The sequence below is a fragment of the Novosphingobium sp. 550D genome (assembly GCF_057401885.1).
In genome coordinates, this window is record NZ_CM171613.1 from 2370130 (window position 1) to 2594306 (window position 224177).

At 61.9% G+C, this 224177-nt stretch carries 223 protein-coding genes, 6 tRNA genes and 2 pseudogenes (2 of these 231 only partly in view); 133 read left to right on the plus strand and 98 right to left on the minus strand.

Going from position 1 to position 224177, the window contains the following annotated elements:
* Positions 1–507 carry the 5' end (the start) of a rod shape-determining protein gene (locus AC2S2E_RS11135; RefSeq protein ID WP_168602564.1) on the minus strand. It extends 540 nt beyond the left edge of the window, so the window shows 507 of its 1047 coding nt (coding positions 1–507); the start codon lies at positions 505–507; the stop codon falls past the left edge of the window.
* Between the two features lie 302 nt (positions 508–809).
* On the opposite strand from AC2S2E_RS11135, the gene mutL reads away from it, so the two are divergent.
* On the plus strand, positions 810–2624 hold the full coding sequence (gene mutL, locus AC2S2E_RS11140; protein ID WP_486522376.1) for a DNA mismatch repair endonuclease MutL: 1815 nt from the start codon (positions 810–812) through the stop codon (positions 2622–2624).
* Between the two features lie 6 nt (positions 2625–2630).
* On the opposite strand, the gene AC2S2E_RS11145 is transcribed toward mutL, so the two are convergent.
* The 8 genes and pseudogenes from AC2S2E_RS11145 to AC2S2E_RS11180 form a co-directional block, all read right to left on the minus strand.
* Positions 2631–3860, minus strand: coding sequence for an alkaline phosphatase family protein (locus AC2S2E_RS11145; RefSeq protein WP_486522378.1), 1230 nt, complete (start codon positions 3858–3860; stop codon positions 2631–2633).
* Positions 3861–3897: 37 nt separating this feature from the next.
* Positions 3898–4377 carry a MaoC family dehydratase gene (locus AC2S2E_RS11150; RefSeq protein WP_486522379.1) on the minus strand — a complete coding sequence of 160 codons (480 nt, stop codon included), beginning with the start codon at positions 4375–4377 and terminating at the stop codon, positions 3898–3900.
* Complete coding sequence (gene ychF, locus AC2S2E_RS11155; protein WP_476104178.1) at positions 4377–5477, minus strand: redox-regulated ATPase YchF; 1101 nt, start codon at positions 5475–5477, stop codon at positions 4377–4379. The genes AC2S2E_RS11150 and ychF overlap by 1 nt, the downstream gene beginning before the upstream one ends.
* Before the next feature lie 178 nt (positions 5478–5655).
* Positions 5656–6816 (minus strand): PEP-CTERM sorting domain-containing protein, encoded by a 1161-nt coding sequence (locus AC2S2E_RS11160; protein ID WP_486522381.1) that lies wholly within the window; start codon positions 6814–6816, stop codon positions 5656–5658.
* Positions 6817–6928: 112 nt separating this feature from the next.
* Complete coding sequence (gene pth, locus AC2S2E_RS11165; protein ID WP_486522382.1) at positions 6929–7495, minus strand: aminoacyl-tRNA hydrolase; 567 nt, start codon at positions 7493–7495, stop codon at positions 6929–6931.
* A gap of 108 nt (positions 7496–7603) precedes the next feature.
* Positions 7604–7891: pseudogene (rplY, locus tag AC2S2E_RS11170) on the minus strand (50S ribosomal protein L25); the annotation flags it as partial.
* Positions 7892–8003: 112 nt separating this feature from the next.
* Positions 8004–8864: a TraB/GumN family protein gene (locus AC2S2E_RS11175; RefSeq protein ID WP_486522383.1), complete on the minus strand. Its 861-nt coding sequence runs from the start codon at positions 8862–8864 to the stop codon at positions 8004–8006.
* Entirely contained in the window at positions 8864–9820 is a 957-nt protein-coding gene (locus AC2S2E_RS11180; protein WP_486522384.1) for a TraB/GumN family protein, read from the minus strand. Before AC2S2E_RS11180 ends, AC2S2E_RS11175 begins: the two co-directional genes overlap by 1 nt.
* 149 nt (positions 9821–9969) lie before the next feature.
* On the opposite strand from AC2S2E_RS11180, the gene AC2S2E_RS11185 reads away from it, so the two are divergent.
* The 3 genes from AC2S2E_RS11185 to ppdK are packed head-to-tail and all read left to right on the plus strand — an operon-like array spanning position 9970 to position 15676.
* Positions 9970–10896, plus strand: a complete 927-nt coding sequence (locus AC2S2E_RS11185) for a glycine--tRNA ligase subunit alpha (protein WP_476104173.1) — start codon at positions 9970–9972, stop codon at positions 10894–10896.
* A complete protein-coding gene (gene glyS / locus AC2S2E_RS11190) occupies positions 10893–12962 on the plus strand; it encodes a glycine--tRNA ligase subunit beta (RefSeq protein WP_486522386.1) in 2070 nt (689 codons plus the stop codon). The genes AC2S2E_RS11185 and glyS overlap by 4 nt, the downstream gene beginning before the upstream one ends.
* Positions 12963–13012: 50 nt before the next feature.
* Positions 13013–15676, plus strand: coding sequence for a pyruvate, phosphate dikinase (gene ppdK / locus AC2S2E_RS11195; protein ID WP_486522387.1), 2664 nt, complete (start codon positions 13013–13015; stop codon positions 15674–15676).
* A gap of 229 nt (positions 15677–15905) precedes the next feature.
* Here ppdK and AC2S2E_RS11200 read toward each other — a convergent pair whose 3' ends face one another.
* Positions 15906–16673: a class I SAM-dependent methyltransferase gene (locus AC2S2E_RS11200; RefSeq protein WP_486522388.1), complete on the minus strand. Its 768-nt coding sequence runs from the start codon at positions 16671–16673 to the stop codon at positions 15906–15908.
* Between the two features lie 84 nt (positions 16674–16757).
* Here AC2S2E_RS11200 and AC2S2E_RS11205 point away from each other — a divergent pair, with 84 nt between their 5' ends.
* From AC2S2E_RS11205 to hisI, 3 genes are all read left to right on the plus strand, one after another.
* A complete protein-coding gene (locus tag AC2S2E_RS11205; protein ID WP_486522390.1) occupies positions 16758–17510 on the plus strand; it encodes a double zinc ribbon domain-containing protein in 753 nt (250 codons plus the stop codon).
* Positions 17511–17622: 112 nt separating this feature from the next.
* Positions 17623–17883, plus strand: a complete 261-nt coding sequence (locus AC2S2E_RS11210) for a hypothetical protein (RefSeq protein WP_486522391.1) — start codon at positions 17623–17625, stop codon at positions 17881–17883.
* A gap of 3 nt (positions 17884–17886) precedes the next feature.
* Complete coding sequence (gene hisI, locus AC2S2E_RS11215; protein WP_476104167.1) at positions 17887–18270, plus strand: phosphoribosyl-AMP cyclohydrolase; 384 nt, start codon at positions 17887–17889, stop codon at positions 18268–18270.
* On the opposite strand, the gene AC2S2E_RS11220 is transcribed toward hisI, so the two are convergent.
* The 4 genes from AC2S2E_RS11220 to tyrS form a co-directional block, all read right to left on the minus strand.
* Positions 18267–18983, minus strand: coding sequence for a dienelactone hydrolase family protein (locus tag AC2S2E_RS11220; protein ID WP_486522393.1), 717 nt, complete (start codon positions 18981–18983; stop codon positions 18267–18269). The genes hisI and AC2S2E_RS11220 overlap by 4 nt on opposite strands.
* Positions 18984–18985: 2 nt before the next feature.
* Entirely contained in the window at positions 18986–20251 is a 1266-nt protein-coding gene (locus AC2S2E_RS11225; protein WP_486522394.1) for an MFS transporter, read from the minus strand.
* A gap of 96 nt (positions 20252–20347) precedes the next feature.
* The gene (locus AC2S2E_RS11230; protein ID WP_476104164.1) at positions 20348–20680 is read right to left on the minus strand and encodes a PilZ domain-containing protein; all 333 of its coding nucleotides are present in this window, start codon (positions 20678–20680) and stop codon (positions 20348–20350) included.
* Between the two features lie 122 nt (positions 20681–20802).
* Positions 20803–22032 carry a tyrosine--tRNA ligase gene (gene tyrS, locus AC2S2E_RS11235; RefSeq protein WP_476104163.1) on the minus strand — a complete coding sequence of 410 codons (1230 nt, stop codon included), beginning with the start codon at positions 22030–22032 and terminating at the stop codon, positions 20803–20805.
* A gap of 39 nt (positions 22033–22071) precedes the next feature.
* On the opposite strand from tyrS, the gene AC2S2E_RS11240 reads away from it, so the two are divergent.
* The gene (locus AC2S2E_RS11240) at positions 22072–22611 is read left to right on the plus strand and encodes a DOMON-like domain-containing protein (protein WP_486522395.1); all 540 of its coding nucleotides are present in this window, start codon (positions 22072–22074) and stop codon (positions 22609–22611) included.
* On the plus strand, positions 22608–23831 hold the full coding sequence (locus AC2S2E_RS11245; protein WP_486522396.1) for an exo-beta-N-acetylmuramidase NamZ family protein: 1224 nt from the start codon (positions 22608–22610) through the stop codon (positions 23829–23831). The genes AC2S2E_RS11240 and AC2S2E_RS11245 overlap by 4 nt, the downstream gene beginning before the upstream one ends.
* Before the next feature lie 29 nt (positions 23832–23860).
* On the opposite strand, the pseudogene AC2S2E_RS11250 reads toward AC2S2E_RS11245, so the two are convergent.
* Positions 23861–24409, minus strand: a pseudogene (locus AC2S2E_RS11250) (DUF817 family protein); the annotation flags it as partial.
* Between the two features lie 40 nt (positions 24410–24449).
* On the opposite strand from AC2S2E_RS11250, the gene AC2S2E_RS11255 reads away from it, so the two are divergent.
* A complete protein-coding gene (locus AC2S2E_RS11255) occupies positions 24450–25190 on the plus strand; it encodes a glutathione S-transferase family protein (protein WP_476104159.1) in 741 nt (246 codons plus the stop codon).
* A 40-nt stretch (positions 25191–25230) separates the two neighbouring features.
* On the opposite strand, the gene AC2S2E_RS11260 is transcribed toward AC2S2E_RS11255, so the two are convergent.
* The 4 genes from AC2S2E_RS11260 to AC2S2E_RS11275 all read right to left on the minus strand — a co-directional run bounded on the left by AC2S2E_RS11260 (position 25231) and on the right by AC2S2E_RS11275 (position 29947).
* On the minus strand, positions 25231–25641 hold the full coding sequence (locus AC2S2E_RS11260; protein ID WP_476104158.1) for a GFA family protein: 411 nt from the start codon (positions 25639–25641) through the stop codon (positions 25231–25233).
* A 1-nt stretch (position 25642) separates the two neighbouring features.
* Positions 25643–26719: an acyltransferase family protein gene (locus tag AC2S2E_RS11265; protein WP_486522397.1), complete on the minus strand. Its 1077-nt coding sequence runs from the start codon at positions 26717–26719 to the stop codon at positions 25643–25645.
* Positions 26719–28716 (minus strand): DNA topoisomerase IV subunit B, encoded by a 1998-nt coding sequence (gene parE, locus AC2S2E_RS11270; protein WP_486522398.1) that lies wholly within the window; start codon positions 28714–28716, stop codon positions 26719–26721. The genes AC2S2E_RS11265 and parE overlap by 1 nt, the downstream gene beginning before the upstream one ends.
* 79 nt (positions 28717–28795) lie before the next feature.
* Positions 28796–29947 (minus strand): penicillin-binding protein activator, encoded by a 1152-nt coding sequence (locus tag AC2S2E_RS11275; RefSeq protein WP_486522399.1) that lies wholly within the window; start codon positions 29945–29947, stop codon positions 28796–28798.
* Positions 29948–30011: 64 nt separating this feature from the next.
* Between AC2S2E_RS11275 and rsmI the strand changes: the two genes are divergently transcribed.
* From rsmI to AC2S2E_RS11295, 4 genes are read left to right on the plus strand one after another with little or no spacing between them, the layout of a single operon-like run.
* Complete coding sequence (gene rsmI, locus AC2S2E_RS11280; RefSeq protein ID WP_476104154.1) at positions 30012–30839, plus strand: 16S rRNA (cytidine(1402)-2'-O)-methyltransferase; 828 nt, start codon at positions 30012–30014, stop codon at positions 30837–30839.
* Positions 30836–31207 (plus strand): YraN family protein, encoded by a 372-nt coding sequence (locus tag AC2S2E_RS11285; RefSeq protein WP_486522400.1) that lies wholly within the window; start codon positions 30836–30838, stop codon positions 31205–31207. The genes rsmI and AC2S2E_RS11285 overlap by 4 nt, the downstream gene beginning before the upstream one ends.
* A gap of 50 nt (positions 31208–31257) precedes the next feature.
* Positions 31258–32259, plus strand: a complete 1002-nt coding sequence (gshB, locus tag AC2S2E_RS11290) for a glutathione synthase (protein ID WP_486522401.1) — start codon at positions 31258–31260, stop codon at positions 32257–32259.
* Positions 32260–32272: 13 nt separating this feature from the next.
* Complete coding sequence (locus AC2S2E_RS11295) at positions 32273–33346, plus strand: acyltransferase family protein (protein WP_486522402.1); 1074 nt, start codon at positions 32273–32275, stop codon at positions 33344–33346.
* Here AC2S2E_RS11295 and AC2S2E_RS11300 read toward each other — a convergent pair.
* Together AC2S2E_RS11300 and hemW are read right to left on the minus strand one after the other, a co-directional pair.
* Positions 33343–34263: a tyrosine recombinase XerC gene (locus AC2S2E_RS11300; RefSeq protein ID WP_486522404.1), complete on the minus strand. Its 921-nt coding sequence runs from the start codon at positions 34261–34263 to the stop codon at positions 33343–33345. The genes AC2S2E_RS11295 and AC2S2E_RS11300 overlap by 4 nt on opposite strands.
* The gene (gene hemW, locus AC2S2E_RS11305) at positions 34260–35423 is read right to left on the minus strand and encodes a radical SAM family heme chaperone HemW (RefSeq protein ID WP_486522406.1); all 1164 of its coding nucleotides are present in this window, start codon (positions 35421–35423) and stop codon (positions 34260–34262) included. Before hemW ends, AC2S2E_RS11300 begins: the two co-directional genes overlap by 4 nt.
* 77 nt (positions 35424–35500) lie before the next feature.
* On the opposite strand from hemW, the gene AC2S2E_RS11310 reads away from it, so the two are divergent.
* On the plus strand, positions 35501–36013 hold the full coding sequence (locus tag AC2S2E_RS11310; RefSeq protein WP_486522407.1) for a CAP domain-containing protein: 513 nt from the start codon (positions 35501–35503) through the stop codon (positions 36011–36013).
* A 151-nt stretch (positions 36014–36164) separates the two neighbouring features.
* Complete coding sequence (locus tag AC2S2E_RS11315; RefSeq protein ID WP_486522408.1) at positions 36165–36704, plus strand: hypothetical protein; 540 nt, start codon at positions 36165–36167, stop codon at positions 36702–36704.
* A gap of 177 nt (positions 36705–36881) precedes the next feature.
* Here AC2S2E_RS11315 and rdgB read toward each other — a convergent pair whose 3' ends face one another.
* Positions 36882–37502 (minus strand): RdgB/HAM1 family non-canonical purine NTP pyrophosphatase, encoded by a 621-nt coding sequence (gene rdgB, locus AC2S2E_RS11320; protein WP_486522410.1) that lies wholly within the window; start codon positions 37500–37502, stop codon positions 36882–36884.
* A gap of 70 nt (positions 37503–37572) precedes the next feature.
* On the minus strand, positions 37573–38289 hold the full coding sequence (rph, locus tag AC2S2E_RS11325; RefSeq protein ID WP_476104146.1) for a ribonuclease PH: 717 nt from the start codon (positions 38287–38289) through the stop codon (positions 37573–37575).
* A gap of 112 nt (positions 38290–38401) precedes the next feature.
* Between rph and hrcA the strand changes: the two genes are divergently transcribed.
* From hrcA to AC2S2E_RS11340, 3 genes are all read left to right on the plus strand, one after another.
* A complete protein-coding gene (gene hrcA / locus AC2S2E_RS11330) occupies positions 38402–39460 on the plus strand; it encodes a heat-inducible transcriptional repressor HrcA (RefSeq protein ID WP_486522411.1) in 1059 nt (352 codons plus the stop codon).
* 19 nt (positions 39461–39479) lie between these two features.
* Entirely contained in the window at positions 39480–39995 is a 516-nt protein-coding gene (gene grpE, locus AC2S2E_RS11335) for a nucleotide exchange factor GrpE (protein ID WP_476104144.1), read from the plus strand.
* A gap of 76 nt (positions 39996–40071) precedes the next feature.
* Complete coding sequence (locus AC2S2E_RS11340; RefSeq protein ID WP_486522412.1) at positions 40072–40332, plus strand: hypothetical protein; 261 nt, start codon at positions 40072–40074, stop codon at positions 40330–40332.
* Between the two features lie 60 nt (positions 40333–40392).
* Here AC2S2E_RS11340 and AC2S2E_RS11345 read toward each other — a convergent pair whose 3' ends face one another.
* On the minus strand, positions 40393–40881 hold the full coding sequence (locus AC2S2E_RS11345; RefSeq protein ID WP_486522413.1) for a copper chaperone PCu(A)C: 489 nt from the start codon (positions 40879–40881) through the stop codon (positions 40393–40395).
* Between the two features lie 408 nt (positions 40882–41289).
* Here AC2S2E_RS11345 and dnaK point away from each other — a divergent pair, with 408 nt between their 5' ends.
* The 10 genes from dnaK to AC2S2E_RS11395 all read left to right on the plus strand — a co-directional run bounded on the left by dnaK (position 41290) and on the right by AC2S2E_RS11395 (position 53722).
* On the plus strand, positions 41290–43194 hold the full coding sequence (gene dnaK / locus AC2S2E_RS11350) for a molecular chaperone DnaK (protein WP_486522414.1): 1905 nt from the start codon (positions 41290–41292) through the stop codon (positions 43192–43194).
* Positions 43195–43254: 60 nt separating this feature from the next.
* Entirely contained in the window at positions 43255–44394 is a 1140-nt protein-coding gene (gene dnaJ, locus AC2S2E_RS11355; protein ID WP_486522415.1) for a molecular chaperone DnaJ, read from the plus strand.
* A gap of 289 nt (positions 44395–44683) precedes the next feature.
* A complete protein-coding gene (radA, locus tag AC2S2E_RS11360; RefSeq protein ID WP_476104139.1) occupies positions 44684–46060 on the plus strand; it encodes a DNA repair protein RadA in 1377 nt (458 codons plus the stop codon).
* Positions 46061–46072: 12 nt separating this feature from the next.
* Positions 46073–46669: a CvpA family protein gene (locus tag AC2S2E_RS11365; protein WP_486522416.1), complete on the plus strand. Its 597-nt coding sequence runs from the start codon at positions 46073–46075 to the stop codon at positions 46667–46669.
* Between the two features lies 1 nt (position 46670).
* Positions 46671–47117 (plus strand): iron-sulfur cluster assembly scaffold protein, encoded by a 447-nt coding sequence (locus AC2S2E_RS11370; RefSeq protein WP_486522417.1) that lies wholly within the window; start codon positions 46671–46673, stop codon positions 47115–47117.
* A 101-nt stretch (positions 47118–47218) separates the two neighbouring features.
* Entirely contained in the window at positions 47219–47800 is a 582-nt protein-coding gene (gene phaR / locus AC2S2E_RS11375) for a polyhydroxyalkanoate synthesis repressor PhaR (RefSeq protein WP_476104136.1), read from the plus strand.
* Positions 47801–47934: 134 nt separating this feature from the next.
* Entirely contained in the window at positions 47935–49497 is a 1563-nt protein-coding gene (locus AC2S2E_RS11380) for an aminoacyl--tRNA ligase-related protein (RefSeq protein WP_486522419.1), read from the plus strand.
* Positions 49498–49532: 35 nt separating this feature from the next.
* On the plus strand, positions 49533–49973 hold the full coding sequence (locus tag AC2S2E_RS11385; RefSeq protein ID WP_486522420.1) for a lysozyme inhibitor LprI family protein: 441 nt from the start codon (positions 49533–49535) through the stop codon (positions 49971–49973).
* 44 nt (positions 49974–50017) lie between these two features.
* On the plus strand, positions 50018–51334 hold the full coding sequence (locus AC2S2E_RS11390) for a M20/M25/M40 family metallo-hydrolase (protein ID WP_486522421.1): 1317 nt from the start codon (positions 50018–50020) through the stop codon (positions 51332–51334).
* A gap of 123 nt (positions 51335–51457) precedes the next feature.
* Positions 51458–53722 (plus strand): ribonuclease R family protein, encoded by a 2265-nt coding sequence (locus tag AC2S2E_RS11395; protein ID WP_486524588.1) that lies wholly within the window; start codon positions 51458–51460, stop codon positions 53720–53722.
* Here AC2S2E_RS11395 and AC2S2E_RS11400 read toward each other — a convergent pair whose 3' ends face one another.
* Positions 53723–54178, minus strand: coding sequence for a universal stress protein (locus AC2S2E_RS11400; RefSeq protein ID WP_476104133.1), 456 nt, complete (start codon positions 54176–54178; stop codon positions 53723–53725).
* 219 nt (positions 54179–54397) lie between these two features.
* On the opposite strand from AC2S2E_RS11400, the gene AC2S2E_RS11405 reads away from it, so the two are divergent.
* The 4 genes from AC2S2E_RS11405 to AC2S2E_RS11420 all read left to right on the plus strand — a co-directional run bounded on the left by AC2S2E_RS11405 (position 54398) and on the right by AC2S2E_RS11420 (position 58027).
* On the plus strand, positions 54398–55678 hold the full coding sequence (locus tag AC2S2E_RS11405; RefSeq protein WP_476104132.1) for a pyruvate dehydrogenase complex dihydrolipoamide acetyltransferase: 1281 nt from the start codon (positions 54398–54400) through the stop codon (positions 55676–55678).
* Between the two features lie 55 nt (positions 55679–55733).
* Positions 55734–56069, plus strand: coding sequence for an acyl-CoA thioesterase (locus tag AC2S2E_RS11410; RefSeq protein WP_420540983.1), 336 nt, complete (start codon positions 55734–55736; stop codon positions 56067–56069).
* Positions 56070–56074: 5 nt separating this feature from the next.
* Positions 56075–57487, plus strand: a complete 1413-nt coding sequence (gene lpdA / locus AC2S2E_RS11415) for a dihydrolipoyl dehydrogenase (protein WP_486522423.1) — start codon at positions 56075–56077, stop codon at positions 57485–57487.
* A gap of 138 nt (positions 57488–57625) precedes the next feature.
* A complete protein-coding gene (locus AC2S2E_RS11420; RefSeq protein WP_486522424.1) occupies positions 57626–58027 on the plus strand; it encodes a hypothetical protein in 402 nt (133 codons plus the stop codon).
* A gap of 1 nt (position 58028) precedes the next feature.
* Here the strand turns inward: AC2S2E_RS11420 and AC2S2E_RS11425 are convergent, their stop codons facing one another.
* The 5 genes from AC2S2E_RS11425 to AC2S2E_RS11445 form a co-directional block, all read right to left on the minus strand.
* Positions 58029–58253 (minus strand): PilZ domain-containing protein, encoded by a 225-nt coding sequence (locus AC2S2E_RS11425; protein WP_486522425.1) that lies wholly within the window; start codon positions 58251–58253, stop codon positions 58029–58031.
* A 228-nt stretch (positions 58254–58481) separates the two neighbouring features.
* Entirely contained in the window at positions 58482–59174 is a 693-nt protein-coding gene (locus AC2S2E_RS11430) for an LrgB family protein (RefSeq protein WP_486522426.1), read from the minus strand.
* Positions 59167–59523, minus strand: coding sequence for a CidA/LrgA family protein (locus AC2S2E_RS11435; protein ID WP_486522427.1), 357 nt, complete (start codon positions 59521–59523; stop codon positions 59167–59169). Before AC2S2E_RS11435 ends, AC2S2E_RS11430 begins: the two co-directional genes overlap by 8 nt.
* Complete coding sequence (locus tag AC2S2E_RS11440; RefSeq protein WP_486522428.1) at positions 59520–60860, minus strand: ATP-binding protein; 1341 nt, start codon at positions 60858–60860, stop codon at positions 59520–59522. Before AC2S2E_RS11440 ends, AC2S2E_RS11435 begins: the two co-directional genes overlap by 4 nt.
* Complete coding sequence (locus AC2S2E_RS11445) at positions 60857–61543, minus strand: response regulator transcription factor (protein ID WP_476104126.1); 687 nt, start codon at positions 61541–61543, stop codon at positions 60857–60859. Before AC2S2E_RS11445 ends, AC2S2E_RS11440 begins: the two co-directional genes overlap by 4 nt.
* A 65-nt stretch (positions 61544–61608) precedes the next feature.
* On the opposite strand from AC2S2E_RS11445, the gene AC2S2E_RS11450 reads away from it, so the two are divergent.
* The 6 genes from AC2S2E_RS11450 (at position 61609) to AC2S2E_RS11475 (ending at position 68976) form a co-directional block, all read left to right on the plus strand.
* A complete protein-coding gene (locus AC2S2E_RS11450; protein WP_486522429.1) occupies positions 61609–62706 on the plus strand; it encodes an efflux RND transporter periplasmic adaptor subunit in 1098 nt (365 codons plus the stop codon).
* 3 nt (positions 62707–62709) lie between these two features.
* On the plus strand, positions 62710–65799 hold the full coding sequence (locus AC2S2E_RS11455; protein WP_486522430.1) for an efflux RND transporter permease subunit: 3090 nt from the start codon (positions 62710–62712) through the stop codon (positions 65797–65799).
* Complete coding sequence (locus AC2S2E_RS11460; RefSeq protein ID WP_476104123.1) at positions 65792–67033, plus strand: TolC family protein; 1242 nt, start codon at positions 65792–65794, stop codon at positions 67031–67033. Before AC2S2E_RS11455 ends, AC2S2E_RS11460 begins: the two co-directional genes overlap by 8 nt.
* A 22-nt stretch (positions 67034–67055) precedes the next feature.
* Positions 67056–67316 (plus strand): hypothetical protein, encoded by a 261-nt coding sequence (locus tag AC2S2E_RS11465; protein WP_476104122.1) that lies wholly within the window; start codon positions 67056–67058, stop codon positions 67314–67316.
* A gap of 98 nt (positions 67317–67414) precedes the next feature.
* Positions 67415–68164: a phosphatidylserine decarboxylase gene (locus tag AC2S2E_RS11470; RefSeq protein ID WP_476104121.1), complete on the plus strand. Its 750-nt coding sequence runs from the start codon at positions 67415–67417 to the stop codon at positions 68162–68164.
* 26 nt (positions 68165–68190) lie between these two features.
* Complete coding sequence (locus AC2S2E_RS11475) at positions 68191–68976, plus strand: CDP-alcohol phosphatidyltransferase family protein (protein WP_476104198.1); 786 nt, start codon at positions 68191–68193, stop codon at positions 68974–68976.
* Here the strand turns inward: AC2S2E_RS11475 and AC2S2E_RS11480 are convergent.
* Positions 68921–69373, minus strand: a complete 453-nt coding sequence (locus tag AC2S2E_RS11480; RefSeq protein WP_486522431.1) for a hypothetical protein — start codon at positions 69371–69373, stop codon at positions 68921–68923. The two genes, AC2S2E_RS11475 and AC2S2E_RS11480, sit on opposite strands and share 56 nt — an antisense overlap.
* 275 nt (positions 69374–69648) lie before the next feature.
* On the opposite strand from AC2S2E_RS11480, the gene rpsB reads away from it, so the two are divergent.
* The 22 genes from rpsB (at position 69649) to AC2S2E_RS11590 (ending at position 89349) form a co-directional block, all read left to right on the plus strand.
* Complete coding sequence (gene rpsB, locus AC2S2E_RS11485) at positions 69649–70404, plus strand: 30S ribosomal protein S2 (protein WP_476104119.1); 756 nt, start codon at positions 69649–69651, stop codon at positions 70402–70404.
* Positions 70405–70514: 110 nt separating this feature from the next.
* Positions 70515–71441: a translation elongation factor Ts gene (gene tsf / locus AC2S2E_RS11490; protein ID WP_273618805.1), complete on the plus strand. Its 927-nt coding sequence runs from the start codon at positions 70515–70517 to the stop codon at positions 71439–71441.
* A 170-nt stretch (positions 71442–71611) separates the two neighbouring features.
* Entirely contained in the window at positions 71612–72325 is a 714-nt protein-coding gene (gene pyrH, locus AC2S2E_RS11495) for a UMP kinase (RefSeq protein ID WP_476104117.1), read from the plus strand.
* 15 nt (positions 72326–72340) lie between these two features.
* The gene (frr, locus tag AC2S2E_RS11500; protein ID WP_476104116.1) at positions 72341–72904 is read left to right on the plus strand and encodes a ribosome recycling factor; all 564 of its coding nucleotides are present in this window, start codon (positions 72341–72343) and stop codon (positions 72902–72904) included.
* A gap of 74 nt (positions 72905–72978) precedes the next feature.
* Entirely contained in the window at positions 72979–73623 is a 645-nt protein-coding gene (gene uppS / locus AC2S2E_RS11505) for a polyprenyl diphosphate synthase (protein ID WP_476104197.1), read from the plus strand.
* Complete coding sequence (locus tag AC2S2E_RS11510; protein WP_486522432.1) at positions 73610–74317, plus strand: phosphatidate cytidylyltransferase; 708 nt, start codon at positions 73610–73612, stop codon at positions 74315–74317. Before uppS ends, AC2S2E_RS11510 begins: the two co-directional genes overlap by 14 nt.
* Positions 74318–75472: a 1-deoxy-D-xylulose-5-phosphate reductoisomerase gene (locus AC2S2E_RS11515; protein WP_486522433.1), complete on the plus strand. Its 1155-nt coding sequence runs from the start codon at positions 74318–74320 to the stop codon at positions 75470–75472.
* A gap of 24 nt (positions 75473–75496) precedes the next feature.
* Complete coding sequence (rseP, locus tag AC2S2E_RS11520; protein ID WP_486522434.1) at positions 75497–76585, plus strand: RIP metalloprotease RseP; 1089 nt, start codon at positions 75497–75499, stop codon at positions 76583–76585.
* Positions 76586–76841: 256 nt separating this feature from the next.
* Positions 76842–79619 (plus strand): outer membrane protein assembly factor BamA, encoded by a 2778-nt coding sequence (gene bamA / locus AC2S2E_RS11525; RefSeq protein WP_476104112.1) that lies wholly within the window; start codon positions 76842–76844, stop codon positions 79617–79619.
* Positions 79619–80296, plus strand: a complete 678-nt coding sequence (locus AC2S2E_RS11530) for an OmpH family outer membrane protein (protein ID WP_486522435.1) — start codon at positions 79619–79621, stop codon at positions 80294–80296. The genes bamA and AC2S2E_RS11530 overlap by 1 nt, the downstream gene beginning before the upstream one ends.
* A 20-nt stretch (positions 80297–80316) precedes the next feature.
* Complete coding sequence (fabZ, locus tag AC2S2E_RS11535; protein ID WP_476104110.1) at positions 80317–80796, plus strand: 3-hydroxyacyl-ACP dehydratase FabZ; 480 nt, start codon at positions 80317–80319, stop codon at positions 80794–80796.
* 91 nt (positions 80797–80887) lie between these two features.
* Positions 80888–81121 (plus strand): 50S ribosomal protein L31, encoded by a 234-nt coding sequence (rpmE, locus tag AC2S2E_RS11540; protein WP_168602635.1) that lies wholly within the window; start codon positions 80888–80890, stop codon positions 81119–81121.
* 173 nt (positions 81122–81294) lie between these two features.
* Positions 81295–81371, plus strand: a tRNA-His gene (locus AC2S2E_RS11545).
* Between the two features lie 187 nt (positions 81372–81558).
* A complete protein-coding gene (gene ccmC / locus AC2S2E_RS11550; protein WP_486522436.1) occupies positions 81559–82317 on the plus strand; it encodes a heme ABC transporter permease CcmC in 759 nt (252 codons plus the stop codon).
* On the plus strand, positions 82317–82457 hold the full coding sequence (locus AC2S2E_RS11555) for a hypothetical protein (protein WP_486522437.1): 141 nt from the start codon (positions 82317–82319) through the stop codon (positions 82455–82457). The genes ccmC and AC2S2E_RS11555 overlap by 1 nt, the downstream gene beginning before the upstream one ends.
* Positions 82458–82904, plus strand: coding sequence for a cytochrome c maturation protein CcmE (gene ccmE / locus AC2S2E_RS11560; RefSeq protein WP_476104107.1), 447 nt, complete (start codon positions 82458–82460; stop codon positions 82902–82904).
* 11 nt (positions 82905–82915) lie between these two features.
* Positions 82916–84895 carry a heme lyase CcmF/NrfE family subunit gene (locus AC2S2E_RS11565; RefSeq protein WP_486522438.1) on the plus strand — a complete coding sequence of 660 codons (1980 nt, stop codon included), beginning with the start codon at positions 82916–82918 and terminating at the stop codon, positions 84893–84895.
* A complete protein-coding gene (locus AC2S2E_RS11570) occupies positions 84892–85443 on the plus strand; it encodes a DsbE family thiol:disulfide interchange protein (protein WP_476104105.1) in 552 nt (183 codons plus the stop codon). Before AC2S2E_RS11565 ends, AC2S2E_RS11570 begins: the two co-directional genes overlap by 4 nt.
* Positions 85443–85862: a cytochrome c-type biogenesis protein gene (locus tag AC2S2E_RS11575; RefSeq protein ID WP_486524589.1), complete on the plus strand. Its 420-nt coding sequence runs from the start codon at positions 85443–85445 to the stop codon at positions 85860–85862. Before AC2S2E_RS11570 ends, AC2S2E_RS11575 begins: the two co-directional genes overlap by 1 nt.
* Positions 85859–86545, plus strand: coding sequence for a tetratricopeptide repeat protein (locus AC2S2E_RS11580; RefSeq protein WP_486522439.1), 687 nt, complete (start codon positions 85859–85861; stop codon positions 86543–86545). The genes AC2S2E_RS11575 and AC2S2E_RS11580 overlap by 4 nt, the downstream gene beginning before the upstream one ends.
* Positions 86546–86664: 119 nt before the next feature.
* On the plus strand, positions 86665–88593 hold the full coding sequence (locus tag AC2S2E_RS11585) for a potassium transporter Kup (RefSeq protein WP_476104195.1): 1929 nt from the start codon (positions 86665–86667) through the stop codon (positions 88591–88593).
* A 135-nt stretch (positions 88594–88728) separates the two neighbouring features.
* Complete coding sequence (locus AC2S2E_RS11590) at positions 88729–89349, plus strand: superoxide dismutase (protein ID WP_486522440.1); 621 nt, start codon at positions 88729–88731, stop codon at positions 89347–89349.
* A gap of 236 nt (positions 89350–89585) precedes the next feature.
* Here the strand turns inward: AC2S2E_RS11590 and AC2S2E_RS11595 are convergent, their stop codons facing one another.
* From AC2S2E_RS11595 to AC2S2E_RS11630, 8 genes are all read right to left on the minus strand, one after another.
* The gene (locus AC2S2E_RS11595) at positions 89586–90221 is read right to left on the minus strand and encodes an inner membrane-spanning protein YciB (protein ID WP_486522441.1); all 636 of its coding nucleotides are present in this window, start codon (positions 90219–90221) and stop codon (positions 89586–89588) included.
* The gene (gene ftsY, locus AC2S2E_RS11600; RefSeq protein ID WP_476104101.1) at positions 90218–91147 is read right to left on the minus strand and encodes a signal recognition particle-docking protein FtsY; all 930 of its coding nucleotides are present in this window, start codon (positions 91145–91147) and stop codon (positions 90218–90220) included. Before ftsY ends, AC2S2E_RS11595 begins: the two co-directional genes overlap by 4 nt.
* A complete protein-coding gene (gene mtaB, locus AC2S2E_RS11605) occupies positions 91144–92334 on the minus strand; it encodes a tRNA (N(6)-L-threonylcarbamoyladenosine(37)-C(2))-methylthiotransferase MtaB (protein WP_486522442.1) in 1191 nt (396 codons plus the stop codon). The genes ftsY and mtaB overlap by 4 nt, the downstream gene beginning before the upstream one ends.
* A complete protein-coding gene (gene dapF / locus AC2S2E_RS11610; RefSeq protein ID WP_486522443.1) occupies positions 92331–93143 on the minus strand; it encodes a diaminopimelate epimerase in 813 nt (270 codons plus the stop codon). Before dapF ends, mtaB begins: the two co-directional genes overlap by 4 nt.
* Before the next feature lie 41 nt (positions 93144–93184).
* A complete protein-coding gene (locus tag AC2S2E_RS11615) occupies positions 93185–94873 on the minus strand; it encodes a putative bifunctional diguanylate cyclase/phosphodiesterase (protein WP_486522444.1) in 1689 nt (562 codons plus the stop codon).
* A 239-nt stretch (positions 94874–95112) separates the two neighbouring features.
* Positions 95113–95189: transfer RNA gene (locus AC2S2E_RS11620), tRNA-Pro, on the minus strand.
* A 161-nt stretch (positions 95190–95350) separates the two neighbouring features.
* A complete protein-coding gene (locus AC2S2E_RS11625; protein WP_476104090.1) occupies positions 95351–96883 on the minus strand; it encodes a methyl-accepting chemotaxis protein in 1533 nt (510 codons plus the stop codon).
* Entirely contained in the window at positions 96880–97206 is a 327-nt protein-coding gene (locus tag AC2S2E_RS11630; protein ID WP_486522445.1) for a hypothetical protein, read from the minus strand. The genes AC2S2E_RS11625 and AC2S2E_RS11630 overlap by 4 nt, the downstream gene beginning before the upstream one ends.
* A 147-nt stretch (positions 97207–97353) precedes the next feature.
* On the opposite strand from AC2S2E_RS11630, the gene thyA reads away from it, so the two are divergent.
* The 4 genes from thyA (at position 97354) to AC2S2E_RS11650 (ending at position 99286) form a co-directional block, all read left to right on the plus strand.
* On the plus strand, positions 97354–98298 hold the full coding sequence (gene thyA, locus AC2S2E_RS11635) for a thymidylate synthase (protein WP_486522446.1): 945 nt from the start codon (positions 97354–97356) through the stop codon (positions 98296–98298).
* 9 nt (positions 98299–98307) lie between these two features.
* Positions 98308–98892, plus strand: a complete 585-nt coding sequence (locus AC2S2E_RS11640; protein ID WP_486522447.1) for a YdeI/OmpD-associated family protein — start codon at positions 98308–98310, stop codon at positions 98890–98892.
* Positions 98893–99098: 206 nt separating this feature from the next.
* Positions 99099–99175, plus strand: a tRNA-Asp gene (locus AC2S2E_RS11645).
* 34 nt (positions 99176–99209) lie between these two features.
* Positions 99210–99286 (plus strand) — tRNA-Asp (locus AC2S2E_RS11650).
* 108 nt (positions 99287–99394) lie between these two features.
* Here AC2S2E_RS11650 and AC2S2E_RS11655 read toward each other — a convergent pair.
* From AC2S2E_RS11655 to AC2S2E_RS11670, 4 genes are all read right to left on the minus strand, one after another.
* Positions 99395–99610 carry a DUF2842 domain-containing protein gene (locus AC2S2E_RS11655; RefSeq protein WP_476104081.1) on the minus strand — a complete coding sequence of 72 codons (216 nt, stop codon included), beginning with the start codon at positions 99608–99610 and terminating at the stop codon, positions 99395–99397.
* Positions 99610–100185: a 5-formyltetrahydrofolate cyclo-ligase gene (locus tag AC2S2E_RS11660; protein WP_486522448.1), complete on the minus strand. Its 576-nt coding sequence runs from the start codon at positions 100183–100185 to the stop codon at positions 99610–99612. The genes AC2S2E_RS11655 and AC2S2E_RS11660 overlap by 1 nt, the downstream gene beginning before the upstream one ends.
* A 343-nt stretch (positions 100186–100528) precedes the next feature.
* On the minus strand, positions 100529–100840 hold the full coding sequence (locus tag AC2S2E_RS11665) for a cell division protein ZapA (protein ID WP_476104076.1): 312 nt from the start codon (positions 100838–100840) through the stop codon (positions 100529–100531).
* Positions 100837–101067: a hypothetical protein gene (locus tag AC2S2E_RS11670; RefSeq protein ID WP_476104074.1), complete on the minus strand. Its 231-nt coding sequence runs from the start codon at positions 101065–101067 to the stop codon at positions 100837–100839. The genes AC2S2E_RS11665 and AC2S2E_RS11670 overlap by 4 nt, the downstream gene beginning before the upstream one ends.
* Positions 101068–101262: 195 nt before the next feature.
* Here AC2S2E_RS11670 and tkt point away from each other — a divergent pair, with 195 nt between their 5' ends.
* From tkt to AC2S2E_RS11700, 6 genes are all read left to right on the plus strand, one after another.
* On the plus strand, positions 101263–103236 hold the full coding sequence (gene tkt, locus AC2S2E_RS11675) for a transketolase (protein WP_486522449.1): 1974 nt from the start codon (positions 101263–101265) through the stop codon (positions 103234–103236).
* A gap of 14 nt (positions 103237–103250) precedes the next feature.
* Positions 103251–104258 (plus strand): type I glyceraldehyde-3-phosphate dehydrogenase, encoded by a 1008-nt coding sequence (gene gap, locus AC2S2E_RS11680; protein WP_476104069.1) that lies wholly within the window; start codon positions 103251–103253, stop codon positions 104256–104258.
* Positions 104259–104358: 100 nt separating this feature from the next.
* Positions 104359–105555, plus strand: coding sequence for a phosphoglycerate kinase (locus AC2S2E_RS11685; RefSeq protein WP_486522450.1), 1197 nt, complete (start codon positions 104359–104361; stop codon positions 105553–105555).
* A gap of 141 nt (positions 105556–105696) precedes the next feature.
* A complete protein-coding gene (locus AC2S2E_RS11690) occupies positions 105697–106608 on the plus strand; it encodes a class I fructose-bisphosphate aldolase (protein WP_476104066.1) in 912 nt (303 codons plus the stop codon).
* 79 nt (positions 106609–106687) lie between these two features.
* A complete protein-coding gene (thiE, locus tag AC2S2E_RS11695; RefSeq protein ID WP_476104062.1) occupies positions 106688–107368 on the plus strand; it encodes a thiamine phosphate synthase in 681 nt (226 codons plus the stop codon).
* 63 nt (positions 107369–107431) lie between these two features.
* Complete coding sequence (locus AC2S2E_RS11700) at positions 107432–109414, plus strand: OPT family oligopeptide transporter (protein ID WP_486522451.1); 1983 nt, start codon at positions 107432–107434, stop codon at positions 109412–109414.
* A gap of 9 nt (positions 109415–109423) precedes the next feature.
* Here AC2S2E_RS11700 and AC2S2E_RS11705 read toward each other — a convergent pair whose 3' ends face one another.
* Positions 109424–109864: a hypothetical protein gene (locus AC2S2E_RS11705; RefSeq protein WP_486522452.1), complete on the minus strand. Its 441-nt coding sequence runs from the start codon at positions 109862–109864 to the stop codon at positions 109424–109426.
* Positions 109865–109879: 15 nt separating this feature from the next.
* On the opposite strand from AC2S2E_RS11705, the gene efp reads away from it, so the two are divergent.
* The 3 genes from efp (at position 109880) to AC2S2E_RS11720 (ending at position 111452) form a co-directional block, all read left to right on the plus strand.
* On the plus strand, positions 109880–110443 hold the full coding sequence (efp, locus tag AC2S2E_RS11710) for an elongation factor P (protein WP_168602661.1): 564 nt from the start codon (positions 109880–109882) through the stop codon (positions 110441–110443).
* Positions 110444–110445: 2 nt separating this feature from the next.
* The gene (locus AC2S2E_RS11715) at positions 110446–111282 is read left to right on the plus strand and encodes an inositol monophosphatase family protein (RefSeq protein WP_476104056.1); all 837 of its coding nucleotides are present in this window, start codon (positions 110446–110448) and stop codon (positions 111280–111282) included.
* Between the two features lie 85 nt (positions 111283–111367).
* Positions 111368–111452 (plus strand) — tRNA-Leu (locus tag AC2S2E_RS11720).
* Positions 111453–111521: 69 nt separating this feature from the next.
* Here the strand turns inward: AC2S2E_RS11720 and AC2S2E_RS11725 are convergent.
* The 4 genes from AC2S2E_RS11725 to AC2S2E_RS11740 all read right to left on the minus strand — a co-directional run bounded on the left by AC2S2E_RS11725 (position 111522) and on the right by AC2S2E_RS11740 (position 115746).
* Positions 111522–112052, minus strand: a complete 531-nt coding sequence (locus AC2S2E_RS11725) for a GNAT family N-acetyltransferase (protein WP_486522453.1) — start codon at positions 112050–112052, stop codon at positions 111522–111524.
* 2 nt (positions 112053–112054) lie between these two features.
* Complete coding sequence (locus tag AC2S2E_RS11730; RefSeq protein WP_486522454.1) at positions 112055–113011, minus strand: asparaginase; 957 nt, start codon at positions 113009–113011, stop codon at positions 112055–112057.
* Positions 113012–113069: 58 nt separating this feature from the next.
* The gene (locus AC2S2E_RS11735; protein ID WP_486522455.1) at positions 113070–115313 is read right to left on the minus strand and encodes a TonB-dependent receptor; all 2244 of its coding nucleotides are present in this window, start codon (positions 115311–115313) and stop codon (positions 113070–113072) included.
* A gap of 79 nt (positions 115314–115392) precedes the next feature.
* The gene (locus AC2S2E_RS11740; protein ID WP_476104047.1) at positions 115393–115746 is read right to left on the minus strand and encodes a DUF2946 family protein; all 354 of its coding nucleotides are present in this window, start codon (positions 115744–115746) and stop codon (positions 115393–115395) included.
* Between the two features lie 286 nt (positions 115747–116032).
* On the opposite strand from AC2S2E_RS11740, the gene AC2S2E_RS11745 reads away from it, so the two are divergent.
* From AC2S2E_RS11745 to AC2S2E_RS11850, 22 genes are all read left to right on the plus strand, one after another.
* A complete protein-coding gene (locus tag AC2S2E_RS11745) occupies positions 116033–117142 on the plus strand; it encodes a hydrogenase small subunit (RefSeq protein WP_486522456.1) in 1110 nt (369 codons plus the stop codon).
* The gene (locus AC2S2E_RS11750; RefSeq protein WP_476104041.1) at positions 117142–118941 is read left to right on the plus strand and encodes a nickel-dependent hydrogenase large subunit; all 1800 of its coding nucleotides are present in this window, start codon (positions 117142–117144) and stop codon (positions 118939–118941) included. Before AC2S2E_RS11745 ends, AC2S2E_RS11750 begins: the two co-directional genes overlap by 1 nt.
* 12 nt (positions 118942–118953) lie before the next feature.
* Positions 118954–119520: a HupE/UreJ family protein gene (locus AC2S2E_RS11755; RefSeq protein WP_486522457.1), complete on the plus strand. Its 567-nt coding sequence runs from the start codon at positions 118954–118956 to the stop codon at positions 119518–119520.
* 12 nt (positions 119521–119532) lie between these two features.
* On the plus strand, positions 119533–120252 hold the full coding sequence (cybH, locus tag AC2S2E_RS11760; protein ID WP_476104035.1) for a Ni/Fe-hydrogenase, b-type cytochrome subunit: 720 nt from the start codon (positions 119533–119535) through the stop codon (positions 120250–120252).
* Positions 120253–120491: 239 nt separating this feature from the next.
* Positions 120492–121196, plus strand: coding sequence for a HyaD/HybD family hydrogenase maturation endopeptidase (locus tag AC2S2E_RS11765; RefSeq protein ID WP_476104033.1), 705 nt, complete (start codon positions 120492–120494; stop codon positions 121194–121196).
* Complete coding sequence (locus tag AC2S2E_RS11770; RefSeq protein WP_486522458.1) at positions 121196–121507, plus strand: HypC/HybG/HupF family hydrogenase formation chaperone; 312 nt, start codon at positions 121196–121198, stop codon at positions 121505–121507. Before AC2S2E_RS11765 ends, AC2S2E_RS11770 begins: the two co-directional genes overlap by 1 nt.
* Entirely contained in the window at positions 121504–121965 is a 462-nt protein-coding gene (locus AC2S2E_RS11775; protein ID WP_486522459.1) for a thioredoxin domain-containing protein, read from the plus strand. Before AC2S2E_RS11770 ends, AC2S2E_RS11775 begins: the two co-directional genes overlap by 4 nt.
* On the plus strand, positions 121962–122807 hold the full coding sequence (locus AC2S2E_RS11780; protein WP_486522460.1) for a hydrogenase expression/formation protein: 846 nt from the start codon (positions 121962–121964) through the stop codon (positions 122805–122807). The genes AC2S2E_RS11775 and AC2S2E_RS11780 overlap by 4 nt, the downstream gene beginning before the upstream one ends.
* On the plus strand, positions 122804–123025 hold the full coding sequence (locus AC2S2E_RS11785) for a rubredoxin (protein WP_486522461.1): 222 nt from the start codon (positions 122804–122806) through the stop codon (positions 123023–123025). Before AC2S2E_RS11780 ends, AC2S2E_RS11785 begins: the two co-directional genes overlap by 4 nt.
* Positions 123022–123492: a [NiFe]-hydrogenase assembly chaperone HybE gene (gene hybE, locus AC2S2E_RS11790; protein WP_486522462.1), complete on the plus strand. Its 471-nt coding sequence runs from the start codon at positions 123022–123024 to the stop codon at positions 123490–123492. Before AC2S2E_RS11785 ends, hybE begins: the two co-directional genes overlap by 4 nt.
* A complete protein-coding gene (locus AC2S2E_RS11795) occupies positions 123489–124205 on the plus strand; it encodes a Ni,Fe-hydrogenase I large subunit (protein ID WP_486522463.1) in 717 nt (238 codons plus the stop codon). The genes hybE and AC2S2E_RS11795 overlap by 4 nt, the downstream gene beginning before the upstream one ends.
* Entirely contained in the window at positions 124205–124546 is a 342-nt protein-coding gene (gene hypA / locus AC2S2E_RS11800) for a hydrogenase maturation nickel metallochaperone HypA (RefSeq protein WP_486522464.1), read from the plus strand. The genes AC2S2E_RS11795 and hypA overlap by 1 nt, the downstream gene beginning before the upstream one ends.
* Positions 124546–125439, plus strand: coding sequence for a hydrogenase nickel incorporation protein HypB (gene hypB / locus AC2S2E_RS11805; RefSeq protein WP_486524590.1), 894 nt, complete (start codon positions 124546–124548; stop codon positions 125437–125439). The genes hypA and hypB overlap by 1 nt, the downstream gene beginning before the upstream one ends.
* A 4-nt stretch (positions 125440–125443) precedes the next feature.
* The gene (locus AC2S2E_RS11810) at positions 125444–125686 is read left to right on the plus strand and encodes a HypC/HybG/HupF family hydrogenase formation chaperone (protein ID WP_476104014.1); all 243 of its coding nucleotides are present in this window, start codon (positions 125444–125446) and stop codon (positions 125684–125686) included.
* Positions 125683–126822: a hydrogenase formation protein HypD gene (gene hypD / locus AC2S2E_RS11815; RefSeq protein ID WP_486522465.1), complete on the plus strand. Its 1140-nt coding sequence runs from the start codon at positions 125683–125685 to the stop codon at positions 126820–126822. Before AC2S2E_RS11810 ends, hypD begins: the two co-directional genes overlap by 4 nt.
* Positions 126819–127856: a hydrogenase expression/formation protein HypE gene (hypE, locus tag AC2S2E_RS11820; RefSeq protein ID WP_486522466.1), complete on the plus strand. Its 1038-nt coding sequence runs from the start codon at positions 126819–126821 to the stop codon at positions 127854–127856. The genes hypD and hypE overlap by 4 nt, the downstream gene beginning before the upstream one ends.
* An 11-nt stretch (positions 127857–127867) precedes the next feature.
* Positions 127868–129373 (plus strand): sigma-54-dependent transcriptional regulator, encoded by a 1506-nt coding sequence (locus AC2S2E_RS11825; protein WP_486522467.1) that lies wholly within the window; start codon positions 127868–127870, stop codon positions 129371–129373.
* The gene (locus AC2S2E_RS11830; protein WP_486522468.1) at positions 129370–130425 is read left to right on the plus strand and encodes a sensor histidine kinase; all 1056 of its coding nucleotides are present in this window, start codon (positions 129370–129372) and stop codon (positions 130423–130425) included. Before AC2S2E_RS11825 ends, AC2S2E_RS11830 begins: the two co-directional genes overlap by 4 nt.
* Complete coding sequence (locus AC2S2E_RS11835; protein WP_486522469.1) at positions 130422–131450, plus strand: NADH-quinone oxidoreductase subunit B family protein; 1029 nt, start codon at positions 130422–130424, stop codon at positions 131448–131450. The genes AC2S2E_RS11830 and AC2S2E_RS11835 overlap by 4 nt, the downstream gene beginning before the upstream one ends.
* Entirely contained in the window at positions 131447–132916 is a 1470-nt protein-coding gene (locus tag AC2S2E_RS11840; protein ID WP_486522470.1) for a nickel-dependent hydrogenase large subunit, read from the plus strand. Before AC2S2E_RS11835 ends, AC2S2E_RS11840 begins: the two co-directional genes overlap by 4 nt.
* Positions 132916–135156: a carbamoyltransferase HypF gene (hypF, locus tag AC2S2E_RS11845; protein WP_486522471.1), complete on the plus strand. Its 2241-nt coding sequence runs from the start codon at positions 132916–132918 to the stop codon at positions 135154–135156. Before AC2S2E_RS11840 ends, hypF begins: the two co-directional genes overlap by 1 nt.
* Positions 135153–136388: a DUF3422 domain-containing protein gene (locus AC2S2E_RS11850; protein ID WP_486522472.1), complete on the plus strand. Its 1236-nt coding sequence runs from the start codon at positions 135153–135155 to the stop codon at positions 136386–136388. The genes hypF and AC2S2E_RS11850 overlap by 4 nt, the downstream gene beginning before the upstream one ends.
* Positions 136389–136391: 3 nt before the next feature.
* Here the strand turns inward: AC2S2E_RS11850 and AC2S2E_RS11855 are convergent, their stop codons facing one another.
* The 16 genes from AC2S2E_RS11855 to AC2S2E_RS11930 form a co-directional block, all read right to left on the minus strand.
* Entirely contained in the window at positions 136392–137549 is a 1158-nt protein-coding gene (locus tag AC2S2E_RS11855) for a M20 aminoacylase family protein (protein WP_486522473.1), read from the minus strand.
* Between the two features lie 11 nt (positions 137550–137560).
* Positions 137561–138055 carry an Lrp/AsnC family transcriptional regulator gene (locus AC2S2E_RS11860; RefSeq protein ID WP_476103994.1) on the minus strand — a complete coding sequence of 165 codons (495 nt, stop codon included), beginning with the start codon at positions 138053–138055 and terminating at the stop codon, positions 137561–137563.
* Between the two features lie 15 nt (positions 138056–138070).
* Positions 138071–139459, minus strand: a complete 1389-nt coding sequence (locus AC2S2E_RS11865; RefSeq protein WP_486522474.1) for an aminotransferase class III-fold pyridoxal phosphate-dependent enzyme — start codon at positions 139457–139459, stop codon at positions 138071–138073.
* A gap of 74 nt (positions 139460–139533) precedes the next feature.
* Positions 139534–140601, minus strand: coding sequence for a tartrate dehydrogenase (locus tag AC2S2E_RS11870; RefSeq protein WP_486522475.1), 1068 nt, complete (start codon positions 140599–140601; stop codon positions 139534–139536).
* Between the two features lie 5 nt (positions 140602–140606).
* The gene (locus AC2S2E_RS11875; RefSeq protein WP_486522476.1) at positions 140607–142067 is read right to left on the minus strand and encodes an NAD-dependent succinate-semialdehyde dehydrogenase; all 1461 of its coding nucleotides are present in this window, start codon (positions 142065–142067) and stop codon (positions 140607–140609) included.
* A gap of 3 nt (positions 142068–142070) precedes the next feature.
* On the minus strand, positions 142071–142886 hold the full coding sequence (locus AC2S2E_RS11880) for a GNAT family N-acetyltransferase (protein ID WP_486522477.1): 816 nt from the start codon (positions 142884–142886) through the stop codon (positions 142071–142073).
* Between the two features lie 421 nt (positions 142887–143307).
* Positions 143308–145080: an ABC transporter ATP-binding protein gene (locus AC2S2E_RS11885; protein ID WP_486522478.1), complete on the minus strand. Its 1773-nt coding sequence runs from the start codon at positions 145078–145080 to the stop codon at positions 143308–143310.
* A complete protein-coding gene (locus tag AC2S2E_RS11890; RefSeq protein ID WP_476103984.1) occupies positions 145077–145898 on the minus strand; it encodes an ABC transporter permease in 822 nt (273 codons plus the stop codon). The genes AC2S2E_RS11885 and AC2S2E_RS11890 overlap by 4 nt, the downstream gene beginning before the upstream one ends.
* Positions 145895–146881: an ABC transporter permease gene (locus AC2S2E_RS11895; RefSeq protein ID WP_486522479.1), complete on the minus strand. Its 987-nt coding sequence runs from the start codon at positions 146879–146881 to the stop codon at positions 145895–145897. The genes AC2S2E_RS11890 and AC2S2E_RS11895 overlap by 4 nt, the downstream gene beginning before the upstream one ends.
* Positions 146878–148395, minus strand: a complete 1518-nt coding sequence (locus AC2S2E_RS11900) for an ABC transporter substrate-binding protein (protein WP_486524591.1) — start codon at positions 148393–148395, stop codon at positions 146878–146880. Before AC2S2E_RS11900 ends, AC2S2E_RS11895 begins: the two co-directional genes overlap by 4 nt.
* A complete protein-coding gene (locus tag AC2S2E_RS11905; protein ID WP_486522480.1) occupies positions 148395–149675 on the minus strand; it encodes an NAD(P)/FAD-dependent oxidoreductase in 1281 nt (426 codons plus the stop codon). Before AC2S2E_RS11905 ends, AC2S2E_RS11900 begins: the two co-directional genes overlap by 1 nt.
* Positions 149676–149680: 5 nt before the next feature.
* Complete coding sequence (locus tag AC2S2E_RS11910) at positions 149681–150349, minus strand: haloacid dehalogenase type II (RefSeq protein ID WP_476103979.1); 669 nt, start codon at positions 150347–150349, stop codon at positions 149681–149683.
* A gap of 148 nt (positions 150350–150497) precedes the next feature.
* On the minus strand, positions 150498–151451 hold the full coding sequence (locus AC2S2E_RS11915) for a 2-hydroxyacid dehydrogenase (RefSeq protein WP_486522481.1): 954 nt from the start codon (positions 151449–151451) through the stop codon (positions 150498–150500).
* Positions 151448–152425 (minus strand): PepSY-associated TM helix domain-containing protein, encoded by a 978-nt coding sequence (locus AC2S2E_RS11920; RefSeq protein WP_486522482.1) that lies wholly within the window; start codon positions 152423–152425, stop codon positions 151448–151450. Before AC2S2E_RS11920 ends, AC2S2E_RS11915 begins: the two co-directional genes overlap by 4 nt.
* 94 nt (positions 152426–152519) lie before the next feature.
* Positions 152520–154652 carry a TonB-dependent siderophore receptor gene (locus AC2S2E_RS11925; RefSeq protein ID WP_486522483.1) on the minus strand — a complete coding sequence of 711 codons (2133 nt, stop codon included), beginning with the start codon at positions 154650–154652 and terminating at the stop codon, positions 152520–152522.
* A gap of 551 nt (positions 154653–155203) precedes the next feature.
* Positions 155204–155638, minus strand: coding sequence for a copper resistance CopC family protein (locus AC2S2E_RS11930; protein ID WP_486522484.1), 435 nt, complete (start codon positions 155636–155638; stop codon positions 155204–155206).
* 89 nt (positions 155639–155727) lie between these two features.
* Here AC2S2E_RS11930 and AC2S2E_RS11935 point away from each other — a divergent pair, with 89 nt between their 5' ends.
* The 12 genes from AC2S2E_RS11935 to AC2S2E_RS11990 all read left to right on the plus strand — a co-directional run bounded on the left by AC2S2E_RS11935 (position 155728) and on the right by AC2S2E_RS11990 (position 169522).
* Positions 155728–155991, plus strand: coding sequence for a hypothetical protein (locus AC2S2E_RS11935; RefSeq protein WP_486522485.1), 264 nt, complete (start codon positions 155728–155730; stop codon positions 155989–155991).
* Complete coding sequence (locus tag AC2S2E_RS11940) at positions 155988–156440, plus strand: periplasmic heavy metal sensor (protein ID WP_486522486.1); 453 nt, start codon at positions 155988–155990, stop codon at positions 156438–156440. Before AC2S2E_RS11935 ends, AC2S2E_RS11940 begins: the two co-directional genes overlap by 4 nt.
* Positions 156440–157003 (plus strand): RNA polymerase sigma factor, encoded by a 564-nt coding sequence (locus AC2S2E_RS11945; protein ID WP_486522487.1) that lies wholly within the window; start codon positions 156440–156442, stop codon positions 157001–157003. The genes AC2S2E_RS11940 and AC2S2E_RS11945 overlap by 1 nt, the downstream gene beginning before the upstream one ends.
* 371 nt (positions 157004–157374) lie before the next feature.
* Entirely contained in the window at positions 157375–158361 is a 987-nt protein-coding gene (locus AC2S2E_RS11950; RefSeq protein ID WP_486522488.1) for an HlyD family secretion protein, read from the plus strand.
* 23 nt (positions 158362–158384) lie between these two features.
* Positions 158385–161099, plus strand: coding sequence for a ribosome-associated ATPase/putative transporter RbbA (gene rbbA, locus AC2S2E_RS11955; protein WP_486524593.1), 2715 nt, complete (start codon positions 158385–158387; stop codon positions 161097–161099).
* Positions 161096–162223, plus strand: a complete 1128-nt coding sequence (locus tag AC2S2E_RS11960) for an ABC transporter permease (protein WP_486522489.1) — start codon at positions 161096–161098, stop codon at positions 162221–162223. Before rbbA ends, AC2S2E_RS11960 begins: the two co-directional genes overlap by 4 nt.
* Complete coding sequence (locus AC2S2E_RS11965) at positions 162220–163716, plus strand: TolC family protein (protein WP_486522490.1); 1497 nt, start codon at positions 162220–162222, stop codon at positions 163714–163716. Before AC2S2E_RS11960 ends, AC2S2E_RS11965 begins: the two co-directional genes overlap by 4 nt.
* A complete protein-coding gene (locus AC2S2E_RS11970) occupies positions 163713–165467 on the plus strand; it encodes a PHA/PHB synthase family protein (protein WP_486522491.1) in 1755 nt (584 codons plus the stop codon). Before AC2S2E_RS11965 ends, AC2S2E_RS11970 begins: the two co-directional genes overlap by 4 nt.
* 2 nt (positions 165468–165469) lie before the next feature.
* Positions 165470–166891 (plus strand): bifunctional enoyl-CoA hydratase/phosphate acetyltransferase, encoded by a 1422-nt coding sequence (locus AC2S2E_RS11975; RefSeq protein WP_486524594.1) that lies wholly within the window; start codon positions 165470–165472, stop codon positions 166889–166891.
* The gene (locus AC2S2E_RS11980) at positions 166888–168087 is read left to right on the plus strand and encodes an acetate/propionate family kinase (RefSeq protein WP_486522492.1); all 1200 of its coding nucleotides are present in this window, start codon (positions 166888–166890) and stop codon (positions 168085–168087) included. The genes AC2S2E_RS11975 and AC2S2E_RS11980 overlap by 4 nt, the downstream gene beginning before the upstream one ends.
* Entirely contained in the window at positions 168084–168857 is a 774-nt protein-coding gene (gene fabI / locus AC2S2E_RS11985; RefSeq protein WP_486522493.1) for an enoyl-ACP reductase FabI, read from the plus strand. Before AC2S2E_RS11980 ends, fabI begins: the two co-directional genes overlap by 4 nt.
* Before the next feature lie 38 nt (positions 168858–168895).
* On the plus strand, positions 168896–169522 hold the full coding sequence (locus tag AC2S2E_RS11990) for a TetR/AcrR family transcriptional regulator (RefSeq protein ID WP_486522494.1): 627 nt from the start codon (positions 168896–168898) through the stop codon (positions 169520–169522).
* Between the two features lie 246 nt (positions 169523–169768).
* Here the strand turns inward: AC2S2E_RS11990 and AC2S2E_RS11995 are convergent, their stop codons facing one another.
* Positions 169769–170236 carry a MarR family winged helix-turn-helix transcriptional regulator gene (locus tag AC2S2E_RS11995; RefSeq protein ID WP_486522495.1) on the minus strand — a complete coding sequence of 156 codons (468 nt, stop codon included), beginning with the start codon at positions 170234–170236 and terminating at the stop codon, positions 169769–169771.
* A gap of 82 nt (positions 170237–170318) precedes the next feature.
* On the opposite strand from AC2S2E_RS11995, the gene AC2S2E_RS12000 reads away from it, so the two are divergent.
* Genes AC2S2E_RS12000 through AC2S2E_RS12010 form a run of 3 tightly spaced genes read left to right on the plus strand, consistent with a single transcriptional unit; the run spans position 170319 to position 172957 of the window.
* Positions 170319–170801, plus strand: coding sequence for a DUF3237 family protein (locus tag AC2S2E_RS12000; protein ID WP_476103953.1), 483 nt, complete (start codon positions 170319–170321; stop codon positions 170799–170801).
* Positions 170802–172487 carry a CocE/NonD family hydrolase gene (locus tag AC2S2E_RS12005; RefSeq protein WP_486522496.1) on the plus strand — a complete coding sequence of 562 codons (1686 nt, stop codon included), beginning with the start codon at positions 170802–170804 and terminating at the stop codon, positions 172485–172487.
* Entirely contained in the window at positions 172484–172957 is a 474-nt protein-coding gene (locus AC2S2E_RS12010; RefSeq protein ID WP_486522497.1) for a DUF3237 domain-containing protein, read from the plus strand. The genes AC2S2E_RS12005 and AC2S2E_RS12010 overlap by 4 nt, the downstream gene beginning before the upstream one ends.
* On the opposite strand, the gene AC2S2E_RS12015 is transcribed toward AC2S2E_RS12010, so the two are convergent.
* Both AC2S2E_RS12015 and AC2S2E_RS12020 read right to left on the minus strand, forming a co-directional pair.
* Positions 172942–174291 carry an MFS transporter gene (locus AC2S2E_RS12015; RefSeq protein WP_486522498.1) on the minus strand — a complete coding sequence of 450 codons (1350 nt, stop codon included), beginning with the start codon at positions 174289–174291 and terminating at the stop codon, positions 172942–172944. The two genes, AC2S2E_RS12010 and AC2S2E_RS12015, sit on opposite strands and share 16 nt — an antisense overlap.
* Positions 174288–174677, minus strand: a complete 390-nt coding sequence (locus tag AC2S2E_RS12020) for a YybH family protein (RefSeq protein ID WP_476103944.1) — start codon at positions 174675–174677, stop codon at positions 174288–174290. Before AC2S2E_RS12020 ends, AC2S2E_RS12015 begins: the two co-directional genes overlap by 4 nt.
* A gap of 98 nt (positions 174678–174775) precedes the next feature.
* Here AC2S2E_RS12020 and AC2S2E_RS12025 point away from each other — a divergent pair, with 98 nt between their 5' ends.
* From AC2S2E_RS12025 to AC2S2E_RS12055, 7 genes are all read left to right on the plus strand, one after another.
* Positions 174776–175555 (plus strand): IclR family transcriptional regulator, encoded by a 780-nt coding sequence (locus AC2S2E_RS12025; protein WP_476103942.1) that lies wholly within the window; start codon positions 174776–174778, stop codon positions 175553–175555.
* Positions 175556–175676: 121 nt separating this feature from the next.
* The gene (locus AC2S2E_RS12030) at positions 175677–178112 is read left to right on the plus strand and encodes a TonB-dependent receptor (RefSeq protein WP_486522499.1); all 2436 of its coding nucleotides are present in this window, start codon (positions 175677–175679) and stop codon (positions 178110–178112) included.
* A 78-nt stretch (positions 178113–178190) separates the two neighbouring features.
* On the plus strand, positions 178191–179138 hold the full coding sequence (locus AC2S2E_RS12035) for a TauD/TfdA dioxygenase family protein (RefSeq protein ID WP_486522500.1): 948 nt from the start codon (positions 178191–178193) through the stop codon (positions 179136–179138).
* A gap of 16 nt (positions 179139–179154) precedes the next feature.
* Positions 179155–180783: a thiamine pyrophosphate-requiring protein gene (locus AC2S2E_RS12040; protein WP_486522501.1), complete on the plus strand. Its 1629-nt coding sequence runs from the start codon at positions 179155–179157 to the stop codon at positions 180781–180783.
* A 44-nt stretch (positions 180784–180827) separates the two neighbouring features.
* Positions 180828–181694 carry a TauD/TfdA family dioxygenase gene (locus AC2S2E_RS12045; RefSeq protein ID WP_486522502.1) on the plus strand — a complete coding sequence of 289 codons (867 nt, stop codon included), beginning with the start codon at positions 180828–180830 and terminating at the stop codon, positions 181692–181694.
* Positions 181691–183001 (plus strand): spinster family MFS transporter, encoded by a 1311-nt coding sequence (locus tag AC2S2E_RS12050; RefSeq protein ID WP_486522503.1) that lies wholly within the window; start codon positions 181691–181693, stop codon positions 182999–183001. Before AC2S2E_RS12045 ends, AC2S2E_RS12050 begins: the two co-directional genes overlap by 4 nt.
* A gap of 127 nt (positions 183002–183128) precedes the next feature.
* Complete coding sequence (locus tag AC2S2E_RS12055; protein ID WP_486522504.1) at positions 183129–183398, plus strand: hypothetical protein; 270 nt, start codon at positions 183129–183131, stop codon at positions 183396–183398.
* On the opposite strand, the gene AC2S2E_RS12060 is transcribed toward AC2S2E_RS12055, so the two are convergent.
* The 5 genes from AC2S2E_RS12060 to infA form a co-directional block, all read right to left on the minus strand.
* Positions 183399–183474 (minus strand) — tRNA-Phe (locus AC2S2E_RS12060).
* A 116-nt stretch (positions 183475–183590) separates the two neighbouring features.
* A complete protein-coding gene (yacG, locus tag AC2S2E_RS12065) occupies positions 183591–183752 on the minus strand; it encodes a DNA gyrase inhibitor YacG (RefSeq protein WP_476103928.1) in 162 nt (53 codons plus the stop codon).
* The gene (locus AC2S2E_RS12070) at positions 183749–184705 is read right to left on the minus strand and encodes a ribonuclease (protein WP_486522505.1); all 957 of its coding nucleotides are present in this window, start codon (positions 184703–184705) and stop codon (positions 183749–183751) included. The genes yacG and AC2S2E_RS12070 overlap by 4 nt, the downstream gene beginning before the upstream one ends.
* Positions 184706–184711: 6 nt before the next feature.
* Positions 184712–185308, minus strand: coding sequence for a Maf family protein (locus AC2S2E_RS12075; RefSeq protein WP_486522506.1), 597 nt, complete (start codon positions 185306–185308; stop codon positions 184712–184714).
* Between the two features lie 3 nt (positions 185309–185311).
* On the minus strand, positions 185312–185557 hold the full coding sequence (infA, locus tag AC2S2E_RS12080) for a translation initiation factor IF-1 (RefSeq protein ID WP_168605162.1): 246 nt from the start codon (positions 185555–185557) through the stop codon (positions 185312–185314).
* 283 nt (positions 185558–185840) lie between these two features.
* Here infA and AC2S2E_RS12085 point away from each other — a divergent pair, with 283 nt between their 5' ends.
* The gene (locus AC2S2E_RS12085) at positions 185841–188390 is read left to right on the plus strand and encodes a TonB-dependent receptor (RefSeq protein WP_486522507.1); all 2550 of its coding nucleotides are present in this window, start codon (positions 185841–185843) and stop codon (positions 188388–188390) included.
* 84 nt (positions 188391–188474) lie between these two features.
* Entirely contained in the window at positions 188475–190412 is a 1938-nt protein-coding gene (gene uvrC, locus AC2S2E_RS12090) for an excinuclease ABC subunit UvrC (RefSeq protein WP_476103920.1), read from the plus strand.
* Positions 190413–190419: 7 nt separating this feature from the next.
* Here uvrC and AC2S2E_RS12095 read toward each other — a convergent pair whose 3' ends face one another.
* The 8 genes from AC2S2E_RS12095 to AC2S2E_RS12130 form a co-directional block, all read right to left on the minus strand.
* Positions 190420–191643 carry a GNAT family N-acetyltransferase gene (locus tag AC2S2E_RS12095; RefSeq protein ID WP_486522508.1) on the minus strand — a complete coding sequence of 408 codons (1224 nt, stop codon included), beginning with the start codon at positions 191641–191643 and terminating at the stop codon, positions 190420–190422.
* A gap of 128 nt (positions 191644–191771) precedes the next feature.
* Complete coding sequence (locus AC2S2E_RS12100; RefSeq protein ID WP_486522509.1) at positions 191772–193865, minus strand: sodium-translocating pyrophosphatase; 2094 nt, start codon at positions 193863–193865, stop codon at positions 191772–191774.
* 161 nt (positions 193866–194026) lie between these two features.
* Positions 194027–194899, minus strand: coding sequence for a thiamine-phosphate kinase (gene thiL, locus AC2S2E_RS12105; protein WP_486522510.1), 873 nt, complete (start codon positions 194897–194899; stop codon positions 194027–194029).
* 5 nt (positions 194900–194904) lie between these two features.
* Positions 194905–195354: a transcription antitermination factor NusB gene (nusB, locus tag AC2S2E_RS12110; protein WP_476103912.1), complete on the minus strand. Its 450-nt coding sequence runs from the start codon at positions 195352–195354 to the stop codon at positions 194905–194907.
* A gap of 25 nt (positions 195355–195379) precedes the next feature.
* Positions 195380–196675, minus strand: a complete 1296-nt coding sequence (gene hisD, locus AC2S2E_RS12115) for a histidinol dehydrogenase (protein ID WP_486522511.1) — start codon at positions 196673–196675, stop codon at positions 195380–195382.
* Positions 196672–197334: an ATP phosphoribosyltransferase gene (gene hisG, locus AC2S2E_RS12120; RefSeq protein ID WP_476103908.1), complete on the minus strand. Its 663-nt coding sequence runs from the start codon at positions 197332–197334 to the stop codon at positions 196672–196674. Before hisG ends, hisD begins: the two co-directional genes overlap by 4 nt.
* 158 nt (positions 197335–197492) lie before the next feature.
* Positions 197493–197939 carry an NUDIX hydrolase gene (locus AC2S2E_RS12125; protein ID WP_486522512.1) on the minus strand — a complete coding sequence of 149 codons (447 nt, stop codon included), beginning with the start codon at positions 197937–197939 and terminating at the stop codon, positions 197493–197495.
* Entirely contained in the window at positions 197936–198214 is a 279-nt protein-coding gene (locus AC2S2E_RS12130) for a BolA family protein (protein ID WP_476103904.1), read from the minus strand. The genes AC2S2E_RS12125 and AC2S2E_RS12130 overlap by 4 nt, the downstream gene beginning before the upstream one ends.
* A 58-nt stretch (positions 198215–198272) precedes the next feature.
* Between AC2S2E_RS12130 and AC2S2E_RS12135 the strand changes: the two genes are divergently transcribed.
* Positions 198273–198863 (plus strand): J domain-containing protein, encoded by a 591-nt coding sequence (locus AC2S2E_RS12135; RefSeq protein WP_476103902.1) that lies wholly within the window; start codon positions 198273–198275, stop codon positions 198861–198863.
* 5 nt (positions 198864–198868) lie between these two features.
* On the opposite strand, the gene AC2S2E_RS12140 is transcribed toward AC2S2E_RS12135, so the two are convergent.
* From AC2S2E_RS12140 to AC2S2E_RS12155, 4 genes are all read right to left on the minus strand, one after another.
* A complete protein-coding gene (locus AC2S2E_RS12140) occupies positions 198869–199306 on the minus strand; it encodes an SRPBCC domain-containing protein (RefSeq protein WP_476104191.1) in 438 nt (145 codons plus the stop codon).
* Between the two features lie 115 nt (positions 199307–199421).
* On the minus strand, positions 199422–199814 hold the full coding sequence (locus AC2S2E_RS12145; RefSeq protein WP_486522513.1) for a VOC family protein: 393 nt from the start codon (positions 199812–199814) through the stop codon (positions 199422–199424).
* Positions 199811–200449, minus strand: a complete 639-nt coding sequence (locus AC2S2E_RS12150; RefSeq protein ID WP_486522514.1) for a glutathione S-transferase family protein — start codon at positions 200447–200449, stop codon at positions 199811–199813. The genes AC2S2E_RS12145 and AC2S2E_RS12150 overlap by 4 nt, the downstream gene beginning before the upstream one ends.
* A 52-nt stretch (positions 200450–200501) precedes the next feature.
* The gene (locus AC2S2E_RS12155) at positions 200502–201287 is read right to left on the minus strand and encodes a VOC family protein (protein WP_486522515.1); all 786 of its coding nucleotides are present in this window, start codon (positions 201285–201287) and stop codon (positions 200502–200504) included.
* Between the two features lie 99 nt (positions 201288–201386).
* Between AC2S2E_RS12155 and AC2S2E_RS12160 the strand changes: the two genes are divergently transcribed.
* Positions 201387–202055 (plus strand): winged helix-turn-helix transcriptional regulator, encoded by a 669-nt coding sequence (locus AC2S2E_RS12160; RefSeq protein ID WP_486522516.1) that lies wholly within the window; start codon positions 201387–201389, stop codon positions 202053–202055.
* Here AC2S2E_RS12160 and AC2S2E_RS12165 read toward each other — a convergent pair.
* Positions 202028–202660 (minus strand): glutathione S-transferase family protein, encoded by a 633-nt coding sequence (locus AC2S2E_RS12165; protein ID WP_486522517.1) that lies wholly within the window; start codon positions 202658–202660, stop codon positions 202028–202030. The two genes, AC2S2E_RS12160 and AC2S2E_RS12165, sit on opposite strands and share 28 nt — an antisense overlap.
* A gap of 87 nt (positions 202661–202747) precedes the next feature.
* On the opposite strand from AC2S2E_RS12165, the gene cobS reads away from it, so the two are divergent.
* Positions 202748–203740: a cobaltochelatase subunit CobS gene (cobS, locus tag AC2S2E_RS12170; protein ID WP_476103888.1), complete on the plus strand. Its 993-nt coding sequence runs from the start codon at positions 202748–202750 to the stop codon at positions 203738–203740.
* Between the two features lie 394 nt (positions 203741–204134).
* Here the strand turns inward: cobS and truA are convergent, their stop codons facing one another.
* Together truA and fmt are read right to left on the minus strand one after the other, a co-directional pair.
* Positions 204135–204881, minus strand: coding sequence for a tRNA pseudouridine(38-40) synthase TruA (truA, locus tag AC2S2E_RS12175; protein WP_476103884.1), 747 nt, complete (start codon positions 204879–204881; stop codon positions 204135–204137).
* The gene (gene fmt, locus AC2S2E_RS12180; RefSeq protein ID WP_486522518.1) at positions 204878–205786 is read right to left on the minus strand and encodes a methionyl-tRNA formyltransferase; all 909 of its coding nucleotides are present in this window, start codon (positions 205784–205786) and stop codon (positions 204878–204880) included. The genes truA and fmt overlap by 4 nt, the downstream gene beginning before the upstream one ends.
* 53 nt (positions 205787–205839) lie before the next feature.
* Between fmt and recR the strand changes: the two genes are divergently transcribed.
* The 4 genes from recR to AC2S2E_RS12200 all read left to right on the plus strand — a co-directional run bounded on the left by recR (position 205840) and on the right by AC2S2E_RS12200 (position 209600).
* Positions 205840–206433, plus strand: coding sequence for a recombination mediator RecR (recR, locus tag AC2S2E_RS12185; RefSeq protein ID WP_476103880.1), 594 nt, complete (start codon positions 205840–205842; stop codon positions 206431–206433).
* Positions 206434–206501: 68 nt separating this feature from the next.
* Positions 206502–207071 carry a peptide deformylase gene (locus AC2S2E_RS12190; RefSeq protein ID WP_476103878.1) on the plus strand — a complete coding sequence of 190 codons (570 nt, stop codon included), beginning with the start codon at positions 206502–206504 and terminating at the stop codon, positions 207069–207071.
* A gap of 458 nt (positions 207072–207529) precedes the next feature.
* Positions 207530–208933, plus strand: coding sequence for a DNA recombination protein RmuC (locus AC2S2E_RS12195; RefSeq protein WP_486522519.1), 1404 nt, complete (start codon positions 207530–207532; stop codon positions 208931–208933).
* 355 nt (positions 208934–209288) lie between these two features.
* Positions 209289–209600, plus strand: coding sequence for a hypothetical protein (locus AC2S2E_RS12200; protein ID WP_486522520.1), 312 nt, complete (start codon positions 209289–209291; stop codon positions 209598–209600).
* Here the strand turns inward: AC2S2E_RS12200 and AC2S2E_RS12205 are convergent.
* The 7 genes from AC2S2E_RS12205 to AC2S2E_RS12235 form a co-directional block, all read right to left on the minus strand.
* Positions 209597–210397, minus strand: coding sequence for a TrmH family RNA methyltransferase (locus AC2S2E_RS12205; RefSeq protein WP_486522521.1), 801 nt, complete (start codon positions 210395–210397; stop codon positions 209597–209599). The two genes, AC2S2E_RS12200 and AC2S2E_RS12205, sit on opposite strands and share 4 nt — an antisense overlap.
* An 81-nt stretch (positions 210398–210478) precedes the next feature.
* Entirely contained in the window at positions 210479–210757 is a 279-nt protein-coding gene (locus AC2S2E_RS12210) for an HPr family phosphocarrier protein (protein ID WP_476103870.1), read from the minus strand.
* A gap of 19 nt (positions 210758–210776) precedes the next feature.
* Positions 210777–211181: a PTS sugar transporter subunit IIA gene (locus AC2S2E_RS12215; RefSeq protein ID WP_476103868.1), complete on the minus strand. Its 405-nt coding sequence runs from the start codon at positions 211179–211181 to the stop codon at positions 210777–210779.
* Positions 211182–211275: 94 nt separating this feature from the next.
* Entirely contained in the window at positions 211276–212235 is a 960-nt protein-coding gene (gene rapZ / locus AC2S2E_RS12220) for an RNase adapter RapZ (protein ID WP_476103866.1), read from the minus strand.
* Positions 212236–212329: 94 nt separating this feature from the next.
* Complete coding sequence (locus AC2S2E_RS12225) at positions 212330–212755, minus strand: HPr kinase/phosphorylase (protein ID WP_486522522.1); 426 nt, start codon at positions 212753–212755, stop codon at positions 212330–212332.
* The gene (locus tag AC2S2E_RS12230) at positions 212752–214344 is read right to left on the minus strand and encodes a sensor histidine kinase (RefSeq protein WP_486522523.1); all 1593 of its coding nucleotides are present in this window, start codon (positions 214342–214344) and stop codon (positions 212752–212754) included. Before AC2S2E_RS12230 ends, AC2S2E_RS12225 begins: the two co-directional genes overlap by 4 nt.
* On the minus strand, positions 214341–215096 hold the full coding sequence (locus tag AC2S2E_RS12235; RefSeq protein ID WP_476103860.1) for a response regulator transcription factor: 756 nt from the start codon (positions 215094–215096) through the stop codon (positions 214341–214343). Before AC2S2E_RS12235 ends, AC2S2E_RS12230 begins: the two co-directional genes overlap by 4 nt.
* A 528-nt stretch (positions 215097–215624) precedes the next feature.
* Between AC2S2E_RS12235 and AC2S2E_RS12240 the strand changes: the two genes are divergently transcribed.
* Both AC2S2E_RS12240 and AC2S2E_RS12245 read left to right on the plus strand, forming a co-directional pair.
* Positions 215625–215987 (plus strand): hypothetical protein, encoded by a 363-nt coding sequence (locus tag AC2S2E_RS12240; protein ID WP_476103858.1) that lies wholly within the window; start codon positions 215625–215627, stop codon positions 215985–215987.
* Positions 215988–215990: 3 nt separating this feature from the next.
* Complete coding sequence (locus AC2S2E_RS12245) at positions 215991–216176, plus strand: hypothetical protein (protein ID WP_476103856.1); 186 nt, start codon at positions 215991–215993, stop codon at positions 216174–216176.
* Positions 216177–216267: 91 nt separating this feature from the next.
* On the opposite strand, the gene AC2S2E_RS12250 is transcribed toward AC2S2E_RS12245, so the two are convergent.
* A complete protein-coding gene (locus AC2S2E_RS12250; protein WP_476103854.1) occupies positions 216268–216924 on the minus strand; it encodes an alpha/beta hydrolase in 657 nt (218 codons plus the stop codon).
* A 157-nt stretch (positions 216925–217081) separates the two neighbouring features.
* Between AC2S2E_RS12250 and AC2S2E_RS12255 the strand changes: the two genes are divergently transcribed.
* From AC2S2E_RS12255 to parC, 4 genes are read left to right on the plus strand one after another with little or no spacing between them, the layout of a single operon-like run.
* Positions 217082–218110 carry a cysteine desulfurase family protein gene (locus AC2S2E_RS12255; protein ID WP_486522524.1) on the plus strand — a complete coding sequence of 343 codons (1029 nt, stop codon included), beginning with the start codon at positions 217082–217084 and terminating at the stop codon, positions 218108–218110.
* On the plus strand, positions 218107–219171 hold the full coding sequence (locus AC2S2E_RS12260) for a cysteine desulfurase family protein (RefSeq protein ID WP_486522525.1): 1065 nt from the start codon (positions 218107–218109) through the stop codon (positions 219169–219171). The genes AC2S2E_RS12255 and AC2S2E_RS12260 overlap by 4 nt, the downstream gene beginning before the upstream one ends.
* 37 nt (positions 219172–219208) lie before the next feature.
* Entirely contained in the window at positions 219209–219538 is a 330-nt protein-coding gene (locus AC2S2E_RS12265) for a 2Fe-2S iron-sulfur cluster-binding protein (RefSeq protein WP_476104190.1), read from the plus strand.
* A 41-nt stretch (positions 219539–219579) separates the two neighbouring features.
* On the plus strand, positions 219580–221871 hold the full coding sequence (parC, locus tag AC2S2E_RS12270) for a DNA topoisomerase IV subunit A (RefSeq protein WP_486522526.1): 2292 nt from the start codon (positions 219580–219582) through the stop codon (positions 221869–221871).
* On the opposite strand, the gene AC2S2E_RS12275 is transcribed toward parC, so the two are convergent.
* The 3 genes from AC2S2E_RS12275 to AC2S2E_RS12285 form a co-directional block, all read right to left on the minus strand.
* On the minus strand, positions 221862–222512 hold the full coding sequence (locus AC2S2E_RS12275; RefSeq protein WP_476103846.1) for a retropepsin-like aspartic protease family protein: 651 nt from the start codon (positions 222510–222512) through the stop codon (positions 221862–221864). The genes parC and AC2S2E_RS12275 overlap by 10 nt on opposite strands.
* A gap of 103 nt (positions 222513–222615) precedes the next feature.
* Positions 222616–223368: a retropepsin-like aspartic protease family protein gene (locus AC2S2E_RS12280; RefSeq protein WP_486522527.1), complete on the minus strand. Its 753-nt coding sequence runs from the start codon at positions 223366–223368 to the stop codon at positions 222616–222618.
* 9 nt (positions 223369–223377) lie between these two features.
* A protein-coding gene (locus AC2S2E_RS12285) for a CCA tRNA nucleotidyltransferase (RefSeq protein ID WP_486522528.1) crosses the window boundary here: on the minus strand, positions 223378–224177 show its 3' portion. The gene runs 367 nt beyond the window's last position; the window shows 800 of its 1167 coding nt (coding positions 368–1167); its start codon lies off the right edge, out of view; the stop codon is at positions 223378–223380.

Below are 224177 nucleotides of genomic sequence, written 5' to 3' on the forward strand. Positions count from 1 at the left end.
GCCGCCAATGTCGACCACCATCGAACCAACCGGTTCGGTCACCGGCATGTCGGCGCCAATCGCGGCGGCCATGGGTTCAAGGATCAGATAGACCTGGCTGGCCCCCGCATTGCTGGCCGCGTCGCGAATCGCGCGGCGTTCAACGCTCGTGGACCCCGAGGGAACGCAGATGACGATTTCGGGATAGCGGAACAGGCTGCGCTTGCCATGCACCTTGCGGATGAAATGTTTGATCATTTCTTCGGCGATTTCGATGTCGGCAATCACGCCATCACGCAGCGGGCGGATCGCTTCGATGCTGTCGGGCGTCTTGCCCATCATCATCTTGGCATCATCGCCCACGGCCTTCACGCTCTTGTTGCCGTTGATCGTCTCGATGGCCACCACGCTGGGTTCGTTCAGCACGATGCCGCGATCCTGAACATAGACCAGCGTATTGGCCGTGCCGAGGTCGATGGCCATGTTTTGCGAACCGAATTTCATGAAACGCGAGAAGAAGGACGACATCGAAAATTCCGTGGCTTTGCCCGACGACCGCGATATTGCGTACCGTCCGACAGGACATTGGGGGTTATGGGCGCGCCGCTCCATAACGCATGCGCAGCGTAAAGGCCAAAAATTTGTTGGCCCTGTCCCGCAATGCGTCAACGGATCGGCGCGAATCGCTTTCGCTTGGGCTTTGGCATGGCGGATTGCGTGGCGGAATGCACCAGCATGGCGGCAATTGGCGGGCGGCATTTGCGAAAATCGGTGGATACTCGCGCCGCTATGGCCTGCGCTTTGCCGCGGGGCGGCCTATAGTGGGCCTTATGCCGATTATCCGCCGCCTTCCCGAAAATCTGGTCAACCGTATTGCCGCTGGTGAAGTGGTCGAAAGGCCGGCTTCTGCGCTCAAGGAATTGATGGAAAATTCCATCGATGCGGGGGCGGGGATGATCACGGTGCGCCTGTCCGATGGCGGGCTGGACGCGATCGAGGTGACGGACGATGGCTGCGGCATGGCGCCCGATCAGATGGCGCTGGCGCTGGAGCGACACGCGACTTCGAAATTGCCGGACGAGGCCATCGAATTGGTCACGACGCTGGGTTTTCGCGGCGAGGCTTTACCCTCCATCGCCAGCGTCGCGCGTTTTTCCATTGAGAGCCGCCCGCGCGGCGCGGCCGAGGGCTGGCGCCGGGTGGTCGATCATGGCGATGTGGTGGAGGATGCGCCTGCCGCCCTTCCGCCCGGTACGCGCATCCGGGTGGACAATCTGTTCGCCAAAATCCCGGCACGGCGCAAATTCCTGCGTTCCGGCCGCAGCGAATATGCCGCCTGCCTCGATGTGGTGCGCCGCCTTGCCATGGCGCGGCCAGAGGTGGGCTTTTTGCTGGAGCATGATGGTCGCCGCGTTCTGTCGGTTCAACCCGGACAGAGCGGCCCGGCCCGCGTGGCCCAGATCGTTGCGCGTGAACTCGCCGAGGATGGGGTGATTATCGACCTCGAACGCGGGCCTGCGCGGCTGACGGGCGTGGCGGGATTGCCTACGTTCAACCGGGGCGTGGCGGATCACCAATATCTTTTCGTTAACGGGCGTCCGGTCAAGGATCGCCTTCTGGTCGGCGCGGTGCGCGGGGCCTATGCCGACATGCTGGCGCGGGATCGTCATGCGGTGCTGGCGCTGTTCCTTGACGTTCCGCCAGAGGAGGTGGACGTCAACGTCCACCCGGCCAAGACCGAGGTGCGGTTTCGCGATCCCTCGTTTATCCGGGGCTTCATCGTTTCGGGCCTGCGTCATGCCTTGGAAGGCGCCGGGCAAAAGACCGCCCAGACGCCCGCCGCGCCCGCGATGGCTGCGTGGACATCCGAACCTATTGCCCCCGTCGCGCCCGCGCCCAGCCTGACCAGCCTGTTCGCCCGCCAATATGCCCCCGTTCCCAATCGCGTCAGCGAGGCGGGCAGCGCGTGGCGCGGCTATGAAGCGCAGGTAATGGCCCCGTCGCAGGACTTGCCGATGGGCCGCGCCGAAACCGCGCAGGAACCCGCGCCGGAAGCCATCCGGCACCCATTGGGCGTGGCGCGTGGGCAAGTCGCCAACACCTATATTATCGCCGAGGCCGAGGATGGTCTGGTGATTGTCGATCAACATGCCGCCCATGAACGCATCGTTCTGGAGCGTTTGAAGGCAGCGGGCGCGGGCGACAAGGTGGCCGCCGCTCAGGCCCTGCTTTTGCCCGAGGTCATCGAATTGGACGAGCCAAGCTGCGACCGCTTGGAGGAGGCGATTGCGACCTTGGCCCAGCACGGTCTGGCGTTGGAACGGTTTGGCGCAACCGCGATGCTGGCGCGTTCGGTTCCCGCCGCGCTGGGCAAGGGCGATGTTCAGGCTCTGGTGCGCGATGTGGCCGATGATCTGGCGCTCAATGGCGATGCGCTCTTGCTGGGCGAAAGGCTCGATCTGGTGCTGGCCACCATGGCCTGTCACGGCAGCGTGCGGGCAGGGCGGGCGCTCAACGTCGCCGAAATGAACGCCCTGCTGCGCGAGATGGAAGTGACGCCGCGCTCTGGCCAGTGCAACCATGGGCGGCCTACATGGGTGAAGCTGGCCCATGGCGATATTGAAAAGCTGTTCGGGCGGAAATAACCGTCTTTAACGCAGCGCCTTTTTCACCGGCGTCACCGTCCCGTCGCGATCCTTGCCCGGCGCCAATCCGATCAAGCGGCGCAAAAGCGGCTCGATGGCAACATTGTCGAACACGGGCAGGCGTGTGCCGGGGCGAAAGGCCGGGCCGGTGGCCAGGAATAATGCGCGCATGTCCGGGCTGGCCGGGTCATAGCCATGGTCGCCGCCGTCATCGGGATGTTCGGGATTGCCATCCATGATCCGCGCGCCCGGATCGGGCAGGCACAGCCAATCCGGCACACGCGCGTTATGCCCATAATGAAACCGCTCCGGCAATTCGCCCTTGGGCCAGCAATGGATGAAGGAGGGCATCTTCTTCAGGCTTTCGGCCAGTTTGGTCTCATGGCCCGGCACATTGTCGATGAACAATATGCCGCCATAGGAAACAAGCTTGTAGTCCTCCTTGGCCAGATAATCCTTGGCCCAGATCACATGTTCGGGAATGGTTCGCGCCATGCCGTGATCCGACACGATGACCATGTTGACCCGCCGGTGCATCCCCGCCAAGCCCCTGCGCAGATAGCCGATGGCGGCATCCACATCGCGGATCGCGGCGGTGGTTTCGGGTGATCCCGGCCCATGTCGATGGCCGCTTACGTCTACATCGCCAAAATAGAGCAATGCCAGACCCGGTCGAATGCGTGCCGGCCGCCGCATCCAGTCCAGCACCACCTCGGCGCGTTCATGGTTGGGCAGATCGGCGTGATAGGCCTGCCAGTCAGAGGCGCGGATGCCGTCGATGGCCGTGGTCGATCCGGGCCAGAACATGATCCCGCTGCGGATATGGGCGCGCTCGGCCGCCACCCAGATCGGCTCGACATGTACCGGGCCGCCGCTGCCGTCCCACCACCATGGCTGTTCACTGCTCTTGCCAAAGGTGACGCCGGGATGGGCGGGATCTTTCATTGTCCCATTCACGACCCCGTGCCGGTCCGGGCGAAGGCCAGTGGCCAGAGTCCAGTGGTTGGGAAAGGTGATGCTGGGAAAAGAGGGCGTCATCGTGCCCGACACGCCCTTGGCCGCAATCGCGGCCAGATTGGGGGTGAGGGTGGGGCTGATATAATCGGGGCGAAAACCGTCGATGGAAATCAGGATCGTGGGGATGCGCTCTGACGCCTTGCCGCGCGCGGTGACGGGCACAGCCAACGTGACCTGCAACAGAAACAGGGCGGCCATCAGACGGAAAAAATATTTCATACCCATGGCCCTGAACCTGTATTTTTGCAAATTCGCGTCATTCTTCCATCGGGGCGGAAGGATCGCGAAGCGCAATCATGCCGGTGGCGAGAAAGCTCATCACTGCGCGATTTTCCTGATTGAACACGGTGTTGCGCCGCCGGATCAGGCCCATTTCGGGGCGCGAACGGCTGCGGCGCTTTTCCAGCAATTCGGATTCGACGCGCAGCACATCGCCCGGATAGACCGGCGCCATCCAGCGCAATTCATCCACCCCTGCGCCGCCCATGCTGGCCAGCCCTATTTCATGCATCTGATCCACCATCATTCGCATGGTCATTGCGCATGTGTGCCATCCGCTGGCAGCAAGGCGACCGAAATGGCTCTTGGCCGCCGCTTCGTCCGACAGGTGGAAATCGTGTGGATCATAGGCGCGGGCAAAGTCGATGACTTCATCACGCTTGACCTCATACTGGCCGAATTTCTGTGTTTCGCCCAGCACGAGGTCTTCAAAACAGGTCTTGAACGCAGCGCTCATTACACGTTGAATTTGAAGTGGAACACGTCGCCGTCCTTGGTGACATATTCCTTGCCTTCCTGGCGCAGCTTGCCCGCATCGCGGCACGGACCTTCGCCGCCCAGCGAGACGTAATCGTCATAGGCGATGGTTTCAGCGCGGATAAAGCCGCGTTCGAAATCCGAGTGGATCGCGCCTGCCGCCTGCGGGGCCTTGGAACCCTTGGCCACGGTCCATGCGCGCGCTTCCTTCGGGCCGACGGTGAAGAAGGTCAGCAGGCCGAGCAATTCATAGCCAGCACGGATGATGCGGGCCAGACCCGTTTCGGCAAGCCCCAGTTCCGACAGGAATTCGGCGCGTTCTTCCGCGTCCATGCCGACCAGATCGGCCTCGATCGCGGCTGAAACGATGACGGCGGTGGCGCCTTCGGCCTTGGCCTTTTCAAACACTTTGGCCGAAAAAGCATTACCGGTGGCGGCGCTTTCTTCCTCGACATTGCACACGTACAGCACCGGCTTTGCGGTCAACAACTGGGCCTGGGCAAAGACGCGGGCTTCGTCATCATCCTTGGGCTGCGTCAGGCGGGCGGGCTTGCCCTCGCGCAGCAGTTCCAAGGCCTGACCCAGCACCGAGACGAGGATCTTGGCTTCCTTGTCGCCGCTGTTGGCCTTTTTCTGGGCCGCCGAAACGCGCTTTTCCAGACTTTCAAGGTCGGACAGCATCAGTTCGGTTTCCACCGTTTCGGCGTCTGAAATCGGGTCCACGCGGTTGTCGACATGCTGGATGTCGTCATTTTCAAAACAGCGCAGGACGTGGACGATGGCGTCCACTTCGCGAATGTTGCCAAGGAACTGATTGCCCAGACCTTCGCCCTTGGACGCGCCGCGCACGAGGCCGGCGATGTCCACAAACGACAATTGCGTCGGAATGATCTTCTGGCTGCCCGCAATCTCGGCCAGCTTGTCGAGGCGAGGGTCGGGCACGCCCACCTGACCCACATTGGGTTCGATGGTGCAGAAGGGATAGTTGGCCGCCTGCGCCGCCTGCGTTTCGGTCAGCGCATTGAACAGGGTGGACTTGCCCACGTTGGGCAGGCCGACGATCCCGCATTTGAAACCCATTGCTCGATCCTTTTAATCACCTTGCGTCGCGCCCGGTGAAAAGCGCAACCGGCCCATGGCCCGCGCCGACAGGGCGCCTTGTTATGGCAGGGGCGATGGTCCAGCCTTTGGCCGAAATCAAGGGAAAAAGTGGGCGCCGGGATCAGCCTTGGTCTCGGCCGTAGTCTCAGCCGTAGTCTCAGCCGTTTTGGCCCGCCGCGCCTTCGGCCTCGTTGGTTTGGGGCTGCGGGGCGTCGCCTGCCTTGGCCCGACGGCGGCGCCAAGAGGCAAAGGCAAGCCCGGCAACGCCAATGCCCATCAGGCCGAATGTGCCGGGTTCAGGCACATCGGTCGCGCCCGAACCGTGATCGCGGTCGCCAAAATGGAAGCCGTCGAACCAGCCATTGCCAGGCCCGCCCGCGCCGGGGCGTGGGTTGCCATTGGGGCCACCATTAGGGCCGCGCCCGCCGGAGCTGTCGCCACCCGGCCCTTCTCCACCGGGATTACCGATGCCGCCGGGGCCGCCATTGGGGCCGCGCCCGCCCGAGGTTGCGCCGCCATGATCGCCATTGGGCTGCATATTGGGATCACGCGGACCAAAGGGATCGCGCCCGCCCGACGTGGTGCCGCCCGACGTGCTGCCGCCTGTCGAGGTGACCGTGCCGCCCCCGGTGGTGGAAACGGCGCCGCCGCTGGTGGTCGAACTGGTGCTGGTCACGCCGCCGGTGGTGCTGGTGCTGACCAACTGGCTTCCGCCAGAGGTCGAGCCGGTGCCCTGACTCCCGCCGGAGGTAGAACTGGTCGCGCCGGCCGGTTGGCCGTTGGGAGAATTTTGCAGGCCAGATCCGCCCGATCCGCCCGAAGGGTTGCCTGCGCCCCCGACTCCGCGCCCAGTGCCGCCAATGCCATTGCCGCCATTGTTGCGGGCAAATCCATCGCCGCCGCCGTTAAAAGGCGTGCCATCGGCGCGGAAATTGCCGCCGCCCGCAACGCCGCCCGTGGTGCCGATGCCGCGTCCGACGCCCACGGGGCCGCGCGTATTGGTCAGATTGGTTGAACCGGCCGCCGATCCCGTGCCGATGCCTTGCGCGGCTGGACGGCCAAGCGGGGCGGCGGCTCCCTGCGGCGGCGCACCGACGCGGATGGCCATGCCTTTTGCATCCACAACCCGCGCGCCCACCGGCACGCCCAGACCTTCGCCAAGCCCTTTGACACTGCTGGAAACAGTTGCGTTGAAATCCTTGGGGCACGCACAATCCACTTTGCGGGTCCAGCCAAGTATCGCCAGAATGATGCTGCCGACTGTCACGCCGGTCAGCAGCCAGTTCTGCTTTCGCGCGCCTTGCTGGGTTTGTGCCATTTTGCCCCGTCCATTTGACGCGGCAAGGCACGATTGCCCGCCGATTCCGCCAGTCATTGGCGCAGACCTATGACGCAGGAACGGTTGAAGCGCGGTTAATGATAACGGGCGTTCAGCCCAAGCGCATGGCTATGTCGTTCATAAAGCGCACATCATCGCCCTTGGCCAACCATGTTGCCTCGGCGCTGATGGCGCCCAGCATATCGGCCAGATCGTCCATTTCCGACTTGGCGTAATTGCCAAGGACGTGGCCCGTCACGCGATCCTTGTGACCCGGATGGCCTATGCCGATGCGCACGCGGCGATAGTCTGGCCCCATGTGTTGGGCAATCGAGCGCAGGCCATTGTGCCCGGCATGCCCGCCGCCGCGCTTGACCTTGACCTTCATGGGCGCAAGATCGAGTTCGTCGTGAAAGACCGTGAGCGCATCAAGTTCGAGCTTGAAAAAACGCATCGCCTCGGCAACCGAGCGGCCGCTTTCGTTCATGAATGTCGCCGGTTTCAACAGGATCACCCGTTCGGTGCCGATGCGTCCGTCCTGAACCCAGCCCTGAAACTTCTTTTGCACCGGGCCAAAACGATACATGTCCGCGATCACATCACAGGCCATAAAGCCCACATTGTGGCGGTTCATCTTGTATTGGTCGCCCGGATTGCCAAGGCCCACCCACAATTGCATCGTTCAATTTCCTCTGGCGCAAAGAAAAGGCGGGAAAGACGGGCCAATTTCGGCCATCTTTCCCGCCTGTTTCATCGCCGCATCATGCGGCGCCTGTCGCAATTATGCGCGCAGGAAGTCCACGTGCTCGGGACGGTCGCTCACCGGGTGGAAGGCGACGTCCTTGGGCGTGGTCTTGATGGTCTGGCCGTCAACGGTCAGCTCGATCACGCTGTCAAAGAAGGTGCCGGTGTTCAGCTGACGCACCAGTTCCTTCAGTTCAACGTGGATCGCGATGGGTTCGGCATTGCCACCATAGATCACGGCGGGCACGCGGCCTTCACGACGCAGGGTGCGGCTGGCTCCCTTGCCAGTCTTCGCACGCGTCTCGGCCGGCAGGGTCAGGGTATTGCTCATAACACAAGCCTTTCAAAACTTCTGGAACCAAAATACACCCGACACGCCTCCAGGGATGACCATGCCGGGAAGCGGCGGCCCTTAGGGGCAAAATGGCGGAAAAGCAAGCCGCCTATTGAATGCGGGTGACGCGATAGCCCCGCGCCGACAGCATGGCGGGCAGGCCGTCCGGCCCGGCCATATGCGCCGCGCCGACGGCGACGAAGGGGTGAGCGCCTTGGTTCAGGCTTTGCGCGATACGCGTCGCCCATGCGCGATTGCGGCCAGTATAAAGCGCCTCTCGCAAGGTCGGATCGGCCAGAATGCCGCGCTGGGTTTCGTTTGCGATGGTGGCGACATCGCCCTTTTTCCACGCAGAGGCCAAATCGGTTCCCGGTTGATCGTCGGCCAAAGCCTCGTTCAGCAACCGGCGTTGCGCGCTTTCGGGCAGGCGGTCAAAGATCGACAATTGGGCTGCCGCGCCTTCCAGTTCGACAATGCGACGCGGCGGCGCGTTGGTGATGACGGCGCGGTCAATACCTTGGGCCGGATCGCCCTGCGCGCCTTCTCGCGCCAGCATCAGCGCGGCGGCCCATGTTTCGGTGTCGGCAAAATCGCCGGGCGCGCCGTGGGCATCGCTTAATGCTTTGGCCAATTTGTCGCGGTTTTGCGGGGCGATGCGGGTGTCAAGCGGAGGCTGGCCCGGCGTATGGGCCAAGGATTGGAATGCGCGCGCCGTGGCGGCATCGTCATTCAGGGCGGCGATTTCAACGATGACCGTGTCGGCCTGATCCCATGCCTGCGCCACCGCGCCCTCGCGCCAAGCTGCGGCGCGGGGCAGGGCGTGGATGGTCCCGAACAGCCAGCCCTTCTGCCCGCCCGCCCCTTCGACCTGCCACAGGGCAGGGTGGACCGTTTCGGGGCGGTGGAGGCCATACCATACCGCGCCGCCCGCCAGTGAAAGAGCGGCAAGAGCGGCCCAGGCGCGCTTCATTACTGAACCCGCGTGGCGGTGATGCCCTGCTTGGCCAATTGTTCCTGAACGCTGCCGCGCCCGGCCAGATGGCCTGCGCCCACCGCGATGAACACCTTGCCCGGTTTGGTCAGGCGCTGTTTGATCCATGCGGCCCAATTACGGTTGCGGCCAATCAGCAGCGCTTCGGACAATTTGGGGTCGCTCTGATCTGCATTGATCAGCTTGGCCAGACGCGGCGCATCACCGGTTTTCCACGCGGCGATCATGGCGCCCAATTCGGTGGTGATCTTGGATGAATTGACCGCCACCTCGCGCAGGTAATTGCGTTGAGAGGCAACCGGCAGCGAATCGAACAGGCCGAGCTGGTATTCCGGCGTTTCAAGCGCGGTATGTTCCATCTTGCGTTCATCGGCCAGTTTGACGAGGCGGGAATCGACACCGTTGGCCGGGTCAAAGCCTGACTTCATCAATGGCAGCGTCGAGAGAGCCACGGCGGCATACCAAGGGCGAAAACTGTCGAACATGGCGGGCGACAGGCCATTGGCGGCGAGCGCCTTTTCCACCGCCTTGCGGGTGCTGCGGCTCAGCGTTGCGCGCAGGTTCTGGCCTTGGGGCAGCATGGCCGTATTCATCACGATGCCGCGCATTTCCTCCGGTTTCTTCTCGATAATTTCGGTGACCAGCGAGGTCGAACCGCCAAAAGCCTGCGCCACGGCGCCGTCGAACCAGTCAATATCGGCCGGCAGGGCATGAACCGTCCCGAACAGATAGATCGTCGTCTCGCCACTCTGTAATTTCCACAGGGCCGGGCGAGCCAGCTTGGGGGCGGCCACCTGCTGACTGGCCACCGGTTTGGGGTGGTGCTGGACATTGGCGGCGGCAGAGGCGGGCGCGACGCTTGCCAGCGTTGCAGCAAAAAGCGCCCAGACGAAGGCCAGAGCGCGAACGAGACGGGGGAAGGTCAGCTTCGACATAGGGCCCCCTATAGTGATCCTGCGCAATGTGTCGATTATAAGGAAGGGTTAGCGAGAAGTAAATTTGCGCGGAAAACGGCCTTTGCTTGACCCAAACCGGCCCCTGATCCCCATTGACCCATGCAAATCGTTACGCCAAAGGCTGCGCCATGAGTGAAACAGCACGCGAGACAGCACCCGTGGCCAAAAAGCCGCTGAGCTTTCAGGACATGATCCTCACCCTCCATGATTTCTGGAGCAAGCAGGGTTGTGCGATCCTTCAGCCCTATGACATGCGCATGGGTGCGGGTACGTTTCACCCCGCAACGACGCTGCGCGCGCTGGGCCCCGAACCGTGGAAGGCCGCCTATGTGCAGCCCAGCCGCCGTCCGACCGATGGCCGCTATGGCGAAAATCCGAACCGGTTGCAGCACTATTACCAGTATCAGGTGATCCTCAAGCCAAGCCCTGAGAATTTGCAGGAGCTTTATCTGCAATCTTTGGCCGCGATTGGCGTCGATCCGCTGGCCCATGACATCCGCTTTGTCGAAGATGACTGGGAAAGCCCGACGTTGGGCGCATGGGGGCTGGGCTGGGAGGTCTGGTGCGACGGGATGGAGGTGACGCAATTCACCTATTTCCAGCAGGTCGGCGGGTTTGACTGCAAGCCGGTTGCGGGCGAGCTGACTTATGGGTTGGAGCGCCTTGCCATGTATATTCAGGGCGTGGACTGGGTTTATGACCTGCGTTTTAATGACGCGGGCCTGACCTATGGCGATGTGTTCCTGAAGAATGAGCAGGAAATGTCGAAGTACAATTTCGAGGTGGCCGACACCGAGCAATTGTTCAAAGGCTTTGCCCATGCCGAGGCCGAGGCCAAGCGCTGCATCGAGGCGAAGATTCCGCTGGCGGCGTATGACCAAGCCATCGAGGCGTCGCATCTGTTCAACCTGTTGCAGGCACGCGGCGTGATTTCGGTACAGGAGCGCGCCAGCTATATCGGCCGAGTGCGCGATCTGGCCAAGGGCGCGTGCGAAGCGTGGATCGAGAAGAACGAGGCCGAATGGGCCGTGAAATTTCCGGGGTGGACGAAATGAGCGATTTCCTTCTTGAACTGCGCAGCGAGGAAATCCCCGCGCGGATGCAGGCGGGCGCTCGCGCTGAACTGGAAAAGCTGTTTCGCGGGGCCATGGCAGCGGCGGGCGTTGCGGTTGGCGAATTGGTCGTGTGGTCGACGCCGCGCCGCCTTGCGCTGATCGCGCGCGGATTGCCGGTGGCGACGCAGGCCGTGCGCGAGGAAGTGAAGGGGCCGAAAGCCTCGGCGCCGGAACAGGCGCTGGCGGGCTTTCTGCGCAAGACCGGATTGACGCGTGAACAGTTGGAGGAGCGCGACGGCGTGCTTTTCGCTGTGACCGAAAAGCCGGGCCGGGCGACCGCCGACGTTCTGGCCGAAGCGATCCCCGCCATTGTGCGCGGGTTCAGTTGGCCCAAATCGCAGCGCTGGGGCGCGGCTTCGCTGTCCACCGAGTCCTTGCGCTGGGTGCGTCCGTTGCAGGGCATTGTCGCGCTGCTCGACGGCGCGGTGGTGGAATGTGAGGTTGGCGGGATCACTTCGGGCCGCGAGACGGTGGGGCATCGTTTCCATTCGTCGGGCGCGGTGACGGTGGCGGACGCCGATACCTATGCCGATGTGCTGCGCGCCGCGCAGGTTCTGGTCAACCATAACGAGCGTCAGGACATCATCCGCGCCAAGGCGAAGGAGGCGGCTTCGGCGGCTGGCCTGACGCTGGTTGAGGATGAAGGGCTGGTGATCGAGAACGCGGGTCTCACCGAATGGCCGCAGCCTTTGCTGGGCCGGTTTGACGAGGCGTTCCTTGAAGTTCCGCCCGAAGTCATCCAGTTGACCGCGCGCGTGAACCAGAAGTATTTCGTCTGCGAAGACGCGGCGGGCAAGCTGGCCAATGCTTTTGTCTGCACCGCCAACATCGACGCCACGGACGGCGGCGCGGGCATCATCGACGGCAACCGCAAGGTGCTGGCCGCGCGTTTGAGCGATGCGCGCTTCTTCTGGCAGCAGGACCTGAAAACCTCGCTGGCCGAGCAGGCCAAGAAGTTGTCGCGGATTACCTTCCATGAGAAGCTGGGCACGGTGGCACAACGTCAGGAACGCTTTGTTGCTCTGTCGGGCGATTTCCAAGGTGCCTTGGCCGATAGTGTTGAAAGCGCGCGTGCAGCTGCTGCTATTCTCAAGGCCGATCTCGTTACGGAGATGGTTGGCGAGTTTCCTGAATTGCAGGGGCTGATGGGCGGCTATTACGCTGCGGCTGAAGGATTGGCGACGCCCGTCGTTGCGGCCGTCCGCGACCACTATAAGCCTGCAGGGCAGTCGGATGAATTGCCGACGGAGGGCGCGGCGATCCTGACTGCATTGATTGACAAGGTGGACGCGTTGGTCGGCTTCTTTGGGGCTGATCTTAAGCCAACGGGGTCGAAGGATCCGTTTGCCTTACGTCGTGCTGCGCTGGGTGTAATCCGCTTGATCACGGAAAACGGCCTGCGCCTGAATCTGGTCAGGCTGTTTGACGCCGCTGCCCAACTTTATCGCAATCAGGGCGTCGAAGTTTCTAACGCTTCGGCTGACCTACTCACCTTCTTCGCCGACCGCCTCAAGGTCCAGCAGAAGGAAGCGGGCGTCCGCCACGATCTGATCGACGCGGTGTTTGCGCTTGGCCAAGAATCGGGGAAGGCTGAGGACGACCTCGTCCGCCTGCTCGCCCGCGTTCATGCGTTGCAGGCTTTTGTGCAGACCGACGACGGCAAGAACCTGCTCGCCGGTTACAAGCGCGCGGCCAATATCCTCAAGGCTGAGGAGAAGAAGGGCTGGGACGCCGATGTCACCAATCCTGCGCCGGAACCCGCCGAAGCGGCGCTGATCGCCGCGCTGGCCGATGCGACGCCCAAGGCCGAAGCGGCGGTGGCGGCCGAGGACTTTACCGGTGCGATGGCGGCTCTGGCCACTCTGCGGTCAGCGGTTGATGATTTCTTTAATGTCGTCACCGTAAATGCCGAAGATCCCGCGATCCGGTCCGCGCGCCTAGGTCTTTTGTCGCAATTGCGTGCTGCAACGCACAAAGTGGCTGACTTCTCACGGATCGAAGGCTAGGGGCAGGGAAACTACAAAGGCCGATTCGTTCTGGGAGGCTTGGTCTAATCATGTCTGCATACGTATTCTATTTCGGCGGTGGCGCCAATTCGTCCGAATCGCGCAGCCGCGACAAGACAATCGCAGGCGGCAAGGGCGCCAATCTGGCCGAGATGGCGGGCATCGGCCTGCCGGTGCCGCCGGGCTTCACGATCAGCACCGAAGTGTGCGCCCTCTATAACGCCAATGGCAAAAGCTTTGACGGCGATCTGCGCGCCGGCGTTGCCGCAGGCGTGGCGCATGTTGAAGGCTCCACGGGCCGCAAGTTTGGTGATACGGCCAATCCGCTGCTGGTTTCGGTGCGTTCGGGCGCGCGGGTTTCGATGCCGGGCATGATGGACACGGTGCTCAACCTTGGCCTGAATGACGAAACGGTTCTGGGTTTGGCGCAGGGTTCGGGCAACCCGCGTTTCGCATGGGATTCCTATCGCCGTTTCATCCAGATGTATTCCGACGTGGTGCTGGGCATTGACCATCACCTGTTCGAGGATGCCTTGGAAATCGTCAAGGAAGACAATGGTTTCTACGCCGACGTTGAACTGGAAGCCGAGCATTGGCAGGCTCTGGTCGGTGAATACAAGGCCATCGTCGAAAAGGCACTGGGCCGTCCGTTCCCGCAGGATGTGCATGAACAGCTCTGGGGCGCGATTGGCGCGGTGTTCGACAGCTGGGAAAGCGAACGCGCCAAGGTCTATCGCCGTTTGAACGACATTCCGGGCGATTGGGGCACGGCGGTCAATGTTCAGGCGATGGTTTTCGGCAATATGGGCGACACCAGCGCCACCGGCGTTGCCTTTACCCGCGACCCTTCGACCGGCGAAAAGGCCTATTACGGCGAATGGCTGGTCAATGCGCAGGGTGAAGACGTTGTCGCGGGCATCCGCACGCCGCAATATCTGACCAAATTTTCGCGTGAACGCGCCGGGGCCAAGCCGCTTTCGATGGAAGAGGCGATGCCCGAGGCCTACACCGAACTGGCCGCTGTCTTTGAACTGCTGGAAAAGCACTACAAGGACATGCAGGACATCGAGTTCACGGTGGAACGCAACAAGCTGTGGATGCTGCAAACGCGAAGCGGCAAGCGCACGGCCAAGGCGGCGCTGAAAATGGCGGTCGATATGGTGGGCGAAGGCCTGATCGACGAAGCCACCGCTATCAAGCGCGTCGATCCGATGGCGCTGGATCAACTGCTGCACCCCACGCTGGACCCCAAGGCGGCGCGTGATTATCTGGGCAAGGGGCTTCCTGCCTCGCCGGGCGCGGCATCGGGTGCGATCGTGCTGGACGCCGAAACGGCGCAGGCTCGCGCCGAGCGCGGCGACAGCGTCATCCTCGTGCGCGTCGAAACCAGCCCCGAAGACATCCACGGCATGCATGCGGCCAAGGGCATCCTGACCGCACGCGGCGGCATGACCAGCCACGCGGCCGTTGTGGCGCGCGGCATGGGCCGCCCCTGCGTCTCGGGCGCCAGCGCGGTCAGCATCGACATGAACAGCCGCACCTTGAAGATCGGCACGCGCGATCTGAAGGAAGGCGACATCATCACGCTGGACGGCGCGACGGGGGACATCATGGCGGGCGCTGTGCCGACCATTGAACCCGAATTGGTGGGCGATTTCGGCACGCTGATGGTCTGGGCCGACAAGCATCGCCGCATGAAGGTGCGCACCAATGCCGAGACGCCCGAGGATTGCCGCACCGCGCGCAGCTTTGGCGCCGAAGGCATCGGCCTGTGCCGCACCGAGCATATGTTCTTTGACGCGGGCCGCATTTCGGCCGTGCGCCAGATGATCCTTGCGGAGGACGAGGACGGTCGCCGGGCCGCTCTGGCCAAGCTGCTGCCTGAACAGCGCGCCGATTTTCAGGCGATCTTCGAGATCATGGCTGGCCTGCCCGTCACGATCCGCCTGCTCGATCCGCCGCTGCATGAATTCCTGCCGCATAGCGATGCGGAATTTGCCGAGCTTTCCGAAGCCATCGGCATTGGCGTGGAAACGTTGAAGCGCCGCGCGGGTGAATTGCATGAATTCAACCCGATGCTGGGCCATCGCGGGTGCCGTCTGGGGATCACCTTCCCGGAAATCTATGAGATGCAGGCGCGCGCGATCTTTGAGGCTGCCGTCGATGTGGCGCTGGCGTCCGGCGAGGCGGTTGTTCCCGAAGTGATGATTCCGCTGGTGGCGACCAAGAAGGAACTCTCGATCCTCAAGGCGCTGGTGGACCGCACCGCTGCGCAGGTCTTTGCCGAAAAGGGCAAGGTGCTCGATTATCTGGTCGGCACGATGATCGAATTGCCGCGCGCGGCGCTGATGGCGGGCGAGATTGCCGAAGAAGCCAAGTTCTTCTCCTTCGGCACCAACGACCTGACGCAGACCACGCTGGGCGTGTCGCGCGATGACGCCGCCCGCTTCCTCTCGGCCTATGTCGAGCAGGGCATCTATGCGCGCGATCCTTTCGTCAGCCTCGATGTGGAAGGCGTGGGTCAGTTGGTCGAATTGGCCGCTGAGCGGGGCCGTAAGACCCTGCCGGGCATCAAGCTGGGCATTTGTGGTGAGCATGGCGGCGATCCGGCCTCCATCGCTTTCTGCGAAAAGACCGGGCTGGATTATGTCTCGGCTTCGCCCTTCCGCGTGCCGATTGCCCGGTTGGCGGCTGCGCAGGCGGCTTTGGGGTAAGGCATGCTTTATGCCTCCGGCGGGCCAAGGGACTTGTCCCTTGGCAATCGCGTTCATGGGGGCATGCCTGTTCTGAGGCGTTGAATGAATAAAAGCCTGCGGCGTCAAGGTAAGAGCGCCGCAGGCTTTTTATTTGGTTCGGGTGCGTGCGATATCCGACGCCGAACCCGTGGCCCAACCTCGACAGTCATGGGAGCGCGAGGGACGAGTCCCTCGCATCAATCCCTGCTTACTTCCGCCAACCACTCAACGTCAGAATTTCAAAACTTTCGGTCACGCGCCCATCCACGGCCTGATCGGCAAAGGCCAGCATGGCGCGTGCATAGCCGGCCTCTCCTACCGCCGGCCCGGCCTCGTTCAGCACGCAGCCAAGGGCCTGAGCCCGCACATCGGCGACAAGGCTGGCCAGCGAGCGGAAATTGACCTTGATGCTGCGCCCGTCGCTGACCGGATCGGCATAACCGGCGCGTTGCAGCAATTGCGCCCCGGCGCGAACATCGACCATCGGGTGAACGCGCGCGGCAGGGCGGTCGCCATCGGCGGCCAGCATGATAGCGCGAAGAGCGGGCAGCGATCCGGCGCCCACGAAACTGGCGATCATCACCCCCCCCGGATTAAGCGCCTGACGCATATGGATTAGCGCGCCTGGCAGGTCATTGACCGTATCGAGCGTGCCGAGCGAGGCGATAAGATCGAAACCGCGCAACAAATAGGGCTGCTCTTCGTCAATCGTGATAGCGCCGTGCAATCCGGCAGGGTCCGCCTGCGTAACCTCAACCCCTTGCGCGCGCAGATTCGCGGCAAGCATCCCGGTCCAGTCACCAATGACCAGCGCCGTTTTCAACTCAGCCTTCACAAAGGCGAGTCGCTCGATCACATCTTCCACCATATCTTCAAGCAGATAGCGTGCAGCATTGGGGTGGTTTTGCAAAACCATGGCCCGACGGCGGGCGGCAAGGCGGCGGTGCTGGGCAAAAATGCGGGGAGGTTGACTCATAAGCCTGCCTCCTGCCTTGGGTCGCGGCGTGCTGCAAGGCTCTTCGTGCTTGCCTGCGCCAAACAGCCTATTACACTTTGGTCTATGCGCCGCCTCGCCCCCGTCCTTGACCTGTTGTTCCCGCCCCGTTGCCCGATGTGCGGCGAAGGGGTGAGTGAGCAAGGCGGCCTGTGCGGTGCCTGTTGGTCGGGCCTGGCCATACCGGGCGATCCGTCCTGCGGCCTGTGCCAACGTCCGCTTTCCAGCGAGGCGGCGTCGCATGACGAGGATGACCTGCGGTGCCACCAATGTGCAGGTGAGGCTCCGCGCCATCACGGGGTTGCGGCGGCGACCTTGTACAATGATACGTCGCGCGATTTGGTCATGGCGCTCAAATATGGACGGCGGGTGGCTTTGGCCGGGATGATGGGGCGTTTGATGGCGTCTCGGCTTAAATATCTGGCCCATATGGGTGTCGGGCCGGGGTGGCTGGTGGTGCCGGTGCCGCTGCACCGTTGGCGTTTGTGGGGCAGGGGCTTTAACCAATCGGCGCTGTTGGCGCAGGAGATCGCCCGAAACACCGGCGCGCGGCCCTTGGTTGATGGGCTGATCCGGCGGCGCAAGACGCCGATGCTGGGCGGGCTTGGTCCGGATGAGCGGGCAAGGGTTCTTGATGGCGCGATCGACGTGCATCGCGGACGCCGCCATGCGTTCAACGGGGCCAAGATCGTGCTGACCGATGACGTGTTGACCAGTGGCGCGACCACCAATGCCTGTATCGCCGCGTTGGAACAGGCGGGTGCTTCACGCGTGGTCATTGCCTGTTTCGCCCGGGTTCACGGCGAATCGTTACCGTAATCCGGGGCCGTAACGATGGGCAAAAGAAAACGCCCGGAGATTTGGCCTCCGGGCGTTCACGTGACGAAACTCTTGGGCGACGCTTTTCAGCGCGATTGGCAGGCCCCCCCTGTTGGGCCACCACACCCGAACCCTCATTTCTCTACCGCGCAACACCCTTTCGGCGCTGGCTGGCAATTCCCTGAACCGTGGCGCTTTCCGCTGCCTGGTCAAATACGATCTCCCTCAAGACCGTGAAGGTTTTGTTTCACTTTTTCGGACCAAAGATAAAGAGGCGATGCTGCGGAGTGTGGATTTTGCTCCGCAATTGTGGTTATCGCGCAACAGCACCGCGTCCGGCAGAGGGCTGGCACGCCTTGAACCGAAAGTTTGATCGATGTCCTCGGCCAATTCCGCCGCCAATCCCGACCGTGAAACGGGTTCGGTTTTCATGCCGCGCTTTGATGCGCAGGGCCTGATGATCGGCATCGCCGTTGATTCGGAAAGCCGCGAGATCCTGATGGTGGCTTTCATGGATGCCGAGGCGCTGGAAAAGACGCGGGAAACGGGGCTGGCCCATTTCCATTCGCGTTCGCGCGGCAAATTGTGGCTGAAGGGCGAAACTTCGGGTCACTTCCTGCGGGTTCAGGAAATGCGCGTCGATTGCGATCAGGACGCGCTGGTCATGCTGTGCAAGCCCGAAGGTCCGGCGTGCCACACGGGTGCCCCCAGCTGCTTCTATCGCAAGCTTGACGGGGACACCCTGACGCGGATCGATTAAGCGAAGATCTCGTCAAAGAAGCTGAGCATGGCGGCCCAGCTCTGGCGGTCGGCGCTGGTGTTATAGCCAAGGAAGTCCTTGCCGCGTGCGTCGCTTTCCGGGTCGGTAAAGCCGTGGCGCACGTTGGCATAGGCGTGGAAGTGCCAATTGGCGCCCGCCGTGTCCAATTCCTGCCAAAGGCCGATGACCGCATCGCGCGGGGCCAGCGGATCGGCGTCACCATGCAGCACCAGAATTCGGGCCTTGACCGCGCCGGGCTGGGCGGGCTTTTCGGTGGCGAACACACCGTGGAAGCTGACGGCGGCGGCAATGTCGGCCCCGTCGCGTGCCAATTCGAGCGCGGCCTGTCCGCCCATGCAATAGCCGATCACAGCGATCTTCAATCCATCAACACCGGGCACCGCGCGCAAGGCCGTCAGAGCGGCGCGCAGGCGGGCGCGATATTGCTCCCAATCGCCGCGCAGTTCTGCGGCCATCGGGAAAGACGCTTCAAAACTGGCCACCGGGGCGCCGTAAAAGTCGCCGATGAGCGCGATGTAGCCCTGTTCGGCCAGAGCGGTGGCGCGCACTTCGATGGCGGGGCCGACATTGGCAATCGTCGGCCAGATCAGCACAGCGCCACGCGGCGTACCGGCCGGACGGGCCAGCCATCCGGTCAGCGCGACATCGCCATCCTGATAGGAAACGCTTTCGAGTTTCGGGGTTTGGGGCATGATCAATTGTCCTGTTTGGGGGTAAAGCGATTTGCCTTGCGGATTTGCGGGAACAGCACGGCCCAGAGCAGCGTCACCACCACCGCGCCAATCCCGCCGAACAGCACAGCCCCCTGTGCGCCGAACAGCAACGAGGCCAGACCCGATTCCATTTCGCCCAATTCATTGGACGCGCCGATGGCCAGACCCGAAATAGCCGACACGCGTCCGCGCATTTCATTGGGCGTGTGCAACTGGACCAGCGTACCGCGCACGAACATGCTGACCATATCCGCCCCGCCCAGCACCGCCAGCATGGCCAGCGAGAGCAGGTAATTGGTCGAAACCGCAAAGACCGCCGTTGCCGCGCCAAACAGCGCCACCGAACCCAGCATGGTCACACCCACGCGCCGTTCCAGCGGTTTGATCGATAACAGAATGCCCAGCACCGCCGCGCCCGCCGCCGGGGCTGCGCGCATCTGGCCCAGACCTTCGGGGCCGACATGCAGGATGTCGCGCGCATAGACCGGCAACAACGCCGTCGCCCCGCCCAGCAAAACCGCAAACAGATCGAGCGTAATGCAGCCCAGCAGAAACGGATTGCCGCGCACGAAAGTCAGCCCTTCCATGGCCATGCGCAGGGGGTGAACATCCCGATTGGCCGCATGGGCGGGCAAGGGGCGGATCGTCAGTAGCGCCAGCGCCGAAACGCTAAGCAGGACCGAGGCGATCCAGTAAAACAGCGAAGGGTGCCAGGCGAACAGCATGCCCGCCACCGCAGGCCCCGCAATCGTGCCCGATTGCATCGCCATGGAATTCATCGCGATGGCGCGGGGCAAGAGGTTTGGCGGCACGATCATCGGCGCAATTGCGCCCACCGATGGCCCTATGAAAACGCGCGCCGTGCCATTGGCCGCGCCCAATATCAGCACCAGCGGCAGCGACAGCCACCCCTGCCACGTGGCAACAGCCATGATCAGTGCCATGGTCATATCGACGCAAATCGCCATGGCGCCGACTTTTCGCCGGTCAAACCTGTCGGCGACGACGCCGGAAATCGGCGTCAGCAAAAACATCGGCACGAATTGCACAAAACCCAGCACGCCCAGCATAAAGGAGGCCTGCGTAATGCTCATCCCATAGGATTGGCGGGCCAGATCATAGAGTTGATAGCCAATAATGACCACCATGCCCGATCCGGACAGCCATGAGAGAAAGCGCGCGCTCCAAAATCGGCGATAGTCGGCGATTTGCAACGGGTTGGTGGGTTGGGGGGCTTGCTCGTTCACGCCCGCCGATTTGGCAGGTGCAGAGGCGATTGCCAAGACATCAACGCTTGGGGAACGAAAAATCTCGCTTTCGTTCCCCCTTGCGCAGGGCGTATCTTATTTGCGCAGGCGCGGATTGGGTTGCAGCGCCGCGATCATATTGGTGAAATCATCCTGACGAATGATGCGTTCGAATTGGAAACCGGCGCGATCCTCCGTTGCCCAGATCAAATGCGCCTCGATCCGGCCGACGACGGGCAAACGGATGGTTACTCTTTCGCCACGTCCCAGCTCGACCTTGTTGCCGACCATGAAGCCGTGGATCGAGATATTGGCGATATCGAGCATGATGTCGCCCAACCGCCTGTGTTCTGCTGCTACCCGGAAATTGACCGGATGGCGCGCCGCGCGGCGCAGCTCGGTAACCGATAGCTGTGCGCCTGATGCCATTGTGTCAGTCTCCTGCCTTGAGGGGGTAAGGGCAGGTTATAAGCCGCAAATGGCGAAAAAATGGTAAATATGGCAATTTGGTGCCGGTTGGGGCGGCAAGGCCTTGCCGCCCCTCGATGATGTCATTGGGCCTTGAGAATGCCGTGCTTTTTCTTGCCGGATGACAGGCGGATTTCGCCGCTATCAAGGCTAATGGCATGATTTTCATCGCTAATGGCCGCGCCGTCCAGCTTGGCGCCGCCGCCCGCGATCAGGCGCTTGGCCTCGCCTCGGCTTGCCGCAAAACCAATTCCGACCAACGCATCGATGATCGTGCAGCCACCGGCGGGCACATGCCAAACTGGAAGGTCCGCGCCCAGACCGCCCCCGGCAAAGGTTGCGCTGGCGGTGGCTTCGGCGGCCTTGGCTGCTTCCTCACCGCGGACCAGCTTGGTCACTTCATTGGCCAGAACGACCTTGGCGGCGTTGATCTCGCTGCCCTGCAGGGCCTCGAGCCGGACAATCTCGTCCAGCGGAACATCGGTAAAGATGCGAAGGAAACGGCCCACATCGCGGTCATCGGTGTTGCGCCAGAACTGCCAGAAGTCATAATGCGGCAGCAGCTCTTCATTCAGCCACACCGCGCCATTGACGCTCTTGCCCATCTTGGCCCCGTCGGCCGTGGTCAGCAGCGGCGTGGTCAGACCGAAAAGTTCGATCCCGTTCATCCGGCGCGTCAATTCGATGCCGTTGACGATATTGCCCCATTGGTCTGACCCGCCCAACTGCAACCGGCAGCCATGGCGCAGCGCCAGTTCGCGGAAGTCATAGGCCTGAAGGATCATGTAGTTGAATTCAAGGAAGGTCAGCGGCTGTTCGCGATCGAGCCGCAGTTTCACCGAATCAAAGGTCAGCATGCGATTGACCGTGAAATGCGGGCCGACATTGCGCAGCAGGTCGATATAGCCCAACTGATCCAGCCAGTCGGCATTGTTGACCATTTGCGCGCCGGTGGCGCTGTCGTCAAAGCGCAGCAGGCGGTGGAACACCTTGGCGATGCCCGCGATGTTCGAGGCGATGGTTTCCTCAGTCAGCAGCTTGCGCGATTCGTCTTTGCCGCTGGGGTCGCCCACCTTGGTCGTGCCGCCGCCCATCAGCGCGATGGGCTTATGCCCGGCCTGTTGCAGGCGGCGCAGCAGCATGACAGAGGCCAGATTGCCGACATGCAGCGAGGAGGCCGTCGCGTCATAGCCATTATACGCCACTACCACGTCTTTTTGGGCAAGGGCATCGAGCCCTTGGGCATCGGTCAATTGGTGGATATGGCCGCGTTCGGACAGCAGGCGCAGCAGGTCGGACTTGTATTCGGTCATGATTGCCTCTTGATTGAACGCGCCGCCTAGCATGGAGAATTGGATTTGGGAACTTTCTCGCTGATCTGTCATCCGCAAACGCCCGCCGTGGGGGTGAAATCCGTCAGCGTGGATTGGGAAGCGCGCGGGGAGTGGCTGGTGCTGACCTATCGGGTTGGCGGGGCGGGGGGGCTGGTGCTGCCCGCGCCCGCGGCGCCGGATCGTCATGACGACCTTTGGAAGGCGACCTGCTTTGAACTCTTTGTGGGATTGGTGGACAGCACTTATCGCGAGTTCAACTTCTCGCCCTCATCGCGCTGGGCCGCCTATGGTTTTGCCGATTATCGCGAGGGCGGGCGTGATGCCGATATGCCCATCGCCCCGATGATCGCCGTGACCCGGACGAGCGATGTGGCGGTTTGCGAAGTCCGCCTTGCCCGCGCCATTCTGGACGGGGCCGATTGCGCGGGGCTGACGGCGGTGATCGAGGAAACGGGCGGTCACAAATCCTATTGGGCGCTTGCCCATGGGCCGGGGCGGCCCGATTTTCACAAGCGCTCTTGCTTCACGCTCCAGCTTGCGGCAGCGGAGGCACCATGACTGTTCACTTCGGCCTTGATCGCCTGCTCGCTGATCCCTCGCTTCGTGCGCCTCTGGCGGGACGCCGTGTTTCTTTGGTCGCGCATCCTGCGTCGCTGACCGCTGGCCTCACGCATAGTCTGGACGCGCTGGCGGCATGTCCCGACATCAAACTGACCAGCGCCTTTGGCCCCCAGCACGGGCTGAAGGGCGACAAACAGGACAATATGGTCGAGACCGAGGACGAGTTCGACCCCACGCTCGGCATTCCGGTGTTCAGCCTTTATGGTCAGGTGCGCCGCCCGACCCCGGCGATGATGTATACGGCGGACGTGTTCCTGTTCGACCTTCAGGATCTTGGTTGCCGGATCTACACTTTCGTCACCACGTTGCTCTATCTGTTGGAGGCGGCATCGGGCACGGGCAAATCGGTCTGGGTGCTGGACCGGCCCAATCCGGCGGGACGGCCCATCGAAGGGCTGACGCTGATCCCCGGACAAGAGAGTTTTGTCGGCGCGGGGCCGATGCCGATGCGCCACGGCCTGACGCTGGGCGAGATGGGGCGCTGGTTTATCGACCATTACAAGCTGGACGTCGATTACCGCGTCATCACCATGGCTGGCTGGCTGCCTGATGCGCCTGCTCGTGCTGGTTTGGCCGGTTTCGGCTGGCCCGAGGAACGCCTCTGGATCAACCCCAGCCCGAATGCGGCCAGCCTGAACATGGCCCGGGCCTATGCCGGGACGGTGATGCTGGAGGGCACCAACCTGTCCGAGGGGCGCGGGACGACGCGGCCTCTGGAGGTCTTGTTCGGCGCGCCCGATGTGGATGCCAAGGCTGTTCTGGCCGAAATGCAGGCCTTTGCGCCCCAATGGATGACCGGCTGCGCTCTTCGCGAATGCTGGTTTACGCCTACGTTCCACAAGCATGTCGGCCAATTGTGCAGCGCCTTGATGATCCATGCCGAAGGCGGGTTCTATGACCACGCCCATTTCCGCCCATGGCGATTGCAGGCACTGGCCTTCAAGGCGATCCGGCGGCTTTATCCCGATTATCCGCTGTGGCGCGATTTCCCCTATGAGTATGAGCTGACCCGCCTTGCCATTGATGTGATCAACGGCGGGCCGGGTTTGCGCGAATGGGTGGATGATGCCGGGTCATGCGCGGGCGATCTCGATGCGATCACCACGCCCGATGAATTGCGCTGGGCAGAGGAAATCGCTCCCTATCTGCTTTACTGATCCGTGGGTGGCGCGGCGCGATGCAGCCGCGCCACCAGCACGGTCAGCCGATCATCGGGATAGTGGCTGAAGCGGAAATCAAAGATGCGCTAGACGCGGGCGATATAGCTGCCCACCGCGGCATACATGAAGCCGGAAAACAAAGGTACATTGCCGATCCGCAGAAAGCCCGCCTCGGGATAGACCCATGACCCTTGCGCGGTTTTGAACAGCTCCATCACCGTACCGACGATGTCAAAGGCGGCGATCACCCACGCCTCCTCGCGGCTTTCCAGCCGCAACGCCAGCATCGCCACCTGTATCCCCAGCGCGGCCAATGTCAGCATGTCATAGCGTGCCAGCGCCGCATGCGCCGGATAGAACAGATGGGTGAGCAAAAGCAGGGCCAGCAACAGCCCGCCAAACAGGCAGGCCCAGCCTTGCTTGAACCCAAAGAGCAGGAATTCATAGACCCACGTGCGCCATCCGGGGCGCGGGGCAAATGCTTCGATGCGCGTGCGGATGGCGGCGAAACGGCTGGGGCCGATAGGCTGAATCTGCCGGGTATTTTTCCCACCACTTGTATGCAACACTGACATTCCTTAAGGTCGGCGCAAAGCACAAGAGGATGCCCATACGATGCTCAAACTCTATTCTTTCGGCCCCGCCGCCAATTCGATGAAGCCGCTGCTCACCCTTTATGAAAAGGGCACGCCTTTTGAAGGTCACCGCCTGAACCCGGCCATCTTTGAACATCATCAGGAATGGTTCAAGGCCATCAATCCGCGTGGTCAGGTGCCCGCTCTGGTCGATGGCGACAAGGTGATTACCGAAAGCACGGTGATCTGCGAATATCTGGAGGATGAACATCCCGGTGAGGTAAAGCTGCGCCCCGCCGATTCCTATGGCCGCGCGCAAATGCGGATCTGGACGAAATGGGTCGATGAATATTTCTGCTGGTGCGTTTCGACCATCGGTTGGCACCGCTATGTCGGCAATATGGTCAAGAGCATGAGCGATGAGGCCTTTGAGGAAAAGGTCAAGGCCATCCCCGTCTTTGAACAGCAGGTCAAATGGCGCCGCGCGCGCGAAGGCTTCCCGCAGGATCTGCTCGACGAGGAAATGCGCAAGATCGCCTTTTCGGTCACGCGCCTCAATGACCATCTGGCCGATAATGAATGGCTGGCCGGGGGCATGTTTACGCTGGCTGATATTTGTAATTTCGCCATCGCCAATGGCATGAATTACAGCTTCCCCGAACTGGTCAATCCCAATGACGCGCCGCATCTCTCGCGCTGGATCGCCCAGATCAACGCCCGCCCGGCGGTGCAAAAAATGTTTGCCGAAGTCCCGATGGAAAAGCTGCGCCCGCAGGATTGATACCCACGGGCGCCGCTTGCTTCAGGCTGGCGGCGACGCTTCAGGCCGGCGGCGCCTTGGGGAATTGCGGCAGGGCCGGGTCCATCACCGCCCATGACGGCGCGCTGGCCGTCCAGATGATGCCGGTGGGCTTGGCAATTTCGGGATTGTCCAGTGCCCCGGCGCGGATGCGATAGGCCACCGGCGGATCGAGCAGCGGCCGCGAGAACACATGGCTGCCGCAGGTGGTGCAAAAGGCGCGCTCGACCGTGTTGCCGCTGTCGGCCACCTTGTGGTGCAGCGTTATTGGCCCCGTCACCGTCACATTTTCGGGCGCGAACAGCGCGTTGACCGTCGCCGATCCACTGGCCAGCCTTTGACAGTCATGGCACCAGCACATGCGTGCGGCGATGGGGTCGCCCTCCAGTTCCAGCTTCACCGCGCCGCACAGGCATTGTCCTGTATGCGTCATCTCAATTCTCCTTGGCAATCCAACGGGCCGTGGCCCAGCGCCGCAAGGGGTCATCCCAAAGCCGCAGCGCCGCCCAACCCAATGCAATCGATCCGGCATAAAGCACCGGCGCCCAGATCATCAGATCATGCGGACGCGGATCAAGTGCCAAATCCCAGTACCAATAGATGAAGGGATAATGGATAATATACAATGGGTAAGACAGGCGGCCCAGCGCCTTGGCGATCTTGCGCGTCCCCGCGCTCATGCGCGAATGCGCGCCCAGCAGGATGATGAGTGGGAAGAGCAAGGCGACATAGGCAAATTCAAGCAGCCCATTGGCCCAGCCCGGTTTGCCCCCCGGCACGCCCGCGGCAAACGCCACCGCCATCACGATGGCCAATCCGCCAAAGCTCATCCGCAAAGGCGTCAATCGGTGCAGAATACGCCGCAGCAGAATTCCGAAGATAAAGGGAAACGCCAACCTGGCCTCGGCCATCCACCAATGGCTCCATCCCCAACCGACCGAGAGATTGCCATAGGCCACTGCGCCCCATGCCAGCAGTCCGCCCGCCGGGATCAGCAGCCATGCCAGAACGCGGGGGCTGAGGCGATGAAGCACCAACCCATAGGCCACCGAGCCGATATATTCCTGAAACAGCGTCCATGTCGGCCCGTCGAGCGAATGGGTATCCTCCGCCCGGTCCGCCAGTGTGGGATAGGGCAGCAAGACCAGCCCCATCACCACCGCCGTCCAGAACCGTCCATCGACCGGATGAGGGGACTGATGAAAGGGCGCAAACACCCACGCCAGCGCGCCGATCAGTGTCGCCAGCGGCACGATGGGGTGCAGGCGCAAGAAACGCCGCAGCATGAAACCGCCAAAACCCAGCCCCTCGGCCATGCGCCGGTCATAGGCATGGGCGATGACAAAGCCCGAAAGCGCAAAGAAGAAATCCACCGCCAGCGCGCCATGGGGCAGCCAGTTGTCCGCCATCACGCCCTTGGACAGGATCTCGCTGATATGGAACACCAGAACTAGCAACGCGGCCACACCGCGCAACCCGTCCAGCACCTCGAAATGGGCCTTGGTCGCCATTATGCGTCGATCATGTCCGGGTCGATATCGGCGGCGCGGTTTTGGATAAAGTGAAAGCGGTGTTCCGGGTTGCGGCCCATCAGGCGGTCGACCAGATCCTTTACCTGCGCTCGGTCCTCATATTCCTGGGGCAGGGTGATGCGCACAAGGCTGCGCTTGGCCGGGTCCATCGTGGTTTCGCGCAATTGCTGGGGGTTCATTTCGCCAAGGCCCTTGAACCGTCCAACTTCGACCTTCTTGCCCTTGAATTTGGTGCGCTCCAACTCCTCGCGATGGGCATCATCACGGGCATAGGCGCTCTCTTTGCCCGCCGTCAGGCGATAGAGCGGCGGCTGGGCCAGATAGAGATGCCCCTTGCGCACCACATCGGGCATTTCCTGAAAGAAGAAGGTCATCAACAGCGTGGCGATATGCGCCCCGTCGACATCGGCGTCGGTCATGATGATGATGCGATCGTAACGCAACAGGTCCGGGTTGCAATCCTTGCGCATCCCGCAACCCATGGCCAGTGCCAGATCGGCGATTTCCTGATTGCCGCGGATCTTGTCCATGCTGGCGCTGGCCACGTTCAGGATTTTGCCGCGAATGGGCAGGATGGCCTGCGTTTTGCGGTCACGGGCCTGTTTCGCGCTGCCGCCTGCCGAATCGCCTTCGACGATAAAGAGTTCGGTTTCGCCTTCGCCTTCGCCGCTGCAATCGGTCAACTTGCCGGGCAGGCGCAGCTTGCGCGCATTGGTGGCGGTCTTGCGCTTGACCTCGCGCTCGGCCTTGCGGCGCAAACGCTCGTCCATCCGCTCCATCACATGGCCCAGCAATGCCTTGCCGCGATCCATATTGTCGGTCAGGAAATGGTCGAAATGGTCGCGGATGGCGTTTTCCACCATGCGCGCGGCCTCTGGACTGGTCAGGCGGTCTTTGGTCTGGCTCTGAAACTGCGGGTCGCGGATAAAGACCGACAGCATCGCCTCACAGCCTACGACCACGTCTTCAGGCGCAATGTCCTTGGCCTTTTTATTGCCCACCAATTCGCCAAAGGCCCGAATGCCCTTGGTCAGCGCCGCGCGCATGCCCTGTTCATGGGTTCCGCCGTCAGGCGTGGGAATGGTGTTGCAGTAATAGCTATACGCGCCTTCGGACCACAGTGGCCAAGCAATCGCCCATTCGACGCGACCATTCATGTCGCCGGGGAAATCCTGCGTCCCCGAAAAGGGCGCGGCGGTCACGCATTCGCGCGTGGCGATCTGTTCGGCCAGATGATCGGCCAAACCGCCGGGAAACTGGAACGTCGCCTCCGCGGGCACATCCTCGCTTGCCAGAGATTGTGCGCATTTCCAGCGGATTTCCACGCCCGCAAACAAATAGGCCTTGGACCGCACCAGCTTGAACAGGCGCGCAGGCTTGAAGCGCGCATCGGCGCCAAAGATTTCCGGGTCGGGCGTGAATTGCACCGACGTGCCGCGCCGGTTGGGCGCCGCGCCGATCTTTTGAATGGGGCCAAGCGTGACGCCTTTGGAAAATTCCTGTGCGAACAATTCCTTGTTCCGCGCAACCTCAACGCGGGTCAGCGTGGAAAGCGCGTTGACCACGCTGATCCCCACGCCGTGCAGGCCGCCGCTGGTGGCATAGGCCTTGCCCGAAAACTTGCCGCCCGAATGCAGCGTCGAGAGGATAACCTCCAGCGCGCTCTTGCCGGGAAACTTGGGGTGTTCGTCCACCGGGATGCCGCGACCATTATCGACGATGGTGACGCGGCCCGCGCTGCCGGGGGCTTCCTCAAGATACACCTCGATCCGGTTGGCATGGCCCGCGACGGCTTCGTCCATCGCATTGTCTAACACTTCGGCAACAAGGTGGTGCAGCGCGCGTTCGTCGGTGCCGCCAATATACATGCCCGGTCGGCGGCGCACAGGCTCAAGCCCTTCGAGCACCTCGATTGCCGAGCCGTCATAAGCCTCGCCCGTGGGGCCGCGTGGGGTTTCAAACAGATCGTCCGACATGGACGACAGCCTAGACCGCGCCGACGCCTGAAAGCAAGCGCCGGGGACCGCTAAATCCCCGGCCTAAATGGCGCGTGGGTCAGTTATCGAATTTAACCGGCGCGGGGCTCAGGACATTGACCGCGCCGCCGCGCGCCTCACGCACTTCCAATGCGCGCTCGATGACCTGATTGGTGTTGAACCGGAAAATGCCGTCAAGGCCGAGGAAACCGCCCCGGTCCAGCATATGGGCCGTCGGGAAAGGCGTCCCCGGCGCCCAATCCCGCGCAATGCGCAGGGTCAGCAGGACGCTGTCATAGCCCAAAGTCGCGGCGCGATAGGGAGCCTGATTAAAGCGCGCCTTATAGCTTTCGGTAAAGCGGCCAAAGCGTTGGTCCGAAAGAGCGGCAAACCATGCGCCGTTCAACGCGGGGGTGCGGGCAACAATCGCCTCGCCCGCCCACAATTCATTGCCCAGAATGCGCAGATTGGGCGCGGCCACTTTCAGCAAAGGCGCCGCCTGCGCCGCCATGGCGGCATTGTCGCCAATCACGACGGCATCGAAAATCCCGCGCCCCTTCAACCGGCGCACCGCCGCCGTCAGCGAGCCCTTGGTGCGGTCATAGCTTTCCATGCCCACCAAAGTTCCGCCTGCGGCGCGCACGGCGGCGATGGTTGCATTGCCCGCCCGCTCACCGTAATTGCCCAGAGGCATGAGCGCGGCAAAGCGCGTCACGCCTTGCCCGCGTGCATATTTGACGACGCGCGAAATGGATTGGGCCGGGATGGTGCCCATGACAAAGACGTCATTGCCCGCAACGCCCGCATCGCCTGTATAGGAAATCACCGGCACATGGCCCGCCCGCGCCGTTTGCGCCACGGCCAGAGCATCCTCGCCTAGCATAGGCCCCAAAATCAGACGGTTGCCATCGGCCAGCGCCTTTGCCGCCGCCGCCGGCGCGCCCAGCGAAGTGTCGTAGGTGGTGATACGGATCTTGGTCGCATTGGTGTCCAGCAAGGCCATGGTCGTGGCATTTTCCATCGCCTGACCCAAGGCGCTGCCCGGACCCGACAAGGGCACCAGCAGGGCGATGCGATGGCGCCCTTCGTCCGTGGGCAGGTGAGCCGTGGGGGGCGGGGGCACATTGGGGCTTTCCACCGGCGCCTTGGGCACGACCGCGCAGGCCGAAAGCAGCGCGGTTGCGCCCAAAACCAATCCCTTGCGCCAAAGCGTGCGGTTTACGGGGGCCATCGGCTGTTCCACTTCCTGTTTGTCCTGTTGGCTTGCCCCGGTCCGCCCTCTATGAAGCTGACCTATGGAACAAAATCTCTCTCCCGGCCTGTATATTGTCGCCACGCCAATTGGCAATCTCCGCGACATCACTCTGCGTGCGATCGAGACATTGCGAGGCGTGGCGGCGGTGGCCTGTGAAGATACGCGGGTTACCGGCAAATTGTTGCAGCATCTGGACATCAAACAGCGGTTGATCCGGTATGATGACCATGCCGACGAACGCTCTCGTGAAGGCTTGCTTTCGATGATGGCGGATCAGGCCGTGGCGCTGGTGTCGGATGCGGGGACGCCGCTGGTGTCCGATCCGGGCTATCGTCTGGTGCGCGAATGTCGGGAAAGGGGGATTGCGGTCACGTCCTTGCCCGGACCCAGTGCGGCGATTGTCGGGATTACCCTGTCGGGCTTGCCTTCGGATAAATTCCTGTTTGCCGGGTTTTTGCCGTCCAAGGAAAAGGCGCGTGAACATGCGCTGGCCGAATTGGCGGTCGTGCCTTCGACTTTGGTGTTTTACGAAACCTCGCCGCGCCTGACCGATGCTTTGGCCGCGATTGCCAAGGTTTTGCCCCGGCGCGAAGTGGCGGTGGCGCGCGAATTGACCAAGATGTTCGAGGAATGCCGGAGCGGCACGCCCGATGAACTGATCGAATATTACACCGCCAATCCGCCGCGTGGGGAAATCGTTCTGATGGTCGGCCCGCCTGTCGCAGAGGCCGCCAGTATGGAGGATGCCGAAAGGTTGCTGCGCGCCGAATTGCGGGATTTGAAACCCAGTCAGGCCGCCGCCGCCGTCGCCAAGGCGACCGGGCTGGACCGAAAGGCGCTTTACGCTCTGGCGCTCACCCTGAAATGAACTGGAGGCGCGAGGCGGACCGCATGGCCGCCGAGGCGCGCGGTCGTCATGGCGAGGATCTGGCCTGCGGCTGGCTGCGCGAACATGGGTTTGAAATTCTGGCCCAGCGGGTCAAAACCCCGCGCGGCGAGGTGGACATTATTGCCCGCCAGCCGCGCCTTGTCGTATTTGTCGAGGTCAAATGGCGCGCCCGCGAGGCCGATCTCGATTTCGCCATCGATCAGCGCCGCCTGACCCGCGTGGCGCGGGCGGCCGAATTGCTCGCTCCGGGCTACATGAAAGCTGGGGATGATATGCGGGTAGATATTCTGTTGCTTGCGCCCGGCGCGATGGTGCGCCACATCCCCAACGCATGGATGCCGATCTGATCGGTGTCATTCGGTCTGCCGCCCTCCGGCGGCGCTTGAGGTTTTTGCTGATGTCCCTTCGTATTGCTGTCCAGATGGACCCGTTGCACTCGATCAATGTTGCGGGCGATTCCACCTTTGCCCTGATGCTGTCCGCACAGGCGCGGGGGCATACGCTGTGGTATTACGATGTCGGCACGCTGGCATGGGAATCGACGGCGGACGGTAAGGGGCGCGTCTCGGCATGGGCCGCGCCGGTGACGGTCCGGCGGCCTCAGGCGGGCGAATCGCATTTCACGCTGGGCGACTTTGCCAATATCGACCTTGGCGCCGACATTGACGTGGTGCTGATGCGTCAGGACCCGCCGTTCGACCTTGGCTATATCACCGGCGCGCATATTCTTGAAAAGCTGAAAGGCACGACGCTGGTCGTCAATGATCCGGAACAGGTGCGCAATGCGCCCGAAAAGGTCTTCGTGCTGGATTTCGCCCAATTCATGCCACCGACGCTGGTGGCGCGCCGGATCGAGGATGTGCGCGATTTCCAAAAGCGGATGGTGGAACGCGGTTTCGGCGGCGATCTGGTCATCAAGCCTCTGCACGGCAATGGCGGTAAGGCGGTGTTCCGCGTGCCCGCCAGCGGCGACAATCTGGGCGCCTTGATCGAGGTCTTCACCCAGATGTGGAAGGAGCCCTTCATGGTGCAGCCCTTCCTGCCCGACGTGTCCAAGGGAGATAAGCGCATCGTTCTGGTCGATGGCGAGGTGGCCGGCGCGATCAACCGCAAGCCAGGCGAGGGCGAGTTCCGCTCCAACCTTGCCGTGGGCGGCAGCGCCGAGGCGACCGATCTGACCGAGCGTGAGGCGGAAATCTGCCGCGTGCTTGGCCCGGAACTGCGCGCGCGCGGGTTGGTGTTTGTCGGCATCGATGTGATCGGCGGACAATGGCTGACCGAAATCAACGTGACTTCGCCCACCGGGATTGTCGCCATCGATCGCTTCAACAATAGCGACACCGGCGCGCTGATCTGGGCGGCGATCGAGCGTCGCCATGCGGAGATGACAGCCGCCTGATGCCCCAAGACGCATGAAACGTCTCGACCAACTGACAGCGCTGCGGTTTTTCGCGGCGCTGGCGGTGCTGGCCTCGCATTTATGGCCGCTGGCCGAATATCCCAATGCGTTGCAACCGCTCGCGCAAACCCTCTTCCACGAGGGGTACGCGGGCGTGTCCTTCTTCTTCATGCTCTCGGGCTATATCCTTGCCCATACCTATCAGCGTCGGCTGGCAGAGCGGCGGATTGGGCTGAGGCATTATCTGGTGCTGCGGCTTGCGCGCATCCTGCCGCTGCATTGGCTGGTGGGCGTACCGCTGGCGGTGATGGCGCTGGGGCAGGAGGGATGGTCCAAGGTGGCGGTCAATCTGCTGCTGCTTCAGGCTTGGGTGCCCCGTGCCGATTGGTATTTCACCATCAATGAACCGAGCTGGAGCCTGTCGGACGAGGCGTTTTTCTACGCCAGCTTTGCCGGTCTGGCTCTGTTGTCGGTGCGGCGGTTGGGATGGCTGGCGGCGGGGGGGCTGGCGGTCAATCTGGGCATTGTTCTGTGGCGAATTGCATCGGGCCATGCGGCGATCAGCCTGAATGACACGCCGACCCTGACCCATTGGCTGACCTATATCAGCCCGGTGACGCGGTTGCTCGATTTTATGGTGGGGATGTTGATCTATCGCCTGCCCAAACGTGGCGGGGCGACGGTGGAATGGCTGGCGCTGGCTTTGTTGCTGGGCGCGATGGTGGCCTATCCGTTGCTGGGCGTGCCCGATGTGTGGCGGATGCAACTGGCCTATCTGCCGCTTATGGCGCTGTTCATATGGGCCTTTGGCGCGGGGGGCGGGGCTTTGTCGGGCTGGCTGTCGCGGCAAGGCTGGCTAGTGCTCTTGGGTGATGCCTCTTTTGCGCTTTATCTGGTTCATCTGCCGGTGGTGCATGGCGGATTGGCGGTACAGGATTGGCTGGGTGATGGCGCGATGCCATGGGTGCCTTGGGCGGGGGTGGTGGCATGTGTCGCCATGGGCGTTTCGGTGGCGGTCCACCTTTGGATAGAAGTGCCGGTGATCGGCTGGCTTCGTCCCCGGATCGACGGGTGGTTCGCCCGTTAATCCTCTGCTCTGGGATGTGCGTTGCGATAGGCGTCGAGCAGCACCGCCGCATCCACCCTAGTATAGACCTGCGTCGATGACAGGCTGGCGTGACCCAGCAATTCCTGAATCGAGCGCAAATCCGCGCCTGCGCCCAACAGATGCGTGGCAAAGGAATGGCGCAGCGCATGGGGCGTTGCCGTATCGGGCAGGCCCAGCATGCCGCGTGCATGGGCCACCGCTTTTTGGACGGCGGACTGATAGAGGGGGGCGCCTTTCCCTGTGCGAAACAGCGCCTTGTCTCGTTCGACCGGATAGGGGCAGGCTTGGAGATAGGTCGCAATCGCCTCGCGCACGGCGGGAAGGATGGCGATCACGCGCTGCTTGTTGCGCTTGCCGGTGATGGTCAGCCGGTCGCCCATGGGCCAGTCCGCGCCGGTCAGCGACAATGCCTCGGCAATGCGCAGGCCCGCGCCATAAAGCAGCAGCAGCACCGCCCGGTCGCGCAACCCCTGCCAATCCTCACGCGCATTGACCGCGACCAGATCGGCCAGATCGGTGGCCTCATCGGGCGTGATCGGGCGGGGGATGCCACGTTTGATCCGGGGGCCACGCAGGCGGGGAGGGGCGGGTTTGACCAATCCGGCCTTTTCACGCGCAAAGCTCAGGAAGCTGCGCGCCGCCGACAATTCGCGCGCGACCGAGATATTGGCGATCCCATCCTCGCGTCTTTGGGCCAGAAAATGCCGCAATCCGCCCGGTTCGATCCGGGCCAGCGCGGCCCAGTCGTAAGCCTCCAGCGCATCCATCAACCGCCCCGCCGTCGCCATATAGGCGCGCACGGTATGCGGACTGCGCCGCCTTGCATCGGTCAGATGCGCGTGCCACGCCGCCAGAACATCGGCGCGGGCCGTCAGAAATGCGGCGGCTTCATTCATCCGCCAAGCCCGTCGGGCGTAACCTCGGCGATCAGCGCGTTGAGGACCAGCATCCCTGCCTCGCTCGCGCCGACACGCGGGCCATCCTGCCACATCAAGCCTTGGCGGATGAACAGCGCCAATTTGTCCGCATCAATCAGATCATCCTGCGCCAGACCCAGCCGCGTCGAGAGCGCCGCCACATCCAGCCCTTCGGCAAGGCGCAGGCCCATCAGCACCGCCTCGGCCCCTTGTTCGGAGATGGTCAGCAGGCGTTCTTCCTGAATGCCATCGCCGCGTCGCTCAATGGCGGAAAGCCAGTTTTCGGGCTTTTTGTGGCGCGTCGTGGCAAATTGGTGGCCATCATGACCGCCGCGTCGCCCATGCGCCCCCGGCCCGATCCCGGCATAATCGCGGTATCGCCAATAGGTCAGGTTGTGTCGGCTTTCCTGCCCCGGCCTAGCATGGTTGGACACTTCATAGGCGGGCATGCCGGCGCGCGCCATAATGGCGCGGGTCATGGCGAACAGGTCGGCGGCCGGATCATCCTCCAGCGGGGCAATGGCGCCCTCGCGCACCAGCGTGGCAAAGCGCGTCCCCTCCTCGATCGTCAATTGATAGAGCGAGAGGTGATCGGTGCCCAAGGACAGGGCGCGGTTGAGTTCGGCCTCCCAGTCTTCCGCCGTTTGATCGGGGCGGGCATAGATGAGGTCGAAGCTGACGCGGTCGAAATGGTTTTGCGCGACATTTAACGCGGCCAAAGCCTCGTCCACGCCATGCAGGCGGCCCAGAAAGCGCAAGGCATCATCGTCCAGCGCCTGAACCCCCAGCGACACGCGGTTGACCCCGGCACTGGCCAGAGCGGCGAAATTGGCGGCCTCGACGCTCGACGGATTGGCCTCCAGCGTGATCTCGATCCCGGGTGCAAAACCCCACAGATTTTCCGCCTCGGCCAGAAGCGCGGCGACAAGGGCAGGGGGCATCAGGCTGGGCGTGCCGCCGCCAAAGAAGATGCTCTCCAATGCCTCGCCGCCCGCCATTTCCGCCTCGCGGCGCAGGTCGGCCAACAGCGAGCGTTGCCACAAATCACGGTCCACCCCGTCGCGCACGTGGCTGTTAAAGTCGCAATAGGGGCATTTCTTGAGACAGAAGGGCCAGTGGATATAAAGTGCGCGCGCCATGCTTTCTTCACGCGGGTTTAAGGCTTGGATGTCAAGCCTTGCCCACTATGCGCTATGCTTTTGTCCTCTGTTGCCTGTTGTCGACGCCGGTTGCGGCGCAGCCCACTATTACGCCCGTGGCGCTTTATGGGCCGGTCAATCCGGTGATGCCGCCTGCCATCGCGGCCCGCGCTCTGGCCGCGCATAATCGTGAGCGGAGCAAGTATGGCGAGGCTCCCTTGGTTTGGGATGAAGCTTTGGCGCGCGGCGCACTCGATTGGGCGCAGGAACTGGCGCGCACCGGCAAGTTCGACCACGCCCCGGCGGCAAGGCGCAAGAGGGCGGGCGAAAACCTGTTCATGGGCACTGCGGGCGCCTTTTCCATCGACGCCATGATCGGCCAGTTCATTGCCGAGCGCGAATACTTTCAGCCCGGCACATTCCCCTATGTCACCCGCGACGGCAATTGGCACAATGTCGCCCATTACACCCAGATCGTGTGGCGCGGCACGCGCCGGGTGGGTTGCGCCATCGCGCGGGCGCGGCGTGATGACGTGCTGGTGTGTCGCTATTGGCCTGCGGGGAATATCTTTGGGCAGAGGGTGCCGTAAGGTTTTGAGAGTCGATGCCTCCGGCGGGCAAAGGGCGGGGGCCCTTTGCAATCCCGGTACTGTTTGCGTTGCTTGCGGGCGTCCGTTTAAATGATACACCGCTCTTAATGACATTTTGAATAGGTGAGCTTTGAATGCATTCTTAGCGATTATGCGTTTTCTTGCCTTCATTTTAGGCATGCTTGGTGTAATTGCGGTTTCAGGTATTGCCTTGAATTATTTGCCTGCAGCGTGGGAATATCATGTTGCCGATAATCGCATGCGGTGGTTTGTTTGCACCCCTATCTTATTGATCCTGATTGCAGCGAAGCTCTTTTTTGCCAGAAATCCCGAATGGGATACGCCTCGAAATTTTTCATCTGCAATTGGTGCCGGCGTCGTCGCAGGATCAGTCTTAAGCTTGGGTATTTTTCTTACATTCTTCCTCGAAGCTATGAATGGATCGCTGGACAGAAATGCCGCTTCGCGTTCATGGACTGTTTTGGACGTTAGGAAATACGAGGGCGGCTATCCCTATATCAGGCTGGTCGTGAAAAATTTTGCTGGGGTGAATACTCAGTCAGAGATTTTTTGGAACAGGGGCTATCCTGCCGGATGGGACAGGGCTGGCAATTGCCTGATTGCCGATACTGGGCCAGGTATTCTGGGGCTGCGGTGGATTGCGAATGAACGCATTGGACCTTGCACCTGATGCAATGCCGCTTCGCCTACCTTTCGCCCATTCCCCGCCGCGCAGCGGCTATCAAAACCTTATACGCCGCCCCCCAAACACCACGCCGCGTTCAACCCGCAACGCATACAGTATCGGGATTGCAAAGGGCCACCGCCCTTTGCCCGCCGGAGGCATTCTTAACCCCGAAGAAAAACCTCACCCAAACTGATCGGCCACCAATTTGCGGAAAGCATCCGCACGGTGGCTGATTTTGGCTTTGTCGGCGGGGGGGATTTCGGCAAAGGTTTGCTTGTACCCACGCGGGATGAATACGGGGTCGAAGCCAAAGCCAAGGCGCCCGCGCGGCGGCCATGTCATGGTGCCGTCGACGCGCCCTTCGTACACGGCATCGACGCCATCGGGCCATGCCAAGGCAAGGACGCAGGCAAAATGCGCGGCGCGGCCAACGTCGGGGCCGTGTTCGCACAAAAGCCCTTCGACCTTACCCATGGCCATAAACCAGTCGCGGCCTTCGGGGCCTTCGTACCAGTGGCGCTCGGCCCAGTCGGCGGTATAGACGCCGGGCCTGCCGCCCAGCGCCTGTACACAGAGGCCCGAATCATCGGCCAGCGCGGGAAGGCCGCTTTCCACCGCCGCAAAACGCGCCTTGATCAGCGCGTTTTCGATAAAGGTCGTGCCAACTTCCTCCGGTTCCTGAAGCCCGAGTTCGCCCGCCGACACGCATTCCAGCCCATAGGGGGCCAACATGCGCTGCATCTCGGCCAATTTGCCCAAATTATGCGTGGCGATCACGATCTTGCCGGAAAGTCTGCTCATTGGCCCTGTCCTTAGGCGGATATTTCTCCATAGAACGGCAGGTTCCATGGTTAATTAAGCGGCGTTAAGTTTAAGCCCCTACAGCCTTGTCCTGTGCGGCAAAGATGCGGTCGCAACCGATGCGGGCCAGACGCAGCAGGCGCAGCAGGCCTTCCTCGTCATAGGTCGCGCCTTCGGCGGTGGCCTGCGCTTCGGCGATATGGCCGCCTTCGATCAGGACGAAATTGGCGTCGGCATCCGCGCCCGAATCCTCAATGTAATCAAGGTCGAGCACCGGCGTGCCATTGACGATGCCGCAGGATACGGCGGCCACCTTGCGCGGCAGCGGATCTTCGGTGATCAGGCCCTTGGCCATCAGACCGTTGATTGCCAGACGCAGCGCAATCCAAGCGCCCGAAATCGAGGCCGTGCGGGTGCCGCCGTCGGCCTGAATGACGTCGCAATCCAGCGTGATCTGACGTTCGCCCAGCTTTTTCAGATCGGTGACAGCGCGCAAGGAACGGCCGATAAGGCGCTGAATTTCCTGCGTGCGGCCCGACTGCTTGCCCTTGGCGGCTTCGCGGCTGCCGCGGGTGTGGGTGGCGCGGGGCAGCATCGAATATTCGGCCGTCACCCAACCTTCGCCCTTGCCGCGCAGGAACGGCGGCACGCGCTCTTCCACGCTGGCGGTGACCAGAACCTTGGTGTCGCCAAAGCATACCAGCACGCTGCCTTCGGCATGTTTGGTGAAATTGGTGACGATTTCGATGGCGCGCATTTCATCGGGCGCGCGACCAGAAGGACGCATGGGGAGCCTTTCAATTAAACGTGTCGCGGCCCTAACGGTTTGCGCGGGGCGGGGCAAGGATTTGACGACGTGGCCCTTGATTTGCAAAGGCGTGCCGCCCAATAAGATGCCAATGGCTCAAAATCCCGCCTCTGTCCTCTCGTTTCCGGAGATTACCGGGCGCGCGCGCGAAGTGTTTCGGCAAGTGGTCGAGGCTTATCTGCATTCCGGCCAGCCGGTCGGGTCCAAGACGCTGGCCGGGGGCGGGGCGCTTAACCTTTCGCCCGCCTCGATCCGCAGCGTTCTGGCCGATCTGGAAGGGTTGGGGCTTTTGTCCCACCCGCATACCAGCGCGGGCCGAATGCCGACCGAGCAGGGGCTGCGCCTGTTTGTCGATGGCATGATGCAGGTGCGCGAACCCAGCATAGAGGAACGCGCCGCGATTGAGCGCTCGCTCCATCAACCCGGCCCGATCGAGGCGGCTCTGGCCGCGACCAGCGCGGCGCTGTCGGATATGTCGGCCTGTGCGGGCGTGGTCATGGTGCCCCAGCGCGAACCGCGCCTGATCCAGATGAACCTCGTCCCCCTGTCGCCGGGGCGCGCTCTGGCGATTCTGGTGGGTGAGGATGGCGGGATCGAAAACCGCATTCTGGCCCTTCCCGAAAGCATCGGCGCCGGGGCGCTGGAGGCGGCATCGAATTACATCACGGCCCATCTGGGCGGGCGCACTCTGGGCGAAGCGGCCCGCGCGATGCAGGTCGAAATCACCAGCGGGCGCAGCGCTTTGGACGCGGCCAGCGCCGATCTGGTCCAGCGCGGCCTTGCGGTTTGGAGCGAGGATGCGGCCAACCGCCCCGTTTTGATCGTGCGCGGACAGGCCAATCTGCTTGACGAGGCGGCGCTGTCCGATCTGGACCGGGTGCGATCCTTGCTGGACGATCTGGAAAACAAACAATCGGTGGCCGAATTGCTGGACCGCGCCAAAGAAGGCGACGCCACGCGCATCTTTATCGGCAGCGAGAACCGGCTTTTTGCACTTTCCGGCTCATCGGTTATTGCATCTCCCTACAGAGATCGCGATGGGCGGGTCATTGGCGTTGTGGGGGTAATCGGTCCGACGCGGTTGAATTATGCGCGTCTCGTCCCCATGGTGGATTTCACGGCCCAGTCGTTGGGCAAGTTGATCGGTTGAAACTGGAATAATCGGAAAAATGACGGAAGAAACTACGCAGGGGCAGAACGAAGCCGGTGACGATCTGGCAACGCGCATCGCTCAACTCGAAAATGATCTGGAAGCGGCTCGTAACGACGTCCTTTACGCCCGCGCCGACACGCAGAATGTGCGTCGCCGTCTGGAAAAGGACATCGCCGACGCGCGCGCCTATGCCAGCACGTCCTTTGCCCGTGATATTTTGAGCGTGGCCGATAACCTGTCGCGCGCGCTCGACGCCATTCCCGCCGACCTGCGCGAGGATGAGCGGTTGAAGGCTCTGCTCGCCGGGATCGAGGCAACGGGCCGCGAATTGGACAAGGTGTTTGGTCAGCATGGCATCCAGAAGGTTGCCGCGCAGGGCCTTCCGCTGGACCCCAATCAGCATCAGGCCATGATCGAAGTGCCCCATGATGCCGAACCGGGCACCGTGATCCAGGTGCTTCAGCATGGCTATACGATCAAGGATCGCCTGCTGCGTCCGGCCATGGTGGCCGTGGCCAAGAAGCCGGAATAAGGATCTCTTGCGCGGGGCGGATGGAACATTCCTCCGCCTCAGTCCTTTCCCTGAGTAACGAGGAAAGGAGGCATGTATGCGCAAGGCAATGATGATGTCGATTGTGGCGGGCGCCCTGATGATGACGGGCGGCTGTGCCAGCAATTATGGCGGTGAAGGCGCTTTGGCCGGTGCCGGTGTAGGCGCGGTTGTGGCCGGGGTCGCCGGCGGCGACGTGGCAACGGGCGCGGCCATTGGTGCGGCGGCGGGCGGCGTGGCCGGTTCGACCGTTCGCAAGGATGGCGGATGCTATCGCACCGACCGCTATGGCCGCGAATACCGCGTGCGCTGCCGCTGATACGACGGCGCGCGCAGGAAAAGGGTTGCTAGCCGGATTGGCTGGCGGCCCTTTTCGCGTTTACATCTTGGAATGATCCATGCCCGCCATGTTGCCAACCATGCCGGGGCTTTCGATTTTCAGCGTCGAGGTGATCTTGCGCCCATCGGAAAAGACCAGCGTGACATCGGTTGTGCCGCCCGGTTGCAATTCGGGCGAAACGTCAAAGACCATCGCATGTTTGCCGCCCGGCCCGAATGCGACGCTTTGCCCCGATCCAATGTCCAGCTTGGGCACGGCCTCCATAATGCCGTCGAGCGTCACATGCATTTCCGCCTTGCCCGCACGGGCCACCTCGACCCCGGTCAGCGTGGCGACAGCGCCGCTCTGATTGGAGACGGTGAAATAGGCCGCCGCCGGATTGCCTTTGACCGCAGGCAGGACAAGGCGGCCGCTGTTAACCAAAACGCCATCGGTGGCCGACAGGCTGACGGGGGGCTGGGCCTTTTTTTCACCCCCACACGCGCCAAGCGCGATTGTGAGGCAGAGGGCCAGGGCTGGTTTTTTCATCCTGCGGCATTCCTTGGTGTCGATTGCGGTGTTGGCAATGGGCCAGATGGTCTTGCGCGCCGGATAGGATATGCGCGCCTTGAAAGATTGAAATTAGGTGCTTTCGCGTCTTATTCCAAGCATGACTGTGTTTACAACGGTGTAAATGCTGATGTTCACAGCGGTTTGGTGGTGGTTGTCACGGATCGATCACATCGCGTGATTGCTTCGTATTGGCCATGATCCATCACAAATTTGACGGGTAAAATGAACCCCGACCGGGGATGAAGTGAAACAACAGGCCCCAAGGCCCTTGTTAGCCGCAAAACCCCACCTATATGCCGCCAAGTCAAACGAGCCATCGAGCCGCTTTGCCGGATTTCCGGGGAGCCAAGGGGTGGTGTCACACTGGACTTAGGGATCTGAGATATGGGTAAAGTAATTGGTATTGACCTTGGCACCACCAACAGCTGCGTTGCGGTGATGGATGGGGGCAAGCCCAAGGTCATCGAAAATTCGGAAGGTGCGCGCACCACGCCGTCGATCGTCGCCTTCACCAAGGATGGTGAACGCCTGATCGGCCAGCCTGCAAAGCGTCAGGCGGTGACCAACCCCGACAACACGATTTTCGCGGTAAAGCGTCTGATCGGCCGTCGTTTTGAAGATCCCATGACCCAGAAGGACATGGAACTGGTTCCCTATGCCATCGCCAAGGGCAAGAATGGCGATGCGTGGGTTGCAGCCGGTGGCACCGATTATTCGCCGTCGCAGATTTCGGCCTTTATCCTTCAGAAAATGAAGGAAACGGCCGAATCGTATCTGGGCGAAACCGTGACGCAGGCCGTCATCACCGTCCCGGCCTATTTCAACGACGCCCAGCGTCAGGCCACCAAGGATGCTGGCCAGATCGCCGGTCTTGAAGTGCTGCGCATCATCAACGAACCGACGGCGGCGGCTCTGGCCTATGGTCTGGACAAGAATGATGGCAAGACCATCGCTGTCTATGACCTTGGCGGCGGCACGTTCGACGTGTCGATCCTGGAAATCGGCGACGGCGTGTTTGAAGTGAAGTCGACCAATGGCGACACCTTCCTTGGCGGTGAAGATTTCGACACCAAGCTGGTCGAATATCTGGCCGACAAGTTCAAGGCGAAGGAAGGTCTGGACCTCAAGACCGACCGTCTGGCTTTGCAGCGTCTGAAGGAAGCGGCTGAAAAGGCGAAGATCGAACTTTCGTCGGCGCAGACCACCGAAATCAACCTGCCCTTCATCACCGCGCGTATGGAAGGCGGCGCGACGACCCCGCTGCATCTGGTCGAAACGATCACCCGTTCGGATCTGGAACGCATGGTGGGCGATCTGATCGCCCGCACGATGGAACCCTGCCGCAAGGCGATGCAGGACGCCGGCGTGACGGCGGCCCAGATCGACGACGTGGTTCTGGTGGGCGGTATGACCCGCATGCCCAAGGTGCGCGAAGCCGTGAAGGAATTCTTCGGCAAGGAACCGCACACCGGCGTGAACCCGGATGAAGTCGTGGCCATGGGCGCCGCCATTCAGGCGGGCGTGCTTCAGGGCGACGTCAAGGACGTGCTGCTGCTCGACGTGACCCCGCTCTCACTGGGCATTGAAACGCTGGGCGGCGTGTTCACCCGCATGATCGACCGCAACACCACGATCCCGACCAAGAAGTCGCAGGTCTTCTCGACCGCTGATGACAATCAGCAGGCCGTGACCATCCGCGTGTTCCAGGGCGAGCGTGAAATGGCGGCGGACAACAAGATCCTGGGCCAGTTCGACCTGATCGGCATTCCGCCGGCCCGTCGCGGCGTGCCCCAGATCGAGGTGACCTTCGACATCGACGCCAACGGCATCGTGAACGTGTCCGCCAAGGACAAGGGCACCGGCAAGGAACAGCAGATCAAGATCCAGGCCAGCGGCGGCCTTTCGGACAATGACATCGATCAGATGGTCAAGGATGCCGAAAAGTTCGCCGAAGAGGACAAGAAGCGTCGTGAATCGGCGGAGGCCCGGAACAATGCCGACAGCCTCGTCCACGCGACCCAGCAGCAGCTGGCCGAAAATGGCGACAAGATCGATGCCGGTCTGAAGGCTGAAATCGAAGCTGCGATTGCCGAAGCCAAGACCGCGATCGAAAGCAATGATCCGGCCGAAATGACCGCCAAGACCCAGGCCCTGACCGAAAAGGCCATGAAGATGGGTCAGGCGATCTATGAGAAGGAACAGGCTGCTGCGGCCTCGCCGGGCGCCGCTCCGGCTCAGGACGATGTGGTCGACGCCGAGTTCTCGGAAGTGGACGACAAGAAGGCCTGATGTTGCGATGAAAGAGGCCCGCTCTGAACGGGGCGGGCCTCTCTTCAGGGGAAATGTGCAATGTCGGCTGAAATCGACTATTACGAATTGCTGGAGGTTTCGCGGGACGCCAATGAGGCCACGCTGAAATCTTCCTATCGCAAGCTGGCGATGAAATTTCACCCGGACCGCAACCCCGGTTGCAAGGAGTCCGAGGCCAAGTTCAAGCAGATCAGCGAAGCCTATGATTGCCTGAAGGACCCGCAAAAGCGTGCAGCCTATGACCGTTTCGGCCATGCGGCGTTTCAGCAGGGCGGCGCGGGCGCTGGTGGCGGTTTCCATGGCGGCGGTGATTTCGGCGATATCGGCGATATTTTCGAAAGCATCTTCGGCAATGCCTTCGGCGGTGGCGGCGGTGGTCGTCAACAGGCGCGTCGCGGCGCGGACCTGCGCTATGATCTGGAAATCGGGCTGGAAGACGCGTTTCACGGCAAGACCGTGGAAATCGAGGTCGAAGTGGCGACGGGTTGTGAACCTTGCGCCGGTTCGGGCGCGGAACCCGGCACGGGCAAGCGCCGCTGCAACCTTTGCGGCGGGCATGGCAAGGTGCGGGCGCAGCAGGGCTTCTTCATGGTCGAGCGCACGTGCCCGACCTGTCATGGCCGGGGCGAGGTGATCGAGAAGCCTTGCAAGAAGTGCCATGGCGAAGGTCGCGTCGACAAGCGTCAGAAGCTGGAAGTCGCGATCCCCAAGGGCGTTGACAATGGCAACCGCATCCGGCTTCAGGGCAAGGGTGAGGCGGGGCCGAATGGCTCGCCGGCGGGGGATCTCTATATCTTCCTCCACATCAAGCGCCATGCGGTGTTTGATCGCGAAAGCACGACGCTGCTGACCCGTGCGCCGATCAGCTTCACGACGGCGGCGCTGGGCGGCCAGATCGAAATCCCCGGTTTGGATGGCGTCAGGCACGTCATCGACATTCCCGCAGGCATCCAGACCGGCAAGCAATTGCGCAAGCGCGGGGCCGGTATGCCGGTTCTGAACGGGCGCGGCATGGGCGATATGGTGGTCGAAGTGGCGGTGGAAACGCCGACCAAGCTTTCGGCCCGCCAGAAGGAATTGCTGCGCGAGTTTCAGGGGACCGAGACGGGCGATGAATGCCCGGAGGCCAAGGGCTTCTTTGATCGGTTGAAGAATGTCTGGAGCGATTTGACGGAGTGACGGTTGGGGGTTTTTGCCTCCGGTGGGCAAAGGGACTTATCCTTTTGCAATCCCGTTACTGTATAGGTTGCGTTGTTGTTTCGGCCGTTTGTGTCGGGCGCGGCGTTGGAAATATTAAAGCCTGCGGCGCAGCTTAATAGCGCCGCAGGCTTTTATTTTTATAAGGTGCGCTACGCGGCGATGAATGCCCAACTCATTTATGGGATTGCAAAGGGATGAATCCCTTTGCCCGCCGGAGGCAAAACTTCTCTTCTTGATTTCCCCTTTTGTTCTCCCTACGATGCGTCCCATGGCCAAACCGAAACGTCGCTTCGTCTGCTCTTCCTGTGGCAGTGTTACCAACCGCTGGCAGGGGCAATGCGCCGATTGCGGGGAATGGAACACGCTGGGCGAGGAGGCGCCGCAGACGGTTTTTTCGGCCAAGCATGATTTGTCGAGCGGCGGGCGGGCGATCCTGTTTGAGCCGCTGGACAAGGCCGATGACAAGCTGGTGCGGCGCAGCACGGGCATTGCCGAGTTCGACCGCGCGCTGGGCGGCGGGTTGGTGCCGGGCAGCGCGATTTTGATGGGCGGCGATCCGGGGATTGGCAAATCGACCTTGTTGTTGCAGGCCAGTGCCAAGGTGGCGCAGGCGGGTGGGCTTGCCGTTTATATCAGCGGCGAGGAAGCGCCCGGACAGATCCGATTGCGCGCGGAACGTCTGGGTCTGCAGAGCGCGCCGATCCGTCTGGCCAGTTCGACATCGGTGCGTGACATCCTGACCACGCTGGGGGGGATGGAGGCGCCTGCGATTCTGGTGATCGATTCGATCCAGTGCATGCATTCCGATCAGATCGAGGGCGCGCCCGGCACGGTCAGTCAGGTGCGCGGCTGTGCCTTTGAACTGATCCGCTATGCCAAGGAAAATGGCGCGGCGTTGGTGTTGGTGGGCCATGTGACCAAGGATGGCAGCATTGCCGGCCCCCGCGTGCTGGAGCATATGGTTGATGTCGTCATGGCGTTCGAGGGCGAGCGCAGCCATCAATATCGCATTCTGCGCAACCTGAAAAACCGCTTTGGCCCGGTCGATGAAATCGGCGTTTTCGCCATGGCGACCAAGGGGCTGGAAGAGGTTTCGAACCCGTCGATGCTGTTCCTTTCGGGGCGCGAAAACCCGGTTCCGGGCAGCGCGGTTTTTACCGCCATTGAGGGGACGCGCCCAGTTCTGGTCGAAATTCAGGCGTTGATTGTACGCTTGCAATCGGGCGCGACACCGCGGCGGGCGGTGGTGGGCTGGGACAATGGGCGTCTGGCCATGCTGCTGGCCGTGCTGGAGGCGCGATGCGGGCTGAATTTTTCGTCCTGCGAAGTCTATTTGAATGTCGCGGGTGGCTATCGTCTGGCCGATCCGGCCGCTGATCTGGCGGTGGCGGCGGCATTGGTTTCGGCCTTGGCGGACAAGCCTTTACCCGCGCGATCTGTGTGGTTTGGCGAAGTGTCGCTGGCCGGTGAAATTCGCCCGGTGGCCCATGGCGGGTTGCGTTTGCGCGAAGCGGCCAAGCTGGGCTTTTCGCAAGCCTATGGGCCGGAGGAAAGCGGCGGTCCCGGTGATCCGGTTGCCGATATGAAGCATCGCGTGATCAATCTCCTGCCAAATCTCGTTGACCGCATCGTGGGGGACGAATAACCCCATGAACCTATGACCGGATTTGATATTCTTGTGCTTGTGGTGGTGGGCTTTGCGGCCACCTTTGGTTTCCTGCGCGGTTTTGTGCAGGAGGCGATTTCGCTTTTCGCCGGTGTGGTGGCGATTGTGGCGATCCATTCCTTGCACACGCCTTTGGCGCAGGTGCTCACGCCGCATATCGGCACGGAAAGCGGGGCCAGTGTTCTGGCCTTTTTCCTGTTGTTGATCGTGCCTTATGTGCTGGTAAAGGGCGTGGCGAAATATCTGGGGACGGCCAGCCGTGCCTCGGCTCTTGCACCGGTGGACCGGGTGTTGGGCTTCGGCTTTGGCGCGGTAAAGGGTACGTTGATCATCGTGCTGGGCTATTCGGTTCTGGTGCTGGCCTATGACACGATCTGGGGGCCAAAGGGGCGTCCGGGCTGGATCACGCATTCGCGTACCTATAATTTCATCGACGCCAGCAGCGAGGCCTTGGTGAAGATGATTTCGCAGCGCCGCCGCGACGCCGCCGAAGAACGCGCCAAGGAGGGTGACGAACCTGTCGCCAAACCCACCACCAAAGCGTCGAGCCACGCGGCCAAGCGCAAAGCGCATCGAACGGTCGATTGATATGGCATCCGTTGCCGCGCTTTATACGCCCGAAGTGCTGATGCTGGCGACCGGGTTGGTGCAATATCGGTGGGACGACCAATTCATGCTGCAAGGCTCGGCACGTTCGCCCAGTTGCGGCAGCACTTTGAAGGTCGGGATTGATCTTGACGGCGATGGTCGGATCGAACGGATCGGGCTTGCCGCGCAGGCATGCGCCATCGGTCAGGCATCCAGCGCGATCATGGCCCATGCCGCCATCGGGCGCAGCATGGATGATTTTGTGCAGGCCGAAAGCGCTTTGTTGCGCTGGTTGGGTGGAGAAGGGGACTTGCCTGATTGGCCGGGTCTTTTGGCCATTGCGCCCGCGCGCGAATTTCCCGGTCGCCACGGCGCGATCATGCTGGGTTGGCGCGCAGTTCTGCAGGCCTTTGCCAACGGCAGGAACGACGCAGCCGCGATCCTATAAATGCAATTGTGACAAACCACTGCCGCGCAGCAGCAATATGTTGCACTGCACCTCTATCCGGTGTTAGCCTGCACTATAACTCTGGGAGAAGAGAAGCGCGCATGACCGATAAGGCAGAAGGCAAGAGCGATACGGTTATCATCAAAAAATACGCTAACCGTCGTCTCTATAATACCCAGTCGTCGAGCTATATCACGCTGGATCACCTGTCCAAGATGACGCGCGAGGGCGTGGAATTCCGTGTGCTGGACGCAAAGTCGGGCGCTGATATCACGCACCAGATCCTGACCCAGATCATCATGGAAGAAGAAGCCAGCGGCGAGCAGATGCTGCCGGTGAATTTTCTGCGCCAGTTGATCGGCATGTATGGCAATTCGATGCAGAGCCTTATCCCGCATTATCTCGAAGCCAGCATGGAGCAGTTCCGCGCCAACCAGATGAAGTTGCGCAAGGCGTTTGAGGACAGCATCGAGAGCAATCCGCTGGCCCGATTGGCCCAGCAGAATATTGCGATGTTTCAGGCCGCCGCCGCCGCTTTCATGCCCGGCGCAGAAGGGGGGGCGCCCAAGCCCGCCGAAACGCCGCGTGAGGCCGAAGAGGACGTCGGCACCAAGTCGGAGATCGATGCGCTGCGCAATCAGATGCTTGAAATGCAGAAGATGCTGGACAAGCTGGCCAAGTAAGCGATTTTGCGTGGCCCGGCATCGGCTGGGCCGCGCCATTAATGGAACCGCGGCGCATCATTTTTGGCATGCGCACAGTTTTTTGCAAAAAACCGGTTCCCGTTTTTCGGCGCCTTGCTTAAACGCAGCGCGCCATGAATCAGAAAACGCAAAAGCCCGCCCAGATCCGCCACGCCCTTACCGTCAAGCGTGAGGATGATTTCGCCGCCTGGTATCAGCAGGTTGTCTCCGAAGGTGAGATGGCCGAGGAAAGCGGCGTGCGCGGCTGCATGGTCATCAAGCCGTGGGGCTATGGCATTTGGGAGCGCATCCAAAAGATCATGGACGCCGCGATCAAGGAAGCGGGCGTCGACAATTGCTATTTCCCGCTGTTCATCCCGCTGAGCTATTTTTCCAAGGAAGCCGATCACGTTGAAGGCTTTGCCAAGGAAATGGCGGTCGTCACCCATCACCGCCTGATTGCGGATGGCAAGGGCGGCTTGATGCCCGACCCCGAAGCCAAGCTGGAAGAGCCGCTGATCGTGCGCCCGACCTCGGAAACGGTGATCGGCGCGGCGATGGCGCGCTGGGTGCAATCGTGGCGCGATCTGCCGCTGATGGTGAACCAGTGGGCGAACGTCGTGCGCTGGGAAATGCGCACCCGCATGTTCCTGCGCACCAGCGAGTTCCTGTGGCAGGAAGGCCATACCGCCCATGCTGACCGCGATGACGCGATGAAGGAAACGCTGCGCGCGCTCGAAATGTATCGCAGCTTTGCGGAAAACGTGCTGGCCATGCCGGTCGTGGCGGGTGAAAAGCCGGAGAACGAACGCTTCCCCGGCGCGGTGGCAACCTATTCCATTGAGGCGATGATGCAGGACGGCAAGGCGTTGCAGGCCGGGACCAGCCATTACCTTGGCACCGGTTTCGCCGAGGCAGCGGGCATCCGTTACCAAAGCAAGGAAGGCGCGCAGGAACTGGCGCATACGACCAGCTGGGGCGTGTCGACCCGCATGATCGGCGGCGTCATTATGACCCATGGCGATGATGACGGGTTGCGCGTTCCCCCCGCAATTGCCCCGCATCAGATCATCATCCTGCCCATGCTGCGCGAGGATGACGGCGATGAGGCGCTGCTGGTCTATTGCGAGGAAATCCGCCGCGAATTGCTCAAGCTCTCGGCGCTGGGCGAACCGATCCGCGTGCTGCTCGACAAGCGTCCCGGCAAGGCGACGCAAAAGCGCTGGGCTTGGGTCAAGAAGGGCGCGCCGATCATTCTGGAAATCGGCGGGCGCGATGCGGCCGGCGGCATGGTTTCGGCCCTGCGCCGTGATCAGATCTGGCGCGAGGATGCCAAGACCAATTTCGTGGGCCAGACCCGCGAGGAATTCATCGCCGGTGCCGCCGCGCTGCTGGAGGATATTCAGGCCAGCCTGCACCGCGAGGCGACCGCCAAGCGCGATGCCGCCATCACCAAGGGCATCACCACGCTGGACGATCTGGCCAAGTTCTTCGCCGAGGATCAGCGCTACCCCGGTTGGGTCGAACTGAACTGGGCCCGCCCCACCGGCGAGGCGCTGGAGAAGGTGGTGGAGCAGTTGAAGGCGCTCAAGCTGACGATCCGCAACACGCCGCTGGATGCCGCGCCTGCCGAAGGGCTGTGCCCGTTTACGGGTGAGGCTGCGGTCGAGCGGATTTACGTGGCGCGGGCTTATTGATGCGACTTAAGGGCTATCTTGCGCTGATGATTAGTATGGTGGTTGTCAGCATCGGGTCGGTAGCGATGGCTGCCTTGCCACCCTATCAGCAGAGGACAAGCCCGAAAGCGCCCCTCTCCAGCGCCGCTCGTAACGAGATACAAGCACGTTATTCGAAGACGTTCCTTGCCTGCATTAACAAGCCGGGTGCCAACGCGCTCAGCTTCGTCGATTGCACGGAGCCAGAAATGGACTTGCAGGACAAGCAACTCAACGCCGTTTGGCGCTTGACCCTAGCGCGGTTGCAGCCGACGCCGGGGGGTGCCGGGCGCATCGAGGAATTGCGCAAGGCCGAGCGACTGTGGATCAAACAGCTCGAGCCATTTTGCAGCCTCGCCATGGCCAGGCGCGGCGGCATGATGGCCCAAGCAGACTATTTCCAGTGCGAAATCGACGAAACCATCCGCCGCACCATCTGGCTGGAAAAATTACTCTAGTTTGCCCCCTTGCGCGGGCGCGCGGGCGTGGCACATTCGCGGCCATGATCCGCCACACGCTTCTCGCCGCCGCTCTGCTGCCCGCCGCCGCATTTGCCCAAAGCGCCCCCCGAAATGCGCCATCGCCTGAACGCCTGCGCGCCACGGTGTCCTCGCTGGTGGGCTTTGGCACGCGCCACACGCTCTCCTCGCAGGATGATCCCAAACGCGGGATTGGCGCGGCGCGCACTTGGGCAGGGGAACAGTTCCGCCAGATCAGCGCGCAATGCGGCGGATGCCTTTCCATCGAATTGCCCGAACGTATGGTGACCAGCGCCCGCATTCCGACGCCGGCGCGTCTGGTCAATGTCGTGGCCATTCAAAAGGGCACCGAGCGCCCCGATGAGGTGACCATCATTCAGGCCCATATCGATACGCGCGTCTCCGATGTGATGAATGCCACCGCCGATGCGCCGGGCGCCAATGACGATGGTTCGGGCGTCGCCTTGGTGCTGGAGGCGGCGCGCATCATGTCCAAACGCAAATTCCCGACCACCGTGGTTTACGCCATCCTGTCCGGCGAGGAGCAGGGATTGCTGGGCGGGCGTCTGCTGGCCGATGTGGCGGCGGATCGCGGGTGGAAAGTGAAGGCCGTGCTCAACAATGACATTGTGGGCAACACACGCGGTTCCGATGGTCTGGTCGACGATACCCATATTCGCGTTTTCTCCGAAGGGCCGCGCGCCAATGCCGACGCGAAGCTGACCGCCGCCCAACGCCGCGAAGGGGGCGAGAATGACAGCCCCAGCCGCAATCTCTCACGCTTTATCGCGGGGCTTTCGGCGCGGGATCTGGCGGTGCGACAGGTGTGGCGCGCGGATCGGGTGGGGCGCGGGGGCGATCATCTGCCCTTTGAGGAGAAGGGTTTTCCCGCTGTGCGCATCACCGTGGCCGTTGAAAATTACGACCATCAGCATCAGGACATCCGCCGCGAAGGGACAACCCAATATGGCGACACGATCGAATTCATGGACTTCCCCTATCTGGCCCGCGTGACCGCGCTCAACATCCGCGCGGCCAGTGCGATTGCGGCGGCCCCCATGCCGCCGACCGTGACGCAAAAGATTGCCGTCTCGCCCGATACTGACCTGAAATGGAACGCCATACCGGGCGCGGCGTCTTACTTGATCTGGCGCCGCCGCACCGATGCGTCCGGGTGGGAGGCCAAGCCCTTTGCCACCACGCGGGACACGGCTATGACGTTCAAGGGGCTGCGCGGGGACGACTGGTTTCTGGGCGTGTCGGCGGTCGGCGGCAATGGCGCGCAAAGCCCGATTGCCAGCGCGCTTCCGGGCGGATCGTATGAAAGGGTCAAACCCTGACGCTTGTATTGAACGCGCTTTGGGGCCAAGGCGTGATCCATGGCCTTTGACAAACGAACCTCTCGCAAGCCCGGCAAACTGACGATCCGCAGCAAGGACGCCCGTGGCAAGATTGAACCCGGCATGCCCACGCGCCATCAGGTGCTGGAATTCATCGCCGAGGCGCAGGAAGAAGTGGGCAAGCGCGAGATTGCCAAGGCGTTTGGCCTCAAGGGGGCCGAAAAGATCGAACTCAAGGCCCTGCTCAAGGATATGGCCGAGGAAGGTTTGATCGACGGCAACCGCACCGCCTATCACCGCATGGGCGGCGTGCCCAAGGTTACGGTGCTGCGTGTGATCGGGATTGAGGATGGCCTGCCCATCGCGGTTCCCGACAAATGGGAGCCTGATGATGCCAGCCCTCCGCCGCGCCTGACCGTGGTGGAACAGCGCGTGGCGCAGAAAAAAGGCCCGCAGATGCGCGGTGTCGGCGCGCTGAAACCGGGCGACAAGATTCTCAGCCGGACCGAGGAAACCGCCGAAGGCATGGTGGCCTTCCCCATGAAGAAGCTGCCCAATTCGGCCGAAGCCATCATGGGCGTGGTCGAGGTTGATGGCGCGGGCAAGGGGTGGCTGGCGCCGGTTGATAAACGTGAGCGCCATGCCGCGCCGATTGCCGATCTGAACGGCGCGGTCGAAGGGCAATTGGTCATGGCCGAACCCGCCGGACGTAGCCCCCGCGCAGGTGTGCGCGTGACGGTCGTGCTGGGCGATCCGTTGGCGCCTAAGAGCTTCAGCCTGATTGCCATCCACAAACATGGCCTGCCGCATGTCTTCTCCAGCGAGGTGATCGGCGAGGCGCAGGCTTCGTCGCGTCAACCACTGAGCCGGGATCAGCGCGAGGATCTGACGCATTTGCCTATCGTCGCGATCGATCCGGTCGATGCGCGCGACCATGACGATGCGATCTGGGCCGAACCGGATGGCGAGGGTGGCTGGCGCGCCGTGGTGGCGATTGCCGACGTGTCCTTCTATGTCCGCCCCGGCGGCGCGCTGGATCGTGAGGCGCGCAAGCGGGGCAATTCGGTCTATTTCCCCGACCGCGTGGTGCCGATGTTGCCCGAAGTTTTGTCGGCCGATGTCTGCTCGCTCAAGGCTGGCGCGCCGCGTGCGGCCATGGCGTGCCACATGACGATTGACGCCGAAGGGCGGATGACTTCCTTCCGCTTTACCCGCGCCATTGTGCAGATCGCCGAAGTCATCGCCTATGAGGAGGCCCAGCGCCGCATCGACGCGGGTGAGGCCGAGGCGCATCTGGTCAACCTGTGGGGCGCGTGGAAGGCGCTGGCCACGGCGCGCCAGAATCGCGATCCTCTGGAACTAGACTTGCCCGAAAGGCGCGTGGTTCTGGATGAAATGGGGCGCGTGGCGCAGGTTGCCCTGCGTGAACGATTGGACGCGCATCGCGTGGTCGAAGATTTCATGATCGCGGCCAATGTCGCGGCGGCCAAGGCGTTGGAAAGCAAGACCGCCCCGGTGGTCTATCGCATCCACGAACCGCCAAACCGCGAAAAGCTGATTGCTCTCAAGGATTATCTGGCCACGTTTGAACGCAAGCTGGCGCTGGGTCAGGTGATCACGCCCGCGCTGTTCAACCGCATGCTGAAAAGCATCGAGGACGATGTCGAAAAGGCGCTGATCATGGAGGCCGTGCTGCGCAGCCAGACGCAGGCCTATTATGGGCCGCGCAATGCGGGGCACTTTGGCCTGTCGCTGGGGTCCTATGCCCATTTCACCTCGCCCATTCGACGCTATTCGGACTTGCTGGTCCATCGCGCTCTGGTCGATGCGTTCCATTTGGAACAGCCGGCGCCTGGTGGCGATCTGCCCGCGCTGTCGGGGCTGCATGGCCGAGATCGTTCGGATCTGGCGCGGATTTGCGATGCGATTTCCACCGCCGAACGCCGTGCGATGGAGGCCGAGCGCGAGACGGTCGATCGCTATGTTGCGGCATGGCTCTCGACCCATGTGGGCGATGTTTTCGATTCCCGCATCACCGGGGTTCAGCGCTTTGGCCTGTTCGCCACGATTCTTGGGTTGGGCGGCGATGGGCTGGTGCCGATTTCGGTGCTGGGCGATGAACGGTTTCATCATGATGAAAAGGCCCAGGTGCTGCGCGGCGAATCGACTGGCACGACCTTTGCCATTGGCGATCGTCTGCGGCTGCGTCTGGCCGAGGCCAATGCCTTGACCGGCGCGTTGAAGTTCGAACCCGAAGACGGGCAGGGCCGTATCGAAAGGCGCGGCGTCCCCTTGCCCGACAAGGCGGGGATGAAACGTCGCGGCAGCCATCTGGTCGGCAAGCGCGGCCGCCCGGCCAACATCCGCCATCAGGGCAAAAAGCGGTGATTAACTGAGGCGGTCGATTTCCGCCTCATCCATTCCGCCGGGAACGATGAACAGCGGGCAGGACAGGGCGCCAAGGCCGGTATCGGTAAAATGGCCGATCAGCGGCCCCTGTCCGCCGCCTGCCGGTGCGCCCAGAACAAGGGCGGCCACTTCGCTGTGCTGCGCCAGATATTCGCGCACAACCTTGACCGGGTCGCCCGACGCAACCGTAATTACGGGCATATGGCCCGATTGGGACAGAACGCTGCCGGCGGCCGATGCGGCGATGGTTTCGGCGCGGGCGCGGGCTTCTTCCTCGATTGTCGCCTGAATTCCGCCAAAGGCCGAAAAGGGCTGGGGCGGGACAAGCGCGAGAATATGCACCTGTCCCTGCGTCTTGATCGCGCGGCGGGTGGCAAAACGCAGCGCCACGCGCGCCTCATCGCTTTCGTCCACGATCACCAAATAGACACGCATCGCATATTTCCTCTGAGCGCATGTTTGCGCTTACCACGCAGATGGCATAAACCGAAACCGCGCGCAAATTTGCTGCTTCCCAAAGGTCACAGGGGGCATAAGATTTGTGGGTTAAGCTATCAAGCACATTCCTATTCGGTGCAAGCATCTTGCCGATTGCGACAATCCCCGGCAGAAGCAGACCGATTCTAAAATTAGCCATAAGGACGAGAAGCCCTCATGCCGATCTCGATCAAGATGCCCGCTTTGTCTCCAACCATGGAGCAGGGGAAACTGGCCCGTTGGCTGGTTAAAGTTGGTGATACTGTCAGTGCTGGCGATATCATGGCCGAGATTGAAACCGATAAGGCTACAATGGAATTCGAAGCGGTGGACGAAGGCACGATTGTGGCCATCGAAATCGCCGAAGGCACCGACAATGTGAAGGTCGGGACCGTGATTGCCCAGCTGGCCGGTGAAGGTGAAGATGCCTCGGCCCCGGTTGCCGCGCCTGCTGCTGCTCCCGCCGCGCCCGCTGCGGCGGCTCCGGCACCTGTTGCCGCGGCGCCTGCCCCGGTTGCTGCGGCCCCAGTCAAGACCGGCGACCGCGTCGTTGCCTCGCCTCTGGCCAAGCGTATTGCGGCGCAAAAGGGCGTCGATCTGTCGGGCGTCAAGGGTTCAGGCCCGAACGGCCGCATCGTCAAGGCCGACGTTGAAGGCGCACAGCCCGGCGCGGCGGCACCTGTTGCGGCGGCGGCTCCGGCTGCTGCGCCCGCACCTGTTGCGGCTCCGGCTCCCTCGGCGCCTGCGGCTCTGCCCGACTTTGGCATCCCGCACGAGGATCTGCCGCTCTCGACGATGCGCAAGACGATTGCGCGCCGCCTGACCGAATCGAAGCAGCAGGTTCCGCATATCTACCTCACGGTCGATGTCCGCCTCGATGCGCTGCTCAAGTTGCGTGCTGAATTGAACTCGGCCTTGACGGGCCGCAAGGTGAAGCTGTCGGTCAACGACATGCTGATCAAGGCTCTGGGTGTTGCCCTGACGCAGGTTCCGCAGTGCAACGTGGCCTTTGCCGGTGACACGCTGCGTCAATACAGCCGCGCCGACGTGTCGGTGGCCGTATCGATCCCCAACGGTCTGATCACGCCCATCGTGACGGATGCCGCGGGCAAGGGTCTGGCCAAGATCAGCACCGAAATGGCCGACCTTGGCAAGCGCGCTAAGGAAGGCAAGCTGGCCCCGACCGAGTTTATCGGCGGCACCGCCAGCCTGTCGAACATGGGCATGATGGGCATCAAGCAGTTTGAAGCCGTCATCAACCCGCCCCAGGGCATGATCATGGCCATTGGCGCGGGCGAAAAGCGCCCCTGGGTGCTGGAAGACGGCAGCCTGGGCGTGGCCACGGCCATGTGTGCCACGGGCAGCTTTGACCACCGCGCCATTGACGGCGCCGATGGTGCGCAACTGATGGCCGCTTTCCGCGAACTGGTCGAAAATCCGCTGGGCCTGCTGGCCTGAGATGGAGGCCTTGACCCTGCGCCCTGCCACTGAGCCGGTCATCCGGGTTACCGCGATGCCCGCCGATGCCAATGCCTATGGCGACATCTTCGGCGGGTGGCTGCTGTGTCAGATGGACATGGGGGCAGGGCTGCTGGCCGCGCGCCATTCGCGCGGCCGGGCCGTGACCATCGCCATGGACGGCGTGCAATTCCTCAAGCCGGTCAAGGTCGGCGATGAGGTTTCGGTCTATGGCGAAATCCGCAAGGTGGGCCGCTCCTCGATGACGATTGCCATCGAGGCATGGCGGCGCGACCGTTTTCAACACGAGGCGCAAAAGGTGACCGAGGCGGTCTTTACCTTTGTGGCTGTCGATGACGCCGGGCGGCCCCGCCCGGTGGTTCAGGAGTAAACAACGTGGCTGAAGCGTATGATGTGATTGTTCTGGGTTCGGGCCCCGGTGGCTATGTCGCGGCGATCCGCGCGGCGCAATTGGGCCTCAAGACCGCGATTGTGGAACGCGAAAATCTGGGCGGCATCTGCCTCAACTGGGGTTGTATCCCGACCAAGGCCCTGCTGCGCAGCGCCGAGGTGTTTCATCAGATGCAGCATGCCAAGGCTTACGGCCTGTCGGCCACGGGCGTTGCCGCCGATCTGGCCGCCGTTGTCGCGCGCAGCCGCGGCGTGGCCAAGCAGCTCAATCAGGGCGTCACGCATCTGATGAAGAAGAACAAGGTGGCCGTTCACATGGGCACCGGCAGGCTGCTGGCCCCCGGCAAGCTGGAAGTGACGGGCGAGAAGGGCGCCGAGACGCTGACCGCCAAGCATATCATCGTGGCGACTGGCGCGCGCGCGCGCGATCTGCCCTTTGCCCCGGCGGACGGCAACCGCATCTGGACCTATCGCCATGCGATGACGCCCAAGGAAATGCCGAGCAAGCTGCTGGTCATCGGTTCGGGCGCAATCGGCATTGAATTTGCCAGCTTCTACAACGATCTGGGCGCGGATGTCACGGTGGTCGAAATGGCCGACCGCATCGTTCCGGCCGAGGACGCCGATGTCTCGGCCTTCCTTGAAAAGTCGCTGACCAAGCAGGGTTTCAAGATCCGCACCAAGACGGGCCTTGAAGGTCTGGTGGCCGACGCCAAGGGCGTGAAGGCCAAGATCAAGGCCCCCGATGGCAAGGTGACCGAGGAAGAGTTCAGCCATGTGATCGTCGCGGTGGGCGTTGTTGCCAACACCGAGAACATCGGGCTGGAAACGCTGGGCATCCCCACCGATCGCGGCATCATCAACACCGATCCCTATGGCCGCACCAACGTCAAGGGCGTTTGGGCGATTGGCGACGTGACGCCCGGCCCGTGGCTGGCGCACAAGGCCAGCCATGAGGGCGTGACGGCGGCCGAAGCCATCGCCAAGGAACTGGGCAACAAGGAGGTGCATCCGCACGCTTTGGACCGCCGCAACATTCCGGGCTGCACCTATTGCCACCCGCAGGTGGCCAGCGTTGGTCTGACCGAGGCCAAGGCCAAGGAAGCCGGCTATACGCTCAAGGTCGGCACGTTCCCCTTCATCGGCAATGGCAAGGCCATCGCGCTGGGTGAGCCGGAAGGCTTCATCAAGACGGTGTTTGACGCCAAGACCGGCGAATTGCTGGGCGCGCACATGATCGGCGCGGAGGTGACCGAACTCATTCAGGGCTATGTGGTGGGCAAGACGCTGGAAACCACCGAGCAGGAATTGATGAACACGGTCTTCCCGCATCCGACCCTGTCGGAAATGATGCATGAGGCAACGCTGGCCGCCTATGGCCGTGCGCTCCACATCTGATCTTTGCCGCGCAGATGGAATGAATAGGGGCGGGGGGCGAAAGTCTCCCGCCCTTTTTCAATGCTTCCTGAAATGCAAGCTGGGGTTATCTGCGCATTAACCATTGATCGCTATCCCCAAACTGACGGGGGAAAAGCGATGTTGAGTCTATTGGGATCATTAGGTTCGATGCTGCGCAATGTGTTTGCGCTGAGTTTTGCCGCGATTTGCGGTCTGTCATCGATGTTGTTGAATGTTCAACAGATTTCGGATCTAGCCTGGAACTCCGCCGGGGGGGCGGTTCTGGTGCTGGTGTTGATCGCGATGGGCTTGATCGCCGGATTTGTGATTCTGGTCTATTTCCTGCGCGAAAAGGGCAGGAAGGAACGCGCAAGATTGGCCTCACTCGATGAGGATCGTGGCGAGGATTTCGATCCCGATATGATCATCGCGCGCCATTTGGCCTATCGGGCCAGCGCGGCCATGCCCCCCAGGGTGCATCGTCCAGCGCCGCAAAGGCCCCGTAATGCACCCGCAAGTTTTGGCCGCAAGCAATTGTGATTTAACGAAGAAGACGCGTAATATGTTCAAACACCGCCGCATGCAACGGCGATGCAAAGGCGCAGCCGATCGCACCATCCTTTTGCCAGACGATCCGTGCCGACAGGAGTTGCAGGCCCGGAATGCGGATGCGCAAAGGTTGTGAGGGGTCGGCCGGTCCATAACGGTTGATGCGAAAGCCGCCGGGCGACAGTTCATCCAGCGTTACGCGTCGCCATTCGGCCATGCCTTGGCGAACTTCACAAACAGTGGAGATTTCAACGCGTTGATTGTCTTCGCGCCCGCCTTGACCGCCGGGGCGTGATTTTCCAAAACCTTGATAATTTTGCATATTCACGAAAAACATGCCTCCTTTGATGCGCTGAATCTTAGAGATAAAAAGTTAACAGGCCGACAAGGTTTTTGCGCGCCGGGGCAAGGATGCAACGGTTTTGAATTCAATTCGTCCGGTTTTTCAAACGTGAAACCACCACAATGCCACCGGCGTCAGCGCCAGATTGAGCAGGCCTGTCAGGACCATGGACAGGCCTGCGATTGCGCCGGCATGGGGGTGTGCGGTTTGAATTTGCGCCGTGCCGATGGCATGGGCGGTTACGCCCACCATCGCGCCCTGTGCCGTCGGGTTGCGCGGGCGGGAATGTTGAATGGCGATTTCGCCCAACAAGGCACCCAAAATGCCGGTTGCGATGACAAAGACGGCGGTTAATTCAGGAATTCCGCCAATCTGGCCCGAAACGGCCATGGCAAAGGGCGTGCTGATCGACCGGGGCAAGAGCGATAGGCGCAGCGTGCCGTCAATGCCCAAGGCGCCCGCCAAGGTCCATGCCGAGAGAATGGACGTGGCGCTGCCCGCAACCATTCCGGCGGCGAGGGGGCGCCAATATCGTGCGATCATCGCGCGTTGATCGTAAATCGGTATGGCAAAGGCCGTAACACTTGGCCCCAGCATCCAGAGCAGCCAGCCCGACCCGGCGCGATAGGCGGCATAGGGTATGTGAAACAGGATCAGGATGGTGCCGATCATTACTGGCGCGGTGATCAGCGGCATCAGCCACCACCGCGTCCAGCGCCTGTGGATCGATCGCGCACAGGCAAATGTGCCCAGCGTCAAGGTTGACCACATAGCGATAGCGACAGGGTCAACCATCGCCATAATCCTGACGTGCGACCATTTGCACCACCATCCCGGTTACGGCCATCACCATCAAAGTGCCGCAGACCACAACCAGCAGCAATTTGAGGCCCAACATGCCGAAAAATTCGGGATGGTCGATGATCGCAGGCACCGCGGGCACGAAAAACAGCAGCATCCGCCCCAGCAAGGCCAGCGCGCCCTCTCGCAAATGTTCGGGGCGCAGCAGGCGAAAACGAAAGGCCAGCAATATCAGTCCAAGCCCAACCACGCTGCCGGGCAGGGGAGAGTGGGAAAGGCGTGCCAGCGCGTCGCCTGCACCATAGAAGGCAAGGATGGCAAAGACTTGCAGGATGACCCTCATACCAGTTTCGCCATCAGGCCGCCACCAGGCGTCGTCGAAAGTCGCAGCGTGAACCCATAGGCCTCGGCAATATCGCGGGCAATGGCAAGGCCAAGGCCGCTGCCGGGCATATGTTCGTCAAACCGACTGCCGATCTCACAGGCCTTGGCGATTTGCCCCTCGCTCATGCCCGGACCGTCATCGACCACGGTGATACGCGGCCCTTGGGTGATGGACAGGACCACCTTGTGACGCGCCCATTTGCCTGCATTGTCCAGCAGATTGGACACAAGTTCGGACAGGTCGACCGGGTCAATGGCCATACGCACCGGTTCGGGGGCGTTGAGTTCAAACACGCGGTCCGGGTGCAATTTGCGCATGGCCGACAACATGGGCAACAGCGCTTCGGGCAAATGGCTGATTTTCAGCGTTGTCCTTGCGCCCGCCGCCGACCGGGTGCGGGCAAGGCGAAAGTCGATCTGTTGCACCATGACATGCGCCTGATCCAGCAAGGCGCGCGCGGCCCTTTCGCTTTCGGGCTGGCGGGCCAGACGCTCTGCTTCGTCCGTAATGACGGCCAGAGGGGTGCGCAAACCATGGGCCAGATTGCCCGCCTCCACCCGCGCGCGTTCGATCACGGCCTCATTGCCCGCGATATAGGCATTCAAGTCCTCGACCAGAGGCGCGATTTCGGCCGGATAGGCTCCTTCGAGGCGGGCGTTGGTGCCTTCACGCAATTGCCCGATGGCGGTGGCCAATCGGTTGAGCGGGCGCAGGCCGAACAGGACCACCGCATAGCCCGTTATCAGCAAAGCCGCCGCCAAAGCCGACAGCCACAGCGTCAATTCCCGCGTGAAATTGGCAATGGCATTGTCGAGATAGCGTTTGTCGACCGCGATCACATAATGAACGACGCGACCGTCGGGGGTAAAGCCGGTAAAGCCATAGGCGATCGTCTTGCCGGTTGGGCCATTGTCGATCGAATGGAAAATTTCGGGCGAATGGGCAATGTCCTCGTCAATCACGCCGCGCACCATGGATGCGGAATGGATGCGGTCGCCCTTGTGTACGGAAACCTGCCAGTAATAGCCCGACATCGGCTCCAGATAGCGTGGGTCGGACAGGGGGCGTGACAGCGATAGGTGGCTGTCCTTGGAAATATTCACCAGTCCGGCCAGTTCGCGGACATGGCCGTAAAGCTCGTCGTGATATTGCGCCTCGATATGGCGGGTGAAAACCCGCGTCGCCGAATACCAGATGCCGCCGATGCCCAGCGCCACCCAGAACAGGATGGCCAGCAGGAAACGCAGGCGCAGGCTATGCGCGGCAAAACGGGCGGGGATCAGCATCCGCTTCATGCTTCGAACCTATAGCCAAGGCCGCGCAAGGTTTTGATCCGGGTGGCCCCCACCTTGCGGCGCAGGCGGCTGATCAAGACCTCGACCGCGTTGAGATCGCGTTCCGCGCCCAGATCATAGAGATGCTCAAGGATGTCGCCCTGCGCCAGAACCTGACCGGGGCGGCGCAGGAACAGTTGCAGCAGGCGAAACTCCTGTTTGGAAAGGGAAAGCGGCGCGCCATCGACCTCTGCATTGCGGCCAACCGGGTCCAGTCGAACCCCGCCCGCCTCGATCCATTGCGCCCTTTGCCCGCTGTGCCGCCGCAGTAATGCGTGAAGCCGCGCCAGCAGTTCTTCGAAACGCACAGGTTTCACCACGAAATCATCGGCGCCCGCGTTCAAGCCTTCGACCTTGTCCTGCCAACTGCCGCGCGCGGTCAGGATCAGTACCGGGCAATCCACCCGCCGCGCCCGCCAGTATCGCAACAGGTCCAGCCCATTGCCGTCGGGCAGTCCGAGGTCGAGGATGATCGCGGCAATCTTGTCCAGATCGGGCCACCCTTCGCCATCGGCCTGTGATCCGGCCACATCCACGGCAAAGCCCGCATCGCGCAGCCGATTGCTCAGCCGGCTTGCCAACTCGCCGTCATCCTCGATCAACAACAGGCGCAAGCCCTTTGTCCCCATTTCCGTTTGCGTCATGTCTCATGGACCTGCCACACGAAACTGACAAGTTCCTGTCAGCTTCGTGGGCCATGGCGACGCCCATGATGCGCAAAAACTCTCTGCTGGCGGCCTGTGCCGCGCTCGCCCTGCTTTCCGCCTGTTCGCGCCAGAGCGAGGAGGCCGCGCCCGAAGCGCCTTCTCCCAAGGGCGACCTGGTGGCGCTGAGTGATGCGCAGGTGGGTCAGTTGGGCATTGTGGTGGAGGCCGCGATCGGCGATGCGCCCATCCCCTTGGCCAGCGTGCCGGGCACGGTTTCCCTGCCGCCCGAAGCGCGCGTGGCGGTAACGTCTCCCTTTGGCGGCACGGCGGTCCGGGTGCTGGTCATTCCGGGGCAGCAGGTGGCAAAGGGTGCGGTGCTGGGGGTCGTCAAGGCCGCCGAATCGGTGCAATACAGCGGCGCCATGGCGCGTTCTCAGGCCGAATTGCCCGTGGCCCAGGCCAATGCGCAACGCCTGACCCAACTGGCGCGTGAAGGCGTCATTGCCCCATCACGCGCCGAGGAAGCGGTTGCCAATCTGCGCGCAGTTCAGGCGACGCTGGCGGAAAATCGGCGCTTGCTGGCGCTGGGCGGGGCCTCGCGCGATGGCACGGTGACGCTGCGTTCGCCGATTGCGGGGCGCGTGGCCAGTGTGGGCGTGGAAACCGGCGGCGCGGTCAGCACCGAGGGCGCGCCATTTGTCGTGGAAAATGTTGCGGCCCTGCGCCTTGACCTGCAATTGCCGCAAAGGCTGGCGGGCCAATTGTACCCCGGCATGCCGGTGGCGGTTGAACAGGATGGTCGGCGCGTAACGGGCAAATTGCTCTCGGTCGGCGCCTCGCTCGACCCGGTATCGCGTTCATTGGTGGCGCGGGCCAGTGTGGCGGGCGATTCCGGCCTGATCCCCGGCAAGGGTGTGACGGCGATTATCGAGGCCCCCGCCGAAAAGGCCAAGGGTGTCAGCGTGCCTCGCAATGCCGTGGCCAATATCGATGGCAAGGATGTGGTCTTTGTCCGCGAGGGCAAGAATTTCCGCCGCCAGACCGTGACGGTCGCGGGTGAGAGCGGCGGGCGCATGGTGATCGGGGGCGGCCTGAACGCCAATGCCCAGGTGGTCACCAAAGGCGTGGCCGAACTCAAAGCCATTTTTACAGGGGCCTGAGCCATGTTGCGCAAACTGGTCGAACGGGCGCTGGCCGCCCGGCTTGCCGTTCTGGCGCTGGCTCTGGGGTTGGCCGGGGTCGGGGTGTGGTCCTTTCTCAACCTGCCGATTGACGCCTTTCCCGACATTTCCTCGACACAGGTCAAGGTGATTCTGAAGGCCCCCGGCATGACGCCCGAAGAGGTGGAAAGCCGCGTCGTCGCGCCCATCGAAATGGAAATGCTGGGCATTCCGCATCAGACCGTTCTGCGCTCTGTGGCCAAATATGCGATTGCCGACGTCACGATCAATTTCGACGACAGCACCGACATCTACTGGGCGCGCAATCAGGTCAATGAACGCCTGACGGGCGTGATGGGCAATCTGCCCTCGACCGTCAGCGGCGGTCTGGCGCCGATTGCGACGCCTTTGACCGATATGTTCATGTTCACCATCGAGGGGCCGCAGGACCTGATGGAAAAGCGCCGCACGCTGGATTGGGTGATCCGTCCCGCGCTGCGCACGGTGCCGGGGGTGGCGGATGTTAATTCGCTGGGCGGTCTGGCCGAAAGCTATGAGGTCGTGCCCGACAATCAGGCCTTGGCGGCGGCCGGCCTGACGGTGAGCGACTTGTCCGAGGCGATCAACACGTCCAACCGCAACGATGGCGCCGGGCGTCTTGTGGCCGGTGAGGAAGCGTTGATCGTGCGTTCATCGGGCGCAATTCGCAACGTGGCGGATCTGTCGGCGGTGGTGGTCAAATCGGCGACCGGGCGCGTCGTTCGCGTTGGGGATGTGGCGCGGGTGCGCATCGGCGCGTTGACCCGCTATGGCGCGGTCAGTCAGGGCGCGCGGGGCGAGGCGGTCGAAGGCATCGTGATCGGATTGCGCGGCGTGGACGCGGCCAAGATCGTCGATGGCGTCAAAGCGCGTCTGGAGGAGTTGAAACCCAGCCTTCCCAAAGGCATGAAGGTAGTTACTTTTTACGACCGTTCGGATCTGATCGAGCGCGCCGTCGGGACGGTCGAAGAGGCTTTGATCGAGGCGACGCTGTTGGTGGTCGTGCTGCTGCTGCTGTTTCTTGGCGATGTGCGGGCCTCGGTCATCGTCGCGCTGGCCTTGCCGATGGCGGTGTTGCTGACCTTTATCGCGATGCGCGCGGTCGGGTTGACGGCCAATCTGATGAGCCTTGGCGGCCTTGCCATCGCGGTGGGGATGCTGGTCGACGGTGCGGTCGTGGTGGTGGAAAATGTGGTGGAGCGTTTGAACGATCCCCGTCATGCTTCGTCAAGCCGCCTGCACAATATTTTTGCCGCTTCGGCAGAGGTTGCAACGCCCGTGGCCAGCGGCCTTGCCATTATCGCGCTGGTGTTCCTGCCTTTGCTGACGCTCGAAGGGTTGGAGGGCAAGCTGTTTGCCCCGGTGGCGCTGACCATCGTGCTGGCGTTGCTTTCGGCTTTGCTGCTGGCGCTGACATTGGTGCCGGTCCTGTCCTTCTTTGGCCTGAAAAAGACCGAAGGGCATGATGTCGCCCATCACGAACCTTGGCTGATGCGCCAATTGGCGCCGCGCTATGGCCGCTTGCTCGATTGGGCCTTTGCCCATCGCAAGTCGGTTTTCGTGGCCGCGGGCCTGTCGCTGGTGGTGGCCGTGGGGGCCTATTCGGTCACGGGCACGATCTTTTTGCCCACGATGGATGAAGGGTCGAGCATCGTTCAGTTGACCAAGCTGCCCTCCATTTCCTTGCCTCATAGTATGGAGATCGACCGGGCCGCGCAAAAGGCGATCATGTCGCAGGTGCCCGAAGTGGCCAATGTCATCTCGCGCACGGGTTCGGACGAATTGGGGCTCGATCCGATGGGCCTGAATGAAACCGACAGTTTCGTCATCCTCAAGCCCCGCAGCGAATGGCGCGTCGGGGACAAGGAATGGCTGGTCAACCAGATCCGCAAGGCCGTGTCCAATCTGCCCGGTGTGGAAACCAGTTTCACCCAGCCGATTGAAATGCGCATTTCCGAAATGCTGACCGGCGCGCGCGGCGATCTGGCGATCCGCATCTTTGGTCCCGACAGCGCCGAACTGGGCCGCCTGGCCGAAGAGGTTCAGCGCCGCCTGCGCGCGATTCCCGGCACCAGCGAGGCGCTGACCATGGCCAATGACAAGGTGGATTACCTTCAGATCGACATCGACCGCACCGCAGCGGGCCGGGTGGGCATGCCTCTTGATACGCTTCAGGATGCGATGCGTTCGGAATTGGAGGGCGTTCGTTCGGGCGTCGTGGCCGACGGTTTGCGCCGCGTGCCGATCCTGATCCGGGGTGAGGGCGAAAGCGCCAATCCCGCCAGCTTTGCCGACCGCCTCTATCGCAGCCCGACCGGTCAGTTGGTCCGCGCCAGCGATGTGGCCAAGGTCGAGCGCACCGAAGGTCCGGTCAAGGTTGAGCATGAAAACGGCTCACGCTTTGCTCTGGTTCAGGCCTTTGTCAGCGGCCGCGATCTGGTCGGCTATGTTCAGCAGGCCAAGGCCGACATCAATGCCAATGTCAAATTGCCGCAGGGCTACCGCCTCGTCTGGGGCGGTCAGTTTGAGAACCAGCAGCGTGCGTCGGCCCGGCTCTCGGTGGTGCTGCCGATTGCTTTGCTGATGATCTTTGTCGTGCTCTACGCCACGCTTTCCTCGGTGCGCGCCTCGCTGCTCATTCTGGTCAATATTCCCTTTGCGCTGGTGGGGGGCATGGTGTCGCTGGCGGCGTCGGGGGAATATCTCTCGGTTCCGGCCTCGGTGGGCTTTATCGCGCTGCTGGGCATTGCCGTGCTCAACGGCTTGGTGATGGTCAGCTATTTCCGCCAATTGCGCGAAGGTGGCATGGATCTGGCGCAGGCCGTTCAGGTGGGCGCGCGCCGCCGCCTGCGTCCGGTGATGATGACGGCCACGATTGCTGCCTTTGGCCTTGTGCCTTTGTTGTTTGCCACCGGGCCGGGTTCGGAAATTCAAAAGCCTCTGGCCATTGTGGTGATCGGGGGGCTGATCACCTCGACGCTGCTGACGCTGGTTCTGTTGCCGATCCTGTATGAGCGATTTGGCGAATCCCGCACGGAGAAAGCCGATGCGTAAGTTTGTTTCGCTCGCCCTGTTCCTGATGCCTTTGCCGGTGATGGCGGCGGTGGTGGCCGAACCGGGCCTGCCGGATCCCGCCGCCGTGGCCCAGGCCTTGGCCAGCCATCCCGGCGTTGAGGCTGCGAACGCGCGCACCCGCGCCGCCGAGGCGGAAATGCATGTGCTGGAACGTGGTCCCTATGACTACAACCTTCAGACCTCGTACAACCGTCGGTCGATTGTTCAGGAAAGCGTTTTTGACGAGTTTGAGGCGCAACTGACCAAAGGCGTGCGCTGGCCCGGCAAGGTGCGTTTGGACCGGGAAATCGGGCAATATGGTCTGACCGCGCAGAAGAACCGCGCCGAGGATGTGCGCCATCAAACCGCGCTGATGCTGGCCGACTATTGGTGGGCGTGGTTGTCGGCGGCCAGCGAGGCGCAGGTCGACCGCGACAGCGTGACCAATTACCAATCCTTGCTGTCGGCGGTCAAACGGCGCGTGGAATTGCGCGATGCGTCCGTGCTGGAGGCGGATCAGACTTTGGCTGCCCTGGAGGCGGCGCGTCTGGCGGCGGAACGTTCGAGCGGACGGGAAAAGGTGGCGCGCAGCCGTTTGCAGGCGCAATTTCCCGCCATGACTCTGCCCGAACACCCGCCCATCATCCCGATGCCGCATGAGCCGGAAGGCGGCTTGACCCATTTGCGCGATCTGGTCTTTGCCCGCAGCCACGAAATTGCGGCGGCAGAAGCAACCGCGCATATGGCCGACGCCAGCGCTGAGCGCGCGCGGGCAGACAAATTGGCCGATCCGCAGGTGGGGGTGCGCGTATTTTCCGACAAGGGCGGGATCGAACGCGGGGCTGGGCTGATCTTCATCATGCCCTTTGGCAATGGGCGACGCAGCGCTCTGGCCGATCAGGCGGGGGCGAATGCGGCGGCGGCCGGGGCTGATCTTCAGGCGGTGCGCCGATCTTTGCAGGAAACTGCCGATTCCGATCTGGCCGGTGCGCAGGCTGCGCTGCACGCATGGGAACGGGCGGACGCGAGCCGCAAGGCGCAGGATGCGGCCTTGCTCAAGGTTCGCCGCGGGTTTCAGGGCGGGGCGCTCGATCTTTCCGAACTGCTTTTGGCCGAGCGGCAAAGTCAGGATGCGGCCCGCGCGGAAAGCATTGCGCGCGGCGACGCCCATGCCGCGATCACACGTTTGCGCATCGACAGCCACCATTTGTGGATTGGTGATGATGAAGACTGATTGATCTGCTAGGCGCACGGGCATGGCCAAGAAGAAGCGTTATCTGACCGCCACCATGCCCGATGGCTATGTCAAGCGGATCGGTCCGACCAGCGACCGTTTCACCCATTACTGGCGCATTGTGGCAGAATTGGCCAATGGCAAGACCGAGGTGTTCTGGGGCCACACGCGATCGCTGGCCGACGCAACGCGGTTAAAGACGGCCGCGTCGGAAGGCGCAAAGATGCGCGGTTGGAAGAGCTATGTCTTCGAAATCGTTGAGGTTGTTGAGGAAGACGCCTGACCGCAGAAGTCGCAAACCGGCCTTGGCCAACAGCTATCTGGGGGTAGGCGACAGGCGGCGCTTGCAGGCGGCCAATCGAGGCCCTAGAGAACGAGACTATGCCCGGAGAAATTCTTGATAACCAGGGGCGTGGCACTGCCGGATGGCATTGGCCCGCCGTACACCCCGAAGCGCGCAAATTTGCTGCGGTTTCTGCCCTTGCCTGCCTTTTGGCGGCGCTTATGGGGTGGAGCTTGTTGGCATGGCCGCTTGGTATTTTAACCTATGGGATTTGCGCGTTTTTCCGCGACCCCCTGCGCGTGACGCCGCGCGGTGACCGCTATGTTGTGGCGCCCGCTGACGGCCTGATCACGCTGATCCAAAAGGTTGCGCCGCCGCGCGAACTGACCATGGAAGATGGCACCGGTACGCCGGGCCTTGGCGATGGCCTTGTCACGCGCGTGTCGATTTTCATGAGCGTGTTTGATGTTCACATCAATCGCGCACCGATCAGCGGCACCGTGACCCGCGTCATCTATATTCCCGGCAAGTTCCTGAACGCTGACCTCGACAAGGCCAGCGAAGAGAACGAGCGCCAGCACATCCTGATTGATCGCGGCAATGGCGCGATGATCGGCTTTACCCAGATCGCGGGCCTTGTCGCACGCCGCATCGTGCCTTTCGTCAAGCCGGGTGATATTATCGGCGCCGGTCAGCGCGTTGGCCTGATCCGTTTCGGCAGCCGCGTCGACGTCTATTTGCCCGAAGGGACCGAACCCAAGGTGTTGCTGGGTCAGCGCACGGTGGCCGGTGAAACCATTCTGGCCGAAATCGGTGAGGTCGGCCTGATCGAGGGCGTAAGCCAGTGAGTGATGGACCGCGTTGGCAAAAGCGTATGCCCGGTGGGCTGACGCTGAGGGCTTTGGCGCCCAATGCCATTACTTCTGCTGCGCTGTGTTGCGGACTGACGGGCATCCGCTTTGCCATTCAAGGCGATTGGGAAAAGTCGGTGCTGGCGGTCATTCTAGCCGGGGTGCTTGATGGCATCGATGGCCGGATTGCCCGCTTGCTCAAGGCGCAATCCCGCTTTGGTGCCGAACTTGACAGTCTGGCCGACGCCATTTCCTTTGGTGTCGCACCTGCGCTGATCGTGTTCCTATGGTCGTTGAAGGACGTTCCGCGTCTGGGCTGGTTTGCGGCTCTGGCTTTTGCGATCTGCATGGCGTTGCGCCTTGCCCGTTTCAATGCCCGCATCGATATGCCCGACGAGCCGCGTAAGCAGGCTGGTTTCCTGACCGGCGTTCCCGCGCCTGTTGGGGCCGGGCTGGCTTTCCTGCCGATCTATCTTTGGATTGCCAGCGGTGGCGATGTTTCGGGCAATCCGATCTTTCGCGATCCGCGCATCGTCGGCGTCTGGCTGGCGTTCAATGCGTTCCTGCTGATCTCGGCCATTCCGACACTCAGCTGGAAATCCATCCGTCCGCGCCGTTCGGTTCGCTTGGAATTGCTGGCTTTGTTCGGCATCGTTTTTGCCGCTTTGCTCAGCGAGCCATGGTTTACGCTGGTGGGGATTTGCGTTGCCTATCTGATCCTGATCCCGGTGGGGTTGATCATGTATGCAAGGGTCAAGCGACCGCGTGGAGCAAGGGTGAGCGAAGCGCGCGCCGATTCTGGGGAATAAGGGAGACCGGCTTAACCGCCGGTCTTTCAATATGTGCCGCAAACGCCGGCGCCGGTGCCGAAAGGCGATCCAGATCTGCCGCCGTCACCTCGCGCAGCGAGGCGTGAATGATGCTTCCCTGTTCAAGCCGCTTGACCTCTGCATGCAGTTTTTTCCACGCAGGGATGAAAGCGCGAGCGCTCTGGATCACCGAAACGATAACAAGGGCGGCAATAAGGCCGGTCATGCCATTGATCACAAGAGTCAGCATCGCGGTATAGTCCTTTGTCCATCCGATCAGGCGCGGCTTGATGCGGCGAATGACCCTGTGTACAACATGTGGATAACCATTAAGAGTTTGAACGGTTCCTATCCGGATCTTTCCGTGTTCCGTTCTGTATGCACTTTGTTCCACCATTGTTCCCGTCGGTCAAGCGCTTTTTGCGGTGAGTTGAAGATTCCTTGCGGTGCCTTCATCACGCCGACATCCAAAATGGGTCTGGATTATTCGGGCCGCAGGCGCTAAGGGCGCGGCACCCGAGAACAAAGAGATTCGCGATCCTGCGGATTTCGCAACCTTGGGCCACCCCACATGGGGCGCACTTTCACCGGTGCCGCAGCGGGATTTCGGGTCTTTCGACCTTGGCCGCACGGTTCCAGCGCCTCAGAGGAACAACCGGAAGGGAATTACCTATGGCGGCTCCTGTCGTCACGATTCAGCAGCTTATCGAAGCCGGTGCCCACTTTGGCCACCAGACCCACCGTTGGAACCCGCGTATGAAGCCGTACATCTTCGGCGCGCGCAACGGCATCCACATTCTCGACCTGTCGCAGACCGTGCCGCTGTTCAGCCGCGCTCTGGAATTCATCTCGGCCACCGTTCAGGCCGGCGGCAAGGTTCTGTTCGTTGGCACCAAGCGCCAGGCTCAGGAGCCCATCGCTGAAGCCGCTCGCGCTGCTGGTCAGCACTTCGTCAACCACCGCTGGCTGGGCGGCATGCTCACCAACTGGAAGACGATTTCGCAGTCGATCAAGCGTCTCAAGACCCTTGAAGAACGCCTGTCGAGCGCGACTTCGGGCCTGACCAAGAAGGAAATCCTTCAGCTGACGCGCGAACGCGACAAGCTTGAACTGTCGCTGGGCGGTATCCGCGACATGGGCGGCATTCCGGACGTGATGTTCGTGATCGACGCCAACAAGGAAGAGCTGGCGATCAAGGAAGCCAACGTGCTGGGTATCCCGGTCGTTGCGATCCTCGACTCGAACGTTTCGCCCGAAGGCATTGCTTTCCCGATCCCCGCCAACGATGACGCCTCGCGCGCTATCCGCCTGTACTGCGACGCTGTTGCTGCTGCTGCCACCAAGGGCAACCGCGCTGCTGTGGTCGCTTCGGGCGCGGACATCGGCGCCATGGCCGAGCCGGTCGCTGAAGAAGTGGTCGAAGGCTAATCAGCCTTTGGAGCGGGGTTGCCAAACCGACCCCGTCACAAAATTGGAACGCGCCGGGTCCATGTGGCCCGGCGCATCTGTATAAAACTCTTGTCTAAGGACTATCGGACATGGCCTTTACTGCCGCCGACGTGAAGAACCTGCGCGAACGCACTGGCGCTGGCATGATGGATTGCCAGAAGGCGCTCAAGGAAGCCAATGGCGACATGGAAGCCGCCGTTGACGCGCTGCGCGCCAAGGGTCTGGCTGCTGCCGCCAAGAAGTCGAGCCGCACCGCTGCTGAAGGTCTCGTGGGTCTGGCCATTGCCGGCACCAAGGGCATCGCGGTTGAAGTGAACTCGGAAACCGACTTCGTTGCCAAGAACGACCAGTTCCAGGACTTTGTGCGCAAGACGACCGAAGCTGCCCTGAACGGCGACATCACCGATGTCGAAGCTCTCAAGGCCGCTGCCTACCCCGACGGCGGCACGGTTGGCGAAAAGCTGACCAGCAACGTTGCCACGATCGGTGAAAACCAGCAGGTCCGTCGCATCAAGGCCGTTTCGGTCAGCGAAGGCGTGGTTGTCGCCTACATGCACAACGCTGCCGCCCCCAACCTGGGCAAGATCGGCGTGCTGGTCGCTCTGGAAGGCAACGCTCCGGCTGACGTTCTGGAACCCCTGGGCAAGCAGATCGGCATGCACATTGCCGCCGCTTTCCCGCTGGCCCTGTCGGCTGAAGATCTCGACGCTTCGCTGATCGAGCGTGAGCGCAAGATCGCTGCTGAAAAGGCTGCGGAATCGGGCAAGCCCGAAGCCGTTCAGGCCAAGATGATTGAAGGCGCCGTGGCCAAGTATGCCAAGGAAAACGCTCTTCTGTCGCAGCTGTTCGTGATGGATGGCAAGACCCCGGTTTCGGACGTTGTTGCCGCTGCTGCCAAGGCCGCTGGCGCCACGATCAAGCTGGTGGACTATGTCCGCTTCCAGCTGGGCGAAGGCATTGAAAAGGAAGAAACCGACTTCGCCGCCGAAGTGGCTGCTGCCGCTGGCCTGAAGTAAGTTTCTTTTCCGTCAAGGAAATCAGGAAGGCTCGCCGGAAACGGCGGGCCTTTTTGTTTGTCATTTTCGGGGTTTCTACTATCCGTGTGTGCATTAGTTTTTGCGCGCCCTTGGCACAGGCAACGCCACGGTATAAGGGCGCTTGCGAAGCATAAGGATAGATCGGAACCATGGCTCAACCCCAATACAAGCGCGTTTTGTTGAAACTTTCGGGCGAAGTGTTGATGGGGAGCCAGCCTTTCGGCATCGATCCCGAATTTGTGGCCGAAATGGCCGCCGAGGTGAAGGCCGCCAAGGAAAGCGGGCTTGAGATCTGTTTGGTCATCGGCGGGGGCAATATCTTCCGCGGCATGGCCGGCGCGGCCAAGGGTATGGACCGGGCGCAGGCTGACTATATGGGCATGCTGGCCACGGTGATGAACGCTCTGGCGATGCAGAATGCGCTCGAACAACTGGGCGTGCCGACGCGCGTTCAATCGGCCATCGAAATGGACAAGGTTTGCGAACCCGTCATCCGTCGCCGCGCCGAGCGTCACCTTGAAAAAGGCCGCGTGGTGATCTTTGCCGCGGGCGTTGGCGCTCCTTATTTCACCACCGATTCCGGCGCTGCTTTGCGCGCGGCGGAAATGCGGTGCGATGCTCTGCTTAAAGGGACCAGCGTGGACGGCGTCTATAATGCCGATCCCAAGCATGATCCTGCGGCAAAGCGTTATGATACCATAGATTATGACACTGTTCTGGCCGATAACCTCAAGGTAATGGATGCCAGTGCAGTGGCCCTGTGTCGTGACAACAAGATCCCGATCGTCGTCTTCTCGATCCGCGAGCGTGGCAATCTGGCCCGCGTGTTGATGGGTGAGGGCACCCAGACGATTGTGCAGTAATTCAGGAGAATACCAATGGCTGCTCCCAAATATGACAAGGCTGATCTTGAGCGCCGGATGAAGGGCGCGGTGGAATCGCTGAAGGGCGACCTGTCGGGTCTGCGCACGGGCCGCGCCAACACCGCGCTGCTCGATCCCATCACGGTGGAAATCTATGGCAGCCACATGCCGCTCAACGCCTGCGCCACGGTGGCCGCGCCCGAATCGCGCATGTTGACCGTCACCGTGTGGGACCGTTCCAGCGTGACCCCGGTGGAAAAGGCGATCCGTTCGGCCGGACTTGGGCTGAACCCGATCACCGATGGCAACACGATCCGTCTGCCGATCCCCGACCTGACCGAGGAACGCCGCAAGGAACTGGCGAAACTGGCCAGCAAATATGCCGAAGGCGCGCGTATCGCCATCCGCAACGTGCGTCGTGACGGCATGGAAGCGCTGAAAGCTGACGAGAACAAGAAGCTGATTTCGGAAGACGAGCGCAAGCGCGCTGAAACCGAAGTGCAGAAGCTGACCGACGAGGCGATCAAGTCGGCTGATGAAGCTGCGGCGGCCAAGGAAAAGGAAATCCTGGGCAAGTGACCGCTGCGCTGCTTCCGGCTTCCGGGCCTGCCAATGGGGGCGCCGATCACGGCGTCCGCCATGTGGCCATCATCATGGATGGCAATGGCCGCTGGGCAAAGAAGCGGCATTTGCCGCGCGTGCTGGGCCACCAGCGCGGGGTTGAGGCAGTGCGCCGCCTGATCCGCGGTGTGCGCGGCATGGGGCTGGAGGCGGTGACGCTTTACGCCTTTTCGTCTGAGAATTGGCGTCGGCCGGAGCAGGAAGTGTCCGATCTGATGGGGCTGCTCAAGCGCTTTATCATCAGCGATCTGGATGAGATTGCCGGCAATGGCGTTCGGCTCAAGATCATCGGTGATTACAAGGCTTTGTCGCCTGATATTGTCGAATTGCTCGAAGGCGCGATGGCGCGAACGGCGGGCAATCGTGAACTGACACTGGCGATTGCTTTGAATTACGGCAGCCAGCAAGAGATTGCCCGCGCCGCCGCCGCCGCCGCCGCCAAGGGCGAAGTGACGCCCGAAGCGATTGAGGCCGAACTCGACACCGCTTGCCTGCCGCCGCTCGATCTGGTGGTGCGCACCAGCGGTGAAGTTCGCCTGTCGAACTTCCTGTTGTGGCAGGCGGCCTATGCAGAAATGTGGTTCACCGATGTGTTGTGGCCCGATTTCACGCCCGACCATTTGGCCCATGCCCTTGGCGCCTTTGGCCAGCGGGAGCGTCGTTTTGGCGGCCGTTGAAACGCCTGAAGTAGCAGGCGAGGGGGCCGTGGCGCCCAAAAAGAACGCGGATCTCAAGGCGCGCACGCTGTCGGCCATCGTGATGGTGGCGGTGGCGGGTTCAGCCCTGTGGTTGGGTGGTTTGCCATGGATGGTCTTCGTGCTGCTGGTCGCCACGGGCGTCTTGTGGGAGTGGAGCAAGCTTTCGCGGGCGATTGCGGCGAGCTGGTGGGGCAGGGCGCTGTGGGTGGTGGCGGGGGTGGCTTACGTCGGGTTCGCCTGTGAAATGTTGATAACATTGCGGGCAGAGGCGCTGTTGCTGGTGCTGATGGTGGTAGCATCGGTCATCTTCACGGACATCGGAGCCTATTTCACAGGGCGGACGTTTGGTGGCCCGAAAATTGCTCCAAGGATTAGCCCAAGTAAAACTTGGTCGGGTCTTGGCGGGGGTATTTTTGGGGCCTCCGTGGCTGCTGGTGTTTTGGGCGGTTGGCCGACGCCATTGGCGACTATTCCTCAAGCCTTGGCGATGGGCACCTGCATCGCCATCATCGCCCAGACCGGCGATTTTTTCGAAAGCTGGATGAAGCGTCGTGCAGGGGTCAAGGATTCCGGCCATCTCATTCCGGGCCATGGCGGTTTGTTCGACAGGGTTGACGGTTTGCTCGCCGTGCTGTTCGTTGCCGGTGTTATCGGCGCAGTAGGAAGATTCTAAGTGCGATCCATTTCCGTTTTAGGCGCTACGGGGTCAATCGGCGCCTCCACGCTGGATCTTATCCGCCGCAATCGCGGTAACTGGCGCGTTGTCGCGCTGACCGCCAATGGCAATGCGCAGGCTTTGGCCGCATTGGCGCGTGAGTTTGAGGCCGAAGTGGCGGTATGCGCGGATCCGTCCGCCTTGCCCGCGTTGCGTGAGGCTTTGGCGGGATCGGGTATTGAAGCGGCGGCCGGGGCGGATGCTCTGGTCGATGCGGCGCGGCGTCCGGCCGATATCGTGATGGCCTCGATCGTCGGTTGTGCGGGCCTTGCCCCGACGATGGCGGCGATTGAACAGGGGCGGACGGTCGCGCTGGCCAACAAGGAAGCGCTGGTATCGGCGGGCGAAGTGATGCTGGCGGCGGTCAAGCGCCATGGCACCACGCTGTTGCCGGTTGATTCCGAGCATAACGCCATTTTCCAATGCTTGTCGGGGAACAAGGTCGATCACGTCCGCTGGATCACATTGACGGCCAGCGGCGGTCCGTTCCGCGAATGGACGCTGGAGCAGTTGCACACCGCGACCCCGGCGCAGGCGATCAAGCATCCCAACTGGAGCATGGGCGCCAAGATCAGCGTCGATTCGGCCAGCATGATGAACAAGGGGCTCGAATTCATCGAGGCCTATCACTTGTTCCCGGTCGGGCTGGATCGGCTGCGCATCATCGTGCATCCCCAGTCGATTATCCATTCGATGGTCGAATATCACGATGGTTCTACGCTGGCGCAATTGGGGCCGTCCGATATGCGCGTGCCCATCGCCTCGTGCCTTGCCTGGCCTGAGCGGATGGAAACGCCGTTGTCGGATAAGCTCGATCTGGCCGCGATTGGGGAATTGACGTTCCGCGCGCCCGATGAAACCCGTTTTCCCGCGACCCGTCTGGCGCGGCAGGCGGCCCATGCGGGCGGGGGCATCCCTGCGGTCCTGAATGCGGCGAATGAAATTGCCGTCGATGCTTTCCTGAACGGGCGCATCGGCTTTACGCGCATTCCCACAATGGTCGAGGATGTGTTGAGCGCCTATGCGCCGCCGCCGCCGGCTGCTATTGAGGATGTGCATGAGGTTGACGCGCAGGCCCGCCGCCACGCCGCAGCCTTGCTGGAGATCGCCTGAATCATGGCGCAACCGTCGATCTTGATGACCATCATCGCCTTTGGCCTTTTGCTGGGGCCTTTGGTGATGGTGCATGAATTGGGGCACTATCTGGTGGGCCGCTGGTGCGGTGTTCAGGCGGTGGCTTTTTCGATTGGTTTCGGGCGCGAGATTGCGGGGTGGACCGACCGGCGCGGGACGCGGTGGAAGATCTCGATGCTGCCGCTGGGCGGCTATGTTCAGTTTGCGGGGGACATGAACCCGGCCTCGGCGGGGGTGGACAAGATCCCGCTGGACATCAAGGAGCGCGAGGGCTGGTTCCATTTCAAGCCTTTGTGGCAGCGGTTCCTGATCGTTCTGGCCGGACCTGCGACGAATCTGATCGTGGCGGTGCTGATTTTTGCAGCCTTTAACGTCACCTATGGCCGGATTTATGCCCCGCCGGTGGTGGCGGCATTCGCGCAAAATTCGGCGGCGCAACAGGTGGGCATGCAGACAGGCGACCGGATACTTTCGATCGGTGGCACCAAGGTTGACAGCTTTTCAGACATTCGTCCGCTGATTGCGCCCTTTCCGGGCGAACAGACGGCGATTGTGGTTGAGCGTGGGGCTGCGCGCCTGACGTTCAACATGACCATCCCCAGTGTGGTGCAGCATGATGAATTCGGCAATGAAAGCCGGGTTGGCATGTTGGGTGTACAGGGCGGCAATCTGGAGCGGGTCCGTTTGGGGCCGGTGGAATCGCTGACCATGGCCGGGGATCAGACCATCGGCGTCATGGGTTCGATGGTCACTGGAATCCGCCAGATCCTGTTTGGTCAGCGCAGCATCAAGGAGCTGGGCGGGCCGGTCAAGATCGCGAAATTCTCTGGCCAGCGTCTGGCGTTGGGCTGGCAGGAATTCGTCTATTTCGCGGCTTTCATTTCAATTAATTTGGCATTCATTAATTTGCTGCCAATCCCGGCGCTGGATGGTGGACATTTAGCATTTTATGTGGCCGAAGCAGTGCGGCGCAAACCATTGGATGCCAAGAGCCAGGAGTGGGCTTTTCGCACCGGGATTGCTTTCGTGTTGGCGTTGATGGTGTTTGTCACGATCAACGATCTGATGCCGACGGATTTGTTTGGCCTTTAAAAACGGCCGGGCTTGAACAGGTCGCTTGTCGCTCTGGCGCAAGATGCCTTGAAAGCTGTGCCAGCATCGGGCAGAGGGCGCATGACGCGCAAGATGGAGTGCTGTTTCGTCCGGTCGCCCGGAAAAGACGAAACAGGCAAACACGGGGACCGCGCAACTGGCCGCCGAAAGGGGCCAATTGTCGGGGGCGCATTGCCGATCGGGTGACCGACGGTTGCTAAGGATGGGAAGTACCGTGTCGAAGATGGATCGGAATATGGCTTTCGGGCAGGCAAATACGGATAGTGCCGCAATCAAAGCGACGCGCCTGGGCCAGATCGGCATGGCGCTGTTGGGCACGACGATTTTGGCGGGCGTTCCCCAGGTGGTGAGCGCGGCCGAACGTCCGGCGCCAAAGGCAACGGCGGCAAAGGCTTCGGAAAAGCCCGCGGTGGCGGCCACGGCAGCCGCTCCGGCCAAGCCGACCATCGCCGCGCAGCCCGTTGCGACGGCGCCTGCCGAGCCGATCTTGTCCTTGACGGTCGAAGGCGCCCAGCGTCTCGAGCCTGATACGGTGCTGTCCTATATCCAGCTTCGCCCCGGTCAGCCCTATAGCGAGGCCGCCGCTGACCAGGCGTTGAAGGATCTTTACGCGACCGAACTGTTTGCCGACGTTTCGGTGCGCAATGATGGTGGCCGTGTGGTGATTACGGTTAAGGAAAACCCGGTCATCAACCGCATCGTTCTTGAGGGCAACAAGCATCTCAAGGAAGACAAGATCAACCCGGAAATCAAGCTGGCCCCGCGCCAGATCTTTACCCGGTCGAAGGTCCGCGCGGACGTGTCGCGCATCATCGAGCTTTACAAGCGTCAGGGCCGTTTTGCCGCGACGGTAGAGCCCAAGATGGTGCGTCTGGACCAGAACCGCGTCGATATCGTCTTTGAAATCAACGAAGGCCCCAAGTCGAAGGTTCGGCAGATCAACGTGATCGGCAATGAACATTTCAGCCTCAAGGAAATTGAGGCCGCGATGATCACCAAGACCGCGCGCCCGCTGCACATCTTCCGTTCGAACACGTCCTATGACCCGGATAAACTGGCCTATGACCAGCAGAAGTTGCGCCAGTTCTATCTGACGCAGGGCTATGCCGATTTCCGCGTGGTTTCGGCGGTGGCCGAACTGACGCCGAACAAGCGCGACTTCATCATCACCTATGTGGTCGAAGAAGGGCAGCGCTATAAGTTCGGCGACGTGAAGGTCGAGAGCCAGCTTCGTGACTTTGACGGCGCCCAATTGGCCAAGCAATTGCCGATGAAGAAGGGCCAGTGGTACAACGCCAAGCTGGTCGAAGACACGATCGACAAGATGAACGAGACGGTTGGCGTGTTCGGCTATGCCTTTGCCGACGCGCGCCCCGATTATCAGCGCGACGCCAAGAATCTGGAAATGGGCGTCACTTTCAACCTTCAGGAAGCGCCGCGCGTTTATGTCGAGCGGATCGACGTGAACGGCAATACGCTGACGCAGGACAAGGTGGTGCGCCGCGAATTCCGTCTGGCCGAAGGTGACGCGTTCAACTCGGTGCAGGTGAAGCGTTCGACCAACCGCATCAAGAGCCTTGGCTATTTCCAGGAAAAGTTTGAGGTCAAGCAGGTCAATGGATCGGCGCGCGACCGCATCATCCTTGAGGCCAACGTCGAAGAAAAGCCGACCGGCGAATTGCAGCTTTCTGCCGGCTATTCGAGCCTTGAAAGCTTCATCTTCCAGGCGTCGATCAAGCAGAACAATTTCCGTGGACGTGGTCAGACGATCGGCCTGTCGGGTTCGGTCTCGCGTTATTCGAAGAGCATCGTGCTCTCGTTCACCGAGCCTTATGTGTTCGACAAGAACGTTTCGATGGGTCTCGATATTTATCGTCGCGACTATAATAACTACAATTATTACAGCTCGAACACGGCCACGACCTACAGCAATTCAACCATCGGTTTTCAGGCGCGCCTTGGTTTTGCGGTGACCGAATTTGTATCGCTGGTTGGCCGCTATACGCTCAACTACGATAATGTTTCGTTGGCCCAATCGACCTATTATGCACAGGATGCGACAGGCAAGCTGACCTGTAGTCCGCTGCTGGCGGGTCGCTATCTGTGCGACGCGGAAGGCAAGCGTTTGTCCTCGATCGTCGGTGCGTCGCTGATTTATGACAATCTGGACAATCGCATGCGTCCGACGCGTGGCCGTTCGGGCTCGCTGGGCGTCGATTTCGCCGGTCTTGGCGGTGACGTTCGTTATGCCCGTATCCGCGCAAATGCCTCGCAGTTCTACCCGCTGGGCAAGGGCTTCATCTTCTCGATGAAGGGTGAGGCCGGGGCGATCAAGGCGCTGAGCAGCCGCAATGTGGATGGTTCGGATGACGTCTATCTGACGGACCGCTTCTTCCTTGGCGAACCCCAGATGCGCGGCTTTGACATCCGCGGTATCGGCCCGCGCGTTGTGCGCAAGCCCTACATCACGGACAGCACGGGGGCCTATGTCCTGACCACGGACAGGAATTCGTGGTCACAGGACGCCGTGGGCGGCAAATATTATTACCAGTTCCGCGCAGAGGTCGAAATTCCGCTGGGTTCGGGTGCCAAGGAAATGGGCATTCGTCCCTCGATCTTCCTTGATGCCGGCGCGGTGTGGGGCGTGAAGAAGCCGACGCTGCAGGATTCGACGGCCATTTGCGGCTATGTCGGTTGCTCGATTTTCCTTCCGACCCGCGATACGAGCGGCAATCCGCTGTATTATCAGACCAATGCGGATGGCACGGTGGTGACCACCACCAATGCCACGAATACGGCGACCGGGGTCGCGAACACCAAGATCGGTTCGAACGTCAGCGCGTTCAAGGAATTCTATTACGGCGATTCGCCCCGTCCGCGCATTGCGGTTGGTGTTGGCTTTAACTGGAACTCTCCGTTCGGGCCGTTCCGCATCGATATCGCCAAGGCGCTGCTGTACCAAGAAGGCGACGATATCAAGACCTTCCAATTCAACGTGGGAACCCAGTTCTGATGAAAACCTTTATCAAGATTATCGCCCTGGCCGCGCTGGCTGGTGCATCGCAGGCCGCTCTGGCCGCTCCGGCTGCCAAGCCTGCCGCAGCTCCCGCTGCTGCGCCGGTGGCCGCTGGTGTCAACGGTATTGCCGTTGCCAATCTGGATGCCGTCGTCGCCAATTCGCTGGCTTTCAAAAAGGCCCAGGCCGACCGCGAAGTGACCTACAAGCCGCAGCTTGACGCCGCCAAGGCGAAGGAAGCTGCGCTTAACGCCCAGATCAAGCCGATCGTGGACAAGTTCCAGAAGGATCGTGCGGCGCCGGGCGCCAACGTGAACGCTCTGGCCGCTGCCGCTCAGCAGCAGGTTCAGCAGATCCAGGAAGCGGGCAAGGCCGAGATCGAAAAGATCGTTGAGCCGGTTCGTCTGTCGGACGCCTATGTTCTGGAACAGATCATGGAAAAGCGCGCCGCCGCCGTGCAGAGCGCGATGAGCAAGGCCGGCGTCACGCTGCTGCTCAACCCGGAAGCTATTCTGGCTGCGACCAACGCCTATAACCTGAACCAGCAGATCCTGACCGAACTGAACACGGCCCTGCCGTCGGTTCAGATCGTTCCGCCCGCTGGCTGGCAGCCGCGTGAAGCCCGTGAAGCTGCCGCCCAGCAGCAGCAGGCTCCCGCGACCGAGAGCCGCTAAGAGAAGGCGTGGGGGATAAGATGAGCGACGATACTGCCGCAGCCGCGGCGCCCCTGACATATGACATTCGCAAGGTTCTGGCGGCGCTGCCTCATCGTTACCCCTTGCTTCTGGTGGACCGGGTTGCCGCGCTGAACATTGGCGAGGACATCCACGCGGTGAAGGCCGTCTCGTTCAACGAGGCGTTCTTTCAGGGGCATTTCCCCGGCCGTCCGATCATGCCCGGCGTGCTTCAGATCGAAGCGCTGGCACAGGCGGCTGCCATTCTTGCCATCGAAACTCTGGAATTGGCCGGCAGCAACAAGCTGGTCTATTTCATGAGCATCGAGGAAGCCAAGTTCCGCGCGCCCGTTGAACCGGGCGTGCTGCTGGACCTCAAGGTCGGCTTTATCCAGAAGCGCGCCCGCGTGTGCAAATTCTGGGGCAAGGCCGAGATCGAGGGCAAGGTGACTTGCGAGGTGAATTTCACCGCGATGATCGCCGATCCGCCCAAGGATTGATTCAACTGGACAAGCGGGCGGCGTGCGTCTATGCGCGCCGCTTCTCATTCAGGCCGGTCGGAACCGGTCGATTTTTGCGAAAGTGAATGCCATGGCCAAGGCTAACATCCATCCCGATTACCACTTCATCACTGTGCAGATGACCGACGGCACGACCTTCCAGACCCGCTCGACCTGGGGCAAGGAAGGCGATACGCTGGCTCTGGACATCGACCCGACCTCGCACCCGGCATGGACCGGCGGTAACGCCCGTCTGCTGGATCAGGGCGGCCGCGTTGCACAGTTCAACAAGCGCTTTGGTGGCCTTTCGCTCACCAAGAAGTAAGCGTTTCGGGGCGTGGCGGACCTGCACCGGTCCGCTGCGTCCCTGCCCACCCAAGGGTGAGCAAAAAAATTGGCGGAAAATGAAAAAAACACTTTTCATCTTCGCCAAGCTGGTGCAAAGGGCCGCTCCCGACAGCGGCGGCGCGGTTTGAAAAGCCCCGCAAAAATGGTGTGGCGATTATAGCTCAGTTGGTTAGAGCGCCGGTTTGTGGTACCGGAGGTCGAGGGTTCGAACCCCTTTAATCGCCCCATTTTTTCACATGAGACAGCGGCCCCGGCGGGCCGCTTTTTTATTGCCCGCAAACCACTTGGTTGACGCGCTACTACGCGCAAAAACGGTGGTACAGGGCTTATGGCCCCCTTGCCGCAACCGATGCGGCCTGCCAAAGCATGTGCGTACGCCGAAAGGGTCGGCGCTTTTGCGGTTATTGATCTGTCATGCACGGTTTTGCCAATCCCGCCCGTTTCCTGCGTATCGCCCGCTGGGCCACGCCGCTCTGTCTGCTGCTGGGGCTGGCTTTGGCCATTTGGGCTCTGGTTTGGGGTGTGTTCTTTGGTCCTGCCGATGCGCTTCAGGGCGATACGGTGCGAATCATCTACCTGCATGTGCCAACCGCTTGGCTTGGCATGGGTGGGTGGAGCGCGATTGCCATCGCCAGTTTTACTGAAATCGTTTGGCGTCACCCCTTGGCAGGGATCGCCGCGCGCGCCGTCGCGTTGCCGGGTGCGGTGTTTACGGCGGTTTGCCTGATGACGGGTTCGATCTGGGGCCGCCCGGCTTGGGGCACTTGGTGGGTGTGGGATGGTCGACTGACCTCCATGCTGGTGCTGTTGTTCCTCTATTGCGGCTATATGGCGCTCGACGCCGCCGCACGGGGCAGCCAGCAGGCAGGGCAGGGACAGGGGCGCATCACTGCCATTTTTGGCCTTGTGGGGGCGGTTAACATCCCCGTGATCCATTATTCGGTGACATGGTGGAACAGCCTTCATCAACCGCCCAGCATCTCGATGGGCAAATCGGCCATGGCGGCGGATTTTCTCGTGCCCTTGCTGATTGCGACGGTGGGTTTCTCGCTGGTCTTTGGCGGGATCGTCATGGCGCGGATGCGCGCCATTCTGGCCAATGAACAGGCCGAAGCGCGTTTGCGCCGCAAGGCCATGCGGGCGCAGGCTCCCGCGACTGAGGAGGCCTGGTAATGACCGAGACATTTGACCAATGGCAATTTGTTATCGCCGCTTATGTACTAGGCGGCGGCGCGACATTGGCTCTTGCGGGGTGGAGCTGGCTGGCCATGCGCCGGGCCGAAGCGCGCCGTAATAAAGTACGAGAGGGTTAAATGGCGGTTCGGGCCAAACATCAAAGACTGGTATTGTTGGCCATTGCGCTGGTGGCGTTGATTGGTGCCGGTTTGCTGGCGACATGGGCGCTGCGCAGCCAGGCCAGCTATTTCTATGTGCCCGCCGACATGGCCGCCAATCCGCCCGAGGCCGACCGCGCCGTGCGCCTTGGCGGCATGGTCGAACGGGGCAGCATGAAGAATGCCGCCGATGGCATCACCGTCAATTTCATCGTCACCGATGGCAAGGCCCGCATTCCGGTCCGCTTTGCCGGTATCCGCCCAGCGCTGTTCGTCGAGGGCAGCGGCGTTGTGGCCGAGGGCAAGCTGGGCCGCGATGGCATTTTTGTCGCCGACAATCTTCTGGCCAAGCATGATGAAAAATACGTGCCGCGCGAGATGAAAGACATGCAACAGGCCCGCAAGGCCATAGAGAACACCAAGTAAGGACATCCCCTGTGCTTCCTGAAATCGGTTTGGGCCTGTTGTGGCTGGCGGCGGCGCTGGCCGGTCTGCAATTGCTGGCGGGCGGGTTGTCGCTGACGGCCAATGGCAAGGGGATGGCGGGCATCGTGCGCCCGGTGGCCATGGTGCAGGGGGTGTTGGCGGCGGCGGCTCTGGGCATCCTGATCTGGCTGTTTGTTGAAACCGATCTGTCGGTCAAACTGGTGGCGGAAAATAGCCATTCGGCCAAGCCCTTGATCTATAAGATCGCGGGGACTTGGGGCAATCATGAAGGGTCGATGCTGCTCTGGGTGACGGTAATGGGGCTGGGCGGGGCGTTTGTCGCCGCTGTTGAGCGCCGGTTGCCCGAACCCACGATGATGGCGACGTTGGCGGGACAGGCGTTCGTCAGCCTCGGCTTCTATGCCTTCCTGCTGTTCGCCTCCAACCCCTTTGCGCGGCTCTATCCGGCGCCGGAGGACGGCAATGGTTTGAACCCGCTGCTTCAGGACCCCGGCCTCGCGTTTCATCCGCCTACGCTCTATCTGGGCTATGTCGGTCTTTCGATCGCGTTTTCTTTCGCCATCGGTGCGTTGATCACGCGTCAGGTCGGGCCTGATTTCGCCCGCGCGATGCGGCCATGGGTGCTGGGCGCGTGGATTTTCCTGACCGTGGGCATCACGGCGGGCAGCTATTGGGCCTATTACGTGCTGGGCTGGGGCGGCTGGTGGTTCTGGGATCCGGTCGAGAATGCCTCGCTGATGCCTTGGTTGGCCGCGACCGCGTTGCTGCACAGCGCCAGCGTTTTGGCGGCGCGCAACGCTCTGCGGGCTTGGACGGTGATGCTGGGCGTGGTGGCCTTTTCCATGTCGATGGTGGGCACGTTCCTTGTGCGTTCGGGCATCCTGACCTCGGTCCATGCTTTTGCGGTTGATCCGCGCCGGGGCGGGTTCATTCTGGCGCTGCTGGCGATCTATATCGGCGGGGCCTTGCTGCTCTTTGCCCTGCGCGCGGCCACTGTGACCGAGGGCGAGCGTTTCGCCATCACCAGCCGCGAGGGCGCGCTGGTGTTCAACAATGTCATGCTCTCCTCGATCCTTGGCATCACGCTGATCGGCACGCTCTATCCGCTGTTTACCGAGGCGATGGGGACCAAGGTGTCGGTCGGCCCGCCCTATTTCACGCCGGTTGCGGCGATGTTTGCGGTGCCGATGTTCATCGTGCTGCTGGTCGGGCCGATGCTGCGTTGGCGGAGGGACAAGTTTTCGCGTGTGAACAAGGTATTGGCTTTGCCGCTGGTGGTGGCGGTTGTTGCGGGCGTCTGGGCCTTTGCCGAAGGCGTGCGCCATGTACTGCCGCTGCTCGGCCTTGCGCTTGGTCCGGCGCTTGTGGTGGCAAGTTTCCTGCCGCTGCGTGGTCGTTCGCTGGCCCGCGCGCCACTCAGCCTGTGGGGCATGGTGATCGCCCATGCCGGCATCGGCGTGGCCTTGTTCGGCATGGCCAGCGACAGCGCCTTTACGGTCGAGCGTCTGGTTGCCGCCAAAGTGGGCGAGGTGACGCAGGTCGGGCCGTGGAGCATCCGTCTGGCCGAAGTGGCGCCGATCGCTGGGCCAAACTGGACCGCGATGGAGGGCGTTTTGAAAGCCCGCTATGACGGCGGGGCCGAGGTGACGTTGCGTCCGCAGTCGCGCACTTTTTGGGCGCCGCTTCAGACCAATGCGGTGTCTGCGCTCAAAGGGCGCTGGAATGGTCAGCTCTACACCGTGCTGGGCGAGGAAACGACCTCGGACAAGGGTGAGAGCCGTTGGCAGTTGCGCCTATGGTGGAAACCCTATGTGCCGCTGATCTGGATTGGTGGCTTGCTGGTGGCGCTGGGCGGCGGTCTGGCTTTGCTCAGCCGCGTGGCGCAGGATTTGAAGCGCCGGGTGGCGCGTCGCAAGGGCAACTATCGCCGCGATGAAGTGGCCGCGCTGAACAAGGGAGACGTGGCATGAGCGACAAGACCCCGGCCAAGGCGCCCCGCTGGGCTTTGTGGTTGCCGCTGATCCTGTTTGTGGCTTTCGTGGCGCTGGTGGTGGTCGGGCTGGTCAAGCCCAAGAACACCGACATTGCCAGCCAGATGGTGGGCAAGCCCTTGCCGACCTTTACCCTGCGCCCCGCCGCCGATGGCAAACCGGGGTTGAGCAACGCCGATTTCAAGACCGGCAAGCCGCAATTGCTCAATATCTTTGCCAGCTGGTGCATTCCCTGCCGCGCCGAAGCACCGGTGCTGGAGGAATTGCGCCGTCAGGGGGCGACGATCAATTCCATCGCCATTCGTGACCACAAGGAAGACCTTGCCGCATTCCTTGGCCAATATGGCAATCCCTATGCGCGGATTGGCGCGGATGATGTTTCGGCGGTGCAATTGGCCATCGGGTCGAGCGGCGTTCCCGAAACCTTTGTCATCGATGGCAAGGGCGTGATTCGATATCAGCACATCGGCGACATCCGCCCCGAACAGATCCCCGACATCCTTCGCCTGCTCAAGGAGGCCGAATGATGATTCGCGCGCTTTTAGCCGCCATCGTGTTGATGATTGCCGCGCCGGTTTGGGCCGATGACACGATGCCGCCCGCGCCTTGGGCCTATCGCCAATTGCCCGACCCGGCGCAGGAGGCCAAGGCGAAGGCCTTGATGGAAACGCTGCGCTGTCTGGTGTGTCAAAGCCAGTCGATTGCCGATTCGGACGCCTCGATCGCGGGCGACATGCGTTCGCAGGTGCGTGAACGGATTGCCGCGGGCGAAGACCCGGAGGCGATTCGCGCTTGGTTGATCCAGCGATACGGCGATTACGTCAGCTATGAACCGCGTGTCAGCGCGGCGACTTGGCCGCTGTTCGCCGCGCCTTTGTTGTTGATCGCTCTGGCCGCCTTTTTGTTGCGGAAACGATTTATCGGCGGGCAGGAGGCCAGGCCATGACGTGGATTGTGCTGATTGCACTGGTCATCGTGACCATGGCCGCCTTGATGTTCCTGATGCGCGGAAAGCGTGAGGGATGGGAGGCGGTGGCCGCGGCCCTGATGGTGGGCCTTGCCGGCTATGCGCTTCAGGGTCAGCCGGGCATGCCCTCGGCCATGAAGGCGCCCGGCAATCCCGCTGCCAGCAATGGCAAGGCGCTGGTCGAGGAACGGCAGAAGTTGTCGGGCGAAGATCCCACCAAAAACCGCTGGATCGTGCCGGGCGATGCTCTGGCCATGCATGGGCAATATGCCGAAGCAGCAACGGTTTTGCGCGGCGCGGTCGAGGCTGATCCCAAGAATGGGGACGCCTGGCTCGCCATCGCCAATGCTTTGGTCAGCCATGCCGAAGGGAACATCTCTCCTGCTGCGCTCTATGCATTCCGTATGGCGCAGAATGCCGATCCCAAATCACCGGGGCCGTCTTTCTTCCTTGGTCTGGCCATGGCGCGGGCCGGGCGTTTTGATGAAACGCGCGCGCTGTGGGCCGATCTGGTGGCCAAGGCGCCCGCCGATGCGCCGTGGCGTGATGACATTGCCATGCGGCTCAAGCGGCTGGATGAATTGATGGCGATGTTGCGTCAACGCGCCGAGGCCGAAAATGCCAGAGGGCAGGGCGCAACCTTGCCGGCCCCGCCGCGTTAACATGAACAAGCAGGTCTGGCGAAGCTGTCAGCGTTGCAAACGGCTGTTGCCGGGGCAATGCGGCGCTGCTAATCGCCGGGCCTTGCCGCTTTTCGCGGCGACTCAGGGGCATATGCATGATGCAGCCAGTGGCACAGCCGGGCGCGACCGATAAAGTCGATCAAGGCGGACACTCTTCCTCACATCACGGTACGCATGGAAGCCTGCCCAAATTGGCGCTGGGCGCGATGGGCGTTGTGTTCGGCGATATCGGCACCAGCCCGCTCTATGCGATGCGTGATACGTTTGCGGGCCATCACCGGCTGCCGCTCGATCAATTGCATGTTTACGGCATCATCAGCCTGATGTTCTGGTCGATGATGGTGATTGTGACGCTGAAATATGTGTCCATCATCATGCGCGCCGACAACCGGGGTGAGGGCGGCTCACTGGCCCTGCTGGCGCTGGTGAACCAGCATATTTCGGGCAAGCGCTGGTCGGCGGGCATTGTCCTGCTGGGCGTGTTTGCGACCGCGCTGTTCTATGGCGATTCGATGATTACGCCCGCCGTCTCGGTGATGGGCGCGATCGAAGGTCTGGCCGTATACGAGCCGGGGATGCATGGCGCCGTTGTGCCGATGGTGGTCGTGATTTTGATCGGCCTGTTCCTGATTCAAAGCCGGGGAACGGCCAAGGTTGCAGCCTTTTTCGGCCCGGTCATGCTGGTTTATTTCGCGGTGATCGCGGTTTTGGGCGTGATGAGCATTCTGGAGCATCCCGGCGTGATTGCGGCGCTATCGCCGCATTTCGCCGCCGCCATGTTCGTGGCCGATCCGATGCGCGGGTTTCTGGCCATGGGTTCGGCGGTGTTGGCCGTGACGGGGGCCGAGGCGCTTTATGCCGACATGGGCCATTTTGGCCGCCCGCCGATCCGCCTTTCGTGGCTGGCCATCGTGTTGCCTTCGCTGGTGCTCAACTATCTGGGGCAGGCCTCGCTGCTGGTCCGCGTTGGAGAGCCGGCCTTGGCCAGCCCTTTCTATTTCCTTGCACCCGAATGGTTCCAATGGCCCTTGCTGGGTCTGGCCAGCCTTGCCGCGATCATTGCGTCGCAGGCGGTGATTACGGGCGCTTTTTCGGTGACGCAGCAGGCGATCCAGCTGGGCTTTATCCCGCGCATGTCGATCAAATATACCAGTGTGAATGCCGGACAGATCTATATCCCGGTCATCAACTGGGCGCTGATGATCGCGGTGATCCTGTTGGTGTTTGTGTTCAAGGAATCCTCGAACCTGACGGCGGCCTATGGCATCGCGGTGACGGGTGCGATGATGATCGACAATTTCCTGTTGGCGGTGATGTTGTTCGTCGTCTGGAAATGGGCGAAATGGCTGGCGATCCCGCTGCTGGTGATCTTTACCCTGCTCGATTTCGGTTATCTCGCGGCCAATCTGACCAAGATCCCCGATGGCGGCTGGGTGCCGCTGGCCATGGGATTGGCTATCTTTACGTTGCTGACCACCTGGTCCAAGGGCCGCGCGCTGATGCGGGCCAGCATGGCGGAAGGTACGATCCCGTTCGAGGTTTTCGCCAAGAGCGCCCATTCCAGCGCCCAGCGCGTGGCGGGCACAGCGATCTTCATGTCCTCGACGCGGGGCGGGGTGCCTTCGGCGCTGCTGCACAATATCAAGCATAACAAGGTTCTGCATGAACGCGTGGTGGTGCTGACCATCGCCATTCAGGATGTGCCGGTATTGGAGGAAGGCGAGCGGATCGAGCTTAAAAACTTCGGTCAGGGTTTCTACAAAATGGTGATCAAGTTCGGTTTCCTTGAGGACACCGATGTGCCTGCCGCGCTGAAAGGCGTGACGCTGGACGGCGAACCGATCGACATGATGAAGACCAGCTTCTTCCTCTCGCGCCAGACGCTGATCGCTTCGTCCAAGCCGGGCATGGCCATCTGGCGTGAAAAGCTGTTTGCATGGATGATGCGCAATGCGGCGTCCGCGATGGAATTCTTCCGCCTGCCCGTGAACCGCGTGGTCGAATTGGGCAGCCAGGTTGAGATCTAAATCACGGGGCGGGAAGGGTAAGCTTTCCCGCCCTACAGATTTTTTCTCTCTGAACGCTGGCCGATACGCGCTTTGATACCCATATAACGCCACAAGCCCCGGGGCCGGGGATTCGCGATTAAACAGGAGAAAGTCATGGCCTTCACTCTTCCCGAACTGCCCTATGCCAAGGATGCCTTTGGCTCGGTCCTCTCGGCCGAAACCTTTGATTATCACCATGGCAAGCATCACAACGCCTATGTCACGCAGGCCAATGACCAGATCAAGGGCACCGATCTGGAAGGCAAGAGCCTGCTCGAAGTGATCGCGGCCGCCAAGGCTGCGGGCAACAAGAAGCTGTTCAATGCTTCGGCCCAGATCTGGAACCACACGTTCTACTGGCTTGGCCTGTCGCCGGAAAAGACCGCTCCTTCGCCCGAACTGCTGGCCAAGATCGAAGCCGATCTGGGCGGTCTGGACGCGTTCAAGGCGGCCATCAAGGCTGAGAGCGCCGGCCACTTCGCCAGCGGCTGGGGCTGGCTGGTGCTGGAAGACGGCAAGCTGAAGGTGACGAGCTATCATGACGCCGACACCCCCGTCGCCTATGAAGGCGTGAAGCCGCTCTTCACGCTCGACGTCTGGGAACACGCCTATTACGTCGACTATCGCAACCTGCGTCCCAACTACCTCGATGCGCTGCTCGACCATGTGAACTGGGCGTTCGTCGAAGCCAACCTTGATGGCGAAGGCGCTTCGCGCGCGGACCAGCAGGGTTGATCTTTTCGCTTCGCGATTGATTTTTGCAGGGGGACTTGTCCCCCTGCACCCCCATTACCGGGTTTGGGATGGTCTTGACGCCTTGTGCTTTGAGGCCATTTTTATGAAAATGCCTGCGGCGCTATGAACGGGCGCCGCAGGCTTTCATATTTCAACGCCGCGCCCGACACAAAACGCCGAACCCATAGCGCCAAGGCAGACAGTAATGGGTGCGCGAGGGACGAGTCCCTCGCATTTCAATCTTCTTCTGAACCTTCCTCTGCCCCCAACCCATGCTTCAACAACATCGGCATCTGGGCAAACGTGAAGAGGAAGGACAGCGGCATGAACAGCCAAATCTTCATTGCGAGCCAAGTGTCGAAATTGTGGTTCGCCTGATTGTAGAAATGGCGCAGCCCCTCATTCAGCACCGCGAGGAGCAGGAAGAACCAACCCCAATTGCGCGACAGTTTCATCCAACCTTCGTCCGACAGGCCCGCAAAGGCGTCTTCGAGCAGGATTTTGAGCAAAGCATGGCCGCGCATCATCCCGATCAGCAACGCAAGGCCACTGGCCAGATAGATTGCCGTTGGCTTGATCTGAACCCATGTCGCGTCATGCAGCAGGATGGTCAGCCCGCCAAAAAACACGACAAGACCAGAGGAAAGCCAAAGCATCGGCCCAATACGCCCAAGTCGCCATTTGGACACGATCAGCGCCAGAATCGTTGCCGCGATAAACACGACTGTGCTCTTGGTGATCGCCACGACATCACCGATCCCCGCATCGCCGCCCGCCGGACGCCATGCGCGATACGCCAGGAAAAAGGCCAGCATCGGCCCGTAATCGATGACGATATTGAGCCAGCCAGATTTCTTCTTCGTCGCGCTCATGCCGCAACCCCGGCAATGACACGCGCTACCAGATCAGGGTCAAACGGACGCAGGTCGTCAATCGTCTCGCCCACGCCGATCGCGTGAATGGGCAGGCCATATTGTTCAGCCGCCGCGACCAGAACGCCGCCGCGCGCCGTCCCGTCCAGCTTGGTCATCACCAGCCCTGTCACGCCCGCCACTTCTCGGAAAACCTCAATCTGGGCCAAAGCGTTCTGGCCATTGGTGGCGTCCAGCACCAGCACGACATCATGCGGCGCGGCCGGGTTCAATCGGCCCAGAACGCGCCGGATCTTGGCCAATTCGTCCATCAACTCGCGCTTGTTCTGCAAGCGCCCGGCGGTGTCCACGATCAATGCGTCCGTGCCCTTGTCGGTCGCGGCCTTGACCGCGTCAAACACCACGCTGGCCGGATCGCCGCCTTCCGGCCCCTTGATGATCGGGATGCCGATCCGGTCGGCCCAGACGCCAAGCTGGCCGATGGCCGCCGCGCGGAACGTATCGCCCGCCGCCAGCATGACCGCATAATCCTGTTCCTGAAACAGATGGGCCAGTTTGGCGATGGTCGTGGTCTTGCCGCTGCCGTTGACGCCGATGACCAGCACGACATGCGGGCGCGGGAATGCGGTCACGTCCAAAGGCTTGGCCACAGGGCGCAGGATCGCGGCGATTTCCTCGGCCACGGCGGAACGGATGGCGGTTTCATCAACGCCATTTTCAAACCGGGTCGAGGCAAGGCGTTCGCGGATGCGCGCCGCCGCACGCGGGCCCAGGTCGGACAGGATCAGCGCGTCTTCCAGATCATCGAGCTGATCATCGGTCAGGCGCGCGGCCCCGCCCAGCAATCCGGCAAGATTGCCCGTCAACCGGTCGGTCGTTTTGGCAAAACCGCCCAGCAGACGGTCAGACCAGCTATCGGCACTCATGCCAGCATTCCTTCAAGCAAACGTGTGGGTGTGATGGTGATGATGGCGCCGCGTTGGGCGCCTTTGGGCGCCGCAATGGACGCAAAATTTTCTGCATGACCTGTGCCATCGCGCTCAACCAGAATGGTCTGGGGGCGTCCGATCAGGCTTTCCTGCCATGCGCTGCGCTGGGCCGCGACGGCTTCGCGCAGAGCGGCGGCACGGGCCAACACAACCTGTCGGTCAACCTGCGGCATACGCGCAGCGGGCGTGCCGGGGCGGGGGGAATAGGGAAAGATGTGGCCGTGAACGATGGCAAGTTCGGCAATGATCGAAAGATTGGCCTGATGGGCGGCCTCGTCCTCGGTCGGGAAGCCGGCGATGATGTCGGCGCCGATGGCCATATCGGGGCGCAAGGATTTCAGGCGCGAAACCAGATCCACCGCATCAGCCCGGCTGTGGCGCCGCCGCATACGTTTCAGGATCAGATCATCGCCATGCTGCAACGAGAGGTGAAGGTGCGGCATCAGCCGCGCCTCGCCCGCCAGCAGGTCGAAGAGTTCATCGTCAATTTCTACGCCATCGACCGAAGACAGGCGAAGGCGCGAAAGCTCCGGCACATCACGCAAAATTGCCGCGACCAAAGCGCCCAGCCGCAGCCCGAAATCCTGCCCCCAACTGGTAAGATCAACCCCGGTCAGCACGACCTCGCCCACGCCGCCCGCGACATGTTCGCGAACCTCGGCCACCACATCGGCCATCAGCCGTGAACGCGAAGGGCCGCGCCCCTGCGGGATGATGCAAAAGGTGCAGGCGTGATCGCAGCCGTTCTGGACCGCGACAAAGGCCCGCGTATGCCCCACCGACCGCGCCGCCACAGGGGCCAGATCGGGCACATTCCACGCCCGCGCATCCAGCTTTTCCGCATTGGCGATCAATCCATCGACCTCGGGCATGGCGGCGATGGCCTCGCGTTCGATCTCGGCGGCGCATCCCGTGACCAACAGCCGCGCATCGGGCCGATTGCGGCGCGCACGGCGGATCGCCTGTCGCGTCTGTCGCAAAGCCTCTGCCGTCACGGCGCAGGAATTGATGACCACCAGATCACCTTCCTGCGCCAGCATCGCCTGCATGCGCTCGCTCTCGGCCAGATTCATCCGGCAGCCCAAAGAGACGACCTCAACGCCAGAGGTGGCTTTCGCGCTCATGCAGGGAAATCGGAAAGCTCAAAACTGCCGCGAAAGGCTTCGGTGGCCGGGCCGGTCATGATGATGCGCCCATCGGCATTCCATTCGATGATCAGGCGGCCACCGGGAAGGGTGACTTCGACGCGGCGGTCCACCAATCCACGCCGCATTGCGCCGATCGCCGTCGCGCAGGCGCCCGTGCCGCAGGCCAGCGTGATGCCCGACCCACGCTCCCACACGCGCAGGCGGATGGCGCTGCGCGAGGTGATCGTGGCGACATTGACGTTCACGCGCTGCGGGAACAGCGGGTCATGTTCGATGATCGGCCCGATCCGTGCCAGATCGACGGCATCGGCGTCGGGCGTGAAAAAGATGACATGCGGGTTGCCGACATTGACCGCAGTCGGGTCCTGCAAATCTTCCCAGCCCACCGGCATGGTCAGCGTATCCATCGCAAAGCCCAGCGGAATGGCGTCCCAGTCAAAGCGGGGCACGCCCATATCGACGCTGATCCCGGCCTCTGTCGGTTCGGTGGTCAAAATGCCGCCAAGCGTTTCAATCTGCGCAGGCCGCCCATGCAACAGGCCGACCGCGCGACTGGCATTGCCGCAGGCGCCGCTTTCGCTGCCGTCGGCATTGAAAAAGCGCATGCGGAAATCCGCCACCTGCGACCCGTCCAGCACGACTAGTTGGTCGCAACCGATCCCGGTGTGGCGATTGGCCAATGCCGCGGCCAGCGTGGTGGTGATTTCAGGTAAGGCTTCGCTGCGCCCATCAAGGACGACGAAATCATTGCCCAGCCCGTGCATCTTGACAAAACCTATGCGCATGGCGGGCGCTCTATGCCTGTTGGCGGCTCAGGTCCACCCTTTTAGGCGGTGCGGCGCCACTCTTGCGGCGCTTTGGCGTCGGTTTTGGATGCTTCCTGACGGCTGCTGGCCAGAGAGAGTTCGTCGGTATTGGGCACCAGCATGTCATGCTCGGCCAGAAAGGCGCGTGTGGCCTCGGCGGGCTGGGGCTTGCCATAGAGATAGCCCTGACCCTTGAAGCTGCCCAAAGATTGCAGTTGGGTCAGCAATTCCGTTGATTCGACACCCTCGGCCGTGATGTTCAGGCCAAGGCCTTTGCCCAGCAAGGCGATGGTTTCGACAATCGTGCGGCTGTCGGGATCATCCTGCATGGCCAGAACGAAGCTGCGGTCGATCTTGATCCGGTCGAAGGGCAGTTTGCGCAATTGGGCAAAGGAGGAATAGCCGGTGCCGAAGTCATCAAGGCTGATCGTGATGCCCTGATTGCGCAGCGATGTGACCAGCGACTGCACCACGGCGATATTCTGATGCAGGCTGGTTTCGGTGATTTCCACCTCAAGGCGCTGGGGCGGGAATTGCGCCTCGACCAGCAGTTTGAGCAGTTTCTGGGCAAACCACGGATCGCGCAATTGCAATGGCGAAACATTGACCGACAGGGTCAGGCGCGGATCCCATTCGCGGGCATCGCGCAATGCCTGACGGATCAGCGATTCGGACAATTCGCCAATGACGCCGATTTCTTCGGCAATCGGGATGAACACATCCGGTCCGACCAATCCAAACGTCGGCGAATGCCAGCGCGCCAGCATTTCAAAGCCCAGCACTTCGCCCGAGGCCAGATCGACCTGCTTTTCATAATAGGGCACGAATTCGCCAAGCGGGATGGCGTCGCGGATCGCGATTTCCATTTCGCAACGATAACGCAACTCGGTTTCCAGCGATTCCTCAAACCAGACCGGCACCGGGCGGTCGAGTTTCTTGGCGTGGAGCAAGGCGACCTCGGCCAGATGGAGCAGGCCATTGGCGTCGATGGGGGCGTTGCCCATGCGGTTCTGGCGGTCGCCATTGGCCATGCCCACACTGGCGCTCAAGCGGTGATTTTCCAATTTGCGGTCCATGGTTGCGATCATGGCTTCGGCAATATGGGTCACGCGTTCGGGATGGCCCGCGATATAGGGGATGACGCAGGCAAATTCATCGCCGCCAAGTCGCGCCAGCAGCGCATCGGGCGGCAGCAGCGCTTCGATCCGCCGCGCGGTGTCGGCCAGCAACCGGTCGCCGCCATCGCTGCCGATCTTGTCATTGATGTGTTTGAAGTCGTGAATGTCGAGCATGACCAGCGCCGCCGTTTCACCACGTTCGCGCAACGCGGCCAGCAATTGGTCCGCACGCGGGGCAAAAGAGTGGCGGTTAAGGCATCCGGTCAGGGTGTCGGTCTGTTCCATCTGACGCGCCAGATCTTCGGCATTGCGCCGCGCCACGACCTCGGCATGGACGTCTTCGTACCGGCGCCAGCCAAAGATCACGAGCGCAATGTTAAGCAACAGGGCGTTGGTCAAAAGCTGGTTGGGGCCAAGGCCGATGCCGCTGAATTTGTACCAGACCTGGGACAGCGCCTCGCCGCCGGTGGCCGCAACCATGCATGTGGCCGTCACCGCAATGGCCAAGGCCAGCAAATCACCGCGCGCGGACCGCTTTGGCTGCGCGCCTTGATCGGGATTTGGCCGGTTAATTTTGGCGCTGCCGGACATGGATATAATTGGCCCCTAAAGCACGAAATTGGATGAAACCTAAGAGAAGGTTCTAAAATTTGTGTTAAGAATTTTTAGCGGGGCGCCATCGCGTTGCATTGTGCAAATGTCGGTGCGCGCGTTTTCGATGGGGCCCAGACGTTGATGGGACGCAGGCGTCGATGGGGCACGGGCATCGCGGGCAAAGAAAAAGGCGACCCGAAGGCCGCCTTATCCTGAACCTCATAAAAGAGGTAAAATGGTCGGGGAAAGAGGATTCGAACCTCCGGCCCCTGCCTCCCGAAGACAGTGCTCTACCAGGCTGAGCTATTCCCCGACCGGAGCGGCTTTCCGAAGAGCGCCGCTGGGCAGGAGCGCGCCTATATAGGGGGGTATTCAGGTTGGCAAGCGGCAAGTGACAAGTTTTTTCAAAAAGCCCTGCATTTTTTTCAAAAACCGCAGAAATCTAGGCATTTCATAGTTTTCCACAGGTGGCAATCAGGCCGCCATGCCATAGCGCCCGCGAGAATCGGCCCCTGACTGGTCACTGGAAAAACGTCCGACGGCATGGATCAGCACATTGGTTTCCCCCGACAGCGCCTGAAGCGCGGCATTGCTTTCCTCGACCATGGCGGCGTTTTGCTGGGTGGATTGGTCAAGGATGCGGAATGTGTCGCTGACCTGTTCCAGATCTTCGGCGTTGCTCTGGGCGGCGTCGGCAATATTGCCCACGGCCTGCGCGATCTGGCTGATCTGGCCGATGATGCCTTGCAGCGCTTCGCCGGTCTGAAGCACCTGCGCCACGCCTTCGGATACCTGATGGGTGGATGTGTCGATCAATTGCTTGATGCCATTGGCTGCATCCGCGCTGCGCTGGGCAAGGGCGCGCACTTCGTTGGCCACAACGGCAAAGCCTTTGCCCGCATCGCCCGCGCGCGCGGCCTCGACGCCGGCGTTCAGGGCCAGAAGGTTGGTCTGAAACGCGATGCCGTCGATCAGCGTGATGATCTGGCGAATCTCCTGCGCTGATTTTTCGACCAGTTCCATGGTGGCCATGGCGCGGCTGACGACTTGCTGTCCGTCATTGGCGCTTTGCTGGGCCTGATCCAGCGCGGCATTGACCGAGGCGGCGCTGTGGGCAGTATCGCGGGCGGCGTCGACCAATCGGTTCATGGTTGATCCGGCCTGTTCGACGCGGGCGGCCTGTTGTTCAGTGCGGATGGCCAGATCATTGCTGGCGCTGCGGATCTCGACCGAGCCGGCCTGAATGACGTTCGACGCTTTGGTCACCTGATGCACCAGCGCGGCCAGATCGGCGACCGACCGATTGAAGTCTTCGCGCAATTCCTCGAATTGGGCCGGGAAGCGGCGGTTGAGGCGATGGGTCAGATCGCCGCGGGCCAGAGCGCGCATCGCATTGCCGATCTCATCGACCACTTCACGGCGTTCGGCCTCGACGCTTTCACGTTCGCGTTCGGCGGCCAGTGTGACGCGCTCCTTTTCCTCCTGCGCGGCTTGCTGTTCCAGCATCACCTGCGACAGTTTATGGACCAGCCCGATCAGGACGCCGGATTCCAACAGCAGGATGACGGCATGCAATATCACGCGGAACAGATCTCCCTGCGCGCCAAAGACCAGTGAGGGGGCAATATAGCTGAGCAGCAGATGGTGCAGGGCGGTCACCACCGTTGCGGCCACAATCGGGCGCCAGTCGACCAGCAACGGCAGCATCGCAATCAAGGCAAAGAACGTCATGTGCAGGTCAACCTGCCATGCGCTGCCGCTCCATTGATACAGCATGACCGCGCTGAACAGAGGCAGGGTGGCGCCAATGGCGACGCGGGCCACGGCGTCATCCTTGCCGGAAAACATCAGCATGGTGGGCACAGCAACCAGCGCCAGCGCCAGCAGCACCGGCGTAAATCCCGAACCGGCGATCAAACTGCCCGCCAGCACCAGAATGGTGACTAGCCAGCATACGCCGACCAGGGATTTCATCCCCACCTGACGCAGTTTGACGATTTCATTCATGGCTTGTCCTTAACGTATGGATCGGTTGACTGGCATAGAGATGCCGGAGCGGCGATAATCAGTGCCCCTGCACTCAAAGCGGAAAAAGGGGTGAATTGCGGGCGACCGATCATCAGCAGGCTGTCTTTGGCGATGCCGCGACCGATCAGGGGAAGACCCTGATGCTTTGCCCATATCCTGGCGCTATTTCCCCCACCCGGCAGAGGCAGGATCAGCACTGCCATGCCCGCGCGTGGCCAAAGCGCGATCAGCGGCATCAGCACGAATGCCAATACCATCTGTGCGATGGCCAGTTTTCGGTAAGGAGGACTAACGGATTTCAACGAAGGGCGACCCTGTAGGTGGGGAATATTTGCCCGTTTTACCGCACAGACTTTGGCAATTCGCGATGCGCCTTTCCGCAAATGCCCCTATGCGGCCCATGGCTTTTGCCGGTGGCGAAATGAAACAAGCGGCGTTAGATGGTGCCCATGCAAACCAACAGCCCCGAACGCAGCCGCCATTGGGAATGGCAATATCTCGATCTGATGCGCCAGATTTGGGAAAATGGTGACGAGCGGCGCGACCGTACCGGCATTGGCACACGATCCTTGTTCGGTGCGACGATTCGGTGTGATCTTTCGGATGGCCGTATGCCTCTGGTCACGACCAAGCGGGTGTTCTGGAAAACGGCGACTCGCGAATTCCTGTGGTTCCTGACGGGTGACACCAATATCCGTGCGCTCTGTGCGCAGGGGGTGGAGATCTGGACCGATTGGCCGCTGGCGCTTTACCGCCGCGAAACGGGCGATCAGATTTCGCGCGAGGATTTTTCCGCCCGCATCGTGGCTGACGCGGAATTTGCTGCCCGCTGGGGCGACCTTGGTCCGGTCTATGGCAAGCAATGGGTCAATTGGCCGACCTATCAGCCGGTGGGCGATGGCCTGTATCGTCTGGGGCAGGGGATCAATCAGGTGGCCGATCTGGTCCATGCGCTCAAAACCAATCCGGGCAGCCGCCGCCATATTGTCGAAGGCTGGAACGTGGCCGAGGTCGATGCGATGGCGCTGCCGCCCTGTCACAAGACCTATCAGTTCCATGTGGCCGACGGGCGCCTGTCGGGCATCCTTTATCAACGCAGCGCGGATTTGGCGCTGGGCGTGCCGTTCAACCTGTGGGGCGCGGCGCTCTTTACGCGTTTGTTGGCGGCGCAATGTGGGCTGGAGCCGGGCGAACTGGTGTGGATGGGGGGCGATGTGCATCTCTATCTCAACCACGGCGATCTGGTGGAGGAACAGTTGAAGCGCGCGCCTTCGGGCGATCCGCGATTGTCGATCACGCGCCAGCCCGACACGATCTTTGATTATCGAATCGAGGACTTCTCGGTTCTGGGTTACGCGCCTCAAGGCAAGCTGGGGGCACCTGTCGCCGTGTAAGGAGATGTGATGGATCAGCGAATCGATGCCTATATCGAGGCGGCCCCGGAATTTGCCCGGCCGATCCTGATCCATCTGCGCGCCATGGTGCATGACGCCGTGCCGGGTTTGGGCGAGGCGATCAAATGGTCGATGCCCCATTTCACGCTGAATGGTAAAAATCTGGCCGGAATGGCCGCGTTCAAGGCGCATTGTGCCTTTATCATCCACGTATCGGGCCGACAGGGCGCGGCGCGCACCGACGGCATGGGCGATTATGGCAAGATCGCCACGATGGATGACCTGCCCGACCCGGAAACCTTACGTGAACGGCTGGCACAGGCCGCGCAGGCGTTGCTGAGCGAGCAGAAGGGGCCAAAGGTGCCCAAGGCGCCCAAAGCCGAGATAGCTGTTCCTGACGACCTTTTGACGGCTTTGGATGGCAATCAGGCCGCACGGATGACGTTTGAAGGCTTTGCCCCGTCGCATCGACGCGATTATCTGGAATGGATTGTTGAGGCAAAACAGGCCGCAACCCGCACCAAACGCATAGAACAGGCCGTCGAATGGATGGCGCAGGGCAAAAAACGTCATTGGAAGTACGAAAAGTGCTGATTTAACGCGCTTTGTCTGTGGATAAATCACATTGTCACGCCGCCGAAACAGATTCGCGTTACGGAAACGGGGTCGTTCACCCGACGAAAACCCAGAAAATCCGGGGCTTCTGCAAAAGCTTGCGCAAGGCTGTTGACAGGGTGCGCCTCGTTATCTAGAGGCCGCGTCACCCAAGGGGCGCTGCCCCGAAGGAAACATCGAAGTGAGCGGGTGTAGCTCAGTTGGTTAGAGTGCCGGCCTGTCACGCCGGAGGTCGCGGGTTCGAGCCCCGTCACTCGCGCCACTTCATGGTTCCTTGCGAGGCCCAAGCATATTGCGCGGGTGTAGCTCAGTTGGTTAGAGTGCCGGCCTGTCACGCCGGAGGTCGCGGGTTCGAGCCCCGTCACTCGCGCCACCTTGGGTCCATTCTTTCGGATGGTTTCAAAAAGGCCCGGTCCCAAGTGGATCGGGCCTTTTTTGCGTCTGTCGTCGGCACGATGCGCGAATTCATGGCGTGGGGCCATCAACCCCAGCGCCCGGTCTCCATCCAGATCAGAAACCGCCGCAAGGGCAGGAGCCACACCACGCCCAGCAGGACATATATCGGCACCTGACCCAGCGCAGGCCATCCGGCCATCCACGGGGCGACGTAACGCGCCACAAGCCCGGCATAGACCATCAATCCGGCCAGCAGCAGCAGCAACCCTGCCGGAATTCGCCAAGTCGGCTCTTTGCGCATCAAATGTCTCCGTAAAGGCGGGTGGGGGTCACCACCGCGCGCAGCGGCATATCATGCGGTTCGGTGGGCAGGCTGTCCACCTTTTGACAATCCCACGCCAGACCCAGCGCCATGACATCGGGATTGGCGGCCAGCCAGCGGTCATAATGTCCGCCACCCTGGCCCAATCGCATGCCCTGCGCGGTAAAGCCGACCAAGGGGACGAAGGTGACATCGGGAAACAATTCTTCGGCGTCGGCGGCTGGCTGCAACGCGCCATAGGGGCCGGTTTCCAATCCATCATCTTCATACGGGTCGCGCCATTCCCGAAACTGCATCGGCGCACCGACGGCCGCAAACCAAGGAAGGGCGATCCGCCGGCCATTTTCGGCAAACCATTTGGCATAGGCCCGCGTCGGCGCTTCACCCGAAATGGCGTGATAGAGGCCGATGGTCGTCCCTTCGCCCGCCAAAGCCGCCACTGCGCCGGGCGGGCGCATGAACAACAGCGCCGACATGGATGCAGGCAGGGCATTGACATGTTCGCGGCGCAAACGACGCAAACGGGCGCGCAGGCATTTCTTGTCGGTCAACATTTGCACTTTCGGCCTGTGCCGTCCCGATCCCCCGGCGCGGCTACCTTAAGTACAATCTGGGTGGCTGGGCCGGGGGAGCGGGACGGCACAGCAAGCCCAACGCGTAGGCGTTGGGCGTACCCAACAAAGAAAAGGGTGACGGGACCACCATGGGCCGTTGCCGGGAAATCCTCTGACGCCTCGACGTCAGGTGGGGACCATGTACCAGAGGCCAGGGCCAGTGGCAGGGACAGCCCCCTAGGATTGCTTATAGCCTCAGGGATTTTCATGCGGCTCGCACCGGGCAGTACCCGTCGAGACATAATGTAGGCGCGACCAGGTGATTTCTCAAGCCCCAAAGGGCTTATGCCAGAGTTTCGACCGAAGCAGCCAATTGTTCAAGGATTGTCGCGACCGCGCCAAGGCGCCGAGCCAGCGCAGGATCGGTATCGCAGGGCACGCCCATTTCCACCTGTTGGCGCAATTCCTGAACTTCGTCGGCCAAAAGCAGGGCGGCAAAAAGCATCGCCCGAACCTCGCTCTGATTTGATGCCTCGGGCAGGGCGGCGATCTTTTCCTCGATAATCCCACCCAACACGCGCACGTGGTCTTCCTCGCCGGGCGCACAGGCCACCGCATAGTCGCGGCCGCCGATGGTCAATTCGACTCGACTCATGATTGCGCCTTCTCTGCTCTGGCGATCAGGCCATCGAGGGTGAACAAAGCGTCGCCCACCTTTTCACGCAGGATTTCGTGCCGCACCTCAAGCTGGGCCGTCTGGTTTGCGGCCTCAAGCCGTGCTTCTTTGGCGCGCTGGGTCGCGCGGGCGATACGGTCCAACGCCGCCTCGATCCGGTCGAGGGCGCTGTCCATCGATGAGGTTTCATGTTCGCTAGTGGCCATCAATTTGCATGCGTAGCGCAATAATTTTGCCCTTGCAAAGGCAAGAAGGACCCAAATGACAACGGTTGCGGCGATTTCGATGCCATTTTGGCGTCGCGCAGAGGTTGACGCAGCCCCCACCCATCCGCAATGGAGACCGCGCGAATCGCACGCCTATGTGCCTATGCATACCTATTCGGAGCTTTCGAAAGCATCATGAGCATTACCGCCCCCCGCCTGCAAAACATGGCCAACGCCATCCGTGTGCTCTCGATGGACGCGGTTCAGGCTGCCAATTCGGGCCACCCCGGCATGCCGATGGGCATGGCCGACGTCGCCACGGTCCTGTTTTCGAAATTCCTGAAGTTTGATCCGGCCCAGCCGCGCTGGCCCGATCGTGACCGTTTCATCCTGTCGGCGGGCCACGGCTCGATGCTGATTTACAGCCTGCTGCACCTGACCGGCTATGAACGTCCGACGATGGACGACATCAAGAAGTTCCGCCAGCTTCACTCGGTCTGCGCCGGTCACCCGGAAAACACCGAATTGCCGGGTGTGGAATGTACCACTGGCCCGCTGGGTCAGGGCCTTGCCATGTCGGTGGGCTTTGCCATTGCCGAGCGTCATTTGAACGCCCAGTTTGGCGACGATCTGGTTGACCACAAGACTTTCGTGATCGCAGGCGACGGCTGCATCATGGAAGGCATCAACCATGAAGCCATCGGCCTTGCCGGTCACCTCAAGCTGGGCCGTCTGGTCGTGCTGTGGGACGACAACCGCATCACCATTGACGGCGACACCGATCTGTCGACCAGCGAAGACGTGGGCGCGCGTTATGCTGCAACTGGCTGGCACGTGGTTTCGTGCGACGGCCATGATTTCGCCGACATCGAACGTGCGATTGCCGAAGCGGTCGCCGATCCGCGTCCCTCGCTCGTTGCCTGCCGCACGATCATTGGCAAGGGCGCGCCCAACAAGCAGGGTGGTCACTCGGTCCATGGTGCGCCGCTGGGCGCCGCTGAAATCGAGGCTGCTCGCGCTGAACTGAACTGGACGCTGCCTGCGTTTGAACTGCCTGCTGACGTTCTGGCCGACTGGCGCAATGTCGGCGCTCTGGGCAAGACGGCGGCGGTGGATTGGGCCGACCGCGTGGCCAAGAGCGACAAGGGTGCCGAACTGCTGCGCCGCATGAACGGCGAACTGCCCGATCAGAGCGAGGTTCAGGCCACGTTCGACGCATGGCTGGAAAGCTGCACCAAGGTTGCGACGCGCAAGGCCAGCGAAATGGCGCTTGAAGTGCTGACCGCGCATGTGCCTGAAATGGTGGGTGGTTCGGCCGACCTTACCGGGTCGAACCTGACGGTCACCAAGTCGACCAAGCCCTTTGGTCCGCAGGATTATTCGGGCCGCTATGTCTATTACGGCATTCGCGAATTCGGCATGGCCGCGGCGATGAACGGCATGGCGCTGCATGGCGGGATCATCCCCTATGGCGGCACTTTCCTTGTGTTTTCGGATTATTGCCGCAATGCCATTCGTATGTCGGCTTTGCAGAAGGCCAAGGTGGTCTATGTGCTGACCCACGATTCGATTGGCCTTGGCGAGGACGGTCCGACCCATCAGCCGATCGAACATGTGATGTCGATGCGCATGATTCCGAATCTGGAAGTGTTCCGCCCTGCCGACGTGATTGAAACCGCCGAGGCATGGCAATTGGCGATCGCCAATGAAGGCCGCCCCAGCGTGCTGGCTCTGACCCGTCAGAACCTGCCGCAGCTTCGCAAGTCGGGTCCGAACCTGACGGCAAAGGGTGCCTATCGCCTTGTCGCGGCCGAAGCCGCGCGTAAGGTGGTGATCGTGGCGACCGGTTCGGAAGTCGAGATCGCCTTTGGCGTTCGCGCTGCGCTTGAAGCGCAAGGCGTGGGCGTCGATGTGGTTTCGATGCCCTCGATGAGCCGTTTCCTTGAACAGGACGCGGCATACAAGGCTGATGTTCTGCCCGCCGATGTGCTGAAGGTCAGCATTGAGGCCGGTACGACCTTTGGCTGGGAACGTATTACGGGCCTTGACGGTCTGCGCTTTGGTATCGACACCTTTGGCGCATCGGCTCCGGCCCCGGCACTTTATGATTATTTCGGTCTTACGGCTGAAAAGATTGCGCCGCAAATTCTTGCGGCACTCCAGAACTAACGAGGAGGATACTCATGGCTGTGAAGGTTGCCATCAACGGTTTCGGTCGCATCGGGCGCAATGTCGCGCGCGCCATTCTGGAGCGCCCCGATTGCGGGCTCGAACTGGTTTCGATCAACGATCTGGCCGACGCCAAGGCTAATGCCCGCCTCTTCAAGCATGACAGCGTGCACGGCACTTTCTCGGGCACCGTCGAAGTGGACGGCAACGACCTGATCCTGAACGGCAAGCGCGTTCAGGTGACCGCCGAGAAGGACCCGGCCAACCTGCCGCATGCCGCCAATGGCATCGACATCGCGCTGGAATGCACCGGCTTCTTCGTCGACCGCGATTCGGCCGGCAAGCACCTGGCCGCCGGCGCCAAGCGCGTACTGATCTCGGCGCCTGCCAAGAAGGTCGACAAGACCGTCGTGTTCGGCGTGAACCACGAAACGCTGACCGCCGACGATCTGATCGTGTCGAACGCTTCGTGCACCACCAACTGCCTCGCGCCCTTCGCCAAGGTTCTGCATGAATCGATCGGTATCGAGCGTGGCCTGATGACCACGATCCACTCGTACACCAACGATCAGAAGATCCTGGACCAGATCCACAAGGATCCGCGTCGTGCCCGCGCCGCTGCTCTGAACATGATCCCGACCTCGACCGGCGCTGCCGTAGCCGTGGGCGAAGTGCTGCCCGAACTGAAGGGCAAGCTGGACGGTTCGTCGATCCGCGTGCCGACCCCGAATGTTTCGGTCGTCGACCTGACGTTCCAGCCCAAGCGCGACACGACCATCGAGGAAGTGAACGCTCTGCTCAAGGCTGCTGCCGAAGGTCCGCTCAAGGGCGTGCTGGGCTATACCGAAGAGCCGCTGGTTTCGATCGACTTCAACCACGACCCGCATTCGTCGACCATCGACGCGCTGGAAACGGCTGTCATCGACGGCAAGCTGGTGCGCGTGCTGAGCTGGTACGACAATGAATGGGGCTTCTCCAACCGCATGCTGGACACGGCAGGCGCGATGGCCAAGTTCCTCTGATGGAACACCGGGGCGGGAAGGGAAACCTTTCCGCCCTTTGTTTCTCAGCTATATGTTTACGATCGGGCGCTAGATCTGCGTCCCGAATTGGGGGTTAGTGATGGCTTTTCGCAAGCTTGACGATCTGGGTGATGTGACCGGCAAGGTCGCGCTGGTGCGCGTCGATTTCAATCTGCCGATGAAGGATGGCGCGGTGACGGAAGACACGCGCGTGCGCGCCGTGGCGCCGACCATTCTGGAATTGGCCGACAAGGGCGCCAAGGTGCTGCTGTTGGCGCATTTTGGCCGTCCCAAGGGCAACCGCGTGCCGGATCAGTCGCTCTCGCTGGTCGTGGGCGCAGTGGAAAAGGTGCTGGGCCGCGAAGTCATGTTCGTGCCCGAAGTTGCGGGCGATGTGGTCAAGCAGGCCGTGGGGATTCTGGGCGCGGGCGACATTGCCTTGCTGGAAAACACCCGTTTTTGGCCGGGCGAGGAAAAGAACGACCCCGAACTGGTCAAGGCCATGGCCGAGGTTGGCGATTTTTACGTCAATGACGCTTTCTCAGCCGCGCATCGCGCCCATGCCAGCACCGAGGGGCTGGCCCATGTCCTGCCCGCCTATGCGGGTCGTTCGATGCAGGCCGAACTCGAAGCTTTGGGCAAGGCGCTTGACGCTCCGGAAAAGCCGGTGGCCGCCGTTGTCGGCGGGGCCAAGGTGTCGAGCAAGCTCGATGTGCTCAAGCATCTGGTGACCAAGGTCGATCACCTCATCATCGGCGGCGGCATGGCCAACACTTTCCTGGCCGCGCGCGGCGTGGATGTGGGCAAGAGCCTTTGCGAACACGATCTGACCGGCACTGCCGAGGAGATTATGGAGGCCGCCGATGCTGCCGGTTGCACCGTGCATTTGCCCTATGAAGTGGTGGTGTCGAAGGAATTTGCCGCCAATCCGCCCAGCTTGCGCACCTGCAACGTGCATGAAGTGGCCGCCGACGAGATGATCCTCGACGTTGGCCCCAGCGCGGTTGAGGCGCTGGCCGATGCGCTGAAAACCTGCAAGACGCTGGTGTGGAACGGGCCGATGGGCGCGTTTGAAACCGTGCCTTTCGATGCGGCGACCGTGGCTTTGGCCCGCATTGCCGCGGCGCTGACCAAGGAAGGTTCGCTGGTTTCGGTGGCGGGCGGCGGTGATACCGTGGCCGCGCTGCATCACGCCGGGGTGGCGGGGGACTTCTCCTATATCTCGACCGCAGGCGGCGCTTTCCTTGAATGGATGGAAGGCCGCGAACTGCCGGGCGTCAAGGCGCTCGAAATCTAAACGAATTCACCCGCCCGGTTTGCAGTGCAGCGGTTGCATTGCAGCACCGGGCGGGTTATTTCCGGCCTGTCGTGCATACCTATGCAAAATTTTGCGCATAGGTATGAACAAGAGAGGCCTTAACCAAACAGGGAAACACGCATGACCACCAAGGTTGTCCAGAAGATCCTCAGCAATTACGAATCCGACAATCCCGGCGTTAAGGCCAACCTCTATCGCATGCTCAATCAGGGCAAGCTGGGCGGCACGGGCAAGATGATCATTCTGCCGGTGGATCAGGGCTTTGAACATGGCCCGGCGCGCAGCTTTTCGGTGAACCCGGACGCCTATGATCCTCACTACCACTATCAGCTGGCCATTGACGCGGGCCTGTCGGCCTATGCCGCGCCGCTGGGCATGCTGGAGGCGGGCGCCGACAAGTTTGCCGGCCAGATCCCGACCATTCTCAAGGTCAACAGCTCGAACAGCTGGGCCACGGCGGCCAATCAGGCGCTGACCGGCAGCGTTGATGATGCGCTGCGTCTGGGCTGCTCGGCCATCGGTTTCACGATCTATCCGGGTTCGGACGATGTGTTCGAGATGATCGAAGAGATCAAGGAACTGCGCAACGAAGCCGCCAGCGTCGGCATTGCCACGGTGATCTGGTCCTATCCGCGCGGCGGCAAGCTGCCCAAGAGCGGCGAACTGGCCTTGGACGTGGGCGCTTATGCCGCGCATATCGCGGCGCTGGTTGGCGCGCATATCATCAAGGTGAAGCTGCCCAGCAACCACATCGAACAGGCCGAAGCCAAGCCTTGCTATGAGGGCACCGACTGGTCGGCGCAGTCGGACCGGGTCAAGCATGTGGTGCAGTCGTGCTTTAACGGTCGCCGCATCGTGATCTTTTCGGGCGGGGCCACCAAGGGCGCCGATGCCGTTTATCAGGACGCGCGCGACATTCGCGACGGCGGCGGCAATGGCTCGATCATCGGTCGCAACACGTTCCAGCGCCCGCGCGACGAAGCGCTCGCCATGCTGGGCAAGCTGATCAACATCTACAAAGGCAAGGAATAATCCTTAGCCCGTAGGGTGAAGCAAAAGACGCGGGGGCCGACACTGGCCTCCGCGTTTTTTATGCGGTATGGGCGCGGGCATGACTGAAGAAGCACCGACTTTCGAACACACCCGCGCGCCCACGCAGCTTTATCTGATCTCGCCCGCCGATGTGGGTGGTGATTTTCCCGAAAGGCTGGCGCGCGCGCTGGACGCCGGTTTGAAGGGGCGTCACCGGATTGCCGCTTTCCAATTCCGCGTAAAGGGTATCGACGATCATGCCGCCGCGCGACTGGCCGCGCCGCTTCAGGCCATTTGCGCCGAGCGCGAGATCGCCTTCATCGTCAACGATTCGCTCACGCTGGCCAAGCGCCTGAATGCTGATGGCGTTCATCTGGGACAGGACGATCTGGAGCGCGAAGGCGGCGTCAAAGTGGTGCGGCAGGAATTGGGACAGGACGCGCAAATCGGCGTGACCTGCCACAACAGCCGCCATCTGGCGCTGGAGGCCGGTGAGGCGGGGGCCGATTACGTGGCCTTTGGCGCCTATTACCCCACCGCCACCAAAGAGGTTGAACATTATGCCGAACTGGACCTGCTGACCTGGTGGCAGGGCCTGTTTGAAATCCCCTGTGTGGCGATTGGCGGGATCAATGCCGAAAACGCCGCGCCTCTGGTGCGCGCTGGGGCCGATTTCCTGGCGATTTCCGGCGCTGTGTGGAACGGGGACGAGGCGGCAAATGTCAAAGCCTTGATGGATGCTATCCTGGCTGCGCAATAAAGTTGTTGATGGGCATATCGGCGCCCTCTTTCCCAAGGGGCGCCGCCGTGTCAGAACATGGGCATGACCCAATCAAATCCTGATGGCGCAAATGTGCGCGAATTGACCTTACGCGGTGTTGTTCTGGGCGCTTTGCTCACCATCGTGTTTACGGCGGCCAATGTCTATCTGGGCCTCAAGATCGGCCTGACCTTTGCCACATCGATCCCGGCGGCGGTGATCTCGATGGCGGTGTTGCGCTATTTCAAGGGCGCCACCATTCAGGAAAACAACATCGTCCAGACCATCGCCAGTGCGGCAGGGACGCTCAGCGCGATCATCTTCGTGCTGCCGGGCCTAATCATGATCGGTTGGTGGGTGGACTTTCCCTATTGGCAATCGGTGGCGGTGATCGGCGTCGGCGGCATTCTGGGGGTGATGTATTCGGTGCCCCTGCGCCGGGCTTTGGTGACGGGCAGCGATCTGCCCTATCCCGAAGGCGTGGCGGCGGCCGAGGTGCTTAAGGTCGGCGCGGGCGTTGGCGGCGAGGAGGAGAACCGCAAGGGTCTGGCCGCCATCGTGCTGGGTTCGGGCGTATCGGTGGGTTACACGCTGCTGGCCAAGATGGGCATTGTGGTCGAGGAAGCCTCGCGTGTTTTCCGTTTCGGCGCAGGTGCTTCGGGCGTTTCGACCAGTTTCAGCCTTGCCTTGATCGGCGTGGGCCATTTGGTGGGCCTGACCGTCGGCCTTGCCATGCTGATCGGTATGTTGATCAGCTGGGTCGTGCTGGTGCCGCATTATACCGCGGGCGGCGTACCGGCTGCGCATGAATTGGCCGGTTTCGTTTCGGGCGTGTTCAAGAGCAAGGTCCGCTTCATCGGCGCGGGCACAATCGGCGTGGCGGCGGTCTGGACGTTGCTGCGCGTGATTGGCCCGATTGTGAAAGGTATCACCGGCGCTCTGGCCGCACAGCGCGCGCGCAAATCGGGCGAGGGCGCGGCTCTTGCCCTGACCGAGCAGGATTTGCCGATTGGTCTGGTCGGCGCGGTAATTGCCGCTTCGATGATCCCCATCGGCCTATTGCTGGCCGGGTTTGCCGCAGGTGGGCCGATTGAGCAGCATTTTGTTCCGGTGCTGATCCTGACGGTGCTCTATGTGTTGTTGATCGGCATCGTGATTGCATCGGTGTGCGGCTATATGGCGGGTCTGATCGGTGCGTCGAACAGCCCAATTTCGGGCACGGGCATCATTTCGGCTTTGGGCATCGCCCTGATTCTGGCGGCGATCTTTGGCCGGGACATCGCGCCGGAGGCAACGCGCGCGCTGGTCGCTTTTGCCTTGTTCGTGACCGCTATCGTGTTTGGCGTGGCGACCATTTCGAACGACAATCTGCAAGACCTGAAAACCGGCGAACTGATCGGCGCGACGCCGTGGCGTCAGCAGATTGCTCTGGCTTTGGGCGTGTTGTTTGGCGCGCTGGTGATCCCGCCGGTGCTCAGCCTGCTCAACACGACCTTTGGCTTTCAGGGCGCGGCCAATGCCGGCCCCGAAGCGCTTGCCGCCCCGCAGGCGGCACTGATTTCGGCCATTGCGCAGGGCGTTCTGGGCGGGAGCCTTGACTGGAACCTGATCGGCATTGGGGCCGGGATTGGCGTGGTGGCGGTCATTATCGATGAAGTGCTGCGCGCGACCAAGAAGGGTGCCTTGCCGCCGCTGGCGCTGGGCATGGGGATCTATCTGCCGATGGGTTTGACGCTCCTTATCCCGGTGGGGGCGATCATTGGCCGGTTCTATGACAATTGGGCCAAAAACAGCCGCAATGCAGAAGTGGCAGAACGACTGGGTGTGCTGGCGGCGACGGGTCTGATTGCGGGCGAAAGCCTGTTTGGCGTGGTGTTCGCCGGGATAGCGGCCGCCCGCAACAGCCCGACCCCGCTCGAAATTATCGAGCCGGGCGAACTGGCTTTGCCGCTGGGCATGGTCCTCTTTGCTGCGGCCATTGCCTGGCTCTATCTTGGCACCAAGCGCGCAGCGGCCCATCGTACGCAATGGCCGGTGGAGGATTAAGGGCGCCGATCAATAGCGGTTGTTGGCCACGCGGCGGATACAACGCATGTCGGTTTCCTTGCCTTCGCTGGTCAGCTTGCGCAGAAAGTTGTCGCTGACCCGGCGGAATTTTTGCCCTTGCTTGGGTCCGGTGGTCATGCGGATTTCATCGCCCGTCGCCAGATAGGATCCGCGGCCCTCGCTGGTGCTGTAGATGGACCCTTGGCGGATGGTGAAATCCTCCTCGGCGCGGCGCAGTCCGGCCGAGGTGAGAGCCGTGCCGGGCATTTCGCAGGCATATTCGCCGCGACGCACGGTAAAGGCCGGACCTTCGGGACCGGCCTGTGCCGGGACAGAAAAGACCGCAATTCCGGCCAATCCCAATGCACAGCACGATTGCCATATGGTCTTGCGTCCGCTAAGGGCGCCCGACTGCGCTTTTGCGCCAAACTTATTCCTGCTCTTTTCCATCGAAGGTCAAACCCCATGAAGATCAGCGGCGTCGAAATCCGCCCCGGCAACATTCTCGAATATGAAGGCGGTATCTGGAAGGTCGCAAAGACCCAGCATACCCAGCCCGGTAAGGGTGGCGCCTTTATGCAGGTCGAAATGAAGAACCTGATCGACGGGCGCAAGACCAATGTGCGTTTCCGCAGCGCCGATACGGTGGAGAAAGTTCGTCTCGACACCAAGGATTTCCAGTTCCTGTACGCCGAAGGCGACGATCTGGTGTTCATGGATGTTGAAACCTACGATCAGATCAACCTGCCTTCCGACCTTCTGGGCGATGCTGCTGCCTTCCTTCAGGACGGTATGACGGCTGTTCTCGAAATGTATGATGAACGCCCGATCAGCGTTCAGTTGCCCGAACAGGTCGAAGCCACCATCGTCGAAGCCGATGCCGTGGTGAAGGGCCAGACCGCCTCGTCCAGCTATAAGCCCGCCGTTCTGGACAATGGCGTGCGTATTCTGGTGCCGCCCCATATCGCATCGGGTACGCGCATCGTGGTCAACGTTTACGAACGCACCTATGTGGGCAAGGCTGACTGAGTATGGCAATTTCCGGCCTGATCCGCGTGATGGAGCGCGCCGCCCGTAAAGCCGGGCAGCGCCTGCGTCGCGACTTTGGTGAAGTGGAGCACCTTCAGGTGAGCCGCAAGGGCACGGCTGATTTTGTCAGCCGCGCCGACCAGCAGAGCGAACGCACCATCTATGACGAGCTGCGCGCGGCCCGTCCCGACTGGGGCTTTGTGATGGAAGAGGGCGGTGTGATCGAAGGCGATCCCACCCGTCCGCGTTGGATCATCGACCCACTCGATGGTACTTCGAACTTTCTGCACGGCATTCCGCATTTCGCCATTTCCATCGCCGCGCAGGAACCCGCGCTGGATGGCAAGGGGCCGGCGGGTGACGGTTGGGGCGATGTCATTGCGGGCATCATCTATCAGCCGATTACGGATGAAAGCTTCTGGGCGGAAAAGACGCGCGGTGCATGGCTGCATGATCGCCGTCTGCGCGTGTCGGGCCGTCGCCATCTGGACGAAAGCCTGATTTCGACCGGCATCCCCTTTGCGGGCCATGGCGATCCGCTGGAATGGACCAGAATTTACGCCGCTCTGGCGCCGCAGGTTGCGGGCATCCGTCGCTTTGGCGCGGCTTCGCTCGATCTGGCCTGGGTGGCGGCCGGTCGTTACGAAGGTTTCTGGGAATCGAACCTGAAGCCTTGGGATACGGCTGCCGGTTGCCTTCTGGTGCGTGAAGCCGGCGGCTTTGTTTCGAACTATCGCGGCCAGTCGCTGCCGGTTTGTGACAAGGAAGTTTTGGCCGGGAATGACGCTCTTCACTCGCGTCTCCACAAAATCCTTGTGGGTGCATTGAAGGAAGGGTGAAAAACCCATTGATCTGATGCGAAAGGATCGCTAGGCGGGCTCCACAAGGACGCGCAAGCGATCCTTTCCAGATTGGATCTGGAACGCCCCTGTGGTGGAATTGGTAGACGCGTCCGACTCAAAATCGGATATCGAGAGATGTGCCCGTTCGAGTCGGGCCAGGGGCACCATTTCCAAAGATCGAAAAAAAGGGCCGGCGGTTTCGCTGGCCCTTTTTCGTTTTGCGCGATTCGGGTTGGTTACAACACTTTGCCCATGCGCAGCAAAGGCACCTGAACCCCGTCGATCGGCGCTGACAGGACTTCCTCGATCGGGCTATAGCCGACCGAGCGATAGAGCGGCACACCCGCCATCGTCGCCATCATTTCGGTACGCGCAAAGCCTGCGGCGCGGGCGGCGTCTTCGCAAACCTGCATCACGCGGCGGCCAATGCCGCGCCGGGCAAAGCCGGGGTGGGTGTACATGGCGCGAATGCGGGCGGCATCCTTGGCCGGGTCCAGCACTTCGGGTTCGCGGGCCACAACGCTGGCATCGCCGCCATAAAGCGTGGCGCGATAGGACCAACCACCGCAACCGGCCAGTTCGCCATCCGATTCGACAAGGTAATACGTCCCGTCCTTGATGAGCTGGGTATCCAGCCCCATCACATGGCGGCTCGCCTGAATTTGGGCGGGGCTGAGAAAGCCTTCCTGAAGATTGTCGATGGCCAGCACCATCAACGCGCGCAGATTTTCCAGATCGTCCATCGTGGCGATTCGGTGAGTCAGCATGATCAATGTGTTTCCGTATAAAGAGCGCCGCGTGCGGCGAAGTGCTGCGCCACATCCTTGGCGCCCGATGCCAGCAGGGTGGCGAGCAGGATGCGCGCCTGAGTCGCGCCCAATCCGCCCGCAAAGATCGCGCCCGCATCGGCCAGACGCTGACCGCTGGCATAATCGGCGGCGGTGGAGCCGGTGGGACAGCGTGATGCAACCACGACCGGGATGCCCGCTGCGACGGCCTGTTCGACGGCCTTTGCCGCGCCGACCGAACCATTGCCGCGGCCCAGCGCCATCAGCACGATGCCTTTGACGCCAGAGGCGATGGCGGCGCGAATCATCGCGCCATCGTCACCGCCCGACAGAGCAATGATCGGACAGGCCGATTCGGGCACCACCGCCGCCAATGGTTCGTGGCGCGGCAAGGGGGCGGGGGCCGTGATCGCATCGCCACTGGCCATGCCCGCCATGCCGCCCCGCCAGCCAAAGCCATCGAGTGCGGAAGTGGCAAATTTATAGACCAGCGCCGCCGGGATCAGATGCCGGGCAAAGGCGACCAAAGCACCATGCTGTGCCAATTCCGGCGTTGCGGCGGCGCGCAGCGCTGCGGCCAGATTGCCGGGGCCATCGCTGTCGGGATCGGTCATCGGCAACATGGCGCCGGTGACGATGACGGGCTTTGAAACCCTGGGCAGGGAAAGGTCGATAAGGAAGGCGGTTTCCTCCATCGCGTCGGTGCCATGGGCGACGATGATGCCGGTGACATCCGCTTCATCCAGAGCCGCCAGCACCGCGTCACGCACCCGCGCCATATCGGCCAATGTCATGTCCTCGGACAGCCCGGCATAGATCTGGCGAACCTGTGGTCCCGCCAATGTGCCCCCAAGGCCGGATGCGCCCCCGGCCAGCTTTCCGCCCGCATCGGGCAAGGAGGAAATCGTTCCCCCGGCGTCGATCAGAATGATGCTCATGGGCAAAAGCCTATGGCCGCGCCGCGCCGGGGGAACAAGGGGGCAAACTGCGAAGGCGTTACAGTCGCCAGTTCACGCCCGCCGAAAAGCTGCGTTGGGGAAAGGGGTGGAACAGGAAGTATTTGTCATTGTTGAGATTATCAACGCCAAGGCTGGCCTCGAAATGATCGTTGACGTGGAACAGGGCGCGGATATCGACGACGAAATATTTGTCGAAACCCTGATAGGTGTTGCCGATGATGTCGCTGTTATCCAGTGTCCCGTAATTGCGGCTTGAATAACGCGCCGCTGTGGTCAGGCTGAAACGGGGGCTGGGACGCCATGTCAGCACTGCGCTGGCCTTCCATCGGGGAACAGAAGGCAGCAATTTGCCCGTCGCCGAGGGCAGGATCGAGTTCTTGCTGGTGATGGCGGCGGCGTGGGTCATGTTGGCCTGTACATCGAAATGGCCGGGCAGGTCGCGGCGCTCAAACGCGATTTCCACGCCGCGTGCGCGCGTGCGGTCGACGTTTTGAACATAGGTCGTGTTGGTCGCCGCGTTCAATTGTGAAATCAGCGCATTATCGACCACTTCGTTGAACAGGGCGATCCGCATGGATCCGCGCGCGGCCCTGTGTTCCAGCGCCAGTTCGAGGCTGCGCGCCCGTTCCGGCAACAGGCCGGGGTTGGGATTGGCAAGCAAGGTTCCCGTGGTGACGGTTTGATAGAGTTCGCCAACGGTGGGCATGCGAAACGCCTGTCCCGCCGAAATGCGCGCCGTCCATCGCGGGGCCAGCGCATATTCCAGCGCGGCCTTGGGGCTGAGCCCGGAAAAGCTGCGTTCGGGTTGAGCCAAATTGGCGTTGATGGTGGCGGTCAGACTTGTGTTGGCCCCGCCATAGGCGTGCCACCATTCCTGCCGCCCGCCAAGGGTCAATTTCACGCCCTTGGCAAGGCGTACTTCATCCTGCGCCCACAGGGCGAATGTCCGCGTGTTCCCCTTGCTGGCCGACCGCAATTGGCCAAGGGGTGAAGATGTATCGAGCCAATTGGCAATCGTATAGGTTTGGCTGTTCAACGTGGTGCGGTCAAAATGGCCTCCCATGCTGATGCGCTGGGCCGTGCCCATGTCGAATGCGCCCTTTGCGTCCAGCGTCGCCCATCCGGTGCCCTTTTGCCGCGCAATTGTGCCCACTCCGCCAGCGTAAGCGTTGGGCAAATCATTGCGCGTCGAAACAAAGCCTGTGGCGGCCGATGTGCCGGTGGTGGCGTCGGGTGAAGGGTTGGTCTGATTATCCCTTTCATAGCGATAAAGCGTGCCGATCACCCCCCAATCCCGCCCCGTCAGGCTGAGCGCGTGGCTGAGATGCAGCGCGTCGCGGGAATAGACCGCCGAGTTGAAACCGGTGGTCGCCCCGCTGGTCGCGGTGGCATAGGATGACGTATAGGATTGCACGCGCCCTTGCGTATCATCGCGCCAGATGCCCAGCACATAGCGGGCCTGAACATGTGGCGTCAGGTCTAAGGCGAATTTGGCCTTATAGGTGTCCTGAATATGATGCTCGATCCCGCCCGCGCCCAGAACGCGAATGGGCGCCCCGGTGCGATTGACGTCGGCGTAACCCGCCGTTCCGTTGGTGGTGGTCGCAAAGCTCACAGGCTGGCTGTTGGCGGTGGTGCGGGTGGCGCTGATCAGCAGGCTGAAGGCGCCGAAACGATTGCCCAGTGATCCGGAAAACTGGGTCGTGGGCAATGTGCTGTTGGTGCCGTAATAGGAATAGGTCTGGAGATTGGTTTGGGCCGAAAGCCGTGCCTCCAAACCTTTGGGCATGCGTGTGGTGATATTGACCACGGTGCCGATCGAATTGCCCGCATAGGCGGCGGAAAACGGGCCGTAGATCACGTCCACCCGTTCAATTTCCGAAGGCGTGACCAAAGTCCAGCGCGGCGACCCATTGCCATTGTTATTGGCGATCAGCGCGGAAAGCAGCGCGCCGTCGGCATAAATCAGGCTGCGCGCCGAGGAGCCCAACCCGCTGGTCCGTGTGGCGATGGGTGCGTAATTGTCGCCGATATGGCGTTTGCGGATAATCAGGCTGGGCAGGTATTTGAGCGTGTCCTCGACGCTGACGGCATTGATTTTCGTGGCGATGGTTGATGCATCGACGATGGCCGATGACGCCGCCGCACGGGCGATGTCATCGGGCTTTTCGCCTTTGACGATGATGGTGCGACTTTCATCCTCGTCCCCGGCATGGGCGGGCGTGGCAAGGATGGCGGAAAGCACGGCCAGAGATGTGGCCGCGCAGAAAGCATAAGACATGAAAACCCCCGGAACAGGCAGGCGCAAAGCGGCGCAGCCCAAGGCCGCGCCAAGGCGTCAGTCCGGCGCAATGGCCGGTTCAGGGGAGGGCAGGAGGTCCGCGCAAGGGAGGGCGGATCGCCCGGACCCGTGCAACACGCAGAACAGGCCGAGGCAGAAACCCAAGCGCCAGTATAAAGGCAAGCGCCGCGCCGAGCAGCAGCGGATCTGCCCCGCCCAGCATCGCATCGGCCATCACGGCATAGTCGCAATGGTTCTTGACCCCCGCCGTGCCGTTGTCTCGACCGGGCAGGGTGATGCTGCGCGTGATACGCTGTCCCAGCGAATCGGCGCAGATTTCCATGGTCAAAACCCGTGCCCCGTGGCCCGGCATATATCCCGCGGGCACCCACGCACGCACCAGCATGGCCAGCGCCAAAAGCGCGGCGGCCATCCAGCGATGGTTTAAGACAAGGCGGCGGATCGAATACACATCGGCTGCATAGCCCGGTGCGCATTCAACGTCATCCCGGCATATGAGGACAATTTGACCCAGCGCAGGTGGAAAGCGCGCACCCGATAATGGAAGGCAACTTGCCATCCGGCTTGGTTCGCGTTGGCGGGAAAATCCACCTTTCCCGCCAATATCCGTATCTGGCACAGGCCTTGCTTAACAACCCCCGCCGAAATCTTAACACGCAAAGCCCCGTTCAAGGGGTTTCGTCCGGGGAAGAACATATATGGCCACCGAGACATTTTATGACGTGATGCGCCGTCAGGGTATCACAAGGCGCAGCTTTACCAAGTTTTGCAGCCTGACCGCCGCCGCATTGGGTCTGCCGCCCGCCGCCGCCGCTCAGATCCAGGACGCGATGGAAACCAAGCCGCGCATTCCGGTGCTGTGGCTGCATGGGCTGGAATGCACCTGCTGTTCGGAAAGCTTTATCCGTTCGGGCCATCCGCTGGCCAAGGACGTCATCCTTTCGATGATCAGTCTGGATTATGACGACACGATCATGGCCGCCGCCGGTCATCAGGCCGAGGCGATCATTCAGGAAACCATCAAGAAGTACGACGGCAATTTCATCCTTGCGGTCGAGGGCAATCCGCCGCTCAATCAGGAGGGGATGAGCTGTATTATCGGCGGGCGTCCGTTCCTTGAACAGTTGAAAGAAGCCGCCGACCATTGCAAGGCGATCATCAGCTGGGGATCATGTGCAAGCTGGGGCTGCGTTCAGGCCGCGCGGCCCAATCCCACCCAGGCGACCCCGGTGCATAAGGTGCCCGGTCTGCCCGCAAAGCCCATCATCAAGGTGCCCGGCTGTCCGCCGATTGCCGAGGTGATGACGGCGGTGATCGCCTATATCCTGACCTTTGAGCGTTTCCCGGAGCTGGACCTTCAGGGCCGCCCCAAGATGTTCTATTCGCAGCGCATTCATGACAAATGCTATCGCCGCCCGCATTTCGACGCCGGGCAATTTGTCGAGAAATTCGACGATGAGGGGGCGCGCAAGGGCTATTGCCTGTATAAAGTCGGCTGCAAGGGGCCGACGACCTATAACGCCTGTTCGACGGTGCGCTGGAACGGCGGGCTTTCCTTCCCCATTCAGGCGGGGCATCCCTGCATCGGCTGTTCGGAAGATGGCTTCTGGGACAAGGGCAGCTTCTATGAACGCCTGACCGACATCAAGGGGTTCGGCATCGAGGCCAATGCCGACCAGATCGGCGGGACGGCGGCCGGCGTGGTGGGCATTGCCGCGGCCGCCCATGCCGCCGCCAGCGCGGTGAAACGCGCGCGCCAGAAGGCGGGCGAAGACACCAAATCCAATGAATTTGAGGGACAGGACTGATGGCCACGATTGCCACGCCCAATGGCTTTAACCTCGACAGCAGCGGCAAGCGCGTTGTCGTCGATCCCGTTACCCGCATCGAAGGGCACATGCGCTGCGAGGTCAACCTTGACGCCAACAATGTGATCCGCAACGCCGTTTCCACCGGCACGATGTGGCGCGGATTGGAAGTGATTCTGAAAGGCCGCGACCCGCGCGATGCATGGGCCTTTGTCCAGCGTATCTGCGGCGTCTGCACCGGCACCCATGCGCTGACCAGCGTGCGCGCGGTGGAAAATGCGTTGGGGATCGACATTCCCGAAAACGCCAATTCGATCCGCAACATCATGCAATTGTCGCTGCAGGTGCATGACCATCTGGTGCATTTTTATCACCTGCACGCGCTGGATTGGGTCAACCCGGTCAATGCTCTGAAAGCCGACCCCAAGGCCACCAGCGAGTTGCAGCAGAAAGTCTCGCCCAGCCATCCCAATTCTTCGCCCGGCTATTTCCGCGATGTGCAGACGCGCCTGCGCAAATTTGTCGAGAGCGGGCAATTGGGGCCGTTCAAGAATGGCTACTGGACCAACCCGGCCTATAAATTGCCGCCCGAAGCGGACCTGATGGCGGTGACGCATTATCTGGAAGCGCTGGATTTCCAGAAGGAAATCATGCGTGTGCGCACGATCTTTGGTGGCAAGGATATTCACCCCAACTGGCTGGTGGGCGGCGTGCCCTGCGCGATCAACATCGACGGCGATATGGCGGCGGGCGCGCCGATCAATATGGCCAGCCTGAACTATGTCATCGACATCACCCAGCGCTGCATCGAATTTGTCGAGAATGTCTATATTCCCGACCTGATGGCGATTGCCTCTTATTACAAGGGCTGGCTCTATGGCGGGGGCCTGTCGAACAAATCGCTGCTGGCCTATGGCGACATTCCCGACAAGGCCAATGATTACAGCCCCGCCAACCTGTTGATGCCGCGCGGGGCGATCATCAATGGCAAGCTGAATGAGGTCCACCCGGTCGATCTGGCCGACCTGACGCAAGTGCAGGAATTTGTGCCGCACAGTTGGTACAAATATGAGGACGAGAGCAAGGGCCTGCACCCGTGGGACGGCGTGACCGAACCGCATTACGAGCTGGGCAAGGGCGCCAAGGGCACCAGCACCCGCATCGAGGAAATCGACGAAAGCGCCAAATACAGCTGGATCAAGGCCCCGCGGTGGCGCGGCCATGCGATGGAGGTGGGGCCGCTGGCCCGCTATGTCATCGGCTATATGCAAGGCAACAAGGAGATCAAGGAGCAGGTTGATTGGGCCTTGAAAACGCTGGACGTGCCGATGGATGCGCTCTTCTCGACGCTGGGCCGCACCGCCGCGCGCGGGCTGGAGGCGCAGTGGGCCGCGCGCAAGCAGAAGTATTTCCTCGACAAGCTGATCGCCAATATCAAGGCGGGCGACACATCCACCGCCAACACCGCCAAATTCGACCCCAAGACATGGCCCTCCGAGGTCAAGGGCGTGGGCTTTACCGAGGCGCCGCGCGGGGCGTTGGGCCACTGGATCCGCATCAAGGATGGCAAGATCGACAATTACCAATGCGTCGTGCCCACCACTTGGAACGGCAGCCCGCGCGACAATCAGGGCAACATTGGCGCCTTTGAGGCCAGCCTGATGAACACCAAAGTCGAGCGCGCCGAGGAACCGGTGGAAATCCTGCGCACGCTGCACAGTTTCGACCCCTGCCTTGCCTGTTCGACCCATGTGATGGGGCCGGACGGTCAGGAAATGGCGCAGGTCAAGGTACGGTAAGGGAGAGGTTTGATGAAAGCGATTGGTAAAACTGTTCTGGCCGCCTCTGTCCTTGCGGCGACCGCTATGCCTGCGATGGCGCATCCGGGCCATGATGGTTCGATGATGGCGGGGTTGGCGCATCCGTTTTCGGGCGTGGACCATCTGGCCGCGATGGTGGCGGTGGGCCTGTGGGCGGCAACGCGGCCTGCGCGTTCGGCGATCATTGCGCCGGTGGCCTTTATGGGCGCGTTGGCGGCGGGCGCGGTGGTTGGGTTGATGACGGGCGCGCTGCCTATGGTTGAACCGATGGTGGCCGGTTCGGTGCTGGTGCTGGGCGCGCTGTTGGTGCTGGCCACGCGTTTGTCGTCCGGCCTTGGGCTGGGGCTGATCGTGGCGGCGGGCGCGGTGCATGGTCTGGCCCATGGCGCCGAGGCCAGCGGCAATCTGGCGGCCTATTTCGGCGGCTTCCTGCTCTCCTCGGCGTTGCTGCATGGCGCGGGCTATCGCATCGGACGGATGATCTTCTCACAGTCGCAAGGTCGGCTGGCGGCGGGCCTCGCGCTTGGCGCCACCGGCTTTGCGCTGCTAGCCGCATAAAGGAGGTGCGCCATGGCCAGCACTCCCATCGAAGAGCCGCTATCGAGCGAACCGGCCGTCTATGTCTATGAAGCGCCGGTGCGCATCTGGCACTGGATCAATGCGCTTGCCGTCACGGTGCTGTTTGTCACCGGCTATCTGATCGGATCGCCGCCCTTCACGCTGATGGGCGAGCCATCAAGCCACTATTTCTTCGGCTGGGTCCGCTTTCTGCATTTCAGCGCGGGGCAAATCATGGCGGTGGGCTTTGTCCTGCGTTTCTACTGGAGCTTTGTCGGCAACCACCACGCGCGCGAGATCTTCCGCCCGCCTTTCTGGCATATCGGTTTCTGGAAAGGCGTGCTGCACGAAATGCGCTGGTATGCGATGATCGAGGAGCATCCGCGCAAGTACATCGGCCACAATCCGCTGGCGATGGTTTCGATGCATATCCTGTTCGTCTGGGTCGGCCTGTTCATGATCGTCACCGGCTTTGCCCTTTATGGCGAGGGCGAGGGGCCGGGATGGATTCACACGGTCTTTACCGGCCCGGTCCTGTGGCTGTTTGGCGGCAATTCGCAGACGGTGCACACCTGGCACCATCTGGCGATGTGGGCGATGGTGATCTTTGTGATCGTCCACATCTATGCCGCCGTGCGCGAGGATATCATGTCGCGTCAGTCGATCATTTCCTCGATGATTTCGGGCTGGCGCAATTTCCGCGATGCCAAGCCGATTGATCGCGACACCTGATCGGTTTTGCCGCGTGCGATGGGAAAGGGGAGTGGGAAACCGCTCCCCTTTTTTTATGGAAGATTTGTTTCCACATCAGCTTTCCATAGTGGAAAGTAATCTTGCAATTAACCCTTTTGCTCCGGCGCCATCCCTAACCCATTTGGCCCGTATCTTCACGCTTTGGCAGGAACTGGCACAGCGCTTGCTATCCTTCTTTCCAAAGCGAAACCATTGCAGGAAATGGTGGGGAGCAATCCATGAACGAGCAAAAGCTCAACACACTTATTCTGGGCATCGGCAATCTGTTGTGGGCCGATGAAGGCTTTGGCGTGCGCACGGTCGAGCATCTCCATCGCCACTGGTCATTCCCTGACCATGTGCGGCTGATGGATGGCGGAACGCAGGGCATTTATCTGGTGCAGGACATCCGCGAGGCCGATCTGTTGGTGGTGTTCGATGCGGTGGATTACGGCCTGCCCCCCGCTACGATGAAAGTTGTCGAGGGCGAGGAAGTGCCCAGCTTCCTTGGCGCGAAAAAGATCTCGCTGCATCAGACCGGCTTTCAGGAAGTGCTGGCCATGGCCGAGATGATGGGGGAGCCACCTTCCGAAATCCTGCTGGTGGGGGTTCAGCCTGAAGAACTGGAGGATTTCGGCGGCTCTCTTCGCGAAAGTGTCAAGGCGCAGATGGAGCCTGCCATTGAGGTGGCGCTCAAATGGCTTGCCTCGCGCGGGGTTCATGCCACGCGCCGCCCGGTGCCGCTTTCGCCCGAACAGGGCATCGGCAGCCTCGAAATGCTGATGGAGCATTATGAGGCCGCCCGCCCGGATGCCGATCAGGCCCCCCGCCATGGCGACGCGCGCGTGCTGGCCGATGGCTGGGCCGGACCTGCGGGGCCACAGGACCATGAGGCCGAGATCCAGTCGATCCTTGGCGGGTCCAATCTGAAGGTTGCGCTGTAATGTGCGTTGGCCTGCCCATGCGCGTGGTGGAAAATGGCGCGGGCTTTGCGCTGTGCCATCATGACGGGGCGCTGCATTCCATCGATACGTCGCTGGTGGGGGATTGCGTGCCCGGCGAATGGCTGATGACCTTCCTTGGCGCGGCGCGTGAAAAGATGGACGAGGAGACCGCCCTTCAAACCCTGGCCGCCACCGATGCGCTGGCCGCTTTGCTGCGCGGCGAACCTGTCGATCTGGACGCCGCCTTTGCCGATCTGATCACCCGCGAGCCGAAATTGCCAGATCACCTTATGCCGGAGAACCGCCCATGAGCGACCTTTCCCCCGAACTCGACCGCTCGGCTCATTCGCCGCTGCTTGCCTCTATCATCGCGCGCCACGGTTACGCCGTGGTGGGCGAGGAGGATTTTGACGCCATTGCCGCGTCCCATCCGCTCGCAATGCTGCTGGTGGCGGGCGACTGGTGGCGGCTGGCCGAATGCGATGATCTGGCCGTGGTGGTGCCGGAACTGGACAAGGCGCTGGGCGGGCATGTCGGCGTGTTGGTCGCCGCGCGCGATGCCGAGCGCGCGATGCAGCGCCGTTTTCGTTTTGCCGCTTTCCCCGCGCTGATCTTCCTTCGCGAAGGGCAATATCTGGGCGCGATGGAGGGTATTCGCGACTGGTCCGATTACATGAACGAACTGCCCGACATGCTGGGGCGCGAGCCGTCCGATCCGCCGCCCTTCCGCATGCCTTCTGGCTGCGCCACGCCCAACGGAGACGCATGATGAACCCGGAAATCGAAACCTTGCTCAGCGCTCTGGTCGGCCCCGGCAGCCAGCCTGACGGCCCGGATGATGCCAAGCTGGATTACATGATCATGCCCGAGGAAATGCGGGTGTTCTCGATGGCCAGCATCCCGGCCGATGCCGCCGATCATGCCGCCGGCGTTGCGGCGGGTGAAGCGATCCTGGCCGCGTTAAACCGTGTTGCGGCGGGCGGGCCGGAGGAAAGCGTCGATCTGGCCCATTTGGCGCCTGCTGACCTTGCCTTTGTTGACCAATTGCTGGGCGAGGGCGAAGTGTCTGTCGTGCTGGGCGATAGTTACCAAGCCCAGGAATCGGTGCTGGCGGGCGTGTGGCGCGTGCGCGGGACGGGCGAGCGGCGCGGCGACCGAGTGGACATTGGCGCCTTTCCCGCCGGTTTCATCGCCGCCGCCTTTGGCCGGGCGCGGGGCGAGGTGACGATCCCTGAAAGGACATTTGACGGCCTGTTCAACGCACCCGCCCTGATTGCCGAGATCAACGCCCATATTCCCGGCACGGCCACGCGCACCGATCCGCATGTCATCAACCTCTCGCTGCTGCCCCATACCGAGGGCGATCTGCTGTTCCTTGAAGAAGCGCTGGGCAAGGGCGATCTTATCATCCTGTCGCGCGGCTATGGCAATTGTCGGATCCGCAGCACGGGGACGCGGCATAATTGGTGGGTGCGCTATTTCAATTCGCAGGACACGCTGATCCTCAACACGATCGAGATCAGCGCTCTGCCCGCCGTGGCGCAGGCCGCGCCCGAAGACATTGCCGACAGCGCCGAACGGCTGGCCGAAATCATGGACACCTATCGGTGACGGGACAGCACTTCTTCGACGGCTCGTTCGGCGGCGATACGGCCAAGATCGGCCCCGATACGCGGCTGGAATGCAAAATCTGCTGGCATATCTATGACCCCGCCGACGGTTGCACATATTGGCAGGTGGCGCCCGGCACGCCCTTTGCCGATTTGCCCGACCATTGGACATGCCCGCAATGCGATGCGCCCAAACAAGGCTTTATGGTGGTGGAATGAACCAGCACGAACCATGGGCCGCGCAGGTCGAGGCCGTGTTTTCCGACATCGCGCAAACGCGCATGGTGGGCGTTCCGGTGATGAATGATGCGCTGGGCGTGGCGATGCGCGGGGCCTGTGTAACCGATGGTTGGCGCATGGGTGTTCTGGTGACGCCTTGGTTTATGAATTTGATGGCGGTGGCCCCCGATGATGATGCCCCCGCGCGGGTGGGGGAAAAGCGTAATCTGGCCCTGCCTTCGGGAGCATACGAAGCGATCCGGGGATATGAAGAGGCCATAGGATTTTATTGGTCGGTCTCGCTGTTTTCCCCCATGTTTGAATTTGCAACGATGGAGGCCGCCATCGCCACGGCCGACGCCGCAATGGCCGAGATCACGACTGCACCGGCCCCGCCCGAACCTGATGTTCAACCCGCGCTCAGCCGACGTGCGCTGTTCCGCCTGCCGCGTGAGGATGCCGCATGAGCGGACCCGCCATCCGCATCGTCACGAGCCCGGCAGGCAGCCGGATCGAATATTGCGCGATCCCCAATGTGCAGGACCTGCTGATCGGCCTGCCCGCGGATAAAGTGGGGCAGGCCCTGCGCCGCCTTCACGGGATTTGCCGCGAGGCGCAGGGACTGGTTGGCGAAATGGCTGTGGCGGCGGCGATGGGGCAATCCACCGCGCACGACGAATTGGACCGGCGCATCGCGCGCGTTCATGCCGAAGCCCGGCGCGAGACGGGTCTGCGCCTGTGTCTCGATTGGCCGGCGCTGATCGGCGAGGCGCCGCAACCTGCGCTGGCAAGAGAGGTGCTGGCAGAGGATTGGCGCGGTGTGGAGGCATCGGGGCTGGCCGCAAGAATACTGGATCGAGCGCCCGTATCCCTGCGCCCCATCTTTGCGGCGCGATTGAATGGTGAACCTGTCGCGCCTGAAATGACTTCCCCTGAACCCGGCACAGGGGTGGCCAGTCTGAATTGCGCAAGGGGACGGCTGACCCATCGCGTGGCGCTTCACAATGGGCGGGTCGCCGCCTACACCATTGACGCGCCCACGGCCCGCCGGTTCGCTCGGCACGGGGACGCCGCCTCCATGTTGGCGCCTTGCCGGGATGCGGACGCGACAATGTGGGTTATGCATGCGATCGATCCCTGTGTGGAATGGTGCATGGACATGACGGGGGAGGATGCCTGATGCATGAAATGGCGATATGCGAATCCATCCGTCAAATCCTTGAAGAACAGGCCGATTCGGCCGGATTTACACGGGTGGAGCGGGTGAAACTGGCCATTGGCGCGCTGTCTGGCGTGGAACCGGAAGCGTTGCGTTTTGGCTTTGACGTGGTGATGCGCGGCGGCGTGGCCGAAGGCGCTCGGCTGGAAATCGAGGATGTGGCGGCCAGCGCATGGTGCATGCCATGCGCGGCCAATGTGGCGATTGCCGCGCGCTATGATGCCTGCCCGCAATGCGGGTCCTATCAATTGCAGATTACGGGTGGGCAAGACATGACCATTCGCGAATTGGAGGTTTTGTGATGTGTACGGTTTGCGGATGCGGCGATGGCGGGGCCAAGCTGGAACACGGGCATCATCACCATGATCACGAACATCATGGCCACCATCATCATCACGACGATTACGATCATGGCCACGATCATGGCCACGATCATGGCCATCATCACCATCATGGCGATGATCTGCACTATGGCCAAGGCGCGGCTGGCGTTTCCGTTCCGGGCATGACCCAGACGCGCCTGATCCAGTTGGAAGCCGACATCATGGGCAAGAACGCCATCTTTGCTACTGCCAATCGGGATCGTTTTTCGGCATCGGGCATTCTTGCGCTCAATCTGGTGTCTTCGCCGGGATCGGGCAAAACCACGTTGCTGTGCCGTACACTGACCGAGATCGCGGGTGAATTTCCCGTGGCCGTGATCGAGGGCGACCAGCAGACCAGCGCGGACGCCGACCGTATCCGCGCCACCGGGGCGCCCGCGATCCAGATCAACACCGGCAAGGGATGCCATCTCGACGGCCATATGGTGGGCCATGCGGTGGAACATCTTGCCCCAGCCGAGGGCAGCGTGTTGTTCATCGAGAACGTCGGCAATCTGGTGTGCCCCGCTGCCTTTGACCTTGGCGAGGGGGCGCGTGTGGCGATCCTTTCCGTCACCGAGGGTGAGGACAAACCGCTCAAATATCCCGATATGTTTGCCAGCGCCGATCTGGTTCTGGTCAACAAGGTCGATCTTTTGCCGCATCTGGATTTCGATATTGATTTGGCCATCGCCAACGCCCGCCGCGTCAATCCGCGCGTGCGCCTGATCCGCGTTTCGGCGCGCAGCGGCGAGGGTATGGGCCAATGGCTCGACTGGCTGCGGGCGGCGCGGGCGATGGCTCTGGCCTCGCGCCCATTGGCGGAGGGTTGATCCCATGTGCCTTGCGATCCCAGCGCAGGTGGTGGAACTGCTGCCCGATGGTATGGCCACGGTGTCGGCGGGCGGCGTGACGCGCATCGTTTCGGTGGCGCTGGTCGATGATGTGGCGCTGGGCGATTATGTGCTGCTTCATGTCGGCTATGCGCTGCACAAAATCAGTGCGGAAGAAGCCGAGGCCACGCTGAAAATGATGGCCGAGGCGGGGCTGATCGAGGAAGAACTGGGGGGCGGGCAATGAAATATGTCTCCGAATTTCGCGACCCGGCGCTGGCGCAAAGCCTTGCCACGGCGATTGCGCGCGAGGCTGATCCGGCGCGCTCCTATGCCTTCATGGAGTTCTGCGGCGGGCATACCCATGCGATCTTCCGCTATGGGGTTCAGGATCTGGTGCCGTCCAATGTGCGCTTTGTGCATGGGCCGGGGTGTCCGGTCTGCGTGTTGCCGATGCGGCGTCTGGACGATGCGCTCGAACTGGCCGAGCGGCATGGCGTGATCCTGGCCACCTATGGCGACATGATGCGCGTGCCGGGCAGTGGGCGGCGATCCATGCTGACGGCGCGGGGCGCGGGGGCCGATATACGCATGGTCTATTCGCCGCTCGACGCTCTGGCGCTGGCACGGGACAATCCGGGGCGGCAGGTGGTGTTCATGGGGATCGGCTTTGAAACCACCACCCCCGCCACCGGCATGGCCATCCTGACCGCGCGGGCGCAGGGGTTGGCCAATTTCAGCGTGTTCTGCAACCATGTGCTGACCCCGCCCGCGATGGAGCATGTACTGGCCGCGCCGGGCATTGCGCTGGATGGGTTTCTGGGGCCAAGCCATGTTTCGACGGTGATCGGCGCATCGGCCTATCGCCCCTTGGTGGCGCAATATGGGCGGCCGATGGTGATCGCCGGGTTTGAGCCTCTGGATGTGCTGCAATCGGTGCTGATGCTGATCAGGCAGGTGAATGAGGGGCGATGTGAGGCCGAGAACCAATATGCGCGCGTGGTGACCGATGCGGGCAACACGCGGGCGCAGGACGTGATCGAGGAGGTCTTTGCCCTGCGCGAAACCTTTGAATGGCGCGGTTTGGGCAGCGTGCCCCGCAGCGCCCGCGCGATCCGGCCGACGTTGGCCGATTTCGACGCCGAGGCGCGTTTCACCATCAGCGAGAAGCAGAGCCGCGAGGTCAAATCCTGCGAATGCCCCGCCATCTTGCGCGGGGTGAAGAGCCCCAAGGATTGCAAATTGTTCGGCAAGGCATGCACGCCCGAAACGCCGATGGGGGCCTGTATGGTGTCCTCCGAAGGATCCTGCGCGGCTTATTACACCTATCGCCGCGCAGAAACCTTGGCAGCCATGGGGGCCCAAATGGAGGCGGCGGAATGAGCGGCATCCTGCGCCCCGGAGCCGCCGTCGAAATGGCGCATGGTGGAGGCGGCATGGCCACCACGCGCCTGATCCGCGAAATCTTTGCCCGACATTTCGCCAATCCCATCCTTGATCAGGGGCATGACGCGGCCCGCCTCAACCTGCCGCATGGCCGGATGGTGATGAGCACCGACGCCCATGTCATCAGCCCGCTGGAATTTCCCGGCGGCGATATCGGGTCGCTGGCCGTGCATGGCACGATCAATGATGTGGCCATGGGGGGCGCGATGCCGGTGGCCCTGTCTGCTGCCTTTATCATCGAGGAAGGCCTGCCGCTTGAAACGCTGGACCGCATCGCGGCCAGCATGGGCGAGGCGGCGCGCAAGGCGGGCGTACCCATCGTCACGGGCGACACCAAGGTGGTCGAGCGCGGGGCCGCCGATGGCCTGTTCATCACCACAACCGGCATCGGCATCATCCCCGAAGGCGTCGAAATCGCCCCTGAACGCATCGCACCGGGCATGGCGATCCTGCTGTCGGGCACGCTGGGCGATCATGGCGTGGCGATATTGAGCCAGCGGCAGGGTCTGGCCTTTGGCACGACAATCGAGAGCGACAGTGCGGCGTTGCATCGGATGGTGGGCGATATGCTGGCGGCGGTGCCTTCGATTGCCTGTTTGCGTGATCCTACGCGGGGCGGCTTGTCGGCTACGCTCAACGAATTGGCCGAGGCGGCGGGGGTGGGCATGACGCTGCGCGAGGCCGCGATCCCTGTACGGCCCGAAGTGGCGGGGGCGTGTGAATTGCTCGGCCTCGACCCCATCCATATCGCCAATGAGGGCAAGCTGGTCTGTATCTGTCCCGATGATCAGGCCGAGGCGGTGCTGTCCATCATGCGCGCCCATCCCGAAGGGCGCGATGCCGTGCAAATCGGCACGGTGGGCGCATCCATGCCCCCCGGCACGCCCGGATTGCTGCGCATGGAAACGCTGATTGGCGGGATGCGCGTGGTTGACTGGTTGGCGGGTGAGCAATTGCCCAGAATCTGCTAGGGGGCTGGTTTATGACGCAATCTGCCCTGCCTACCATCCTGATCGTCGATGACGAGATCCGCAGCCTTGAATCCCTGCGCCGCATTCTGGAGGATGAGTTCGAGGTCTTGACGGCTTCATCCACGCGTGAGGCCGAGGAGATGCTGTCCCAGCATTGGGTACAGGTGATCCTGTGCGACCAGCGCATGCCCGAACGCAGCGGGGTGGAGTTTCTGACGCTGGTGAAGGAGCGCTGGCCCGATGTGATCCGCATGATTATTTCGGGCTATGCCGATGCGCATGACATTATCGACGGGATCAATCAGGCGGGCATTTTTCAATATGTGACCAAGCCATGGCATCCCGACCATCTGCTCCTGACGCTGCATTCGGCCTGCCGCCTATTTCAGCTTCAGCGCGAGAACGAATTGCTGGCGGTCGAACTGCGCATGGCGCCCAAGGCCGCCAGCGCGGTGGTGGACAAGCGCAAAGCGCAGGTGCGCCGCGCCTATGACTTCAACGACGGCATCGTGCGCAGCCATGGCAGCCCGATGGATGACGTTTGCGGCGCGCTGGCACAGGTCGCGCCCTTTGATGTGCCGGTGCTGCTGATCGGATCATCGGGCACGGGCAAGGAACTGGCGGCGCGGGCGCTGCACTATGGCTCGCTGCGCTGGAACAAGGCGTTTGTGGTGGAAAATTGCGGCGCCTTGCCCGATGAATTGCTGGAAAGCGAATTGTTCGGCCACAAAAAGGGGGCGTTCACCGGGGCCATTGATGACCACATTGGCCTGTTTGAACGGGCCGATGGCGGCACGGTGTTCCTTGACGAGATCGGCGAGGTCAGCCCGGCCTTTCAGGTCAAATTGCTGCGCGTGTTGCAGGAAGGCGAGATCCGCCCGCTGGGCCATGGCCGCACGCGCAAGGTCGATGTGCGCGTCATCGCCGCCACCAACCGCGATTTGGAAGAGGAAGTGCGCGAGGGCCGGTTCCGCGCCGATCTGTTCTATCGGTTGGCGGGCATGATCGTGCGCCTGCCCGACCTCAAAGACCGCCCCGGCGATCTGCCGGTGCTGGTGCAGACCTTGCTGGACCGGGCCATGGGCAACATGGGCAAGCGTGTGCAGGGCGTTTCGGATGAGGCGATGGCGCGCTTGTCGGCTTACGCATGGCCGGGCAATGTGCGTGAATTGCAGAATGAGATTCAGCGCATGCTGGTGCGCGGGGTGGAAGGGCGCTGGCTGGGGGTGGATGTGCTTTCGCCCCATATCGCCGCGCCCGTGTCCCGCGCGCCGGTTGCGCAGGCTGATGCCGCGCCCGATCTGGGTGACCTGACCGGCGATCTCAAGGAGCGCGTCTGTGCGATGGAGGCGCGGATCATCCGGGAAACGCTGATCCGGCACCGTTGGAACAAATCGCAGGCGGCGCGCGAATTGGGCCTCTCGCGCGTGGGGCTGCGGGCCAAACTCGAACGCTATGGTCTGGAAAATGTCCATCCGTTGCGGGAAGCGGCCGGACGCGGGACGGTGAGCCGATGATGCATCAGGGGGGCAATGACAGGTTCGAAGGGCGGTTCGATCCGGCCCATGTCGATTGTCCGCATGACCCCATGCCGGAATTGTCGATGCCGGGCGACGGCGCCTTTCATGGCGAGGATATGTGGATCGATGTCATCCGCAAGATGGACGATGTCTATGCCGATCTCGTCACCAGCCAGACCGCGTTGGAAGAGCGCAACGTCGCGCTGGAACATGCCTTGGCCGAACTGGACGCAGCGCATCAGAAATTGCGCCAGACCCAGCAGCAATTGCTGACCAGCGAGAAGATGGCCGCATTGGGGCGATTGGTGGCGGGCGTGGCGCATGAGCTGAACAATCCGATCAGCTTTGTGTTCGGCAATATGTATGCGCTCAAACGCTATGGCGGGGCGATCACGCAATATCTGGCCGCGATTGATGAAGGGCGAGGCGGGGGCGAACTGGCGGCGTTGCGCGAAAAGCTCAAAATTGACCGGGTGCTGTCTGACATCGGCCCGCTGGTCGATGGCACGCTGGAAGGGGCCGAGCGGGTGCGCGACATCGTGCAGGACCTGCGCCGCTTTTCCGCCAATCAGCGCGAACCGCTGGAAAGTTTCAACCTCGTCCGTCTGGTTCATACGGCGGCCGATTGGGTTCTGAAGGCTTTGCGCGATCCGCCCGAATTGCAATGCGATTTGCCCGAAACGCTGGAGATCGCCAGCCGCAAGGGGCAATTGCATCAGATCCTCGTTAACCTTGTCCAGAACGCCGCCGATGCGCTTAAGGACAAACAAGGGGGCGTCATTCGGATCAGTTCCGATCAATCCCAGAACATGATCGCCCTGCATGTTGCCGATAATGGGCAAGGGGTTGCCCGCGAGCATCAGGACAAGATTTTTGAACCCTTTTTCACCACCAAGCCGATTGGCGCGGGGACGGGACTGGGGCTTTATGTCTCCTATACGATGGCGGGGAAATTGGGCGGCAATCTGGAATATGCCGATGCGCCGGGCGGTGGTGCGATGTTCACGCTGCGCATGCCCGTATCCAGCCCCGAAGGAGGCGAGGAATGAGCTATCCATCGGGCACGGCCCAGCGTCCCTTGCGCCTGATCTGGCTGCAATCGGGGGGATGTGGCGGCTGCACGCTCTCGCTCATCGGGCAACAGGAACCGGATTTGGTATCGGCCCTGCGCGCCGCCCATGTCGAGGTGCTGTGGCACCCCTCGCTGTCCGAGGCGACGGGTGCGGAAGCGCGCGCGATATTGGACGCGGCGGCCGATGGGCGCGATCCGGTCGATATTCTGTGCCTTGAAGGATCGGTCATCCACGGCCCCAATGGCACAGGCGGCTTTCACCTGATGGCGGGCACGGGCCGGCCCATGCGCGACATGATCCACGCCATTGCGCAACATGCCACCCATGTCATCGCCGTCGGTTCCTGCGCGGCCTATGGCGGGATCACGATGGGCGGCGGCAATGCGGTGGAGGCGGGCGGGCTTGCCTATAATGGGCGGACCTCTGGCGGGTTGCTGGGTGCGGGATTCCGCGGGCGGGGCGGATTGCCGGTCATCAACATCGCCGGTTGTCCGATCCATCCGGGGTGGTTCGTCGATACAATCCTGCAACTGGCAGGGGGCACATTGAACGCGACCGATCTGGATGAATGGGAACGCCCCTTGGCCTATACGTCCAGCCTTGTTCACCACGGCTGCGCCCGCAACGAATATTATGAATTCAAGGCCAGCGCCGAGGAACTGGGCGACCTTGGCTGCATGATGGAAAACCTTGGATGCAAGGGGACGCAGGCGCGGGCCGATTGCAACACGCGGGCGTGGAACGGGTCTGGCTCTTGCCTGACGGGTGGATACCCCTGCATCAATTGCACCGCGCCGGGGTTTGAGGAGCCGGGGCACAGTTTTTCAACCACACCCAAGATCAGCGGCATTCCCATCGGCTTGCCCACCGACATGCCCAAGGCATGGTTTGTCGCTCTGGCCAGCCTGTCCAAGGCCGCAACGCCCCGCCGGTTGAAGGAAAATGCCGCTAGGCCCACGCCCGCCATTCTGCCGCGTGACAAGCGCAAGGAGGGCGTATGAGTGACAAGCCATCGCGCCTGATCCTCGGCCCGTTCAACCGGGTGGAGGGCGATCTAGAGGTGCGGCTCGACATTGCGGGCGATCATGTCGAGGGGGCGCGTGTCACCTCGCCGCTTTATCGCGGGTTCGAGGCGATGCTGGTCGGGCGGCCTGCGGCCGATGCCTTGACCTATGCCCCGCGCATTTGCGGCATTTGTTCGGTGTCGCAAAGCGTGGCGGCGTCGCGGGCCTTGGCGGGTGTGCGCCCCGCCGGGATGCAGCGGCAATTGCCGCCCGCCAACGGGCAACATGCGATCAATCTGGTCCATGCGGTGGAAAATATCGCGGACCATATCACGCATTTCTATCTGTTCTTCATGCCCGATTTCGCCCGCGCAACCTATGCCGACGAGCCGTGGCATGAAGGTGCCGCCATGCGTTTTACCGCGCTCAAAGGGACGGCGGCGACCCAGATGTTGCCCGCCCGTGCCGGTTTGATGAACATGATGGGCATTCTGGCCGGGAAATGGCCGCATACGCTCTCGATTCAGCCGGGCGGATCGACGCGGGCCATCACGCGGGCGGAACAGGCGCGGTTGCGGTTGATGCTGGCCGGGTTTCGCGGTTTTTGCGAAAATGTGCTGTTTGGCGCGTCGCTGGAAACGGTGGCGGCCATATCCAGCCGCGACGCGCTCTACGCCTTTGCACAGGGTAATCGCGGCGATTTTGCCCATTTCCTTAAGATTGCGCGGCACCTTGGCTTGGCGCGGTCGGGCGTGACGCGTCTTCGCCATATCGCCTTTGGGGCCTATGCCGGGGCCGACGGGCCGCTGTTTCCCAGAGGCATGTTCGACGCCGGGCTGGGCGTGGCGGGGGCCTTGCCCATTGGCGCGATTACCGAGGACGTGTCGCACGCATGGTATGTGGGTGAAGGCGGCCCCCCGCGTCAGGCTGCGCCCGCGCCTGACATGAGCAATCCTGATGCCTATAGCTGGTGCAAGGCGCCGCGCCTTGATGGGCGCGTGGCTGAGGTTGGCGCCCTTTCGCGGCAATTGGTGGCGGGGCATCCCTTGCTGCGCGATTATGTCGCGCGCGATGGGGCCAGTGTCGAGGCCCGCGTGGTGGCGCGGATCATCGAGGTTGCTCTGGTGGTCATGGCGATGGAGCAATGGGTGGCGGCCATCGACCCTTCGGCGCCCTTTCAGGATACGCGCCCGCGTCTGGATACGGGCGATGCCATGGGCCTGACCGAGGCGGCGCGGGGGAGCCTTGGCCATTGGCTGAGGCTGGATGGAGGGAGGATCAGCCATTACCAGATCATCGCCCCCACGACATGGAACTTCTCGCCCCGCGACGCGCTAGGCGTGCCCGGTCCCCTGGAGCAGGCCTTGGTCGGAGCGCCGATCCGTCCGGGCGAAACCGAGCCGGTGGCTGTGCAGCATATCGTGCGCAGCTTTGACCCCTGCATGGTCTGCACGGTGCATTGATGCCGGTCACGGGGCGCAGCATCCGTGTGCGCGGGACGGTTCAGGGGGTGGGGTTCCGCCCCTTCGTCTGGCGTCTGGCGCAGGATCTGGCGTTGACGGGCGAAGTGTCGAATGACGGGCAGGGGGTACTGATCTCGGCGTGGGGTCCGGTGTCGGCGCTGGCCGATCTTGAACGCCGTTTGCGCAGCGATGCACCGCCTTTGGCCAAAGTTGTTGCGGTCGAAACCAAGGCTATATCGGGCGAACAGCCATCGGGTTTTCATATCGTCGAAAGCGGCCATGGCGCGGCCAATACGGCCATTCCTCCCGATGCGGCGACTTGCCCGGCCTGCCTTGCCGAAATTCGCGATCCGGTGGAGCGCCGACACGGCTATGCCTTTACCAATTGCACCCATTGCGGCCCGCGATTGACCATCGCCCGCGCCATTCCGTGGGATCGGGGGCAAACCAGCATGACCGATTTCCCGATGTGCGCGGCCTGTCTGGAACAATATGAAGACCCGGCGGATCGGCGCTTTCATGCACAACCCATCGCCTGTGCCGATTGCGGCCCGCGTTTGTGGATCGAAGGGGCGCAGGGCGATCCTATCAATGCGGCGGTGCAATTGCTGCGCGATGGCGCCATCGTCGCGATCAAGGGGCTGGGCGGGTTCCATCTGGCGTGTGACGCGTGGAACGGGGCCGTCATCGAGGAATTGCGAAGGCGCAAAGGGCGGGGCAGCAAGCCTTTCGCCGTGATGACCCCATGCCCGCAAGACATTTGCGATGTTTCCGATCAGGCGTGGCAGATCCTGAAAAGCGCTGCGGCCCCCATTGTGCTGTTGCCGCATGTCGCGTCCTTGCCCGATGCCCTGGCGCCCGGTCAGGATCACATTGGCGTGATGTTGCCCGCGACACCATTGCATCATTTGCTGTGCGAATCCTTTGGCGGGCCGTTGGTGATGACATCGGGCAATCGCAGCGACGAACCGCAGGTGATCGACAATGACGCGGCCCGCGCGGCGTTGGCGGGGATTGCCGATGCTTTCCTGATGCACGACCGGCCCATCCAGAACCGGCTGGATGACAGTGTTCTGGCCATGGATGAATGCGGCGCGTCATTGCCCATTCGCCGCGCGCGGGGCTATGCGCCCGCGCCCTTGTCGCTTCCCTTTGGTGACTTGCGAAAGGTGTTGGCCTGCGGGGGGGAGTTGAAGGCGACCTTCACCCTGATCCGTGATGGCGAGGCGATCGTTGGCCCGCATATCGGCGATCTGGAACAGGCGGCGGCGCTTGGCGACTATCGGGCCATGCTCGATCTCTATCGGCGATTGTTTGACTTTACCCCGCAGATCGTCGCTGTGGATGCGCACCGGTCCTATCTCTCGACCCAGATCGGTGAAATGGTCGCGCAGGAATGCGGCGCCCGGTTGGCCCGCGTCGCGCATCACCACGCTCATATGGCCGCTTGTCTGGCCGACAATGGCATGGGTGATGACGATTATGTGGGATTGCTGCTCGACGGATTGGGAATGGGGCCGGATGGAAAGCTGTGGGGCGGTGAGGTCCTTTACGGCGGCTATCGTCATGTCGAACGTGTCGCAGGTTTTGCTCCGGTCCCGCTGATCGGCGGATCGGCGGCGATGAAGGAACCGTGGCGCAACCTTCTGGCGCATTTGCGCGCCGCATTCGGCGCAGAATGGCGCAATCTTTCAGCGCCGGTGATGGCGCATTTGCCCGACGAGACCAAGTTGCGCTTGGCCGAAAGCATGATCGACAGTGGTACGAATTGTCCGCCATGTTCGTCCGCAGGCCGGTTGTTTGACGCGGTCGCGGCGGCGCTGGGCATTTACCCGGCGCGTGTCGGGCATGAAGGTCAGGCGGCCATGGCGCTGGAGGCGATGGCGCGGCCATGGGATGAAAAGGCATGGGACATCGAACCCGCGCTGGAATGGGGGGGATTGTGGCGCGCCTTGCTGGCTGATCTTGGCAAAGGCGTCGATAAGGGGCGGATCGCGGCCCGCTTCCACGCCACATTGGCGTCGGCCTTGGCCCATCAGGCGGCATTGGCGGGGCGTCCGGGGCAACATGTCGTGCTGTCGGGCGGCGTGATGCAGAACCGGGTCTTGCTGGCCGCGCTGCGTCGGGAAATCCGGGCGCGGGATATGGTCCCGCTGGCCCATCGGCACGTTCCGGCCAATGACGGCGGCCTGTCTTTGGGACAGGGCATCATCGCCGCGTTAAGGGGAGAGGGTGAATGAGGCTCAACGAACATCCGCTGCGCCGTCAGGTGGTGGGCGAAATGCATTTGCGGCGCTGGCCTGCGATCCATGCCCCGGCGCAAATTGTGCAGGTGCTGCGTTTGGTGACGCCCGAAGAACGCGCGGCGCATCGGGCGATGCTGGACAACTGGCTGGGCCAATCGGAAAACCCCCGTCATGCCGAAGGTGAGTTGGCGCCCGGCATTTCCTTTGTGTGGGAGCAGCATAGCGAGGCATGCGGCATCACCCTGTTCATGCAGGAACCCCATGCCGATCCGTCCGAAGCCATGGCATGGATCGAGCGTTTTCCGGGCCAGACCATGCGCGCGACCCGCATCCATGTCGTCGAAAATCAGGCACAGGCCCGCGACATGCTGCCCCAAATGGGCTTTGTCGGCAGCGATCTGATTTCATGCCTGATCGGGGCGTCGGGCGTGCGTCTCTGGTCCGATTTCCGGATTGGGGACGAAGGTCTGGGTATTGCATTGGTGGCGGGCAATGGGGCGGCACCCGCCGATCTTGCGCGATTGCTGCAAAGGTTTCAGGAATTGGGCAATTACCGCAATCTGGCGCTGATGGGCTTGCCGGTGGCGCAGGCTTACTGGCCAAGGCTGGATGCGGCAGAGGCGACGTTGCGACAATTGGCCGCCGATGTCGCCAATCCTGAAACGACCGACGATGCGCTGCTCGAACGCGTGTCGGTGCTCAGCCTTGATCTGATGTCGCTTTCCACCGAAACCAATTACCGGATGAGCGCTACCGACGCCTATGCCCAATTGGTCGAGGAGCGTCTGGCCGGATTAATGCCGCGCGCGATCCCCGGCTATCCCAGCCTTGAGGATTTTACCCAGCGCCGCCTGCTGCCCGCGATCCGCACCGCGCAGGCCTATTCGCGGCGGTTGGAGGATATGTCGGGGCGGGCGGCGCATTTTACGTCGCTGTTGCGCACCCGTGTTGAAACCCGCATCGAAAATCAGAATGGCCGATTGCTGCGCAGCATGGAGCGTTCATCCAGCCTGCAATTGCGGCTTCAACAATTGGTCGAAGGCCTTTCTGTCGTCGCGCTCAGCTATTACGGCATCAGCTTGATCGGCTATATGCTGAAAGCCGCCGAGCATCGTTTCGAACATTTCCCGGCGGCCGAAATCATGGGCGTTTTGGTGCCGTTGGTGGTGGTGTCCATGTGGCTGGGCCTGCACCGGATGAAGGCGCGGGTTATGGGTGAACATTAAGGCTCACGCTTGCGGCGCCAGCCAGTGATGCGCCAGCGCCAGATGCAGTCGCACACCCGTTTCCATCACCGCATCGTTGAAATCATAATGCGGATTGTGCAGCGGGGGCGGGTTCTCGCCCTTGCCTTGCCCCAGCCAGATATAGGCGCCGGGGCGGGCCTGGAGCATGAAGGAGAAGTCCTCTGAGGTCGCGGCGGGTTCGGGGGCGCGTTCAGCATGGCCAACGGTCGCGGCGATACGAAGCGCGTCCTCCGCAGCGTCTGCATCATTGATCGTAGCGGGATAGTAGCGGTCATAGACCAGTTCGGCGCTGACCTCGAAACCGGTCTCGATCCCGGCGATGATCTTGCGCATGCGTTCCTCGATACGGTCCTGAACGGCGGGGTCGAATGTGCGGACCGTGCCCGCCACAATGGCTTCGCCCGGGATGACGTTATGCGCATGGCCACCATGCATTTGCGTGACGGACAGGACGGCATTCGCGCTGGCCGGGGCATTGCGCGAAACGACGGTGTTCAATTGCTGCACCAGCGATGCTGCGGCCAAAAGGGTGTCATTGGTGTCATGCGGAACCGCCGCATGGCCGCCGCGTCCGCGCAGGGTGATGAAGAATTTGTCCGCGGCCCCCATGATCGCCCCGGCCCGCGTTGCAATCGTCCCGGCGGGCAGGGCGGGCCAGTTGTGCAGCGCATAGACCCGGTCGCAGGGGAAGCGTTCGAACAACCCGTCCTCGATCATGGCACGCGCGCCGCCTTGTCCTTCCTCGGCGGGTTGAAAGATGAAATGCACGGTGCCGTCAATGCCCGAAGGATCGGCGCTCAATGCCTGGGCCGCGCCCAGCAGCATCGCCACGTGGCCATCATGGCCGCAGCCGTGAAAGTAACCTTCATGGCGGCTGGTATATGGCAGGCCGGTCTTTTCATCGATAGGCAACGCATCCATGTCGGCGCGCAGGCCAACGGTACGGGTGCCGGAACCATGGCGCAAAACGCCCACAACCCCGGTGCCGCCAATGCCTTCATGCACCTCCAACCCCGCCGCGCGCAGCGCATCGGCAATGATGCCCGCCGTGCGATGTTCGGCAAAACCCAATTCGGGGTGCGCATGGATATCATGGCGCAACGCCACCAATGGCGCCATCAGCGCAGTAATATCTGTCATGGATCGGTGCCTTAAATCGAGTTGCCGAACAGGCTCTGGATCGGGAAGTGATGTTTGATGAAGGGCGATTTGATCACGACATAGGAGAAATATTTCTCGATCCCGTAATCGCTTTCCAGCATGCCTTCGATGATCGACTGGTAATGCGACACGCCGCGCGTGACGAATTTGAGCAGATAGTCATAGCCGCCCGACACCAGATGGCATTCGACGATCTCGTCCAGTTTGACGATCCGGCTTTCAAAGCGCGAAAAATCGCCGCGACGATGTTCCGACAGCGTCACCTCGGTAAACACCGTCAGAAATTCGCCCAGCTTGCCAAGGTTGAGATGCGCCCCATAGCCGGTGATATAGCCTGCCTGCTCCAACCGCTTTACGCGGGTCAGGCAGGGCGAGGGCGAAAGCCCCACCGCATCGGCCAGTTCGACATTGGTGACGCGCCCGGCCTGTTGCAGCTTGGCAAGGATCTTGAGATCGATGCGGTCTAGTTTGAGGCCGGGCATCATGGGGCGCTATTCCTCTTATTTGCCGATTGCGGCACGAATATCGGCTTGTTCCAGCAATTGGTCGAGCGTCAATTGCACACGATCAAAAATGGTGTCCATTTCTTCATCGGTGCAGGTCAGCGCGGGGGCGAAGCCGATGACGGCATTGGCAAAACAGCGTGCGATCACGCCATTGTCCCATGTCATTTGCGACAGTCGGTCGCCAATGGCCAATTCGGCCGGGAAGGCTTCCTTGGTTTCCTTGTTGGCGACCAGTTCGATAGCGCCCAGCAGCCCGCGATAACGAACATCACCGACCAGAGGATGCGAACGCAGGGCGTCCATCCGCGCGGCAAAACGCTTGCCCACCTTCTCGCCATTGGCCAGCACGCCGCCTTCGCGATAAAGGCGCAGCACTTCAAGGCCGACAGCCGCCGCCACCGGATGGCCCGAATAGGTGCCGCCATGACCTACGGGCAGCGGACTGGCGTCCGCAATCGCCTGATAGATATGGTCGGCCATGAACAAGGCGCCCATCGGGATATAGCCGGCGGTCAGGCCCTTGGCCGTGGTCATGAAGTCGGGTGAGACGCCCTCGGCGTTACAGGCGAACAGGGGGCCGGTGCGGCCAAAGCCGGTGATGACTTCGTCCACCAGCATCAGGATGCCCAGACGGTCGCAAGCCTCACGGATGGCTTTGAGCCAGCCGACGGGAGGCACGATCACGCCGCCGCTGCCCTGAATGGGTTCGCAGCAGAAGGCGGCGACCTTGTCCGCGCCGATCTCGGCCACCTTGGCCTCCAATGCGGTGACGGTGCTGGCAATGACGGCGGCATCATCATCACCATTGGGGTGGCGATAGGGATAGGGCGAGGCAATATGATGCTGCCACTTGAAGGGCAGGTCGAAACCGCGATGGAAATTGCCCAGCGCCGTCAGCCCCGCGCCCGTCGAGGACGAGCCGTGATAGCCCCATTCCAGCGCGATGAACTGTTTCTTCTCCGGCTTACCGATGGCGTTGAAATAGTGGATGATATAGCGCACCGCGCTGTCCACGGAATCCGAACCGCCTTGGGTGAAATAGACGTGGTTGAGGCCTTCGGGCGTCAGCGCGGTCAATTCTGCCGCAAGGCGGATCATTGGTTCGCTGGCGAAATGGAAATAGCCGGTGGCATAGGGCAGGCGGCGCATTTGTTCGGCCGCCGCTTCTACCACGCTTTCCTGGCCATAGCCGACATTGACGCACCACAGGCCGGCAAAGGCGTCGATCACGCGCCTGCCGTCTATATCGGTCAGCCACATGCCGTCCCCGCTGGCCAGCACGCGTGCGCCATGCTCCTCATGGCCCCGGAACGAGGCGACTGGGTGGATCAGGTGATCGCGGTCAAGGTCGATCAGCGAGCGATTGGTCAAGGTTTCGGTCATGTGGCAAACCTATGCTAACGGTTCAGGCGTGTTGCGCCAAACTGCGGCGCGGGTGCGGCATAAAATGCTGTGGATCAGCCGATGGCGGCGGCAATCGCCTTGCCGCATTCCACCGTGTTGGCGCTGCCCTTCAGATCGCCGGTGCGGCCCGATGGGGTGGACAGCACATCCTCGATGGCACGCATGATGCCCGCCGCCGCTTGTGCTTCGCCCAGATGTTCCAGCATCATGGCTGCCGACCAAATCTGGCCCACCGGATTGGCAATGCCTTTGCCCGCAATATCGGGGGCCGAACCGTGGACGGGTTCGAACAGGCTGGGATGTTCGCCCGTGGGGTTGATGTTGCCCGATGGCGCAATGCCGATCGTGCCGGTGCAGGCCGGGCCAAGGTCGGACAGGATATCGCCGAACAGGTTCGATGCCACCACCACGTCGAAACGTTGCGGGTTCATCACGAATTGCGCGGTCAGGATGTCGATGTGATATTTGTCATGGGTCACATCGGGAAATTCCTCGCCGATGGCCTCGACGCGTTTGTCCCAGAAGGGCATCGTGATGGCGATGCCGTTCGACTTGGTCGCGCTGGTCAGATGCTTGGCGGAGCGCTTCTGGGCAAGTTCAAAGGCAAAGCGCAGCACGCGGTCCACGCCCTGACGGGTCATCACGGTTTCCTGAATGACGATCTCGCGTTCGGTGCCGGGGAACATATGGCCGCCGACGCTGGAATATTCGCCTTCGGTGTTTTCGCGCACAACCCAAAAGTCGATGTCGCCCGGCTCGCGCCCCGCCAGCGGACAAGGCACGCCCGGCATCAGGCGCACAGGGCGCAGGTTGACATACTGGTCATATTCGCGGCGGAATTGCAGCAGCGATTGCCACAGCGAAATGTGATCGGGCACCGTCGCGGGCCAGCCCACCGCGCCAAAGAAGATCGCATCGGGGCGGCCGATCTGATCCTTCCAGTCTTCGGGCATCATGCGGCCATGTTGGGCATAATAATCGCAATCGGCGAAATTATGCACCTGAAGGTCGAGGCCGAAGCCATAGGCCCCCGCCGCCTTTTCCAGCGCGCGCAAGCCCTCGGGCATGACTTCCTTGCCAATGCCGTCCCCGGCGATGACGGCGATCTTGTAATTGCGCATGGGTCTTATGCCCCCAATTCCAGCCCACCGATGTGGAAGGCCTTGGTTTCCAGATATTCCTCAATGCCCTGCTGTCCGCCTTCGCGGCCAAGGCCGGATTGCTTGATCCCACCAAAGGGCGCCATTTCCATCGCGATCCCGCCGGTGTTCAGCGCGATCATCCCGGCTTCCAACGCCTCGGCCACGCGGAACGAGCGCGAGAGGTCGCGGGTGTAGAAATAGGCGGCAAGGCCAAAGGGCGTGTCATTGGCCATCTCGATCGCCTGCCGCTCGCTGGTAAAGCGGAAGAGCGGGGCGAGGGGGCCAAAGGTTTCTTCGCTGGCCAGACGCATGTCGGGGTTTGCGTCACCGATGATGACGGGGCGGACAAAGCGGTCATCGCTGCGGCCCTTGCCTTCGCCGATGATTTTGCCGCCCTTGCCCAGCGCATCTTCCAGATGGGCGGAAACCTTTTCGACAGCCGCCGCGTTGATCAATGGGCCGACGGTGGAACCCGCCTCCATCCCCGGCGCGGCGTTCAATTGCCCAACCGCCGCGGCCAGTTTTTCGGCAAAGGCATCATAGATTTCATCGGCCACCAACATGCGGTTGGCGCAAACGCAGGTCTGTCCCGAATTACGGAATTTCGACGCCATCGCCGCCTTCACCGCCAGATCGAGATCGGCATCGGCAAAAACGATCAACGGCGCATTGCCGCCCAATTCCATGCTGGTCCGCTTGATGGTTTTCGCGCATTGTTCGAGCAGCAGCGCCCCCACGCGTGTCGATCCGGTAAAGGACAGCTTGCGCACCAGCGGGCTGGCCGTGATGGCCGCACCAATTGCGGTGGGCATGCCGGTCACGATATTGATGACGCCGGCCGGAATGCCTGCACGAACGGCCAGTTCCACCAGCGCAAGCGCGGTAAAGGGCGTCATTTCCGACGGCTTGATCACCACCGGACAACCTGCGGCCAGCGCGGGCGCGCATTTGCGGGTGATCATCGCGGCGGGGAAATTCCACGGCGTGATCGCTGCCGAAACGCCCACCGGCTCGGTCAGGACAATGATGCGCCGGTCGCGTTCGGGAGAGACGACATTGCGCCCGCCGGTGCGGCGGCCTTCCTCGGCAAACCATTTGATGAAACTGGCGGCATAGCGGATTTCGCCCTGCGCCTCGGCCAGAGGCTTGCCCTGTTCCGCCGTCATGATCAGCGCCAGATCGTCCAGGTTGGCCAGCACCAGCGCATGCCACGCTTCCAGCAAGGCGCAGCGTTCACCTGCCGTGCGGGCGCGCCATGCGGGCCATGCGGCGTTGGCGGCGGCAATCGCCTCCAGCGTATCATCGGCTGTGCAATCGGGCACCGCGCCCACCACGGCGCCGCTGGCCGGATCATTGACCGAGAGCGCATCGCGCGAGGATGCCGAGAGCCATTCCCCGCCGATCAGGGCGGCCTGCTTCAAAAGTGTAGAATCAGAAAGCTGCATGTTTCATCCCATCGCTTGGGCGGAGAGGGCAAAGAGCTTAACGCTCTCGTCGGTTTCGGGCAGTGGACCGCGGGCCATCATGCGGACCGTATCCACGCGGGCAAGGCCAAGCCCTTCAAGCCAGGGGGAAAGCCCGCTGGCCTCGGTTACGTCAAGGCGCGTGAAATTCCCCGCATTCTGCGCCAGCCAGTGCAATATCAGCGCTTTGGCACCGTCGCTGTCGGGCGCAATCACCGGCGCCACCGACCATCCACGGCCAAACCGGCGCAGCAGGGCAAAACCGACCGGAATGTCGTCACGGGTCAAAACGACCGACCTGTCCTGAGCCGTCAACGCGCGCATGGCCGAATGGCGGTCGGTGCCGGTGGCGCGGGAATAGAGATCGCCGGGGCTTTGTTCGGATGCGCCCAAGGGGCGGATACGCTCGCCGCTGCGCAGCGAGGCCAAAGGCGCAAGCGGGACCGTGCCCTGATGCTGATGCAGCACGCCGCAATCGACAAAGCCCAGCTTTTCATACAGCGGCGCGCCCTGAACGGTGGCCTGAAGCATGACGGTGCGATCACCCAGTTGGTCCAGCATCGCCTGCATCAGGCGGCGCCCATAGCCCTTGCCCTGATAGGCGTCATCGACGATGACCATGCCTACGGCGGCGGCCTTTTGCCCATAGGGAAAGCCGATGATCGTGCCGATCACCCGGTCATCATCCAGCGCCACAATGCCTTCGCCCAGCTGGAGGAACAGCGCCCAATCTTCTTCGCGATGGGGCCATGACAGGGCGCGCGACATTTCCACTGCGCGGTCGATGTCCTGGTGCCTCATTTCCCGAAAAGAGATGTCGCTGGATACCAGCTCACCCATCATAACACTCCTGATCCGTTGCTGTGGCACCATGGCCATGTTGATAAAGGGTTAGCGCCGCATGGATGGAATAGGATGCCGCGTTATGGCGCATATCGGAAGATTATGGCGTAGTGCGCTTCGCATCACCCGGTAGATTCTGCTGTGGAGTGGAAGGGCGTTTGGTATCAGCGCCCAATCCCGCGACGGTTGGTGTGAATTCCATGCAGCATGAGATGCCGCGATGGTCTAAAATAATCGCCTTTGGCGGTCTGCAAACATCCCGTTCCGGCGGCGCAAAAGTGAGCCTTCGGAATTATATTCCGAAGGCTCAGCCATCAAAAGGAGCGAACAATATGGATCGCCAAAACGCCCTTTCCCGATTAGGAATTCAGCAAGCAGATCACACCGGTTGCGCCATGTTTGGGGAATGATGGCATAGCCAGCGCATACCCTCTCCCTCGCGCACAGGGGCGGGCACATTGTCGCAAAGCCCGGCGATAGCTTCGGCACACCGAGGTTGAAAGGGGCAAAGTCCCGCAATCCGATCACCGCGCAGGATGGGCGCGTGCGTGGTGTCAAGCCAGCGCGGGTCCATCGTGGGCAGGCTGGATTTGAGCAGATTGGTATAGGGATGATGGCGCGCCCCGTTAAAGGCCTCGCGCGTCGCCAATTCAACCGGCGTGCCGCCATAGAGCACCAGCACCTGTTCGCACAGCGACGAGACGGCATGGATATCATGGCTGATAAACACCGTGGCCAACCCCAGGTCGCGGCGCAGATCTTCGATCAGCGACAGGATTGCGGCCCCAACCACCGTATCGAGGGCGCTGGTCACCTCGTCGCACAGCAGCACTTTGGGATCGGCGGCAAGGGCGCGGGCAAGGTTGACGCGTTGCTTCTGGCCACCCGACAGTTTGGTTACAGGCCGGTCGATCATTTCCTGCGGCAGGCGCGTCAGGTCGAGCAATTCGGCCACACGGCGATCCGCTGCGCTGCCTGTCAGGCCGTGGTAATGCTGCAAGGGGCGCGACAGGATGCGGCGCACACTATGCGCGGGGTTGAGCGCAGTGTCGGCGTTCTGGAACACCAATTGCACCGTGCGGAATTGGTCAAGGCTGCGGTCCTCCAGCTTGGCCGGAAGGGCCGCGCCATTGAGCAGAACCTCGCCCTGTGCTGCGGGCAGCAGGCCTGCGATCACCCGCGCCAGTGTCGATTTGCCCGAACCGCTTTCGCCAATAATGCCCAATGCTCCACCAGCGGGCAGCTCGAAACCGACATCGCGCAGGATGGGTATTTGCGGCATGCCGTCGACCACGCGGCCATAACCTGCCGTCAAACCCTTTACGGCCAGAACCGGCGTGCCATCGCGCGACACTGGCGCCGCAGGCACAGGGTGGGGGGCGTTGAGCAACGTTTGCGTATAGGCTTCACGCGGGGCGGTCAGGATTTGCTCGGCCGCCCCTTCCTCGACCAATCGGCCTTTCAGCAGGACGGCAATGCGGTCGGCCATCTGTGCCACAACGGCAAGGTCATGGCTGACGTAAATGGCCGTCGCGCCACGGCCATGGTTGCATTGCGCCAAGGCTGATTTGAAGCATTTCAGCACTTCAACCTGCGTCGTCACGTCCAGCGCCGTGGTGGGTTCATCAAGGATCACCAATTCAGGATCGGTGATCAAGGCCATGGCCGCCATCAGACGCTGCAACTGCCCGCCCGACACCTGATGGGGATAGCGCGAACCGATGGTTTCGGGTGAGGGCAGGGCCAGCGCGCGGAACAGATCCACGGCCTTGGCCTCGGCCTCCTCGCGCGTCATAATGCGGTGGATCAGGGCCGGTTCGATCACCTGTGCCATAATGCGGCGCGATGGGTTAAACGCGGCCGCGGCGCTTTGCGCGATGTAGGCGATGTGGCGGCCACGGATGGCGGAAAGCTCTTCTTCGCTCTTGCCCTCGATGACCATACCGCCGACGCGGATTTCGCCGCCCGCGATGCGCCCGCCATGCCGACACCATCCCATCAGGGCCAGCGCGGTCGTGCTCTTGCCCGACCCGGATTCCCCGATCAGCGCCAGCACTTCGCCTCTTTGCGCGGCAAAGGAAATGTCCGAAACAATCGGCACATCGCCAACCGACACGGTCAGGCCGGTAACCTCGATATGGGGCGCGCTCATTTCTTGTCCCCGGGCTTGAGGGCATCGATCAAAAGGTTGGTTCCCACGGTCAGCACCGCAATGGTCAGCGCCGGGGCAAGGATTGCCGGGGCGCCTTCGGTCAGGCCAGAGATGTTCTCACGCACCAGCGAACCAAGGTCGGCATAGGGCGGCTGTACCCCAAGGCCCAGAAAGGACAGGCCCGAGAGCAACAGCACCACAAAGACAAAGCGCAGTCCCAGATCGGCGAGCAAAGGGTGGACCATGTTGGGCAACACTTCATGGATGGCGATGGCGATGCGGCCTTCGCCCCGCGCCCGCGCCGCCGCCACGAAATCCAGCGAGGCAAGGTTCATCGCCAGCGCGCGGGCAATGCGGAAATTGCCCGGCACATAGGTCAGCGCACAGATCAGCAGCAGCAAGGGCAGAGACGACCCGCAAGCCGCGACCAGCACCAGCGCAAGGATCTTTGACGGTATCGAAATCAGCGTATCCATCAGGCGCGAGATCACTTCATCCACCCGCCCTCCGGCCAGCGTCGCCCAAAGCGCAAGACATGTGCCGCAGCAAGCCGCCAGCAATGCCGCGCCCAGCCCCAGAAACACCGTATAGCGCGCCGCATAAAGCAATCGCGAAAAGACATCGCGGCCCAGATAATCGCTGCCCAGCCAGAATTTTGAGGAGAGGCCCGAAAACACATCATAATCGACAAACGCGCCCACCGGATGCGGCGCCAGCCAAGGCCCGGCCACCGCCAGCGCCAGCCAGAAACCGACGAAGCCTGCTGCCACGCGGCTTGGCAAAGGCGCCTTGGCCCAAGAAGAAATCAAGCGTTTCATTGCGCACGCAGCCTTGGATTGGCCAGCAGCGCGACCATGTCGGCCACCAGCATCAGCAAAAGATAGGCAGAGCAAAAGATCATGGCGCAGGCCTGCAACAAGGGCATGTCGCGGCTGGTCACGGCATTGACCATCAGGCTGGCAAGGCCGGGGAAGTTGAAGATCGTTTCCACAATGATCGCCCCGCCCATCAAATACGAGAGAGACAGCGCCATCGCGTTCACAATCGGCCCCAGACAATTGGGCAGCACATGGCCCAGCACCACGCGCGAGAGCGAGGCGCCCTTTAACCGCGCCATTTCGACATAGGGCCGGTCAAGCTGATCGGCGATGGCCGCGCGGGTCATGCGCGCCATCTGCGCCACCACCACCACGGTCAAGGACAGGATTGGCAAGGCGCAGGAACGCAACGTATCGCTCCACGTTGCATCGGCCGAAACCATGGCGATCGAAGGCAGCCACGTAAGCTCGACCGAAAAGATCAGCACGCCCACCGTCGCCACCAGAAATTCGGGCAAAGCCACCATCGAAAGCGACGCCAGATTGATGGCTCGGTCGATCCATGTGCCGCGACGAATGGCCGCCACAATGCCCATTAACAACGCCAGCGGAACCGCCAATGCCGCCGTCATCCCCGCCAGCATCAGCGTATTGGGCAGGCGTTCGGCAATGATCTGATCCACGGGCATGCCCGCGACCATCGATTGCCCCGCATCTCCTTGCGCCAGACTGGACAGCCATGTGACGTAGCGAAGGGGCGCGGGGCGATCGAGGCCCATTTCATGGCGCAGCGCCGCCACCTGTTCGGGTGTAGCCGATTGCCCCAACGCTTCCTGTGCCGCGTCGCCCGGCAGCAGGCCCGCAATCGTAAAGATCACCACCGAAACCATCAACAAAGTCAGGATGGACGATCCGATGCGCCGGATCACCATAGGCCACAGCCCGGCCCCCGACGCGCCGTTCTGGGTTGCAGGCGCGCTCATGCCGCCCACCATGCAAATTCGGCAAACTGATAACCCATCATGCCGCCCAGCGGTATCGGGTCCAGCCCGCGCAACCGGCGGTCATGCCCATCAAGAAGGCTGATGAACACAGGGATGATCGAGCCGCATTGGTCATGCACGATCTTTTGCATTTCGCCATACATCGCCTTGCGATTGGCCTCGTTGGTTTCGCCGCGCGCGGCAATCAGCAATTGGTCAAAGCGGGGGTTCTTCCAACCCGTTTCATTCCAGGCCGCGTCGGATTTATAGAAGAGCGAGAAGGTCAGGTCCGCCGTCGGGCGCGGGTTGGTGCTGCCAAAGGTCAACGGGTGACGCATCCAGTGCGTCGACCAATAGCCATCGGAAGGCACGCGCGTTATCGCCAGATCAAGCCCGACCCTTGCGCCATATTCCTGAAGCACGGAGGCCATGTCCACCGAACCTTCGACCGCCGGGCCGCAAAAGATGGGCAGACGGACATTGGTCAGCCCGCCCCGTTGAACATGCCAGCGCGCGCGGTCCAGATCGAGCGCGGTTTGCGGGATCGACGGGTTGTAATAGGGGTGGAATGGCGGGATCGGATGGTCATTGCCGATCGTGGCATAGCCGCGAAACAATGCGCGTTTGATCAACGGCCGGTCACACAGATATTTGAGCGCCGCGACGAAATGCGGATTGCCGCTGGGCAGGCGGTCCATGCGGGCGATCAGGTTGGAATAGAGCGCCGATGGTGTCGCGGCCAAGGCATGGCCGGGCGATGCCTCAACCCGTTTGGTGGAAAGCGGGGCGACCGCATTGATCAATTGCACGTCACCGGCCAGCAACGCGTTCACGCGGCTGACTTCATCGGGAATGGCGATCAATTCGATCCGGTCGAGATAGGGGCGGCCATGGACCCAGTAATCGGGGTTGCGCACAACGACGGTGCGGATGCCGGGTTTGAAATCATCCAGCCGAAAGGCGCCCGTGCCATTGCCATCGGGGCGATCCGCGCCGTGCCGGACGATCAGGAAATGCGACTGGGCCAGAACGGCGGGCAAATCGGCATTGGGGCCGGACAGGCGGATGATGACGCCATGGCGGCCATCGGCCCGCACCTCGACAAATTGCTGCGCGATGCCGGCCATTTTGCTGCCCAGCTTGGGGTCTTTGTGGCGCAGCAGGGAAAAGACGACATCGGCGCTGGTCAATTCGCCGCCGTGGTGGAAATGGACGCCCCGGCGCAGCGTAATATGCCACGTTGTCCGGTCGGCACTTTCAATCCGTTCGGCCAGAGCTGGGCGCGCGATCATGTCCGGCCCGATCCGGGTCAGCCCGGAATAGAGCATATAATGGCGCACATAGTCGGTCGAAAGCGCGCCTTTGGCCGGGTCCAGCGTGTCGGCGGTCGACACCGATTGCGTGGCCACACGGATCGAGCCGCCGCGCTTTGGAACGCCGGCGCTCAAGGCGGGCATGCCCATCAATCCGGCGCTTAACCCGCCCGCCATCATGGTTCGGCGTGAAAAATTCATCATTGGAAATAATCCAGCACGCGATAATAGGCGCCCACAAAGGGCAGGAACCACGGCTTGCCCAAATGGCCGGGAATGGCGGGCCAGGGCAAATCGGCGAAGGGATTGGCCGACATGTCGCCGCCCATCACCTTGGCCATTTGCCCGCCCATATGGGTGGCCATCTGAACCCCGTGGCCGGAATAGCCCATGGCGTAATAAAGCCCGTCATGTTCGCCCGCACGCGGCAGGCGGTCCTGCGTCAGGTCGATGGCGCCGCCCCAGCGATGCTGAATTTCCGTGCCGGCCAGATCGGGGAACAGGCGCAGCATGGCCTTTTCCAGAATATCCGCGCCTTTGAGATCAGAGGCCGGATTGGACAGGGCAAAGCGCGCGCGCCCGCCAAAGACCAGACGATTGTCGGCGGTCAGGCGGAAGTAATTGCCGATGATCCGGCTGGTCACATAATTGCGGCGGCCGGGAAACAGGTGATCGACCATCGCATCCGACAATGGCGCGGTGGCGATGGCAAAGCTGCCCACGGTGACGATACGGCGACGGAACCAGCCAAAGGGCGCCTGCTGACTGGCGCCGCCGGTGGCGATCAGAACCTGCGCCGCGGTGAGCGTTCCGCGTGGCGTTTCGATCCGATGCTGCGCGCCATCGCGTTGGATACCGGTGACGGCGGCCTGTTCCCAGATATGCGCGCCCGCGCGGACCGCGGCATGGGCAAGGCCGATGCCGAAACGCCCGACATGCAATTGCGCGCTGGTATGCTGGATCAGTGCGCCATAGAAACCATCGGCGCGGATTTCGCTAGAAAGACCGGCCGCATCCACCAGCGACACATTGGGGTCCACCTCGGACGAGAGCAGCTTGTAGGCGGCCTCAATCTTGGTGAAATGTTCCGGTTTGGCGGCCAGCTTGGCCCGGCCCGCGCGGCGGAAGTCGCATCCGATACCTTCTTCACGCGCCAGCCGTTCGACCGTGTCCACCGCGTCGCAATGGGCCAGATACCAACGGCGTGCCTTGTCCACGCCATAGGCGGCGGCCAAAGCGCCAAAGTCATGCGCCGTGCCCGCGTTGCATTGCCCGCCATTGCGGCCCGATGCCGCGCCGATCACCGGCCCTGCTTCCAGCAATGCAACCCGTGCCCCGCCCTTGGCCAGCGAGAGCGCCGCCGACAGGCCGGTAAACCCGCCACCGACGATGGCGACATCATAGCGGCCTTCGACCGGCCCGGTCATGCCAGAGGCAAAACCGGGTGCCGTTGCCTGCCAAAGGGAAAGGGCGGGGCGCATCAGGATCAGAGACCCACCAGAGCGGGCAGACAGCCGATGTGGGGGATTTCCACGTCGCGATAATTGGCGTTGCTGGGTTCATGGCCACGGCCCACGAAAACGCGCGTGCCAAAGCCAAGGTCGGTCGCGGTGTTCTGGTCATAGCGGAAGGAGGAGGAGACATGCATGCCGACCTCCGGGCCCCAGCCGAGCTGGTCGAACATATATTCAAACGCCTGCATACGGGGCTTATACGCCTGTGCGCTTTCGGCGGTATAGACGGCATAGAAAGGCGCGCCCAGCTTGGCCACATTGTCGTGGATCTGGCTGTTCATCGCGTTGGACAGGATGACCAGCGGGATCTTGGTGCCGATTTTCGACAGGCCGCCCGGAACGTCGGCATGCGGCCCCCAATTGGGCACCATGTCATAAATCGCATCGCCATAGGCCGTATCATAGGCAACGCCCCACTTTTTGGCGGTGCGGGCAAGGGCGTTGCCGATGACTTCACGATAGGGTTTCCACGGACCCATCGCTTCGTCAAAGCGATAGGCGGAAAAGTCGCGGTTGAAAGCGTCCATGTTGGCCGCGCCGATCACACCGGCGTAAAAATCACTGGCCATTTCGCCCATGTGGAATTTGATGAGCGTGCCGTAGCAATCAAAGCTGATGAACTTGGGAGTGAAAATCGTCATGGTTGCATCCTGCAAAGCGGTGCGTGACCGGCACCGTACACCCCGATAATAGGCCACCACCCGGCCGGAAGAAGAAGCCGATTGCGACAAGCCCAAGGGCGCGCATGCGGTTTTTTACGGCGAACATTCGGCACACTATGCCGCGGGCTTAATATCCCCGACTGCGGTCGATGTCGCCCGCGACGGGCTTTCCGGCCATCACCCCGGCAAGGGCGTCCATCAGAGCATAGACCGCCGTATCGATGCGGGTAACGCCCGCGATATGCGGGGTCAGGAAAACCGCGGGATGCCCGCGCAAAGCGTGGTTTTCGGGCAGGGGTTCTGGGGTGGAAACGTCCAGAATAGCTTGCCCGATCTGGCCATTGTCCAGCGCTTCGATGAGGTCATCCTGTACCAGATGCCCGCCCCGCGCAACATTGATGAGCGCGGCACCCTTGGGCAATTTGGCGAAGGTTTTACGGCACAGAATGCCGCGTGTGTCATCGGTCAGAGGCAGAAGGCAGACGAGTATATCGACCGCGCCCAGAAAGGCATCCATCCCATCGGCGCCGTGAAAACATTCAACGCCCTCGATCTCGCGCTTGCTGCGGCTCCAGCCCGACAGGCGAAAACCGATGGGCGCCAGCATGCGCAGCGCCGCCTGCCCCAATTCGCCAAGGCCCATGATGCCGACGCTGCGTTCGCGGGCCATGCGGACCGGCATATAGGGGAAGGTTCCCGCCCTTTGTCCGGCCACCAATGCCGGCAAATCGCGATGCAGCGCCAGAACGGCCATGGTGACATATTCGGCCATGGTGGTTGTAATGCCCGGTTCGATCATACGGATCACCCGGACATGCGGCGGCAGGATCGACAGGTCGAGTTGATCAACACCCGCGCCAATCGAAAACAGCACCTCAAGATTGGGCAGCGCGGCAATGACTTCCTCGCTGAGCGTCCAGGCGATCAGATAGCGCACGTCCTGTGGATCACCGATGTCGGGCCAGCAGTGAAAAGGCACATGCGGCATGTCGCGGGCAAAAATTTCCGACCATGCCGCGCCGCGCTTGGGATCTCCGCAATGGACGATGGAGGCTCGGGGCCCTTGGGGTTCAAGGCTCATTTGCTTTTTCCTTTTCGGGCGCGGTTCCATGCGATTACGCCGCTGATGGTAAGAAAGAGGAGGGCGGCGGCAAGGCACGCGATGACCAGTTGGCCAATCGTGCCCAGCGCATCGCCGGTGTGCAAGGGCAAGAGCGTCATCCATAACGCAGGCGCATCGGCGGCGCGCGAAATCCGCCGTGCGCCATCCGGGCCTAGCGTGACGGTGTCGAGGTCCCAATGGTTCCGGCTCTTGGCCGCGAAATGGAATGTGGCGTGCCCTGTCGAGGCTATGCGGATATCGCGCAAGGGCTGATCCGGCAAAGCGGCGCGGGCATAGGCGGCGTCAACAGGCAACGCCTGATCCACGCGCGCTGGGCCAGCCAAAGGCGGCACCATCAAAGGCCATACCAGCAACATACCCGTCACCGCCATCATGCCCAGCAGCGCCGAGGCAATGACCCCGGTGGAGCGATGCCACAGGCGCAATTTCAGCCGCTTGGGCGCGCGGGCCGGGATGGACAGGCCTTGCTTGATGCGCGACCTGCCGGGCCACCAGAAAATCAGGCCGCTGATGGCCAGAGCCAGCAGGCCGGTTGCTTCAAGCGCGACTATGGTTGATCCGATGCGCCCGGAAAACAGGCTATTGTGCCATTCCTGCGCCACGCGCCATGGGTCTTGCCAAAGGCTGCCCACGGCCAGAACGCGGGCCGTGGCGGGGTCGATATGGACGAACAGGCGGTGGCCTTGCGCGTTGGCCATGCGCGCCACCACCGCGTCATTGGCGGGGTAATCGAGGCGGAATGTTTGATAGCCGGGCGCTGCGCTTTGCGCGCTGTGCAGCAGGGCCGAGGGCGGCAGCGCAGGTCCGGGCGACATGCTCCATTTGGGCGAGGGCAGCAGCAACAACAGGCCCGTCAGCGCCTGAAGCAGGAGAAGCGGCGCCAGCGTCAGCGCAATGCGGCGATGCCAGATCAGCAGGCTTTTGCGGTTCATTATGTGGCCCTTGTCCATGGCTTTGTGCACGACTGACGCAAAAAAGCCACCGCCTGCTATATCAAAAGCAAGCGGTGGCCAGTCAGGGTGTAACTCAGAATGCGTAGCTGATGCGTCCGGTGACCGTGCGCGGCGCGCCCGGTGCGACCCACAGCGTCGAGTAAGAGGATGCGTACCACGTCACATCAAACAGATTTGTGACATCGACGCCCAGACGAATGCGCTTGTTCGGCTCATAGGTCATCAAGGCGCGGGTCAGCGTATAGCCCGGCAGGGTAAAGGTCGTTGCCGTTTCGCCCAGACGCGATGAGACATAATTGACGCCCGCGCCAATGGTCACCTTGCCTTCGGAACCGACATCAAAGCCCCTGGTGACCAACAGGTTGGCCGTATGGGCCGGAATGTTGATCAGCTTGGAACCGGGCGTAATGGCAAGGCCAAAGTTGAAGTCCTTGGACGTGCTGGTCCAATGCGCGTCGGTATAGGCATAGGTGCCATGCACGTCGATCTGACCGGGCAGATGAGCGTCCACACCGGCCTCGACGCCTGTGCTGCGCGCGCTGCCGCCCGCGATGGAGAAGCCCTGATGCGCGGTGTCGGGGTCTTGTGTCAGCACGTTGGCCTTGGTCATGGTGAACACGGCCAGCGAGGCGGAAATGACCTTGCTGGTATAACGTGCGCCCACTTCATACGACTTGCTGGTTTCCGGGGCAAAGGGCTGGCCAAAGAAGTCCTGACCGCTGTTGGGGCGGAAACCGTTGCCCCATGCGGCATACAAGCCCATGCGCGTGTTGACGTCGTAAAGCAGGCCGACCGTCGGGCTGAAGCGTTCCTTGACCGTGTTGACGGTGGGGTTGTAATTGCCCACGCGGGCGCCGATCAACTGGTTGAAATGGTCAAAGCGGCCGCCGAAACGGATCTTGACCTTTTCGCCAATATCCATCTGATCCTGAACATAAATGCCCCAGCTCTTTTGCTTTTCCAGCGAGTTGAGCACGACGGCCGTAGGCGTGAACATCTGGCCATAGACCGGGGCGAAGACGTTGACCGCATTGCTGGCCGCCGTGACCGGGGTGCCCGGCGTATAGGCGACCGGGCGATAGCGGGTTTGCCAGGTGTTGATGTCGAATTCATCCACATCCGCGCCCAGCAGGACGTGGTGCAGGATGGAACCCGTGGTGATGCGGCCGGAAATTTCCGCACGGCCCGTGATGTTGCGGGTGCGGAAATCGCGATAGCGGCGCTGACGGGCCAGCATCGTGCCGGTGCTGAAGATAGGCTGGCGGCCGGTGGCCAGTTCGGCGTCTTCGGAATAGCCGATCATGCTGGTTTCGCGCAGGCCAAAGCCCGCGATGATCACCCAGTCACCGCCCAGCTTCTGCTGCAACTGTGCCTGATGGCCAAACACCTTGACGCGGGTCGGGCCGTCACCGGGTTCGCCAAGGAAAGTGTTGCGCGAAACCGCGCCCAGCTTGCCGTTGATTGCGACGATGCCGCGATCAAAAGGCGTGCGAAGGCCGACATATTCAATCTCATAGGTCAGCGTCGTCTTGTCGGTCGGCTGCCACAGGATCGAGGGGTTGAAGACTTCCTTGCTGGATTTCACCGTGTTGCGGAATGAGCCTGCGTCTTCCACGGCGCCGGTTGCGCGGATGGCCAACTTGTCGCTGAGCGCAAGGTTCACGTCGCCTTCGCCGCGATAGGTGTCAAAGGAACCGGCCTGCGCGCCGATCTTGCCAAAGCTGCTGCCCAGCTTGGCTTTCTTGGTGATGATGTTGATCGTGCCGCCCGGTTCGCCACGGCCAAACACTGCGCCATTGGGGCCTTTAAGCACTTCGATCGTTTCGACGTTGGACGCATCGCGCGCGCCGCCATAACCGCGCCCACCGTTAAATCCATTGACCAAAACGCCCGACGGGAAATTCTCGTCCCCGGAAAAACCGCGAATGGCAAAGCTGTCCCACAGGCCGCCAAAGTTGTTCTGACGCACGACGCCGCTGGCGATTTCGGTGATGGAATCCATCTTGGTCATATTGACCACGTCCATCATCTTGGCGTCGATCAACTGGATCGTTTGCGGCAATTCCTTGACCGGCACGTCGCCGCGATAGGCCTGACGCTGGCCGGTAACCACAATAGAGTCGGTATTATCGGCCGCAAAAACCGGCGTGGCCAAAAGTGCAGCTGTTGCCAGCAGCACGGGTTTGAAAGCGGATTGATCGATCATTCTGAAATTCCCCCTGATGAATGCTTGTTCCGCAACCTGCTTGGGTATCGGACCGATCCTGCCGCGAGTAATTTCACCCTTTTTCGCGGCGGCCAGTCTCTTTTGTGACAGTTATGAGGCTATGTGCTTTGTGAGGAATCTTTGATCGAAGCGGGGTGACTTGACGGTTGATCATATCGAAAAGAAGCAGCGCGCGGCACGAACTCTGCGTAAGTTCCGTAGCGCCTCGATCCCGAAAATTTAAGGGGTTTAGGTTTGGCCCGGCCCGGTCTTTGAAATTGTCAGATTGGCGACAGAGTGCAAAGCACCATGCCCGGAACAAAAGTATATTGTCCATGCAGTGGGAGAGGCGCAGCGGGAAGGCGAATAATGTTTTGTCATGTTATATCATCCTATTTCAATTTCGCTTTGCGGGTCAAGTCTTATGCCAAACCTCGTTGCTGCCAGATGGGATGCTGTGGTGGAAAAAACGCCCCTTCCTCAACGCAACAGCGCCGGAAAATATGGCGCATCATGACAAGTGTCACGTTGAGGAAAAGGGATGATGGGCCTCAGCGGGCGTTGAAGGTCAAGCTGCCCTCGGCCTTTTGCGCATTTTTGTCGGTGGCGAACCATCGCGCGGCATAGGTGCCTTCCGGCAGGGGGCGGCCCAGCGTTGCGATCAGCGATTTCGCATCAGGCGATACAGAGACCTTAACGCCATTCATCTTCATGGGATCGTGGTGATCCATGCCGGGCATTCCGGTCATCCAAATCTGAATGCCCGATGCAGCCGGGTTAATGGCGTCCTGAAAATGGATGGTAATCTGGGTCACCTTGGCGGCATCGGCCTTTTCGGCGGGCGATGTGGAATCGACGATGGGTGCGGCCGACGCCGTGCCGGACATGGCAAGGGCGGCAAGGAGGGCAAACGGGGCAACAAGAGGGGAGAGGAAACGCATGGGCAAATTCTCCACTTGGGGATAGTCATGTCGGATACGCAGCATTTTGCCGCCCCCCTCGCAAATAAATGCGAGGGGAGTTTCGCACGCCTGCGTATATGGGGTGCTGCGGGAATTTGAGTGAGACAAAGACGATGACCCAAATCGATGATCTGTTGGCCCGATTGGGATCGGCGGCGCCCGATCCGCGTTTGGACATGATCGAGGACGCGGTGCTTCAAGGCGCCGAACGTGCACGCCAACCGGCCCTGTCCATGCCGATGCTGGCGGGCATTGCGGCATTGGCGATTGTGTCGGGGGCGTGGATGGGGGGCGGTTCTGCGCCGCGCGCGCCGGTTGATCCCTTGGGGCAGGGACTGGCCTTGGCGCCTTCGACCTTGCTGGACCGCGCGTTGTGAACCGCAAGTGGTCGATGCTGCTGGCCTTGGCACTGGGCTTTGTCGGGGCGCTGGGCGGGGCTTTGGCGGGACGAATGGTGCCGGTGAATGGCGCGCAGGATGAAACCGCGCTGCACCGTTTGCTGCATGATGAATTGTCGTTGGACAAGGCGCAGCAGGCCCAGATCGATGCGTTGAATTCCGGTTTCGCGGTGCAGAAGGCCGGCCTGGTCGCGCAGCAACGCGCCGCCAACGCTGAACTGGGGGCGGCCTTGCGCGATGAACATAGCTATGGCCCGCGGGTGGCGGCGGCGGTGGATCGCTCGCACCATGCGATGGGCGCTCTGCAAAAAGCCACGCTCGAACATGTGTTCGCCATGCGCAGCGTGTTGCGCCCCGATCAGGCCGCGCGCTTTGATCAGGGCATAGCCCGCATGTTGACCAGCACGGAGGCGGACCAGCCCCGCTGATGTCCGCGCTGGATGCCTTGAGCGATGGCGATCTGGCCGCGCTGGCGCTGGGCGGTCGACAGGCGGCCTACAGCGCTTTGCTGCGCCGCCACCGCGACGTCGTCTTTCGCATTGCGCGTGCGTCCTGCGGCGATGACGATGCTGCCCTCGATATCACGCAACAGAGCTTTATCAGCGCCTTTGCCGCCTTGGGGCGATATGATCGGGCGCGGCCCTTTGCCCATTGGATTGCGCGTATTGCGCTCAACAAATGCCGCGACCGGGCGCGGCGGATGAAATTGCGTGCCATCTTTTCCTTTGCCTTGACCGATGATCAGGCGCCAAACCTGCCCGATCCGGCCGTGGCCGCGGACGATGCGTTGTCCGATCGTCAGGAATTGTCCCGCACGATGGCCGCCATCGCGCGCCTGCCCGCCGCGCAGCGCGACGTTCTGGTCCTGCGCGGGGTTGAGGGGATGGCCGAGGCCGATGTTGCCGCGCTGTTGGGCATTACCGGCAAGGCCGTGGAGACGCGGCTTTACCGTGCGCGCAGAGCCTTGTCCGAGATGCTGGCCATCAACTAGGTCGTTACCCCCGAATGGCTTTTGATCGCGCCGCCAGCTGGCCGCTTATGGTTCCTTGCGTCTTGGGCATTTTGCCGCGTGAAGGAGGGCCTCAAGAGCTTTGCAGACCAGCGCCAATTCCCAACAAGCCTTTCGGATCTGATATATAGAAAACTTGACATTGCGTTCAATTTTTTGTTGTTCACGCCCTGAGAGAGGCGATTGTTCCGGAGTCGGCATAGTGACCGCCGACTATGGCGCGTCGTAAATCAAAATCAGAACATTCCGACGGGCCATACACGCCCTTCACTTTCCTTCCGGCTGAGGAGCCCGATGGTTATGCAATGTGCTGATGCTCGCATGTCGACGCTTCGCGGCCACAGAGGCGGCCGATGACGTCTCGTCCCATTCTTGTCGCATTGGCCCTGCTCGCGCTGGCGGCGGGTGGCTATGGGGCGTGGCATTATTTTGTGCGCCGCCCCGCGCTGCCGGAATGGGTCTTGCGCAGCAATGGCCGGATTGAAATGACCCGGACCGATATTGCGGTGAAATATCCGGGGCGGCTGGTCTCTGTGACGGTTCATGAAGGCGATTTCGTTCATGCGGGCCAGATCCTGGCCGAACAGGACGAAGGCGATGTTCTGGCCCAGCTTGATGCGGCCAGAGCTTCGCGCGAAAGGGCGTTGGGCGGCCTTGCCCGCGCGCGGGGCGAGCAGGCCGCGCATCGCAGTCAGGCCGAACTCGCCCGGCTCAACTGGTCGGAAACCGCGGGCCTTCGCGCGCGCGACATGGTGTCCGATGTGGAGCTGAAGCAGCGCAATCTGGCGCTGGCAGGCGAGACAGGCGGGTTTGAGGCGGCAAGCGGCGCCATAGGCGAAGCACGCGGCGCAATTGCGCAGGCCGATGCCCAGATCCGGCTGGTTTCGGCTATCCGTGCCGATCTGCATATCCGCGCGCCGGGGCCTGGCCGGGTGGAATATCGCATTGCGGAACCGGGCGCGATGATGGCACCGGGCGGCAAACTGTTGTCGATCATCAATCCAGAAGATGTCTATCTGACCATCTTCGTGCCCTCGGCCGCTGCGTCGCGCATCCGGATCGGTGACGAGGCGCGCGTCCTGCCGCAGGGCTTCACCCGCGCCTTGCCCGCCCGCGTGGGCTTTGTCTCGCCAGAGGCGCAGTTCACGCCCAAATACGTTGAAACGGCCAATGAGCGCGACAATCTCTCCTATCGGGTAAAGCTGCAGATACCCGTCGAGGTGGCACGGCGGTATGCGGGCGTGCTGAAGGCGGGGATGACCGCCGATGGCTTTGTCCGCACCGATCCGGGCAAAGAATGGCCGGAACTGGGGCCTGAACAGGGAACGGCCAGACCGTGACCGGGGCGCAGGAACCGGGCGCCATGGCCATCGTCCTTGATGATGTTTCCCATCACTATGGCCCGGTTCAATCGCTCCACAACGTCAGCCTGCAATTGCCGCGTGGCGGGGCGGTGGCCTTTGTCGGGCCGGATGGGGTAGGAAAATCCACGTTGCTGGGCCTGATTTCCGGGGTAAAGCGTGTTCAGCAGGGCAAGGTCGGCGTCCTTGGCTTCGATCTTGCGCAGCGGGGCGACCGCTCCGCTTTCCTCTCGCGCGTGGCCTATATGCCGCAGGGGCTGGGGCGTAATCTCTACCCCACGCTGTCCGTGGCCGAGAATATCGACTTTTTCGGCCGTCTGTTCGGTCTGGGCGGGGCCGAGCGGCGCGCGCATATGCAACGACTGCTTGAGGCAACGGGGCTGGCCCCCTTTCCCGACCGGCCTGCGGGCAAGCTTTCGGGCGGGATGAAGCAGAAGCTGGGTCTGTGCTGCGCGCTGGTCCATGACCCCGACCTCCTCATTCTGGACGAGCCGACAACCGGCGTTGATCCCCTGTCGCGGCGACAGTTCTGGGAACTGGTCGATGCGATGCGGGCGGAGCGGCCCGAACTGACAGTGCTGGTCTCGACCGCCTATATGGAGGAAGCCGAGCGCTTCGATCATCTGGTGGCGATGGATGATGGGCGCATCATCGCGCAGGGGCCGACGCGCGACATCCTGGTGCAAACCGGGGCCGCCTCGCTGGAGCAGGCCTATATCAGCCTGCTGCCCGAGGCGAAGCGGCCTGCGGGTGAACTGATGAATGTCGCGCCATGGCACGACCGGGGCGAGGGGCCCGCCATAGAAGCGCAGCATCTGGTACGCCGCTTCGGCGATTTCGTGGCGGTTGATGATGTCAGCTTTCGGATCGGCCGGGGCGAGATCTTTGGCTTTCTAGGCTCAAATGGCTGCGGCAAGACGACTACGATGAAGATGCTGACCGGACTGCTCGATGCCAGCAGCGGGACGGCAACCCTGTTCGGTCGGCCGATCACCGCCGGAGACATGCAGACGCGGATGCGTGTCGGCTATATGTCGCAGGCTTTCTCGCTTTATGAAGAATTGACCGTTGAGCAGAATCTGACCCTGCACGCCCGCCTTTATCGCGTGCCGCAGGCCGAGGCGGCGGCGCTGGTGGACGAGGTCATGGCGCAATATGCGCTGCTCGATCATGCCCGCGCGTTGCCTGCCGCGCTGCCGCTGGGGATACGCCAGCGGTTGCAACTGGCGGCGGCCTGTTTGCACAAGCCCGAAATCCTGATCCTTGACGAGCCGACATCGGGCGTCGATCCGGCGGCCCGTGACATGTTCTGGGGCCATTTGCTGCGCCTCTCGCGCGAGGACCGCGTGACCATTTTCGTCTCGACCCATTTCATGAACGAGGCCGAACGGTGCGACCGGATCTCGCTGATGGATCGCGGGCGGGTGCTGGCGGTGGGATCACCGGCCGAACTGACGCGCCAATACGATGCCGATCGGTTGGAAGACGCATTCATCGCGGTGCTGGAGAACAATTCGGCCGAAGGGGCATCGGTCGCGCCCCCGGAACCGGTGGAGCGCACGCCGGATGATGCCGACAACAGGCAGGGCGGTCTGGCCGGTTGGCTGGGTTTTGCGTGGGCCTTTGCCCGGCGTGAGGCGACCGAGCTGATGCGCGACCGCATCCGCATGGGCTTTGCGCTGGCGGGGCCGATCATCCTCTTGTGCATTTGCGCATTCAGCATTTCCTTTGACGTGCAGAACATCCGCATGGCGGTGCTCGACCACGATCAGACCGCGACCAGCCGCGACCTGATCCGCCGCTTTGAAGGATCAAGCTATTTCGTGGAAACCCGCCCCATCGGCAGCGAGGAGGACGCTCATGCCCGCCTGCGCGAAGGGGGCGTCCAGATGGTGCTGGACATTCCGCCCGGCTTTGGCCGCGATCTGGCTGCGGGGCGTAAACCGGATCTGGGGGTTTTCATTGACGGGGCCAGCCCCTTTTTGGCCGCGAATATTCAGGGCTATGCCGATGCGATCATTCTGTCCTATTCGCTCGACAGGTTGGGGGCCGTCGCCACCGCAGTCGCGCTGCCCGCCTCGATCGAGCCGCGCTTCATCTACAATCAGGATTTTCGCAGCATCTATGCGATCACGCCGGGCGTGCTGATGCTGACGATGATCCTGATCCCCGCGATGCTGACCGCGCTTGGCATTGTGCGTGAAAAGGAGATCGGCTCGATCATCAACCTCTATGCCTCGCCCGCCGGGGCCGGGGCGTTCCTGATCGGCAAACAGGCCCCCTATGTCGCTCTGGCCATGGTCAGCTATGCCAGCCTTGTGGCCCTGATCGTGTCCGTTCTGGGCGTGCCGCTCAAAGGGTCGCTGCTGGCGCTGACGGTGGGGGCGCTGCTGTTCGTGCTGGCCTCCACCGGGCTTGGCATGATGATCTCGACCCTTGTTCGCACACAAGTCGCCGCGATTTTCGCCACGGCGCTGATCTGCCTTATCCCTTCGGTGAATTTTTCGGGCCTGCTCTATCCGGTCTCGACGCTGCTCGACGGCAGCTATTGGATCGGCGTCATCTTTCCCTCCTCATGGTTTCAGATCATCAGTCTGGGCACCTTCACCAAGGGGCTTGGTCCGGCCAGCTTCGGCACGGCCTATCTGGCGCTGGGCCTTTTTGCCCTCATCGTCATCATGGCCTCGCGGCTGATGCTTGGAAAGCAGGAGGTATGAAGCGCTGGCTGATCAATGTCTGGTTGCTCGGCGTCAAGGAACTGCGCAGCGTTCTCAAGGATGTCACGTTGATGGCGCTGATTATCTTTGCCTTTACCGTTGCCATTCAGCTCGTCGCCACAGGGCTCAAGGCCGAAGTATCGAATGTTTCGGTGGCCATTGTTGACGATGACCACAGCGAATTGTCGCGCCGCCTACGCGATGCGGTCCGCCCGCCCTATTTCAAGCCCCCGGTGGATATCGCGCGCGCGGATGTTTCCGCCGCGATGGACGCAGGCCGTTATATTTTCGTGATCGAGATCCCGCCGCGATTTCAGGCCGATGTTCTGAGCGGACGCGGCCCCGCGGTTCAGATTCTGGTCGATGCCACGGCTATGACGCAGGCAGGGCTGGGGGCTGTCGATTTCCAGCGGATCTTTGCCGCCGAGACGCTTGATTTCCTCCATGCGCGCGGGTTGCTGGCGGCTCTGCCCGTGTCGGTGACCAGCCAGATCTTCTTCAACCCCAATTCGCAATCGGCCTGGTACAGTTCGGTGATGCAGATCGTGACCAATGTGACGGTGCTTTCGATCATCCTTGTCGGCGCGGCGGTGATCCGCGAGCGCGAGCATGGGACGATCGAGCATCTGCTGGTCATGCCCGTCCGCGCCAGTGAAATCGCTTTTTCGAAAATTCTGGCCAATGGACTGGTCATCTTTCTGGCCTCGATCGCGTCGCTGTGGTTTGTGGTGCATGGATTGCTGGCGGTGCCGCTGGCGGGTTCGCTGGCGCTCTTTGCGGGCGCGATGGTGCTCTATCTCTTTTCGGTGACATCGCTGGGCATGTGGATGGCGACGCTGGCGCCCTCCATGCCGCAATTCGGCCTGTTTGCCGTGCCGGTCTATGCCATCGCCTATCTGCTGTCCGGGGCCGCCACCCCGCTAGAGAGCATGCCGCCCGCCGTCCAGATCGTGGCAAGGCTGCTGCCCACGACCCAGTTTGTCAGCCTTTCACAGGCTGTGCTCTATCGCGGCGCGCAAATGGTCACCGTATGGCCCCAACTGGCCATGATCTGCGGCTGGGGCGTGCTGTTCGTGGCCCTTGCGGTGCAGCGCTTCCGTTCGATGCTGGAGCGTCAGGGATGAAGGCAAATATCATGCATAATGGCCCACAGATGGTCTTGCGCGCACTGTTGGCGGCGGGGGGGGCGCTTGGTCTGGCCGCTTGCGCATCGCCGCCCCGGATGGCCACGCCGCAGGCGATGGTTTCCGCGCCCGCGCGCCTTGCCGCGCCCGATGCCGGTCTGCCATCGGCGGGCGCGCCGGATCGTTGGTGGACCCTTTGGGGTGACCCCGAACTGGACGCGATGGTTGAAAAGGCATTGGCCGCTAATGCCGATATTCGCGTGGCGCAGGCCCATGTCCGCGCGGCAAGGGCGCTTGTCTCCGTATCGGAGGCCGCGCTTTATCCATCCATTGCGGCCAATGGTGCGGCATGGGGAACGGTGGCCGATACGGGGGCCGATGGTGCTCTGGGCTCGCTTCTCGCGCCTGTGTCCGAGGGCGCGACCGGAGGTGGCTATCTTGTCGGCCTTGGCGCGCAATGGGAGCCGGACGTGTTCGGGGGCCGCCACGCCGATTCCGAAGCGGCCAAGGCCCTTGCCGACAGCGCGCAATGGCTGGCGCAAGGCGTCGCGCTGACGGTGATCGGCGATATGGTGGAAAATTATCAGCAGTGGCAGGGGCTGCGCCGCCGCGTTGCCATCCTTGACCAAAGCATCACATCGGCGCGGGCATTGGCCGATTATCTCTCCGCCCGGCAAGGGTTGGGGCAGGCCAAGGCGCTGGACGTGACCAAGGCGCAGGCGGCCTTGGCCTCGCTGGAGGCGGACCGGGCGCCGCTCCTGTCGCTGATCGACGCGCGGCGCAGGCGGCTGGCCGTGCTGGCCGGAGATTTGCCCGAAGCGATGCCCGCGCAGGCGGTCAGCGCGGATCTGACCGTGCCGCCGCCGCCCGCCGGTCAGTTTCCCTCGGCCATATTGGAACGCCGTCCCGACGTTCGCGCCCGAATGATGATCGTTGCCGCGCGGGCCGCCCGGTTGAAAAGTCTGAAGGCGGATCTGATGCCCCGTTTCGGGATCAGCTTTATGGGACAGGATGGCCATATCGCCTTGTCCGGCCTGCCCGGTTTTGGCGGTCCGATCGGGTTGGTGGGCGTAAAGGCCAGTGTTCCGGTCTTCACCGGCGGTCTGCTGCGCGGGCGGATCGCGGCGGGCCATGGCGAACTGGAGGCGGCGCTGGCGGGGCAGGACCGTGCCATCCTGCTGGCGCTTGAGGAGGTCGAGACTGCCTATGCCATGCGCACAGGGTTGGACGCCCGTTTGCGCGGGTTTGAGCAGGCCCGTGACCTGTCCGCCCGCCGCGTCGATCAGGCGCAGGCCTTTTATCGTGCAGGGCGCATGACTTTGGGCGATGTGCTGCAGGCGCGGCTTGATGCCTTGGCCGATGCCGACAAGGTTGAGCAGGCCAAGCTGGCGCAGGGCACCGCCACGGTTCAGCTTTATCGCGCGATTGCGGGCGGTTGGGGCGCAAACGCATCATCCCCCGGCCCGATCGTGCCAGAAGGAGTTCACCCATGAACGACCAGCCGACCGCCTCAGATACCGCCGATCCGCTCGAAGGGATGGCACGGACCCTTGATCGCGCCTCTTTCGCCGCCATTGCCGGTGTCACGGGCGGCCTCTCGCCCTTTACCGTGGCACAGGCGCTGTCGGATTGGGCCCTGCATCTGGCGGTATCGCCGGGGCGGCGGCTGGAACTGCTGGCCAAGGCTTGGCGCAAAGGTCTGCGTCTGGCCGATTATGTCGCCCATGGCGCCGATGGCGAACACCCCGCGATTGAGCCGCTGCCACAGGATCGCCGCTTTGACGATCCGGCATGGAAAGCGGCGCCCTTTAATCTGATCGCGCAATCCTTTCTGATGACGCAGCAATGGTGGCACGCGGCCACCACCGGCATTTCCGGCGTCAGCGCCCGCCATGAAGCGGTGACATCCTTCACCACGCGCCAAATCCTCGACATGTTCGCGCCCAGCAATTTCATCCTTACGAACCCTGTGCTGCAAAACCGGATCGTCGATACGGGCGGGATGTGTCTGGTCGAGGGCGCAAGGCTGCTGATGGCCGATGTCGAGGCGCTAGCCCGCGGCAAGACGCAGGCGGGCGAGCAGCCCCTGAAGATCGGGCGCGACATCGCGGCAGCCAAAGGCAAGGTGATCTATCGCAACCGCCTGATGGAGCTGATCCAGTACGAGCCGACCACCGCGACGGTCCGGCCCGAGCCGGTGTTGATCGTTCCGGCATGGATCATGAAATATTACATTCTCGATCTTTCGCCCCGCAATTCCCTGATCGCCTGGCTGGTGGGGCAGGGCTATACGGTTTTCGCGATTTCGTGGCACAATCCGGATGGTGCGGATCGCGATCTGACCATGGAGGATTATCGCCTGCTGGGGCCGATGGCCGCGCTGGACGCCATTGGCGCGATTACCGGCGCGCCGAAAATCCATGCTTTGGGCTATTGCCTGGGCGGCACGTTGATGACCATTGCGGCGGCGGCCATGGCGCGCGATGGCGACGAGCGGCTGGCCGGCCTGACCCTGCTGGCCGCGCAGACCGAGTTCAGCGAGCCGGGCGAATTGGGCCTCTTTATCGATGAGGCGCAGTTGAACCTGCTCGACAGCATGATGTGGGAGCGCGGCTATCTCGACAGCGGCCAGATGGGCGGCGCGTTCCAGATGCTGCGGTCCAACGATCTGGTGTGGTCGCGCATCCTGAACGAATATCTGATGGGCGAACGGCCCGCGGCCAGCGACCTGATGGTCTGGAACGCGGATGGCACGCGGATGCCCTTTGCGATGCACAGCGAATATTTGCGCAAACTGTTTCTCAGGAATGATCTGGCCGAGGGGCGCTTTGTGGCGGGCGGTCAGCCGATCAGCCTGTCCGCGTTGAAAGCCCCGATGTTCGTGGTGGGCACGCAGACCGACCATGTCGCGCCGTGGCGCTCGGTGCATAAGATCCATATGTTGACCGATGCGGAAATATGTTTCGCATTGACCAATGGTGGCCATAATGCGGGCATCGTTTCCGAGCCGGGGCATAAACACCGCCATTACCAAATGCTTGTGCGCCCGGCCTGCGCCCCGGCCCTTGCGCCCGATGTGTGGCAGGCGCAGGCCCCGGACCATCCCGGTTCGTGGTGGGAGGCGTGGGGCCAATGGCTGGATGCAAGGTCCGGCGCCGCCGTTGCCCCACCGCCGATGGGCGCGCCGGACAAGGGTTATGCCTCCATCGCCGATGCGCCGGGCCTCTATATTCTGGAGAAGTGATGATGACGACTCCCGCCATGATCGAGAACCGCACCTTTGACGAGATCGCGATTGGCGATGCCGCCAGCCTGTCGCGTACATTGACCCAGCGCGACATTCAGCTTTTCGCGCTGGTGTCGGGAGACGTCAATCCGGCCCATCTCGACCCGGAATTTGCGCAGGGCGACATGTTTCACCACGTCATCGCGCATGGCATGTGGGGGGGCGGGCTGATTTCCGCTGTGCTGGGCACCGAATTGCCGGGGCCGGGCACGATCTATCTGGAACAAAGCCTGCGCTTTTTGCGGCCTGTGGCGGTTGGCGATACGATCACCGCGCGTCTGACCGTTTCCGCCAAGGCCGAGCAGCACCATATCGTCACGCTAGATTGTCTGTGCACCAATCAGGCGGGTGAGGAGGTCATCAGCGGCGTGGCAAGTGTCAAGGCACCCACCCAAAAGGTGCGCCGCGCGCGGGCCAGCCTGCCCGATGTCAGCCTGTCGAACCATGATGCCTATCGCCGCTTGATGGCGGCGGCCAAGGACGCCCATCCGGTGGCCACCGCGATTGCCCATCCGTGCAGCGTGGCGGCGATTGTTGCGGTGGCCGAGGCGGTGGAGGCTGGATTGATCGTCCCCATTCTGGTCGGCCCGGCGGCCCGCATTCGCGCCACAGCGCAGGAGGCGGGGGTGGACATTGCCTCCTACCGCATTGTTGATGCGCCCCACAGCCATGCGGCCGCAGCGGCGGCGGTGGAACTGGTGCGAACCGGAGAGGCTGGGCTGCTGATGAAGGGTTCACTCCATACCGATGAATTGATGGCCGCCGTGGTCGCGCGCGAAACAGGGCTGCGCACGGAAAGGCGGATCAGCCATGTCTATCTGATGGACGTGCCGGGCCATCCCCGGCCCCTGTTGATTACCGATGCGGCGGTCAATATCGCGCCGACGTTGGCCGAGAAAGCCGATATCATCCGTAACGCGATCGACCTTGCCCATGTGATCGGCATAGAACAGCCCAAGGTGGCCATTCTTTCCGCCGTGGAAATGGTGAACCCGGCGATTGCCTCGACGATTGATGCGGCGGCGCTGTGCAAGATGGCGGATCGGGGCGAATTTGCCGGTGCGCTGCTCGATGGCCCATTGGCCTTTGACAATGCCATCAACGAGGGCGCGGCCAAGGAAAAGGGCATTGTCTCGCCCGTTGCTGGCAAGGCGGAAATCCTTGTGGTCCCCAATCTGGAGGCGGGCAATATGCTGGCCAAGCAATTGACCTTTCTGGGCGGGGCGGATGCGGCGGGCATCGTGCTGGGCGCGCGGGTGCCGATCATCCTGACCAGCCGGGCGGACAGTCTGACCACCCGCCTTGCCTCTTGCGCGGTGGCTGTGCTGCTGGCCCGTGCCGGGACAAAGGCGGCGCCCGGCCTGTTCCGGCCCACCTTATGAGCCGCGCTCTCATCAGCCTCAACTCCGGCTCGTCGAGCATCAAGTTCGGCCTTTATACGCTGGATCCGGACGGGCCGCGCCATGCCGCGGGCGGCAAGCTGGAAGGGATCGGCAGCGATCCGCGTATCCTTGTCCGCAAGGATGACGGCGAGGTGCTGCTCGAAAAATCATGGCCGGGCGGGGCGGGTCTGACCCATGAGGATCTGCTGGGCGAACTCTATGGCTGGGCGCAGGATCATCTGGGCGAGCATGAGATCGTCGCGGTGGGGCACAGGGTGGTGCATGGCGGCGGAGTATTCCATGCGCCGCAAAGGATCGATGCGGCCCTTGTCGACAGGCTGGAGGCATTCTCGCCGCTCGCGCCGCTGCATCAGCCCCACAATCTGGCCGCCATCCGCGAGATCGCCCGCATGGCGCCCCATCTGCTTCAGGTCGCCTGTTTCGATACCGCGTTTCATCATGCCATGCCTGCGGTGGCGACGCGACTGACGCTGCCGCGCCGGTTCGCGGAAAAAGGGGTTCGGCGGTATGGTTTTCATGGCCTGTCCTATGAATATATCGCCCGGCGTCTGGGTGAAATCGATCCCGGATTGGCCAAGGGGCGGGTGATCGTCGCCCATCTGGGCAATGGGGCCAGCCTTTGCGCGATGCGCGGCGGGGCCAGCATCGACACGACCATGGGGTTTACCGCGCTCGACGGGTTGATGATGGGCACGCGCAGCGGCGCTCTGGATCCGGGCGCGGTGCTGCATCTGATGCTTCAGGAAAGGATGAGCGTGCAGCAGGTCGAAGCCTTGCTCTATGGTCAGTCGGGCCTGCTGGGCGTGTCGGGCGTATCGGGCGATATGCGGGTGCTCCACGCCAGCGAGGACCTACATGCGAAGGAGGCGATAGAGCTGTTCGTCTGGACCGTCGCGCGCCATATGGCTGCTCTGATCGGCTCACTCGAAGGGGTGGACGGTATTGTCTTTACCGCCGGAATTGGCGAGAATGATGCCGCCATTCGCGCCGCCATATGCGCGCGCATGGCATGGGCAGGCATCATTCTGGACGAGGCGGCCAATGCCGCCAATGCCCCCGTCATCACCCGGCCCGACAGCCGCATCGCGGTGCGGGTCATCCCCACCGATGAAGAACGCATGATTGCATTCCACACTTTCAACATGCTGCACGATCAGCAGGGAGCAAGGGCATGAAACCATTGGTGGATCTTTCGGGCAAGCGCGGCCTTGTGGTGGGCATCGCCAATGAGCACAGTATCGCGGCGGGATGCGCGGCGGCCTTTGCGCAATGCGGGGCCACGCTGGCCGCGACCTATCTGAATGACAAGGCCAAGCCATTTGTCGAGCCGGTGGCCGAGCGTCTGGGCATGGACTGGCTGGCGCCCTGCGATGTGCGCGAAACGGGTCAGCTTGAAGCGTTGTTTGATGAGGTCAAAGCGCGTTGGGGAAAGCTGGATTTTCTGCTCCATTCCATTGCCTTTGCGCCGAGGGAGGATTTGCAGGGCAGGGTTGTCGATTGCTCTGCGGAGGGCTTTGCGCTGGCCATGGACGTGTCGTGCCACAGCTTTCTGCGCATGGCGCGCTTGGCCGAACCGCTGATGCAGGACGGGGGCTGTTTGATGTGCGTGACCTTCTACGGCTCGGACCGGGTGGTGGCGCATTACAACATGATGGGGCCGGTCAAGGCCGCGCTGGAAAGCGCGACCCGTTATATTGCAGCCGAACTCGGCCCGAAAGGCATCCGCGCCCACGCCATTTCGCCCGGCCCGATCGCCACGCGCGCGGCCAGCGGTATCGACCGTTTCGACGAATTGCTGGAGCGCGCCGCCGCCCTCGCTCCGGCCGGAACATTGGTTTCGATCGAGGATGTCGGCGCTCTGGCCGCTTTTTTGGCGAGCGATGCTGCGCGGCATATTACCGGCACCATCGTTCCTGTTGACGCCGGACAGCAATTGATGGCCTAAGCGCGGCTCAAAAATTCCCCCGAGCCCAAGAGTGCCAGATGCCGAACCAGAGAAAGGCGCCCTACAGCCTGTCCGAGAAGCGCGAGATGACCCGCGCGCAAAATATGGAAAAGATCGAGGCCGCAGCGTGGAAGGTCTTTTCGACGCTTGGCCTTGATGGCGCCACGGTGCGCGACATTGTGACCGAGAGCGAGGTTTCGGCGGGAAGTTTCTACAATTATTACCGCACCAAGGAGGCTGTGTTCGACAAGCTGGTCGGCCAGTTGATGGAGCGTATCCGCCTTGAAATCGCGGCGGCCAAAGCGGGCGCGCAGGATATCGAGACGATGCTGCGCCAGGGCTATGGCACCTTTATGAACATGCTGCTTTCGGTGCCGGGCGGCGCGGAATTCTTTGAAAGAAACCAGCATCATATAAGGTCAAGATTGTTCGGCTCGGCACAGATCAGAGCCTTGCTGGCCGATATTGAAATTGACGTTGCGCAGTTAGGCGTTCTCGACAGACTTGCCGAAAACGAGCGCAAACTCCTTGTCTCGATCATGTTCGCCACCGGAACAGAAGCCATATTCGGCGCCTTGAAAACCCGAAATGCCGACATTGCGGGGCTGGCCCGCTTTCTCGCCAGGCTGTTGACCCGCGGGATTGAAGGGTGTGAAACGGATTGAAGTAAATTCACAGAAATAGAATGTTGAAATTGGAGAATGATCTTTCTTTCGATCAACTCATTATCGACATTGGGGCGATATTGTCATCCCGGTTCGGATAAAAGGCTGTGAAATCGTTATTGTAATGCTTTAGCAATGGATGCGTGGCGAGTGATTGATCACGCATTGTTTCCGGACAATACAATGCATTTCTCGAAATTCTATCGTCTTATATGATTTACTTTCTCGCTTTACCTTGCGGCCCGATCACGATTTGGGTTCACGATGCTCGGCCACACGCATTGCGATCTTGCGCAAGGCGTCGTTGAAGAAATCTCGACCCGATTGGTCGACGTCCCGCAAAATTGCCTCGAAATAATCGCCGCGCATTTTTCGGGCGCGGTCAAAGATCACCTGGCCCTCGGGCAGAACGGAAATGATCTGCCGCTTGCGATTGCTTTCGTTGCTGTTGCGATCAATCAGGCCCGCATCGATCAACCGTTTCACGGCGCGGCTCACTTCGGCCCGATCGGAGTCGAAGGCCCCGCCAATATCGGCGGCGCTGGCCGGACCCACAGAGCAAATGAAGGCCAGCACCCTCCATTCGGCAAGGGTCAGCCCAAAATTTTCCTGCAATTGCTGCGCCGTTGCGCGGTCGATCATCCGCGCCAGCAAGAGCAGTCGGTGCGGCAAGTGGGAGCCGCCAAACAGATCCCATGTCCGTGGCAAAGTCATCCCACTATCGCTGCCAAAGCGAGCGGACAAATGCAATGGGAATCATGTTGACTAATCAACACTGGGCGATCATGAAAAGGGCATGACCCAAAACCATCCATTTTTGCCCCGGCTGGAACATGCCTTCACCATTTCGATCGATCTCTCGCGTCCCTATTGGATCACGCCTCCGGCACGCGGGGATACAAGGGCGGCGATTTTCGCGGCACAGGGTGTGATCGAGGGGCCTCGTCTGCAAGGCCGGGTGGTGCCTATGTCGGGCGGCGACTATCCGCTTTCGCGCCCCAACGGGGTGATTGATTTTGACGCGCGCTATTTGCTGGAAGCCGAGGATGGTGCGATCATCTATTTGGAAAATCGCGGCTTTCGCTGGGCGCGCAGCCCAGAAATAGCCGAAAAGATGCGCCGCAATGAACCCGTCGGCTTTGACGATTACTATATGCGCGTGACCCCGCGTTTCGACGCGCCCGCCGGGCCGCATGAATGGCTCAGCCAGCATGTTTTTGTAGGCGTTGCCGAAAAAGTGCCCAATGCCAACCGCATCCATTACTTCGTGGTGATGTGAATGACGGGCGGGGGATTGGCACCGTCCTATCCGGTTCTGATGCGCCCTGGCGTCGATCCGCACAGCGCGACGCACAAACCGCCCCTGCCGCCCACCAGTTTTGCCCGCTGGACCGAGCGCGGGCTGACCATCGAGCGCAACCATCGCGTCCGCTTGCGCGATGGGGTGGAGATCTTTGCCGACATCTATCGACCCGAGGGCGCACAGCAAGGCGTGCCGATCCTGTTGGCATGGGGGCCTTATGGCAAACATGCGCTGACCAATCGCGTGTTCTGGCCGCGATCCGGGGTGGAGCCGGATTGGCTGTCCGATCTCACCGCATTTGAGGCGCCCGATCCCCTTTTTTGGGCCGGGCATGGCGTTGGCGTGGCGGTGGTCGATCCGCGCGGAGCTTGGCTGTCGGGCGGCGATTTTCATCACAATGGTGCGCAGGAGGCGCTGGACTGCGCCGATACCATCGAGTGGCTGGCCGGGCTGCCGTGGTGCAACGGGCGGGTGGGGATGACGGGCGTGTCCTATCTGGCCGCGATCCAGTATCTGGTGGCGCCGCTCCATCCGCCCGCGCTGGCCGCGATCAATCCGTGGGAGGGCTTTTCCGACTGGTACCGCGAATTTGCCTATCATGGCGGCATTCCCGAAACCGGCTTTTTGCCGCGCGCCTCGGACAATATCCGCTTCTCGCTGGGGCGGACTGAGGACACGCTGGAAAATGTCCGCGCCCATCCGCTGATGGACGACTACTGGCTGTCGAAATCCTATGATCTGGCCGCGATTACTCAGCCTGCCTATGTTGTGGCCAGCTGGTCGGATCAGGGGCTTCATCTGCGTGGCACAATCGAGGCTTGGCGCCAGATGAGCAGCCCGCAAAAATGGCTGGATATCCATGGCCAGAAGAAATGGGCGCATTACTATTGCCCCGAAAGCCGCGCCCGGCAGGCCGCCTTTTTCCAGCATTTCCTGTTCGATCGCCCGACGGCTTTGGCCGCTTGGCCCCCGGTGCGGATCGAGATCCGCGACCGGCATGGTGTGCAGCAGGAACGGGCAGAACAGGAATGGCCGCCCGCGCGCACGGCCTATCGAGAACTCTTTCTTGATCCGGCGCGGGGCACCTTGTGCGATGCCGCGCCTCCGCCCTCCAGCCTGCGGCAGGACGCCATCCACGGCGAGGCCCATTTCACGGTTCGCTTTGACCGGCCCACCGAAATCACCGGCCATGCCGCCCTGCGCCTCTGGGTGGAGGCCGAGGGCAGCGATGATGCGGACCTGTTCATCGCCCTGCAAAAACTCGATGCCGACGGGCAGGAGGTGGGCTTCACCTTTTACGCCTTTTATGAAACCGGCCCCATTGCGCTGGGCTGGCAAAGGGCCAGCCATCGCGAATTGGACGAGGCGCTTTCCACGCCGGAACGCCCGGTGCACAGCCACCGCCGCGAGGAAAGGCTGAAACCGGGCGAGATCGTGCGGGTTGACGTCGAACTATGGCCTTTCTCGGTCCGCTTTGCGGCGGGCGAGAGCCTGCGGCTGGTGATTGCGGGGCGCGACATCTATCGGCCAGAGCCGGGCGCTATGCTGCCTTTCCCCCAGCATCAGGATACGCGCAATGCGGGCCATCATGTCTTTCACGGCGGCGGGGCGATGGCCTCGCGCCTGATCCTGCCCTTCATTCCCGCATCGGAGAATCCATGACATTGCAGCCTACCCCCTTGGCCACCCTTGCCGATTGCCGCCTTGAGCATGTGTTTGACATCGAGGTGCTGTTTGGCGCGGACCGGACTTTGTTCGGCCCTTTGCCCGGCGGCGGGCATCAGGGTTATACGCCCGCCATCGGCGGCACGATCACCGGGCCGCGCCTGACGGGCAGCGTGGTGCCCCATTCGGGCGCCGATTATGCCACGGTGCGTGAGGATGGCACCATCGAACTGCGCGCCCATTATCTGCTGCGCGCCGATGATGGCACGATGATCTATATCCAGAATCTGGGCTATCTGGTCCGCCCCCGCGCCGGCCAGGATCAGCCGTCCTATTTCAAGCTGACGCCCTATTTCCGGGTGCCGGTCGGGCCGCATGACTGGCTCAACCGAACGGTGATCGTAGGCGGGGGAGAGCGGCGATCCGACCCGGACCGCACGCTCTTTCGCTATTACGCTCTGGCCTGAGCGATCCGGCGCAGCCCCGGCGCGGCGGCCAGAAAACACAGGGCCGCCACAAAGAACACCAGCACCGCCAGCGACAGCGCGCTTTGCAAACCCTGCGCCGAGGCCTGACGACAGGCGGCGGCGATCGATTCGCCAGCGCCATGGGCGGGCATGCCTGCGGGGCAATCAACGCTATATTGGCCCGCATAGGCGGCGCGCGCCGCCCGGTCCGAGGCAAAGCCGACAAAGACCGGCCCGAGACCCGACCCGATCAGCGTATAGAGCAGGGTGTAGAGCGCCACCCCGCTGGCGCGCATACGGGTGGGCAAGAGGTTCTGGATCATGCCCGTGGTCGGCCCGTAAAACAGCAGGAGGAACGCGCCCGCCGCCAGCAGCAGCGCAAAGGCCGCGCCCAGCGACGTGGCATGAAAGGCCAGCCAATAGATCGGCGGCGCCAGCGTCAGCCCAAAGGCCGCGCCCCATGCGGGCCAGCGCGCATCGCGCCGCGCCAGCCAGTCGGTGCCGAAACTGCCCACGATCAGACCGAAGGTGATGGCAAGGCCCGAAATCAGGCCGAAATTGGCCGCCGCCTCGCGCACGCCCAGATGATGGGTGCGCGCCAGAAACACCGCCAGAAATTGCGAGATCGAGGTCATGCCAAATCCGGCCAGACTGCCCCCCGCGATCACGCAGAGCAGGGTGGGGTTGCCCGCCACCTCGCGCAGGAATTCGCCCACCGGCGGGGCCTTGCCGCCCTTTGTGCCGGTGTCATAACGCCCCCGTTCGGGTTCCGGCGCCAGCAGCAAAAGCAGGCCCGCCACCACAAATCCGGGCACCGCAAAGAGCAGAAAGGCCGTCCGCCAATGCCAGAGCGAGGCAATATGTCCGGCCAGCATCGCGCCCAGCAGCGTGCCGATGGGCGTGCCCAGCATCACCAGTGCAAAGGTTGAGGCGCGCTTTTCACGCGGGGCGATGTCGGCCACCATCGATGCGGTGGGGGGCACAAAGCCTGCCTCGCCCATGCCCACGCCAAGGCGGCTGGCGGCCAGCGCGGCAAAGCTGCCCGCCATGCCGGTGGCGGCGGTGGCCAGCGACCAGATGATGGTGCAGGACGCAATGATCCGTTTACGGGAAAAACGCTCGGCCAGCAGCCCGATCGGCAATCCGGCCAGAGCATAGAGCGCGGCAAAGACCAGCCCTTGCAACAGGCCCAATTGCAGATCGGTGAGCAGAAGATCGGCCTTGATCGTTTGTGCCAGCGCGGAAAACACCGCCCGGTCGGCAAAATTGAGCGTGCAGGTGAGCAGCAGCAGCACCAGCAAAGTCCGGCGGCGCGGAGCCGTAGGCGCGTTCATGCCGCTTCTCCAACGGCGCTGTGGCTGCGCGAGAGGGTGACGGCCTCGATCCGGTGAAACAGGCCATTTTGTATTTGATAGAGCGCCATGCTTTCAATGGCATAGGTGTCGCCAGCCTGCATGGTCCGGCCCGACAGTTCGACGCCGTCGCGCCTTGCGGTGAAAACCGAGGCCAGAGCCGCGGCAATGGCGCCGTCCCCGGCCAGAACGGCGCGCAGCCGCATCACCCGGTGGAAATCTTCGCGTGCCTGACGATAAAACGCCTTGATCGCCTCTGCGCCGCGAAAAAGCAGGCCCGTGCCAATGCGCAATTCCACATCGGGCGCGTAAAATCGGGCATAGGCATCTTCATCGCCCCGGTTGAAGGCGGCTATATAGTTCTCCATGATGGCATGTGGCTGCATGGCGATCTGCTCTCCCATTGTATTCTTGTAGAACCATCTTTGACTGCCTAAGTTGATAGATCAACATAATTCTCGGAGGCATGATGCGTGAGGTCCCATCCGGCGCGGCAGACAGGCTGGCATATCTGCTCAAACTGGTGGCTCATGGCCCGGATCGCTTCAGCCTTGGCGATCTGGCCGCGCGCGCAAGGCTTCCGGCCAGCACGGTCCATCGTCTGTTACAGGTGATGGTGCGGGCGGGATTGGTCGAACGTGGGGCGCATCAGACCTATCGTCCGGGGCGCGAATTCTATGCCATGGCGTCGCAACTGGTGGCGCGATTCGATGTCATCCGCTCGGCGCGACCTTTGCTGGAAGGACTGGTCGAGCGCTGGCATGAGACGGCGGTGCTGTGCACCTATAACCCCACCGACCGTCGTGCGACCATTGCCGATGTCGTCATGACCCCGCATCCTTTGCGCTTTGCGGTGGAAAGGGGAGGCGAGATCCTATTGCCTTGGGGCTCGCTGGGACGGGCGATTCTCGCCTTTCTTTCCGGCGGAGAGATGGAGGCGATTATTCGAGAAACGCGTTTCGGCCCTCTGACCGGCCGGCCGCGTGACCCGCGCAGCGAATTGGAAAAGGATCTGCGCGAGGTGCGTGAAGCGGGCGTGTCGCGCTTTTATGATCCCGACATCGAGATCGCGGGCATTTCCGCCCCGGTGTTCGGCGCCGAAGGGTTGGTTTTGGGCTGTATCGGTGTGACCATGCCATCCAAACGCTATTTGCTTCACGCCGAGGATGATCTGGTGCTGGCCGTGCATGAGGCGGGGCAAAATCTGAGTGCGCAGGCGTCCATGGGGCAAGGGAGTGTGAGTTGAAAATTCCAAAATACGGAATAGTGGTTCTGTAAGATGGAAGATGCTTGAAAGTTGATTGCTCAACATTATCGTCTCTTCCCGTAACCCGGCGCAAAAAAAACCGGGAAAATGGGAGAGGGCAATGAACTACCGCAAGGGGAAGGTGCTCGTTTACACCTCGTCGGCCGCCTTGGCCATGGCGATGTTTGGCGGCGCGGCGCATGCCGAAGAACCGGCCAAGGCCAAGGACAATGCGCCAGAAATCGTCGTTACCGCGCAATTCCGCAGCCAGAAGCTGCAGGATGTGCCCATCGCCATCACCGCTGTCAATTCGGCCATGCTGGAACAGCGCGGCGCCACCAATATTGCCGATATCGGGGCCAGCGCCCCCAACGTGACGCTGCGCCCGGCGGCGGCCAGTTTTGGTCCCTCCGTGGTTGCCTATATTCGCGGCGTGGGCCAACGCGACACCAATTTCGCGCTGGAGCCGGGGGTCGGCCTCTATATTGACGATGTTTATTTGCCCACGATGCATGGGTCGCTGCTCAATCTGGTCGATCTGGATCGGGTGGAGATCCTGCGCGGGCCGCAAGGCACATTGGCGGGACAGAATTCCATCGGCGGGGCCATCAAGCTCTATTCCAAAAAGCCCGATGCCAACCCGGACGCCTACATCTCGGCAACTTATGGCGCGTTCAACCGCGTCGAAATCCGCGGTGGTGCCAATTTCACCATCGCGCCGGACAAGCTCTATATGCGCCTGACCGGGGTGGGGGTGCACAAGGACGGCTATGTCACCCGCTATGACTATGCCTGCACCCATCCGGGCAGCACAGTGCCCAGCTCGGTCACCGGATCGAGCTGTAAATTGGGCACTGAAGGGGGCAAGGATTATGTCGCGGGCCGCGCGGCCTTCCGCTGGACCCCTGCCAGCTTCCTGACCGCCGATGTGGCGGTGGACATCACCCGCGACAACAGCGAGCCCACGCCTTCGACGCTGCTCTATGTGGGGCGCAACGCCAATCCCGGCTCGACCCTGACCGGCATCGCCAGCCCGCCTGCGGCGGCCTATGTGCTGAACGGCAATGTCTATGGCAATGCCACCGGATCGCCCTTCATCAGCTATTCGCCCTTTGGCTCCTATGCGCAGGATACGTTCAGCCGCAGCCCCTATATCAATTATGAGAATTACGCCGACACCGCCCCGCGCGACGGTTCGGCCCCGTGGCAGGCCCCGCTCAAGGCCGCGCTCAACACATGGGGCATTTCGGGCACGCTGAACGCCACGCTGACGCCCAATCTGAAACTGACATCGATCACCGCTTATCGTCAGTTCGACGGGGTTTACTCCACCGGCGACGGATCGCCGCTCAACCCCTCGCTTCAGGCCAACAATATTTATAACAAGCAATTCAGTCAGGAATTGCGCCTGTCGGCCAAATTCGGCGATCTGGCCAATCTGACCGTGGGCGGCTTCTATTTCTACAAGCGCAGCCGGTATCAGGCGCGGATCGAGCTGACCACGCTCAATTTTATCGAGGACGATTCGATCCCCGCCACCACCAAGGCGGTCTTTGCCAATGCCGACATCAGCCCGATCAGGAACCTGACCGTGATCGGCGGCATCCGTTATACCGATCAGTCCAAGACCTTTTACTATGGCCGCTTTGGCGTGCCGGGGTCGTCAACCGGCGGCGCGGTGCCGCCTTCGCTGGCGGCGCTCAATGGGCTGGTCGGGGGTTTCAGCGGCGGTCGGGTCGATTATCGCGCGGCGCTGCAATATCGTTTCAACGATGATGTGATGGGCTATGCCCAATTTTCCACCGGCTTTCGCGGCGGCGGCATCAATCCGCGCCCCTTCTTTCCCGCGCAAGCCCTGCCGCACAGCCCCGAAACCATCAATGCCTATGAAGTGGGCTTGAAAACCGACCTGTTTGACCGCCGGTTGCGGATGAATTTCTCCGGCTTCATCAACAAATACACCGATATTCTGGTGACGGCGGCCAGCTGTCCGTTGCCCGGTGTTCCGGCCGCGCCCTGTTCGCTGCCGCTCAATGCGGGCAATGCCACGATCAAGGGGCTGGAGGCCGAAATGCGGCTGCAGCCCGTGCCGGGGCTGACGGTGGAGGCATCGCTCGCCTATCTCAATTTCAAGTATGACTCCGTCAGCGCCGCCGCCGTCACCTCCGGCATCGGCACAGAGGACAAGGGCCAGTATATCTCGCCATGGCAATGGAGCTTTGCCGTGCAATATGACTGGAGCCTTGGCGACAAGGGCACCATCACTCCGCGCGTCGATGTCAACCATATCGACAGTTTCAACCGCAACGCCAACAATGTCGATGCCACCACCGGGGGCAAGGACATCTTTGGACAGGTGCCGGTCTATACGCTGGTGAACGCGCGCGTGGCCTATCAAACCGCGGGCAAGGAATGGGAGTTGGCCGTGGAAGGGCGCAACCTGACCGACAAGCTCTATTACACCGATATTTTCGACAATCGCGGATCGACCAATTCGATCCAGGGCACGCCTGCCGAACCGCGCACATGGGCGGTGACGGTCAAGCGCCGCTTCTGAACATCGGGGCGCCCGTGACGGCGCCCCCAATCATCCAATGTCACCATCCCTTTATCCCATTTTGCGGGAGGATCCCTCATGGCCACGTCCATTTCCAGCCAAACGCCCCCCGGCGAACCTATCGTCGCCGGGCTGCCCATGCCCGAATTTCGCCACATCACGGTTGAACCGATCAGCGGCGCCTGCGGGTGTGAAATCGGCGGGGTCGATCTGCGCCAGCCCTTGCGGCCCGAAGTGCTGGGCGAGATCATGCTGGCCTTTCAGCATTTCCTCGTCATCGTCTTTCGCGATCAGGACCTGACGCCCGAACAGCACAAGGCTTTCTCGCGCCATTTCGGCGAATTGACCGAATTGCCGCAGGCGCCCACGTATAATGGCGACAATCTGATGCAGGAGGTGCGCCGCGAGGCGTGGGAGCCGGTCAATGTCGTGCCCAGTTTCGAGCATTTCCACACCGACAGCCCCTTCCTGCCCCAGCCGCCCAAATGTATCGTGATGCGCGCATTGGATTGCCCGCAATGGGGCGGGGACACGGCCTTTTCCAACGCCTATCTGGTCTATGAACACCTCTCCGAAGGGATGAAGGCGCTGCTCGACGGTCTTCAGGTGGTCTATTCGGCCAAGGATGTGTGGAGCAAGAACGAGAAGCTCCCGCCCGAAAAGCGGCTGCGTCTGCGCGAGAGCCATGGGTTTACCGAGGATCAGCTGGAAAATATCCAGCCCGCCGTGCGCGTCCACCCCGAAACCGGACGCCGCGCGCTATTCGCCACCACTGCCTATTTCCGCCATTTCGTCGGGTGGAGCGAGGAGGAGAGCCGCGCCCTGCTCAACTATCTGCAAAGCCTGGCCCAGCATCTGCATTACCATTGCCGTGTCAAATGGCGCAAAGACACGCTGATCGTGTGGGACAACCGCTTCACGCTTCATCGCGGCGTGCATGATTTCAAGCATGAGCGGCGCCATCTGATCCGCACCACCGTCATCGGCGAGCGACCGATGGGCATAGCCGATCTGGCGGCGCGTTGAGCAAGGGGGAAAGATCGTGAAAGTTGGCACCGCCATTGCGCGCATCCTCAAGATCGAGGGCGTCGATGTCCTCTTTCGCTATCCGCGCAATGCGGTGCTGGAGGCCGCGGCCAAGGAGGATATCCGCACCATCATCGTGCGACAGGAACGCACCGGGCTGCATATGGCCGATGCCTATTCCCGCATGACGCGGGGTGAAAAGATGGGCGTCTTTGCCATGCAGCACGGGCCGGGCACGGAAAACGCCTATGGCGGCGTGGCGCAGGCTTTTTCCGAAAGCGTGCCGGTGCTGGTGCTGCCGCAAGGCTATGCGCGGGCGCTGGCCCATGTGCCGGACAATTACAACGCCTGCCGCTCGATGCGCGACATCACCAAAACCGCCGAGCCGATCCTGCGCGCACAGGATACGCCCGCGATCCTGCGCCGTGCTTTTACCGCCCTGCGCAACGGGCGGCGGCGGCCTGCTCTGGTGGAAATGCCGTGGGATGTGTTGACCGAGGATGTCGGCGAGACGCTGGATTACGCGCCGGTGGTATCCACCCGCTATGGCCCCGATCCGACGCAGGTGGCGGCTGTCGCGCGGCGGCTGGTCGATGCGCCCCGTTTGGTAGTTCACGCGGGGCAGGGGGTGCATTGGGCCAATGCCTATTCGGAACTGCTCGAACTGGCCGAATTGCTGGCCGCGCCCGTTTCCACCAGCCTTGAGGGCAAGAGCGCGTTCGACGAAACCCACCCGTTGGCGCTGGGTTCGGGCGGGGCGGCCATACCGGGGCAATTGCGCCATTTCCTCGACAGTGCCGATCTCATCTTCGGTATCGGTTGCAGCTTTGCCCAGACCGCCTTTGGCGTTGCCATGCCCGGCCATGTGCCGATCATCCATGCCACGCTCGACCCGGCCGACATTAACAAGGGCGTGCCCTGCGAGGCGGCGCTGATTGGCGATGCGCAATTGACGCTGGCCATGCTGATTGCCGAGGTGCGCAAGCTGTTGCCCGTCCCGCGCGACATGGGTCCAGTGGTCGATGAAATCCGCGCGGTAGAGCAGGCATGGCTCGCCCAATGGCTGCCCTTGCTGGAAAGCGCGGATGCACCGATCAGCCCCTATCGCGTCCTGTGGGAATTGCAGCGCACGGTCGATGTGGCCAATACGATCATCACCCATGATGCCGGTTCGCCGCGTGATCAGCTTACCCCTTTCTGGAAATCGATCACCCCGCTCAGCTATATCGGCTGGGGTAAATCCACCCAGCTTGGCTATGGACTGGGGCTGGCTATGGGGGCCAAGCTGGCCTGTCCCGACAAATTGTGCATTAACGTTTGGGGCGATGCGGCGATCGGTTTTACCGGCATGGATTTTGAAACTGCCGTGCGCGAGCGCCTGCCGATCCTTTCGATCCTGCTCAACAATTCGGCCATGGCCATCGAGCTGGACCAGATGCCGGTGGCGACGCAGCGCTATCACGCCACCGCCATTTCCGGCCATTATGCCGATTTTGCCCGCGCGCTGGGCGGCTATGGCGAGCGGATCACCGACCCGGCCCAAATCGCCGATGCAATCCGGCGCGGGATTGCCGCCACGCAGGCAGGCCAGCCCGCCTTGCTGGAATTCATGACCGCCAAGGAAACCAGAGCTTCGCGACTGTGACGGCGAGCCCGCTCACTATGGCGGAGCGCCCGCCCATCCGACCATTGACCACCGGGGAGGTGCAGGCTTTGCTGGATGGGCGGGAGGACGCGCTGGCCGATCTGCGCGATGATATGACGGCCAATTTCGCGCGCGGTCCGCGGGCGATCCTGCTGCGCGGGCTGGAGCCTGATATGTTGGGCGAAACCGGTTTTGCGGCCACTTTTGCCCGGCTGGGTAATTGGCTGGGCACATTGGCGATACAGTCGCCACAGGGCGAGCGCGTGGCCCGCGTCGAGCAAAGACCGGATGATCCCGCCCGGCGTGGCACCTATTCTGATGCGGAATTGCGCCCTCATACTGATCTTCACGACATATTGGCGCTGGCCTGTTATCGGGCCGCTGCTTCGGGCGGAGAAAGCCTGTTGCTCTCGGCGCGGGATGTTTGCCGGGCGGTCAGGCAGGAAACACCGTCGCTGTTGCCAGAATTGACCTGTCCCTATCATTGGGGCGGCAATCCGGCCCTGCAATCGTCGGGCAAGGCGCGGCCAAAGGTGCCGATCCTGCTGTTGCCCACGGATGCCGAATGCGGGCCACAGTTGGCCTATAATGGCTATTTCCTGCGACGGGGCGCGCTGGAACAAGGTGAGGAGGCACCCCCGGTGATCAACGCGTTCGACCGGCTGACGGCACGAATGGCGGGGCAGGCAAGGTTCGCCCTGATGCCGGGCGACATGTTGTTTTGGCACAATTGGAGCTGGTTGCATGGCCGCACGCCCTTTACCGATCGTGCCGGTCACTCCCGCCTGCTTTTTCGCCTGTGGATACGTTCCGCGCTGCCCCCGCGCGCGGATCCTGCGCTGCTTGAACTGGGGCTGCGGATAGATGAAGATCATCGAATAACAAGACAATGGGAGAGTGCAACGCCATGAACGAAGCCGCCGCCACGGTTCATACTGCGCCGCAAGACAATCGATGGCCATGGAAAGCGAGCTGGCCGCTGGCATTGCTCACCCTGATCGCGGTTTTCAATTACCTCGACCGGTCGCTGCTAGGGCTGGCGCTGCCTTTGGTCAAGCGCGAGTTCGGGGCCTCCGACACCGTGCTTGGTTTGGTGACCGGGATCGCTTTCGTCCTGCTCTATTCGGTGTTGGGTGTGCCGATCGCATGGCTGGCCGACCGCTATAACCGGCGCAACATCATCACCTTTGGGCTTGCGTTCTGGAGCCTGATGACGGCTCTGACCGGCTTTGTGGGTTCGGTCTGGCAATTGGCCATGGCGCGTTTCCTGATGGGCGCGGGTGAGGCCTGCGCCATGCCGCCGTCCAATTCGATCATTGCCGATCTTGTTCCTCCCCGTCGTCGTCCGCTGGCCATGGCCATATTCGGCACCGCCAATTCGCTGGCCTTCATCATCTTCTTTCCTATCGCCGGTTGGGTGGCGCAGCATTATGGCTGGCGGGCGATGTTTCTGGCCATGGGTGCGCCGGGCCTGCTGGTGGCCTTGCTATTTATCACGACGGTGCGCGAGCCTGTGCGACTGAGCCACGCGGTCGAAGCGTCCCGTCCGCAAGGTGGCGCGGTGATGGGCGGGGCGATCTTGCGCGATGTGGCCGAGCTGTTTCGCAACCGCTGGTTTGTTTGGGTATTTCTGGGTGTAACGCTGATGGGGGCCAATGTCTGGGCGGCGGGGGCGTGGACGCCCACGTTTTTTGCGCGCGTGCATCACATGAGTCTGGCCGAGGTGGCCGGCACCGTCGGCCCGGTACGCGGCTTTGTCGGCGCGGCGGGCGTGTTGGCCGGAGGTTTCCTGATTGATCGGCTGCCGGCCCATCGTGACGTTTGGCGCTTGGCCATTCCGGCCATTGCCTGCATTCTGGCCGGGCCTGCCGAGGCGTTGTTTCTGCTGGGCGATGCTCGCGGCCTATGGCTGTCAGGCTTTGTTGCCACCAGCTTTCTCTCGCTGATCCATCAGGGGCCGATCTATGCCGCAACGATGAATGTCGTGCGGCCGGGGCAGCGCGCGCTGGCCATTTCAGTGATCTTGTTCGGGGCCAGTTTTCTGGGCAATGTTGTGGGGCCAAGTGCGGTGGGCCTGCTCAACGACAGGCTTGCTGATGAATATGGACCCTTTGCGGTGCGCTACTCGATGCTGATCATCGCGGTGACACCGGTTCTGTCGGGCTTGTGCTTTTTGCGCGCCGCCTTTCTGCCGCATGGACAGGTGGAGGCGGCCTGAACTCTGGCCATGGTGGCCATTGCGCCGATTGGATGAGGTTCGAGGGTTTGGGTTGAAGGCAGTTCCGACAATTCTGAAAATTTCCCGGCCTGTCGGTGGGTTTTGACCGCCCTCGTATGATCCATCGATGATCCTGAAAATGGATTCCGAATTTTCGTTTCGGCGTCCCGCTATGATTCGCGCGGGCATGGGGGCGGGGCTTGGAATTCTTCAGGATCAGATAATCACAGCCGTTTCGCCAAATCGGAATATTCGAAACGGATGGAGTTACTATGCAGGCGGCCTGATGCCGCACCGCATTTCAGGGCGCGCAATAAGGGTTGAAGCGCCGCCCGGCAAAACAAAAAAGCCGATCGAAGCGACCGGCTGTTTTCTCATTTTCTTTACAAGGAGATAATGGTGCCTGGGGACGGGATCGAACCGCCGACACCGTGATTTTCAGTCACGTGCTCTACCAACTGAGCTACCCAGGCATTACCAATTTTTACCGTTTCCGTAAGAGGTTGTTGTCACCACCTCGCCGCCGGTGGAGGGGCCTATGGCTAACCGGATCGGTCTTTGCAAGCCAAAAAAACACTTCCGTTAAAACTTATTTCTCATCGTCAGCATTTGCGGGGTTTCCGGGCAGGGCATAGCCATCCGAAAGCCACTGCAACAGGTCACGATCCCTGCAACGGGTCGAACAAAAGGGTTTGTGTGATTCGCTGCGGGGCTTGCCGCAGACTGGGCATTTGCGATTTTGTTGCATCATGATGTCACCGCCTGCGCGAATCCGCCATCAAGGGCAAGACCCGCATCCTCCTGAAATTCCAGCCGACGTCCGCTGCGCTGCGCCAATTCATTGCGCCATGCGGGTGTGATGGCGGCGATCACCTGTGGATGGGCGCGCAGCAACAGCACACCGGCCTCCTGAATGCGTTCGGCACGCCGCAGCAGCAAACGGGCCGCCGCACCGACCTGCGCATGGGTCAGGCGCGACAGCAAAGAAGGCCGCTCCATCCGCGCGACAATCTGCACAAAGCCAAAGCCGTTCATGGCGGTGCGCTCATGCGTCCAGCCTTCCAGCCCCTGCGTCAGGGCGGCATCCACGGCTTGTCGTTCGGCCTTGGCCTCCAGAGTGGGGAAATCGATGCCCAGCGACCCACTCAGGTCCAGCCGCAATATAGTCGCCGCCACAGCCTCCGCCGCCGCCACGGCCAGCGCAGGCGGGGGCAGGGGGCCGTCAACGTCAATGACTGTCATTGCGGGCGTAGGCGAAAGCACCAGCGAGCCGCCGGTAAAGTCCACGCTCCCACTCCATGCCTCGGCCCATACATCTTCCCACACGCCGGTGGGGAATTGGCGAACCACCTGCGCATCGGGCAGCGCTTCGGCCAAGCGCGGCGCAGGGCGCAGGGGCGCGTCACTGGGGCGTGAATGGGCCAGTTTGTAGCGGCCTGTCTCGGCCATGGCGCTGCGGGTGATTTCGACGCGGATCGGGGCGCCCTCGCTCGCCTCACGCGGCAGGCGGTCGACCAATGCTTCCTCGCCGCTGTTCAGGCGCAGGACGCCGCGGCGCGATCCACCGGCGCGGCGGATCAGCACGGCCTCCTCCACCTGTCCAGGCGCGGCGCGTCCGGGCCAGTCGATCTTGGCCGCAACCACTTCCGAGCCATCGAGCAGCACCGCGCGATCCTCGCCGATGCCTTGCTCGATCAGCCACATAGGGGTTTAATCCAGAGGATAGGCGGCCGCACGCAACAGCGCCCGCGTTTCGTAAAGGGGCAGGCCGATCACGCCCGAATGGCTGCCCGACAAACGCCGGATCAGCGCCTCGGCGCGGCCCTGAATGGCATAACCACCGGCCTTGCCCAGACCTTCGCCGCTGGCGATATAGGCCTCGATTTCCTGATCGGTCAGGTTTTTGAAAATGACGATCGTCTCAACCTGCTTCACGCGTTCGCGCCCAATGGCGTCGATCACGCAGACCGAAGAGATGCACAATTGCCGCCGCCCGGAAATTGCGCACAACATCTCATGCTGCAATTCCACCGTATCGGCAGGGGGCAGGACACGGCGACCCAGCGCCACGGACGTATCGCCCGCGATCACGATTTCGCCCGGTGCCCGATCTACCGCACGCGCCTTTTCCACCGCAAGGCGGCGGGCATAGGCGCGTGGCAATTCGCCCTTTAACGGGGTTTCGTCGATGTCGGGGCTGGCGATCCTGTCGGGCACCACGCCCAGACGCGCCAAAAGATCCCGCCGCCGGGGCGAGGAAGAGGCCAGCACCAGCATAGGTTTGCCAGCCTGATCAGTCATGACCATGGCTTAGTACGAGCCGGGGCCACCGCGACCGGGCATAAAGCGATAGGTGATGCGACCCTTGGTCAGGTCGTAAGGGGTCAGCTCGACCAGCACCTCGTCGCCCACCAGAACGCGGATGCGGTTCTTGCGCATCTTGCCGGCGGTGTGACCGAGGATCTCGTGATCATTCTCCAGCCGCACGCGGAACATCGCGTTGGGCAGAAGTTCGACCACCTGGCCGCGCATTTCGAGCAGTTCTTCTTTCGCCATCCGTAAACTTCGGTTCTCTGATAAAAGGGGAGATTGGGGCGCGCCATAGACTCAGATGCAGGAAAAGGAAAGCCCAAGTCGCGCAACTCTTGGCCAACACCGGAAATAGATCGGCAAAAATGTAGCGGGAGTGCGACAATATGTTACCATGCCGCACTTGCGAATGGCCGGATCAAACGGCATCCGCATAGCCCTGTCAGCCTGCGGGATCATAATGGGCTGTCTCAGGGAGTATCCAGTTTTGCGCAAATTTGCCTTTGTCCCGGTGTCACTGGTGTGGGTGATGGCGTCCACAGGGTCGGTGATGGCCCAGACGTCATCTGTGGGCGCAGAGGCTGCGCCTTTGGCCGCCGTGGCCGACAGCCCCTCCGTGGACGCCGCCGCCAGCGAGGGCGCGTCCGACGACGCCGCGACAAGCAGCAGCGCCGGAACACCCAAAAACCGCGAGATCGTCGTCATCGCCGACCGCATCAAGGGGCAGGTCGAAGCGCCCCAGCCCCCGATTGCCGTGTTCGATGAAGAAGACATTGCCGCCTATGGCGCGACGACGGTGGACGATCTGATCACCGCGATCTCGCCGCAAACGGGTTCGGGCCGTGGGCGCGGGTCCGGCGGGCCGGTCATTCTGGTCAATGGACAGCGGATCACCAATTTCCGCGAAATGATGAATTACCCGCCGGAATCGATCCGCCGGGTCGAAGTTCTGCCCGAAGAAGTCGCGCTGCGATATGGTTACAGCGCGGATCAACGGGTGGTGAACATCATCCTCAAGGACCATTTCAAGGCCCGCACCGCCGAAATCGAAGACGCGATTTCCGACAGCATCGGCGCCAACACGGTCAAGGGCATGGCCTCGATCCTCAAGATCGACAAAGGCAAGCGCATGAACCTGACGGTCAAGGCGGACAAGACCAATCCCGTGACCGAGGCGCAGGCAAAGATCATGCAGGCCAGTGGTTCGACCCCCACTGTTGCGGGCGATCCGCAACCGGCCGACAACCGCACCGTTATTTCCAATACCAAGGATTATTCGATCAACGGCACCTATACCGTGCCGATTGGCAAGGACGGCATGGGCGGCAATATGACGTTCAACGCGCTGGCCTCGCGTGCGGATGTGACGGGGCTGGTCGGGTTGAACAGCTATTCGCCGTCGAGCGATGTCCTGCGCACCTTTGACGGGGCGCTGACACGGCGGACGTTGACCGATACGTTCTCGGCCGGGGCGGGGGTGAACAAGCGCCTGCTGGATTGGAACCTGTCGGCCACCGCCGATATCAGCCACGTCGACACCACCGTTACCACCGCCAACCGCGTCACGGACAGCGCCATACTGGCCGCTGCCCTTGCCGGCGGAACTTCGCCCGGCGGCGGCTTTACCACGGCCTTGAGCAAGACCGACACGGTCACGACGCTGGTGACGCTCAGCGGGCGTCCGGTTACGCTGCCTGCGGGCAAGATGGCCGTGACGGTCAAGGGTGGCTTTAACTACACCGCTCTGGCCGCCAGCAGCACCAGCGCGTTGAGCGCTTCGTCCAATCTGAAGCGCGGCGATGCGTCGCTGGGCGTCAATCTGGGCATCCCTCTGACCAGCCGCCGCGAACATGTGGGCGAGGCATTGGGCGATATCACGCTCAACCTGTCGGCATCGGCTGATCACCTGTCCGATTTCGGCAATCTGGTGGACATGAGCGCGGGCCTGACGTGGAACCTGACCGACAAGCTGGGTTTTCAGGCGAGCTATATGTATGATGAGGCTGCGCCTTCTTTGGCCAATCTTGGCTCTCCGATGGTCGCGACCTATAACGTATCGGTCTATGACTTTGTGAAAAGCCAGACCGTGCTGGCCACGGTTATCACCGGCGGCAATTCGGCGCTGTTCAAGGAACATCGCAACGATATCAAGCTGGGGCTGAATTGGACCCCGCCGATTTTGAAGGGCGCATCCAATCTGGTGGTTGAATATTTCAACAACCGTTCCTCCAATGTCACCAATGCTTTCCCGACCACCTTGACGACCGCGATCGAAGGCGCCTTTCCGGGGCGTGTGACGCGCGATGTGACGACGGGCCTGATCACTTCGATCGACCGGCGCGCCATCACGTTGGCCGAAACGCGCGATGAGCATGTGCGCTGGGGTTTCAACATCGGTGGCAATCTGGGCAAGGAAATCAAGACGCAGGGACGCGGACCTATGGGGTTCATGGGTGGCCCGCCCCCCGGTGGCGGCCCTGGTGGTGCAGGTGGTCCGCCCCCCGGTGGCGGGATGAGTGGCCCTCCGCCCGGTGGCGGTCCGGGTGGTCCCGGTGGCCCTCCCGGTGGTGGACGTGGCGGTCGCGGTGGCCGGTACGAAGGCCGTTGGAACCTCTCGTTTTATCACACGGTCAATTTCGTAAACCGGGTTCAGGTCGCGGCCAGCGGTCCTTTGCTTGACCTGCTGGGCGGCGATGCCTTGTCGGGCGGGGGCACGGCGCGCCATTCGCTCGAAGGTGAGGGCGGGTTCTTCTTCAAGGGCATCGGCCTGCGCATGAATGGCACGTGGACCGCGCCAACGCATGTCAACGGCAGCGGGGCGCCCGGTTCGACCGATCTGCGCTTTGGCGCGCTGTTCAAACTGAACACGCGGTTGTTCTTTGACCTTGGCCAGCAGAAGCGTCTGGTGCGCGATCATCCTTTCTTCAAGGACGCGCGTTTCAGCATCGGCGCCAAGAACATCTTTAACCAGCGCCAGCGTGTGACGGACAATGCAGGCAACACGCCGCTGTCCTATCAACCGCTGTATGTGGACCCGCAGGGCCGCGTTGTAGAAATCGAATTCCGCAAGATGTTCTGATGGGTTTTGAGAATTGGGCAAAAGCTGGGGGAGAGGCGGGGTCTGCCTCTCCCCTTTTTGCTTTGATGGTCCTATCTGGGCGGGATGGTTGATGATGCGAACAATCCCCCCGACCGCGCGGCCGACCGCTTTCACGAGGATAAGGCAACCAGTCTGATCCGTGGAACGGGCGAAAGGCCCGATCTGGACGCCGGCGTGGCGGCGATCCGCGAGGTGCTGGCCACTTTGCCGGTGCGGCCCGGCGTGTACCGGATGCAGGATGCGCGCGGCGATGTGCTGTATGTCGGCAAGGCGCGGGCTTTGCGCAATCGCGTGGCCAATTATACGCAGGTGGACCGCCTGCCTCTGCGCCTGCAACGCATGGTGTCGCAAACGCGCAGCATGACCATCGTCACCACCAACAGCGAGGCCGAGGCTCTCCTGCTGGAAGCGCAGTTGATCAAACGGTTTCGCCCGCCCTACAATGTGCTGCTGCGGGACGATAAGAGCTTTCCGTTTATTTTGTTGCGCACCGATCATGATTTTGCGCGGATCACCAAACATCGCGGGGCACGGCGGGCGCCGGGCAATTACTACGGCCCATTTGCCAGCGCCGGTTCGGTCAACACGACGATCAACGCGTTGCAGAAACTGTTTCTGCTGCGCTCCTGCACGGATTCCTTCTTTTCGCGGCGCGACCGGCCCTGCCTGCTCTATCAGATCAAGCGGTGCAGCGCCCCTTGTGTCGACCGGATCAGCAAGGAGGATTACGGCGAACTGGTGCGTCAGGCCAAGGACTTCCTTGGCGGCAAGAGCAATGCGGTTCAGCGCGAAATCGAGGCCCAGATGAGCGCGGCGGCCGAGGATCTCGATTTCGAACGCGCCGCCATGTTGCGCGACCGTCTGCGTGCGGCGACCTTTATCCAAGGATCACAGGCGCTCCATGCCGAGGGCCTTCCCAATGCCGACATCTTTGCCTGCGCGGAAAAGGCGGGGCAAATCGCCATTCAGGCCTTTTTTATCCGCGGCGGTCAGAATTGGGGCCACCGTGCCTTTTTCCCGGCCCGTACCGAAGGCATGGAAATGGGCGAGGTGCTGCAAAGCTTTATGGCGCAATTCTATGAAGAAGTGCCGCCGCCCCGCGTCATCCTGATCGATCGCGCTTTGCCCGAAACTGACCTACTGGCCGAGGCGTTGAAAGAGGCCGCAGGGGGCAAGGTGGAGATTTCCACGCCCCAACGCGGGGATCGCAAACGCCTGCTGGAACAGGCGCAGCGCAATGCCGTCGAGGCGCTGGACCGCCGCATGGCCGAAAGCGGCAGCAAGGCAAAAGTCTGGCGCGAGATGGCCGATTTCCTTGAACTGGACGAACCGGCGCGGATTGAGGTTTACGACAACAGCCATATTCAGGGCCAGCACGCCCTTGGCGCGATGATCTGTGCGGGGCCGGAGGGTTTCTTGAAAAACCAGTACCGCAAATGGAACATCCGCGAGGCCCAGACCAACGACGACTTTGCCATGATGCGCGAGGTGATGACCCGTCGCTTTGGCCGCGCGATGGAGGAAGACCCTGATCGCGACAAAGGCCAATGGCCCGATTGCGTTTTGATCGACGGGGGCAAGGGGCAGATGAGCGCGGTCAAGGCTGCGCTCGAAGAACTGGGCGTCGAGGATGTGCCGCTGATCGCCATTGCGAAGGGGCCGCACCATGGCCGCGACGGGCGCGAGGTGTTCCATTTCCCCGATGGGCGCGAGAAAATGCTGCCGGTCAATTCGCCGGTCCTGTTCCATCTGCAACGCATGCGCGATGAGGTGCACCGCTTCGTTATCGGCGCGCATCGTGAAAAGCGCAGCCGGGCGATTACGGCCAGTCCGCTGGATGAAATCCCCGGCATCGGTCCGGCCCGCAAACGCGCTCTGTTGCTGCATTTCGGCACGGCCAGTCGGGTTCGCGCCGCCTCGCTGGAGGATTTGGCGCGAACGCCCGGAGTGTCAGAGGCGGTGGCGCGGACGGTCTATGATTTCTATCATCCGGGGGGATAGGCGGGCGTTACAGGCCAAAGCTCCGCCCGTCCAATTCCCTCCGCGCCATCATGCCAAACAGGCTGCGGCGCAGTAGGCCGCCGATCTCGATCGACACCCGCCCGACGGGTCGCCTCTCGCGCCACAGGTGGGTGATCATCGGATGTGTGTCATCGGCGCAGCTGTCGACCCAGCCCAATCCGGGCGTCTGCAACATGGCCAGATTTTCCCGTTGCAGCAAAACGCCGGGGGAATAGGCGCTCAGGCTTTCATCATAGGCGGTCTTGAACATGAAGGCGCCGGGCTTGGTGATGAATGTGGCCAGCATGGCGATGGGCCGCCCATCCAGCGTCATGGACAGCCGTTCCAACCGCCCCCGCGCCGCCGCCCCGCGCAGGGCATCGCGCCATAATGCCTCGGTTTCGGGCAGACAGGCGAGGGCGGAACCTGCCTCCCCCTTCCACCCTGCGCGTTCCAGCGCGAGGAAATCCTCGCTCCATTGCGACAGATCATCCTCGTCCTCATGGCGGATGAATTCGACCTTGCCCAATTCACTCAATCGGTTGGCCTGACGCCTGTATTCTTTGCGCTTCTTGCCCGAAACGCTGGCTTCGAAATAGTCTTCGGGTGAAAGATCGCTTTGCAGCATCACATGGTTCTTACGCGACACAACGGCGGCATTGCGGGATTGTTCGGCCAAAACGTCGCGCAACGCATCGGCCACCGGCCCCGACAGCGGCAATTCGCCCAAATGCAGAAACAGACCAAGCCCGCCCTGCGCATCGGCCCATTCAAGCACCGCGCGCCAAAAAGCCCGCTCCAACCCGCGCGCCACCAAAGGCGCGCCAAGAAAGCCATTGGGATGTGACCAACTGGCCCAATGCGGGATGGGCCGCGTGTAATAACGGCTTTGCGCGACAATGGGCATGATCCCGGCCAGATCGCCGCCCATTTCAAAACGCAGGATTTTGACCTTGCCCTTGGGGTCCAATCCGCGCAGCGCCGGCAGGAGATACCAGCTTTCATAAAACGGATTGGGTTCGCTGGCCCACATGGCCAATGCGTCCCAGCCAAGCGTCGCCGCCATACCCTCCATTTCGCGCCAATCGAGCAATTGGACACGGCCCGACGGGATGGGCATGTCCGGGCGCGGCGCGGGGGCGAAAGGCTCAGGCGTCCGCACCGCCGGATCGACATATTCCGGAATGGTGCGCGCATGGGCGGGAACAGAAAATTGGGGCTGGCTGGCCAAAGTTACCTCTTGAGCGCGGCGGTCGGAATGCCACGCGGGTCAAAGGTTAAGGGCAAAGCCGCAAAGGAAGTATGAATAAGCAGGTGAAAATTCGCCCCCCTGTCATCGCGGCAGAGGGGCGAAGTGCATCACCCAACATGCCCCGCCAAGGCCGCCAGAAGCAGCAGCGCGACAATATTGGTGATCTTGATCATCGGATTGACCGCCGGGCCAGCGGTATCCTTGTACGGATCGCCCACCGTATCGCCGGTGACGGCGGCCTTGTGTGCGTCGGAACCCTTGCCGCCGTAATGGCCGTCTTCGATGTATTTCTTGGCATTGTCCCATGCCCCGCCGCCGCTGGTCATGGAGAGAGCAACGAACAGTCCCCCCACGATCACGCCCAGCAACAGCGCGCCAAGGGCCGCAAAGCCATTCTCCTGACCCGCGACCATCGTAATGATGAAATAGACCAATATCGGCGCCAGAACGGGCAACAGGCTGGGCACGATCATTTCCTTGATCGCCGCCTTGGTGACCAGATCGACCGTGCGGGCATAATCAGGCCGCGATGTGCCCGCCATGATGCCGGGGTTGTCGCGGAACTGTTCGCGCACATCAACCACGACATCGCCCGCCGCGCGCCCCACCGCCGTCATGCCCATCGCCCCAAACAGATAGGGCAGCAAGGCCCCCAGCAGCAGCCCGACAATGACATAGGGGTTTTCAAGGCTGAAATTGACGGTCAGCGCGGGGAAGAATTCACGCAAATCCGTCGTATAGGCCGCAAACAGCACCAGCGCGGCCAGCCCCGCCGAACCTATGGCATAACCCTTGGTCACCGCCTTGGTCGTATTGCCGACCGCGTCCAGAGCGTCGGTCCTTTCGCGCACGGATGCCTCCATATCGGCCATTTCGGCAATCCCGCCCGCATTGTCCGTCACCGGCCCATAGGCGTCGAGCGCCACCACCATGCCCGCCAGCGCCAGCATGGCCGTCGCCGCATAGGCGATGCCGATCAGCCCGGCCCATTGATGCGCCAGAATAATGCCCGCCACGATCACCAGCGTAGGCAGGGCGGTGGCTTCAAGGCTGATGGCAAGGCCTTGAATGACGTTAGTGCCGTGGCCGGTCACGGATGCCTTGGCGATGGATCTGACCGGGCGATAGGACGTGCCGGTGTAATATTCGGTGATCCAGATGATCAGGCCCGTGATAACCAGCCCCAGCAGCGAACAATGGAACAATGCGCCTCCCGTCAAACCGCTGGCGTCAATCGGCGTTCCGAAGTCCCCCACCGCGGTATGGATCGCCCAGCCAATCGCCGGGATCGAGAGCAAGGCGGTGACAAGGAACCCCTTGTACATTGCGCCCATGATATTGTTGCTGCCTCCCAATTTGACGAAATAGGTGCCGATGATCGAGGTGACGATGCAAACCCCGCCGATCAGCAGGGGCAGGCTCATCAAAGCCATCAGGTTGTCGGTGCCTTTGACCAGCAGCGCCGTCAGAACCATGGTTGCGCCCACCGTAACCACATAGGTTTCGAAAAGGTCAGCCGCCATCCCGGCACAGTCACCGACATTGTCGCCCACATTGTCGGCGATCACCGCAGGGTTGCGTGGGTCATCCTCGGGGATGCCCGCCTCGACCTTGCCGACCAGATCGGCGCCAACGTCGGCGGCCTTGGTGAAAATGCCGCCGCCAAGCCGTGCAAAAATCGACACCAGCGATGCGCCCAGAGCCAGCGCCGTAAGACCCGTCACCACCGTCCGGTCATTGGGCGCAAAACCCGCCGTCCCCGTCAAATACCAAAAGAACCCGGCAATCGCCAAAAGCGCCAGCCCCGCCACCAACATGCCCGTAATGGCCCCGGCGCGGAATGCCAGCGTCAGCCCCGCCTGAAGCCCCTGTTGAGCCGCTGCCGCCGTCCGTACGTTGGATCGTACCGATACATTCATGCCGATAAAACCGGCCGCCCCCGACAGAACCGCGCCCAGAACAAAGCCCGTCGCGGCAATCGTGCCAAGGCTGGCCGCGATGATGATCGCCGCAACGACGCCGACAATCGCAATCGTGGTATATTGCCGCTTGAGATAGGCTTGCGCCCCTTCCTGAATGGCGGCGGCAATTTCCTGCATCCGGGGCGAACCTGCGCTCGCGCCCAAAACTTGTCTGCTTGTGATGTAACCGTAAATTACGGCCAGGGCCCCCAGGCCCATGGCGATCAGCACCAGGTTCATAGCATTCCCCTCTGCTTCGGTCCTGCCGGAAAATCCGGCATTTCCCCCGGACCTGCCTTTGTTTGGTCAGACAGTGCCCATGGTCTTATAGGTATAGGACTATGAAAATTGGGTGCAAGAATGATTTGATACTGGCCGGGTGGATTGGCCCAACTTGCACTCTATTGGTGCTGATAGCCCCAATGGCCGGACGGGACTGCGCCATCGATCATGACGGGCGCATCGCCTTGCGGCACAACCACGCCAATCCGGTGCAGATGAACCGACAAAGCCAGATCGGCAGGCGCGGTCAGCAGCAATTGATAATCATCGCCCCAACGCATCGCCTCATCCCGGCGTTCGGGGGGGCAAGCGAGCGGGATTGCATTGGCGCAAAGGTCTATCGTTACCCCGCTGGCCCGTGCCATGCGCGATGCGTCGAGCAGCAATCCGTCCGAGACATCCATCATCGCCGTGACCAAAGGCGCCAGCGCCTGCCCTTCGGCAAGACGCGCCACCGGGCGGCGATAGGCAAGGCTTTCGGCTTCCGGGCGACCTGCGCGCAAAGCCTCCAGCCCGATCATGGCGCCGCCAATGGGGCCGGTCAGATACACCGCATCGCCAACCCTTGCGCCATCGCGTCCCGGCACCGGCGAACAAGTGGCGCGGCCAAGTGCGGTCAGGCCCAGAACCTGCGCCCCCGCGTGGCCCACCGTATCGCCGCCCAGCAAGGGCACGCCATATTCGGCAAGCGCCTGCGCCAGACCTTCGAGAAAGCGCGCCTCGTTGCCGTTCAGTTGATAGGAAAGCAGCACCCCGACTGGCGCGGCGCCTTTGGCCGCAAGGTCGGATATATTGGTGGCCACCAGTTTCCACGCCACATCGGCCGGATCCTGATCGGGCAGGAAATGGACCCCCGCCACCATCGTGTCATGGGTCAGGATCAGCGTTTCGCCGCCAAAGGGCAGGACGGCGCAATCATCCCGTAATCCGCGTGCGGCGGGATCGCTGGCCAGCGCGCGCAGCGCCTCGATAAAGGCCAGTTCTCCCGCCAAACGGATCAGCGTGCCGCGCGGGCAATGGCGTCCAGAACGCCGTTGACGAACTTGGCTTCGCGTTCGTCGAAAAAGGCGTGGGCGACATCGACATATTCGTTGATGACCGTCGGCCCGGCAACATCGTCACGGGCCAGCAATTCATAGGTGCCCGCGCGCAGGATCTGCACCATCGTCTTGTCCAGACGGTCCAGACGCCAGCCTTCGGCCAGCTTTTCCGAAATGCGCGCATCGATTTCTTCTCCGCGCGCCACGACGCCCTTGACCACATCGTCGAAATGGATGCGGTCGGCATCGGCAAACTGGATATCCTCGATTTCCGCGCCCAGACGGTGGCGGTGGAATTCATCCAGCAGCGTGGGCAGGGGGGTGCCCTCCATCGCATGCTGATACAGCGCCTGCACCGCGCCGAGACGGGCGACCGAGCGTGATTGGGACTTGGGAGCTTTGCTCATCAAAGAATTCCTTATATGGCCCGATTTATTGACCAAGCCGGATCGCAACAGAGCGACCATGGGCGGGCAGCCCTTCGGCATCGGCAAGGGCAACAGCGGCGGGGCCGATAGCAGCCAGAGCGGCTTCGTCAAGTTGCAGGAAGCTGGTCCGCTTCATAAAGTCCAGCACGGAAAGCCCGCTGGCAAAGCGCGCGCGGCGCCCGGTGGGCAGAACGTGATTGGGTCCGGCCACATAATCGCCAATCGCTTCAGGCGTATGGCGGCCAAGGAAGGCGCTGCCTGCGTGGCGGATATGGGCGAACATGGCGTTGGGATCGTCGATGGCGATTTCGATGTGTTCCGCCGCTAGACGGTTCGAAAGCGCGGGCGCTGCACCCATCAGATCGTCCACGACGATGACGATGCCGTATTCGTCCCATGACTGACGCGCGGTGGCCTGCGTGGCCAGAGCCTGCAATTCAACCTCGACCGCGCCGATAACCGCATCGGCAAATTCGGCGTCATCGGTGATCAGGATGGATTGCGCCACCGGGTCATGTTCGGCCTGAGACAGAAGGTCGGCGGCGATCCATCCCGGATTATTCTTGCCATCGGCCACCACCAGAATTTCCGACGGCCCGGCCACCATGTCGATGCCCACCACGCCGTAAAGCTGGCGCTTGGCCTCGGCCACATAGGCGTTGCCGGGGCCGACGATGACATCGACAGGCTTGATCCGATCCGTGCCATAGGCCAGCGCGCCGATCGCCTGCGCCCCGCCCACGCGCCAGATTTCATCGACGCCCGCCAAATGCGCGGCGGCCAGAACGAGGTTGTTGACCGATCCGCGCGGGGTGGGGGTGACGACGACCAGACGCTCAACTCCGGCAACTTTGGCCGGAATCGCGTTCATCAACAGGCTGGAGGGATAGGCTGCGCGGCCGCCGGGCACATACAGCCCCGCCGCATCGACCGGACGCCATACCGCGCCCAGACGCACGCCGGTCTCATCGACATAATCGCGATTTTCCGGCTTTTGCGCCGCGTGATAGGCTGCAATCCGCTTGGCCGCCGTTTCCAACGCATCGCGCAGCGTCGGGTCCAGCGCATCAAAGGCCGCCTTGCAATCCCGCGCGCTGATGCACCAGTCATCGGGCGTGTCCAGCGTGTGGCTGTCAAACTTTGCGGTATATTCGGCCAGAGCCACATCGCCGCGCGCGCGCACATCGGCCAGAACCGAGAGCACCACCTGCGTTACGCCCGCATCGCTTTCGCGCCGGTCGCCGACGATCTTTTCAAACGCCTCGGCAAAGCCGGGGTCTTTGGAATAAAGCTTGATCATGCCTCAACCTGCTGCGCCGCCATGGCGCGGAATTGTTCGACCAACTCGCCCACGCGCGGATCGGTTTTCAGCGCGGCGCGGTTGACGATCAAACGGGCCGAAATCTGCATGATCGTTTCCGTCTCGCGCAGACCGTTTTCTTTCAGCGTCCGCCCCGTCGACACCAGATCGACGATCCGCCCCGACAGACCCAGCATCGGCGCCAGTTCCATCGCGCCATTCAGCTTGACCACTTCGGCCTGAATGCCCTTGGCCTCATAATGCTTGCGCGTCAGATGTGGATATTTGCTGGCCACGCGAAGGTGGCTGGCCGTGGCGGTGTCGTCGGCGTCAACCGGTTCGGCGACCGACAGACGGCAATGGCCGATGTTCAGATCCACCGGCGCATACAGGTCGGGATAGGCGAATTCTTCGACCACATCCGATCCCACGATCCCGGCCTGCGCCGCGCCATGCGCCACGAAAGTCGCCACGTCAAAAGCGCGCACACGGATCAGGCGCATGTCCGATCCTTCGACCGCAAAAGACAGCGCGCGCGACTTCTTGTCATGGAACTCCGCTTCGGGCACGACACCAGCGCGCGCCATCAACGGCAGAGCTTCATCGAGGATGCGCCCCTTGGGGATCGCAAAGGTGAGCGGTTTGGACGAGAAAGACATGCGCGCCGCATTAGTTTGCATTGAAGCCCAGAGCAACCGCCATGACAACAGAGAATCCGATCATGGAAATCGTCCATGTGCGTGAGACTTTGAAAGGACTGGCGCGCCATTGCGATCAGAACGGCGCGCGGCCTTGGCGCATGGGTTAACGGGTATCGTCAAGCCTTGGCCAATACCCGCTCCAGCATTTCGGTCAGGTCATAGGGATAGATCGTTTCGGGCCAACCGGCGATCTCACCATGCGCAAACCAGCGATATTCGCGCATCACGGCCTGTTCGGTTTCGGTATGGCCAGCCGTGTCGATGACCGGATTGTCCATGCGGAGGAGGTAATAGCGGTCGTCCCCCGTCACAGGTTCACCGGCCAGCGTCACGAAATCGCTGATTACGCGGGCGACTTCGGGGCCGCAATCGGCGCGAATGCCGGTTTCTTCCCATAATTCACGCGTGGCGGCTTCGTCATAGGTTTCGCCCTCCTCGGCCTCGCCCCCCGGCGCGCACCAGAAGGGGGCGCGGTCGTCGGGGGTAAAGCGGAACAGCAGCAATTCACCCGCGCCATTGAGCAGCAATATGCGCGAGGCGCGGCGGATGCGGCGGGTGGTCATGCGCCCTCGCCGGGGGCCGAAGCCTTGATGGCCAAGGCGTGGACCCGCTGGCCCGGAATGTCGCCCAGCGCCTGATTGACCAGACGTTGGCGCATCACGCGGTTCACCCCGGCAAAGGCGGCGCTCTGAATGACAACGGTAAAATGCGATTCGCCCGATTTGTCGTCGCCCATATGACCGGCGTGATGATGCGAATCATTGATCACCTCCAACCGTTCGGGAGCAAAAGCGGCCGTAAGACGTTGTGTGATTTCCTGGGCGAGCGGGCCGGACATAAGGTTTCCTCAAAAGCTTGGTCTTTTCTCCTAGCCCATATTTCGCCAAGGGAGAAAGATGGTTCAGGATCGATTTCACGGCAGGGTAAAAGGTTCCCATCGGGCATGCGAATGGCCCGGATGCAACGAAGCAGGCGAATTCCGCGCACCGGGCGCAAAGGCTTCCGGCTTTGACGGGCCGGGCAATTTCCGGTGGTTTTGCCTTGAACATATCCGCGCCTTCAACGCCGGATATGACTATTTCGAAGGGATGAGCCCGGAGGAAATCTGGGCCGCGCAATCGCCCATCCACGGCTGGGAACAGGAAGCCCGCGCCTTTCGCCCGACGGCGGGTATCGATTCGGCCCCGCGCTGGGCCGATTTTTCCGATCCGTTGGACGCGATCAGCCAACGTGCGCGCCGCGCCAAGGAGGCGATGCGCCCGATGGCATGGCCCGACGGGCGCATGGTCAGCCTTGATGAAAAGCGCGCCCTCGACACGATGGGGCTTGGCGTCGATGCCAGTCGGCGGGAATTGCGGGTGCGCTATTCCGATCTTCTCCACCGTTATCACCCGGACCGCAACGGTGGCGACCGGCGGCACGAATCCAAGCTGCAACAGGTGGTCGAGGCCTATCAGATGCTGCGCAAATTGCCCGGCATGGCCTGACGCATTTACGCCTGCGCCAAAGCGGCCAGTTGGTCGGCGCAGGCGCCCCATCCTTGGGTAAAGCCCATGGCTTCGTGCTGATCCTTGGCCTCGGCGGTCCAATGGCGGGCGCTGGCGGTATAGCGGGTGCCATCGCCTTCGGGCGCCACTTCCCAAATGCCGATCATGAACGGTCCGGCCGGTTCCAGATCGCCATTGACCGCATCGGTCGTGACAAACCGCCGCCCTTCGTCCCATGCCAGATAGATACCGCGCAAGGGCACTTCCTCGCCATTGGGGCCGAACATGGTCATTTCGCACGCGCCGCCGGGGCGGCGGTCCTGAAGCGTCACTTCGGCCCGCCATGGGGCGGGGCACCACCATTCATTTTGGCGATTGACCAGAACGTCCCAGACCTTTTCCGGCGGGGCGGCGATAAAGCGGGTGATGGATAATTCGTGCATCATGCGTTTCCGCGTCTTGCGGCTTCAATGGCGGCGATGTCCACCTTCACCATGGTCTGCATCGCGGCAAAGACCCGTGCTCGCGCCGCCGGATCGGGATCGCCCATGCCTTCGATCAATGCGCGCGGCGTGATTTGCCAACGGATGCCCCAACGGTCGACGCACCATCCGCAGCCATCGTGCGTCCGCCATTGCTGATCAGCGCGTCCCAATAACGGTCGGTTTCCTCCTGCGTTTCGGTGCAGACCTGCATTGAAAACGCATCGGTGTGCTGCGTATGCCCGCCGCCGTTCAGGCCGATGCAGGCAAAGCCCAGCAGCGTGAATTCCACCACCAGCGCATCGCCCGCCTTGCCCCCCGGATAATCGCCGGGCGAGCGCATGACATGACCCACCGCCGTATCGGGAAAGAGCGAGGCATAGAATTGCGCCGCAGCCTCTGCGCCGCCATGCACGGCCTTGTTATACCACAGGCAAAGCGTGCCTTTGCTTTTGCCCCAGTCGCTCATGCCTTGGCTTCTTGCGCTGCGGCAATCATGGCGTGGTCGATGGCCTTGGCCTCGGCATATTTCGGCCTTTCGGCCAAACGCGCGCCATAGGCCAGAAATTCGGGCAATTCGGGCAATGTCTTGAACATCGTGCCCCACAGGACATGGCTGCCCACATAGACGTCGGCCATGGTAAATCGCGCCCCGCACACGAAATCATTGTCCCGGCAATGCGCGGCCAGCGTTTCGACCACCAGATCATAGCAGCCGTAACCGACGCTAACCTTCTGACGCTCATTGGGTTCAAACCCCATGGATTTGGCCGTGATCGCCTGTTCCAACGGCCCTGCGGCAAAGAACAGCCAGCGGTAATAGGCCGCCCGTTCCTGCGCCGTGGGGGCCAGCGTGCCATCCGCCTCGGTTTCGGCCAGATAGGCGCAGATGGCCGAGGTTTCGGCGATGGGATATTCACCCTGCGCCGTGTCATGCACCAATGTCGGCAATTTGCCCAATCCATTGGCCGCCAGCAACGCCTCCGGCTTGGGCTTTCCATATTCCACGATCACCTGTTCGTAATCGGCGCCAACCTCATGCAGCGCCCAACGAGCGATTTGGCCGCGCGACATCGGATTGGTGAAAAACGTATAGCTGGCCATCGTGCATCCTCATTGGAACATTTGCGGAACGATGTCGCAAATATCGCCCTTATCAAGCCAATTTCTGGCCCACGATGGCAAAGGGGGCCCCTTGCGGATCTATCGCATTGATAATCCTGTCGCCGCCCGGAACTTCACTGGGGCCGTGCAGCACAGTGCCGCCCGCCGCAACCACGGCGGCATGGGCCGCGTCGAAATCGGCGGCGCGGATATAGTGGTTCCACCCGCCCACCGGCACATGCGGCGGTTTTGGCATCATCGCGCCGATCACCACATCCTTGTGCGACAGGAACTGATAGGTGCCGAATTCGCCCATATCCATCGATCCGGCGGGCGCCCAGCCGAAGATTTCGGTATAAAAGCCAAGCGCTTCATCGAAATTGCCGGTGTAAAGCTCGTTCCAACCGACGCTTTGCGCATCACGCGGGGAAAAGGCGACCGAGGGGGCGCTGTCGGGGGCGGGGGTGGGGCGCATCAGATAGAAGCAAGCACCCCAAGGGTCCATGACCATGGCAAAGCTGCCCTCGGCAATGTCCATGCGGGGCATCAGGGCGCGCCCGCCGCGTTCGATCACCTGTGCCAGTGTCGCGTCCAGATCATCAACGGCGATATAGCCCACCCACATCGGGTGCGCGCCCTGTGCCAGGCTGTCGTCGGAAAGTGGCAGAATTCCGGCTACTTGCCGTCCATCCGACCTTGCGATATGACCATAAAACAGAGGTGCTTCGGCGCCCGGTGTGATGGTCCAGCCAATCGCCTTTTCATAGAAGCTTTTGGCCCCCGCGGCGTCCTTGGTCATCAATTCGTACCAGATCCATTGGCCCAAGAGCGGTTCCATGCATCTTCTCCCCAAAACAGATGCGATTCGTATCGACAGAGCGTGGCACTCTGGTTACAAAATACAACTATGAAGTTGGGAAAAGTAACCGAACCCAAAATGACCGACGGCCATGGCCGTTGGTATGGCGACGCATGCGGCGCGGCGCTGGGTATGGAACTGTTGGGTGAACGCTGGGCGGGGCTGGTTTTACGCGAACTTATGCTGGGCGCGCGGCGGTTTACCGATCTGCGCTTTGCTCTTCCGGGGATCAGCGCGAGGGTGCTGACCGAGAGGCTGACGGGGTTTGAGGCATCGGGGCTGGTTCGTAAAGAAGGCGACCGACTTTACGGTTTGACGGCATGGGGCCGTGCGGTGGAACCGATCCTGATCGGCATGTGCCGATGGGCGTTAATGTCGCCGGATCGCGATATGTCGCTGGCGCTCTCGCCGGTGTCGCTGATGTTGTCGTTAAAGGCGCTGATCGTGCCGGAAAAAGCCGGGGCGATGGATATGCGCGGCACGATCACCATCGGGCGCGAAAGCTTTACGGTGCAATTGCAGGGCGGCGCTTTGTCTATTGAGCGCGGGAACGGGCAGGGCGACTTCACGCTGACCGTTCCCAACACCGCCCCACTCAAAAGCTTTATCTATGGCAAGGCGCCGCTGGCCACATTGCCGGAAGTGGCGCTGACGGGCGATGCCTATACGGCCATGATGTTCGCCCGTTGCTTTGCCTTGCCACCACAGGTTACCTCTGGTCAGGCTGAGACGAGCGCCGCTTCCTGAACAGCCACCTTTTGCCACGCCGGTCGAGCGGTAACGCGGTCATACCATGCGGTGATAAGGGGAAAACGTTCCCGGTCCGGTGAGGCGTCGATGTACTCGATGGTCCGCAACAGGCTGGCCACCGAAATATCGCCGAGTGAAAATTCGCCTGCAAGCCAGCCTTGCTGCGGCGTCACGCTTTCCAGATAGGCCAACACGTCGTTGAATTTTGCGATAGCCGCCAGCGCAGATTCTTCATCGCCCGAAACCCCCCGCAACCGGGGCAGGACAAAACGGTTGAAGATCGCCGGGCCAATCGCGGGCACCATGATCGTGTCGGCCAATTCCTCGAACCAGACGGCGCGGCCCCTTGCGCGGGCGTCGACCGGATAGATCGGCGGGTTGGGGACCAGAGCGTCGAAATAGGTACAGATCGCGGTGGAATCACTGAGATGATAATCGCCGTCGCAAATCGCGGGGATTTTGCGAAAGGGGCTGGCTTTCAGGAAATCCTCGCATGGATCGGCAAAGCTGAAGGCGGGAGTGTCCAGTTCGATCCCTTTTTCCGCGGCCACGACCGCAACCTTGCGCACGAAGGGCGAAAACAGGGCACCATAAAGTTCCATGATAATTCCTTTCCCCAAGCGATTCTGTTTTCAGAACCCAGTAAACATATTGCAGCCGCGAGAAGCAGCGGCTAGCAGTTTCCCGCGATGACCGAGATTCAGAACATTCAGCCCGACAGCCGCTCGACCACGATCCTGAGCGCCCCCGACATCACCGTTGATGTGCGCGAGGTGTTCGGCATTGATATCGATATGAAAGTCCCCGCCTTTTCGGTGGCGGACGAACGCGTGCCCGACCGCGACGACACCTATGTGTTCGACCCGGACACCACGCTGGCGATTTTGGCGGGATTTGCCTTTAACCGCCGCGTGATGGTTCAGGGATATCACGGCACGGGCAAATCGACCCATATCGAACAGGTGGCCGCGCGTCTGAACTGGCCCTGTATCCGCATTAACCTTGACGCGCATATCAGCCGTATCGACCTGATCGGGCGTGATGCCATTGTCTTGAAGGATGGCAAGCAGGTTACCGAATTCCGCGAAGGCCTGCTGCCTTGGGCTTTGCAAACGCCGACCGCGCTGGTGTTCGACGAATATGACGCGGGCCGCCCGGACGTGATGTTCGTGATCCAGCGCGTGCTGGAAACCGAGGGCAAGCTGACCCTGCTGGACCAGAACCGCGTGATCCGCCCGTCCAAGTGGTTCCGCCTGTTTGCCACCGCCAACACGGTGGGCCTTGGCGATACGTCGGGCCTGTATCACGGCACGCAGGCGATCAATCAGGGCCAGATGGACCGCTGGAACATGGTCGTTGCGCTGAACTATCTGCCCCACGCGACTGAAACGGGCATCGTCCACAAGAAGGTGCCCGGCCTGCCCGAAAAGACGATCGCCGACATGGTGCGCGTGGCCGACCTGACCCGCGCTGGGTTTATCAACGGCGATATTTCGACCGTGATGTCGCCGCGCGCCGTCATCACATGGGCGCAGAACACCGAAATCTTCAAGGACGCCGGTTTCGCTTTCCGCCTCTCGTTCCTCAACAAGTGTGATGAAACAGAGCGCGTGCTGGTGGCCGAATATTACCAGCGCGTGTTTGGCACCGATCTGCCCGAAAGCGTGGTGGCGCGGGCTTGATGCCTGTTGCTGCATTGGCCTTCTTTCTGGCCTTTGGAGGTCAGGAAGAAGGTCCGCAGCGTTGGTGCGCGTATCGTACCTCGGCCCAAATGCAAAATGCTGCCCGAACCGGCGAGACAGCCGGGGAATGGGCGGAAATGCAGTGGCAGGGCGGGGCGTTGAGGGCTTGAGATTTGCCTCCGGCGGGCAAAGGGACTTGGCCCCTTTGAAATCCCATTTTGGGGTTGCGCTTTGGTCCCGTGGTAGTGTGATGATTTTTAAAGCCTGCGGCGCGGATAATGGGCGCCGAAGGCTTTAATTTTGGAACGTTGCGCCTTAAACCCAAGGTCTAATCGGCGCGCAGCGAAGACAGTAATGGGAGCGCGAGGGACGCGTCCCTCGCATTAATCCCTTCCTACTCCCCCGGATAAACCGCCCGGTTGAAAAACAACCCATCAGGCGGCGCATTCACCGGCAATGCCTGCCTATTACGCGCGGCCAGCGCTTCGCCCACCCGTTCCACCGGCCATTGCCCAAGGCCGACAAAAGACAGCGCCCCCACCATCGAGCGGACCTGATGGTGCAGATAGGAACGCGCGGCGGTTTCGATGATCACCTGCTCGCCTTCTCGCCGCACCGAAAGGCTGTCGAGGGTTTTGAGCGCCGAGGCCGACTGGCAATGGACCGATCGGAAAGTGGTGAAATCATGGTGTCCCACCAGCAATTGCGCCGCCTCATGCATGGCTTCGGCATCCAGAGGTTTGCCGATCAGCCACGCATGGTTCCGCCCAAAAGTCAGCGGTGCGCGGCGGTTGACTATGCGATAGATATAGCTGCGCCCGATGCAGGAAAATCGTGCGTGCCAATCGTCGGCCACCACTTGGCAATCCAGCACCGCGATGGGGTTGGGGCGCAGATGATAATTCATTGCCTCCATCAGGCGAAACGGGGCGATGTCCTTTTGGATATCGGCATGGGCGCGCATGAACAGCGCATGGACCCCCGCATCGGTTCGCCCGGCGGCATACATCAGCGCTTCTTCGCCGGTGACGCGCTGGATCGCTTCTTCGACGGCTTGCTGGACCGAAGGGCCGTGGGTCTGGCGTTGCAGGCCCATGAAGGGCGTACCGTCAAATTCCAGCGTAAAGGCAAAGCGCGTCATGCCAGCACGGTCCCTGCGGCAATCGGTCGACCGCGAAGCAGATCGCCTACGGGCATGGCGGGCTTTCCGGCGCGCTGAATGGAGGTGACGCGGATTGCGCTGCTGCCGCAGGCGATGGTTAGGGCATCGTCCAGTGTCACGCCGGGCTGGCCAGCGCCATCGGACAATTCGGCTGACAACACCTTATACCGCTCACCCTCCAGCTCAAAAAAAGCACCCGGCGCGGGCATGAAGGCGCGGATCTGGCGCAGGACTTGCGCGGCATCAGCGCTGAAATCCAGCCGCGCTTCGGCTTTGTCGATTTTGTGGGCATAGGTGATGCCATCGTCGCTCTGGGCCTTCGCTGGATAGGCGTCGAGATCGGCAAGAACCTGAACGATCAGACTCGCCCCCATTTCGGCCAATTCCAGTGTCAATTCGCCGGTGGTCTTGTCCGCAATCGGCGTACGCCCTTCAAGGCGAACCGGGCCGGTGTCCAGTCCCGCCTCCATCTGCATGATGCCGACGCCTGTTTCCGCGTCTCCGGCCAGAATGGCGCGCTGTACCGGCGCCGCGCCGCGCCACCGGGGCAGGAGCGAGCCATGCAGGTTAATGCAACCATGGCGCGGCGCGGCCAGAACCGCACGCGGCAGGATCAGGCCATAGGCGGCCACAACCGCGACATCGGCGTTCAAGGCGGCGAAATCGGCCTGTTCCTGCGCACCCTTCAACGACACCGGATGACGGACCTCAATGCCCAATTCCTGCGCCCGCTTATGCACAGGGCTGGGCGTCAATTCGCGGCCACGGCGGCCACCGGGGCGCGGCGGCTGAGTATAGGCGGCCACCACGTCATGGCCCGCGGCCACCAAAGCATCCAGCGCCGGAACGGCGAATTCGGGCGTGCCCATATAGATGATGCGCATAAGTCACTTTCCGGCTCTTTGCCTTTGCTCCGCGCCGCCCTATCTGGACCGGCATGGCATCGCAAGAGATCGAACAACTGGCGCAGGTATTGGCGCGTATTCCGGGGCTGGGCCCGCGCAGCGCGCGGCGGGCGGTGCTGTGGTTGATCAAACGCCGGGATACGGCGCTGGGCCAATTGCGTGATGCGTTGGAGGTGTTGCAGGACCGGCTGGTCGAATGCACCACCTGCGGCAATGTCGATACGACCAACCCTTGCGCCATTTGCGCCGATCCGCGCCGGGATGCGCGCTCGATCTGCGTGGTGGAGGATGTGGCCGATCTGTGGGCGCTGGACCGGGCGCGGCTGTTTACCGGGCGCTATCATGTGTTGGGCGGGCGTTTGTCGGCGCTGGATGGCGTGCGTCCAGAGGATCTGTCGATCGCGCCCCTGATTGACCGCGTGGCGGCGGGCGGTGTGGACGAGGTCGTTCTGGCCATGAATGCCACGCTGGAGGGGCAGACAACCGCGCATTACATCGCCGAAAGGCTGGAGGGTATGCCGGTCCGCGTTACCCAATTGGCGCATGGCTTGCCGGTCGGGGGTGAACTGGATTACCTTGACGAAGGCACTTTGGCGCAGGCCTTGCGGGCAAGGCGTCCGGTTTAGTCCCGGTCGATGACAGAAATCGGACGGACCGCCTTGCGCCGGGGGCGGGGTGAGACTATCTGCGGCCTATGGCTATTCGACCGATCCTGGAAGCGCCCGATGCGCGCCTGAAGCAGATTTCTGCCCCTGTCACCGTGTTTGATGATGAGCTCAAGACGCTTGTCGCGGACATGTTTGAAACGATGTATGACGCGCCGGGCATTGGCCTTGCCGCCATTCAGGTGGGCGTGCCGCTGCGCGTGGTGGTGGTCGATCTTCAGCCTGAAGACCCCGATGCCGAACCCGAAGTCTGCACATCGCACGGCGGGCATGAACATACGCATCAGCCGGTGAAGCGTGAACCGCATGTGTTCATCAACCCGGAAATCCTTGATCCGTCGGAAGATTTTTCGGTCTATCAGGAAGGCTGCCTGTCGGTCCCCGACATTTACGCCGAGGTGGAACGCCCCGCGACCTGCCGCCTGCGCTGGCAGGATCTGGACGGGACCGTGCATGAGGAAGCGATGGAGGGCCTGATGGCCACCTGCATCCAGCACGAGATCGACCATCTCGAAGGCATCCTGTTTATCGACCATCTTTCGCGTCTGAAGCGCAACATGGCGCTCAAGAAGCTAGAAAAGGCGCGCAAGCTGGCTTGATTTTCCACAGTTGGAAAATGAGAGGTGGGTTGTGTTGCCCCTCTGTTCTGTTAGAATCTCGGGGCTGTCCAGTTGGCACTGGTGGCGCATGGTATAGTGCCATGCTCTTTGCTTACCCCCGATCTGAGCATATTTTTTCGTTGATCTTGCTGCCCTCGATAAATGCAACGCTGCCGAGCATAGCGAAGGATTCGACACAATAGCCAAGCGACGGTGAGCTGAGAAAGCGCCAGACACATGAAAGGATAGGCATGAAATATGGCCTCTATTCCATGTGTCTTCAAAATGACGGTTGGCATTGGTTGCTTATCGCGACCTGTGGCATTGTTGTTGCTTGTTCTCAGGATGGATTTGCCACCGAGGAACTCGCTTTGAGGGATCTGTATAGGTTCCTCTAGCATGAAGACACAGGCTCCGTAGGCTAGACGCCTGCGGAGTTTGTGACGGGAGAGTGAACCGTGGAATCTGCCGTTTTTGTGTTTGTCGCCTTGCTTGCGGGGCTGGGGTTGGGCTGGTTTTTTGGCCGCCGCCCTTTGGCCGATTTGCAGGTAAGGGTTTCCGAGCGCGAAAAAGCGTTTGCGGAACTGGATGAACGGTTCCGCCGTGCGATTACCGACCTTGCCGCGGCCAGTGAACGGGCTGCGCGGGCGGATACCTTGGCGCATGATCTGGACCGCGCGCGGGCCGATATGCTTCGGGCGCAGGGCGATCTGGCAACTTTGCGCGCGCAGGCAGAGCATTTTGAAGAGCAGAAGCGCCTTCTGCTCGAATCGCAGGATCAGTTGCGGCGGGAATTTGAGGTTGCCGGTGCGCGCGTTCTGGAAAAGGCGCAGGAAGCTTTCCTGTCTCGTGCCGAGGCGCGATTTACCCAGAGCGAGGAAAAACAAGCGGAGCGGATCAGTACCGTTCTGGCCCCGGTCGGCGCCCGGTTGAAGGCCTATGAGGAACAGGTTGCGGCTTTGGAACAGGGCCGCGTCGATGCCTTTGGCCAGTTAACCGGCCTGATCCAGTCGATCCGCGATGGTCAGGAAAAGGTGCGCGAAGAAGCTGCGCGTCTTGGCAATGCGCTGACCAATGCTCCCAAGGCGCGTGGGCGCTGGGGTGAACAGGCGCTGCGTAACGTATTGGAACAATGCGGTCTTTCCGAACATACCGATTTCGTCACCGAACATTCGATCGACACCGAGGAAGGGCGGTTGCGTCCCGACGCTATCGTTTCGATACCGGGGCAAAAGAAACTGGTGATCGACGCCAAGGTCTCGCTCAACGCCTATCAGGAGGCGTTTGAGGCCAGTGATGACGTGGCGCGCGACATTGCTCTGGCCCGCCATGTGGCCAGCATGCGGGGCCATGTGCAAACGCTGGCGACCAAGTCCTATCAGAGCCAGTTTGCCGAAGCGCCCGATTATGTCGTGATGTTTGTGCCGGGCGAACACTTTGTGGCCGCCGCGATGGAGAAAGATCCTGAGCTTTGGGATTTCGCGTTCCGTAACAAGGTCCTGCTGGCGACACCTACGAATTTAGTTGCGATTGCACGCACGGTGGCAATGGTGTGGAAACAGGATATGCTGGCGCAGGAAGCCCGCGAGATCGGCCGTCTTGGCGGCGAATTGTATGATCGACTGGCGGTTGCGGGCGATCACCTAAAGCGCGTTGGCGGCGGATTGACCAGTGCCGTGGACAATTACAACAAGTTCGTCGGTAGCTTTGAACGCAATGTGATGGCCAGTGGCCGCCGCCTGCGCGACAAGGGGATCGAAATCGGCAAGCGCGAGATCGAAGATGTCGTGTTGGTCGAAAGTCAGCCGCGCCATGGCGATGTGGTCGAACCTTCGGCGCTGCCTTGGCCAGACGGTGAATGATCGGATGACAAGGTGGGGGCCAGCGCTGGGGTTTGTATTGACGTTGATCCCGGTGTCGGCTTTTGCCGGGCTTCCCTCTGCGGTTCATGTCGATGGCCGATTGGCACCGCGCGATGAATGCGCCTCGATTCCCGGCTTCATTATTTTTCGCAGTGAGATTGTACGATCGGTTCGTGATCGTGATATCAAAGGCTTAATCCGCTTTGTTGATCCCGATGTTAAACTCGATTTTGGAGGAGGCAGCGGTAACGCTGAACTGGCGCGTCGGTTAAGGTCGCGTGATGGCGCCGGTCTATGGCGGGCGCTCGATCAAGTCCTGAAACTTGGGTGCAGGCGACACCGGGGCGTTGCGACGATGCCTTGGTATTTCTCCAAAAGCTTTGCGCTTGATGACCCGGCGGCGGGACAATTGATCATGGGGCGGGACGTGCCGCTCTATGCCGGGCCGTCGGGCGCGCAGGAAATGGCCCGGATCGATTGGGCGATGAGCGAATTGGTTGGCCCGTGGGAACCGCGTCGTCAGCGTCAGAAAGTGTCGGTTCTCGGCCATGGCAAGCTTCAGGGCTATGTCGCCACCAAAAGCCTGCGTTCCGTCACCGATTATCGCATCATGGCCGAACGTATAAAGGGCCGCTGGGTCATCACGGCCTTTGTTTCTGGCGATTAGGCGTCAAGCGTCGCAAGGACTTCATAGGCCAGAACGGCGCCCGCGACGGCGGCGTTGAGCGAGTCGGCGCGGCCCTTCATCGGCATCGTCACGCGCAGGTCACAGGCCATTTCATATTCTTCTGGCAACCCGCGCGATTCGTTGCCCACCATGATGAAACACGGCCCCGCATAGGGCGCGCCGCGATAGGGCACCGCTTCGCGCAGGCTGGCCGCCACCAATTGGCCTTCACCGCCGCGCAGCCAGGGGAGAAACTCTTCCCAACGCGCCACGGCCAGTTTTTCGGTAAAGATGGCGCCCATGCTGGCGCGGACGGCCTCGACGCTGAACGGATCGACGCAATCGTCGAGGAGAATCAATCCACCGGCACCCACCGCATCGGCGGTACGCAGCATCGTGCCCAGATTGCCCGGATCGCGCATCGCCTGCGCCACTAGCCAGATTGGCGCGCTATGGCGGTCAATGATGTTCAGCGAGGTATCGAATTCGCGGAACACGCCGCAGACCGCCTGCGGGTTATCCTTGCCGGTGATCTTGGAAAGAATGTCCTCGCTGGTTTCGATCACATCGCCGCCCGCATCCAGCACGGCCAGTTCAAGCGCATCAAGCAGCGGGTGCGGATCACGCCCTTCTGCCATAACCAAAGTTTCCGGCAAGCGCCCGCTTTCCCGCGCATCGGTCAGCAGGCGCAAACCTTCGGCCAGAAAACGGCCCTCACGCTTGCGCAACTTTTTTTCCCGCAGCGAACGCAGGAATTTGACCGTGGGATTGGAAAAGCCGGTGATGTTGCGGCGCATGTCAGAGGCAAGCCTTGTGGGGAAACAGGAAAACTGCCGGGCCTATAACCACCCGGCGCCGTCCTGTCGAACCCATTGGGTCTAGTCTTCGCCAAATCCGTCTTTGACCAGACCAGACAGTTTGGCCAGCGCCAGATCAGCGCCGTCACCGGCCACCACGATGTCGACATTGTCGCCACGCGCCGCGCCCAGCATCATCAGGCCGAGGATCGAACCACCCGCAGCCTCCGTCCCGTCCTTGACGACCTTGACGTTCAAGCCGCCCGGCAACATCGCCACCATATTGACAAATTTCGCGCTTGCGCGGGCGTGCAGGCCCTTTGCATTCACGATTTCAACGGTTTCCCGTGCTTCACCCATGCTTCCCTCTCACCTGTTTTCAGGCTTCCTGGCCCAGAAATTCGGACGCTATTGTTATGTAATTGCGCCCGGCGTCGCGCGCCGCGCTGATGGCCACCTGAACGCTCGCGCCCTTGCGCGCGCCGGCCAGACGGATCAGCATCGGCAGATTGATCCCGGCAATCACCTCGACCCGGCCCGCTTCCATCAGCGAAATGGCCAGATTTGACGGTGTTCCGCCGAACAGGTCGGTAAGGATGATCGCGCCTTCTCCGCTGTCGACATTCTTGATCGCCTCGGCAATTTCCTTGCGGCGGCGTTCGACATCGTCATTGGGGCCGATACAGACGGTTGCCACGGCCTCTTGGCGGCCAACCACATGCTCCATCGCACGAACAAATTCCTCGGCCAGATGGCCGTGGGTTACCAGAACAAGGCCAATCATGCCCAATTCTCAAACATCATTCGTGGAAACTTGACGGTAAAGGCGCAGGGCATGTGGGGAGCAAGACCTTTCGCAGGCAAACAAGCGTTGGGTTTCATCGCGCCGCTACTCCTTCAACCAGGTCGGCCGCGCGTGAACCCAGATTACGGTGAATCATTGTGGGCGAAAATCCCGATGCGCGCAAGGCTGCGCCGATTTGTTCGGCCATGAAAACCGATCTGTGTCTCCCGCCGGTACAACCAAACGCCACATGGACATAGGCTTTGCCCTGATGTTGAAAGCGGGGCAGCAACAGCAACAGCATGTCGCGGATCCGGGTAAATGCCTCGTCAAAGGCGGGGTCCTTGCGGATAAAATCGCCAACGGGGCCTTCTTTCCCGGTCATCGGGCGCAAGACTTTGTCCCAATGCGGATTGTCCAGAAAGCGCATGTCGAAAACAAAATCGGCCAGAGGCGGCATCCCCTTGGAAAAGCCGAAACTGGTGATGGTCAAGGTTAACGCCGGGCCCGAATCAGGGGCAAATTGTTCGCGCATCGCCTGTTGCAATGCATTGGTCGAAAAGGCCGTCGTGTTGATGACGATATCGGCCCAGCGGCGCAGCGGCTCCATCATGTCGCGTTCGGCCGAAATGCCGGTGGCAACGGGCATTTCGGTTGCCATGGGGTGGCGTCGGCGGGTTTCGTTGTAACGCCGCTCCAATTCGCCCACGCTGCAATCCAGATAGAGCGTCGCCAGTTCGATATCTTGCCGCGTGCTCAACCGTTTAACCAGTGCAATCACCGATTGGGGATCAAACCCACGCGTGCGCGAATCGAAACCGATGGCCAAGGGCGTGCCCAGTCCGTGATCTTCCCGGCTGGTATCGAGCAGACGTTCGAGAAAGCGGATGGGGAAATTGTCGATGGTTTCCCACCCCAAATCCTCCAAAACCCGCAGCGCCGTGGTCTTTCCCGCGCCCAGCACGCCCGTCACCAACAGGATGCGCTGCTTGTCCGGAGTGCCATGCAAGGTAAGGCTGTCCGAAGCGGCGGGATGTATGTCCGAGGCTGTCATTTGCCTTCTGTGCGCCCAGACCGTTAAAAAGTGAAGAGGGCTGTCTTACGCTAATTAAAGCAATCTCAGGGTTAATCAGAGTTTCCGGCGCGTTTCATACCTTCAGCCCATGCACCCGCAACGCCATTTCCGCGCGCAGAGCCAATGCCGATGCACCCGGCCATAAGGTGATGCACGGCAAGGAAATTTCTCCGACAATCGTTGTCGGGGCCTGCTCAATATGTCGCGGCGCGCCTTCATCCAGACGCAGCATCAGCGCCACCGGGGCCACGGGCGCGACCGGCATGGCAACAATGCCCACGCCGCGCACCTCCATCAACCCATGCGTATTGGGATGGGGAAGGGCATAGAGCGCGCGCTCACGTTCCTCCAGCATAACACTGTCATCGCCGATCAGCACCGCGCCTCGGTCTATCAGCGCCAGCGCGAGCGAGGATTTGCCAACGCCCGGCGCGCCTTCGATCAACATGGCTCGGCCTTCGATGGCCACGCATGTCGATTGTCTGGCCCACTGGCTCATTCTTCCTCGGCCTCGTGGTGATAGGTGGGCAATTCGATCACCAGCCTTGCCCCGCGTTCACCGGGCAGGGGATCGCGGGCGGTCAGCGTGCCGTCATGCGCCTCGACGATGGTGCGCGCGATGGCCAGTCCCAGCCCGGAATGCGACCCGAAATCCTCACCCGCCGGGCGCAGCGAGTGGAAACGTTCGAACACCCTCTCGCGGGCCTGTGGCGGAATGCCGGGGCCTTCGTCGCGGACTTCGACCAGAACATGTTCGACCAAAGCCGTAATCCCGACACGAATTATGCCGCCCGGCGGCGAAAAGGATACCGCGTTGTCGAGCAGGTTTTCCAGCACCCGCTCCAACCTTGCGGCAACGCCTGCGACGATGGCTTCATGATCGCCGGCATATTCCAGCGTCAGGCGGCAATCACGGTTCGCGCCCCGTCGCCCGCGGGCACCAATCATCGCATCGGCCAGCACGATCAGGTCGACCGGTTCAAATTTTGTGCGGGCCAATTCGGCATCGATCCGGCTTGCTTCGGCAATTTCGCTGATCAATCGGTCCATGCGCTGAACATCGTGATTGGCAATGTCCATCAATTGGCGCCGCAAATCGGGATCATCAATTTTATCCAATGACTCCAGCGCGCTGCGCAATGAAGCTAGAGGGTTTTTGATCTCATGCGCAACGTCGGCGGCAAAGCGGTCCACCCCGTCCATCCTTTGCCGCAGGGCCTCGGTCATATCGGACAAGGCGCGTGCCAGCAGCCCGATTTCATCACCGCGATCCGGCAAACGTGGCACCACCACCGTCCGGTCACGCCCCAATCGCACCCGCACCGATGCACGCACCAAAAGGCGCAATGGCTGGACAATCGTGCGCGCCAAAAACAGCGAGAGATAGACCGTCAGCAGCAATGCAATCGCTACCACAATGGCCAATGTCTGCCGTGCATCGCGCACGCTTTGTGTCACATCGCGGGCATTTTGCTGGACCAGCAATACCTGTCCCCGGCGTCCGACGGGGGTGGCGGCGTTGATGATCGGGGTGCGGTCGGGGGCATATCTTTCGCGCACGGCAGTCTGTCCGCTTTTGCGCGCCTCGATCACTTCGGGCCAGTCATTGGCGTGTACGGGTGATTTGGGTTCACGATAGGCAGGCACTTCTGGCGCACCCAGAATGGCGTCCATGCCGCGATCAAGAATGCGCGCGGCCTGCATATACCACGGCTGGATTGCGGGATCGGCCAGATGGAAGGATGGGGGAGCAAGCAGAAAGCTGTCCGCCTCCAACGCGCCATCGGGGCGGAAAAGGCGCAGGCGCAGCGCGTGGCGGCGGCCAATGGTGGTCAAAACCTGCGCGCGTTTGTCATCCGATGCTTGGGCCAGAGCCTCGGCGGCAATCTCGGCCTCGCCGCTGGCGCGTTTGAAACGTTCGCCCAACACTTCGCGGCGATAGGAATCGATGTACAAAAGGCTGAACGCAATCAGCGCCAGCACGATCACATTGACCGCCAGAATGCGCGTGGTCAGCGAAACGCCGCGCCACGGGCCGCCGCGCATATAGGTCGGGCGGCGCGGTATATGTCCCTCCGGCCCGATCATCCGCCCTCGGAAAAGGAATAGCCCGCGCCATAAAGCGTTTCGATGGCCGAAAATGTCGGGTCAACCTGACGGAATTTGCGGCGCAGGCGCTTGATGTGCGAATCGATGGTGCGATCATCGACATAGGTGTCATCATTATAGGCGCAGTCCATCAACTGGTTGCGGCTTTTGATGACTCCGGGGCGCTGGGCCAGTGTTTCGAGGATCAGGAATTCGGTCACGGTCAGTGAAACGGGCTTATCGTCCCAGCGGACTTCATGGCGGGCCGGGTCCATGCTGAGGCGGCCGCGCTGCACCATGTCGGGGGCGGGCGGGGCGTCGGGCGACGAATCGCCTGCGTCGGCGCGGGCGACCTCGACCCGGCGCAGGATGGCCCGGATTCGCGCGACCAGCAGGCGCTGGCTGAAAGGCTTGGTTATGTAATCGTCTGCACCCATGGCAAGGCCGAGCGCCTCGTCCGGCTCCTCGTCCTTGCTGGTCAGGAAAATGACCGGCAGCGCGGATTTTTCACGCAGCCGTTGGAGAAGTTCCAGCCCGTCCATGCGCGGCATCTTGATGTCGAAAATGGCCAGATCGGGCGGATTGTCCAAACAAGCCTTTAACGCGCTGGCCCCGTCGGCATAGACCCGCGTCGTGAACCCTTCGGCCTGTAAGCCAATGGAAACACTGGTCAAAATATTACGATCATCGTCCACCAACGCAATCGTGTGGCGCGGGGGCGTGAAAGAAGCGGGTTTTTCGTTACTGCTCATCCCGAAAACGCCCTGCATGGAACGGCTGAACCAAGCATGAGCGGTAGCCTGTGGCGGGGCGCGGCGCAATGGGAGGGGCGTGGCGCATCGGCATCAAATTCGTGGAAACAGGTGGAAATGCAATCTGCCATTTGACGTAGTGCTAAGTGTCGTCTATTAAAAGCCTCGTCAATTCGTATGCAACTGCGTGAGGGGGCTCTTCGCAAAGCAATTGTTTCGAATAGCCATTCTTGAATCGACCGTTGTTGTTGTGGCCCATATGTTGCGGGTCATTCTTACGGAGTATTCGGTTTTGACCAAGCTGTTTGATGACACTTCCGATCATGCTGGCCTGTTGCGCCGGTGCGATGGGTTGTTGTCTGTCCGGCTTTAGATTTCAGTTTCGCGCATACACCACGGAAGATTGGTGAGAGGAGGGGCGCCGGTGGCTAATGTCGCCGGCGCCTTTTGCCTTTTATGGCCCACAAATTCTTGGCGGCGGGGTGATGGCGTGTCATGCTGGCCGCTCTTTATGCGGAGGGTGATGAGATGAGCTTGCTTGATTCCTTACTGGGCCAATTGTCCGGAAATGTTGATGTTGCGGCCATCGCGCAAAAGGTCGGGATTGATCCGGCCACCGCGCAAAATGCCATTACCGCATTGGGTCAGGCCTATCCGCAGGAAGGTGATACGGTCGAGGCCGCCGCGCAGCAGACCGGACTTGCCCCCGATACACTCAATCAGGTGGTCAGCGCGATGGGCGGCGTTGAAAGCCTGAGCCAGGTGTCGCAGGTTTTGCAGAACAATCCGCAAATCCTCTCGACCATCAACAGCCTGCTCGACCGGGATGGCGACGGCAGCGCGGTCAATGATGTCATCGGTTTTGCCAAAGGATTTTTCGGCAAGGCCTGATCGATGATGGATGTGGCACTGTCGCTGGCCGTTCTGGCCGTTATCCTGTTGGTGATCGGATCGGGCGCGCTGTGGCGTCGCGGCGTGCGTAAACAGGCGATCCTGATGATCGTTCTGGCGGTCGTCTTGGGGGCCAATGTGGCGATATGGAGTTTGCCCGCCCCCGCTGCGCTATCGGCACCGCGTTGAGGGAAACAAAAACGCCCGACCATCAGATCGGGCGTTTTGCATTTTGTCGGATCAGCAGATCAACGGATCGAGCAATCCGGCGCCCGCCCGATCAACGGATCGGGCAATCCGGGGAAAGCCGCATGTCGAGGTAATTGTCCACGGCCCGCATCATTTCGTCGAGTTCATTCTCATAGAAATGGTTGGCGCGCGGGATCTCGTCATGGTGGATCGTGATGTGCTTTTGCGTGCGCAGCTTATCGACTAGCTTCTGCACCGAATTGGGCGTGACGACCGTGTCGGATGCGCCCTGCACGATGATGCCGCTGGCCGGGCAAGGGGCCAGAAAGCTGAAATCATACATGTTGGCGGGCGGCGACACGCTGATGAAGCCGCGGATTTCCGGGCGGCGCATCAAGAGTTGCATCGCGATCAGCGCGCCAAAGCTGTAACCGGCAACCCAGGTCGTGCTCGATTCCGGGTGGATCGACTGGACCCAGTCGAGAGCCGCCGCCGCATCCGACAATTCGCCGATGCCATTGTCAAAGCTGCCCTGCGAACGGCCGACGCCGCGAAAGTTAAAGCGCAGCGTGGCAAAACCGCGCGCGACAAAGGTCTTGTACATAGCCTGCGTCACGCGGTCATTCATCGTGCCGCCGGCCTGCGGGTGCGGGTGGAGGATCATCGCCACGGGCGCGCGCGGGCGGGTGCCGGGTTGAAAGCGGCCTTCGAGGCGGCCCTCGGGGCCGGGAAAGATCACTGCGGGCATCGAACAAATCCCTGATCAAGTGGACAGATCCGGCGGCCATTACGCAAAATTCGCGCAAAACCTGCGGCGGGGACTGTGATTGGAAGCGATGCGCTATATAGAAAGCCGCCTAGCGAAAGCAATGATTTCGCGGTCCCAAGTGTAAAAGAGCGCTAAAATGCCCAAGTCGACGATCTATCTTGACCATGCCGCGACCACGCCGATCCTGCCTGAGGTGCAATCGGCGATCGTTGAGGGCATGCGCGAATGGGCCAATCCGTCGAGCCAACATGGGTCAGGTCGCGGGGCGCGGGCGCAACTGGAATCGGCGCGGGACCGCGTGAAAAAGGCGCTGAACTGGCCCGGAGAAGTGATCTTTACTGGCGGTGCGACCGAGGCGCTGGCCATTGGCTACACCCGTGCGCAGGCCCTGCGCCGCGCGGCCAGCGGGGTGGAGCATTCCGCCGTTGCGCGTTTGGCGGAACGGGACGCGATCATTCCGGTGGACCGTTTGGGGCGGATTGATCCGGAGGCCTTGCCGTCGGTCGATCTGATCGCGGTGCAGCAGGTGAACAATGAAACCGGCGTGATTCAGCCCGATCTGGGCGAAGCGATCCGTGGCAAGGGCGCAGTATGGTTGGCCGATTGCGCGCAGGGGGCGGGGAAATTGCCTTTGCCCGATGCCGACATGATTGCGATTGCCGGGCACAAGATTGGCGCGCCTCCGGGCATCGGGGCGCTGCTGGTGCGCAATTTCGGCCTGCTTCAGCCCAGCGGCGGACAAGAGCGGGGCTATCGCGGCGGCACGGAAAATTTGCCCTATATTCTGGGCCTTGCGACGGCTCTGGAGGCGGATCGGTCCTGGCTGTTTCAGGCTGCCGTCCTGCGCGGGTGGTTCGAGGATGAATTGCGCGAGATGGGCGGCGAAGTCATCGGCCATGGCGCGGAACGTATCGCCACCATTGGTGCCTATCGCCTGCCCGGAGTGAATGCGACGACGGTGCTGATCCGCGCCGATATGGCCGGCATCGCTATTTCGGCGGGGTCGGCATGCAGCAGCGGCAGCCTGAAGCCCAGTCCGGTCATTCTGGCCATGGGGCGCAGCGAGGAGGAGGCGCGCGAGGTTTTCCGCGTTTCCATCGGACGTGGCACGACGCGCGACGATCTGACCGCCTTGCTCAAGGTTTTGCGTGGGGTACGGCGTTGATCTATCTCGATTATCAGGCGACCACGCCCCTGGCCCCCGAAGCGCGAGAGGCGATGCTTTACTGGCTGGGCGCCGATGGTTTCGCCAATCCGCACAGCCCGCACAGGCCCGGCCGCGCCGCCGCCGCCGCCGTTTCGGTCGCCCGCGATCAGGTTGCGGGCATTTTGCCGCCCGGTGGCAACGTCACCTTTACCAGCGGTGCGACCGAGGCGATCAATTTGGCCATTCAGGGCCTGTGCCCGCGCCGCATCGCGGTTTCGGCCATAGAACATGCCGCCGTATTGGACACGGCGCGGGCATGCGGGGCGGTGGTGGATGTATTGCCGGTATCCTCTGACGGTTTGGTGTCGCCCGATGCAGAGATCGCGCCCGATACCGATCTGGTCGCGGTGATGCAGGTGAACAATGAAATCGGCACGGTCCAACCGATTGCCGAACTGGCCGAGCGTGCCCATGCGGCGGGCGCCTTGTTTCTGTGCGATGCGGTGCAGGGGGCGGGCAAGATGGCCGCGCCTGACGGGGCGGATATGATCGCGGTTTCGGCCCACAAATTGTACGGGCCAAAGGGGATTGGCGCGCTCTGGCTGCGTGATGGTGTTTCGCTCTTGCCGTTGATCCATGGCGGGGGGCAGGAAGGCGGGTTGCGTTCGGGGACACTTAGCCCCGCTCTCTGTGCCGGATTCGGTGCGGCGGCCGCCCTGTGTAAAGACCTGTGGATAAAAGATGGGGAACATGTTGAGGCGCTGTGGCAAATCGCCCGCGCGATCCTCCCAGACTGGACTCTCAATGGCAGCGAGGCGCAGCGCTGGCATGGCAATCTCAACATTCGCCGCGACGGGTTGGACGTTGCCCGATTGATGAGCGATTTGCGCGACATCGCCTTTTCCGCGGGCTCGGCCTGTGCCAGCGGGTCGGGGCGGCCCAGCCATGTCCTGACCGCGCTGGGACTTTCGTCGGCACAGGCAAAAAATTCTATCCGGCTTGGTTTCGGGCGCTATACGCAAAGCGGAGAGTTTGCCGAGGCCTTGAAGCGAATCGATGCTGCAGCCAAAGCCCAATAGGGCGGCCGTTTAAGCGGATAGGGGTCTGTTTATAGTGATAAAGGTGCAATTCATCACCGCCGGGGGGCAGCGTATCGAGGCCCAGGCCAATGCGGGCCAACGCCTGCTCGAAGTGGCGCAGGCCGCCGGTATGCCGCTGGAGGGGACTTGCGAGGGCCAGATGGCCTGTTCGACTTGTCATGTGCTGATTTCGCCCGACTGGTTTTCGCGCCTCAAACCGGCCAGCGCCGATGAAGAAGATATGCTTGATCTGGCAGCCGGCGTTGCCGCAACCAGTCGTTTGTCGTGCCAGATCACGCTGGGCGACGATCATGATGGGCTGACAGTGAAAATTCCCGGTGAAAGCCGCGATATGCAGCGCGGGTAACACTTGGGATATGCGTGCCAGCCTGTTAGGAGAGGCGCGATATGCCGAGCGACATCACACAGCCCGATCCGTTTGACGCCATCATTGATGCGCCCTTCGACGCCGCTTTGTCCGAGCGGTATCTGGTCTATGCGCTGTCCACCATCACGGCGCGTTCGCTGCCCGATCTGCGCGATGGGTTGAAGCCTGTTCACCGCCGCCTGCTCTGGGCCATGCGTCAGTTGAAGCTGGACCCGGCGCAGGCGTTCAAGAAATCGGCCCGCGTGGTGGGCGATGTCATCGGCAAATACCACCCGCATGGCGACGCCAGCGTCTATGACGCGATGGTGCGTCTGGCACAGGATTTTGCGCTGCGTTACCCCTTGGTCGAGGGGCAGGGCAATTTCGGCAATATCGACGGCGATAATGCGGCGGCCTATCGTTACACCGAAGCGCGCCTGACCAAGACGGCGATGCAATTGATGGCGGGGCTTGAAGAAGGCACGGTCAATTTCATCCCGACCTATAATGGTGAGGAAGAAGAGCCGGAGATTTTCCCCGGCCTTTTCCCCAACCTGTTGGCCAATGGCGCGACGGGCATTGCGGTCGGCATGGCCACCAGCATTCCCAGCCACAATGTCGCGGAAATTCTCGACGCGACGCTGATGCTGATCGACAATCCGCAGGCAGAACACGCCGAGTTGATGAAGGTATTTCACGGGCCGGATTTCCCGACCGGCGGCATCGTCGTCGACAGTCCGGCGGCGATCTCGCATGCCTATGCCACGGGTAAGGGTTCAATCCGCGTTCGGGCGCGTTTTTCCACCGGGCGCGATGAAGCGGGCAATTGGGAAGCGACCGGCATTGAAAAACTGGGCAGCGGGCAATGGCAGCTGGTCGTCTCGGAAATTCCGTACATGGTGCAAAAGGGCAAGCTGATCGAACAGCTTGCGGGCCTGATTGCGGACAAGAAACTGCCGATCCTTGAAGATGTGCGCGATGAAAGCGACACGCAGATCCGCATCGTTCTGGTGCCCAAGACGCGCAATGTTGATCCAGACCTGCTCAAGGAAAGCCTGTACAAGCTTTCTGAACTGGAAAGCCGGTTCAGCCTCAACCTCAACGTTCTGGATGCGCAGCGGACCCCCGGCGTGTTGGGGCTCAAGCCCTTGCTGCTGCAATGGGTCGTGGCGCAGATCGACATCCTGCAACGCCGCGCCCGCCACCGTCTGGACAAGATCGCCAACCGGCTTGAACTGGTTGAAGGCTATATCATCGCCTATCTCAACCTTGACCGGGTGATCGAGATCATCCGTACCGAGGATGAGCCAAAGCCGGTGATGATGGCCGAATTCAACCTGACCGACCGTCAGGCCGAAGCCATCCTGAACATGCGCCTGCGGTCCTTGCGCAAGCTGGAAGAAATGGAGCTGCGCGGTGAGCGGGACGATCTTCTCAAGGAACAGGATGAGCTGAACAAGCTGCTGGAAAATCCGGCGCGTCAGCGGACCCGGTTGAAGCGCGACCTGACGACCCTGCGCAAGGATTATGCGGAAACGACCGTTCTGGGCCGCCGCCGCACCACGATCGAGGAAGCCGCGCCCACCCGCGAATTCAGCATGGACGCCATGATCGAAAAGGCGCCCCTGACGGTTATCCTCTCGGCTCGCGGATGGATCCGTGCGGCCAGCGGGCATGAGCCGCTGGACAAGGAATATAAGTTCAAAGAGGGCGATGGCCCTGCCTTTGTCCTGCATGCCCAGACGACGGACAAGTTGTTGATCGCGTGCGATAATGGGCGTTTCTATACGCTGGGTTGCGACAAATTGCCCGGCGCCCGCGGCTTTGGTGAGCCGGTGCGCAGCATGGTCGATATTGACGCCGACGCCCATATCGTCGCGATGATCGTCTATCACCCCAAGGCGCAATTGCTGCTGGCCGCCAACACCGGGCGTGGTTTCGCGGCCGAGGCCGACGAATTGCTGGCCGAAACCCGCAAGGGGCGCGCGGTGATGACAGTCAAGGATGGCGTCAAACTGATGGTGGTGCGCGAGATACCGCCTGAACATGACTACGTAGCGGTGATGGGGGAAAACCGCCGCATCGTCATCTTCGGCCTGGTCGAAGTGCCTGTTCTGGCCAAGGGGCAGGGCGTGACGCTCCAGCGTTACCGCGATGGCGGCCTGTCCGACATCATCACGCTGAAATTCGAGGACGGGTTAAGCTGGCAAATGGGCGGCGAAACGGGCCGGACGCGGGTGGAAAAAGACCTGCGTCAATGGCGCGTGGCGCGTGGGGCCGCGGGCAGCTTCGCCCCGCAAGGCTTCCCCCGCGACAACAAGTTTCAGGTCTGATTTGAGGTTTTGGGGGTAAGGATCATCACCTTGCCCTCGACCCGCCATCCTTCGAGCGACGACAGGAAATTCATGCCCAGCACATTGGTCGTGCCTATGGCGGGGGCGATGATGGTGGTCATGTCGGCGGCGTGAATGGAACCTACGTCAAGGCTGCTGATCGCGGCCATCTGGGCTGGGGCATCGCCATTGGCGGTGTGCAGATTGACCTGCGTGGATTGCGGGCCGGGTTCGACCATCGCCTCACGCGCCACTTCGGATGAGACGGTGGTATAGGTGGCCCCCGTATCGATCAGAAAACGTTGGGGCGTGCCATTGACGCTGGCATCGACCCAGTAATGCCCATCCTCGGCCAGAGGAACGCGCGTTTCGCCCCCGCGCACGCTTTGCATCGACACTTGCGCCGCCATGGCCGCGCCCGCGATCACCGGCACGCCGATAAAGGCCCCGCCAAGCTGGATCAGCGTAATGCCAAATGCGACGGTCAGGCCCGCGCTGCCCACCATGCGGATTAAGGCTCCCAAGGCGCCATTGGCCTCGGCCCGGATGATGCCGCCCACCAGCACCAGCGCCATAAACGCAAAGGCCGCACCCAAAACCAGATGGTTGGGAAGGTCGAGCAGGGAATCAATCAGCGGCATCAGGCAGGCTTTCGATTGTATCGAAGAATGCCCTATGTATTTCCCGCGAGTGGCCCGATCTCAATTGCGTTAACCACGCCAACCCGTACCAGCGTGGGACGGATCAATTCGCGCTGTCGGTATCCGCGTCTTCATTGGTCGGATGGTGGGGTTCCAGCACCATCACGCGATCCTCCACCCGCCAGCCTTTGAGCTTGGTCAGGAAGTTCATGCCAAGCACATTGGTTTCACCAAGGCCGGGGGCCACCACCGCCTCGATGTTGCGCGCCACCGCATTGCCCACCTTCAATTCGGGGATAACGATGATCCGGCCTGTCGAATTGCCATTGGCGGTGCGCAATTCGATTTTTCGCCCATCGCTGGGTATGGTCAGGTCGGTTTCGCGCGCCGTGTCGGGGGAAATGGTGGTCAGCGTCGCGCCCGTATCGACAAGGAAACGTCGCGATACGCCATTGATCGATACCCGAACCCAAAAATGCCCATCGCCCGACAAGGGCACGCGGGTGACATTGCCCTCGACCACCTGCTCATCCTTTGGGCCGGGCAGATATTGCGTGATCGCCTTGGGCAGCGGCGTGTCGATCCCGAATTGGCGCAGATCGACAAAGCCCAGAAACACCATAATCAGCGCCACGATCAGCCCCAGATTGCCGATAAAGCGCAACAGCCCGCCCAGCAACGGCACGCGATAGCGCAGAAGATTGCCCAGGATCAGAATGCCCGCACAGATCAGCGAATATTTCAGCAAAGGCTGCGTCGCGACCAGATCGCCCACCTGCGCCCAAAGGGCCGAGCCCGCCGCGATCAATCGATCGATGGCATCGCTTCCAGCCGTTTGTGCGCGGGCAGTGGTCATTCCGTCTCCTTATGGCGCTTCTGTATTCAGCGCTTCGTTCAACAGGGCATCGACCCGCGCGGCATCGGGAAAACCTTCGGCAACCCAAAGCCGTTCGACCATGCGCAACAATTGCGCGATACGCGGGCCTGCGGCGATGCCCCGCGCCACGATATCCCCACCTTTTAAGGGGAAAACGGGGATGGTCCAGTCGCGCAAATCACGAATTGTCCCATTGCAGAGCAGAACGCGGTCCATCGCCCCGTCCATGCCCAATTGATAGGCCAGCGCGCGCGCATCACCCACTTGCCCATCACGCGCGGCCGCAGCAGCCAGCCGCTTTTTCTGCGCGCCCGAAAGGCGGAAACGAGAGGCAACCTGTTCGGCCAAAGATGTATTCGCGGGCAATAAGGCCGCAAGCCGGCGCAAGGCATCGGGCGCCACGCCCTCGACCTTTTCCTGCGCCACCAATTGCGCCAAAGTCTCTGGCGACGCTTCGGGCAGGACGACCGCCAGCACGCCCAACTGTGCCATCCGCGCCACCGTCGGGGCCGGATCGGGCAGGCCGAGGAGGTTCATCATCTCCATCCCGATCCGTTCACGCGACAGGCCCTTGAGCGTTGCGGCCAGTGCGGCGCAGGCCTTTTCGGCCTCTACATCGGCACTCTGGCCAAAACGCGCCTGAAACCGGAAGTAGCGCAGGATGCGCAGGTGGTCTTCCCGGATGCGTTGCGCCGCATCGCCGATAAAACGCACCCGCCGCGTCGCCAGATCGTCCAGCCCGCCGAAATAGTCAAAAATCTCGCCGGTGATCGGGTCTGCATACAGGG

Coding starts and splice junctions, on each gene's coding strand:
- mutL (WP_486522376.1), top strand. CDS start 810: ATGCCGATTATCCGCCGCCTTCCCGAAAATCTGGTCAACCGTATTGCC.
- AC2S2E_RS11145 (WP_486522378.1), bottom strand. CDS start 3,860: ATGAAATATTTTTTCCGTCTGATGGCCGCCCTGTTTCTGTTGCAGGTC.
- AC2S2E_RS11150 (WP_486522379.1), bottom strand. CDS start 4,377: ATGAGCGCTGCGTTCAAGACCTGTTTTGAAGACCTCGTGCTGGGCGAA.
- ychF (WP_476104178.1), bottom strand. CDS start 5,477: ATGGGTTTCAAATGCGGGATCGTCGGCCTGCCCAACGTGGGCAAGTCC.
- AC2S2E_RS11160 (WP_486522381.1), bottom strand. CDS start 6,816: ATGGCACAAACCCAGCAAGGCGCGCGAAAGCAGAACTGGCTGCTGACC.
- pth (WP_486522382.1), bottom strand. CDS start 7,495: ATGCAATTGTGGGTGGGCCTTGGCAATCCGGGCGACCAATACAAGATG.
- AC2S2E_RS11175 (WP_486522383.1), bottom strand. CDS start 8,864: ATGAAGCGCGCCTGGGCCGCTCTTGCCGCTCTTTCACTGGCGGGCGGC.
- AC2S2E_RS11180 (WP_486522384.1), bottom strand. CDS start 9,820: ATGTCGAAGCTGACCTTCCCCCGTCTCGTTCGCGCTCTGGCCTTCGTC.
- AC2S2E_RS11185 (WP_476104173.1), top strand. CDS start 9,970: ATGAGTGAAACAGCACGCGAGACAGCACCCGTGGCCAAAAAGCCGCTG.
- glyS (WP_486522386.1), top strand. CDS start 10,893: ATGAGCGATTTCCTTCTTGAACTGCGCAGCGAGGAAATCCCCGCGCGG.
- ppdK (WP_486522387.1), top strand. CDS start 13,013: ATGTCTGCATACGTATTCTATTTCGGCGGTGGCGCCAATTCGTCCGAA.
- AC2S2E_RS11200 (WP_486522388.1), bottom strand. CDS start 16,673: ATGAGTCAACCTCCCCGCATTTTTGCCCAGCACCGCCGCCTTGCCGCC.
- AC2S2E_RS11205 (WP_486522390.1), top strand. CDS start 16,758: ATGCGCCGCCTCGCCCCCGTCCTTGACCTGTTGTTCCCGCCCCGTTGC.
- hisI (WP_476104167.1), top strand. CDS start 17,887: ATGTCCTCGGCCAATTCCGCCGCCAATCCCGACCGTGAAACGGGTTCG.
- AC2S2E_RS11220 (WP_486522393.1), bottom strand. CDS start 18,983: ATGCCCCAAACCCCGAAACTCGAAAGCGTTTCCTATCAGGATGGCGAT.
- AC2S2E_RS11230 (WP_476104164.1), bottom strand. CDS start 20,680: ATGGCATCAGGCGCACAGCTATCGGTTACCGAGCTGCGCCGCGCGGCG.
- tyrS (WP_476104163.1), bottom strand. CDS start 22,032: ATGACCGAATACAAGTCCGACCTGCTGCGCCTGCTGTCCGAACGCGGC.
- AC2S2E_RS11245 (WP_486522396.1), top strand. CDS start 22,608: ATGACTGTTCACTTCGGCCTTGATCGCCTGCTCGCTGATCCCTCGCTT.
- AC2S2E_RS11255 (WP_476104159.1), top strand. CDS start 24,450: ATGCTCAAACTCTATTCTTTCGGCCCCGCCGCCAATTCGATGAAGCCG.
- AC2S2E_RS11260 (WP_476104158.1), bottom strand. CDS start 25,641: ATGACGCATACAGGACAATGCCTGTGCGGCGCGGTGAAGCTGGAACTG.
- AC2S2E_RS11265 (WP_486522397.1), bottom strand. CDS start 26,719: ATGGCGACCAAGGCCCATTTCGAGGTGCTGGACGGGTTGCGCGGTGTG.
- parE (WP_486522398.1), bottom strand. CDS start 28,716: ATGTCGGACGATCTGTTTGAAACCCCACGCGGCCCCACGGGCGAGGCT.
- AC2S2E_RS11275 (WP_486522399.1), bottom strand. CDS start 29,947: ATGGCCCCCGTAAACCGCACGCTTTGGCGCAAGGGATTGGTTTTGGGC.
- rsmI (WP_476104154.1), top strand. CDS start 30,012: ATGGAACAAAATCTCTCTCCCGGCCTGTATATTGTCGCCACGCCAATT.
- AC2S2E_RS11285 (WP_486522400.1), top strand. CDS start 30,836: ATGAACTGGAGGCGCGAGGCGGACCGCATGGCCGCCGAGGCGCGCGGT.
- gshB (WP_486522401.1), top strand. CDS start 31,258: ATGTCCCTTCGTATTGCTGTCCAGATGGACCCGTTGCACTCGATCAAT.
- AC2S2E_RS11295 (WP_486522402.1), top strand. CDS start 32,273: ATGAAACGTCTCGACCAACTGACAGCGCTGCGGTTTTTCGCGGCGCTG.
- AC2S2E_RS11300 (WP_486522404.1), bottom strand. CDS start 34,263: ATGAATGAAGCCGCCGCATTTCTGACGGCCCGCGCCGATGTTCTGGCG.
- hemW (WP_486522406.1), bottom strand. CDS start 35,423: ATGGCGCGCGCACTTTATATCCACTGGCCCTTCTGTCTCAAGAAATGC.
- AC2S2E_RS11315 (WP_486522408.1), top strand. CDS start 36,165: ATGCGTTTTCTTGCCTTCATTTTAGGCATGCTTGGTGTAATTGCGGTT.
- rdgB (WP_486522410.1), bottom strand. CDS start 37,502: ATGAGCAGACTTTCCGGCAAGATCGTGATCGCCACGCATAATTTGGGC.
- rph (WP_476104146.1), bottom strand. CDS start 38,289: ATGCGTCCTTCTGGTCGCGCGCCCGATGAAATGCGCGCCATCGAAATC.
- hrcA (WP_486522411.1), top strand. CDS start 38,402: ATGGCTCAAAATCCCGCCTCTGTCCTCTCGTTTCCGGAGATTACCGGG.
- grpE (WP_476104144.1), top strand. CDS start 39,480: ATGACGGAAGAAACTACGCAGGGGCAGAACGAAGCCGGTGACGATCTG.
- AC2S2E_RS11340 (WP_486522412.1), top strand. CDS start 40,072: ATGCGCAAGGCAATGATGATGTCGATTGTGGCGGGCGCCCTGATGATG.
- AC2S2E_RS11345 (WP_486522413.1), bottom strand. CDS start 40,881: ATGAAAAAACCAGCCCTGGCCCTCTGCCTCACAATCGCGCTTGGCGCG.
- dnaK (WP_486522414.1), top strand. CDS start 41,290: ATGGGTAAAGTAATTGGTATTGACCTTGGCACCACCAACAGCTGCGTT.
- dnaJ (WP_486522415.1), top strand. CDS start 43,255: ATGTCGGCTGAAATCGACTATTACGAATTGCTGGAGGTTTCGCGGGAC.
- radA (WP_476104139.1), top strand. CDS start 44,684: ATGGCCAAACCGAAACGTCGCTTCGTCTGCTCTTCCTGTGGCAGTGTT.
- AC2S2E_RS11365 (WP_486522416.1), top strand. CDS start 46,073: ATGACCGGATTTGATATTCTTGTGCTTGTGGTGGTGGGCTTTGCGGCC.
- AC2S2E_RS11370 (WP_486522417.1), top strand. CDS start 46,671: ATGGCATCCGTTGCCGCGCTTTATACGCCCGAAGTGCTGATGCTGGCG.
- phaR (WP_476104136.1), top strand. CDS start 47,219: ATGACCGATAAGGCAGAAGGCAAGAGCGATACGGTTATCATCAAAAAA.
- AC2S2E_RS11380 (WP_486522419.1), top strand. CDS start 47,935: ATGAATCAGAAAACGCAAAAGCCCGCCCAGATCCGCCACGCCCTTACC.
- AC2S2E_RS11385 (WP_486522420.1), top strand. CDS start 49,533: ATGGTGGTTGTCAGCATCGGGTCGGTAGCGATGGCTGCCTTGCCACCC.
- AC2S2E_RS11390 (WP_486522421.1), top strand. CDS start 50,018: ATGATCCGCCACACGCTTCTCGCCGCCGCTCTGCTGCCCGCCGCCGCA.
- AC2S2E_RS11395 (WP_486524588.1), top strand. CDS start 51,458: ATGCCCACGCGCCATCAGGTGCTGGAATTCATCGCCGAGGCGCAGGAA.
- AC2S2E_RS11400 (WP_476104133.1), bottom strand. CDS start 54,178: ATGCGTGTCTATTTGGTGATCGTGGACGAAAGCGATGAGGCGCGCGTG.
- AC2S2E_RS11405 (WP_476104132.1), top strand. CDS start 54,398: ATGCCGATCTCGATCAAGATGCCCGCTTTGTCTCCAACCATGGAGCAG.
- AC2S2E_RS11410 (WP_420540983.1), top strand. CDS start 55,734: ATGCCCGCCGATGCCAATGCCTATGGCGACATCTTCGGCGGGTGGCTG.
- AC2S2E_RS11420 (WP_486522424.1), top strand. CDS start 57,626: ATGTTGAGTCTATTGGGATCATTAGGTTCGATGCTGCGCAATGTGTTT.
- AC2S2E_RS11425 (WP_486522425.1), bottom strand. CDS start 58,253: ATGGCCGAATGGCGACGCGTAACGCTGGATGAACTGTCGCCCGGCGGC.
- AC2S2E_RS11430 (WP_486522426.1), bottom strand. CDS start 59,174: ATGGTTGACCCTGTCGCTATCGCTATGTGGTCAACCTTGACGCTGGGC.
- AC2S2E_RS11435 (WP_486522427.1), bottom strand. CDS start 59,523: ATGAGGGTCATCCTGCAAGTCTTTGCCATCCTTGCCTTCTATGGTGCA.
- AC2S2E_RS11440 (WP_486522428.1), bottom strand. CDS start 60,860: ATGAAGCGGATGCTGATCCCCGCCCGTTTTGCCGCGCATAGCCTGCGC.
- AC2S2E_RS11445 (WP_476104126.1), bottom strand. CDS start 61,543: ATGACGCAAACGGAAATGGGGACAAAGGGCTTGCGCCTGTTGTTGATC.
- AC2S2E_RS11450 (WP_486522429.1), top strand. CDS start 61,609: ATGATGCGCAAAAACTCTCTGCTGGCGGCCTGTGCCGCGCTCGCCCTG.
- AC2S2E_RS11455 (WP_486522430.1), top strand. CDS start 62,710: ATGTTGCGCAAACTGGTCGAACGGGCGCTGGCCGCCCGGCTTGCCGTT.
- AC2S2E_RS11460 (WP_476104123.1), top strand. CDS start 65,792: ATGCGTAAGTTTGTTTCGCTCGCCCTGTTCCTGATGCCTTTGCCGGTG.
- AC2S2E_RS11465 (WP_476104122.1), top strand. CDS start 67,056: ATGGCCAAGAAGAAGCGTTATCTGACCGCCACCATGCCCGATGGCTAT.
- AC2S2E_RS11470 (WP_476104121.1), top strand. CDS start 67,415: ATGCCCGGAGAAATTCTTGATAACCAGGGGCGTGGCACTGCCGGATGG.
- AC2S2E_RS11475 (WP_476104198.1), top strand. CDS start 68,191: ATGCCCGGTGGGCTGACGCTGAGGGCTTTGGCGCCCAATGCCATTACT.
- AC2S2E_RS11480 (WP_486522431.1), bottom strand. CDS start 69,373: ATGGTGGAACAAAGTGCATACAGAACGGAACACGGAAAGATCCGGATA.
- rpsB (WP_476104119.1), top strand. CDS start 69,649: ATGGCGGCTCCTGTCGTCACGATTCAGCAGCTTATCGAAGCCGGTGCC.
- tsf (WP_273618805.1), top strand. CDS start 70,515: ATGGCCTTTACTGCCGCCGACGTGAAGAACCTGCGCGAACGCACTGGC.
- pyrH (WP_476104117.1), top strand. CDS start 71,612: ATGGCTCAACCCCAATACAAGCGCGTTTTGTTGAAACTTTCGGGCGAA.
- frr (WP_476104116.1), top strand. CDS start 72,341: ATGGCTGCTCCCAAATATGACAAGGCTGATCTTGAGCGCCGGATGAAG.
- uppS (WP_476104197.1), top strand. CDS start 72,979: ATGGATGGCAATGGCCGCTGGGCAAAGAAGCGGCATTTGCCGCGCGTG.
- rseP (WP_486522434.1), top strand. CDS start 75,497: ATGACCATCATCGCCTTTGGCCTTTTGCTGGGGCCTTTGGTGATGGTG.
- bamA (WP_476104112.1), top strand. CDS start 76,842: ATGGCTTTCGGGCAGGCAAATACGGATAGTGCCGCAATCAAAGCGACG.
- AC2S2E_RS11530 (WP_486522435.1), top strand. CDS start 79,619: ATGAAAACCTTTATCAAGATTATCGCCCTGGCCGCGCTGGCTGGTGCA.
- fabZ (WP_476104110.1), top strand. CDS start 80,317: ATGAGCGACGATACTGCCGCAGCCGCGGCGCCCCTGACATATGACATT.
- rpmE (WP_168602635.1), top strand. CDS start 80,888: ATGGCCAAGGCTAACATCCATCCCGATTACCACTTCATCACTGTGCAG.
- ccmC (WP_486522436.1), top strand. CDS start 81,559: ATGCACGGTTTTGCCAATCCCGCCCGTTTCCTGCGTATCGCCCGCTGG.
- AC2S2E_RS11555 (WP_486522437.1), top strand. CDS start 82,317: ATGACCGAGACATTTGACCAATGGCAATTTGTTATCGCCGCTTATGTA.
- ccmE (WP_476104107.1), top strand. CDS start 82,458: ATGGCGGTTCGGGCCAAACATCAAAGACTGGTATTGTTGGCCATTGCG.
- AC2S2E_RS11570 (WP_476104105.1), top strand. CDS start 84,892: ATGAGCGACAAGACCCCGGCCAAGGCGCCCCGCTGGGCTTTGTGGTTG.
- AC2S2E_RS11575 (WP_486524589.1), top strand. CDS start 85,443: ATGATTCGCGCGCTTTTAGCCGCCATCGTGTTGATGATTGCCGCGCCG.
- AC2S2E_RS11580 (WP_486522439.1), top strand. CDS start 85,859: ATGACGTGGATTGTGCTGATTGCACTGGTCATCGTGACCATGGCCGCC.
- AC2S2E_RS11585 (WP_476104195.1), top strand. CDS start 86,665: ATGCAGCCAGTGGCACAGCCGGGCGCGACCGATAAAGTCGATCAAGGC.
- AC2S2E_RS11590 (WP_486522440.1), top strand. CDS start 88,729: ATGGCCTTCACTCTTCCCGAACTGCCCTATGCCAAGGATGCCTTTGGC.
- AC2S2E_RS11595 (WP_486522441.1), bottom strand. CDS start 90,221: ATGAGCGCGACGAAGAAGAAATCTGGCTGGCTCAATATCGTCATCGAT.
- ftsY (WP_476104101.1), bottom strand. CDS start 91,147: ATGAGTGCCGATAGCTGGTCTGACCGTCTGCTGGGCGGTTTTGCCAAA.
- mtaB (WP_486522442.1), bottom strand. CDS start 92,334: ATGAGCGCGAAAGCCACCTCTGGCGTTGAGGTCGTCTCTTTGGGCTGC.
- dapF (WP_486522443.1), bottom strand. CDS start 93,143: ATGCGCATAGGTTTTGTCAAGATGCACGGGCTGGGCAATGATTTCGTC.
- AC2S2E_RS11615 (WP_486522444.1), bottom strand. CDS start 94,873: ATGTCCGGCAGCGCCAAAATTAACCGGCCAAATCCCGATCAAGGCGCG.
- AC2S2E_RS11625 (WP_476104090.1), bottom strand. CDS start 96,883: ATGAATGAAATCGTCAAACTGCGTCAGGTGGGGATGAAATCCCTGGTC.
- thyA (WP_486522446.1), top strand. CDS start 97,354: ATGCAAACCAACAGCCCCGAACGCAGCCGCCATTGGGAATGGCAATAT.
- AC2S2E_RS11640 (WP_486522447.1), top strand. CDS start 98,308: ATGGATCAGCGAATCGATGCCTATATCGAGGCGGCCCCGGAATTTGCC.
- AC2S2E_RS11655 (WP_476104081.1), bottom strand. CDS start 99,610: ATGCGCAAAGAGCCGACTTGGCGAATTCCGGCAGGGTTGCTGCTGCTG.
- AC2S2E_RS11660 (WP_486522448.1), bottom strand. CDS start 100,185: ATGTTGACCGACAAGAAATGCCTGCGCGCCCGTTTGCGTCGTTTGCGC.
- AC2S2E_RS11665 (WP_476104076.1), bottom strand. CDS start 100,840: ATGAGTCGAGTCGAATTGACCATCGGCGGCCGCGACTATGCGGTGGCC.
- AC2S2E_RS11670 (WP_476104074.1), bottom strand. CDS start 101,067: ATGGCCACTAGCGAACATGAAACCTCATCGATGGACAGCGCCCTCGAC.
- tkt (WP_486522449.1), top strand. CDS start 101,263: ATGAGCATTACCGCCCCCCGCCTGCAAAACATGGCCAACGCCATCCGT.
- gap (WP_476104069.1), top strand. CDS start 103,251: ATGGCTGTGAAGGTTGCCATCAACGGTTTCGGTCGCATCGGGCGCAAT.
- AC2S2E_RS11685 (WP_486522450.1), top strand. CDS start 104,359: ATGGCTTTTCGCAAGCTTGACGATCTGGGTGATGTGACCGGCAAGGTC.
- AC2S2E_RS11690 (WP_476104066.1), top strand. CDS start 105,697: ATGACCACCAAGGTTGTCCAGAAGATCCTCAGCAATTACGAATCCGAC.
- thiE (WP_476104062.1), top strand. CDS start 106,688: ATGACTGAAGAAGCACCGACTTTCGAACACACCCGCGCGCCCACGCAG.
- AC2S2E_RS11700 (WP_486522451.1), top strand. CDS start 107,432: ATGACCCAATCAAATCCTGATGGCGCAAATGTGCGCGAATTGACCTTA.
- AC2S2E_RS11705 (WP_486522452.1), bottom strand. CDS start 109,864: ATGGAAAAGAGCAGGAATAAGTTTGGCGCAAAAGCGCAGTCGGGCGCC.
- efp (WP_168602661.1), top strand. CDS start 109,880: ATGAAGATCAGCGGCGTCGAAATCCGCCCCGGCAACATTCTCGAATAT.
- AC2S2E_RS11715 (WP_476104056.1), top strand. CDS start 110,446: ATGGCAATTTCCGGCCTGATCCGCGTGATGGAGCGCGCCGCCCGTAAA.
- AC2S2E_RS11725 (WP_486522453.1), bottom strand. CDS start 112,052: ATGCTGACTCACCGAATCGCCACGATGGACGATCTGGAAAATCTGCGC.
- AC2S2E_RS11730 (WP_486522454.1), bottom strand. CDS start 113,011: ATGAGCATCATTCTGATCGACGCCGGGGGAACGATTTCCTCCTTGCCC.
- AC2S2E_RS11735 (WP_486522455.1), bottom strand. CDS start 115,313: ATGTCTTATGCTTTCTGCGCGGCCACATCTCTGGCCGTGCTTTCCGCC.
- AC2S2E_RS11740 (WP_476104047.1), bottom strand. CDS start 115,746: ATGGCCGCCGCGCTTTTGGCGCTGGCCATGCTGGTGCGTGCGTGGGTG.
- AC2S2E_RS11745 (WP_486522456.1), top strand. CDS start 116,033: ATGGCCACCGAGACATTTTATGACGTGATGCGCCGTCAGGGTATCACA.
- AC2S2E_RS11750 (WP_476104041.1), top strand. CDS start 117,142: ATGGCCACGATTGCCACGCCCAATGGCTTTAACCTCGACAGCAGCGGC.
- AC2S2E_RS11755 (WP_486522457.1), top strand. CDS start 118,954: ATGAAAGCGATTGGTAAAACTGTTCTGGCCGCCTCTGTCCTTGCGGCG.
- cybH (WP_476104035.1), top strand. CDS start 119,533: ATGGCCAGCACTCCCATCGAAGAGCCGCTATCGAGCGAACCGGCCGTC.
- AC2S2E_RS11765 (WP_476104033.1), top strand. CDS start 120,492: ATGAACGAGCAAAAGCTCAACACACTTATTCTGGGCATCGGCAATCTG.
- AC2S2E_RS11770 (WP_486522458.1), top strand. CDS start 121,196: ATGTGCGTTGGCCTGCCCATGCGCGTGGTGGAAAATGGCGCGGGCTTT.
- AC2S2E_RS11775 (WP_486522459.1), top strand. CDS start 121,504: ATGAGCGACCTTTCCCCCGAACTCGACCGCTCGGCTCATTCGCCGCTG.
- AC2S2E_RS11780 (WP_486522460.1), top strand. CDS start 121,962: ATGATGAACCCGGAAATCGAAACCTTGCTCAGCGCTCTGGTCGGCCCC.
- hybE (WP_486522462.1), top strand. CDS start 123,022: ATGAACCAGCACGAACCATGGGCCGCGCAGGTCGAGGCCGTGTTTTCC.
- AC2S2E_RS11795 (WP_486522463.1), top strand. CDS start 123,489: ATGAGCGGACCCGCCATCCGCATCGTCACGAGCCCGGCAGGCAGCCGG.
- hypA (WP_486522464.1), top strand. CDS start 124,205: ATGCATGAAATGGCGATATGCGAATCCATCCGTCAAATCCTTGAAGAA.
- hypB (WP_486524590.1), top strand. CDS start 124,546: ATGTGTACGGTTTGCGGATGCGGCGATGGCGGGGCCAAGCTGGAACAC.
- AC2S2E_RS11810 (WP_476104014.1), top strand. CDS start 125,444: ATGTGCCTTGCGATCCCAGCGCAGGTGGTGGAACTGCTGCCCGATGGT.
- hypD (WP_486522465.1), top strand. CDS start 125,683: ATGAAATATGTCTCCGAATTTCGCGACCCGGCGCTGGCGCAAAGCCTT.
- hypE (WP_486522466.1), top strand. CDS start 126,819: ATGAGCGGCATCCTGCGCCCCGGAGCCGCCGTCGAAATGGCGCATGGT.
- AC2S2E_RS11825 (WP_486522467.1), top strand. CDS start 127,868: ATGACGCAATCTGCCCTGCCTACCATCCTGATCGTCGATGACGAGATC.
- AC2S2E_RS11830 (WP_486522468.1), top strand. CDS start 129,370: ATGATGCATCAGGGGGGCAATGACAGGTTCGAAGGGCGGTTCGATCCG.
- AC2S2E_RS11835 (WP_486522469.1), top strand. CDS start 130,422: ATGAGCTATCCATCGGGCACGGCCCAGCGTCCCTTGCGCCTGATCTGG.
- AC2S2E_RS11840 (WP_486522470.1), top strand. CDS start 131,447: ATGAGTGACAAGCCATCGCGCCTGATCCTCGGCCCGTTCAACCGGGTG.
- hypF (WP_486522471.1), top strand. CDS start 132,916: ATGCCGGTCACGGGGCGCAGCATCCGTGTGCGCGGGACGGTTCAGGGG.
- AC2S2E_RS11850 (WP_486522472.1), top strand. CDS start 135,153: ATGAGGCTCAACGAACATCCGCTGCGCCGTCAGGTGGTGGGCGAAATG.
- AC2S2E_RS11855 (WP_486522473.1), bottom strand. CDS start 137,549: ATGACAGATATTACTGCGCTGATGGCGCCATTGGTGGCGTTGCGCCAT.
- AC2S2E_RS11860 (WP_476103994.1), bottom strand. CDS start 138,055: ATGATGCCCGGCCTCAAACTAGACCGCATCGATCTCAAGATCCTTGCC.
- AC2S2E_RS11865 (WP_486522474.1), bottom strand. CDS start 139,459: ATGACCGAAACCTTGACCAATCGCTCGCTGATCGACCTTGACCGCGAT.
- AC2S2E_RS11870 (WP_486522475.1), bottom strand. CDS start 140,601: ATGCGCAATTACAAGATCGCCGTCATCGCCGGGGACGGCATTGGCAAG.
- AC2S2E_RS11875 (WP_486522476.1), bottom strand. CDS start 142,067: ATGCAGCTTTCTGATTCTACACTTTTGAAGCAGGCCGCCCTGATCGGC.
- AC2S2E_RS11880 (WP_486522477.1), bottom strand. CDS start 142,886: ATGAGGCACCAGGACATCGACCGCGCAGTGGAAATGTCGCGCGCCCTG.
- AC2S2E_RS11885 (WP_486522478.1), bottom strand. CDS start 145,080: ATGAGCGCGCCCCATATCGAGGTTACCGGCCTGACCGTGTCGGTTGGC.
- AC2S2E_RS11890 (WP_476103984.1), bottom strand. CDS start 145,898: ATGAAACGCTTGATTTCTTCTTGGGCCAAGGCGCCTTTGCCAAGCCGC.
- AC2S2E_RS11895 (WP_486522479.1), bottom strand. CDS start 146,881: ATGAGCGCGCCTGCAACCCAGAACGGCGCGTCGGGGGCCGGGCTGTGG.
- AC2S2E_RS11900 (WP_486524591.1), bottom strand. CDS start 148,395: ATGAATTTTTCACGCCGAACCATGATGGCGGGCGGGTTAAGCGCCGGA.
- AC2S2E_RS11905 (WP_486522480.1), bottom strand. CDS start 149,675: ATGCGCCCCGCCCTTTCCCTTTGGCAGGCAACGGCACCCGGTTTTGCC.
- AC2S2E_RS11910 (WP_476103979.1), bottom strand. CDS start 150,349: ATGACGATTTTCACTCCCAAGTTCATCAGCTTTGATTGCTACGGCACG.
- AC2S2E_RS11915 (WP_486522481.1), bottom strand. CDS start 151,451: ATGAGCCTTGAACCCCAAGGGCCCCGAGCCTCCATCGTCCATTGCGGA.
- AC2S2E_RS11920 (WP_486522482.1), bottom strand. CDS start 152,425: ATGAACCGCAAAAGCCTGCTGATCTGGCATCGCCGCATTGCGCTGACG.
- AC2S2E_RS11925 (WP_486522483.1), bottom strand. CDS start 154,652: ATGATCGATCAATCCGCTTTCAAACCCGTGCTGCTGGCAACAGCTGCA.
- AC2S2E_RS11930 (WP_486522484.1), bottom strand. CDS start 155,638: ATGCTGCGTATCCGACATGACTATCCCCAAGTGGAGAATTTGCCCATG.
- AC2S2E_RS11935 (WP_486522485.1), top strand. CDS start 155,728: ATGACCCAAATCGATGATCTGTTGGCCCGATTGGGATCGGCGGCGCCC.
- AC2S2E_RS11945 (WP_486522487.1), top strand. CDS start 156,440: ATGTCCGCGCTGGATGCCTTGAGCGATGGCGATCTGGCCGCGCTGGCG.
- AC2S2E_RS11950 (WP_486522488.1), top strand. CDS start 157,375: ATGACGTCTCGTCCCATTCTTGTCGCATTGGCCCTGCTCGCGCTGGCG.
- rbbA (WP_486524593.1), top strand. CDS start 158,385: ATGGCCATCGTCCTTGATGATGTTTCCCATCACTATGGCCCGGTTCAA.
- AC2S2E_RS11960 (WP_486522489.1), top strand. CDS start 161,096: ATGAAGCGCTGGCTGATCAATGTCTGGTTGCTCGGCGTCAAGGAACTG.
- AC2S2E_RS11965 (WP_486522490.1), top strand. CDS start 162,220: ATGAAGGCAAATATCATGCATAATGGCCCACAGATGGTCTTGCGCGCA.
- AC2S2E_RS11970 (WP_486522491.1), top strand. CDS start 163,713: ATGAACGACCAGCCGACCGCCTCAGATACCGCCGATCCGCTCGAAGGG.
- AC2S2E_RS11975 (WP_486524594.1), top strand. CDS start 165,470: ATGACGACTCCCGCCATGATCGAGAACCGCACCTTTGACGAGATCGCG.
- AC2S2E_RS11980 (WP_486522492.1), top strand. CDS start 166,888: ATGAGCCGCGCTCTCATCAGCCTCAACTCCGGCTCGTCGAGCATCAAG.
- fabI (WP_486522493.1), top strand. CDS start 168,084: ATGAAACCATTGGTGGATCTTTCGGGCAAGCGCGGCCTTGTGGTGGGC.
- AC2S2E_RS11990 (WP_486522494.1), top strand. CDS start 168,896: ATGCCGAACCAGAGAAAGGCGCCCTACAGCCTGTCCGAGAAGCGCGAG.
- AC2S2E_RS11995 (WP_486522495.1), bottom strand. CDS start 170,236: ATGACTTTGCCACGGACATGGGATCTGTTTGGCGGCTCCCACTTGCCG.
- AC2S2E_RS12000 (WP_476103953.1), top strand. CDS start 170,319: ATGACCCAAAACCATCCATTTTTGCCCCGGCTGGAACATGCCTTCACC.
- AC2S2E_RS12005 (WP_486522496.1), top strand. CDS start 170,802: ATGACGGGCGGGGGATTGGCACCGTCCTATCCGGTTCTGATGCGCCCT.
- AC2S2E_RS12010 (WP_486522497.1), top strand. CDS start 172,484: ATGACATTGCAGCCTACCCCCTTGGCCACCCTTGCCGATTGCCGCCTT.
- AC2S2E_RS12015 (WP_486522498.1), bottom strand. CDS start 174,291: ATGAACGCGCCTACGGCTCCGCGCCGCCGGACTTTGCTGGTGCTGCTG.
- AC2S2E_RS12020 (WP_476103944.1), bottom strand. CDS start 174,677: ATGGAGAACTATATAGCCGCCTTCAACCGGGGCGATGAAGATGCCTAT.
- AC2S2E_RS12025 (WP_476103942.1), top strand. CDS start 174,776: ATGATGCGTGAGGTCCCATCCGGCGCGGCAGACAGGCTGGCATATCTG.
- AC2S2E_RS12030 (WP_486522499.1), top strand. CDS start 175,677: ATGAACTACCGCAAGGGGAAGGTGCTCGTTTACACCTCGTCGGCCGCC.
- AC2S2E_RS12035 (WP_486522500.1), top strand. CDS start 178,191: ATGGCCACGTCCATTTCCAGCCAAACGCCCCCCGGCGAACCTATCGTC.
- AC2S2E_RS12050 (WP_486522503.1), top strand. CDS start 181,691: ATGAACGAAGCCGCCGCCACGGTTCATACTGCGCCGCAAGACAATCGA.
- AC2S2E_RS12055 (WP_486522504.1), top strand. CDS start 183,129: ATGATCCTGAAAATGGATTCCGAATTTTCGTTTCGGCGTCCCGCTATG.
- yacG (WP_476103928.1), bottom strand. CDS start 183,752: ATGATGCAACAAAATCGCAAATGCCCAGTCTGCGGCAAGCCCCGCAGC.
- AC2S2E_RS12070 (WP_486522505.1), bottom strand. CDS start 184,705: ATGTGGCTGATCGAGCAAGGCATCGGCGAGGATCGCGCGGTGCTGCTC.
- AC2S2E_RS12075 (WP_486522506.1), bottom strand. CDS start 185,308: ATGGTCATGACTGATCAGGCTGGCAAACCTATGCTGGTGCTGGCCTCT.
- infA (WP_168605162.1), bottom strand. CDS start 185,557: ATGGCGAAAGAAGAACTGCTCGAAATGCGCGGCCAGGTGGTCGAACTT.
- AC2S2E_RS12085 (WP_486522507.1), top strand. CDS start 185,841: ATGGCGTCCACAGGGTCGGTGATGGCCCAGACGTCATCTGTGGGCGCA.
- uvrC (WP_476103920.1), top strand. CDS start 188,475: ATGGTTGATGATGCGAACAATCCCCCCGACCGCGCGGCCGACCGCTTT.
- AC2S2E_RS12100 (WP_486522509.1), bottom strand. CDS start 193,865: ATGAACCTGGTGCTGATCGCCATGGGCCTGGGGGCCCTGGCCGTAATT.
- nusB (WP_476103912.1), bottom strand. CDS start 195,354: ATGAGCAAAGCTCCCAAGTCCCAATCACGCTCGGTCGCCCGTCTCGGC.
- hisD (WP_486522511.1), bottom strand. CDS start 196,675: ATGATCAAGCTTTATTCCAAAGACCCCGGCTTTGCCGAGGCGTTTGAA.
- hisG (WP_476103908.1), bottom strand. CDS start 197,334: ATGTCTTTCTCGTCCAAACCGCTCACCTTTGCGATCCCCAAGGGGCGC.
- AC2S2E_RS12125 (WP_486522512.1), bottom strand. CDS start 197,939: ATGACCACCCGCCGCATCCGCCGCGCCTCGCGCATATTGCTGCTCAAT.
- AC2S2E_RS12130 (WP_476103904.1), bottom strand. CDS start 198,214: ATGTCCGGCCCGCTCGCCCAGGAAATCACACAACGTCTTACGGCCGCT.
- AC2S2E_RS12135 (WP_476103902.1), top strand. CDS start 198,273: ATGGTTCAGGATCGATTTCACGGCAGGGTAAAAGGTTCCCATCGGGCA.
- AC2S2E_RS12140 (WP_476104191.1), bottom strand. CDS start 199,306: ATGCACGAATTATCCATCACCCGCTTTATCGCCGCCCCGCCGGAAAAG.
- AC2S2E_RS12145 (WP_486522513.1), bottom strand. CDS start 199,814: ATGAGCGACTGGGGCAAAAGCAAAGGCACGCTTTGCCTGTGGTATAAC.
- AC2S2E_RS12150 (WP_486522514.1), bottom strand. CDS start 200,449: ATGGCCAGCTATACGTTTTTCACCAATCCGATGTCGCGCGGCCAAATC.
- AC2S2E_RS12155 (WP_486522515.1), bottom strand. CDS start 201,287: ATGGAACCGCTCTTGGGCCAATGGATCTGGTACGAATTGATGACCAAG.
- AC2S2E_RS12160 (WP_486522516.1), top strand. CDS start 201,387: ATGACCGACGGCCATGGCCGTTGGTATGGCGACGCATGCGGCGCGGCG.
- AC2S2E_RS12165 (WP_486522517.1), bottom strand. CDS start 202,660: ATGGAACTTTATGGTGCCCTGTTTTCGCCCTTCGTGCGCAAGGTTGCG.
- cobS (WP_476103888.1), top strand. CDS start 202,748: ATGACCGAGATTCAGAACATTCAGCCCGACAGCCGCTCGACCACGATC.
- truA (WP_476103884.1), bottom strand. CDS start 204,881: ATGACGCGCTTTGCCTTTACGCTGGAATTTGACGGTACGCCCTTCATG.
- fmt (WP_486522518.1), bottom strand. CDS start 205,786: ATGCGCATCATCTATATGGGCACGCCCGAATTCGCCGTTCCGGCGCTG.
- recR (WP_476103880.1), top strand. CDS start 205,840: ATGGCATCGCAAGAGATCGAACAACTGGCGCAGGTATTGGCGCGTATT.
- AC2S2E_RS12190 (WP_476103878.1), top strand. CDS start 206,502: ATGGCTATTCGACCGATCCTGGAAGCGCCCGATGCGCGCCTGAAGCAG.
- AC2S2E_RS12200 (WP_486522520.1), top strand. CDS start 209,289: ATGCCTTGGTATTTCTCCAAAAGCTTTGCGCTTGATGACCCGGCGGCG.
- AC2S2E_RS12205 (WP_486522521.1), bottom strand. CDS start 210,397: ATGCGCCGCAACATCACCGGCTTTTCCAATCCCACGGTCAAATTCCTG.
- AC2S2E_RS12210 (WP_476103870.1), bottom strand. CDS start 210,757: ATGGGTGAAGCACGGGAAACCGTTGAAATCGTGAATGCAAAGGGCCTG.
- AC2S2E_RS12215 (WP_476103868.1), bottom strand. CDS start 211,181: ATGATTGGCCTTGTTCTGGTAACCCACGGCCATCTGGCCGAGGAATTT.
- rapZ (WP_476103866.1), bottom strand. CDS start 212,235: ATGACAGCCTCGGACATACATCCCGCCGCTTCGGACAGCCTTACCTTG.
- AC2S2E_RS12225 (WP_486522522.1), bottom strand. CDS start 212,755: ATGAGCCAGTGGGCCAGACAATCGACATGCGTGGCCATCGAAGGCCGA.
- AC2S2E_RS12230 (WP_486522523.1), bottom strand. CDS start 214,344: ATGATCGGGCCGGAGGGACATATACCGCGCCGCCCGACCTATATGCGC.
- AC2S2E_RS12235 (WP_476103860.1), bottom strand. CDS start 215,096: ATGAGCAGTAACGAAAAACCCGCTTCTTTCACGCCCCCGCGCCACACG.
- AC2S2E_RS12240 (WP_476103858.1), top strand. CDS start 215,625: ATGAGCTTGCTTGATTCCTTACTGGGCCAATTGTCCGGAAATGTTGAT.
- AC2S2E_RS12245 (WP_476103856.1), top strand. CDS start 215,991: ATGATGGATGTGGCACTGTCGCTGGCCGTTCTGGCCGTTATCCTGTTG.
- AC2S2E_RS12250 (WP_476103854.1), bottom strand. CDS start 216,924: ATGCCCGCAGTGATCTTTCCCGGCCCCGAGGGCCGCCTCGAAGGCCGC.
- AC2S2E_RS12255 (WP_486522524.1), top strand. CDS start 217,082: ATGCCCAAGTCGACGATCTATCTTGACCATGCCGCGACCACGCCGATC.
- parC (WP_486522526.1), top strand. CDS start 219,580: ATGCCGAGCGACATCACACAGCCCGATCCGTTTGACGCCATCATTGAT.
- AC2S2E_RS12275 (WP_476103846.1), bottom strand. CDS start 222,512: ATGCCGCTGATTGATTCCCTGCTCGACCTTCCCAACCATCTGGTTTTG.
- AC2S2E_RS12280 (WP_486522527.1), bottom strand. CDS start 223,368: ATGACCACTGCCCGCGCACAAACGGCTGGAAGCGATGCCATCGATCGA.